Here is a 225,547-nt window from a genome sequence, read left to right as displayed (position 1 = left end):
TGACTGCTAAATCAACGCCCGGTTCCGGCCGGCTGCGGAGAGAGCGGGAAGGACAAGGAGCGAAAGAAATACCTTGCTGGGGTGAGATCCCATCCGCGCGGCATACAGAGGCCGTCGGTGAAGGATCGTCCGTCGCGGGCACCGCAGTGAAGGTTCATTCTTAACGACTGTCCCGAAAGGACTACTGCCGTTATGGCCAAGATCATTGCATTTGATGAAGAGGCACGCCGCGGTCTTGAGCGGGGCCTGAACATCCTCGCCGACGCCGTCAAGGTCACCCTCGGCCCGCGTGGACGCAACGTCGTCCTCGAAAAGAAGTGGGGCGCCCCCACGATCACCAACGATGGTGTTTCCATCGCCAAGGAGATCGAGCTGGACGATCCCTACGAGAAGATCGGCGCCGAGCTGGTCAAGGAAGTTGCCAAGAAGACGGATGACGTCGCTGGCGACGGCACCACCACGGCGACCGTGCTTGCACAGGCCCTGGTCAAGGAAGGCCTGCGCAACGTCGCGGCCGGCGCTGATCCGTTGTCCCTGAAGCGCGGCATCGAGAAGGCTGTTGAAGCCGTCACCGCCGAACTGCTGGCGTCCGCCAAGGAAATCGAAACCAAGGAAGAGATCGCCGCTACGGCATCGATTTCTGCCGGTGACGATGAAATCGGCGCGCTGATCGCAGAGGCGCTGGACAAGGTCGGCAAGGAAGGTGTTATCACCGTCGAGGAGTCCAACACCTTCGGACTCGAGCTCGAGCTGACCGAGGGCATGCGGTTCGACAAGGGCTACATCTCCGCTTACTTCGTCACCGACGCTGAGCGCCAGGAAACGGTCCTCGAAGACCCGTACATCCTGATCGTCAACTCCAAGATCTCCAACGTCAAGGAACTGGTTGCTGTCCTCGAAAAGGTCATGCAGTCCAACAAGCCGCTGCTGATCATCGCCGAAGACATCGAGGGCGAAGCCCTGGCCACCCTGATCGTCAACAAGATCCGTGGCACTTTCAAGTCCGTCGCCGTCAAGGCTCCGGGCTTCGGCGACCGCCGCAAGGCTCAGCTCGCTGACATCGCCATCCTCACCGGTGGCCAGGTCATCTCCGAGGAAGTCGGCCTCAAGCTTGAGACCGCCGGCCTCGAACTCCTGGGCAAGGCACGCAAGGTTGTTGTCACCAAGGATGAGACCACCATCGTCGAAGGTGCAGGCGACGCCGACCAGATCGCCGGCCGCGTTTCCCAGATCCGTTCCGAGATCGAGAACTCCGATTCCGACTATGACCGCGAGAAGCTGCAGGAGCGCCTGGCCAAGCTGGCCGGCGGCGTTGCAGTCATCAAGGCCGGTGCCGCAACCGAAGTTGAGCTCAAGGAACGCAAGCACCGCATTGAGGACGCTGTCCGCAACGCGAAGGCTGCCGTTGAAGAAGGCATCGTTGCCGGTGGTGGCGTTGCCCTGATCCAGGCCGGCGCCAAGGCATTCGCCAACCTGCAGCTCGAAGGCGACGAAGCAACGGGCGCCAACATCGTCCGCGTTGCCATTGACGCGCCGCTGAAGCAGATTGCATTCAACGCCGGCCTCGAGCCGGGCGTTGTTGTGGACAAGGTCCGCGGCCTGCCCGCAGGTCACGGCCTGAACGCCGCAACCGGACAGTACGTTGACCTGCTGGCCGCCGGCATCAACGACCCCGTCAAGGTAACGCGCTCTGCCCTGCAGAACGCTGCTTCCATCGCGGGCCTCTTCCTCACCACCGAGGCTGTAGTGGCCGACAAGCCGGAGAAGAACGCTCCGGCCATGGGCGGCGGCGACGACATGGGCGGTATGGGCGGCATGGGCGGTTTCTAACCTGCCCTGCGCACCTGACGCATAAACAAAGTGCGGCTCCCTCGCTTCGAGGGAGCCGCACTTTGCTTTTGACTGGGACGTGAAGGGCCGGTACTGGATTATTTGCGGGCTGACGCCAGCATCCCTTCGACTTCCTTCTTGAACTCCTCCGCGGCCGTCGAAGGCGATTTGCGGTCATAGAGGACTTCGTCGGTGTAACGCTTGATGACATTCTGCACACTGCCCGACCCGACCGGCGGTACTGGGGGCGCCTCGGCCATCTCCGGTTTGATGTCCTGGAGGAAACCGACCACCGTTGAGTCCGCAGTCTTCAGTTTCGGAGTAATTGCCGCCAGAACTTCGGAATTGGCAGGGACCCCGCGGTCGGTCATCAGGATCGATCCAGCCTCCGGGCTGTTTGCCAGGTAGTTGATGAACGTTGCCGCTGCTTCCGGATTCTTGGACCTCGAAGAGGCGGACCAGAACATTGATGGCTTGTAGTACATGCCGTTGTCTGCTGCTTTTCCGTCCACGCTCGGTGCGCGGAGCATCTTGATGCTGCTTCCCGTGGTGGTCTCCAGGGATCCGAGCTGATTGGTCCACCACCACGCCATGCCGATCCGGTTGGTCCCGAACAGGCTCTCTTCCAGGCCGGCGCCTGCGTCCTCCGTGGCGACGGTGGCGGGCGGGCTTGCCTGGGAATCCCGCTGATTTTTCAGGCGTTCCCAAAACGACGCCGCAGTCCCGGCGGTGAAGGCCAGCTTGCCGTCCTGTGAATACAGGTTTTCGCCGTGCTGCCGAAGCCAGATGATGAGGTCGGCTTCGTTGCTGCCGTATGCAGCCCCGTAGTTTGTACCCCCTCCCGCCTGTGTGAGCTTCGTGGCGATGTCGTTGAAGTCATCCCAGGTCCAGGTGGCGTCGTCGGGAAGCGGGACGTTGGCCGCCTCGAACACCTTGGTGTTCGCCATTACCACGTAGGCGTTCTTGCCCGTGCTGAGGCCGTACTGGGCATTGTCGTACTGGCCGGAGGCGAGCTGTTCCTTGTCCATTTTCGACAGGTCGATGCCGTCTTGCTTGGCCAGGTCAAGGAGAGCTCCGCGGCCACCGTACTCGGCAATGTATTTCTGATCCATCTGGATCACGTCCGGTGCATCATTGGCTGCGGTGGTGGTGGCCAGCTTGTCCCAGTATCCGCTCCATTCCCCCGGGGCCGCTTTGATCTTGATGTTTGGGTGTTCGGCCTGGAACGCGTCGATCACCTTTTGGGTCTGGGCGTTGAGGTACTCGTTGCCCCACCAGGCAAAGCGCAGTGTGACCTCCTTGTCGGCGCCGGAACCTGCTGACGCGCCGCAGCCCGTGACCAGCATCGCGAGGGCAGCAGCGGTGGCTCCAATCTTGAGTCGAAACCTGCTTCCGGACGAGATCTTCATTGATACGCCTTCCTGTGTACAGCCGTGGAATGGTGAAACTGAGGTGGCGCGCCGCAAAGGCGCATGAATGCCGAACAGCCGCTGAGAAAACGTTTTCTGAGCGGGAGTTTTGATTCTTGCACGCGCAATCTCAGCCTGTCAACGATACGGGGTAAGCGTTTTCCGGGAGGGCGGCGGACGGCTGGAAGCCACAATGTCGGGCCGGTCTGGCAGGATAGTGCGGTGACGATTACTGCAGCAGCCGACGGTTCGGCTTTAGGAAATCCCGGTCCGGCCGGATGGGCCTGGTACGTGAATGACGACTGCTGGCGGGCCGGCGGCTGGCCGCACGGCACCAATAACCAGGGCGAGCTGATGGCTGTGCTGGATCTCTTCCGTTGCACGGCGCACCTTCCCGGGGAGGAGCTGCATATTCTCTGCGACAGCCAATACGTCATCAACTCGGTCACCAAGTGGATGCCCGGATGGAAACGCAAGGGCTGGCGCAAAGCTGATGGCAAGCCGGTCTTGAACGTGGAGATCCTGCGGGAAATCGACCAGGCGCTGAGCGGACGCAAATACCGCTTCGAGTGGGTCCGCGGCCACGCCGGACACGACCTGAATGAGGCCGCCGACGACCGTGCGCGGGCTGCTGCGACCGCCTATCAGCAGGGCATTGCCGTGCGGTCCGGGCCGGGTTTCGTCCGCGGCGTCGGCGCCTCTGCATCCCCCGCAGCCAGCGTGCCGGCGGCGCGGGAGTCCCTGACACCGGGCGGCAGCAACCAGCCGGATCTCTTTACCGAGCCGGATCTTTTCAGTGAGCTGGAGACAGATCCGTTCGCGGCGCCAGCCGGGCGGGAAGCAGCTCCCGAGGCCGTTGTTGAAGCACTGGAACGGGAGCTGCTAAGCCCCGATACCCGCGCCGACATCGGACGGACCGGTGTGCTGCTCCACCCGGAGTTTACGGAAATCGGCAGTTCCGGCAGGCTGTGGACGCGGGATTCAATGATGATGTCGCTCGAGGAGAATCCTGGCGGTGCAGCTGAGCTGGAGATAATCGGCGCCGAGCGGATCGGCGCTGAAGCGGTCCTTCTGACCTACCGCAGCAAGGGCCGGGAGGGATCCTCGCTCCGGAGCTCGCTCTGGGTTCTCGATGGAAAACGCTGGCGCCTGCGCTTCCACCAGGGAACACCGGAAGCCTAGTGCCGGTCAGCTGAACCGCTGCGTGTTGCCCTGCTCTGCCTGGGCATACGTGGCGGCCGCCGAAGCGAGGGCTGTGTTGATGGACGCGAGAGCGGCCTCCACTTTGCCCTGTGTGATGGTCCACTCGGTGATCAGTCCTTGGAAGTTGGTGGCCGCCGATCCGCGCCACGTTCCCTGCAGCTCATCCAGACCCCTCTTCATCGCCTGGACGTCCGTGCTGATACGGTCAACCGTAGCTTTGACGTTGGCAGATTTGAGCTGGAGCAGTTCGGTATCAACGGAGATGATGCTCATTGGTATTGCCCTTCGACGCTGTTCGAAAGCTTTTTCAAGCTTGCGGGCGGCCGGGGTATTCGGGCCGCTACGTCGAGCCTAGGAAGCGCGTGGAAAGCCGCGCTACAGCTGCTGGCTATATGTGGACAACTTCGCCGCTGTCGCCGCCGTCGGGCTCACTGTCGGCGTAGCCGGCCGCCTCGTCCTGGAACGGGAGGCTCACCACCATGGTGGCGCCCCCGCCGTCGGTCGGAACCACCCGGACAGAGCCTGAATGCGACCCGACAATGGCGGCAACGATGGCCAGGCCGAGGCCGCTGCCGCCGGTTTCGCGGGTCCGCGAGGTGTCCGCGCGGTAGAAACGCTCAAAGATCCGGGATGCTTCGTCCTCCGGGATCCCGGCACCATGGTCCCGCACCTCGATGACGGAGGACCGCAGGCCGGCATCGTCAGTCCGGACCCCTACCGCGAGCTCAACCGGTGTCCCCGCCGGGGTGTAGCGGAGGGCGTTGCCCACCAGGTTGCCCACCACCTGGCGCAGCTTTGCCTCATCGCCCAGCACCGGCGCAGGAGACGGCGACCCGCCGTCGAGGCCTGTCAGCGAAATGGTCCGGTCCCGGTCGCTGGCCTGGGTGTCCACCACGGCGTCATTGGCGAGGAGCAGCAGATCCACAGGCTTCTGCTGGAGCGGACGCTGTTCATCCAGCCTTGCGAGGAGCAGGAGATCCTCAACCATGGAGCCCATCCGCTTGGCCTCACTTTCAATCCGACCCATCGCGGTGGCCACGTCCTCTTCCTTGGTCAACGCACCCTGGCGGTAGAGCTCCGAGAAACCGCGGATTGTTACCAACGGGGTGCGGAGTTCATGTGAAGCGTCAGCGGCAAAGCGGCGCATCCGCTCTTCCGATGCCATCCTGGCCGCGAAGGCGGACTCGATATGGCTCAGCATCGCGTTGAGGGAGCCACCCAGCCGGCCCACTTCCGTGGCAGGATTCTCCACATCCACTCGGCGGGAGAGGTCACCCGCCGCGATGGCGGCGGCGGTCCGTTCCACACGCGCAAGCGGCCGGAAGGACCTGGAGACCGTCCAGGTGGCAATGAAGAAGGCCAGCACCAGGGTCAGGAAGCCCACCCCGATCACCACCAGTGAGGCATGCTCCATGACCGAGTCCACGGGAGCCAGGGGCAGGCCGATGATGACGACGGCATTACGCTGGTTGCCGTCCAGGACGGGCAGCGCCACGACGCGCCAGTTGCGTCCGTCCGTACCCCTGACCTGGAACGGGGCCAGGTCCAGCCTGTTCGCTTCGGCGGGGGACAGGCTGTCGATGGCCGGGTGCGAGTCCTTGCTGCCGCCGAAGGGAAATGCGTCCTGGTCCTGGCGCAGGAGCATCAGGGAGTAGTCCGTGGGGATGTTCGGATTCTGCTGGAGCAACTGGCTGAAGGACTGCTGCTGCTTCACGGAATTGACGGCGACCTTGAGCTTGTCGTCGACCTGCCCCTGCAGATAGCTGTGCAGGAGTGTCAGGGTGCCGGAACCGGTCACGGCGAGCGCCACCAGCATCAGTGCCATCATGATGGCCACCAGCTGGGAACGCAGTGAGGCCGACTTCCAACGGTGCAGCAAGGTCAGCGCTTCTCGGCTGTCCGCAGTACGTAGCCCACCCCACGCTTGGTCTGGATCAGGGCCGGCGCGTCGGGGTCGATGTCCACCTTGCGCCGCAGGTACGAGATGTAGGACTCCACGATGGACGCGTCGCCGTTGAAATCGTACTCCCAGACATGATCCAGGATCTGGGACTTGGACAGCACCCGGTTCGGGTTCAGCATCAGGTAGCGGAGGAGCTTGAATTCGGTCGGCGAGAGCTCAATCACGGTGCCGCCCCGGCGCACCTCGTGGGCGTCGTCGTCGAGCTCGAGGTCGTCCACGCGGATCACGGCGTCGTCGTCAAGCAGGGGCTGGGTGCGGCGCAGGACGGCGCGGATCCGGGCCACCACCTCGTCCAGGCTGAAGGGCTTCGTGACATAGTCGTCGCCGCCCACGGTGAGTCCGGTGACCTTGTCCTCGGTATCGTCCTTCGCGGTGAGGAAGAGGACCGGGAAATGCTTGCCGGACGCACGCAGCCGGCGGGTCACCGTAAACCCGTCCATGTCCGGCAGCATGACGTCCAGCACGGCAAGGTCGGGGGCGTGGAGTTCGGCGGCGGCGAGGGCCTCGCGTCCGTTGCCGGCCGAGACAACCTCGAAGCCTGCGAACCTCAAGGAGGTGGAGAGCAGCTCGCGGATGTTTGGTTCATCATCTACGACGAGCAGCTTGGCTTCGGGACCGTTCTTTTTCATACCTCCTATGATGCTCCCAGAATCTGGGAGTTTTCTGAATGAATGTTGAATGTCTCATGGGTGTATCCCCCTGCCAGCTGCGCCGTGGACCTGCTGGCAGCCACCGATTGACGCTGAGGCGGGAACCCTTTACGCGGGAAATTCGTTCGTGCCGCGAAGGGTTTCCACCGCTACCAGCCAGTACTAGAGTGAGGCCACTGAGTCCACCAGGACTCGGCACGAAACGTTCATGCGGCACCCAACGAAGGGGATTTTCCACCATGACGGAAATAAACGCGCCTGAGAGTACCCGTACAGCCGACCGCAGCATCCGCGACTGGGCAGACCTGGCTGAGGAGATGTGGTCCTACCTGACGGGTAAGGGTGCTGCGATCAACTACAACTTCATCGACATGACGGTGGAGGTTCCGCGTGACATCGGCCCGGATGCCCCGCGGGCTACCTGGAAGCTCAACGGCAGCCTCCGGGTAACCACCAGCGACAAAGACGCCGCGGGGTCAGACGAGAACCGGAGCTGAGCCGGACGTGAACGGCTTCCGCCTCGACATGGATCTGGACTTCTCGTTCACCGATGAGTCCGGAACGGTAACGCGGGGAACGGCCCGGGCGGGCGGCAGCGAAGTACGAATCGCCGTTGACGGCCTGGAATCGTTCAGTTCCAGCGGCATGCCGTCGCTCGATGACATCCGCCCGCTGGCCCGGACCCTGGCGGACCGGGGGCTCACCGTGGTGGTTGACGGTCCGGACGGACATATCGTGAGCCTCGGCGCGGTCACCAGCCCGGCATCGCAGCGGCTCATCACCCGCTCGCCCCATATCAAACTGGGAAAGCTCGGTGCCTTGGCGCCGCTCATAAAGCGTGGACGGCGCTCGGCGCGGGGATTCTCGCTGCTGCCCCCGCAGACACCGCTGCCGTTGATGCCGACTGTCAGGCGGAGCATCGTCCGCCGCGCCACCACCACCCACCACACACGGGGGAGCGGCAGGCCACGGCTCATCTTTGTGCAGGACTCGGCCACGTGGAACGGCCAGGTGCCGCGCGAATTCACGCTGAGCCGGGAGATCGTGAGGATAGGCAGCGACGCGTCCTCGGACGTCCAACTTGCCGGGCTGGAGGGGCTCCACGCTGAAATTGTCCATAACGCTGACGACGAGTACGTACTGGTGCCGCACGGGAAGGTCACAGGAAGCGTCGCGTCAACAGGTGAGTCGGTCCTTCGCACGGGCGCGCGGATCCAGATGGGGCAGTGGTGCCTGGCGTATTTCCGCGAGGAATTCGCTGACCACGGGCGCCCCTTCGGCGGGCGCAGCGGCGGGGAGCTGGCCTACCAGGCACCGCAGCTTGATCCGCGGACCGGAACCACGGAACGGGACGGCTCGTGGGGGGTTAGCTGACGGAAGGCCGTATGCAGCAAGTGCGGGGACGGCGTCACATGGGGCTGCCGTGGGATCAGGTGGCCGTGGGATTCCGTCCCACGTCTTTGGCGTCCATGATCCGGTAGGCGTATCCCTGTTCCGCCAGGAAACGCTGGCGCTTTGCCGCGAAGTCCTGGTCGAGAGTGTCCCGCGCCACCAGTGAGTAGAACCGTGCCGCGCGGCCGTCCTGCTTGGGGCGCAGCAGGCGGCCCAGGCGCTGGGCCTCCTCCTGCCGGGAACCGAACGAGCCGGACACCTGGATGGCTACCGAAGCCTCCGGAAGGTCGATGGAGAAGTTGGCCACCTTGGAAACCACCAGGGTCTGCACCTCGCCCGCACGGAAGGCTTCGAACAGCTTCTGGCGTTCCTTCACGGACGTGTCACCCTTAATTACGGGGGCTTGGAGCCGTTCACCCAGCTCGTCCAGCTGGTCAATGTACTGGCCGATGACCAGGAGCTGCTCACCCCGGTGTTGCTCTACGAGTTGTTCCACCACGGCGGTCTTCGTTTCGGAGGTGGCGCACAGCCGGTACTTGTCGGCGTCCTCGGCCATCGCGTAGGCAACACGTTCGTCGTGCGGGAGGTCCACCCTCACTTCCACGCAGTCCGCGGGCGCGATGTAGCCCTGGGCCTCGATGTCCTTCCAGGGCGCGTCGTAGCGCTTCGGACCGATCAGGCTGAAGACTTCGCCTTCGCGGCCGTCCTCGCGCACCAGCGTTGCCGTCAGCCCAAGCCGTCTCCGGGCCTGCAGGTCCGCCGTCATCCGGAAGATGGGTGCCGGCAGAAGATGGACCTCGTCGTAGATGATCAGGCCCCAGTCGTGGCCGTCCACCAGTTCAAGGTGGGGGTAGAGCCCGCCGCGCTTCGTTGTCAGGACCTGGTACGTCGCGATGGTGACCGGGCGGACTTCCTTGACCGATCCCGAGTACTCGCCGATTTCGTCGGCCGTCAGCGAGGTCCGTTTGATCAGTTCGTCCTTCCACTGCCGGGCGGACACGGTATTGGTCACCAGGATCAGCGTTGTGGTGGAGCTCGTGGCCATGGCCGCTGCGCCCACCAGCGTCTTGCCTGCGCCGCAGGGGAGTACGACGACGCCGCTGCCGCCGGCCCAGAAGTTCTCCGTGGCCAGTTTCTGGTACGGCCGGAGCTTCCAGCCGGATTCGTTGAGCATGATGGGGTGCGGCGTCCCGTCCACGTAGCCGGCCAGGTCTTCGGCGGGCCAGCCGATCTTCAGGAGCAGCTGCTTCAGCTGCCCCCGCTGGGAGGAATGGACCACCACGGTTTCACCGTCGATCCGCGGCCCCAGCAACGGCTGGATTTTCTTGGCGCGGGACACTTCCTCAAGCACCGGGTAGTCGCTGGTCCGCATCACCAGCCCGTGCTGCGGGTCCTTTTCCAGCCGCAGCCTGCCGTACCGGGACATCGTCTCTTCGATGTCGATCAGCAGGGAATGCGGCACAGGGAAGCGCGAATACTTCAACAGCGTGTCCAGTACGCGTTCCGCGTCCAGGCCTGCCGCTCGGGCGTTCCACAGGCCCAGCGGAGTAAGCCGGTAGCTGTGCACGTGCTCGGGCGCCCGCTCCAGTTCCGCAAAAGCGGCGATGGCGTGCCTGGCTTCTGTTGCCTGCTCATGGTCCACTTCGAGCAGGATTGTCTTGTCGCTCTGGACGATCAGGGGCCCGTCGTTCACGGCGTCCAAGCCTTCGTGCCGCAGGTCTGTGGGGTGCTGGTCACTGCTGGAATTCCTCTTCCGCCTCAATATCGATGATCCGGTGGATGGAGAGCACGCGTTCGGTTTCGCGGGCCGGGTCGAAGACCCTTACCCGTCCGCCGCTCACAGAAACCGGAACAACCGTTTCCCTGCTGGAATTCCCCTGGCTGTCCACAACGTTCATTACCACTGCCTGCCGGAGACGGATGGCCTTCTGCAGGGTTTCGAGCCCGAGCTGCGTAGCTTCCTCGCCGGTTGTGGCCGACGGCGGGCGGTGGCTTCCATTGCCGTCTGAACCGTGCGGGGACCGCTGGCTGCGGAGGATCGCCAGCTGGGCGTCGACGTCGGCCTCCGCGGGCGCCGTGCGCGGTGCACTGTACACGGGACGTCCGCTGCCCGGTACGGCTGTGGTCCGGCGCAGCCGGATCAGCGTTGACTGCGGTTCCTCGACTGCCGGCGACAATCCCAGCGCACGCAATACCTGCGCGGTTTCCTTCGGGGCCGCGTGGGAGATGAGGACCGTGGGGGCAATGCGGACCAGACCCAGCCCTGACGCGCTGGATTCCTTGACCAGCTCCAGCAAGGCATCTTCGTCGTCGCTCTGGATGAAGCTCGAGGCCGCCCCCACCCGCAGCCTGCCGTGCCGTGCCGCGGTGTCCTCCACCAGGTATTCGAGCGGCTGCGGTACGGCAGTGGCCGAGTGTTCGCGCAGGAAACCCAACAGGCTGCCGGCGTCATGGCCGGCGTCAAGGGCGCGGCGGACGGATGCCACCGAGAACCGGTAGATCGTGGCAGGGCCCTGGCCTTCGGCATCGGCCATCACCAGGAGCTTTTCGCTCAACTCCGGCGCCAAGTAGCCCGGCGCCACGGCGGTGAGGTCAGCCTGCAGCAGGACGTGGTTAAGGGCGGCCGGCAGATGCTCTCCGAGGATGTCCAGCGCGTCATCAGGCCGTTCCGCGGCAATGGCCGAACCCAGCTGGCTGAGCGCGCCCGAGCCGATGAGACCCAGCATTTCCGCTTCGGCCAGGACACCCCGGATCAGGGAACTGAAGCGCCTGGCCATCCGGGGCTGGGTCCATTCGGCCCGTTGAAGCACCGCCGCGGCGTCCAGGACCGGCGCCTTGCCGTCCGCTTCCTCGGCCTCAAGGGTCAGTTCATTGAGGATCTCCAGGATCCGCCTCCGCACCACGGGCGCGTCCGGCCGCTGCGCTTCGGCGGATAGTGCGTTGATCGTGGTACCGGCCGCTGCACGATGCGGAGCCGGCCCCGCACCCGGACCCGTGGCGGGCTGGCCCACCAGCGACGGGGCGCGCTCGCTGGCCAGCCAGGCGTTCACGAGCCAGAGCCACTGTTCCTGCCGTGGCAGAGTCAGCCACTCCAGCTGTTCCGGCTGCACCCAGGCGGAGCTGTCAACGTCCAGCCGGAGCAGTCCGGCCAGGGCGCAGAGTTCAACCAGCAGTCCGGCGCGGTGCAGATCGATCCGGAGCGAGTCGGCCAGCCTCTTCATCTCACGGACGCCGACGCCGCCGCTCCGCAACGTCACGAGGGGCTGCTCGCGCACGGCGTACAGGAGTTCGCCTGTCAGGCGGAGGGTTTCCGCGATGGCACCCAGGGCGGCATTGCGCCGCAGCGCCGCGGTGGTCTGTCCAAGCCTGGGTGCCGGGGGAGTCAGCGTGAAGTCCTCGATCACCGCGCCGCCGCGGAGGGCGATCCCCACACTGTGCGGCAATTCCACGTGGGCGGCATCCAGCGGCACCAGCAGGCCCCTTGCCAGGAGCCAGTCCACGGGGCCGACGTCGGAACCTTCGTTGAGCACCGACGCCCGCCGTTGCGCTTGGGGTACGGCCCCCATGGCCCAGTTCCCGAAACGGGCAAGGAGAGCGGTGGTGCGGTCCGGGGCGGTGGCGAGGATCTGTTGCAGGGCATCCGGGTTGGCCGTCCAATGCTGCAGCGACAGCGCTGCTTCCATAGGGGTCGTGGCGGGATGAATGGCGGCCCCGCTGTGGTGCAGTTCAGCCACAAGTTGCACCACCCGCTGGGCGAAGGCCGGCTGCAGCCGGACCAGTTCCGTATAACTCCGGCCCAGTCCTGCCGGATAGATCCCCACGACATCACGGAGGCTGCCCACCGGAAGGTAGAACCGCTGGCGGGGACCGGCTGGCACGGCGGCGCCGTGCGGGGGCTCTGCACGGTGCACAAGGGCCAGTTCTTCAAGGGACTGCAGGATTCGTTCGATGGCGGACAGCGAGGCGCCGTGGATGACTTTCTTGAGTCCCGCGGCCGAGGCACTGTGGGCCGTGTCCGTATTCGTGCAGAGGTGGAGGGTCTCCAATACCTGCATCTGCGGCCGGTTCAGCCGCTCCAGGGCCCGTTGGACGCTGACCCTCGCGCTGGCCCGGGCCGCCAGGGCCGCAAAGTCCGGAACGTTGGGTGAGACCAGATCCGGCCGCGCGGAGAACAAAGCCCGCAACGAGTCGTCGCTGCGTGCCTCCAGTTCCTTGCTGAGCGCGCGAATAAAGGACATCAGTCCAACGTTACCGCCCGCCGGACTTTCCTGCCCGGCGGCGGGCGGCGACGCCGTCGATCACCAGGACGATCATGAGGAGGAAAGCCAGCGGCAGGCCATACAGGGCCAGGGAAGTCACCCACACCGGGGCGGCGCTGCCGGCAAAGGCAATGGCCATGACGGCGCCCACGGCAGCCAGCGAGAGGATGGCCATAACCGCCGCAACTATCATCAGTGGCCGCCGGTAGCGGGAGGGTGTCATGGAAGTAACGCTAACAGCCCGGCTGTGCCCGTGCCGCAAAGCGGGAAACCGGGCCCCGGCAGGATAACCTTGAAGATACAGACCAACATGGTCCAGGCAGTCATACCCTGAACCCGCATATCAATGCGGATGCGGTGGCCGCCGGCCGTGTCACAGGAAGTCCAGAACGAAGAAGGTTGATTACGTGCCTACCGGCAAGGTCAAGTGGTATGACAAGGAAAAAGGCTTCGGATTCCTCGCAGGTGAGGACGGCCAGGAAGTATTCCTGCCCAAATCCGCCCTGCCCGAGGGCGTAACGGAACTCAAGGCCGGCACCCGCGTGGAGTTCGGTGTGGCTGACGGCCGCAAGGGAGCCCAGGCCCTCGGCCTGCGCGTGCTGGACAAGACACCGTCCATTGCCAAGGCTAAGCGTCCCAGCGCCAAGGACCTGGCGCCGCTCGTCCAGGATCTGGTGACCGTGCTGGACAATTTGTCCGGAACGCTGTCCGCCGGAAAGTACCCGGAAGGCAACAAGGCCAAGGCGATCGCCGCCGCCCTCCGTAAGGTTGCCGACGAGCTGGACGCTTAGGCACCCACATGACTTCCCAACCTGACCAGAGCACCCCCAAACCGGCTTCAAAACCCCGTGCCGGCGTTCCCGTGTGGCGCACCGGGAAACCGGATGCGGTGCTCGCTGCGGCCGTGGACTTTGCCCGGGCTGCGGTAGAGGGCATCGCCCCGGCCGAGCAGATCGGACAGCATCTGGGCGCGAAGAGCGAAGGGGACCGTATTGTCACGCATCTCTTCGAGTCCAGACTGGCCGGGTATCAGGGGTGGCAGTGGTACGCCGTGATCACGCGCAATTCCCGGTCCAAGGTCATCACGGTGAACGAACTTGGCCTGCTGCCTTCGGAGGATTCGATCCTGGCGCCCGAGTGGGTGCCGTGGGCTGAACGGGTGCGCCCGGAGGACGCCCAGGACGATGAACTGGACGCCGACACCGTGGACGCCGTCCCGGCCGTTTCGGACGCCGGTGAGGTTGCCGATTCGGCCGCCGACGGGGTTGCCGATTTCGACGCCGACGAGGTTACCGATTCGGACGGCGCCGTCAGCGAGGCACCGGAGGAAGAACCCGGCTCCGCCCGCGAGGTCGACTAGCCAGTTGGAACCATGGGGGACTGAGGATCTCGGAGGCCGGCGATGATGTCCACCTTCAAGTCCTTGCATGTCCTCAATTACCGCCTTTGGTTTGTGGGCGCCCTGATTTCCAACATCGGGACCTGGATGCAGCGCACAGCCCAGGACTGGCTGGTCTTTGACCACCTGACAGACCACGACGCCGGGGCCATGGGTATCACCATGGCCCTGCAACTGGGTCCGCAGCTGTTCCTCGCACCCGTGGCCGGGCTGGTGGCGGACCGCTTTAACCGCCGCCACCTCCTGGTGATGACACAGTCCGCCATGGCGCTGCTGAGCACGGGCCTGGGGCTCCTTGTGGTCACGGGTGCCGGCCAACTGTGGCATGTCTACGCCTTTGCCCTACTGCTGGGCCTTGTCTCCGCCCTCGATGCTCCCGTCAGGCAGACGTTCGTCTCGGAACTGGTGCGGGACGATTACCTGCCCAATGCGGTGGCACTCAACAGTGCATCCTTCAACGTGGCCAGGATGATCGGACCCGCGGTGGCCGGCGTGCTGACGGTGGCCGTGGGGCCGGGGTGGGTGTTCCTGATCAACACTGTGACGTTCCTGGCCCTCCTGTTCAGCCTGTGGAAGATACCGGCTTCATCCCTGCGTGTCCTTCCCCGGGCGGCTCCCGGCAAGGGCCGGATCCGTGAGGGGCTGCGCTATGTGCGGTTCCGCCCGGATATCGTGGTGGTGCTTGTGGCCGTCTTCATCGTGGGAACCCTCGGGCTCAACTTCGTCCTGTTCATCGCGGCCATGGTGGGCACGGAATTCGGGCTGGATGCCAGTGCTTTCGGTTTGATGAACTCCATCATGGCCATCGGCTCCGTGGCGGGCGCGCTGCTGTCCGCCGGGCGGTCCAAGCCCAGGCTCCGGATCATTTTCGGGGCAGCCGGCGCGTTCGGGGTCACGTCCGGGCTGGCGGCCCTGGCGCCCAACTACTTCTGGTTCGGCGTGGCCCTGGTGCCGGTAGGCCTTTTTGCCATCACGATGATGACCAGCGCCAACGGCTATGTGCAGACCACGACGGACCCTGTGATGCGCGGCCGGGTGATGGCCCTCTACATGGCCATCTTCATGGGCGGCACACCCGTCGGCGCTCCGCTGGTGGGATGGGTGGCCAATGTTGCCGGTCCCCGCTGGTCCATGTCCGTGGCGGCGGCATCCGGGCTGCTGGCCGCGCTGATAGGCATGGTGTGGATTATCCGGGCCAAGCAGCTGAGGCTCGGATTCAACCGCCGAGCCCGGGGACTGCGCTACTTCCGGTTGGTATCCGCCGGGCCCAACCACGATGGCAAAGCTGAAAGCAGAGTGCGCAAAGACGAAGGCGCCGTCCGGGAGCAAAACCCGGACGACGCCGTCGAACGCTAACGCGTCTGCGTTGGCTGGTTCCTTACTTGCGCAGTTCTCCCACGACGTAGTCGATGCTGGACAGGAGAGCGGAGACGTCGTCAGGGTCGATCGCCACGAAGGTGGCGATGCGCAGCTGGTTGCGTCCCAGCTTGCGGTACGGCTCAGTGTCCACAATCCCGTTGGAACGGAGGACCTTCGCGATGGCCGCAGCGTCGATCGAATCGTCGAAGTCGATCGTGGCGATCACGTTTGAACGGTCTTCGGCCTTGGCAACGAACGGCGTGGCGTATTCGGAGGCCTCTGCCCAGGAGTAGATGCGTCCGGCCGAGTCGGCGGTACGGGCCGCGGCAAAATCGAGCCCGCCGCTGACGTTCAGCCACTGCACCTGAGCGTCCAGGGTGACCAGGGTGGCCAGCGCCGGGGTGTTGTAGGTCTGGTTGAGCCGGGAATTGTCGATGGCAGTCTGCAGGTCCAGGAAATCGGGGATCCACCGGCCGCTTGCCTTGATCCGCGCAGCACGCTCAAGGGCGGCGGGGGAGAAGAGGCCCAGCCACAGGCCGCCGTCGGACGCGAAGTTCTTCTGCGGCGCAAAGTAGTACACGTCAGCTTCCGACACATCGACGTCCAGCCCGCCGGCAGCGGAGGTGGCATCGATAAGGACCAGCGATCCTTCATCCGCGCCGGCAACCCGCGTGACCGGGGCAGCGACACCCGTGGAGGTCTCATTCTGGGGCCAGGCGTACACGTCAATGCCGGCTTCCGCCTGCGCTACGGGCCGGGTACCGGGCTCGGCCTTGATGATGGAGGATGCGTCCAGGAACGGAGCCTTGTTGGTGGCGGAGGCGAACTTGGAACCGAACTCCCCAAAGGAGAGGTGCTGGGCCTTGCTGTCCACCAGCCCGAACGCCGCGACATCCCAGAACGCGGTGGAGCCGCCCACTCCGAGGATGACTTCGTAGCCGTCCGGGGCGCGGAAGAACTCGCTCAGGCCGTTGCGGACGGACCCTACGAGGTTCTTGACCGGAGCCTGGCGGTGCGAGGTGCCAAGAAGCGTGGCGGAGGCGGCAGACAGGGCCTCGATCTGCTCGGGACGGACCTTTGAAGGCCCGGCGCCGAACCGTCCGTCCTTGGGCAGGAGGTTGGCGGGGATAGTGATGCTGGTGTCGCTCACAATGGCTCCAATTTTTCGGCGTGGACGTGGGGGAGGCCTGGCAGTGCACGGGTTCCTGCCGGGGGAATCCCCTATATTCTGCCTGACGCGCCGGTGGGGAACGGAACGGTATCCGTCATAGTCCAGTCACTGAGACATCCCTGAGGCGCAGGCGGTACGTCCCTGTGAAGCTCGGCGCCGAATTATCCGGAGTAATTCAAAATAGGCTAAGCTGGTCCCTGACGTATAGCGGGCCGCGATGCCGGCCGGACTGATCCCGGGAGGCCGTTCCCCAAGGCTGATCGGTGGATGCAGGTCCACTTCGCCGCGGCCAACGGGAAACGCCTCCGCGCGGTACGGTGGGACTGACGCAAGGACTGTGCTCGAGGAGCTGAGCTGGATGACGGATCTGATCGACACCACGGAGATGTATCTTCGGACAATCTTGGAGCTTGAGGAAGAGAACATCGTTGCTCTCCGTGCGCGGATTGCCGAACGGCTGCGCCACTCCGGCCCCACTGTTTCGCAGACCATCGGCCGGATGGAACGCGACGGACTGGTGGTTGTTTCGGGCGACCGGCACCTTGAGCTCACCGAAACAGGCCGGAAACGGGCTACCGAGGTTATGCGCAAGCACCGCCTTGCGGAGCGGCTCCTCGCCGACGTCATCGGCCTCGACTGGGCGTATGTCCATGACGAAGCCTGCCGCTGGGAACACGTCATGAGCGAGCGGGTTGAGCGGCGCATCTTCGAGCTCCTGGACCATCCCACGGTTTCCCCTTACGGCAACCCCATTCCCGGCCTGGCGGCACTTGGCGGACAGCCCACTCCCGCGTTCACCGACGGAGTGGTGAACCTTCTTGACGCCATGGCCGGATACGGGGCCGACTCCCGCATTACCGTGAGCCGCCTGGCCGAGCCCATCCAGGTTGAGCCGGAGCTGCTGGTCCAGCTCGATGAAGGCGGCATCCGGCCGGGGGCGTCCCTCGCCCTGGAGCGCGTGGGGGAGTACATCTCGGTGCGCGTACCCGAGATCGAAGGCGCCCTGGAACTGCCGCCCGAAGTTGCGGCCCACGTATTTGTTACGGTCCGCTAACCGTGCACCTCGTAGGACCACCTACAACACGTTGAGACGCAGATAACGGAATTATTACCGTGCTGATTAATCACCTATAGTTGAGGACTAGCGCCGATACGAAAGCGTTACCTGATCCGAAGCCGAGCTCTGCCAGCGGATCAAGGTACGAATCACCTCCTGGCAGAGGCGGGGGAACCACAACCGGCCGTTGAAAGACGGCCTTGGGGTGAAGTCCGTCAGCGGCAAAGCACCTCCGACGAAGGATTCCTTTGGGATACCCCTGTGTCGGATGCCTTGCATTGGCGGACCGGGTCTTTGATCTCTCTGACCCGAATCCGACAGCTAACTCCGCAGGCTTTCCAGAGAGGATAATTCTTGACCACGCAGACCGTCAGGGGCCGCCGCAGGGCGACAGGTCCCGCTTCGGAGTACCCCGTGGCCGAAGCCGTAATGACGGTCAGGCCGCGCGACGCACACCGTGATGCGCGCCGGCGCCGGAGCCTGTTCAGCCAGGTTACGGACTTCGCCTCGGCGAGCGGCGTGGGTCAGAAGGCGGGCATCGCGCTGGCCGCCACCGGACTGGTCCTTACCGTGACCGTACCGTCAACCGGCCCCATGGTCTCCACGTCAGACACGGGATCCACCGCCGCCGCATCAGTCGCGGCGCAGCCGGAGGTCTCCGCTGCCGCCAGCGCCAAGATCGACTTCAACCGGACCGCCGTAGCCACCAAGGGGGATCCGGACGGCAAGCTCAAGCAGTTGCTGAGCGCGCAGTCAGCCGGAACCATCACCCGCGCGGCATCCACCGGCAGCCTGGGCGCGCCGCTGGAACAGATGGTCACCGCATCACCTTTCGGTTTCCGGGTTAGCCCGATCACGGGCGGAGCCGGCGAGTTCCACCGTGGCCAGGACTACGCGGCCCAGTGCGGCACAAGCGTATTCGCCGCCGCCAGCGGAACCGTGACCTTCTCCGGCTGGCACCCCTACGGCGGTGGCAACCGTGTGGTGATTGACCACGGCAACGGCCTGGAAACCACGTACAACCACCTCTCGTCGTCCAGTGTCCAGGTTGGCCAGAAGGTCAACCGCGGCGACGTGGTGGCGCTCAGCGGGACCACCGGCGCCTCCACCGGCTGCCACCTCCACTTTGAAGTGATGGTCAACGGCGAAGTCGTCGACCCGCTCGGCTGGCTCTGATCCAAACGATCGGCCGCTCTCGCATTCCTGTGACATGTCGTGACCTGAATGTGACATTCGTTCGGAATTCCTGTACCGTTTAGAGCACGCCAACTTTTCCGAAGTTGGCGCTCTTGAGTGGATTGCCTAACTCTGCCACCGCTCAAGGTCCGTTCGCATTACATCGTCTGGCAGAGGCGGGGGAACCAATTTTGGTCTTCGCAAGAAGACCTTGGGGTTAAGTCGCAACGCTTCCCAGGAAGCCGAGCGGCCGGGTGACTCCCATCCGAATCCGACAGCTCACCTCGTAGGCATTGGGAGAGGCTACCTTCGTGTCTACACGTCACAATTCTGCGCGCCACCGCGCGCAAACGGTTCGTACGAACCCGTTAAACTCCGTGTCCAGGGCTGTTACTGCCAACGCCGGGACCGTAGGTCGCCAGGCGGCTGTTATCGCAGCTGCTTCCGGACTGATCCTCAGTGTTGGGATGCCGGCAAATGCCGCCGATACCAACCTGGGCGTTTCCGCTTCGACGGAGTCCGGCTCACAGTCGGCCCAGCTGACCGTAACTGCAGAACCCACAGCGACTGTTTCCTTCGAGCGTCCGGCAGTGACCACGAAGGCAGCGCCCAAGGTTGAAACCGTTCGGGCACAGTCCACCGGTACGGACGCCAGCGAGACCTCCACTGAGGCTGACGGAGAGGCCAAGGCAAGCAAGCTTGCTGACGCCGCATCTTCCGCAGCAGCATCGGGCCTCGCTGCCATCGCTTACACCGGTATCGGCAGCCCTTACGTCTGGGGCGGTACCACTCCCAGCGGCTGGGACTGCTCAGGCTTCACGCAGTGGGTATACGCACAGGCCGGCATCAGCATCCCCCGCACCAACGCATGGACAGCCATGACGCCTACCGCCACCCCGGCGCCGGGCGATCTTGTCATGCAAAACGGCGGCGCCCACGTTGGCATCTACGTCGGCAACGGCATGATGATCAGCGCGCTCAACCCCTCGCAGGGCACTCTCCTGCACGCTGTGTCCGCCACGGGCACCTCTGCGTTCTACACGCTTCGCTAACACACGCGCTTCCCATCGCTGAAGTGCGCGTTCTTCGCTAAAAACCCTGTTCGGGCCGTTCCGGCTTACCCCCAAGATGCCGGAGCGTCCAAAAACCGCGGCCTGCCATGCAGTCTGAGGAAAACGAAAGAGAGAACTAATGACTACTCGTGCCATCGCACGGCATCGCGCCGAGGTTACAAAGACCAACTCGCTTGCTGTCATTGCCAAGGCCGTCGGCGACAACGCCGGTGGCATGGGCCGTCAGGCTGCGGTTATCGCTGCTGCCTCCGGTCTGGTCCTGACGAGCGGTATCGCAGCCAACGCTGCCGACACCAATGTTCAGCGCGAAGCAACCTCTGCTTCCACCCTGGAAGTCCAGTCTTCCGCTCCGGCCAACATCTCGGCTGCATCCAGCATCGCCATCTCCTTCGAGAAGCCGGCTGTTTCCACCTCCCCGGCTCCGGTCGTTGAGGCTCCCAAGCCGGTTGTTGAAGTTCAGGAAGCTGCTCCCGCGGCCGCTCCGGCTGCCGTTGCAGAGACTGTGTCCGCCCCGGCGGCTCCGGCTGCCCCTGCGGCCCCCGCCGCTGCCAGCGGAAACGGCGCTTCGATCGCAGCTGCGGCGTACGCCCAGCTCGGCGTTGCCCAGGACTGCACCGCCCTTGCCACCAACGCGCTTGCGGCCGTAGGCATCAACTACCACGGCTGGCCGGCCGGTTACCTTTCCCTGGGCCGTACCGTGAGTGCAGCCGAGGCACAGCCAGGCGACCTCGCATACTACGAGAACGGCGGCATGGGCATGGCCCACATCGCTGTATACGTCGGCAACGGCCAGGCCGTGCACGGTGGCTGGAACGGCGGAACCACTTCCCTGTTCAGCGTCAACGTCGGCTCCGGCCCGGTCTTCATCCGCGTTGGCGGCTAAAGCCTCCAGCTAACGTTTGCCGGAAGAACCCCTGCCTCCGGGCGGGGGTTCTTCTGCGTTTCCGGCAGGTGAATTTTTGCCGACACGGAGTGTATGGTAAGGACCCGATTCGGTGATCGGCCACTTGAGTGTTTACTCTTGTGTTGTCGATCCATAGCGCCCGGACAAGCAGAGGGCAGCCGGCCCTCGAGCCCCTGACGGGCGCGGCCGTGAAGAGGTATGTGCATGCGCACTCTCGTTCTTAATGCTGGATATGAACCGCTGGCGGTTGTAACCTTCCGCCGGGCGCTGGTTCTTGTGCTGACCGGAAAAGCTAGCGTAGTGGCCGAGGGCGACGATCCTGTCGTCGGGCCGCAGGAGATCCTGGGCCGTCCGTCCGTGATTCTCCTGAACCGTTACATCCGGCCGCGGTACAACACAACCACCGCGGTGAGCCGCCGGGGCGTTTTGCGCCGTGACGCACACCGCTGCGCCTATTGCGGTAAGGCAGCACACACCATTGACCACGTCCATCCGAAATCGAGGGGTGGTGCGGACTCCTGGGAAAACCTTGTGGCCGCCTGCCTTCGATGCAATAACGTGAAGGGCGACCACACGCCTGCCGAGATGGGCTGGAAGCTCAGGTTTGTGCCCGCGCCTCCGCACGGCACCATCTGGCAGATCAAGGAGCTGGAAAAGCCCACCCCTGCGTGGGACCCTTTCCTTCTGCCTGAATCCGCCGCCTGAGGCGTCGATCCTGCGCAGGACCCGTCTCAATGGCTAGGCTGGCCCTGTGGAGTTTGATGCCTTAATCCTGGCGGGCGGCCGGTCATCGCGCCTGGGCGGCGTGCCCAAGTCCCAGCTGATGTACGACGGCGCCACCCTCCTGTCGCGGTCGCTCTCGGCGGCTGCCGGAGCTCGCGCCACAGTGGTGGTGGGACCGGATCCCGGCGAACTGCCTGCCGGTGTCCTGACGTGCCGCGAGGAGCCTGCCTTTACGGGTCCCGCAGCGGCCATTGCTGCCGGTATGGGGGCACTGGAACGGGCGCGCGGTCCGCTCCGGGCCGCGATGACGCTGATTCTGGCCTGCGACATGCCCAAAGCGGACCAGGCAGTTGCCGCCCTTCGGGCCGCCCTCGCAGACCACGGCCCGGCCCCTGCAGGGCCGGATGGTGTCATGTCCGCTTCCCTCGACGGCCGCAGCCAACCGCTCGCAGGCCTTTATAGCACAGCTGCGCTACAACGTTCCGTTGACGAAATGGAGACGAGCGGGGGGCTTGCCGGGGCATCAGTGTTCGCCCTCCTTGCTAGGCTTGACGTGCGGACTGTTACCGTCCCCGCCGGTGCCACGGACGACGTGGACACCTGGGACGATGCCACCGCGCTAGGGGTGTCCCGCCAAGGGTCTTGAGCCACCGTCGGTGGGACCGTGCGGTGGCACCGCAACCGAATTTTGAGTTTGGAGGCAACAGTGAAAAGCCAGGACGAAACGCTGGAGGACTGGTGCCGGGCGCTGCTGCAAGCCTTCGAGCTGGAGGACGTCGAGGTCGATGTCAATGAAGTGCTCGCGCTGGCCGGTGTCGCGGCCCACTCCGTCGTGCGGCCGGCGGCGCCGCTGACCACCTTCATCGCAGGCTTCGCGGCGGGAATGGCGACGGGTTCGGGGCAGGCCCCGGACGCGGTGTCCATGCAGGCTGCCTTGGGCGTGGCGCGGGCGCTTGCCATGGACTATGCAGCAGTGGATCCGGCGGTGCCCGGACAGCCCACCGTGGCAGGTTCAGGCCCGGTTCGGACCGATCATGCCTCCGGCCCGTCCACCAACAGCGGGACCACCGGCGCATGACGGCTGCGCCGCCGGACGGCGGTGACGCCGCCAGCGACGTTCCTGACCGCGGGGACTCCTCCCGCCTCGCTGCAACCGTCGAGGCCGAGGCCGGTTCCGTAGCGGCCGAGGCCGGATCCCCGGGTGCCGGGCACACCCATTTGGCGCACACCTGGCAGGAGGCCCGGCAGAGGTCATTCGATTGCGCCACACCCATCCCGCCGGGACCGGTGGCGCTCAGGAATGCGCTGGGCCGGACGCTCGCGGCGGATATTACGGCGCTCCAGGACATGCCCCACTACGCTTCATCCGCCATGGACGGCTGGGCAGTGAACGGGGCGGGCCCATGGATTTTGGCCGAACCCGGTCAAAGGCTTGCGCCGCATCAGGCCAGTCCCATTGTTACCGGCGGCCTCATACCACCGGGGGCCAAGGCCGTGCTCCGCAGCGAAAGCGGCATGATGACCAAGGACGAGGACGGGCTCCCCGTCCTGGCCCTTGGCGGCGCTGCAAGGCCCGGTGAACCGAAGAACGGGCAGCACATCCGGAAGGCGGGCGAGGAAGCGTCAGCCGGTGACGTCCTGGTCAAGAGCGGTGCAGTCCTCAACCCGGCCCATCTGGCACTCGCGGCACTGGCCGGCCACGACTCCCTCCGGGTCCAGGGGAAACCGGTGGTCAGGATCCTGCTGACAGGCTCCGAAGTGGTCACCGCGGGCCTGCCTGCGCCCGGCAAGGTCCGCGACACCTTCGGCCCGCAGCTTGGGGCCGTGGTTGAGATGCTCGGTGGCATCTGCGCCGGGCAGGAGAAAATCGGCGACGGCTACGACGAATGGCTGGCTGCCTTGGAAGACGACGGGCCGGAACCCGACGGTCCGGGGGAACAGGCCGTGGCGGACGGTTCCGTGCTGCCGGAAGGGCCGGCAGCGGAAGAGGCGCCTGCCGACGTCGTCATCACCACCGGCGGAACCGGCGGGTCCGGGACCGACCACCTCCGCCGCGCAGTCGCGGAACTGGGCGGGCGCCTGCTGATAGACGGCATCGCCATGCGCCCGGGACACCCGGCCGTCCTTGCTGAGCTGCCGGACGGCCGGTTCATCCTTGGCCTGCCCGGCAATCCCCTTGCCGCGATGATGGCCCTCTGCACGGTGGGCGCGCCCCTCCTGGCCGCCCTGGGCCACGGAACCCTCCCTCCGGTCCACGAGGTGCCATGCGGAGCGATGATTGAGCCTGATCCGGGGCGGACCCGGCTGATGCCCTTCAGGCTGCTCTACGGCATGGCGTCCCCTGCCCGGCACACGGGGCCCGGGATGATGCGCGGTCTGGCTGCTGCCGACGGCGTCCTTGTTGTTCCGCCGCACGGCGTTCAGCTGGGCGAGCCGGTGCCCGCCTTCGCGTTGCCCTGGGGCGCTCCGATCCAGGCGGCGGAACCCGCCGCCGCGAAGCCCAAGACCGCTCCCCGCAAGGCCCCGCGAAAGCCATCAGCTTCGGACGGGCCGGTGGACTGGAGCGCGCTGCTCGGCTAGAACGGTCCCGGCTGGTGAAGGCGGTCGGGGCTTGCAATGATGGTCATATCCCGCACTATAAGGAGCGCATCGTGGCCCGCATGACGCAACGCCGCAAGATCCACAGGTTCGTCCTGGACGGTTCACCCCAGTCACTCGAATTTCCCGTGCGGCACCGGGAGGATGTCCTGGCTGTGGAGGAACCGCTGGAAATACGGCTGGATTCCCTTCCGTTTACCGTCACCATGCGCACGCCCGGCGACGATTTCGACCTCGTGGCCGGTTTCCTGGTCTCCGAGGGCATCATCTGGGACCCCGATCAGCTCATCTCCCTGCGGTTCTGCGCGGGCGAGGATGAGAACGGCGTGCAGACCTTCAACGTCGTGGAAGCGCAGCTCAGGCCGGACGTCGCCCGCCCTGACAGGGGACGCAACATCTTTACGTCAAGCTCGTGCGGCATCTGCGGGACCGATTCCATCGACGCCGTCCGCAAGTCGTCGCATTTCAGCCCGGCGGCTGATCCGCTGACCGTGCCCGTGGAGACGCTGTCCGGGCTCCCGGACAAGCTCCGTGCGGCGCAGGCCGTCTTCGACGCCACCGGGGGTGTCCACGCAGCGGGTCTCTTCAGGATCAACGACGACGGCGGTACGGAGTTGCTGTGCCTGCGCGAGGACGTTGGACGCCACAACGCCGTGGACAAGGTGGTGGGCTGGGCGCTGCGCGAACGGCTGCTGCCGCTGGCTGGGACGGTGTTGCAGGTCTCCGGCCGGGCATCCTTCGAACTCGTTCAGAAAGCGGCACTCGCCGGTATTCCGGTGCTCGCCGCCGTCAGCGCCCCTTCCAGCCTGGCCGTTGAACTTGCCGCCGCCAGCGGCATGACCCTGGCGGGCTTCAGCAGGGGTTCAACCCTCAACGTTTATGCCGGAGACCACCGTGTCACGGCTCCCGCCCCCGTGCCGGGCTAGGGCAAAATGCTTGGTTTATTGGGCCCGGCGCAGTAGATTTTATCCATCGAATGGACGCGCCGATCCGCTCCTTCGGCTGAGTCCACGGGCTTGCACATAAGCTGAAGCCAACGCCTGGGCGCATACCGCGAACCAGCTGTCAGCTTCCATACAACAGGCATTAAAGAGGACTACATTGCACGACGACCGCCGCATCACGGAAGTCCGTCTTGACCGCTTCATGCGCGAACGCGTGGACCCCGCGGTGTACTCCCGCAGCGTTCCGCTGAACCTCAGCGCCTGGGACGTTCCGGACGAGCCTGTCTCCGTTCTGGAGGCCCTCCGCCACGACTTCGTGCCGCTGGAGCACGGATCGGCGTGGGGCCGCCCCTGGAGCACCAAATGGCTGAGGCTGCAGGGTGAAGTGCCCGATTCCTGGGGCACGGCTCCCGATACCGCGGTGGAAATAGTGGTGGACCTCGGGTTCACCCGGGAGCTCCCGGGCTTTCAGTGCGAAGGGATCGCCTGGCGGCCGGACGGCACCATCATCAAGGCCATCTCGCCGCGGAACCAGTACATTCCACTGAAGCTCCTCGGCAGCGGGATGGCAGTGGACTTCTACGTGGAAGCCGCCGCCAACCCGGATGTTGCCCAGGGGTGGACTTTCGCGGCAATGCCCTACGGCGACAAGGCAACGGCGGGGAGCGACACCAAATACCGGCTGGGCGCCATGGCCATCGCCGAGCTCAACCAGACGGTGTGGGAACTGCAGCAGGACGTATGGACGCTCAGCGGACTCATGCATGAGCTCCCGATGGAACTGCCGCGTCGCCACGAGATCCTGCGCGCCCTGGAGCGGATGCTGGACGTCATGGATCCGGACGACGTTCCCGGCACCGCGGCTGCAGGCCGTGCAGCCCTGGCTGAGGTTCTCTCCCGCCCGGCGTACGCCTCGGCCCATCAGCTGGTCGCCACAGGCCACGCGCACATCGATTCGGCGTGGCTGTGGCCGGTCCGGGAGACCATCCGCAAGTGCGCGCGCACGTTCTCCAACGTCGTGGCCCTGATGGACGAGTCTCCTGACTTCGTTTTCTCCTGCTCGTCGGCGCAGCAGCTCGCGTGGATGAAGGAGTTCTATCCCGAGCTGTTCGGCCGGATCCGCGAGAAGGTCAAGGCGGGCCAATTCGTGCCGGTCGGCGGCATGTGGGTGGAATCCGACACCAACATGCCGGGCGGTGAGGCCATGGCCCGGCAGTTCATCGAAGGCAAGAAGTTCTTCCTCGACGAGTTTGGCGTGGAGTGCCGGGAGGCATGGCTGCCCGATTCCTTCGGCTACTCGGCTGCACTGCCGCAGATCGTCAAGGCTGCCGGCAGCAAGTGGTTCCTGACCCAGAAGATCTCCTGGAACCAGGTCAACAGGATGCCGCACCACACCTTCAACTGGGAAGGAATCGACGGCACTCGGCTGTTCACCCACTTCCCGCCCGTTGACACCTACAATTCGGAGCTGAGCGGCCGGGAACTGGCGCACGCGGAACGGAACTACCGCGATCACGGCCGCGGTACTGTCTCCCTGGTCCCGTTCGGCTACGGCGATGGCGGCGGCGGACCGACGCGGGAGATGATCGCCGCAGCCCACCGCACCGCCGACCTGGAAGGATCGCCGAGGGTCCGGATCGGAACGGCTGCGAATTTCTTCACCCAGGCGCAGACTGAATACACGTCCCTGCCCGTGTGGGTGGGGGAGATGTACCTGGAGCTGCACCGCGGGACCTACACCAGCCAGGCCAAGACCAAACGGGGTAACCGGCGCAGCGAACACCTGCTCCGCGAGGCCGAACTGTGGTGTGCCACGGCGTCCGTGCGCACCGCCGGCGGGTTCGCTTATCCGGCGGCCGAGCTGAAGCGACTATGGCGGCTGGTCCTGCTGCAGCAGTTCCACGACATCCTGCCCGGCAGTTCCATTGCCTGGGTCCATCAGGACGCAGAGCGGAACTACGCGGCCATCTCGGAAGCCCTTGAGGCCATCATTGCCGACGCCGCGCGCGCCATGCTCGGTGAGGGCAGCCGCGAGTTCCTGCTGAACGCCGCGCCGCACGAACGCAGCGGCGTATCCGCTCTGGCGGCCGCCGAACCTGTTCGGAGCGATCACCCGGTGACGGTCACCGAGCACGCCGGGGGATACATCCTGGACAACGGCGTGATCAGGGCCGTGCTGGACTCGAACGGACTCGTGACCTCCCTCGTCGACCATGCAAGCGGCCGCGATGCTATCGCCCCCGGCCAGTACGGGAACCATCTGGAACTCCACCGCGATACGCCCAACGAGTGGGACGCATGGGACATCGACGAGTTCTACCGCCGCAACGTCACCTCACTGACGGACGCGCATTCGGTGACGCTCGAGCGGGGCGGCTGGGACGCCGTCGTCGTGGTGGAGCGGCTGGCGGGCGCGTCCGCGATCACCCAGCGGATTTCGCTGGAGGCGGGGTCCGGCTCGCTGGGCATCCTGACCTCCGTGGATTGGCAGGAACGCGAAAAGCTGCTCAAGATCGGCTTCCCCCTGGACGTACGGGCGGACCGCTCAGCATCGGAGACGCAGTTCGGGCATGTCTTCCGGCCCACCCACACCAACACATCCTGGGAGGCAGCCAAGTTCGAAATCTGTGCCCACCGCTGGATCCACGTGGCGGAGCCGGGTTACGGTGTGGCGGTTACCAACGCCTCCAGCTACGGACACGATGTCACCCGCTCTGTGAGGGACGACGGCGGGACCACCACCACCGTCCGCACCTCGCTGCTGCGCGCACCCAAGTATCCGGATCCCGACGCCGACCGCGGGCGGCACGAGCTGCTGGTGACCATCAGGCCCGGGGCGGCCATTGCCGACGCCGTGGAGGAGGGCTACCGGACCAACCTGGCCCCGCGGATCGTGAGGGGCGCCAACGCTGTCCGTCCGCTGTTCACGGTGTTCAACCAGGGAATCGTGGTGGAGTCGGTGAAGCTGGCGGAGGACGGGTCCGGTGACGTCATTGTGCGTCTCTATGAGTCCCTGGGGGAGCGGTCCGAGGGGATCTTGACGGCCAATTTTGATACCAGGGAAGTGCAGGCAGTGGACCTGCTGGAGCGACCGGTAGCGGGCCCGGGTGTCGAAACCGGCCGGGATTCCGCCAAGCTGACGTTGCGTCCGTTCCAGCTGCTCACGCTGCGGTTTGCCCGCTGAGGCCCCGCGGCTGAGGTGGTCCGGCCGTTAAACAGGCTGAGTGGGGGCGGTCCCCAACGGCCCGCCACCACTCATCCCCCCAATAGCGCTCAGTGGCCGCCCGGAGTCGAACGGATTGTCCCCGTTCTCGACGCCAGCCGGCAGTCACTTTCACACTTTCATGATTCTCTCACGTTCTAATGATTTTGTGAAAGCCCTAAGCCTACTTTGCAGTAGATGACCTTCGCGCGGCCGCCTGCGTCCGAACGCGGGCCAACCAGATCGTCAGCAGGCCCACCACCAGCGTCAATGCGGCCACGTAGTTGATGAGGGCCTTTAGCGGGCCCAGCTCGTCCGGCAAGAGGGGATAGAACGTCCCTGCCGGGAGTGCAATAAATGCCACGGACAGCAGTCCTGCGCCCCAGCGGATTGACGTGGCCAGGCTGGAAGAAGCAGCGGCTAAAGTCGCCGGAAGAAGGCAGGCCGCCACGTACGCCGGATAGAGGCGGCCAGCAGCGGCATAGAGCTCGATTAGCTGCGCATTCCGGGGGCTTCGGGACGGTAGCGTGGTGAGTCCCGTGACGCTGCCGTCTGTATCAGCCAGAAGGAAGAGCACTAGGGTAGCCGCGGCAATCACCGCCAAGATACCAAGCCCCATTGGACCCAGGATCAGCCGGACACTTTTGGGAGCGCTGAAGCCCCTGGCGATGCGGTAGCCGGCAAGGAGAATGACGATGTAGATCACGAACCGAAGGACGAGGTTGGTGACGTTGGTGCCGCCGAGCAGTTGGTCGATGGCGATGTAGGGGCCGTCGATACTGAGCAGAATCGCGAGGGTGGCCAGCACGAAAATATAGAAGAGCGACCTATTCTCACCCCTGACCGCACTCGGAATGCGCGCCACTGCAGCGGCGCAGCATACGGCCAGGGTGGACCATTGCAGGATCTCGATCATCCGAGGTTCTCCCAGATCGTTTTGGTTTGTTCGTGGTCTTGTTCCTGGCGCTTGAGTGTCTTCCCAAGCGCCTGCAGCCTGTCGCCGGCCAGGGTCGCCAGCTCGCCGTCGGACAAAGCATCCAAGGCTGCCTGCCTCGCCCCCGGTGGCCACCCGGCCTCCGCCTCGGTGATCATTCCGGTGGCTACCAGGCCCCCGGTCAGTCCCACCCCTGCTGCCTTGGACGTGGCGATGGCCAGCTCCGGAGTCAACCGGTTGGCAGTCAGCTGGGCGGAGTAGTTCTGCGGGGCGATTCCGGTGGCCGAGGAAACCCGGTGCCGCAGCTCGCCGTCGTCGATCGCATCAACCCAGTTCTTGACGGACGTTGCATGCGGGACGGTGGTCAGGGGCGGGGCCGGCTGCGGCTGGTCCGCTCCGTCCCCTCCCGCCCCGGCGGAGCGGGCAATGACCGCCTTCAGCAGATCCATGGTGGCGATCTGGCTGACCAGCTCCGCGGCAGTGGGAGGTAAGGGGCTTCCGGTCAGCTCGCTGTAGTTCTGGAATGTGGCCAGTGCCGATACGGGATTGATGTTGAAGGCCCGGCTGATGCTGACAACGGTGCTTTCGGCCACCTTCCCGCGGACCAGCTGCTGCGCCAGGGTGGTCCGCTTGACCCCGGAGATCCTGCAGATGTCGGCAGTGCTCGCCTGGGGCGCGATTCCGTGAAGCCAGCGTTGGAACGCCTTAGCGGGGAGTGGCATGTATGGCTTCCTGCAGGGTGGCTCGGTCGGTTGTGGTCGGTCGATTTTACGGCGGGGGGTATATGAACTATGCTAAATGGTCGAACCCGTTGGTCCGTACACCCCCCAAGTCCGGACCAGCGGGTTCTTCCATGCCCGGCGGCATTTCAGGCCGTTTTGGGCCGCAGTGAGAGGATGGACTAATGACTGCAACCCTTGTTGCCAAAGACCTTTCGGGCGGTCACGACCACCGCACACTCTTCTCAAAACTTTCCCTCACGGTGGCGCCGGGCGACGTTGTGGGCGTTGTGGGTGCGAACGGCGCCGGCAAATCCACCCTGCTCCGGCTGCTGGCCGGTGTGGACCAGCGCCTGGCGGGATCGGTCAGCCTGGCTCCGTCGGACGCCTTCGTTGGCTGGCTGCCGCAGGAACACGAACGCATTCCGGGCGAAACCGTGGCGGACTACGTGGCGCGCCGTACCGGCTGCGCCCAGGCGACGGCGGACATGGAGTCCACGGCGGAGGCCCTCGGTTCGGGCGCCCCCGGCTCCGACGACGCCTATTCCCTGGCATTCGACCGCTGGATGGCCTCCGGCGCGGCGGACCTTGACGAGCGGATCGCACCGGTCCTTGCCGACCTGGGGCTGGAGGTGGGGCCGGACGCCCTCATGACCGGACTTTCCGGCGGGCAGGCTGCCCGTGTGGCGCTGGCTGCCCTGCTGCTAAGCCGCTTCGACGTGGTGCTGCTCGATGAGCCCACGAACGACCTGGACCTCAACGGACTGGCCAAGCTTGAATCATTCGTGCAGGGCCTCCGCGGCGGCGTGGTGCTGGTGTCCCATGATCGTGAATTCCTGGCCCGCTGCGTCACCACCATCGTGGAGCTGGACCTGGCACAGAACTCCGTGGCGGTGTACGACGGCGGATATGAGGCATTCCTGGAGGAACGCGCCGTGGCGCGCCGTCATGCCCGGGAGCGCTACGAAGAGTTCGCCTCCACCAAGGCGGATCTGGTCTCTCGTGCCAGGACGCAGCGCGAGTGGAGCTCCCAGGGCGTGCGCAACGCCATGAAGAAAAGTCCGGACAATGACAAGATCCGCCGTGCGGCTTCCACCGAATCATCGGAGAAGCAGGCCCAGAAGGTGCGGCAGATGGAATCCAGGATCGCCCGCCTCGACGAAGTCGAGGAACCCCGCAAGGAGTGGCAGCTGCAGTTCAGCATTGGCCAGGCGCCGCGGTCCAGCGCAGTGGTGGCAACGCTGCGCGACGCCGTCGTCCGCCAGGGCGACTTCACCCTCGGGCCCGTTAACCTGCAGCTCAACGCGGGGGAGCGGATCGGCATCACGGGGCCCAACGGAGCTGGCAAGTCCACGCTCCTGCGGCTCCTGCTGGGGATCCGGGAGCCCGATTCCGGCAACGCCGCGATGGGCGCTTCGGTAGCTGTCGGCGAGATCGACCAGGCCCGCGGCCTGCTGGCCGGGCATCTCATGCTGGGTGACGCCGTCGAAGCTGTCCTGACCGAGCTGACCCCGGCGGAGGTCCGCACCCTGCTCGCCAAATTCGGCCTCAAGGCGGACCACACCTCCCGCCCGGTCGACTCGCTCTCCCCGGGCGAGCGGACCCGCGCGGCGCTGGCGCTGCTGCAGGCTCGCGGCGTGAACCTGCTGGTCCTCGATGAGCCCACCAACCACCTGGACCTGCCCGCGATCGAGCAACTCGAAGAAGCATTGGAAAGCTACGACGGCGCGCTGCTCCTGGTGACCCACGACCGGCGGCTGCTGGAAAACGTGCGCCTGGACGTCCGGTGGAATGTCGAGGACGGCGTGGTGACCGAACAGCACGCCGACTCAGGATCGCCGCACGGCGGCACGGACCGAGCCAATGAACGCGCCACGAAAGGCCAGCCAAGATGAGCATGGACCGGGTAGCCTGGAGCTCCCTTTACAACATCACACGGGCCTCCAGCGGTTCCAAGCCGTTCTCCAAGGCCACCCTGAAGCGCGTGTTCGGCTTCGCCCGGCCGCATCGTGGCAAGCTGATCGCCTTCGTGCTGCTGTCCATCGCTACGGCAGTCCTTGCGGTGGCCACACCCGTCCTTGCCGGCCAGGTGGTGGACGCCATCATCGCCGGCGTGGGCGTCGACGTGGTGATCCGGCTGGCCGTGCTGATCGCCGTCGTGGCCGTCGCCGAAGCCGGGCTTGGGCTCGTGACGCGCTGGCTGTCCTCCACCATCGGCGAGGGCGTGATCGTGGACCTGCGCACCAAGGTGTTCGACCACGTCCAGAAGATGCCCATCGCCTTCTTCACCCGCACCCGGACCGGAGCCCTGGTCAGCCGGCTGAACAACGACGTCATCGGCGCGCAGTCCGCTTTCGCCGGCACGCTGTCAGGCGTGGTCAGCAACGTGGTGGCTTTGGCGCTGACCCTCGTGGTGATGCTGGGCAAGTCCTGGCTCGTGACCGTGCTGGCCATGATCCTGCTGCCGATCTTCCTCATCCCGGCACGCCGGATGGGGTCCAAACTGGCCGACCTTCGGCGCGAGGCCGCCGAACACAACGCCGCCATGGGCACGCAGATGACCGAACGCTTCTCTGCGCCCGGAGCGACGCTGGTCAAGCTCTTCGGCCGCCCCGACGAGGAATCCCGCGAGTTCGCCGTCCGTGCCGGCCGCGTCCGGGACATCGGCGTACGGACCGCCATGCTCCAGTTCACGTTTGTCACCGCACTGACCCTGGTCTCGGCGCTGGCGCTCGCCCTCGTGTACGGGCTGGGCGGCTTCCTCGCCTTGCAGGGGCAGTTGGCCGCGGGCGACGTCGTGGTGCTGGCACTGCTGCTCACGCGCCTCTATGCGCCGCTCACCGCCCTATCCAATGCACGGGTGGAGATCATGAGCGCACTGGTCAGTTTCGAGCGGGTCTTCGAGATCCTGGACCTCAAGCCCCTCATCCAGCAGAAGCCCGACGCCGTGGAGGTGCCGCCGGGACCGGTGTCCGTGGAGTTCGACGACGTCCGCTTCGCCTACCCCTCCGCTGACAAGGTGTCACTGGCGTCCCTTGAGGACGTGTCCACCCTGGACACCCGCGGCGGCGAAGAAGTGCTGCACGGCATCAGCTTCCGGGTGGAACCCGGCCAGACCGTGGCCCTCGTGGGATCCTCCGGCGCCGGCAAGTCCACCATCGCCCAGTTGCTTTCACGCCTGTACGACGTCGACTCCGGCGCCGTGCGCCTTGGCGGCACCACGCCCGGAAGCGGGCTGGACGTCCGTGACGCCACCTTTGATTCGATGCGGGCAACGCTGGGCATGGTGACCCAGGACGGCCACCTGTTCCACGAATCCATCGCGTCCAACCTGCGGTTGGCCCGTCCGGACGCCACCGAAGAAGACATGTGGGATGTGCTGCGCCGGGCCCGGCTCGAGTACATGATCCGGTCCCTGCCGGACGGCCTCGATACGGTGGTGGGGGAGCGCGGCTACCGGCTCTCCGGCGGCGAACGCCAGCGCCTCACGATTGCCCGGCTCCTGATCGCGCAGCCGCGGGTAGTGATCCTGGACGAGGCCACGGCAGCCCTGGATTCCACCAATGAGGCGGCCGTGCAGGCTGCCCTGGGGGCGGCGCTCGAGGGCCGCACCGCCGTCGTCATCGCCCACCGGCTGTCCACCGTGCGCGCCGCGGACATGATCCTGGTGGTGGAGGACGGCACCATCGTGGAGCGCGGCACCCACACCGAGCTGCTCGCCGCGGAAGGCCGCTATTCGGAGCTCTACCGCACGCAGTTCGCCGAAGCCAGCGCCGTCGTGGAAGAGGCCGTTCCGGAGTTCTAGGCCCGGCCCTGCACCGGGCCCCGGGCGCTGCCCCGGGCCTGGCCTGCGGCGAGGGCGGGCAGGATGTGGTCCGTCAGCAGCGGTGCAAGGTCGGGCGGCAGCTCGCCGGCCAGGTCGAGCCAGCGGATTTCGGCTATCTCCGCTGAGGGGTGCGCACTCCACGTGCCCGGAGCGGCGAAAACCGTGGCCTCGATGTCCGTGGCTGCCTCGTTGGCGGCGTCGGCAAGCCACACGCCCATGAGGCGGAGGTCTTCCGGCGCCACAGCGATGCCCACCTCTTCCAGCAGTTCACGCGAGGCGGCCTGGGCCGCGGTTTCGCCGGGTTCGGGTTTACCGCCGGGGTGCATGAACTTGTCCGTGCCGCGCTTGCGGACGGTCAGCAGGCGGCCGGTTTGGTCATAGACGCAGACGGCGGACACAACAATGCGGTCTTTCACGGCTCCGACCTTAGCCCATCCGGCTACGGCCCACCCGCGGCGGGCCGGTCTTCGCCCGGACCGAGCCTGCGCAGCACCGATTCCAGGAGCAGGTCCTTCCTGGGCCCCTGGACATCCCACGTATAGCTGAATTCGTTGGGTCCGCGGTGGGCGTACGTCACGCGGTAGGTGTCCGGATCACACCAGTGGTTGTCCTGCCTGGCCGTTTCCCGGAAGCTCATCCGGTGGAAAGGCCGCCCGTCGGGGAACGTCATATCCATCGCATCGGGGGCATCGGCAGGCTGCAGGATGTAGTCACGGCTTGCCGTGCCGGTGAAGGTGGCGCCTGCCGGAGCAGGCCAGCGCATGGTGCCCTCTTCATGGAAGTCAAGGCCGCCGTCGTCGTCCTTCACGGAAAACCGGGCGACGCCGGTGAAAGTGCCCCGTGCGCCGGTGCTGCGGTCCCGCAGCGCGCGTTCCACGGACCAGCTGCCGAGCAGGTAGGCACGCAGATCGAATTCCTGCGCCTCACTCTGCGCTGCATTCTTAGCTGCATCCTGCGGCTGGAAGTTCAAGTGCCCTCGATTGGAATCGAACCAACGACACCGGCTTTAGGAGAGCCGTGCTCTATCCACTGAGCTACGAGGGCGGGCGTCCGAAGCGGTTGGCACAGGCCGTCCTGTTCGGGCACGGATACAAGCATACAAGGTGCCGGCCCGTACTACGCTCTTGGCATGACTGCAGCAACACCAGCAACTTCCTACCGGGCCGGTTTCCTGCCGGATATCGCCTCAAGCCGCGAGTATTTCGGGGCGTGGGCCAAGCTGAGCGTGCTGCAGTATTTCGTGGCTGAGTCGGCTGTGATCGCGGCGTGGGCAGGGCCGGAACCCTATGACCGGCGGACCGGCTACATCAGCGATCTGGGCGCCACCCAGTGCGCCGTCTATGAGGGCCGGGACGTGTGCTCACCCTTGCACGCGGTGATGAATGCCTCGTTCGTGGTGCAGGGCGTGGGCATGCTGGTGGGGGCGCTGCTGCTCAGCTCGGCACTTTTGTGCGTGGCGGCCCGGCCCGGAGTCCGGCTCGCTTTCGGGCCCGGCCACCGCATCCCGTGGTTTACCGCCCTCGCGGCCAAGATCCTTACCTTCACCGCGGGAACCGGGACAATCATCGTGGGAGTGGTGCCCGAAGACGCCGGATGGTTTGCCGTGCATCTGACCGGCGCCGTGATGTTCTTCCTAGGAGGAGCGCTGGCGCTGCTGCTGTTGGGAGTGCTGTGGCTGAGGCAATCACCCCTGGCCTGGTTCATCCTCGCCTGCGGAGCGGTTTCCTTCGTGGCGCTGGTGATCGGCGGCCTGACCGGCATGGATGTCCCGGAACCGGGCACCCTGGAACGCTTCATGGGCTACCCCGTGACCGTGGGCCTGGCCACTGCGGGGCTGGTGATCGCCCAGCGCGTGCGCCGGGAACTGAAGGTGCGGAAGGCTGCGCGGGCCGCAGCCCGGGCTACTGCTTCCGCGGCTTCCGGCCAATAAATACTGCAGCGCCGCCAGCCAGCAGGCTCAGCACGAGCAGTACCCAGCCGGCAACGGTGAGGGCGGATGCGAGGGCCACCTGGCCGGCGTCGACCGCTGACGCGGACATCATCGAATCAATGGCGGCGTTCCCCCACAACCTCACGGCGGCGAAGAGGAGCGGGAGCGCCCAGAGCGCCCAGCGGAGCGGCTTGCGGGCAACGTTGGTCCCGATCAGCAGCAGCCAGGTGAAGCTGAAAATCAGCGGGAACAGGGTGCCCGCCGTCTTGTGGAGGTAGTTGAGCTGGCCGCGCGCGTCCTCGTTCATGGCCGACCTCAGCTGGTCCACGAACCCCTGGTCAAAGCCCCCGATCAGCGAATCCGGCATGGGCAGGCCCCCGGAGAGCTGGGTGAGCTGGTTCAGCGTCAGCAAATGCAGGTACCAGAACAGGAAGAGGCTGGCCACGACGCCGGCAATGAGGATCAGGCTGCTGTTGTTCTGCGCCTTCTCCGGGGTCCGCTGCGTGGTGGGGTTGATCACCGGCGGCAGATGGTGCTGGGGAACGGACGCCTTGGCGCCGTGCTTCTTGATCCGCTGTGCTGGTGTCTTGGCCATGCGTTCATTATCGCTGGTCCCGTGCACGCGGCTGTTCCCTAAGCCTGTCCTTGGATCCTGTCCTTGGCGCCTGTCCTTGGCCGAAGGCCACCTATAGGCTGGACGCGTGACGGAACTCGGAAGACACAAACTTGGCAGGCACAGCGCGGCGGAACTCAACGCGGGCCTGGACGACTACGAGCTGGCCGAAGCGCTGGTCAGGGAAGCAGGAATGCTGGCCCTCATGATGCGCCAGGGCGGCCTGGAAGGGCAACAAAAGACCTCGGTATCCGATGTTGTCACGGCCGCCGACCATGCCGCCGAAGACTATGTGCTCGAACAGCTGCGCCGCTGCCGGCCGGACGACGGCATCCTGGGGGAGGAAGGCGCCTCCGTGAAGGGGAGCAGCGGCCGGACCTGGGTGATCGACCCCGTGGACGGGACTTACAACTTCCTGCACGGCTCCACGTACTGGTGCTCCGCGCTCGCCCTCAAGGACAGCACCGGCACGGTCCTGGGCGCCATTTTCCAGCCCGAAGAGGACAAGCTTTGGCTCGGCGGAACCACCCGCCCCGCAACCCTGAACGGTGAACGGCTCACCTCTTTCCACGACGACGGTGGGGCCAGGCCGTTGAAGCCGCTGGCAGAGCAGGGGGCAGCGACGTATATCCACCCCACGTGGCTCGCTGACCCGCTGTGCGCCATGCCCTGGCATGCAGCGGCCACCGCCGCAGCGGCGCTGCGGATGTTCGGATCAGGGTCCTGTGACCTGGGCCGGGTGGCCGACGGCGAACTGGACTGCTGGTTCCAGCACAGCTGCCCCGAGTGGGACTGGCTGCCCGGGAAGGCAATCGTGATTGCGGCAGGCGGCACCGCCGACGTCGTCCGGATCAACGGACTCGAGTGGTTCGTCGCGGGAGGCACGACGGCGGTCCGGCAGCTCCGCGCTGCCCTGGAATCGGGCTCGGTGGAGTAGCCACGGAAGTTAGTGTCGGCCCCACCGCCTAGACTTATAGCACCATGGATATGTTGTTTGACCCGTATGCTGACGGACCGTTCAAGGCTGCCCCGCAAGCGGCAGCGCTCACCAAGTCGCGCCCCGGGGCCGGCGAAGATCCGGCGCGCTACGGGAACGGCGGGCCGGAATCCGAGGGGGAACGGGCACGTCCGAAGCTGCCCGGCGTGGACGAACTCCTCCAGGGCCTGAACCCCCAGCAGGAAGAAGCGGTCAAGCACACCGGCGGTGCGCTGCTCATCGTTGCAGGAGCCGGATCCGGCAAGACACGCGTGCTCAGCAACCGGATCGCCTACCTCATCGCCACGCGTAGGGCGCATCACGGCGAGATCCTGGCCATCACCTTCACCAACAAGGCAGCCGCGGAAATGCGGGAACGCATCGAGGCGCTGGTGGGCGGCCGCGCCAAGATCATGTGGATTTCCACCTTCCACTCGTCCTGCGTGCGCATCCTCCGGCAGGAAGCCGCAAATGTCGGGCTGAAGTCCAATTTCTCCATCTATGACTCCGCGGACTCGCTCCGCCTGGTCACGCAGGTGTCCAAGAGCCTTGACCTGGATCCCAAGAAATTCGCGCCCAAGGCCATCCAGCACAAGATCTCGGCGCTGAAGAACGAGCTCATCGACGCGGATTCCTATTCCTCCTCCGCCAACCACAACGATCCCTTCGAGTCCGCTGTGGCCGATGTCTTCAAGGGCTATACCCAGCGGCTGCGCCAGGCGAACGCCATGGACTTTGACGACCTCATCGCCGAAACCGTATACATGTTCCGCGCCTTCCCGGCGCTCGCCGAATCGTACCGCCGGCGCTTCCGGCACGTACTGGTGGACGAGTACCAGGACACCAACCACGCCCAGTACGCACTGGTCCGTGAAATAGTGGGCGAAGGTCCCGGTGCCTCCGAGCTCACCGTGGTGGGTGACTCGGACCAGTCCATCTACGCGTTCCGCGGCGCGGACATCCGCAACATCGTCGAGTTCGAAAAGGACTACCCGAACGCCCGCACCATCAAGCTGGAACAGAATTACCGCTCCACCCAGAACATCCTGACCGCCGCGAACTCGGTGATCTCCCGCAACCCCAACAGGCCGGAGAAACGGCTCTGGACCGCCGAGGGCGAAGGCCACAAAATCATCGGCTACGTGGGCGAGAACGAGCACGACGAAGCCCAGTTCATCGCCAAGGAAATCGACAGGCTGCAGGACGAGGACAACCTCCGTCCCGGTGACGTTGCCATCTTCTACCGCACCAACGCCCAGTCACGTTCCATTGAAGACGTCCTGGTGCGCGTCGGGCTGCCGTACAAGGTGGTGGGCGGCACGCGCTTCTACGAGCGCAAGGAAATCAAGGACGCCCTCGCGTACCTGCGCGTCCTGGTCAACCCCGACGACGACGTCAACCTCCGGCGGGTGCTCAACGAACCCAAGCGCGGCATCGGCGACCGTGCCGAGGGCGCCGTGGCAGCCTTGGCCGAACGCGAACGGACCTCCTTTATGGCCGCCGCCCGCCGGGCGGACCAGGCGCCCGGCATGGCTACCCGCTCGGTCAACGCCGTGCTGGGTTTCGTGAAACTCCTGGACGATCTTGCCGAGGTGGCCAGCGGCTCCGGTGCGGCGGCCGCCCTGGAAGCGGTCCTGGAGCAGACCGGCTACCTGGCCGGGCTGCGGTCCAGCACCGATCCCCAGGATGAATCCCGGGTGGAGAACCTCGCCGAACTGGTCGCCGTCGTGCGTGAATACGAACAGGAAAACCCCGAAGGTTCCCTGGGGGCCTTCCTGGAGCAGGTGTCCCTCGTGGCGGACGCGGACCAGATACCGGACGCCCCGGGTGCGGACATCGACGCCGCCGTGGCGGAAGCCAAACGGCTGGGCGTCGTCACACTCATGACCCTCCACACGGCCAAGGGGCTGGAGTTCCCCGTGGTCTTCCTCACCGGCATGGAGCACGGCCTCTTCCCGCACCAGCGCTCCGCCACAGACCCCAAGGAACTCGCGGAGGAGCGCCGGCTGGCCTACGTGGGCCTGACCCGTGCCCGGAAGCGCCTGTACGTCACCCGCTCGGAGGTCCGCAGCATGTGGGGCCAGAGCCAGTACAACCCGGCCAGCCAGTTCATCGAGGAGATCCCGGCAGAACTGGTGGAATGGCGGCGCGAAGGCACCAGCCGCCAGGTCGGCGGCTGGGGGAGCGGCGCAGCCATCGGGTCCAGCCGGTACAGCGGCTCGTTCTGGGGCGCCGGCACGGCCCGCGGCCAGGCCGCCAGCCCTTCCGCCGGCTTCAATGCCGATGTTCCGGCCGCCGTCGCGAAGAACCGCGTCCAGCCGCAAAAGGAAGTGGTGGCCGTCAGCGTCGGAGACAAGGTCAACCACACGAGCTTCGGCAACGGCACGGTCCTGGCCGTTGAAGGCGCCGGGGACAAGACCGTGGCCAAGGTGAAGTTCAGCGTCGGCGAAAAGCGCCTGCTGCTGAGGTACGCGCCGCTGACCAAACTGGACGCGTAGCCGCTGCAGGCATAATGGAGCGCATGCGACGGACTGTACCGGGGATCCTGGCCGCCCTCATCCTGCTGGCCTGCACTTCCTGCACTATTACGCAGAAGGACCCGAACTATGTTCCGCCGCCGCCGCTACCCGCGCTGGAACAGCTCGAGCAGGCACCGGTGGCTGACGGTACCCGGTTCTCTGCGGGCAGCGACGTGCTCAGTTTCGTCACCGCCGACCATAGCGTTGTCTGCTCGCTGACCTCGGCACGCGGCGAGCACGTCAGCCTGCCCTATGAGCAGAATGCGTACAGCGACGGCGCCAACAACAAGCTGGCAATCGTCCCGGTAGCGCACTGCGAACTTGCCGTTTACCCCAAACCCGAAGCTGCGGACGTCAAGGATGATTGTGCCGGCACGGGCCTGGGCTACCTCGGCGGCACCGCTTTGCTCACGCCGGATGAGGCAAGCTACGGCGAATGCCGCTCCGGCGTCACCCAGATGGAGGCCGAGTTCGGGCCCAAGGGGAGCAAAAACGGGCCGGTATCCCAGCTGCCTGTACTGGAGGACGGACAGAACCTGGAGCGCAACGGCCTGCGATGCTCGGCCTATAACGGCGGCGTGGCCTGCGGAAACGTCTCGGCCGGCGTTGCTTTCTTCGTTTCGCGGGACCGTTACGAACTAATTTCCGCGGACAGTGCAGACCCCTCCGCGACGCCGTCAGAGGCGCCAAAAACCCCGTAATCTAGCGGTTTTTCTACGCTCCATAGAATAGTGTCCTTACTCACATAACAGGTACTCTGGAACGGGCCGGTCCGCAGAAAGGACTAGAGTTCCGAGAGGAGCATTGCGCCGTGTGGCTCGTTTCCGAACCAGTCGCAGGGTGCGTTTATTCCGCAGCCCGGTAACCACGATTACGTGGGGTCCGGCTGTACAGAAACTACTTCGACGTAGAAGGACACTAAACCGTGGACCTGTTTGAATATCAGGCGCGCGATATGTTCGAGGCGCACGGTGTACCCGTGCTTGCTGGCATCGTGGCGCACACCCCTGAAGAAGCAAAGGCAGCTGCCGAGAAGATCGGCGGCGTAACTGTCGTCAAGGCACAGGTTAAGGTCGGTGGCCGCGGAAAGGCCGGCGGCGTTAAGGTCGCAAAGACCGCCGATGAGGCGCTGGAACACTCCACCAACATCCTGGGCATGGACATCAAGGGCCACACGGTCAACAAAGTCATGATCGCCCAGGGCGCGGACATCGCCGAGGAATACTACTTCTCCGTTCTGCTGGACCGGGCCAACCGCAACTACCTGGCCATGTGCTCGGTTGAAGGCGGCATGGAAATCGAACAGCTCGCCGTCGAACGCCCCGATGCACTGGCCAAGATCGCCATCGATCCCGCTGTGGGAATCGACCAGGCCAAGGCCGACGAAATCGTTGCCGCTGCCGGCTTCGCTGAGGAACTGCGCGGCAAAGTCGCCGACGTCATCCTGAAGCTCTGGGACGTTTTCAAGAAGGAAGACGCCACCCTGGTGGAGGTCAACCCGCTGGTCAAGACCGGCGCCGGCGACATCGTCGCCCTTGACGGCAAGGTGACCCTGGACGAGAACGCCGACTTCCGGCACGCCAAGCACGCACTCCTGGAAGACAAGGACGCTGCTGATCCGCTCGAGGCCAAGGCCAAGGCGCAGGACCTGAACTACGTCAAGCTGGACGGCGAAGTCGGCATCATCGGCAACGGCGCCGGTCTGGTCATGTCCACCCTGGACGTCGTTGCCTACGCCGGTGAAAACCACGGCAACGTCAAGCCGGCCAACTTCCTGGACATCGGCGGCGGAGCCTCCGCCGAGGTCATGGCAGCCGGCCTGGACGTCATCCTGGGCGACGAGCAGGTCAAGTCCGTGTTCGTCAACGTCTTCGGCGGAATCACCGCATGCGACGCCGTGGCCAAGGGCATCGTGGGAGCACTGGCCGAGCTGGGCCACTCCGCGAACAAGCCGCTGGTCGTCCGCCTCGACGGCAACAATGTCGAGGAAGGCCGCCGCATCCTGGCCGAGGCCAACCACCCGCTGGTTACCCTGGCCGCCACCATGGACGAGGGCGCCGACAAGGCCGCCGAGCTCGCCAACGCAGCTAAGTAAAGGGACGCACCATGTCTATCTATCTGAACAAGGACTCCAAGGTCATCGTCCAGGGCATCACCGGCGGCGAAGGCACCAAGCACACCGCCCTGATGCTCAAGGCCGGCACCAACATTGTGGGCGGCGTCAACGCCCGCAAGGCCGGCACCACGGTCCTGCACGGCGATAACGAAATCACCGTTTTCGGCACCGTCAAGGAAGCCATGGCCGAGACCGGCGCCGACGTCTCCATCGTCTTCGTGCCGCCGGCCTTCACCAAGGATGCCGTCGTTGAAGCCATCGAGGCCGGCATCGGCCTGGTCGTCGTCATCACCGAAGGCGTGCCGGTCCAGGACTCCGCCGAGTTCTGGGCACTGGCCCAGTCCAAGGTTGACGCGAACGGCAAGCAGGTCACCCGCATCATCGGACCGAACTGCCCCGGCATCATCACCCCGGGCGAGGCCCTGGTAGGCATCACCCCGGCCAACATCACGGGCAAGGGCCCCATCGGCCTCGTCTCCAAGTCGGGCACACTGACTTACCAGATGATGTACGAACTGCGCGACCTGGGCTTCTCCACCGCCATCGGCATCGGCGGCGACCCCGTCATCGGCACCACGCACATCGATGCCCTCGAAGCCTTCGAAGCTGACCCGGAGACCAAGGCGATCGTGATGATCGGTGAAATCGGTGGCGACGCTGAAGAGCGCGCGGCGGACTACATCAAGGCCCATGTCACGAAGCCGGTTGTCGGCTACGTGGCAGGCTTCACCGCTCCGGAAGGTAAGACCATGGGCCACGCAGGCGCCATCGTCTCCGGTTCCGCCGGAACCGCGCAGGCCAAGAAGGAAGCCCTCGAAGCTGCCGGCGTGAAGGTCGGCAAGACGCCGTCCGAGACTGCCAAGCTGCTGCGCGAAGTTTACGCAGCCCTCTAGGCTAAGCAACAGAGCACTACAACGCGGGGTCAGCCCGCCGTCCTTCGGGACGGCCGGTTGGCCCCGCGTTTCTGGTTAAAGTACGACGTCGGACGGTCGCGTGCCCCGGGAAGGCGACCGTCCGGCGTCGTACTTTTGTGTCCTAGACTTTGGCGCTGCTGAGCAGCTCATCCAACCGCTCGTAGCCCTCCGTCATGCCGCCTTCCATGCCGGACTGCGCCATGCCGTCACGGGCTTCCTGGCTCGGGTAGACGGAGTGGCCGGTCAGCCGGCACCGGCCACCGCCGAGGTCCACGAAGGTCAGGAACTCGATGCTGACCACATCCGGGTAGCCGTCGAACTCGAAAGTCTGGATGGCGAACTCGTTCTCCCGGACAGTGTGGAAGACGCCGTTGAAGCCATAGCTTTCGCCGTCGGGCGCGCTGTGCGTGTAGCGGTAGCTCCCGCCGGTCCGGAAGTCGTAGTGGTCCACGTCCATTTTCAGCCGCCGCGGTCCCAGCCACTGGGCAACGAGTTCGGGCTCCTTGTGGGCGCGGAAGACATCCGCCACGGGAAAATCGAACTCCCGCTCGAAGTCTATGAAGGGCACTCCTTCCGGAACGGAGACTTTCAGGGCGTTGGTCATGATGGGTCCTTTGCCTCTGCGCCGCGTGAGGCGGCGTTTGATTGGAGCACGGCGTCAAGGCTGCGGAACTGCCTCTCGCGGACCAGCCGGTACTGGTCGATCCACGCGGTGAGTGCCTCCAGCCGTGCAGGGTTCAGGTGGACAGGCCGGCGCTGGGCGTCACGCGTGCGGGTGACGAGCCGCGCCTGCTCGAGGACCTGGATGTGCTTCGAGACCGCCTGTTTGGTGATCGCGAAGGGTTCCGCCAGTTCGTTTACGGTTGCCGGGCCCCGGCTGAGCCGGGCGATGATGCGGCGGCGGACCGGGTCGGCGAGGGCCATAAAGGCCGCGTCGAGCAGCTCGTCGTCGCCGGTGTCCATAGCCTGCCCATCACCCCGTTCAGTCATTCGCCAGGTAATCAATTAATTCGTTTATCAACCTTTCGGTTGTTTAATGCTACTCCCGCGATGGACTGCCAGCAAGGGCTCCTCCGGGCCCGTGTTGTTCAACGATGCTTCGATTTGTTAGTATGTCAGGACAAACTACCGAAGGAGCCAAAGTGCCGCTGGTGCGAATTGACGTCAATGAGGGTCGCAGCCCCGAGGATCTGCGCCGGCTCAGTCGGGGGATCCATGATGCGATCCTGGCTGAGTACGGGATTCCGGAGCGTGACTACTTCCACATCCTCACCGAACATCCCTGCGGGCAGATCTTCGCCCAGGACGCGGGGTTGGGCTTTGAGCGGACGCCGGATGTGGTGATGATCCAAATCTTTACCCAGGGTGGGCGCAGCCAGGAAGCCAAGCAATCCCTTTTCGCCGCGATCGCGGCCAGGCTGGCGGAGCTGGGGGTGGCTGGTGGGGATGTGTTCATCGGCTATGTGGAGAATGCCGCCGGCGACTGGTCGTTCGGTTTCGGGCGGGCGCAGTACGTCACCGGGGAGTTGGCGGTCCCGCGCAAATAGTCTCCGGGTTGGGCGCGCATTGTGAGGTCCAGGCCGGCCAATTTACCCGGCTATGCCAAGTTGTAAATATGTCAGTACAAACCTTTGACAGGACAATAATTCTAGGGCAAAGTAGTGGTTGTGGCCCCGCTCACGGGGGTCGCCAGGAACCGGAGCTCTATCTGTTCAGAGGTACAGAGTTCAAACCAGAAAGGTCCGCGATTACCGTGACCCACGAACTGCTCACGATCGGGCGCATCAGCGTTGATATCTACCCGAACGACATCGGGGTGGATCTGGAGGACGTCACGTCCTTCGGAAAGTACCTCGGTGGATCACCGTCCAACGTCGCTGTTGCTGCCGCCCGGCATGGCCGCCGGACCGGAGTGATCACCCGCACCGGCGACGACGCCTTCGGGAAATACCTGCACCGCGAACTCCGCAAGTTCAACGTGGACGACACCTTCGTGACGCCGGTGAAGGAATGGCCCACCGCGGTCACGTTCTGCGCGATCAAGCCGCCGGAGGATTTCCCGCTGTACTTCTACGGACGTTTCCCCACGGCCCCGGACCTGCAGATCAAAGCGGACGAACTGGACCTTGACGCCATCCGGGACGCACGGATCTTCTGGTCCACGGTCACCGGACTGTGCCAGGAACCCAGCCGTGAAGCGCACATCAAGGCCCACGAAGCCCGCCCGCGCGAAGGGCTCAAGGAAGGCCAGTACACCATCCTTGACCTCGACTACCGCCCCATGTTCTGGGCCTCGGAGGAGGAAGCCCGGGCCCAGGTGGCCAAGATCCTGCCGCATGTCACAGTTGCCATCGGCAACGACAAGGAATGCGCCGTAGCCGTGGGCGAGGGGACCCCTGACGAGCAGGCAGACCGGCTCCTGGCCGCTGGCGTCGAAATCGCCGTCGTCAAGCTCGGCCCTGAAGGCGTGATGGCCAAGACCCGCACCGAGCGTGTGGTGTCGGCCCCCGTTCCGGTGGAGACCGTCAACGGCCTGGGCGCCGGGGACTCCTTCGGCGGAGCTTTCTGCCACGGACTGCTCTCCGGCTGGAGCCTCGCCGAGGTCCTCGATTACGCGAATGCCGCCGGCGCGATCGTCGCGTCCCGCCTGTCCTGTGCCGACGCCATGCCGACGCCGGACGAGGTCACCTCGCTGCTGGCCGAGCGCGGCCGCCTGGTTCCCGGGCAGTTTGCCACCGAAGGAGCAGCACTGTGACCCTCAACGCTTCCCGGACCACTCCGGATACCGTCCCGGCCGCTGCGGGTGTGGACGATGATCCCCGCCGTTACGCCCACCTGAGTACCATCCGCCTGGAGGACCCGGACGCTGTTGCCCGCGCCGCGAAGGCACGGCGCCGGCACCCCGGCCTCAAGTACGGCCGGCAGAACTTCATCGTGGCAGCTGACCACCCGGCCCGCGGCGCCCTCGCGGTGGGCAACGACCCGGTGGCCATGGCCGACCGCCGGCAGTTGCTGGACCGGCTGCAGATCGCCCTGGCGAACCCGGACGTGGACGGCATACTCGCTTCCCCGGACATCATGGATGATCTCCTGCTGCTGGGCGCGCTCGACGGCAAACTGGTGTTCGGATCCATGAACCGCGGCGGGCTCACGGGCCTGGTCAACGAATTTGACGACCGCTTCACCGGCCACACCGCCGCTGCGCTGGAGGCATTGGGGGCCGACGGCGGCAAGATGCTCACCCGTATCTGCCTGGGCGACCCGGACACGGTGTCCCTGCTGGAAGCGACGGCCAGGGCCATCGATTCGCTGGCCGAACGCAAACTGATCGCCATGGTGGAGCCGTTCCTGTCCGCGTGGCACAACGGCAGGGTCCGCAACGATCTGTCCACCGACGCGGTCATCAAGTCCGTGGCTATTGCCGAGGGCCTTGGCTCCACCAGCGCCTACACCTGGATGAAGCTGCCCGTGGTGGCAGAGATGGAACGCGTCATGGCCGCCACCACCATGCCCACGGTGCTGCTGGGCGGAGACCCGGAAGGTACCCAGGACGAAGTGTTTGCCAGTTGGGAAGCCGCCCTGGCCCTTCCCGGCGTGCAGGGCCTCACCGTCGGCCGGACCCTCCTGTACCCGAAGGACGGCGACGTAGCCGGCGCAGTGGCCACCGCAGCCTCCCTCCTTCACCACACCGCATCAGCCCACACCGCAGAAGTAACGGAGTAATTCCCATGGGGATCAGAACTGGCAACGCAGCCGGAACCCGCCGCATGACGGTCGCCCAGGCCGTCGTCGAATACCTTTCCAAGCAGTACACCGTTGATTCCGTCGGCGGACTGGACTACCGCGAACGCCTGATCCCCGGCACGTTCGGCATCTTCGGGCACGGCAACGTTGCCGGTGTGGGCCAGGCGCTCAAGCAGTACCAGCAGCTGGATCCGGCGATCATGCCGTACTACCCGGGCCGCAACGAGCAGGCACAGTCCCACCAGGCCGTAGGGTACGCACGCCACACCCGCCGCCGGCAGACCTTCGCCGTCAGCACCTCGATCGGGCCGGGTTCTTCGAACCTGCTGACCGGTGCCGCCTTGGCGACGACGAACCGTTTGCCGGTTCTGCTGCTGCCCAGCGACACCTTCGCCACCCGGGCCGCTGACCCGGTGCTGCAACAGCTCGAGCAGCCGTACGCCTACGACATCACGGTCAACGACGCGTTCCGGCCGCTGTCCAAGTTTTTCGACCGCGTTTCCCGGCCCGAGCAGCTGTTCTCCGCGTTCCACCACGGACTGCGCGTGCTGACGGATCCGGCCGAAACCGGCGCCGTCACCATCTCCCTGCCGCAGGACGTCCAGGCCGAAGCTTTCGACGTGCCCGAGGAGTTCCTGGCCGAACGGGAGTGGCGGATCCGCCGCCCGGACGCGGACGACGAGGACATCCGCCGTGCCGCCGAAACCATCCGCGCCGCGAAACGCCCGCTGATCATCGCCGGCGGCGGCGTCCTCTACGCCTTCGCCAACGACGAGCTCGCCAGGTTCGTGGAACTCACCGGCATCCCGGTGGGCAACACCCAGGCCGGCGTCGGGGTCCTGCCCTGGGACCACAAGTTCTCCCTCGGCGCGATCGGTTCCACCGGCACGACGGCGGCCAACGCCATCGCAGCCGAAGCGGACCTGATCATCGGCATCGGCACCCGATACGAGGATTTCACCACCGCCTCGCGGACCGCGTTCCAGAACCCGGACGTGAAGTTCATCAACATCAACGTCGCCGCCATCGACGCGTACAAGCACGGCACCACGCTGCCGATCGTGGCCGACGCCCGCAAAGTCCTGGTCAAGCTCAACCAGGCCCTTGGCGGCTACCGCGTGGGCGCGGACCTGGAACAGCAGGTCGCGGCCGAGAAGAAGCGCTGGGATGCCACCGTGGACGAAGCGTTCGACACCCGCTTCACCCCGCTGCCGGCCCAGAACGAAATCATCGGCGCCACGTCCCGGGCCATGAACGCCCAGGACGTCGTCATCTGCGCCGCCGGGTCCCTGCCCGGTGACCTGCACAAAATGTGGCGCGTCCGCGACCCGTTCGGCTACCACGTCGAATACGCCTACTCCTGCATGGGCTACGAAATCCCCGGCGGGCTCGGCGTCAAGCGCGCGGCCCTGGCGGAAGCCGCTGCCGGCGGCACCCAGCGGGACGTCGTGGTCATGGTGGGGGACGGCTCCTACCTGATGATGCACACTGAACTGGTCACCGCCGTCGCCGAACGCATCAAACTGATCGTGGTCCTGATCCAGAACCACGGCTACGCCTCCATCGGCTCGCTCTCCGAATCGCTCGGCTCGCAGCGCTTCGGCACGCAGTACCGCGCCCTGGACGAGGAGCAGCACAGCTTCGACGAAGGCGAAACCCTTCCGGTGGACCTGGCCCTGAACGCTGAAAGCCTCGGCGTGAAGGTGATCCGGATCGAACCGGGGGAGAAGGTCATCGCCGAACTCGAGCAGGCCATCCGCGACGCCAAAGCCGCCCCCGAGCGCGGCGGACCCATCCTGATCCACGTCGAATCCGACCCCCTGCTGGACGCGCCGAGCTCCGAGTCCTGGTGGGACGTCCCGGTCTCCCAGGTCTCCGAGCTCGACTCCACCAAACAGGCCTTCCAGACCTACATCGACCACAAGAGCCACCAGCGCAAGCTGCTCGGCTGACCCCGGCCCCTGGGCCACCCGGCATCCCAACCCCCAAGGACATTATGATGAGCACCCTCACCACCACCAAGACCATCCACCACTTCATCAACGGCGCCGAAACTGCAGGCGAGGGCGACCGCACCCAGCCCGTCTACAACCCCGCCACCGGCGCGGTCACCGCAGAGCTGCGGCTGGCCAACCGGGCGGACCTGGACGTCACCGTTGCCGCCGCCCGCAAAGCCGCCGACAGCTGGGGCGACATCTCCCTGGCCAAGCGCACCGCGGTGCTGTTCAAATTCCGCGAACTCGTCGGCGCCCACGTGGACGACCTCGCCGAACTGATCACCGCAGAGCACGGCAAGGTCCTGTCCGACGCCAAGGGCGAGATCGGCCGCGGCCTGGAGGTCATCGAGTTCGCCTGCGGCATCCCGCAGCTGCTCAAGGGCGACTACTCGGACCAGGTCTCCACCGGCATCGACGTCTTCTCCTTCCGCGAGCCCCTCGGCGTCGTCGCCGGCATCACCCCGTTCAACTTCCCCGTCATGGTGCCGCTGTGGATGGCACCGATGGCGATCGCCACCGGCAACGCCTTCATCCTCAAGCCCTCCGAACGTGATCCCTCCGCCTCGATGCTGCTGGCCAAGCTGTGGAAGGACGCGGGCCTGCCCGACGGCGTGTTCCAGGTCCTGCACGGCGACAAGGAGACCGTCGAAGGCCTCCTGACCCACCCGGACGTGGACGGCATCTCCTTCGTCGGCTCCACCCCGATCGCCCAGTACGTCCACGAGACCGCCACCAAGCACGGCAAGCGCGTCCAGGCCCTGGGCGGCGCAAAGAACCACGCCATCGTGATGCCCGACGCCGACCTGGACAACGCCGCCGACCACCTCGCCGCCGCCGCCTTCGGCTCCGCCGGGGAACGCTGCATGGCCATCTCCGTCGCCGTCGCCGTCGGCGACGCCGCCGAACTGCTGGTCAAGAAGGTCGAAGAGCGCGCCCTCGCCGTCAAGGTCAACAACGGCACCGCGCCCGACGCCGAAATGGGCCCGGTCATCACTCCGGCTTCCAAGGAACGCATCGTAAAGATCGTCACCGAAGCCGAAGCAGCCGGCGCCGCGATGGTGGTGGACGGCCGTGACCTCGTGGTCCCGGGCCACGAAGAAGGCTTCTGGGTGGGCCCCACCGTCCTGGACCACGTCCAGACCGAAATGACCGCCTACACCGAGGAAATCTTCGGACCCGTCCTCGTCGTCGTCCGGGTCGAGGACCTCGACGCCGGCATCAACCTGATCAACGCCAACCCCTACGGCAACGGCACCGCGATCTTCACCTCCTCCGGCGCCAACGCCCGCAAGTTCCAGCGCTCCGTGACCGTGGGCATGATCGGCATCAACGTGCCCCTTCCGGTTCCGGTTGCCTACCACTCCTTCGGCGGCTGGAAGGCCTCCTTGTTCGGCGACAAGCACATCTACGGCCCGGAAGGCGTCTCCTTCTACACCCGTGGCAAAGTAGTTACCTCACGCTGGCCCGAGCCCACCCACGCCTCGGGTGCCTCGTACAACTTCCCGTCCAACTAGCGACCCGACTACCCACCATCGACTGCTCCGCAACCGCCGTTTTGAGCGTCCAAAACGGCACCTGTGGAGCAACGGATGAGAAGGAATGGCAATGACTGAGAACAAACTGATCATCGGCACCGCACCGGACTCCTGGGGCGTCTGGTTCGCGGATGACCCCAAGCAGACCCCGTGGGAGCGGTTCCTCGACGAGGTGGCCGAGTCCGGGTACAAGTGGATAGAACTCGGGCCCTACGGCTACCTGCCGAACGATCCCGCCCGGCTGGCCGACGAGCTCAAGCAGCGCGACCTGAAGGTCACGGCCGGAACGGTTTTCACCGCGTTCCACCGCGGACTGGACCAGTGGGAGGCTGCCTGGGAGCCGGCACGCAGGGTCGCCGAGCTGACGGCGGCCATGGGCGGCGAGCACATCGTGGTCATCCCGGCCATGTGGCGCGACGACGTCACCGGCGAGGCAGTGGAAAGCGGCCAGCTGACCGAGAAGGCCTGGAGCGATCTGTTCGCCGGCCACAACCGGCTGGGCAAGACCCTGCTGGAGGACTTCGGGCTGAAGCAGCAGTTCCACTCCCACGCGGATTCCCACGTCGGAGCCCAGGAGGACATCGAAACCCTCCTGGCTGCCACGGACTCCAAGTACCTGAACCTGTGCCTGGACACCGGCCACGCCGAATACTGCGGAGCATCCAGCCTTGAGCTCATCAAGAACTACCCGGACCGCATCGGGTACCTGCACCTGAAGCAGATCAACCCGGACATCCTCAGGCAAGTCAACGAGGAAAACATGACCTGGGCCGCAGCCAACCTTGCCGGCGTCATGACCGAGCCGCCGAACGGACTGCCGGACCTGCGCGCCGTCATCGAAGCGGTGGAAGCGCTGAACCGCCCCATCTTCGGCATCGTGGAGCAGGATATGTACCCGGTGGCCTTCGACGTCCCCATGCCGATCGCCAAACGCACACGCAACTACCTGCTGTCCTGCGGTTCCCGCACGGCAGTCAACTAACAGCCGCCCAGGCACCCGAAACGTAAGGAAAGAACAATGACTGAAACCCTTCGCGTCGCCGTCATCGGCGCCGGCCGCATGGGCGCGGACCACATCCAGCGCCTCAGCAAGCGCATCCACGGCGCTGAAGTCGCCGCCGTCGTCGACGTCGACCTTGCCCGTGCACAGGCAGCCATCGAAGGCATCCCGGGCGCAGTGGCCCTGGCCGATGCCGAAGAGGCGCTGAACAACGGGGACGTCAACGCCGTCCTGATCGCCACGCCGGGCTTCCTGCACGAGGACATCCTGCTGAAGGCCCTTGCCAAGGACATCCCGATCCTCTGCGAGAAGCCGCTCACCCCGGACGCCGAATCAGCATGGAAGATCGTCCAGGCCGAGGAGGAGCTGGGCCACAAGCGCATCCAGGTGGGCTTCATGCGCCGCTTCGACGCCGAATACGCTGCCCTGGGACAGGTCATCCGGGACCACGAGCTGGGTGAACTGCTGATGCTGCACCACCAGCACCGCAACCCCACCACGCCGCCGGGCTTCACCAACGAGATGCTCATCAACGATTCTGTGGTGCACGAGTTCGACGCCATCCGGTTCTTCACCGGCGAGGAAATCACCAGCGTCCAGGTCCGTCTTGGCAAGGCCACGAAGAACGCCCCGGCCGGCCAGCACGATCCCCAGCACGTCCTGGTGGAAACCGAGTCAGGCGTGCTCGCCGACGTCGAAATCTACGTCAACGCGAAGTTCGGCTACGAAGTGGCCACGCAGGCCGCGTTCGAAGACGGCATCGTCAACATTGGCGGCGACAAGGGACCGTACACCCGCAGCGCCGGCCGCTGGGGCGGCCATGTCACTCCCGGTTTCGAAGAGCGCTTCGGTGCGGCGTACGACGTCGAGATCCAGTCCTGGGTGGACGCGGCACTCCGCGGCGAAATCGGAGGCCCCACCGCTTGGGACGGCTACGCCACTGCGGCATGCTGCGAAGCCGGCGTGGAAGCTCAGAAGAACGGCGAGAAGGTGGCCGTGAAGCTGAACGCCAAGCCTGCCCTTTACGGCTAAGCCCGTTCGCCCCAGGAGTTTTTGTCCAGATAGCGCGACATCAAGGCCCTTTTGGGCGCGTTATCTGGACAAAAACCCGGTTCGACAACTGACTCACCCATAATGGAGTGTTCCCCGTGAAAATCGCACTTGATCCAACGCCGTTCCACCATTCGCACACCTTGCTCGAATTTCCCCGCGTGGTGGCGGACCTCGGCTACAAGTACATGCAGATGACCCCGCACGCCGACTTCATCCCGTTCTACAACCACCCCAAGGCCGACGACGAACTGGTGGGCAAGCTCAACAAGGCCTGCCAGGATGTGGGGGTCGAGATCGCCTCAGTGCTTCCCGTCCTGCGCTGGTCCGGGCCGGACGAGGATGCCCGCGAAGCTGCCGTCCGCTACTGGAAGCGCGTCATCCAGATCACCGTGGACCTCGGCGTCAGCACCATCAACACCGAGTTCAGCGGACGCCCGGAGAAGGCCGAGGAATCAGAGCGCGCCTTCTACCGCTCCATGGAGGAGCTGCTGCCCATCATCGAACGCGAGGGCCTGGACCTGCTGATCGATCCGCACCCGGACGACTTCGTGGAGGAAGGCCTGGCCGCCATCCGCGTCATCCGCGGCCTGAACTCCAAGAATATCGGCCTGGTCTACGTGGCCTCGCACAGCTTCCACATGAAGAACGCGCCGTTGGACATCATGCGCGCCGCGGGGGACAAGCTCCGGCTGGTCCACGTGGCAGACACCATGAACCACCATGCCTCGCACGGCCTGCGCTACATCACCAACCCGCCCGGCAACCAGATCCGCGTGCACCAGCACCTGAAAATTGGCGACGGCGACGTCAACTGGGAGGAATTCTTCGGCGGCCTGCAGGAAATCGGCTTCCTGGACCGCGAAGACACCGTGATGGTATCCAGCGTCTTCGCCGAAGACGAGAACGCCGCGGAGGTTTCCCGCTACCAGCTGGACGCGATGAACAACTACATCGCCAAAGCAGGCTAGCGGCCGCCCTATGAAGCAAACGGAAAATACGCTCCCCGGAACTTCTACCCGGTCGCTGGCCGGAGCCGACGGCCCCGCCAGTGGTGCCGCCAATCCCAAAGGGTTTATGCGGCGGGTGGCCCTGTTCTCCACGTTCGGCGGCCTGCTCTTCGGCTACGACACCGGTGTCATCAACGGTGCCCTGCCGTTCATGCAGCGCGACCTCGGGCTGACGCCGCTGACTGAAGGCCTGGTCACGTCCACCCTGCTGTTCGGCGCGGCCTTCGGCGCAATCACTGCCGGCCGGCTGTCCGACCGTTTCGGCCGCCGCCGGACCATCATGGCGCTGGCGCTCATCTTCGCCGTCTCCACGATCGCCTGTTCCATGGCGCCCACCACCGAGCTGCTGGTGGCAGCCCGTACAGTCCTGGGCCTTGCGGTGGGCGGGGCGTCGGTGATCGTGCCCGTGTACCTTGCGGAAATGTCGCCGGCTGCCCAGCGCGGGCGGATCGTCACGCAGAATGAGCTCATGATCGTCACGGGACAGTTCCTGGCGTTCACGTTCAATGCTGTCCTGGGCAACGCCTTCCCCGAGGCGTCCCACGTGTGGCGCTGGATGCTGGTCATTGCTACGCTGCCCGCCGTCGTGCTCTGGTTCGGAATGCTGGTGCTGCCCGAAAGCCCCCGCTGGCTGGCCTCGGCCGGACGCTTCGGCGACGTTCTCGAGGTGCTGCGCAAGACCCGGGCACCGGCCGATGTCTCGACGGAATTCGATGAGGTGCGGCAGGCCGCCCGGGAAGACTACCAATCCAAGCTCGGAACGTACCGGGACCTCACCGTGCCATGGATCCGCAGGATCTTCGTGGTGGGCCTGGGCATGGCGGTCATCAACCAGATCAGCGGCGTCAACGCCATCATGTACTACGGCACCTCGATCCTCTCCAGCTCCGGCTTCGGGGATCAGGGCGCCCTGCTTGCCAACGTGGTCAACGGCATCACCTCCGTGGTCGCCGTCATTGTCGGCATGTCCCTGATGACGAAGGTGCGCAGGAAGTCCATGCTGATCGTGGGCCTGGTCGGCACGGCATCTTCGCTGCTGGCCATTGGCCTGATATCCATGCTGGTCCCGGAAGGCATCGCCCGCGGCTATCTGGTGCTGCTGTTTATGGTGACGTTCCTGGCGTCCATGCAGTCCTGCATCGGCACGGTGACATGGCTGACCATGTCCGAGATCTTCCCGCTGCATGTGCGCGGCATCGGCATGGGCATCTGTGTGTTCGTGCTGTGGATGATCAACTTCCTGATCGGATTCTTCTTCCCGCAGATGGTGGCCTCGATCGGCGTTTCAACGACGTTCTTCATCTTCGTGGCCATCCAGCTGGCAGCCATCGTGTGGGTGAAGCGGGTAGTTCCGGAGACCAAGGACAAGAGCCTTGAGGACCTTGAGCACTACTTCAAGAACGCCGCAGCCAAGGACCTGGCCGGAGTCGCCAAGTAACCACAGCCAAATCGAGTTTTTGTCCAGATAATGCCTCTTTGAACGATTCAAAGGGGCATTATCTGGACAAAAACTCTTTAAGAGGAGCTACGGCGATGGCTGGGGCGGGTCTAGGCGTGCGCGTGCAGCCTGGGCAGCGCGTCAACCAGCGGGGCAAGCTCGGGGATTTCCTGCGCCTCGGCAAGGGCCCGCTCCAGCGTGGCGTCGTGGGTGGGCCGCGCCTCGTCCAGCAGCTTGATGCCGCTCTCTGTCAGTTCGGTGTAGATGCCGCGGCGGTCATCCGCACAGAGGATGCGCGTGAGCAGGCCGCGGTCCTCGAGCCTGTTGACCAGCCTCGTGGTGGCGCTGGCGCTCAGCGCGGTGGCGCGGGCCAGCTGCTGCATGCGCATGTGCCAACCGTCCTGCCGGCTCAGGGCGTCGAGCACTGTGTACTCGACCACGGACAGCTGGGCCTCGGCCTGGAGCGAGCGTTCCAGCTCCGACTCGATCAGGCCGTGCAGGGCCGCGAGGGTCCGCCACCCCTGCGCGCGGACTTCAACGGCGTCGTCCTTGATGCCCATCGTGTACTTCCCTTCGAATCGCGTACCCCACGGATATGAAACGGGGCACAACAAATAATAGTTGCTTGCGCGTGGTATCTGCTTGTGCAACAATAAATAACGCGTCTGCAACTATAAGCTTACGCGCCCTACCCCATTCCGTACAGTTTTGAAGGAGCTCCGCCATGCCCATTGGCCTGTTAGCCCTAGCCCTCGGCGGGTTCGGTATCGGACTCACCGAGTTCGTAATCATGGGCCTGCTGCCCGAGGTCGCCGCCGACTTCAGCGTCAGCGAGGCCACGGCCGGCTGGCTGATCTCCGGCTATGCGCTCGCCGTCGTCGTCGGCGCCCTGCTGCTCACGGCGGCCGTGACACGCTTCGAACGCAAGCCGGTCCTGGCCGTCCTGCTGGTGCTGTTCATTGGCGGCAACCTGGTCTCCGCCATCGCCCCCGACTACTCCATGATGATGATCGGCCGGATTGTGGCCGCCCTGGCCCATGGGGCGTTCTTCGGCATTGGGGCGGTGGTGGCCGCGGACATGGTGGCGCCCACCAAGAAGGCCGGTGCCATCGCCATCATGTTCACCGGTCTTACGGCCGCGAACGTCCTTGGTGTCCCGTTCGGCACCATGCTCGGCCAGGCCGCCGGGTGGCGCTCCACCTTCTGGGCCATCACGGGGATTGGTGTCCTCGCCCTGGCGGGCATCCTGACGCTGGTGCCCCGGACCGGCCAGGGGCGCGCCGCGGCCCAGGCTGCCTCCGGCGGGCTCCGCAGCGAGCTGCGCGCCTTCCGGTCCGGCCAGGTGTGGCTGTCCATCCTCGTCACCATCCTGGGTTACGGCGGTATGTTCGGCGCCTTCACCTACATCGCCTATACCCTCACCGAGGTCACCGGCTTCGCGGCGTCCACCGTGCCCTGGCTCCTGATCCTCTTCGGCATCGGACTGTTCATCGGTAACACCGTGGGTGGGAAGGCCGCGGATCGCAACGTGGACGGCACTCTGCTGGTAGTCCTCGCCGCGCTGGTGGTGATTCTGGTGGCCTTCGCCCTGACCGCCGGCAGCCAGCCCCTCACCATCGCCTCCATTGTGCTCATGGGCGGCTTCGGCTTCGCCACTGTCCCGGGGCTCCAGATGCGCGTCATGAAGTACGCCTATAGCGCCCCCACCCTGGCCTCCGGCGCCAACATCGGCGCCTTCAACGTCGGCAACGCCCTTGGCGCCTGGCTGGGTGGCGTCACCATCACAGCGGGCCTCGGCTACACCTCGCCGATCTGGGCCGGTGCCGGGATCACCCTTCTGGGCCTCGGCGTGATGGCATTCGCCGCCGCGAAGGCCCGGCGGCAGGATCAAAATCGTACGACGGCGGCCGCCGCGCCTGCTGCTGCCGGGGCGCCCGTCGGCGTGTAGGCATCCACGGTGACCCCCGCCGCCGCCTGACCGGCGCGGCCTGGGGCTCTCACATTGGATTGCCGGGGGTGACGGCATTGCCCGCCACCCCCGGCTTTTCCATGTCATCAAATGTGATTTCAGGTTAAAACATCCTAATGTCAGGACAAACTATTGACATTAGTGAGCCCAATCACCATGATCGAGGTAGACAGTGCTCCGGCGGCTGCAGAGTGGCAGCCCGGGAACTGAGATCAAAGGAGATTCAGGTGGCTAATTTTTCCTGGCGCAAGGCAGCCCTTGTTGCGGCGGTAGTGCCGATGATGGCGTTGAGCGCGTGTTCAAGCACCGGCGGAAAGCCCGCCGAGACGGGTGGCGGCGCAGGTGGTGGCCAGGCCGCAAGCACGGACCGCATCAAGGTGGCTCTCATCACCCACGCGGCCGCGGGTGATACCTTCTGGGACATCGTCCGCAAGGGTGCCGAGGAAGCGTCGGCGAAGGACAACGTTGAACTCCTCTACACGTCCGACCCCGAAGCCGGGCGTCAGGCTCAGCTCATCCAGCAGGCAATAGATCAGAAGGTCGACGGCATCGCGGTCACGCTCGCCAAACCGGAAGCCCTCAAAGATGTCCTGAAGAAGGCCGCCGACGCGGGCATCCCGATTGTGAGCCTCAACGCCGGCGAGGGTGTCTCGGCGCAGCTGGGAGCGTTCACGCACTTCGGCTCCAACGAGCAGCTCGCCGGTCAGGCCGTGGGCACCAAGCTGGCCGGGGACGGATTCAAGCACCCGGTCTGCGTGATCCAGGAGCAGGGCCACGTCGGACTTGAAGCGCGCTGCGCCGGCGTCAAGGCCAAGGTGCCCGGAACGGAGATCCTTTACGTTGACGGCAAGGACATGACCTCTGTCCAGTCCACCGCCACCGCCAAGCTCCAGGCTTCCAAGGACGCCGACGTCATCATCGGCCTCGGCGCTCCCATCACGCTGACACTCCTCAAGTCGGTCACTGACGCCGGCAGCTCAGCCAAGGTTGCAAGCTTCGACCTGAACGCGGATCTCGCCCAGAAGATCGTCGACGGAGCAGTGCTGTTCACGGTGGATCAGCAGCCGTGGCTGCAGGGCTACGGAGCGATTGATGCGCTGTGGCAGAACAAGCGCGGTGGATTCAAGCTCGGCGGAGGCCAGCCCGTCCTGACGGGCCCGGCTATCGTCGACAAATCAAATGCTGCCGATGTCCTGAAGTTCGCCCAGCAGGGCATCCGTTAACAGCCCGCTGGCCGGGCCGGTTCATGCCGGCCCGGCAGCAAGGAGAATTATCATGACCGCCACCCAGACCAAGCCAAAGCCCGCGGCGCCCGACGAGCGCGTCGCCAAACGCAGTCCGTTCCAGAAACTCCTCGGACGCCCCGAGGTCGGTGCCCTGGTGGGCGCCATCGTCCTGTTCATCTTCTTCGCACTGGTCTCCCCGACGTTTACCCAGCCCAATGCGTTGGCGACCATCCTGTACGGCTCCTCCACGATCGGGATCATGGCCGTGGGGGTGTCCTTGCTGATGATTGGCGGGGAGTTCGACCTCTCCACCGGCGTCGCCGTGATCTCCTCGGCACTGACGGCATCGCTGTTCAGCTGGTACTTCAGCACGAACGTCTGGGTCGGAGTCGTCCTGGCTTTGGTGGTGTCCCTGGGCATCGGCTTCATCAACGGCTGGATCCTGATGAAGACCAAGCTGCCCTCCTTTATTGTCACCCTGGCCACGTTCCTGATGCTGACCGGCCTGAACCTGGGCCTGACCCGCCTGATCGGCGGCTCGGTCTCCTCACCCTCCATCTCAAACATGGACGGCTTCGCCGCGGCCCGGGCGGTGTTCGCATCCTCGGTGACCATCGGCGGGGTCGACGTCAAAATCACCGTGTTCATCTGGTTCGCCCTCGTCGCGGTGGCGACCTGGGTGCTGATGCGGACGCGGGTCGGGAACTGGATCTTCGCCGTCGGCGGCGACGCGAACGCGGCCCGCGCCGTGGGTGTGCCGGTCAAGGCCACCAAGATCGGCCTATTCATGGCCGTGGGCTTCTGCGGCTGGATCCTGGGTATGCACAACCTCTTCGCCTTCGACACCGTACAGTCCGGTGAAGGCGTGGGCAACGAGTTCCTCTACATCATTGCCGCGGTGATCGGTGGTTGCCTCCTCACCGGCGGCTACGGCTCGGCGATCGGCGGCGCGATCGGCGCGTTCATTTTCGGCATGGCCAACAAGGGCATCGTCTACGCGCAGTGGAACCCGGACTGGTTCAAGTTCTTCCTGGGCCTGATGCTGCTGCTGGCCACCATCGTCAATCTCATCGTCAAGCGCCGCGCAGAGCTCAAGTAAAGGAGCCGGAGAAATGAATGCCAAACAGATTGACCAGCAGACCCTGCTCCAGAACGAAACCGATCCGCTGACGCACACTCCGGTGCATCTGCTCTCGCTGGAAAAGGTCGGCAAGCACTATGGCAACATCGTCGCCCTGACCGACGTCACGATGGCCGTGGACAACGGCCGCGTCACCTGCGTCCTGGGCGACAACGGCGCCGGCAAGTCCACCTTGATCAAGATCATCGCCGGCCTGCACCAGCACGACGAGGGCGTTCTGAAGGTCATGGGGGAGGAACGGAAGTTCACCTCCCCTCGAGACGCCCTCGACGTCGGCATCGCCACCGTCTACCAGGACCTCGCCGTGGTGCCGCTGATGCCGATCTGGCGGAACTTCTTCCTCGGCTCGGAGTTGAACTCCGGCTTTGGCCCGTTCAAGAGCCTGGACGTCGAGAAAATGAAGGACATCACCAAGCACGAACTCGCCGAGATGGGCATCGACCTCCGCGACGTGGAGCAACCCATCGGCCAGCTCTCCGGCGGTGAACGCCAGTGCGTGGCGATCGCACGGGCCGTGTACTTCGGCGCGAAGGTGCTGATCCTTGACGAGCCGACGGCGGCCCTCGGCGTGAAGCAGTCCGGGGTGGTGCTGCGCTACATCCTGCAGGCCCGCGACCGCGGCCTGGGCGTCATTTTCATCACCCACAACCCGCACCACGCCTTCCCCGTCGGTGACCGGTTCCTGCTGCTCAAGCGCGGCAAGTCGATTGGCTACTACGAAAAGAAGGACATCACCCTCGACGAGCTCACCGCCCAGATGGCCGGCGGTGCTGAGCTCGCCGAACTCGCCCACGAGCTCGAACAGATCGGCGGCCACGGCGACGTGGTCAAGGAAGTCAAGAGCGAAGTAGCAGACGTGGCGCAGACCACCACCGGCAAGGCCTACAGCGGCTAACGCCGCAGAAGGAGCAGGGTCAGCCCGTGCCGGGCCCGGCCCTGCTCCGCCGTGCTGTTGGCACCGTGAAGACCCGGGCGGCTCCGCGAGCCGTGACATCCATCGAAAGGACCGGCCCCTTGGCCTACATCACCCAAAACCCCGACGAAGTCCCGGCCCCGGTGCGGATCGGACTCATCGGCTCCGGCTGGATGGGAGCGTTCCATGCCGAGAGCATCGCCCGCCGCGTGCCGGGCGCCGTCCTTGCGGCCATCGCCGACCCGAACCTTGAATCCGCCCAGGCGCTGGCCCGGTCCCTGGGCACAGCCAAAGTGTCTCCGAACGCCGAGGACGTCCTGGCTGACCCGGCAATTGACGCAGTCATCATCGCAAGCCCGGCCCGCTTCCATTCTTCCCTTATCGCACAGGCGGCGGCGGCCGGAAAGCACGTTTTCTGCGAGAAGCCCGCCGGCCTGGGGATCGAAGAGCTTGATGCCGCACTCGCGGCCGTCGAAACCGCCGGCGTGCACTTCCAGATCGGGTTCAACCGCCGGTACGCGGACGATTTCCGGGCTGCCAAGAAGGACCTTGCGGCCGGCACGATCGGGACGCCGCAGCTCATGCGCTCGCTGACCCGGGACCCCGGGAACGGAAGCATTCCGAACGCGGCCAGGGTTCCGGCATGGACCATCTTCCTCGAAACCCTGATCCACGACTTCGACACCCTCAACTGGTTCAACGAAGGTGCCGAACCCGTGGAAGTCTACGCAGTGGCCGACGCCCTCGTGGAGCCGGCACTGCGTGACCAGGGTTTCCTGGACACGGCAGTGGTGACCATCCGCTACAGCAACGGTGCCATTGCAGTGGCGGAAGCAAACTTCAGCGCACTGTACGGGTATGACATCCGCGGGGAGGTCTTCGGCTCCAAGGGTATGGTCCAGGCCGGCCGTGCCACGGAAACCACTGCCCGCCGCTACACCGCCGAGGGACTGTCCGCTGACACTCCGCGGCTCAACGTCGAACTGTTCCGGCAGGCCTACACGGACGAACTGGCCGACTTCGCCGACGTGGTGCGCGCACAGCGCGACGGCGTGCCGCCGTCGTCGTCCGCCTTTACCCTCACGCCGGGAGCCGCCGACGCCAGGCGTGCGCTCGCGATGGCGCTGGCCTGCATCGAATCAGTCAAGCAGGGCGCCCCGGCGGCGGTGGCAGCATCACCGGTCGATTATGCGGAGGAGAAAGCATGAAGGACGTCATTCTTGGCCTGGTCGGAGTAGGCCGGATCGGCGTCATGCACGCCAACAACATCGCCGCGCTGAACGGGGGCCTGAACCCGGAGGGCGTCAACGTCAGACTCCGGCTCACCGACGTCGCGGAAGAGCACGCGCGGACCGTCGCGGCCGGGCTCGGCGCCGAATTCCTTCCCTCGGTGGAGGCACTCCTGTCCTCCGGGCTGGACGGCCTGGTCATTGCCACCGGAACGGCTACCCACCCGGAACTGATCAAGGCAGGTGTGGATGCCGGCATCCCGGTGTTCTGCGAAAAACCGGTGGCCTTGAACGTGGCGGACGCCCGGCCGGTGCTGGACTACATCCGGGACCGGAAGGGTGTGGTGCAGATCGGGCACCAGCGCCGCTTCGACGCCGGCTACCTGGAAGCCCGGCGCGCCTACCAAACCGGCGAGCTGGGCTGGATCCACTCGCTGCGGGCCGTCACGTGCGACATGGCACCCCCTCCGGTGGAGTTCCTGGCGAGCTCCGGCGGCCTCTTCCGGGACTGTTCCGTCCATGACTTCGACATCCTGCGCTGGCTGACCGGCCGGGAAATCGTCGAGGTGTACGCCAAGGGCTCCAATAACGGCGACCCGGCCATCGGCGGGGTGGGGGACGTGGACACCGCGCTCGCGCTGGTGACGTTCGACGACGGCACGGTCGGGACAGTCTCCGCCACCCGGTACAACGGGGCGGGCCACGATGTCCGGCTCGAAATCCAGGGTTCCCGCCGTTCGCTGATGGTGGGGCTGGATGACAAGGCGGCGATGGCATCGGCCGAAGCCGGCATCCACTTCCCCGCGGGGGAGCCGCACAAGACCTTCGCCGAACGCTTCGACCAGGCGTACCGCTCCGAGATGGCGGCCTTCGTGGAGCTGATCCTGGGCCGCAGGGAGAACCCGTGCACCCCGGAGGACGCCGCGGCTGCTTCCCGCGTTGCGGACGCCGCCCAGGAATCGCTGGCAACCGGCGTTCCGGTCCGCGTGGCCCAGAAGGTGGCCCGCTAGGGCCGGCGGACAACGCGCCACCGGTAATAGAAGAAGCCCCTGACCGGCTGAACCGGTCAGGGGCTTCTTCTCGTCTTTAGGCGGTGAAGGTCTACGCGGTGAAAGGCAGCCGCGGGTCCACGTCCTTGCCCTCCCATGTCTGGCGGATCCAGCCGTGGTGGGGGTCGTCGCTGATGAGCCAGTCACGGACGGGGCCGGGGCCGGCCATCACGTTCAGGTAGTACAGGTCGTACCCCGGGGCAGCCATCGCGGGACCGTGCCAGCCGTACGGAACCAGGACGACGTCGCCGGTGCGGACCTCAGCCGACACATCGATGGGCCGATCGTCGGAGGCATAGACGCGCTGGTAGCCGATGGCGTCGCCTTTCACGCCTGAGCCGGCGGCGGGACCGTCCGGCGCGACGCGGGTCTCGAAGTAGTAGATTTCCTCGAGGCTGGTTTCGCCGTCTTTTTCTTCGTCATGCTTGTGCGGGGGATACGAGGACCAGTTGCCGGCCGGGGTGATGACTTCGCAGACGATGAAGCGATCGGCCTCCAGCGCGGCCGGAGTGCCGAAGTTGTGGACCTGCCGTGAGCAGTTGCCGGCACCCCGCAGTTCCACGGGCGTCTCGGCGGCGGTCACGAGCCGGGTCGGGTAGGACGCCTTCGCGGGAGCCGTTGCGACCGCCACCCGGCCGCCATCGGCAGAACTGATGGTGACAGCCTTCTCTGTGCCTGTGTACAGCACGTCGCTGGGGCCGTGGAAAACACTGGCCCTGCCGGCCAGCCGGAAGTCTTCGCCGTCCACCGTGGCGGTGAAGGAACCGCTGAGCGGAACCACGATGCGTTCCTCGCCTGCAGCAGGGAGTTCGACGGCGGCGCCCGCCGGCAGTGTCGCGACTTTGAGCCCGGTGTGGGCCCAGCCGTCCACGTCAAGGACGGAATCGGACGTTCCCAGCGAAATGTCCCAGCTGCCGTCGGCGGCGGAACCCAGCGGATATACCCAGTTGGCCATAGATGTGCACTTTCGTTAGTGGGGGAGTCCAGCCCGGCGCTGGGGCAGGCGCCTAGCGCTGGACAAGGGTCATTTCGAAGCTGTAGGAGTCGCCGCGGTAGACGTGGTGGCCGGTCTCCACCATGCGACCCGTGTCATCCACCGCAGTGCGTTCCATGGTCACCAGTGCCAGGCCGGGCTCCGTATCCAGCAGCGGCGCCTGGTAGTCATTGGCCACCATGGCACCGATGCGCTGCGAGGCCAGCCGGAAGTTCACACCGCCATTGCGCAGGATCGCGTACAGGCCCTGGGCTTCCAGCTGGGCTTCGTCGATGGGGGTGATGTCGTCGCGGACCCAGTTTTCCATCAGGGCAAGCGGTTTGCCGCCCACCTTGCGCAACCTGGTGAAGTGGTAGACCTTGGCACCGGCCGGAAGCTGGAGGGCCTCACGCGTGGGAGCGTCGGCTTCGATATGGGAGAAACTGAGCACCTCGGTGGTGGGCTTGCTCCCGTTATTGGTGAGGTCATCGTAGAGGCTCGAAAGTTCCAGCGGCCTCCGGACCTGGCTGGACACAACCTGTGTCCCCACACCGCGCTTGCGCACCAGGAGCCCGGAACGCACCAGCTCGTCCATGGCCTTGCGCATGGTGGGCCGGGAGAGGTTGAGCTGCGCAGCAAGGTCGATCTCGTTGTCCAGCCGGCTGCCCGGGGGAAGCAGCCCGGTGTGGATGGCGGACTCGATGCCCTGGACCACCTGGTGGTAGAGGGGCACCGGTGAAGAGCGGTCGATGCTGAGATTAAGTTGATTCGCCACTGAGCGCTCCCTTGTGCTCCGCGAGCTCCGAGGGTGCCGGAGGGCCCGCGCATGTCAGCATATGTTCTCTTGATAGGACATACTGCCTTTTTGACGATAATAGCAGGCCGTTTTCCCGGGGCCAAGGACCGCCGGTGGGGTGCCGCCAGAGGTTGGGGGCTAGTCGTCAGGCTCCGCTGCCCGGCCCGGGCCGCGGCCGGTTGCGGCACAATTCCACGAACGCCCGGAAGGGTGCGATGCGTTCCTCGGCCGGGAGCTCCACGACTTCAGGGTGCCATTGAACGGAGGCAACCCAGCGAGCGGGATCCTCCAGCGCCTCCACGGTGCCGTCGCCGGCGACGGCCGTTACTATCAGCCCGTCCGCGACGCGGGCCACCGCCTGGTGGTGTCCCGAAGCGATCTTCACCGTCAGGCCGTCCGCCGCGCCGTCCCTGCCGTAAAGCTGTCCTACCTTGGAACCGGGGAGAATGTCCACGTCGTGCCAGGCCCAGGGTCCCGGTGCCGTTCCCTCGGCGCCGTCCGGCCCAGCGCCGCCCGCCGCGGCTTCGTGGTGCGTCAGGGGGCCGTCCGCCATGTCCTGCACCAGTGTTCCGCCATAGAGGACATTGAGGACCTGGTGTCCGCGGCAGATCCCCAGCAGCGGCAGGCCTTCGTCCAGGCTCCCGCGCGCGACCGCCAGGTCCAGTTCATCCTGTGCGGGGTTCACGTCGTAACACTCGGCGGTCTGCTCTTCCCCGTAGTGCCGCGGGTCGAGGTCTCCGCCGCCGGGGAGTACGACGCCGTCAAGCCCCTTGAGTGTTTCGGCCAGCCCGCCGCCGTCGGAATGTGCGGTCAGCAGCACCGGCTCCCCGCCGCCGCCGCGGACCAGCTCCACAATGTACTCAAACAGCTCATTGGCTTCCCCGACCCGAGGGTCGGGGTCCCGGGAGCTGCTGAGCCGGACCGGGATTCCGATCCGCGGCCGGGCGGGCGGGTGCAGGGGAGGAGTGCGCATGACTCATTCTGCAACAGGCCGAAACGGTTAGGCTTGCCGGATGAGCAACAGATACCTTGTGTCCCGCCACCGCTTCATCCAGGCCGGGCCCGAGGCCATTTTCGAGGTCCTGGCCACGCCCGCCCTGCACAGCGTGATCGACGGGTCTGAGACCGTAAAAGCAGCGCAGCCTCACGGTCCGGAGCGGTTGTCGGCCGGCGCCAGGTTCGGCATGGAAATGAACATGCTGGTGGACTACAAGATCCTCAACACGGTCTGTGAGTTCGAAGAAGGCCGGCGCATCGCCTGGCGGCACTTCTTTGGCCACGTGTGGCGCTATGTGCTGGAGCCCTCCACGGACGCCCGCGGAGTCCCGGGCACGCTGGTTACCGAGCAATGGGATGCCCGGCAGGTCCGGGGGAAGTTCTTCCTTCGGCTGGCCGGCTACCTGCGCCGCCACCCCGCCAACCTGGACGCCACCCTGGCGAAGCTGGACCGGTATGTCGCGGGTTCGGGCCATGATGCTGATCCCGGCCGCGTTCGACAGTAATGTTGAAGGCACCCGCAGCGGCGGGCACGACTGAAGGCAGGAGCCAGGATGGGCCGCAGGACACTCGTTGACGATCTCGTCGACGGCCTGCTCGACGACATCCTCGACGGCAAGCTGAAGCCGCACGATGCCATCCCTCCCGAGGCGGACATCGCGAAGGCCTACGATGTCAGCAGGCTCACCGTACGCGAGGCGCTCAAGGCGCTGCGGGCGCAGAACATCCTCTACGTCAAGGCCGGCCGGGGAACGTTCGTCAACCCCTCGGACAACTGGACCGGACTGGACGCGATCTTCAAGGCTGCCTCGCACGGAAACGGTGCTGACCAGGTGTCCGTGGGGCTGATCGAGATGCGGCGCATGGTGGAAACGGGTGCGGCCTCCCTGGCTGCCAAGCGGCACACCTCCGAGCACGCCGAACAGATGCGGGAGTGCATCACGGACATGAAGCGCTTCCATGAGTCCGGTGACCTGGACCGCTTTGTCGCGGCGGACATCGCATTCCATGATGCAGTGCTGAAGGCCTCGGGCAATCCGTTTGTCCGGGCCCTGTTCGCTCAGCTGGGCCAGCTGCTCTACATGACCAGGCGGGAGACCTCGGCGGTGCCCGAAATCCAGGTTCATGCCATCGAGTACCACCAGAAGGTCATGGACAGCATCCTCAGCGGCGACGCCGAGCTGTCCCGGCGAACCATGGACGAACATATGGACCAGACCTACCGCGATTACGAACGCTACGTCCACCGTTCCGAGCCCTGACACTGCTTATCCGCTGGACGACGGCATCCCTCCTCCGGGCAACCCCCGCCACCGCAGACTCACCCGCCCGGGCTTGACGTAACCCAGATCACGCTTCTATGATCTTTCTCATGTTCTTCCGTCAGATGTCAGACATCAGACTTAGTTAGTCACCCGACGGAAATCCCCCACATCTCCCTCGGATCGCGCCACTGTCCAAGTGCCGCCTCCGTCAGACAGAAGGTCGATGATGACTTCACTTTCCATGCGGTCCGCAGGGCTCGGCGAGCTCGGTGACCGCACGCTCCGCAAGGTCCGCCGCCGCGTTATGCCGCTGATCGTCCTGCTCTACTTCGTCGCCTACCTTGACCGCAACAACGTGGGCTTCGCCAAACTCACCATGAGCGAGGACATCGGCCTCAGCGCTGCTGCCTACGGCCTTGGTGCCGGCATCTTCTTCCTCGGCTACGCCCTGCTGGAAGTGCCGAGCAACGCCGGCATGTACCGCTTCGGCGCACGCAAGTGGCTAGCCCGGATCCTCATCACCTGGGGCATCTTCGCCACCGCCATGGCCCTGGTCAACGGGGAAAGCACCTACTACATCATCCGCTTCCTGCTGGGTGCTGCAGAGGCAGGATTCTTCCCCGCGATCCTCTTCTACCTGACACTGTGGTTCCCGGCCGCGCAGCGTGTCACCGTGCTGGGCATCTTCATCCTGGCCCAGCCCGTTTCCAATGCACTCGGTGCCCCCGTGTCCGGGCTGCTGCTCCAGATGGACGGCATCCTGGGCCTCCAGGGCTGGCAGTGGCTGTACATCATCGAAGGCATCCCTGCCATCCTCCTGGGCCTGCTGACCCCGATCCTGATGACGGACCGCCCGCGGGACGCCAAGTGGCTCAACACTGACGAGCGCGAATGGCTGGCCACCACCATGGAGGCCGAACTGGCCGCCAAGTCCAAGGGCGGAAAGCACAACTTCCTCGCCGGCCTGAAGGACAAGCGCACGCTGGTCTACTCGGCCCTGTACTTCGGCCTGGTCTGCGGCATCTACGGCCTTGGTCTCTGGATGCCCACCATTGTTGCCGCACTGGGCAAGTTCTCCACCGCCGAAGTGGGATTCATCGTGTTCGTTCCCTACGCCGTCGCCGCAGTCTTTGTGTACTTCTGGAGCAAGCGGGCGGACCGGACCGGAAAGCGCGCCTGGCACACTGCCGTCAGCATGGTTCTCGCCGGCATGGGCCTCCTTGCGGCCGGGTACCTGCTCCCGGTCAACCCCATCCTGGCCCTGATTGCCCTCACGGTCTCCGCCATGGGGATCTACGGAGCCATCGCGCCGTTCCTGTCCATGCCGTCCGCGGCGCTCACCGGTGCAGCCGCCGCGTCCGGGCTGGCCCTGGTCAACTCCCTGGGAAACCTTGGCGGCTTCGTGGCACCGTACGCCGTCGGCATGCTCAAAGACGCCACAGGCAACAACCAGAGCGGCCTGCTCTTCCTCTCCTTCTGCCTGTGCGTCACCGCAGTGGCCACCTACCTCTACGCCCGGAAGCGGCCGGAAGGCGATGCCGCCCTGGATCCCGCAGTTGCCGCCGCAGCAGCCGTGAATGTAAACCCGGCCAAAACCCGCTCCTGATCGACCGAACACCAACGAATCCCGACGAAAGACACACCATGACAACCACCTCATTTCCCGCCGAACGCACCGTTGTCCTGACCGGGGCAGCTTCCGCCCGCGGCATCGGCCGCGCAGCTGCGGACCGGATGGCCAGCGAGGGCTGGTCAATCGCCATCCTGGACATCAATGCCGAGGACGCCAAGGCCGCGGCTGCCGAGATCGGATCCAACCGCGCCGTGAAAGCCATCGGAGTGGGCGCCGACGTTTCCGATGCCGCCTCGGTGGACCGTGCGATCAGCGAAATCGAAGAATCGCTGCCGCCCATCGTCGCACTCGCAAACCTGGCGGGCATCAGCTCGCCGACCACCTTCATGGAAACCACCGTGGAGGAATGGGACAAGGTTTTCGCCATCAACATGCGCGGCACCTTCATCGTGTCCCAGCGGGTGCTCAAGGGAATGATCGAGCGCAAGCTTGGCCGCATTGTGAGCATTTCCTCGATTTCCGCCCAGCGCGGCGGCGGCACCTACTCCAAGGTTGCCTACAGCGCTTCAAAGGCCGGAATCATCGGCTTCACCCGTGCCCTTGCCCGGGAAGTTGGCGAGTTCGGCGTCACCGTCAACGCGATCGCACCGGGCCCCATCGACACCGACATCATGGGCGGCACCCTGACCGACGAGCGCAAGGCCCAGATGTCAGAGGGCATCATGATGGGACGGGTAGGAACCCGTGAGGAAGTGGCCGCGCTGATCTCCTTCTTGCTTGGGCAGGATTCGGGCTACATCACCGCCGCCACGTATGACATCAACGGAGGACTGCAGGTCAGCTGACAACTAGGCTGGCTCCATGAACGCTGCCCGCAGCCTGAGGCCCAGCCCCAGAACCCTTGAGGTCGAAAGCCTGGAAAACTTCGACCGGCTGGTGAACGCGGGGGTCCGCAGCATGCGGGGCTGGCATGCCCAGTCCCTGGACCTCCGCGGCCGCACCGCTCCGCTGGAAGCCATGGACGCGCAAGGCGCCATCTTCCTTGGCTGCACTTTCGAGGACGGCGTAGAGGATTCGCTCCGGAGCCGGGGTGCGCTCATCTTCCCCAAGTTGGAAACCGTTCCCTTCAATCCTTACCGCGGGCAGCTCTACTCACCGCAGGAGCTCTACTTCGGTCCGCCGGGCGGCCGGTACGAATCAACGCTGGACGCCCGGATCTACCAGTGGAGCATCCGGCCGGGCCAGCGGCAACGGCTGGACGCCACGCTCGCCGCGGCACTGCATGACCACTCGATCGGTGACGCCCTTGACGAGCTGACACGCTCCGAAGTGTGCCGGGGCCGTCCGATGGTGGGGGTGATGGGCGGCCACACGGCGGGGCGCGGAACGCCGGTCTTCGAGGAAGCCGCCCTCGCCGGGCGGCTTCTCACCAGGAGCGGACGGGTGGTGGCCACCGGCGGCGGACCCGGCGCCATGGAGGCCGCCAACATGGGCGCCTACCTCAGCGAACTGCCGGACGCGGACTTCCATGCAGCGTTGGCGCAGCTGGAAGCCGTGCCGGGGTTCCGGCCCTCAGTGTCCGCGTGGGCGCGGACGGCTGCCGCCGTCGTCGAACGCTATCCGGACGGCAGCCCGTCGCTGGGCGTTCCCACCTGGTTCTACGGCCATGAGCCGCCCAACTATTTCGCCACCCACATCGCAAAGTATTTCGCCAACGCGATCCGGGAGGCGATCCTGCTGGAGCTGTGCGACGGCGGAGTGATCTTCCTCCCCGGGTCCGCCGGCACCCTGCAGGAAATCTTCCAGGACGCCTGCGAGAACTACTACGGCGCCTCCGAAACCGTCACGCCCATGGTCCTCGTGGGCCGCGAACACTGGCAGCGCCGCTATCCTGCCTGGCCGTTGCTGCAGAGCCTGGCCTCGGGCAGCGCGATGGCGGACAGGATCTTCCTGGTGGACACAGTGGAGGAAGCCCTCGGCATTGTGGCAGGTTAGCGGCGTGCTTAAAGGTCCTTGCGGCAGGTGGTCCTGCCCAGCTGGTAGAGGCCGTTGAGGTCGCCGGCGGCAAGGCCGTCCGGAGTACCGATTTCCGGGTACATCAGCTGCAGGGGGTCATCAACGTGCTCCAGCCCCATCACATGGGAGAGCTCGTGCAGGATCACGGCGGTGGCGTAGGCAGAGCCTTGCGGCCGCTCGAGTTCGCCGGCGATCTGCGGGGCGTCGAGGTCCAGGCTGCCGGTCACGAAGGTCTTCGGGCCGCCGTCGAAGCTGTAGTGGGTGCTGCCGCCGGTGCCGATCACCTGCCCCTTCAGCTTCGGCGCGGCCTCCGGGGTGGTCCACGCGATGAGGAGCGGTGCCCAGCGCTCGCCGTATGTTTCAGGCTGGTAGGGGTCGCGTTCCTCGGCGGGCGCTTCGGTGGAGGGGCCGTCGTTGATGAACCGGATACCCGTGGCACGAGAAATCGTGCCAATGGCGTTTTCCACCAGGTCTTCCGCCCCCGCGGGCGCCAGACCGGCATTGACGACGTAGTGCAGCGGACGGCAGGGAGAATAGCCCACGGGCGTCCCGTCGTCGTTCGTGGCCAGGAACTTGAAGGAATCACTGGCTGAGGGCGGTTCCTCCGCCGTTCCCAGCGGTGATTCCGCTTCCTCGAGTCCCGGGGGAGGGGCATCCGCGTTGACACTCTCCGCGACGACGCCCGGCTGCTGCTCGGCGGCCTGTCCGTCGGGGGCGATGCTGTTGCGGAACTGGAAGAGCCCCACGAAACGGGGGTCTCCGTAAAACAGGCCGGCCGCCGTGAAAGCTGCCGCTGCGATCAAGGCGGTGAGTGCCGCTGTGCGCAGGATCCGGAGCGGCGTGCCCAGCCTGCCCGCATGCCGCGGCCGGCGTTGCCGCGGTTGCGGACCCTCCACTAGGCCACCACCGCGCCGAACGCCATTCCGAGGAGGTAGGTGACGGCGGCCGCGCCCATGCCGATGGCCAGCTGCCGGAAACCGCGGCTGGTCGGGGAGGTCCCGGACAGCAGGCCGACGACGCCGCCAGTCAGCAGGAGGGCCATCCCCACCAGAACGGCGGAAACGGCAAGCGCTGCCACGCCCGTCATGCCAAGGACGAAGGGGATGATCGGAATGATGGCGCCTGAGGCGAAGAAGCAGAAGCTCGATGCCGCCGCACTCCACGCGGTGCCAACGGCTTCGTGCTGGTCCTCGGCGTCGGGGAGTTCAGGTTGGAGCGACAGGCTGGGGTCGCAGTCGCAATCCAGCAGGCCCGTCCGTTCCGCCACGCGGTGTTCGGCGGCTTCCCGGGACATGCCGCGGGCCAGGTACACCAGCAGCAGCTCATTGTGTTCGAGGTCCAGCCGCGGGGCCGCGGACAGGGTGATCTGGGTGGGACGGGTTGCGGCAAGCAGCTCCCGCTGGGAACGGACTGAGATGAACTCGCCGGCGCCCATCGACAGTGCTCCGGCAAGGAGACCGGCCACGCCGCTCAGGAGCACCACCTGGCTGCCGACTCCGGACGCGGCCATTCCCATGACCAGGGAGAGGTTGCTGACCAGGCCGTCATTCGCGCCGAAAACGGCGGCCCTGAAGGAGCCCGCCAGCCGGTTCCGGCCACGGGTGGCCAGTCCGCGGACTACTTCCTCGTGGATCTGTTCGTCGGCCACCATGGCGGGTGTGGCTGAGGGGTCTGAACCGTAGGGGGAGCGGCCCTCGGCGCGCTGTGCCAGGGCCAGGACGAACACGGAACCGAAATGGCGGGCCAGGAATCCCAGCAGCTGGCTGCGGAGGGACGCTTGACGTGGCTTCCCTGCGTGATCCCCGAGGAGCTGGAGCCAGTGGGCTTCATGGCGGCCCTCGGCCTCGGCCAGGGCCAGGAGGATGTCCCGCTCCTCGCCGCTGCGGTTCTGGGCCAGTTCGCGGTAAACGCGGGCCTCGGCCCGTTCATCGGCGAGGTATTGGCGCCACCGCTTAATGTCGGTCGGGCTTGCGCTGCCTGCGGGTGTTTCGGGTGCGCCTGCTGCCGTACGGTGGGCGGGAAGGGCATGATGATGGTCAGATTTAGCGTGCTGAGACACGAACACTCCTGGGCTAGATGGGGCATGGTTTCGGCCCCATTGCAGATCCAGCGTACCCCGGATTTACGCGGATTTTCGGCCGGTATTCCTCACCCGGAAGTTTAGGCAGCCCTCAAATGCGGCCTCGAACGGATGGCTTCGGCGAAGGTGTTTTGGCCGGCTATTGACCGGGCCGCATGCCGGTGCTGTGATGATTGCCAGGGCAGGCGCTTCCGCAGCCCCACCCCTGGCCGCATAACCAGACACGGAGGTTAGCACCATGGACACGAACGGATCACACCCCACCCAGCCTGAACGGGACACCCTCGAATCCGATCCCGCCTACGATTTTGCCGATGACGCTCCCATTGACGACGCAGCAGAGACGGAGGAAGAGGAGCTGCTCGAAGAGGCCGGCCGTCTTGTTCCGCTGGGCGAGGAGGATTTCCTCGGCGATGAAAAACCCGTGGTGCCCCTGGGCGGGGAAGAATTCCTTGAGCCTGAGGAAAACGAGTGAGCGCTGCCATCCTTTAAACGAACGGCCCCTTTAAACGAACGACGCCGGTGCCTCCCCGCGAACGGGAAGCGCCGGCGTCGTGCATTGTTTGGCAGTTATTAGTTGACCGGTGTTAGTTGACCAGGGCCGGAGCCGGCTCTTCTTCGCCGACGTTGCCTGCCACGCGCTCCTGCCAGTTCCGCATGACCCTGGGGTCGGTCGGCTTGGTTGCCAGGGACACCACCACGTAGACGATGCCTGACGCCAGCAGGCCGTAATAGATCGGCTCATTGGCGTAGATGCCGTCCAGCGGTGCCGCGGCATTGATCTCCAGGTAGATCATGGTGCCGAGCGTGACCACCGTGCCCACCGCCATGGATGTCGCCGCCGCCACGCCGGTGCCTCGTTTCCAGACGAGTCCGCCAAGGATCGCGACCAGGAGTCCGCCCACCAGGATGTCGTAGGCGATGGTCAGGGCCGCCACGACGTCCTTGGTGATGATGGCGATGAGGATGGCCACGATGCCCAGGCCAAGGACCCACATGCGGTTCGCCTTGACGTCGTGCTCGGGGTTGTCGGTGTCATCGGTGTTGATGTCCTTGCCGAACCAGCTGGCTACGAATGGGAGGACGTCGGCGCGGGCCACGGTTGCCGCCGCGATCAGGGCGCCGGAGGCGGTGGACATCATGGCCGCTACGGCTGCTGCGAGCACCAGGCCGCCGATGCCGACGGGCAGCAGGTTCTGGGCCACCTCGGCGTAGACGACATCCTTGCCAAGGTTTGCCACGTCGATCTCCGGGAGGGCCACCCGCGCGCCCAGGCCGATCAGGGCGCCGGCCGCACCGTAGAGGATGCAGTAGATGCCGGCTGTTGCGCCGCCCCAGCGTGCCACGGTGGGCGTCTTGGCGGTGAAGACGCGCTGCCAGATGTCCTGGCCGATCAGGAGGCCGAGGGTGTAGACCACGAAGTAGGTGATGATGGTCTGGATCCCGATGCCGTCGATCTGGAAGAAGCTGTCCTCGACGCGGCTGCGGATGCCGTCCAGGCCGCCCGCTGCGTTAAGCGTGAAGGGGAGCATCAGGAGGAAGATCCCCACCGTCTTGATGACGAACTGGACCTGGTCCGCAAGGGTAATGGACCACATGCCGCCGATGGTGGAGTACACCAGGACGATGGCGCCGCCGATGGCGATGGCCAGGGCGCGGTCCCAGCCGAACAGCACCACGAAAATGGTGGCGTAGGCGCCGGTGGAGGTGGCGCACAACATGAGCGTGTAGGCCAGCATGACGATGCCGGATGTCTGCGTGGCCCGGCTGCCGTACCGGAGCGTCAGCATCTGGGACACCGTGTAGATCTTCAGCTTCTGGATGGTGCCTGCGAAGAGCAGGCTTAGCAGGAGCACGCCGGCGCCGATGGCCACCACTAGCCACATGCCGGAGATGCCGAACTTGTAGCCGAGGCCCACACCGCCCACGGTTGAGGCGCCGCCGAGGACGACGGCCGCCATGGTCCCGGTATAGAGGAAGGGGCCAAGCCTGCGGCCGGCCACCAGGAAGTCGCTGTTGTTCTTGGTGCGGGACTTGCCCCACCAGCCGAAGGCCAGCATGGCGATCAGGTACACCACCACTATGGCGATGTTGACGAAGTTTGCGTCCATGTTGATGGGCTCCTTGGAGCGTAGTGGCAGCAGGGCAGGAATCCGCGGGCGGCGCCTTGGCCGGGCCGGATGCGCCTGCTGGAGAGACGGGGATGCAGGGGGTAATCCCTGTTGGTGATGCCGGGGTTCGTGATTATTGCCTAGGAGGCAACTCTTGTTGCCCAAAGGGTATGTTGTGATCCGCGCAACAGTCAAGGCGGATTGACACCATGTCCCGTTCCGGCGTCACAAGGTAGGTATCCCGCTAGTATGGCTCCAGCGATGGGGCCGTGCGGCCGGCTGCGAAAGGTTCGTAAATGAAGGCTCTACCAGTTGAACCGAGCAACATTCCAGTTGCCATCGGTTCGCGCATCCGCGCTGCCCGCCAGTCCCAGCGGCTCACGATCGAGCAGGTAGCAGACGCCACGGGCCTCACCAAAGGATTCCTCAGCCGGGTGGAACGCGACCTGACCTCGCCGTCGGTGGCTTCCCTCGTGACCCTCTGCCAGGTGCTCTCGATCTCCATCGGCGACCTTTTCGCGGCCCCGGAAACGCACCTGACGAAGAAGGACGAGGGCCCCCGGATTTCGCTGGGCGGCGAGGGCATCATCGAGCGCCTCCTCACCGCCCGCTCCGAACGGCGCGTCCAGATCATCCAGGCCGTGATCGAACCGCGCGGCCGCGGTGAATCCGAGCTCTACGCAGTGGACTGCGATGTCGACGTCCTGCATGTGATCAGGGGCCGTATCCGGCTGATCCTGACCAACGAGGAATACGAGCTCAGTACCGGCGACACCGTGACGTTCCCCGGCCGGGAGCCCCACACCTGGGTCAACCCTACGGACGACGCCGTCGAGGTCCTCTGGGTGCTGGTCCCTGCAGCCAGCCGCTGATCCGCCAGGGCTGTTCCGTCAGCTAGCCCACGTGGACCCAGGGTCGGCGCGTGACGTCCGGCTCGGCCTCGCGCAGCACTTCGCGGGTCACAGGGGCGATCTCACCTTCGCCGAACAAGAGGAACCGGGTCAGGTTGGTCAGGGGATTGCCCTCGGTCCAGCGGAAGTAGATGTGCGGCATCAGGCCCGTGACGTCACGAAGGTGGAGCAGAACGGCCGCCAGCGTGTTGGGCACGTTGTTGCTGTGGATCTCAAGGATGCGGAAGCCGTGCCGGACCTTACCGGTGACCACGAGCTCTTGTTCGAAGTCTGAACTGTCGTCCACCAGGATCTCGATGAAGATGGCATCGCTGTCCACGGGCAGGTGGTTGGCCAGCTGGGCATGCTCCAGCTTGGCCCGGTACCTTGCTGCGCTGAGGTGTTTGGGTTCGTGCGCAATGAGCCGGATGGGCCCCTCTTCGCTGGCCGCCATGAACTCCAGGGCCCGTTCGTCCAGCCGGATGTGGGTGGCGCGAAGTTCGAACGACCGCCGGACGCGGGAAGCGAAGCTGACCACCACAATGCCGAGGATGAACATCGCCGCGATCTTCAGGCCGTCGGGGCGCTCCACCACGTTCGCCACTGTCGTATAGAGGAAGACTACGGCGATCGCGCCGAAGGCGACCGTCTGGCCGCGTTGGTGCCGGCGCCGGGCGGACAATGTGACGGCGATGGACGCGGAAGTCATCAGCACCAGCACGCCGGTGGCGTACGCGCCGCCCTGTGCTTCGACGTCGGCCTCGAACACCACCGTGATGAGGAAGGCGACGGCGGTGAACACCAGTACCAGCGGCCGCACGGCCCGGGTCCAGGCCGGCGCCATGCCGAAGCGCGGAAGGTAGCGCGGCACCAGGTTGAGGAGCCCCGCCATCGCGGACGCCCCGGCGAACCAGAGGATGGCAATGGTGCTGAGGTCGTACACGGTTCCGAAACCGTCGCCCAGGTACTGGTGGGCCAGGAAAGCAAGGGCGCGGCCGTTGGCCTTGCCTCCCGGCTGGAACTCGGCTGCCGGGATCAGGAACGTGGTGATGAAGCTGGACGCGATGAGGAACGCGCTCATGATCACTGCGGCAGTGGTCAGGAGCTTGTGCGCGCCACGGATACGGCCCTCGGGCCTTGCTTCAGTGTCGTCCGGGCTGCCCTGGATCTGGGGCATGACGGCAACACCTGTTTCGAAGCCGGACAGGCCCAGTGCGAGTTTGGGGAAGACCAGCAGGGCGATGCCGACCATCACCAGCGGGTTGCCGTGCTGCTGGTTGAGGGCAGCCCACCAGTCGGTGACCACGTGGGCTTCGCTGAACACATGGGCGATGCCCACCAGCACCACGACCGCATTGAGCAGCAGGAATACTGCCACCAGGACGACGGCCACGTTGATGGCTTCCTTGAAACCGCGGAGGAACACGATGCCCAGCCCGGCAATCAATGCCAGCGTGATGGCCACTTCCTGACCGTGCAGGAAGTCCGGGGCGAACGGGTTTTCGATGGCGTGGGCGCTGGCATCCGCGGCCGAGAGGGTGATGGTGATCATGAAGTCCGTGGCGGCGAAACCCAGCAGCGCCAGGACGAACAGCTTGCCGCTCCATCGTGGCAGGAGCCGTTCCAGCATGGCGATGGAGCCTTCGCCGCGCGGACTTTCCGAGGCCACCCTGCGGTACACCGGGAGGGCGCCCAGGAGCGTCACTGCCACCAGGACCACGGTGGCCAGCGGGGAGACCATTCCAGCGGCGAGGGCGGCGATGGCCGGCTGATAGCCGAGGGTGGAGAAGTAGTCGACGCCGGTCAGGCACATGACTTTCCACCAGGGCCGGGGCGTGTGGTTCGCCTGAGGCTGGCCGTGCGGCCCCTGGCGTTTGCCGGATCCTTCGGGCATGCCCTCCAGCAGCCATCTCCGGAGGCGGTGGGGCTTGCGGGTGAACCTGTCCGAGGGGTCGGCCGGCGGCCTGGTGAGCGTGGTCACGGTATCCTTTCACGCAGCGCGCCTTCGGCCGTCGGCGGTCAGGGGCGCTGCTCCTGATTGGAGCGTAGGCCCGGGAAAGCGCGGGGGATGCCGGCTTTAACGAAACCTTTACGGCCCCTGTGATCGCGGTCACGCCGTGGTGAAGTGTACGTCACATAACGGAAACCTGCCGGAAACGCAGGATTCATGCCCGGAGCCGCTGTTTAACCTCCCCGAAAAACATCTCGGCCATGGCGGAAACACTGCCGTTGTAGCGTCGGATTCGGGGAACGATCCGCTTGTCTCATTGTTTTGAATGGTCTCGCCTTAGTCGGCGCCCAGGAGCGCCACTTCTTCTTAAGGAAGGCTCCCAAAATGAACATCTCTCTACTCAATGTGGGAATGGCAGTGGATCCCACGGCGCTCGATCCCGGCGCCACGGCCTGGATGCTGGCGGCTTCCGCCCTGGTCCTGCTGATGACGCCCGGCCTGGCATTCTTCTACGGGGGCCTCGTGCGGATGAAATCCGTCCTGAACATCATGATGATGAGCTTCGGCGCCATGGGTGTTGTTGCCGTCGTCTGGGCGCTGTGGGGCTACGGGCTGGCCTTCGGACCCGACACCATGGCCGGGCTCGTCGGGGATCCGTTCGCCAACCCCGGGCTGAGCGGACTGACCAGCAGCATCGGCGGCAAGGCGCCCGGGCTCCCGGACATGGTCTTCATCGGGTTCCAGGCCACGTTCGCCATCATCACTGTCGCGCTGATCAGCGGTGCCGTGGCCGAGCGGGTCAGGTTCGGACCGTGGCTGCTTTTCGCCGCTTTGTGGGTGACCCTCGTCTACGCCCCGATCGCGCACTGGGTGTGGGGTGGCGGACTCTTCGGCGCCACGGGCATCGTGGGCAGCAAGATCTCCGCACTCGACTTCGCCGGCGGAACCGTAGTGCACATGAACGCGGGCATCGCGGGGTTGATGCTCGCCGTCGTGCTCGGGAAACGCCTGGGCTTCATGAAGGACCCCAATATCCGCCCGCACAACCTGCCGTTCGTGATGCTCGGCGCAGGGCTTCTGTGGTTCGGCTGGTTCGGCTTCAATGCCGGCTCTGAGCTCGCCGCCGATGCCATTGCAGGGCTGGCCTGGACCAACACCCTGCTGGCCACCAGCGCGGCCCTGCTGGGCTGGCTGCTCATCGAGCGTCTCCGGGACGGTCACGCTACATCGCTCGGTGCCGCCTCGGGGGCCGTGGCGGGCCTGGTTGCGGTCACTCCGGCCTGCGGTTTCGTCGATCCTGTCGGTGCCATCCTGATCGGGGCCGTGGCCGGTGCGGTTTGCGCCCTCGCAGTGGGCCTCAAGTTCCGGATCGGCCTCGACGACTCCCTTGACGTGGTGGCAGTGCACTTCGTTGGCGGACTGTGGGGCACCCTCTCGCTGGGATTCTTCGCCGTGCCGTCCGCCAAGACCGAGGGCGGGCTCTTCTACGGCGGGGGCCTGACGCAGTTCTGGCCGCAGGTCCTCACGGCGCTGATCGTCACAGCCTGGAGCGCCATTATGACCACCCTGATCGGATACGCCATCCACAAGACGATGGGCATGCGGGTGTCCGAAGCCAACGAACGCTCCGGCATCGACGTCACCGAGCATGCCGAAACCGCCTACGAGCTGCTCATGGTGGGCGGGGCCTTTCATCCCGGCGAACAGCACGGCAAGTCCGTTGCGGCAGAAGCGGCCGATCCTGGAGCGGAGACTGTCGCGGCCGGCACCGAGCAGAGCCAGCATGAACGGGGCAGGGTGCGGACATGAAACTCATCACGGCCATCGTCCGGCCGGAAAAGATTGAGACGGTCAGAGCCGCCCTTGAGGGGTTCGGGGTCAACGGCATGACGGTGAGTCCGGCAAGCGGCTATGGGCAGCAGCGCGGCCATGTGGAGGTCTACCGCGGAACCGAATACAGCTCGGACCTCCTGCCGAAGGTCCGGGTGGAGGTGCTGGTGACGGAGGAGGCCATGGACGGCGTGATGGCGGCCATCGAAGCCGGAGCCAGCACCGGCCGCTTCGGTGATGGAAAGATCTGGACCATTTCCGTTTCCGACGCCGTGCGGGTGCGGACGGGGGAGAGGGGCTCCTCCGCCATCGACTAAAGCAGCGGGTAAGTAGCAGGTAGGTTTGGTAAACACTTGATGCACAACAGGAAACTAGAGTGTATGATGGGTGTCACACAACCGATCCATCCTCGAAGGAGAGGCGTTCCTTTGGAAGAGCTGCGCATCGAGGCCAACGGCAACCTTGGCCCCATCGATTCATCCCGTATTCCCCGCTATGCAGGGGCCGCAACCTACGCCCGCCTGCCCCGGCTGGATCAGGTGGCCAAGGCGGACATCACGGTGGTGGGAGTGCCCTTCGACTCCGGCGTCTCCTACCGCCCGGGTGCCCGCTTCGGCGCCAACCATGTGCGCGAGGCCAGCCGGCTGCTGCGCCCCTACAACCCCGCGTGGGACGTCAGCCCCTTCGAAAACGTCCAGGTCGCGGACGCCGGAGACATGGCCGTCAACCCGTTCAACATCAACGAGGCCATCGAAACCATCCAGCAGAATGCCCTCGACCTGACGGCAGGCGGCAGCAAGCTGGTCACCCTCGGCGGGGACCACACCATTGCGCTGCCGCTGCTGCGGGCCGCCGCCGAGCGCGCCGGCGAACCGGTGGCCATGCTGCACTTCGATGCCCACCTGGACACCTGGGACACCTATTTCGGCGCCGAATATACCCACGGCACGCCGTTCCGCCGCGCCGTGGAGGAAGGCATCCTGGACACCGAGGCCATCAGCCACATCGGCACCCGCGGCCCGCTGTACGGCAAGAAAGACCTCGACGACGACCACCGCTTCGGCTTCGGCATCGTCACCTCCGCGGATGTTTACTACCAGGGCGTCCTGGAAATCGTGGCCAAGGTCCGCGACCGCATCGGCAACAGGCCGCTGTACATCTCCGTTGACATCGACGTCCTGGACCCGGCGCACGCGCCGGGCACCGGCACGCCGGAAGCCGGCGGCATCACCAGCCGTGAACTGCTGGAGATCATCCGCGGCTTCCGCGGCATGAACCTCGTGGGTGCGGACATCGTTGAGGTCGCACCGGCCTATGACCACGCGGAAATCACCGGAGTCGCGGCCAGCCACGTAGCCTACGAACTCGTCACCCTGATGGCGGACTCCGCCGTCGAGGGCAACAGGTTCGGCGCCCCTAACGGTTACGCCGCGCAGGCCCTCGGGCAGGAAGAACGGCGCCAGGCAGGCTTCGCAGCGAGCACTCCCCAGCGCGTCGAAACCGGCGTCTCCCCGTGACCGGCATCCGCAACGGCGGGGACCTCGTCGTCGAAACCCTTGAAGCGCTGGGGGCGAAGACGGTCTTCGGCATTCCGGGCCAGCACGCGCTGGGCCTGTTCGATGCAATGGGCCGCGGAAACCTGCACTTCGTGTCCTCGCGGGTGGAAAACAACTCGGCCTTCGCCGCGGACGGCTACTCCCGTGCCACCGGTGAGGTGGGCGTGCTGTTCCTGTCCACCGGTCCGGGCGCGCTGACGTCCCTGGCCGGGCTGCAGGAAGCCTACGCCACGGGTGTGCCCATGGTGGTGGTGGCCAGCCAGATTCCGCTGGACGGACTCGGTGCCCGCCGCAAGGGCATGCTGCACCAGCTTGATGACCAGAAGGCCTCGGCCGCGAATGTCACCAAGAGCCAGCGGCTGATCCAGCACGCCTCCGGGATCCCCTCGGCCATCCAGGACGCCTGGACCGAAGCGATTTCCTCGCCGCAGGGCCCCGTCTGGCTGGAGATCCCGCAGAATGTGCTGCTGGATCCCATCATGGTCCCGCCGGTGGAGGATGCCCTCGCCGAAGCGGCGGACAACCCGCCACGGGTGGAGCTTGTCCGCGAGGCAGTGAAATGGCTGTCGACGGCGGAACGTCCGGCCATCATCGCAGGCGGCGGCACGCGCCGCGGCCGGGCCGAGAAATCGCTTCTCTCGATCGCGGAAAAGCTCAGGGCTCCGGTGATCTGCACTCCCGGCGGCAACGGCGCGTTCCCGTGGAACCATGAACTCTCGCTTCAGTCCTGGATCGAGGACCGGTACATGACGGACCTTCTCGAGGACGCGGACGTGCTGATCGTCGTGGGATCCTCGCTCGGGGAGGTCACGTCCAACTACTTCACCTTCGAACCGCGAGGCCGGATCATCCAGATCGACGCCGAACCCCGGGTCCTGGAATCCAACCGGCCCGGCCTTGGCATCCGCGCCGACGCCGGCCAGGCCCTCGCTGCGCTGGACGCTGCCCTGGTGGTCGAGCCTGTCGAAACCAGCCCCGACTGGCACGGTGCATCACCGGAAGAGCTGGTCAAGGAATCCCTGGCCAAGGTCAAAGCCCGGCTGGAGTCCCAGGATCTCGGCAAGGAACTGAAGTTCATGGCAGACATCCGCGAGGCCGTACCCGCGGATATGCAGACCTTCTGGGACATGACCATTTCCGCATACTGGGGCTGGAGCTGCTGGGACGCCCGCGAGGGCCAGTTCCACTCCGCCCAGGGCGCCGGCGGCCTCGGCTTCGGCTTCCCCGCCGCCATCGGCGGGGCCGTGGGGCTGGAAACGACCGGCAAGCCGGGACGTGTTCTCGCAGTGTCCGGTGACGGTTCGGCCATGTATTCCATCTCCGAACTGGCCACCGCCAGGCAGCACAACGTGCCGGTCACGTGGCTGATCGTGGACGACGGCGGCTATGGCATCCTGCGCGAGTACATGGTGGGTGCGTTCGGCAAGGCCACCGCTACCGAACTGGCCCGGCCCGACTTCGTCAAGCTCGCCGAGGCCTTCGGCGTCCCGGCCGTCCGGGTTGCCCCGGAGAACGTGGGGGACGCGCTGAAGGCGGGCTTCGCCGCGGACGGACCGAACGTCGTCGTCGTCGAAACCCTGCTCAAGATGTTCGGTCCCACCCACCTGGACGTCTAGTAGTCCCGTCAGCACACCCCCGCCGCACAGCGCGAACGGGCATTTGAGGCCCCATTTCCACCCGGAATTGGGGCCTCAAGTGTCCGTTCGCGCTTGGTGTTTAAGGGCCGGACCACCCTGCGAGCCTCTTCCTTAGTTTCCCAAAGCAACCATTTTGAGATATGGTTGCCTAAGGCAAGCAAAGGGGTTATTCAGCATGGCAGTTGCACCAGAAACCGCGGCCGATCTCGTCTACCAGATTTTCGACCTCCAACGGGCGGTCCGCTGCGTCGCCGTCTCAAACATGCGCGGGCAGGAAACCGGGGTGGCACTCCAGGGCGTCCTCCGCTTCGTGGGGGAGGGCGAGTCCAGGGCCACGCACCTCGCCGCGAGGCTCGGTGTCAGCGCTCCCGTCCTGAGCCGGCACATTGCCGATCTTGAAGAGCACGGCCTCGTTGTCCGCCGGCCCGATCCGGAGGACGGGCGTGCGCAGCTGGTGGCGTTGTCGGAGGCCGGGGCGGCCAAGCTGCGCGAAATCGAACAGCAGCGCACGGCAACACTCCAGGGCTACCTGCAGGACTGGAGCGAGATCGACGCCGAAGAAACCGCGAAAACCCTAAAAAAACTTGCTGAATCCCTCAGGGACTCAGCCCGGGCAAAGACGGCCGGATCCACCGAAATCATTCCAATCGTTTAGGAGCTGCACATGGCCAGCCACGCTACAGCCACCGGTCCGTCCCGGGCCTTGTCTACGACACCACCGCCATCCCCGCAGCCGCACGCACCGGCGCCCCAGGCAGCGATGAGCCACCGCCAGATCATGGAGGCCCTCACCGGCCTGCTGGCCGCCTTTTTCACCGCGATCATCAGCAGCACCATCGTGGCCAACGCACTGCCGACCATCATGTCCGAGCTCAAGGGCACCCAGACGGACTTCGCGTGGGTCATCACGGCTGCCCTCCTGGCCAACGCCGCCACCACGCCGATCTGGGGCAAGCTCGCCGACCTCTTCGATAAGAAGCTTCTCGTCCAGCTGAGCATTGTGATCTTCGTGGCCGGCTCCGTCATGGCGGGCCTGTCCGAAACGATCCCGCTGCTGCTGACCGCCCGCGTCATCCAGGGTGTCGCCATGGGCGGACTCACGGCGCTGGCGCAGGCCATCATCGGTTCCATCATCCCGCCCCGGGACCGCGGCAAGTACTCCGGCTACATGGGCGGCGTGATGGCCGTGGGCACCGCCGGCGGCCCGCTGCTGGGCGGATTCATTGTGGACAGCCCGCTCGGCTGGCGCTGGACCTTCTTTGTCTGTGTCCCGCTGGCGGTCATCGCACTCATCCTGCTGCAGATCACCCTGAAGCTTCCCCACGTTAAGCGGCACGCGAAGATCGACTGGCTCGGTTCCATCCTGCTCACTTCAGGCGTCAGCCTGCTGCTGATCTGGGTGTCCTTCGCCGGCAACCCGGAGTACTACGACTGGTGGTCCTGGCAGACGGCCGCCATGGTGGGCGGCGGCGTGCTGCTCCTGGCCCTCCTCGTCGTCGTGGAATCCAGGGTGGAGCAGCCCATCATCCCGCTCAAGATCATCAGCGAACGCACCACCGCCCTGGCCATCCTCGCTTCCGTCGCAGTAGGCGTCGGCATGTTCGGGTCCTCCGCCTTCCTGGGCCAGTACTTCCAGGTGGCCCGCGGGGCCACACCCACCGAAGCAGGCCTGCTGACGCTGCCCATGATCGCCGGCAACCTCATCGGGTCCGTCCTGTCAGGCCAGCTGATCAGCCGCACCGGCAAGTGGAAGCGCTACCTGATTGCCGGTTCCATCCTGTTGATCGGCGGACTGGGACTGGCCGGAACCATCGACCACACCACCGAACTCTGGCTGACCGGCCTCTACACGGCAGTCCTGGGCCTCGGGCTCGGCCTGCTGATGCAGAACCTCGTGTTGGCGGTGCAGAACACTGTCCGGGCCACCGACATCGGCACCGCCAGCGCTTCCGTGGCGTTCTTCCGTTCGGTGGGCGGCGCGATCGGAGTGTCCGTGCTGGGGGCAGTGCTGGCCAACCGCGTCAAGGAACTGGCTACCGAAGGACTTGCCGCGGCCGGGATTCCTGCCACCGGCGGATCCGCGGGAGCCAGCATGGACCTCCAGGACATGCCGGCCCCGATCCGGGACATCATGCGAGCGGCCTACGGCGACGCGACGGCCGAGATCTTCCTGATCTCCGCGGTGATCGGCATCATCGCCCTTGTGGCAATCCTCTTCATCAAGGAACAGCCGCTGCGCCGGACCGTGGACATCGTGCCGGCGGCATCCGCCAACGGTGCCGGGCCCGCAAACGGTGCCGGGCCCGCAAACGGCGCAGGGTCCGCAAACGGCGCACCAGCCGTGGACAATGCAGCCGCCCACGATGGCACCACCGGCACCGCCGGCGGCCCGGGCATCGTGGACCTTGACCGGGAGTTCATCGAGGTCCTCAGCAGGCAGCGTGCCCACGAGTCACGCTTCCCGGAAGCGGCACGGCAGGACCACAACGTCCCGGCAGAGGACAACGGCAGCCTCGGCGGCGACTCCCCGGCCGGAGCGAGGGAAGGCTACCGGTCGCGTGCCCGGACCATGGTGGCAGAGCCCAAGCCTGAAGCCGCCGACGTCGTGCCCCTCCTGCTCCAGACCCAGCAGTTGCTGGCGGAGCAGCAGCTGCAGCTGGCAGAGGCTTTGCGTGCCGTCCAGGCGCAATCGGCGGAACAGCGGGAGATCGCTGCCGAGCAGTCGCGCATCAGCGGGCAGCTCACCACCCTCCGGCGCCGGTTGGCCAAGGAACGGAAGCTGCAGCGGGCGGCGGCTGACTACATCGCAACGCACGGACGGCACCGCAGCGAGTAACCACGGGCACCGTTCAAACACACAACGTACGACGGCGACGGCGGCCGGGTGCCGCCGTCGCCGTCGTCAGGGCTCCGGGACGGGGGAGGCGACCACCACCACGTTCTTACCCCAAGGGTCCTCGGTGTAGCAGCTGATAAGGACCAGCCGGTTGGGAACGCCGGTCCAGATCGGGCTGTCCTTCAGGCTCGACTTAACGTACGTGTCCACGGACTCCACCCTGTACCGCATGGTTCCGGTGGCGGTGGTGGCTTCGAAGGTATCCCCCGGGGCGCTCGCGGCGCTGAGCCGGTTGAACGGAGCGTCGCGGCCCTCCCAGCTATGGCCCAGGATGTAGGTGGTGTTGGTGGACCCGGCGCCAGGCATGCCGAAGTTCGTGACCCAGTAGCCGTCAACGGTAATCGGCGGCACGATCGCCTGGGAATCCAGTTCCTCCGGCGTCGGGGTCAGTGGATGGATGGTGACGTCCAGCCCGGCTGCCGGGTACACGATCCTGGTGGGAGCCGCGGCCGGCGGGTAGCTGGGAATGGTCAGCGGCGGTTGCTGCGCTGCGGGCGCGGCCGCAGCGCCCTTGCTGCCCTCCGCCGCCGAGCCCTTTCCGCTCCAGGCGAAGGTATCAGGCGGGATGGCACGGGCAGGTGAAACCGGGGTGGCGGCGCGTGAATACGGCGCAGCTTCCAGGTGGAGTCCGGCGCCGCCGGAGGTGTTTCCGGCTGACACGATTCCCGGCAGGAATGTCAGGACGAAGAAGGCCACGACGCCGGCGAGCAGCAACAGCCGGTCGCCACGGTTGAGCGAACGGCGCCTGAGCGACGGGAACTTCTCCCGCAGGCGGTGGAGCCGGTTGCGGCTAAAAGCGCCGTCCTGACGGGACTGGCGCTCGCCCGCCTCCGCGGCAGCAGGCTGGCTGCTGCCGAAGGGCGGGCTGTCAACCGGCTTGTGGCCGGGGAAGGGCATCGGGATTCCTCCATGGATAGTGGTGTTGGACGGGCATCGCACCATGGCGGCGGATGCCCGTCCTCACCGCAGGATCGGCCTTACTTGGATCCGGGCGCGTCCTGCAGGCGTCCCCGCTGCCTCAGGGCGATGAGCCCCGTTGCCCCAAGGAGTGCCGCCAGGCCCCCGAACCAGGCCGGCATTCCGGTCTCGGGCTGGCCTCCGGCAGCTGTCTGCGCGTTGAACCCGCGGTTGACCACCGGTACTACTGCTGCCGCCGCGCCGACGGGTGCCGCTGCGGCTCCCGCCGGAGTCTGTGCCGGCGGAGTAACGGCCGGTGGAGTCACCGCAGGCGGAGTCACTGCCGGGGGTGTCACCTCCGGCGGAGTGACGACCGGGGGTACAACAACGGGCGGTACGACCACCGGGGGTGTTTCTTCCTCTTCTTCTGCGACGCAACCACCGGCCGGGACCGGGTAGATGTCGGCTCGGCCGTTGTGTCCGTCCTTGTGTCCGTTCCACCAGGCCTTTTTCGGAATGGTGATGATGACGTACGGGTTCGTTTCAGATCCCGTGGCGTGGCAGATGGTGATCTTGTCCGGGCCGTGGCCCCAGTCGTCATCATCCTTGCCGCCACCGCCTCCGCCGTGTCCTTCACCACTTGGACAGCCGGCCGCCGGTGCCGGAATCAAGTCGCCTTCATGCGAGGCATGGCCGCCATTTCCGTTCACCGCGTTTTCGCTGACCGTGATGTGAACATACGGGTTCGATTCGGAGCCGGTGGCGTGGCAAATGCTGACCTTCTTGTTGTCGTCATCGCCCTTGTCGCCGGCATTTGCCGGAGCCGTGACGCCTATTAATGCAATGCCTGCGATTCCGGCAGTTGCGAGGATTCTCTTCATGGGATTCTCCATCTGGATCATTGGGGACTGACCAGACTGCGGGAACGGGAGGCACACGGAGGAGCCGTCCGTTGTTCGTAGATGCCCAGATCACCTGCGACTCTCCTGCAGAGTTGTCAACTAACTGACCCCTTCACGCTAGGCTCAGGGCACTGGAGTAGTCGCGAGTAACCGGTACTTGACCTGATACCCGTTTTTCACAGCCGGACCCCTTGGAACCGAGGGACAACACCCGTTTCACCCGTAACAAGGGACACGTGGGAAGCTTTAGTTTCTGCACCATCGATACGCAATTCGGATGATATTTGGCGGGCATTGTTTCGCATAGGCAACGGATTTCGTAGAGTGGGAAGGCTGAGAATGTCAGCCCCCGCTGGTATTACTTCCTGCACTCACTCCGCGCACTTCCCAAAGGACTCCCGGGCATGCTTGTCACCCTCATACGGCGCTATTCCAAGCCGTATTTGCCGTATATCGCGGCAGTCATTCTTTTCCAGCTGGCATCCACTATCGCGGCCCTCTACCTTCCGAGCCTGAACGCACAAATCATCGACGAGGGCGTCTCCCGGGGGGACACCGACTACATCTGGCGAACGGGCGGGCTCATGCTCGGGGTCGCGCTGGTGCAAGTGGCCACCGCCATCGCCGGCGTGTACTTCGGCTCCAAAGCGGCCATGGCGTTCGGCCGGGACCTGCGGCGCGGCGTCTTCCGCAAGGTGACCAGCTTTTCGGCCAGGGACGTCAACGTGTTCGGTGCCCCAACCTTGATCACGCGCGGCACCAACGATGTCCAGCAGGTGCAGATGCTCATGCTGATGGGGCTGAACTTCATGGTGGCCACGCCCATTATGTGCATCGGCGGCATCGTCATGGCCCTGCGCGAGGACCTGAGCCTGTCCTGGCTGGTGTGGGTTTCCGTGCCGGTGCTGATTGCCGTGGTGGGCTACCTCGTGGTCCGCCTCATGCCGCTGTTCCGCTCCATGCAGACGAAGATCGACCGCATCAACGGCATTCTCCGCGAGCAGATCATCGGCATCCGAGTGGTCCGAGCGTTCGTCCGCGAACCGCACGAGACGCAGCGTTTTGGCGAAGCGAACCGCGAACTCACCGACGTCTCCCTGAAGATTGGCGCCCTGTTCGTCCTGATGTTCCCCGCCATCGGCATGATCCTCCATGTCTCCACGGCCGCCGTGCTGTGGTTCGGCGGCCAGCGCGTGGATGCCGGGGAGATGCAGGTGGGCTCCCTGACAGCCTTCCTGCAGTACTTGTTGCAGATCCTCATGGCGGTCATGATGGGCACGTTCATGGCCATGATGATTCCGCGCGCCTCGGTCTGCGCGGACCGCATTGGTGAGGTACTCGACGTCGAACCCTCCATCCACGAACCGACGGCGCCGGTGGCGCCCGCCCAGCGGACCGGACGGGTGGAATACCGCAACGTCTCGTTCGCCTACCCCGGGGCCGAAGAGCCCGTCCTGAGCGACATCAGTTTCACTGCCGAGCCCGGCCAGACCGTGGCCATCGTCGGGTCGACCGGCGCCGGCAAGACCAGCCTGCTGTCACTGCTGCCGCGGCTGTACGATGTCGCGTCCGGCGAGGTACTGCTCGACGGCGTTTCCATCACCAACCTCGATCGCTCCGAAATCACCGGCCGGGTGGCCATGGTGCCTCAGCGGCCGTATCTCTTCTCCGGGACCATCGAGCACAACCTGCGCTTCGGCAAGACCGAGGCCACGGACGAGGAGCTGTGGGACGCGCTCACAGTGGCCCAGGCTGCCGACTTCGTCCGGGAAAAGAAGAACGGTCTGGGTTCCCGGATCGCCCAGGGCGGCACCAACGTCTCGGGAGGCCAGCGCCAGCGCCTGTGCATCGCCAGGGCGCTGGTGACCCGGCCCAAGGTGTACCTCTTTGATGACTCGTTCTCGGCGCTCGACGTTGCCACGGACGCCCGGCTTCGCCGCGCGCTCAGGGCCAAGACGGCGGATGCCACGGTCATCATTGTGGGACAGCGGGTGTCCACCATTGCCGACGCCGACCAGATCCTGGTGCTGGACAACGGCCGGATCGTGGACCGGGGCACACACGAGGAACTGTTGCAGAATTCCACCACCTACCAGGAAATTGTCGAGTCGCAGCTGACCGCGGAGGAAGTGGCATGAGCACCAACGAAAAACTCGCCGCCGGCCAGGAACCAGTTCCCGCGGAAGACGAAGATTTCTACGAAGAGGAGTACAAGCCCACCGAGGCCGACGGCGACATGTTCGGCGGGGCGCCCGCGAAGAAGGCAGAGCACTTCTGGCCCTCCGCCAAGCGCCTGATGGGTTTGCTGAAACCCGAGTCCGCCGGCATCGCCGTCGTGCTCGCCATGGTGACGGTCGCCGTCGTCCTCAACGTCATTGCCCCCAAGATCCTGGGGCAGGCCATGGACGTCATCTTCGGGGGAGTGGTGGGAAAGCAGCTGCCCGCCGGAGTCAGCAAGGACCAGTTCGTCGACGGGCTGCGCGCCCAAGGCGAAAACAACTTCGCGGACATGATCTCAAAGATGGAACTCATTCCCGGGGTGGGGATCGACTTCCAGAAGTTGTCGTTCCTGATCAGCGTGGTGCTGGTGATGTACTTCGTGGCGAACATCTTCACCTGGCTGCAGGGCTACGTCCTGAACGTGCTGGTGATGCGGGTGGTTCGCAAATTGCGTGACGATACCGAGAAAAAGCTCAACCGGCTGCCGTTGAACTACTTCGACACCCGCCAGCGCGGCGACACGCTTTCCCGCGTCACCAACGACGTCGACAACATCCAACAGGCGCTGCAGCAGGCCTTCGCGCAGCTGCTGAGTTCCGCGCTGACAGTGATCGGCATCGTGATCATGATGTTCATCGTGTCGTGGCAATTGGCCCTCATCGCCCTGGTAGCCCTCCCGCTGTCCGGCGTGGCAGCCGGGATCATCGGCTCGCGAAGCCAGAAGCTGTTCGCCGCACAATGGAAGAACACCGGCCAGCTCAACGGCCAGATCGAGGAATCGTTCTCCGGCCACGACCTGGTGCGCGTCTTCGGCCGTGACGCGGACATGCTGGAACGCTTCGACGAGCGGAATGAAGCCCTCTATAAAGCCAGCTTCGGAGCCCAGTTCGTCTCCGGCATGATCATGCCGGTCATGCAGTTCCTCTCCTACCTCAGCTACGTTGGCATCGCAGTGGTGGGCGGGTTGCGGGTGGCTTCCGGCGGCATGAGCCTGGGCGATGCCACTGCGTTCATCCAGTACTCCCGGGAGTTCACGCAGCCGCTGGGACAGATGGCGGGCATGGCGAATATGCTGCAGTCCGGCGTTGCCTCGGCGGAGCGTGTCTTCGAATTCCTGGATGCGGAGGAGCAGGATGCCGAAACCGCCACCGAGCACCTGCCCGCCAAGACCGACGGCCACGTGGAGTTCAAGCATGTGACCTTCAGTTATTCGGCGGACAAGCCCCTGATCGAGGATCTGTCCTTCACGGCCCAGCCCGGGCATACCGTGGCAATCGTCGGCCCCACCGGCGCCGGCAAGACCACGCTGGTCAACCTCGTGATGCGGTTCTACGAGCTCAATTCGGGGAGCATCACGCTCGATGGCGTGGACATCACCCACCTGAGCCGTTCCGAACTGCGGGCCAAGGTGGGCATGGTCCTGCAGGACGCCTGGCTGTTCGGTGGCAGCATCTACGACAACATCAGGTACGGGAACCTCAACGCCACCGAGGACCAGGTCATGGAGGCTGCCCGGGCAACATTCGTGGACCGGTTCGTCCGCGCGCTGCCGGACGGCTACAAGACGGTCATCGATGAGGAAGGCAACAACGTCAGTGCAGGCGAGAAACAGCTCATCACCATCGCGCGGGCATTTGTGGCCAACCCGTCCCTGCTCATCCTGGACGAGGCAACCAGCTCGGTGGACACGCGCACGGAAGTCCTGGTCCAGAAGGCCATGGCGGCCCTGCGGACGGACCGCACCAGCTTTGTCATTGCACACCGGCTGTCCACCATCCGCGACGCCGACACCATCCTGGTAATGGAAGCCGGAAGGATCGTGGAACAGGGCAGCCACCACGACCTGCTGGAACACAAGGGCGCCTATCACCGGCTGTACATGTCCCAGTTCGCGGGCGAAGACGCCGAGGCGGCCCTGGCTGATTCGGCGGAAGACTCGACGGCGGTGCGCAGCTGAGCGCCGCCGGCCGGGCCGTGCCAAGCGGCCGGCGCATCGAGGTCCTGGTACCCATGCGCTGGGGGGACATGGACGCCTACGGCCACATCAACAATGTCCAGATGGTGCGGATTCTTGAAGAAGCCCGCATTGCTGCCTTCGGACCGCCGCGCGGCGCCGGCCTGCCCGGCGTCGCGCCGCAGGTGTCCCTCTTCAACGACGTTGAAGAGGGCACCATGGCCTTGGTGGTGGAGCACAAGATCCGCTACGTGAAGACCCTCGAATACCGGAACGTGCCGGCAGTGGTCCACTTGTGGATCGGCGCCGTCAAAGGTGCCAGCTTCGACATCCACTACCTGTTGCAGGACCCAGTGACCCGGGAGGACTGCGTCAAGGCCACCACCCACCTGGCCTTCGTGGACGAGGTCACCGGCAGGGTGCTTCGTCTGACTTCCGAACAGAAGGAGCGGCTGGAGCCGTTCAGGGCCTGAGCCCAAAGCCCCTACCTTCAGACGGGACTGCGTCCCTATGATCGTCACAACATCAATCAAGAACCAAGGAGCATCGGCCATGGCCACAAGGAAAGACACGAAGAAAAAGAAGAAGTCCTGGAAGGAAATGCCGCCGCTCGCACGGGTCGGGACCCTGGTGGCAGCTGCCGTGCAGCTCTCCCTCCTGATCGCAGCCCAGCGCGACATTTCCAGGCGGCCCGCCGAACAGATCCGCGGCAGCAAGGCGATGTGGCGCGCCGTCACGCTGATCAACTTCGTCGGTCCGGGAAGCTATTTCGCTTTCGGGCGCAAGAATCTGCCCGCCGCCCGCTAGCGCTGCCGGCTGAACCGGCGCCGGTTGACTCCTGGCAGTTCACCGGCGCCGGATCAGCTGTTGAGCCAGGACTCCAGGTAGATGCGGTTCGTGGTGCTGTCCGGCAGCAGGATCCAGGCCCAGATGTAGAACGTGACGGCCGGGCCGGGCACCAGGGCCAGGACCAGGAAGACGATCCTTGCTGCATTGGGGTCCACGCCCAGTTTGGCGGCTATTCCGCCGCACACCCCGCCGATCCACCTGTCCGGTCCCCGGCTGAGCCCGGTTCCCCGGATGGCCGTGAACATCTTCGTGGTGAGGTCTTGAAAAGTCATGGAACGCTCCTTTTGTGGCGCCAGCCTATGGCCGTTCCGTCCCCGCTGGTAGGGCCATAAGCCATAAGGTCCGCGCGTTCTACCAGGCAGTAACCTGGCGAATCCGTGGTGCTGCCGTTCAGGTTAACCCTGTAAATTTGAAGGCATGACCCCCACCGCGAAGCCTGCCATGACCCGCGCCCCCGGAATCTCCAAGGAGATCGAGGACGCGGCGTGGTTTGTCCTGGGTGCCGGCCTGCAGGGTAAGCCGTCAGCGCTGGACGGACGGACCCAGACGTGGACCACTGCCGCTGCTTCGGAGCTGCTGGAGCGGCTGGAGCGGGGCGTGGCGGACTCCAAGGCTCCGATGATGACCAACCTCCGGCAGAACCTTGCCGATGCCTCCCGCCCGGCAAAGCAGCTGGCTGTTGAGTTGTTGTTCCTGCAGTCGCTTCCGCTGGCCCACGAGGTCAAATCGCTGAAGGTCAAGCGTGCCCGGGTGGCCGAGGCTGCCTCCTGGCTGGAACCGCCGTTGGAACTGCCGGACGAGCTGTACCAGGGCATGACGGACCACGGAGTCATCCGTGACCGCACCGCCGAATTCAACTGGACCATCTGGGACCACTTGAAGTGGCTGTGCCGTTTCGTGCAGCACGTTGACCAGCAGTCCACGAATGCCGTGGCCAAGGCGCTGAGGGATCCGCTCGTGTTCCACCAGCTTGCGTCCGGGACACCGGATGACCAGCCGGCGATCCGCCGCAGCATCGAATACCTTGCCTGGCCGAGCTACTTCGAACCGGTGGTTGCCGACGTGGAGCGGCAGGAAATCAGGGATGCCTTCGCTTCCCTCGTGGGCGGCGCGAAGGGTGACAGCGAAGCGGAAATCACCGCCGATATCCACCGCATCCGCCTCTACTTGGACAAACAGGCCGGCCAGCGGATCGACTGGTACGCCCGCCAGCTCGTGAGCCAGTGGCGCAAGGTGGGCGACCCGGGCCGCCGCGCGTGGCTCCTGCGCACGCACCACGACGTCAAGGACCTCCTGGCGGCATGGCACGGGGAGGAGAAGGTGACGCTCGACGTCGAGCATCTGCGCCTCCTGGACGCGGGCGTTACCGCCGGCGTTGTGCAGCACGCAGTCGATGAGGACTACAAGCACCTGGGCTACGTGGAGCGCGAGGACAACAAGACCGCGGTTTTTGCCTTCCTCACGGTGATGAAGCCGGGCGACCTGGTCCTGTACCAGCACGCCGGCGTTGTCCGCCTGGGCGGGGTCCTGGGCGAGCCGGAGCATAACGAGGACAACCGCCGGATGCGCCGCAAGGTCCGCTGGTTCGACGACGCCCACAGCATGGCCGACCTGCCCCGCCACGTGCAGCGCCAGCTGACCACCCCTGGGGTCATCGTGGACGTCACCCGGGTAGTGCAGGCGCTGCAGGCGCTGCTGCCGGCCGAAGCGGAAGCGGAGGCCGACGACGCCGCCGAGCCTGCCGCCGTCGTCGAACCCGTTCCGGAGGGGTTCCGCCCCCTGACGGAGGAGTTCGCGGCGTCCCTGCACATGGACCTGGAACCGCTGCAGGAAATCGCGGAACTCCTGGAGGAGAACCGGCAGCTGGTTCTCTACGGCCCGCCCGGAACGGGCAAGACCTACCTGGCCAAACACCTGGCGGCCCAACTTGCCGGGGACAGCACCGATGAACGCGTCAAGCTGGTGCAGTTCCACCCGTCGTATGCCTACGAGGACTTCTTCGAAGGCTTCCGGCCGGACAAGACCGACGAGGGGCAGGTGTCCTTCAAGCTCGTGGCCGGTCCGCTGCGCCGCCTTGCGGAAGAGGCGGCCAAACCCGGCAACGAAAACAAGCCCTACTTCCTCATCATCGATGAGATGAACCGCGCCAACCTGGCCAAGGTGTTCGGTGAGCTGTACTTCCTGCTGGAATACCGGGACGACCGGATCTACCTGCAGTACAGCCCCAACGAGCCGTTCACGCTCCCGGACAACCTGTACATCATCGGCACCATGAACACCGCGGACCGGTCGATCGCCATGATGGACGCCGCCATCCGCCGGCGTTTCTCCTTCATTGAGCTGCACCCCAAAACTGAACCGGTGAAGGGTTCACTGCTCCGCTTCCTCCAGGCCCGGAACCTGGACACCACCCCTGCCCTCCTCCTGGACGCCCTCAACGACGCGATTGACGAATGGGACCGCGACCTCATGATCGGCCCGTCCTACTTCATGAAGAAGGCAGCCCAGACTCCTACGGGCCTGCGCCGGATCTGGAAATACGAGCTCATGCCGCTCCTGGAAGAGCACTACCACGGTCAGCTGAACCGGGCCCAGCTGCAGGAGCGCTTCGGGCTTGAGCAGCTGCTGGGCCGCCTTGCGTCCCGCTAACGGAATGCTGTCGGCTAACACCGGACTGGCGCCTGCCGCCGTGCCGCCGCGGCCGGCACGCCAGCCTTCCAGTGCCGGTAAGGCCGTCCGCCACATCGTGCTGGACGAGCTGTCCGGCGGCGTGGTGGACAAGCTTGACGCCGCCAGCGCCGCGTTCGTGAACGCCAGCGGCCTGGCCAAGGCGTCTCCCATGGGGATGGGCCTGTTCAGGATCGAGCCGGTGGGCATGGTCGGGTCGGTGCGGACGCCGACCGTGCAGCTGGAAGTGCGGCCCAAGGACCGCCTGGGCCTCAGCCGGCTGCTGTTCCTCCTCAGCTATGCGGGAAACCAGGGCTTCCGCGAAGACCCGGTGGCCGCCGTTGAGGACTCGGATCTGTGGAGCGCGCTGGCCGTGTCGCTGGCCCAGCTGGCAGACCGTGCCCTGAGCCGCGGAGTCCTGCAGGGCTACCTCACCGTGGACGAATCACTTCGGACAGTAAAGGGCCGGATCCGGATCTCGGACCAGATTTCGCGCCGGCCCGGAATGCTGGTGCCGCTGGAAGTTTCCTATGACGAGTTCACCGAAGACATTGCCGAGAACCGCATCCTGCGCGCTGCCCTGGAGCGCATGGCCAGGGTCCCGCGCGTCCGGCCGGACGTCCAGAGCCGCCTGCGGCTGCTGCTGGGAAAGCTCGACGCCGTCACGCGCCTTCGGCCCGGAGCGCCACTGCCGCCGTGGCAGGCCACCAGGATGAACGCCCGGTACCACGCGGTGCTCCGCCTCTCCGAAGTGATCCTGCGCAACGCCTCAGCCGAGGCGGGTGACGGGAAGCAGCAGACGGCGTCGTTCGTGGTGGACATGGGGCAGGTCTTCGAGGACTTTGTGGGCACGGCCCTCCGCGAAGCCATGGCGGCCTATCCCGGGGAGATACGGCTGCAGTACAACGCACTGCTGAACGAGGCTGTGCGCGATTCCGACCGGCTCACGGTGAACCCGGACGCCGTGCACCTGCTCGGCGGCCGTCCCGTGGTGGTCTACGACACGAAGTACCGGGCCGCGACTGATCAGGGCGCGTCCCTGTCCGCGGACCATTTCCAGATGCTGGCCTACTGCACGGCTTTACGCGTCCCGACCGCCTGGCTGGTGTACGCAGGCGCGGGGGAAATGAAGCTTCGCCGCATCCTTAATACGGATATCGACGTGGTGGAGTACCCGCTTGACCTTTCCCTGCCGCCGTCGGACATCCTGGCAGCGGTTGCCGACCTGGCACAGCAGTCCTGGGGCGAAGTGGTGCGGCAGGCGGGACTTAATCAAAGATGACGGGCGCGGTGCGGCCCGGCATTGACATGAGGTGCATGAGCAAAGCCCTCTCAGGGTTGCCTTGGTTCTTGTTAAGGCAACGGCGCAGCTGATTGCGGATTTCGGACCCTTCCGGATCGGTGTCCGTCAGGATTGCATTGATGATTTCCCACGACTGGTGGCGAATCGGCTCAAGATTCACGCGCCCGCGTGCGGGCCCCCCAACGGCATGGATCCCGGACCGCGCCGGCCATGGATCGCCCTGACGGGCTTCTACGGCTGACAACAATTTCTTCGGCATCTCTTACCCTCCTGTGGCTCAAGCGCTCTGGCTCAAACGCCTGGGAATTCAACCGACCGGAATGAAGAGAATTTTATCTTAGACAGACAAGTCTGTCTCCCCTTTGCGCTAGACTATTTGCAATGAACCCCATGCCAGATCCTGCACCGGTTCGGCCTGCCCTGGCGGGTGAGGCCGTAATCAGTGGTGCCGACGCACGGCAGCGGATCGTCGATACGGCCTACGAGCTCTTCGCCCGCCGCGGGATCCGCGATGTGGGCGTCAATGAGCTGATTAGCCGCGCCGGCGTCGCCAAGGCAACGTTCTACCGGCACTTTGCATCCAAGGATGAACTGGTACTCGCCTTCCTGGAGCAGCGGGACCGGCTGTGGACCGTGGACACGATTGTCGCAGACGCGCGCCGCCGGGGCGGAACACCCGCTGAGCAGCTCCTGGCGATCTTTGACGTCTTTGGCGACTGGTTCCGGCGAGACGATTTTGAGGCATGCTCCTTTATCAACATCCTCCTGGAAATGGGTGCCAACCATCCGCTAGGTCGGGCAAGCATCGACTACCTCGCCCGGATCCGCGGCCACGTCCGGCAGTTGGCCGAGGAAGCGGGCCTCCGGGACACCGAGGATTTCTCCCGTTCATGGCACATCCTCATGAAGGGGTCCATCATCTCCGCGACCGAAGGTGACGCCGACGCGGCAAAGCGGGCGCAGGCGATGGCGCGGACATTGATTGCGCAGTTCCTGCCGCAGGCCTGATGGCGGCTGGCCGCCAGGGGGCGGCCGCTAGACCGGCACCCTGACGGTGAATGTGGTGCCCTCTCCCAGTGCGCTCTGAAGCTGGATGCTTCCGCCGTGTGCTTCAACAATGGCCTTGCTGATGGATAAGCCCAGGCCCACACCCGGGATGGAAGTGTTCCGCACGTTGCCGGTGCGGAAGAACTTCGTAAACACCTCCGCTTGATCCTTGTCGCTCATGCCCATGCCCGTATCGCTCACCCGGCAAACCAGGTGGGAACCCTCAGAGTCCAGTGACACCACAACGTCACCGCCGTTCGGCGAGTATTTGATGGCGTTGGACACCAGGTTATCCAGTACCTGCGACATGCGCCCGGAATCCACGTGGGCCTCCAGCCGTTCAGGAGCGTCCGCACGGAGCCGCACCTTCGCGGCGGCGGCACGGGGGAGCGCGGCGCTGATGCTGGCACGGACAAGTTCAGCCACGTTCACCGCCTGCGGGCTGACAATAAGCTGCCCGCTCCGGCTTGCCAGGAGGTCCGACACCAGACCGAGCAGGCGCTCGGCGTTTCGCCGGATGATCATGAGCGCTTCACGGTGGGGAGCGCGCACGCCGCCGTCTTCGTCCAGCAGCAGTTCCACGTAGCCGAGGATTGAGGTCAGCGGAGTGCGGAACTCATGGGACACGTTGGCCACGAAGTCGTCCTTGGCCGCCAGGGCATTCACCAGGTCCGTGACATCGCTGAAGACGATCACCGAGCCGGCGAAGGCGCCCTCCTGGTCCCGCATGGCCCGGGCGCTGGTGGTGATGGCGCGCTGTTCGCTGCCGCTGCCCAGCCACACCAGGTTGTCCGTGAAGCTCTCGCCCATCACGGCACGACGGACGGGCCGTTGCTCGACCGGGACTGTTGTGGTCCGGTCAGCTTGGAACACCAGGAGCTGGGATTCGTTGGGGTCGTCGTTTCCCGGAGGTGTGGCGAGCCGGTGGTTCTCCCGTTGCTTCCGGTTCATGAGGATGTCGTGCCCGTCCGCGTCCACTGCCAGGACGCCCATGTGCACCGTTTCCAGCACCGAATTCAGCAGTTCTTCCTGCCGTTTGCTCTCCTTGAGGGTGACCCGCAGTTGAGCGTCCTTCTCCTCAAGGTCCCGCTGTTGCCGGACCATGCTGAGCGTCAGCACGCTCACGGAAACGCCGATCCCCAGCATCATCACCGGCAGCAGCAGGGTACGAGCCAGGTCCTGTCCGGTGACGTTCCCGTGAAGGAACAACGGCACCCAGATGATGGAAAGGGGAGCGAGGAAGGAGACCAGCAGGGACGCTCGGGGGTAAAGGCCCGAAGCGCACAGCCAGATGACGGGAAAAACCGCCAGCAGGCTGATGCCGGTCAGGCCCTCCTGCCCGCCCTCCCTGCCGAGCGCGATCGAGACGAAGTCAAGGAGGGGAATCACCAGGAAGCTGGCGAACGGCAACCGATGCCAGGGAATGAAGAAACACAGTGCCAGGATCAGGACCTGCGTGGCCAGGAACGCGATGAACAGGGGATTCCCCAGCGTGCCCGGGAAGAACAACAGCATCAGGACGGCGGTGAGCGCCGCCGTGATGGACAGCGGCATCTGACTCAGTGCGACCCGTCCCCGCAGCGAATACTCGTGGAACGGCCGTCGGAAGAAGAGTATCCGGCCGGACTTGATGTCCCAGGTGACGTTGCCGCTCATGGCCGGATGGTTGTTGAGGTGCCGTTTACTGGACGCATACCCCCACGATATCCGGCGAGCGCTATACTTCTGACGGTATCGAGCGGACTGAGGGGGCTGCGATGAGTGAATCACGTGTGGGTCTGGTAATCGAGGATGACCACGACATCCGTGAGCTGGTGCGCGTGGTGTTGGTCCAGGCCGGCTTCGACGTCCAAGTCGCGAGCAGCGGGGCGGCCGGCGTCGTTGCCGCCAAGGAACTCAACCCGGCAGTCATCACCCTGGACTTGGGCCTTCCGGACATCGACGGCTTTGAGGTAGCGCGCCAGATCAGGGAGTTCTCTGACGCATACATCGTGATGCTGACGGCCCGCGCCGAGGAACTGGATACCCTCATCGGACTGGAGTCCGGCGCGGACGACTACCTGACGAAGCCTTTCCGTCCCCGGGAACTGCGTGCGCGTGTCGCCGCCATGATGCGGCGTCCGCGTTCGACGTCGGACTCTTCCGCCGCCGGCAAGGCGCCTGCCGTAGCCGGCGACCCCGGCCGGACCCTGACGCACAACGGCCTTGAGTTCAGCTACGACGCGCGGACCGTGAGTGTGGACGGACGCGAACTGCACCTGACGCGCACCGAATTCGATCTGTTGCACGCCCTCCTGGAAGCAGGGCGGATGGTGCGGACCAAATCCGAACTCGTGAGGCGGCTGCGGGACGAACCGTACGACGTCGGAGGCTACATCTCAGAGGCGGACGAGCGGTCCGTTGAGGTGCATATGGGTAACCTCCGCAAGAAGCTGGGCGACAGTCCGCAGAACCCGCGCTGGCTGCAGACCGTGCGCGGGGTGGGCTACCGGTTGGCCCCCGCCGAGCGCTGATTCGCGGCGACGGCGCGGCTTCCGCCTCAGGGCTGGGTCGGCGTCGGCAGGGTGAGGATCTCGGCTCCGTCGTGGGTGATCGCGATCGTATGCTCGCTGTGTGCTGTCCGGCAGCCTGTCGCACTCCGGAGCGTCCACCCGTCGGCGTCCGTGATGAGCTCCGCGGTATCGGCCATGACCCACGGCTCAAGCGCGAGCAGCAGCCCTGGGCGCAGTTTGTATCCGCGGCCGGGCCGTCCGGTGTTCGCAATGTGCGGGTCCTGATGCATCGTTGATCCGATGCCATGACCTCCGAACTCGGTGTTGATCGGATACCCCGCCTCGCTGAGGACCGAGCCGATGGCATGGGAGATGTCGCCGATGCGGGCGCCGGGTCCGGCAGCTGCTATGCCTGCGCTCAAGGCGCGTTCGGTTGCGCTGATCATCGCGACGCTCTCCGGTGGCTTGGAATCGCCCACGATGAAGCTGATGGCAGAGTCTGCAGCGATTCCGTCTTTGGAGACGGCAAGGTCGAGTGTCAGCAGGTCGCCGTCGGCAAGCGCGTAGTCGCGGGGCAGTCCGTGGAGCACGGCGTCGTTGACGGCCGTGCAGATGTAGTGGCCGAACGGACCGCGTCCGAAGGACGGCTCGTAGTCGACGTAACAGGACAGCGCTCCGGCTTCGAGGATCATGGCCGCAGCCCACCGGTCGATGTCCAGCAGGTTTGTGCCGACTGTGCTCCGGCTCTTCAGTGTGTGCAAGATGTCAGCGACCAGGGCGCCTGTCACTTTTGCCCGGGCCAATTCGGTGTGATTCAGGATCTCAATCATGCGGCGCCTTTCTCACGCGACCAATAACTATCCCGGCCATATTATCCCGGTATTAGAATTGGAGCCATGGTCAGGTTGCCGCTCACATCCGCTGAAGTCGAGCGCGGACAGCGCCTCGGTGCGCTATTGCGTCGCGCCAGGGGAGAACGCTCGATGCTCGAGACCGCGCTCGATGCGCGTGTCTCGCCGGAGACGCTCCGGAAGATCGAATCGGGCCGCGTAGCCACCCCTGCCTTCTCCACCATCGCCGCGATCGCCGATGTCCTGGGCCTCTCCCTTGATGCGGTCTGGGCCGAGATCAGCCGGACTGAAAATGGTGTCGGACCGGCACGCTCCGGTCAGAAGGCGCGTGAACGGTTGGCCTCGTAAGTTTCAATTCCGCAGTTGCCTTGGGGTGGTCGGACTCAGGCAGCTGCCGCCGCCGAAAGGCCGGCCACGGTCTGATCCGTGCACGCATCCATGCTTTCCAGGAGGGCGAGCTGAAGCCGGGGCGGCTGCTCCGCCACAGTTTCCGGATGGGACTCCAGGTGCTTCAGGATGGTTTCGAGCTCATCCGCGAGCCTGCCCAGGTACGCGGCACCCACCATCATGCTGGAAGTCTTCACGCTGAGGACGGCGTCCATCGCCGCGTCCAGGTCCATGGCTTCGACTGCATGTCGGAGCCGGTCCAGCCGTCGCGGCAGTTGCTGGATATAGCTGTTGACGAAAACGGTGCAATACTCGGCATCGGGCTCAAGTTCACAGCGGAGTATTTGCAGCACGGAGGGGTCAACGTACAGCTGGCTGACGCCATCCTGTCCATCCATTGGACACCCCTTCCCTTGGCGCTGCACTTCCGGGATAACGGGTGCGGCCACAACCTTGCCTCTTTTACAGTAGGGCTCCGGGGGGCGTGGAACGCGGTTTCCGGAAAAATTTGTGCCAATCTTGATGCGACTCAGCAATCTGCGTTTAGGATCGGGACAAGTGCCTGCCGGCACCGAACTGACCCGTGGCCAGCGAGGCCACCAGCCGATTGCGGGGACCGCTGTGTTCAGGATCGTGAGAAACGTTGTTTCTGGTCTGATTGTGGGGCTGGGCGTCACGCTGGCGGCCGTACAGCCAGTCCAGGCAGCGCCCGCTACGGCGGCCGCGGCGGCCCAGGTTTACCTCGACCCGGCCACCGGACCGGCGGGTTCAGCCGTGACCGTCAGCGGAACAGGGTTCAAGGCTGCCACCACGGGAACCGTGATAGTCGGGTCCTCTACGTTCTCTTTCAAGACTGCGGTGTCCGGTTCCTTCAGTACCTCGATCACCATCCCCGCGGCGGCCCCGGGGCCGCTGACCATCACGGCCAAGACGTCCTCCATCAAAGCGTCATCCGTTTTCACGGTTACTTCTTCTACTCCCGCCATCCCTCCCGTCAGCACGGCGGCACTCCGTTTCGGGGTGGCGACGGCGGGCGGCCCCTTGGCAAGTGCCGAACTGGACGACGTCGCGCGGCTGGCGGGGGAGAGCCCGTCGAGTGTGCTCTTCTACAAGGACTTCCTGCAGGCGCCGCCCATCACCGAGATGAACGCCGTACGGGCGCGCGGCGCCGTTCCGCTGGTCACCTGGGAGCCGTGGGCATGGGGCGGCGGGCTCACGCAGCCCGCCTACGCCTTGGACCGAATCGCGGCCGGCGACTTTGATGCCTACATTACGCAGTGGGGGCAGGCACTGGCGTCGTGGGGCCAGCCCGTCCAGTTGAGGTTTGCGCACGAGATGAACGGCAACTGGTACCCGTGGGCCGAGGGCGTGAACGGCAACCAGTCCGGCGACTACGTGCAGGCCTGGCGGCATGTGCACGACGTCGTAGCTGCTGCTGGTGCCAGCAACGTGTCCTGGGTCTGGAGCCCGAATGTTCCGTACTTTGGATCCACCGATCTTGCCGGGCTGTTCCCGGGTGCCGGCTACGTGGACATTGTGGCCCTCGACGGGTACAACTGGGGCACCTCGGCGTCGTGGAGCAGCTGGATGTCGCCGCAGGACCTCTTTGCGCCGGGGATAGCCCAGCTGCGGGCACTCGCGCCCGGGGTTCCCATCCTGATCGCTGAGACCGCTTCCGCCGAGGCGGGCGGTTCCAAGGCGCAATGGAATACCGACCTGGTGAGCTACCTGGCAGCCCAGCCGGACGTGGTGGGCTTCGTCTGGTTCCACCTGCAGAAGGAAACGGACTGGCGCATCAACAGCAGTGAGGCGTCGGCCACGGCGTTCAACGCTGCGCTGGCTGCCCGCCGGGCGTCATAGCTAGGTTTGTGTTCAGGCGAGGAACTGCTCCAGCTGTTCCTCCAAGGCGGAGACGTCCTTGAGTTCGCATTCCCAGAGGGTGAGCACCTGCCACCCTGTTGCTTCCAGGAGGCGGCGCTGTTCGGCATCGCGGTTCCTGGTCCGTGTCCGTTTTGTATCCCAGAACTCCGCGTTCGCTTTGGGTGCGTGCTGCCCCGCCTTGCAGTCATGGAAATGCCAGAAGCAGCCGTTGACGAAGATGACTTTGTGCCGTCCTGCGAACACCAGATCCGGGTTGCCGGGAAGTTTACCGCCACGTGAGCTGCCGTGCAGGCGGTAGCGGTAGCCCTTCGAGTGCAACAGGCTCCGCACCAGCAGTTCCGGCTTGGTGTTCTTGCCCCGGATCCTGGACATGTTCCAGCTGCGCCGTTCGGGAGTCAGCTGGTCAGCCATGATTTAAGTCTAGGCGGCCGCAAACCCGGCAACGCACCGCCGCCGGGCCTGGACACAGTCCCTAGATTTCGCGCTCCGGGTGCTCGCCGAACTGGAAGTGCCGTCCGCTGACCGAAACCGGCTCGATCTCAACGTAAAAGTCCTTCAATGTGGGTACCCAGGGCTTCAGGCCGAGAGATTCCGCGGCCGCGATATCAGCAGACTGGTCGAGGACCCGCGCCGTGCCGCGAAGCACCACGGACCAGGCCTCGTCCGACATGATGCCGTCCGTCTCAAAGAGGACTTTGGTGTTGATGGTGAGCTCAGCGAGCTTGTTGCCCGGAGCTGTCCGGAGGTAGAGCTTCCGGCCGCTCACGGCGTAGTTGACCGGGAAGATGTCCGGTTCGCCGGCCACGGTCACTACCAGCCGGCCGTGCTTGGTGCCCTCAATGAGCTTCCACGACTGGTCATCGTCAAGGTTGAGAATGGGGTTGCCGTCTGCGTGTGTGAACATCATGGGCCTATTGTTCAGCCAGTGGCAGGCAATGGCCAGTGCCTTAAGGACGCATTCTCATTTCGGTAGTGCCGTGACGGGAACATTCGGCCGTCCAGCCGAGCGGTGTCACCTGGACTTTCATGCGGCGCCGGCAGGCGCCGCAGTACCGCGGCGGCTCCATGGTTAGGTACTCGCCGCAGCGGCGGTGAACGCCCGACGTCGGGCCGGCGCCGCCGTCGGACGGCTCGCCGCAGTGACCGCAAAAGGCAGCGGTGGTTGCGTCTGCCGAGTTGCCGGCGGTTGAGCCGCCGGTGGTCGAAATCCCGTTCATAGTGTTTTCTGGAGTTCCTTGATGGGCATGTTCAGTTCGACCAGCAGATTCAGGTCGGCGGTGGCGGGGCGGCCCAGGGTGGTGAGGTAGTTGCCGACGATGACGGCGTTAATGCCGCCGAGGAGGCCTTCGCGGGTGCCGAGGTCGCCGAGGGTGAGTTCGCGGCCGCCGGCGTAGCGCAGCACGGTGCGGGGCATGGCGAGGCGGAAGGCGGCGATGGCGCGCAGGGCGTCCTTGCCGTCCATGATGCCCTGGTTTTCGAGCGGAGTGCCGGGGCGGGGGTTGAGGAAGTTGAGCGGGACTTCGTGCGGTTCCAGGGCTGCGAGCTGGGCGGCGAGTTCGGCGCGCTGTTCCAGGGTTTCGCCCATCCCGATCAGGGCTCCGCAGCAGAGTTCCATGCCGGCGGCCTTGACCATATTGCAGGTGTCGAGGCGTTCTTCGTAGCTGTGGGTGGTGACGACTTCGGGGAAGTAGCTGCGGGCGGTTTCGAGGTTGTGGTTGTAGCGGTGCACGCCCCACTCTTTGAGCTGGTCCACTTGGCGCTGGGTGAGCATGCCCAGGGAGCAGGCGATGTTGATGTCCACGGCCTCGTTGATGCGGTCGATCGCGAACTTGATCTGGTTCATGAGCTTGATGTCGGGGCCGCGGACGGCGGCGACGATGCAGAACTCGGTGGCTCCGGTGGCGGCGGTTTCCTTGGCGGCTTTGACCAGTTCCGGGATGTCGAGCCAGACGCCGCGGACGGGGCTGTCAAAGAGGCCGGACTGGCTGCAGAAGTGGCAGTCCTCGGGGCAGCCGCCGGTCTTGATGGAGATGATGCCCTCGACCTCGACGTCCTCGCCGCAGTGCTTCAGGCGCACGTCGTGGGCCAGCTGCAGGGCGGCCGGAAGGGCTGCGTCCGGGAGGCGGAGAACTTCCTCGAGCTGCGACTGGGTCAGGCCGATGCCGTCCTCGAGGACCTGCCTGCGGGCTGTTTCGAGGATTTCGTGGCTGGCCTCGTTTGTTGTTTCACAGCTTGCGTCGGCGAGTGTTTCGTCGCCGGTGGGGACATTTGCCTGGATCGTCATTGATGGGTCCTTTTCGCGGGATTGTCTGGTCTTCAACGACGCTAGTTTGGCTTTTGACTGGTGTTTTTGTGGGGTATCAACAAACGGGGGGGCATGGGGCTTGGGAAGCCGAATTGGTTCGTGACGGTGCCCGTGTGACTTTTCTGCCGGGTGTCTTGGGTGGTAGACCGGAGAAAGTTCCTGTGGATAACTTTGAGCATCAAAGTGTGACCTCAGTTACCCTTTAACCATCGTCCGGAGTTATTGCGGGCGGCTCGGACGTCTTGAAACTATCGGGGGAATAGCTGCCCATGACATCTCGTACCTCGCCTTTCGCACGGTTGCGCTATTCGGCCGCTGCTGTTGTCGCCGCCTCTGCCCTAATGCTCACCGCGTGCAATGGGGGCGCCACCCCGCCGGGAAATGGCAGCACTTCAGCGTCGGCTTCTGCATCAGAGTCGGCTACTGCCACGCCGAGTCCCACGCCAACGCCAACCGCCGCGTATAAGCCGGCAGATGCGAAGGGCAAAGCGCAAAATGTTCCTGTCCCGGTGTTGCCTGAAGCCGCGAAAGCGGAGACAAAGGAGGGGTTGGAGGCTTTTGCTAAGTACTGGTATCAGACCCTTTCGTATGCTTACGAAACCGGCGACGTAACGCCCCTACAAGCAGTCTCCACAACGACATGCACGTCATGCCTGCGAGTAAAAGAAGTGGTGGAGGCTTGGCACTCTGAAGGGCGGTGGTTGGCTGGCGGCAAGATGGTTGTGCAGGGAGTCCAATCCAAATTCGTAGAAACCGCACCCGGTGAATACCAGGTATTGATTCAGGTTTTTCAAGAACCACTTTCCTATTACCGCTCCGATAAGACGCTCGATGAGAAGACTGAGCAAAAACCTGCAGCCGGCGACATAATGCTGGCCTCTTATGAGGGGGGAGCCTGGCGGGCGAAGACCGTCGAGCACCTGGCCAACAGTCAATGAGCAAGGTAGCCGTCAGAATAATTGCGTGTTTCCTTTGGCTTCTGTTGAGCTTCGGCCTGACCACAGTTGGCGGGCATGCTGCATCCTCGGATTCGCCTATTAAGGGGGACTGGGACCAGAGCGGAGCCAATGTTGGCGGGAGCTGGAACCAAGATCCAGAAACAGGCGCCTGGACGCAGCTACCTGTCGGTATCCCAAGTGATCCCTACCGATATAAGTACAAGCTGCTTTGCAGAAATGATCCTGTCCTCGACGGCTCGAACTGTACCGGGCCTGAAGTCCCCTGTGGGGACGGAGACGGAGGCCGTAGCGTCAATTGGTACCGATCACTCAAAGACTTTGATCCGCCGGTTTGGAGTTTCTTTGAAGGTCCCACCTGCATTTACGATACGAAACCTGAGGACGTCTTGGATCGCATTGCGGCCATGATCCAGAGCGAGTTCCAGAAACTGCCAGTGGCTGCAGGGACCATTACAGCCCAGCCGAGTCCGCACACCCTCCGCGGGGCTGAAACTAACTTCTTCGCTGACTCGGCGGAACAGCAGTTCGACGTCACCATCCTGGCCCAGAAGGTCCACGTTGTAGCGACTCCGGTCCAATACACCTGGAACTACGGCGACGGAACAACGTTCGGACCCCAGCCCTCGGCGGGTGGTCCGCTGCCGCAGGACCGGTGGGGTGAAAAGACCCGCACCAGCCATGTCTACACGCAGACCGGCGACTTCCAGGTGGTGCTCACCACGCACTTCCAGGGAACGTACTCCGTCAACAACGGACCGCCGCTGCCTATCCCGGGCCAAGGCCAGTTCAGTTCACCGCCGCAAACCATTAGTGTCTGGCGCTCGATTACCCGCAACTACGCTGACGACTGCATCAAGAACCCGCAAGGCCAAGGGTGCCCCGGCGCGGCACCGCCAGCCCCGTAACCTAGCCCCCATAACTCAACCCGGGCTTGCCGCCGCCGGCCCGGTCAGGACTGCAATTCCCGGTCGACCCGTTCCATCCGTGCGCGGACCAGTTGAAAGCGCGGATCGCCCGGTCCGATCAGGCTCGCCATTGCCGCGGCCGCTTCGACGTCTGACGCACCCATGTCGCTCGCGCACCACCGCATGATGAGTTGGGCGTCCCCGCTGGAACGGACCGAGGCCCCCACGGCTTCATTGAGCTCGTCCCGCATCAGCTCGACGGACAGGTTTGCCGAACGGTTGAGGATCTTCGCGGGGTAAGCGGCCAGCGCGTCCGCCACGCGTCCGTCCCGCAGATGATTGGCGACCACTGATATGTCCGTGACTACCCGGACGGCCGACGAGAAACGGTAAGGGTTGGGTTCCACCACGTTGCCCAGGATGCCGCGGATGCGATGCATCTCCGTCCTGATCGCCGTGGCGGCGCCGTCCTCGCCATGCAGCCTGTATGCCAGTTCATCGGCGCTCCACCCCTGTGTCCGGGATGCCAGCAGCGCCAGGATCTCCGCACGGCGCAGCGTCAGCGGAAGCCGGGCACCGCCGTCGACCTCGGCGCTCGGCTTGTCACCCAACAACCTCAGCGTCAGCGTGGGACGAACCGCATCGGTTCTACGAGGCGAACCGGCAGATTTCAACAGCTCCTCCGCCAGCCGCACGCCGCAACGCACCATGCGCAGGCTGTCCGGTGTTACCGATTCGAAGGGGCCGGAAACGTCGAGCACTCCCACGACTTCTCCTGTGAAGGGGTCGCGGATAGGGGCCGCGGTGCAGGCCCAGTCGTGATGCGTGCGCACCAGGTGTTCGGCAGAGAACAGCTGGGCAGGTGCACCGGTCACGAGGGCCTCGCTGATGGCGTTGGTCCCGACTCCGGCTTCAGACCAGTCTGCGCCCTCCACAAACTCCAGGGAATCGGCCAGCCGCAGGGCCTGCCGGCTGCCCACCCGCCACAGCACTTCACCCTGTTGATCGGTGACGATCAACAGGTGGCGGCCCGCGGCGGACTCATCGGCCAGCAACTGGGACAGAGCCGGGATCACGGTCGCCAGGCGGTGCCCGGCGCTGAGCGACCGCGCCTCGGACACCCCGTGCCGGTGAACCGGCCTGTGCTGATCAGGGTCGATGCCCAGCGCCAGCGAACGCTGCCAGGACTTGATAATGGCCGGTGAAATCGAGGGGTCGGGGCTACCCGAAATGGTGGCCTCATGGGCTTTGCGCAGCGTGCGCGCGTACTCAGCCGGTGCGGAAAATCTCAAGTCGCGAAGATGCGTGATCGCGCCGGTGCCCGTCCGCATCCGCCATCTCCCAACTCGTCATCGAATCGTGCCCGGGCCGCGCGCTGACGGCTCTTCGCCGGAAGCTTCTCCCAAGGAGGGCGCCGTGTCACTCGATTGTAACCCCCGGCGCCTTTTACTTGTGATGCGGGTCACCAACGGTCAAAGCGAGGCGAACCGGGAGCGGCCCGCCGTAGCAACGAAAAGAGGAATCATGCCTGAAACACCCAACGGCATCGTGGAGGCCTGGCTGGCGCAGTTCGAAGAGGCGCTGCGCAGCAGGGACACCGACGCCGCACTGCAGTTATTCGAAGAAGAACCCTACTGGCGCGACTTCGTATCCTTCACCTGGAACCTCAAGACGCTCGAGGGCAAGGACGCCATCAAGCGCATGCTGGACGCCACGCTCGCCGATGTTCAACCCGGCAACTGGGGCCTCGCCGAGGATGCCACCGGCGATGCTGCGAACACCGAGGCCTGGGTGGACTTCGAAACGGCCCAGGCTCGGGGCTATGCCCACCTGCGCCTCCGCAACGGCAAATGCTGGACGCTGCTCACCACCATGAAGGAACTCAAGGGGTTTGAGGAGAAGAAGGGGCCCAACCGGGAGAAGGGCGTGGCCCACGAGATCAGCAAGGGCCGAAAGTCGTGGCTGGAACTCAAGGAAGAAGAGGAAGCCCGGCTGGGATACCAGGACCAGCCCTACACCGTGATTATCGGCGGCGGCCAGGGCGGTATCGGCCTGGGCGCGCGGCTGCGTCGGCTCGGGGTCCCCACCATCATCATCGAGAAGAACGAGAAGCCCGGTGACTCCTGGCGGAACCGCTACAAGTCGCTCCACCTGCACGATCCTGTCTGGTACGACCACCTGCCGTACATGAAGTTCCCCGACGACTGGCCCGTCTTCGCGGCCAAGGACAAGATCGGTGACTGGCTGGAGCACTACACCCGGATCATGGAGCTCAATTACTGGTCTAAAACCGAGTGCACCAACGCCCGTTTCGATGAAGCGTCCCAAGAGTGGATCGTGCAGGTAATGCGCGACGGCGAACCGGTGACCTTGCGGCCCAAGCAGCTCGTCTTCGCCCTGGGCGTCTCGGGCTACCCTAACGTTCCAGCGTTCGACGGCGCCGAATCCTTTTTGGGGGAGCAGTACCACTCGTCCAAGCACCCGGGCGGCGGTGACTGGACAGGCAAGAAGGCCGTGGTGATCGGGTCCAACAACTCGGCCCACGATATCTGCGCCGATCTTTGGGAACATGGTGCGGAAGTCACCATGGTTCAGCGGTCTTCCACGCACATCGCCCGGAGCGAGTCGCTCATGGACCTGGCGCTCGGGGACCTCTACTCGGAGAAGGCCCTGGCCAGCGGTGTCACCACAGAGAAGGCCGACCTTTTGTTCGCCTCCCTGCCATACCGGATCCTGCCGGACGCCCAAATCCCCGTCTACGAAGAAATGGCCAGGCGCGATGCCGGGTTCTACTCCCAGCTTGAGGCCGCAGGCTTCGACCTGGACTTCGGGGTGGATGGTTCAGGACTGTTCCTCAAGTACCTGAGGCGCGGTTCCGGCTACTACATTGACGTCGGTGCCTCCCAGCTGATCATTGACGGACGGGTCAAGCTTGCCAACGGGCAGGTCACAAAGATCACCGGCAACGCGGTGGTCATGGACAGCGGAGCCGAGCTGGAGGCCGATGTCATCATCTATGCCACCGGCTACGGGTCCATGAACGGCTGGCTGGCGGACCTGGTCTCGCCTGACGTGGCGGACGCCGTCGGCAAATGCTGGGGCTTCGGCTCGGACACACCCAAGGATCCGGGGCCGTGGGAGGGGGAGCTGCGGAACATGTGGAAGCCCACGAACGTGGAGAACCTCTGGATCCACGGCGGCAACCTGCACCAGAGCCGCCACTACTCCAACTACCTTGCCCTGCAGCTCAAGGCCCGCATGGAGGGGCTGCCCACGCCGGTCTACGAGCTCCAGCCCACCCACCACAAGCGCTGACCGGGAGGGCCGTGACAATCACACTCCCGGGCACCACACTGGGGGTGACGGCCACCTGCTGTGACACTCCAACGACATGCCGTGGATGCGCCCGATCGGGTGCATCCACGGCCCGTAAGCGAAGGAAAACACCATGAAAGCAGCACGATTCCACGCCCGCGAGGATCTCCGGATCGAAGACATCCCGGAGCCGGAGCTGCGCCCAGGGGCCGTGAAGATTGCCGTCGCCTGGTGCGGGATCTGCGGCACGGACCTCCACGAATTCCTGGAAGGGCCCATTTTCACCCCGCCGCCCGGACACCCCCACACGCTGTCACATGAGGAAGCCCCGGTCACCCTGGGACACGAGTTCTCCGGAACTGTTGAGGAAGTGGGCGAGGGCGTTACCGGGCTCTCCGTCGGAGACAGTGTGGTGGTGGAGCCGTACTTCGTCTGTGACGAATGCGGTCCGTGCCGGGCGGGCAACTACAACCTGTGCACCAAGCTGGGTTTCATAGGTCTGGCCGGCGGCGGCGGGGGACTCAGCGAAAAGATCGTGGTCGACTCACGCTGGGTCCATCCCGTTGGCGACATTCCACTCGACGAAGCCGCGCTCATCGAACCGCTCGCGGTGGCGTATCACGCCGTCGGCCGGAGCGACGTGAAAGCCGGTGACGTCGCCGTCGTCGGCGGTGCGGGTCCCATCGGACTGCTCACGGCGGCAGTCCTGAAAGGGCTGGGCGTCACCACCGTGGTGACTGAACTGTCCGCCGCGCGCAAGGAGAAAGCCACGTCATCCGGCGTCGCGGACCACGTCCTCGACCCCAGCGCAGTCGACGTTAAGGCGCGGGTGCTGGAACTGACCGGGGGAGCAGGTGCGGACGCTGCGTTCGAATGCGCCGGCGTAAACGCCGTTCTGGACACGATGCTCGACGTCGTCAAGCCCGCCGGAGTGGTGGTCAACGTGTCCATCTGGGGACGCCCGGCCACCGTGGACATGCAGAAGATCGTCCTCAAGGAAATCGACCTTCGCGGAACGATCGCTTACCGCGGAGACCACGCGGCCGCCATCAAGCTTGTCCAAGAAGGCAAAGTGGACCTCAAGCCCTTCATTACGGGACGGATCGCACTGGATGACCTGGTGGACAAGGGATTCGACACCCTGATCCACCACAACGACACGGCGGTGAAGATCATCGTGCACCCGTAGTGATCCGAGTCTCACCCGGAATAGTTGCAGGCGCCTCGCAGTTGGGAACAGTGGACCCAATCCGCTTTGAAAGGAACTGCGCATGCTGTTTTCCCCGTTGACTCTCGGCGAGCTCGAACTGCCCAACCGCCTGGTGATGGCCCCGCTGACCCGGCTCCGCTCCGGCGAAGCGGGGGTACCGGCCGCCATCGTTGCCGAGCACTACCGCCAGCGCGCATCGCTCGGCCTGATCGTCAGCGAAGGCACGTACCCCAGCCCCGCGGGACGCTCGTACCCGGGGCAGCCCGGCATTGTCACGCCGGAGCAGATTGCCGGCTGGAAGAAGGTCACGGACGCCGTCCATGCCGAAGGCGGCCGGATCTTCGCACAGATCATGCACGGCGGGCGGGTTTCGCACGAGGACATCAACGGTGGGCACCGGGTGGTCGCACCGAGCGCCATCGCCGTCGAGGCAGAGACCCGCACGTACAAGGGCAAGCAGGCGCACCCCGTCCCGCATGCGCTGACCACCGACGAACTGCCCGGCATCCGCCAGGAAATTGTCCAGGGATCGCTGAACGCGATCGAGGCAGGGTTCGACGGCGTGGAGCTGCACTCCGCCAACGGTTACCTGCTGCACGAATTCCTTGCTCCGTCGTCGAACCAGCGCGACGACATTTACGGCGGCTCACCGGAGAACCGGGCGCGCTTCGTCATCGAGGTAGTGAAGGCTGTCGTTGAGGCCGTCGGCGCCGACCGCGTGGGCATCCGGATCTCACCCGCGCACAACGTCCAGGGCGCTCTCGAAACGGACGCCGAAGATGTCCGCGAAACCTATGGCCTGTTGGTAGATGCGATCGCGCCGCTGAACCTGGCCTACCTGAGCATCCTGCACAAGGAGCCCACCAGCGAACTGGTCCAGGACCTGCGTGCGCGTTTCAACGGCACCTTCCTCGTCAACACCGGGTTTGGCGTCATCACCACCCGTGAGGAAGCCATCTCGCTGGTGGCCGACGGCCATGCAGACGCCGTGGTGGTGGGCCGTCCGGCCATCGCCAACCCCGACCTCGTCCGCCGCTGGCGCGAAGACCTGCCGGTCAACGAACCGAACCAGGCCACGTTCTACGCCGACGGCGCAGAGGGCTACACGGACTACCCGTTCTACGAGGAGTCGCAGAACTAGCACTTCCAGGTTCAGAGACGGGAGCTCCCCAGGCTCCGCAAACAGGCGGGCGCAACTCGATTGTGCCCGCCTGTTTGTGCATCTCAAAACCATTGCTCCGAGCTCCGGTCCGTGGCTGCCAAACCACGATTGTGACCGGCCAAGTCCGCCACTGGCTGCCAGCCCTATAGGATCTGAACATGCAGCGTCCGTCCCAGATCAACAGTCCCGGCAGCCGCAAAGGCAAGCCCGTGAGCCGCCAAGTGCTGGCCGACCACGTCTACGAGGAACTGCTGGAATCGCTGATGGATGGCCGGCTCGAACCGGGTGCCACCGTCAGCATCGACGGCACAGCCCGGGACCTGGACGTTTCGCCCACCCCGGTCCGCGAAGCCCTTGCCCGGCTGGAACACACGGGCATGGTCCGCCGGGTGGCGCTCAAGGGTTACCGGGTTGCGCCGGTGTTCACCCGCGAAGACTTCGCCGAACTCATGGAGGCGCGGCTGGCCATCGAGCCGGTGAATGCCCGCCTTGCCTGCGGCCGGCTGACCCAGGAGCGGCTCGCCCAGCTGGAACAGGCCGTGACCGACTTGAAGACCGCGCCGCGGGGACCCTCATTCGCTGAATACCGCGACTACCTCGAAGCCGACGAACGCTTCCACCGGCTCATCGCCGAACAAACCGGAAACCAGTTCATGGTGGCGGCGTATGCCGCGCTCGGCGGCCAGGTCCAGCGCTTCCGGCTTTTCGGGGGTGTGGGCATCACGGATGCAGAGAACGCCATCGCCGAGCACCAGGCCGTCCTGGATGCGATGGCCTCGGGAGACCCCGAGACGGCTGCCGCGGCCATGGCCGAGCACGTCCGGAGAGTCCGCGGCCGCGCCATCGCCGACGCCCCGGAAGGCTAAGCCCCACCCTTAGCGCTCTCTCCCAAGTGACTGGCAGTTAATGTCGTGACGGCGCCTTTTCACGACGTCTACTGCTAGCTAGTTGGGCTGACACCACCAGAAGTGTGACCTTGACAACTCTTTGTCGATAGTAAATCCTATAGGAAACAGGATTCGCACAAAGGAGTGAACACCATGGCCTACACAGCCGAGAACTGGCCCATTACTGCGGCCCTGCTTCAGTTCCCGGGCACCGACGCCCAGGGAACCCACATCAACGACGCCGGCGCCGAAGCCTGGGCCGAGGTCCTCACCGAGGTGAAGGAAGCCGGATTCGCCCATGCGGACCTCACCGACAGCTGGGTGCGCCCGGGCGATCTCAGCAAGGAGCGCCTGGCCGAGTTCAAGCAGACGGCGGACACCGTGGGCATCGGCGTCCCGGTCATCTCCGCCATCCGCCGGAGCGTCATCGAAGAAGGCAACTGGGAAGCCAACCTGGCCTACAGCCACCGCACCATCGACGCCGCCGCCGAACTGGGCTGCGAGGTCGTCTCCTTTGGCCTCCACCAGGCCATCACGCCGGAGCAGCAGAAACAGCTGTGGTTCTGGACGGTCGAAGGCTACAAGGACCCGGCCGGAAAAAAGGAAGCCTGGGGCAACGCCGTCAGCCGTCTCCGCGAACTGGGCCGGCACGCAGCCGAAGTCGGCGTCCTGCTCTCCCTGGAAATGTACGAGGACACCTATCTTGGCACTGCGGACTCCTCGGTGCAGTTGGTCGAGGACATCGGCCTCTCAAACGTTGGCCTCAACCCGGACCTCGGCAACCTGATCCGGCTCCACCGTCCTATCGAGGACTGGCGCGAGATGGTGGCCAAGACCCTGCCGTACTCCAACTACTGGCACATGAAGAACTACATCCGGGACGAGGACACCGCCCGGGACATGTACGTCGCCATGCCGGCGCCGATGGAAAGCGGCCTCATCAACTACCGCGAGGCCTTCAAGCTGGCACTCTCCGTAGGTTTCCAGGGCATTCTCTGCACTGAGCACTACGGCGGAGACGGCCTCAGCGTGACGGCCAGCAATCAGGACTACCTCCGCCGCCACGTCCTTCCCAAGACGGACGGCTACACACTGGGCCGGAGCCAGGTGGCGCAAGGACGCCAGCTGCCCGCAGCCTCGGAACTCAGCACCGTCTGAGCCAACGCATGGTGCGGCCGGCACGCTATTCGGGGGCGGCCGCACCACTCCGGACTCCCAGCCTTACTTCCCAACACGGATTCAATGAGGAAACCATGACCCAGATCTTCGACAACCCCGCTGATTTCGCGGATGAGGCACTGGACGGCTTTGTAGCAGCCAACCGCGGGTACGTCGCCCGGGTGGACGGCGGCGTGGTCCGTTCCACCGAGGTGCCCGCCGGCCAGGTGGCCTTGGTGGTGGGCGGCGGATCCGGCCACTACCCGGCCTTCGCAGGCCTCGTGGGACCGGGCCTCGCCATGGGCTCCGCCTGCGGCAACATGTTCGCTTCCCCGGCAGCTGGCCAGGTCTACCGGGTGGTCAAGGCCGCCAACGCGGGCGGCGGCGTGCTGCTGAGCTACGGCAACTACGCCGGCGACGTGCTTCACTTTGGCCAGGCCCAGCTGCGGCTCAACGCCGAGGGCATCGAAACCCGCACCGTCCTGGTCACGGACGACATCGCCAGCGCACCGCTGGACCAGATCGAGAAGCGCCGCGGCATCGCCGGGGACCTGACGGTCTTCAAGATTGCCGGTGCCGCAGCCGAAGCCGGGCTGGACCTTGACGCGGTCGAACGCCTTGCCATCCGGACCAACTACCGCACCCGTTCGCTGGGCGTGGCATTTGACGGCTGCACGCTGCCGGGAGCGGATGCGCCGCTGTTCCACGTGCCCGCCGGCCAGATGTCGCTGGGCCTGGGCATCCACGGCGAGCCGGGCATCTCCGAACACCCCATGCCTACCGCTTCCGAACTCGCCGAACTGCTGGTCTCCAAGCTCCTCGCGGACAAGCCCGACGACGCCGGGAACCGTGTGGTGGCCATCGTCAACGGCCTGGGTACGGTCAAATACGACGAGCTGTTCCTGCTCTTCGGGAAGATCGACAAGCTCCTTACCGCCGCCGGCCTGACTGTGGTGGAACCGGAATGCGGCGAGCTGGTCACCAGCCTGGACATGTCCGGTCTCTCCCTGACGCTGCTGTGGCTGGACGACGAACTGGAGCAGTTCTGGGCAGCTCCGGCCGACACCCCCGCCTTCCGCAAGGGCAACCTGGCCCCGCGTGCCCGCCGCGAGCTGGCCGGACCGGAAGACGCCGTAGCCGGCGACGTGGAAAACACGACGGCGGCAGCAGCTGAGCTGGGCCGGCTGGCAGCCGCCGTGCTCGCCCAGGTGCAGGGCGTCGTCGTCGAGCATGAAGAGGAACTGGGCAACCTGGATGCCATCGCGGGCGACGGCGACCACGGCATCGGCATGCGCCGCGGCGTGGACGCAGCTGCCGCGGCAGCGCAGGAAACCTCGGCAGCCGGGGCCTCGGCAGAACGCGTGCTCACCGCCGCGGGCGAAGCATGGAGCGAACGCGCCGGCGGGACCTCCGGGGCGCTGTGGGGATCCGCCGTGATCGCCGCCGGCCTGGCCCTCGGCAACAAGGACTCGTACCGCGGCGAGGACGCGGCAGCCGCCGTCACCGCCTTCGTGGACGCCATCACCCAACTCGGCAAGGCCGAACCGGGGGACAAAACCATGGTGGACGCGCTGCTTCCCTTCCGGGACGCATTCCTTACCGCGTTCGACGGCGGCACCCCGGTACGCGCGGCGCTCGCCTCAGCAGCGGCTGCCGCGCAGGAGGCCGCGGACGCCACCGCTTCGCTCCGGCCGCTCAAGGGCAGGGCGCGGCCCCTCGCCGAAAAGAGTTTGGGCCATCCCGATCCCGGCGCGGTGTCCTTCGGACTGATCGCCGCCCGGATCTCGAACTATCTCGATTCTGAACTGACGGATTCACCACTGACGGATTCACCACTGGCCGCCTCCGCGGCCGGAAATGGAGCACAACCATGAGCGCGGACAAGAGCACTGCAGGCTGGCGCATTGTCATCGGAAACGATGAAGCGGGCGTCGAATACAAGGAAGCGCTGAAGGCGCTCCTCGAAGCGGACAGCCGGGTCGCGTCCGTCACGGATGTGGGCGTCGGCGCCAACGACTCAACCGCGTACCCGCACGTCGCCGTCGACGCCGCCCGCAAGGTGGCCGACGGCGAAGCGGACCGTGCGTTGCTGATCTGCGGCACCGGACTGGGCGTGGCCATCGCGGCCAACAAGGTCCCCGGGATCCGCGCCGTCACCGCCCATGACGGCTACTCCGTGGAACGGTCGGTCCTGAGCAACAATGCCCAGGTCCTCACCATGGGCCAGCGCGTGATCGGCCTGGAACTGGCCAAGAAACTGGTGGGCGAATGGCTCGACTACCGTTTCGACGAGACATCATCCTCCGCCGCCAAGGTGGACGCCATCTGCTCCTACGAGCCCGACTACACGAAGGCAGTCTGATCATGACCGAAACAGCAAAAGGCCCAGCAAACGCGGAAAACACAGCGACGTTTGACGTGAACAGCGCCCGGAAGATCGCCGTCGTCGGCTCCGGCTACATGGGCGGCGGGATCGCGCAGGTCCTGGCGCTCGGCGGGGCCCGGGTTGCACTCGCCGATGTGTCCGCCGAAGTGGCGCAAAGCAACTACGACCGCCTGCTGGCGGAATCGGACCAGTTTGTGGCCGACGGCCTGTTCCCCGCCGGTTCCACAGAGATCCTGAAGCAGAACCTCTGGGCCGCCAAGGACATTGAGGAAGCCGTGGCGGACGCGGACTTCATCGAGGAAGCCGTTCCCGAGGTCATCGCCATCAAGCACCAGACCCTGGCCCGCATCAGCGCCGCCGCCCGGCCGGACGCCATCATCGGCTCCAACACCTCCACCATCTCCATCGCCGAACTGTCCGAACCGGTCACCAACCCGGAGCGGTTCCTCGGCGTGCACTTCTCCAACCCCTCGCCCTTCATCCCCGGTGTCGAGATCATCCCTCACGCCGGCACCTCGGCGGCCACCGTCGGCGCAGCCCGCGACCTGGTCCACGCCGCCGGCAAGCAGACGGCGGTCGTCAAGGACGTCACCGGCTTCGTGCTCAACCGCCTGCAGTATGCGCTCTTCCACGAAGCGGCGCAGCTGGTGGAGCAGGGCATTGCGACGGCGGACGACGTGGACACCCTTGTCCGCACCACCTTCGGCTTCCGCCTGCCGTTCTTCGGTCCGTTTGCCATCGCGGACATGGCCGGGCTGGACGTCTACAACTTCTGCTACAAGTCCCTCCAGACCGACTTCCCGGAGCGGTTCGCCACCCCCAAGATCCTCACGGACCTGGTGGACGCCGGGAAGCTGGGCACCAAGACCGGTGCGGGCTTCCTCAACGTTCCGGCCGAGCGCACCCCCGAGTTGATCGCGTACCGCAACAAGGCCTACGTCGCCATGCAGCAGCTTCTCGAAGACCTCGGCCCCGCCCCGATCCATTAGGACCTGCCCTGCCGCCGGCCCCATCGCCGGGCAAGGATTTCCCGTTCGTCATCATTCAGGAGCACACTCATGAGCATTTTCCCCGCAGAACGCACCGCAATCGTCACCGGAGCCGTCTCCGAGCGCGGCATCGGCCGGGCCACCGTCAACTACCTGGCCGCGCAGGGCTGGAACATCGGCATCATCGACCTGGACGACGCCCTGTGCAAGGCCGCAGCCAAGGAACTGGCCGCCCAGTACGGTGTCCAGGCCTTCGGTGTCGGAGCCAACGTGGCCGATGAAACTTCCGTCCGCAACGCGATCGATCAGATCGAAGCGGAGCTGCCGCAGATCGTTGCCTTGGCCAACGTGGCCGGCGTCAGTTCACCGGTTCCGTACCTGGAACTGGACGCCGCCGAATGGGACCGCGTGCTGAACATCAACCTCAATGGCGTCCATTACGCCACCCGCCGCGTGGCCGAATCCATGGTCAAGAACCGGATCGGACGCATCGTCAACATCTCCTCCGTATCCGCGCAGCGCGGCGGCGGCACGTTCTCCAAGACGCCGTACTCGGTGGCGAAGGCCGGCGTGATCGGCCTGACCCGCGCCACGGCACGCGAACTGGGGGAGTACGACATCACCGTCAACGCCATCTCCCCGGGCCCCATCGATACCGACATCATGGGCGGCACGCTCAGCCAGGAACGCAAGGACGAACTCACCAAGGACCTGGTGGTCAACCGGGTCGGATCCACACGCGACATCGCAGCAGCCATCGCCTTCCTCATCAGCGAGGACGCCGGTTACATCTCCGGCCAGACGCTGAATGTGGATGGCGGACTCTACATGCACTAGGGAAGGCCACCCATGGCACAGCACAAACCAGCAACATCCCAGGTGACGGGGCTCAGGTCCTGGAGCCGCGAACGCCGGATCTACCTCGCCGTGGGCATCCTCGCCTGCCTCGCCGGAATCATGATCATCGCATTCTCCCGCTAGGACCCCAGGCACCACCTTCGTTCGCAACTGATTTACTCAAAGAGGAGTTTTGATGTCCCTAACAGCAACATCCACCAAGGAGCTCCTGGATTCACCGGTCCTCAAATCGGCGATTTCCAAGGCCTCGTTCCGGCTGATGCCGATGCTGGTCATCCTGTATGTGGTGGCTTTCCTGGACCGCACCAACGTCGGCTTCGCAGAAGCAGCGCTTGGTGTGGACCGCGGGGTCACCGCCGGGGCCTACGCCCTTGGCGCCGGCATCTTCTTCATCGGCTACGCACTGTTCGAAATCCCCAGCAACCTGCTACTGACCAAGTTCGGTGCCAAGGTGTGGCTGGCCCGCATCGCCATCACCTGGGGCATTGTGTCCGCGTGCTTCGCCTTCGTCCAGGGCGAGACCTCCTTCATCATCCTGCGCTTCCTGCTGGGTGTCACCGAAGCCGGCCTGTTCCCGGGCGTCATCATGTTCCTGGCGGCCTGGTTCCCGAACAAGGTCCGAGTGAAAATGTTTGCCATCTTCTACCTGGCTCAGCCGTTTTCCCAGATGATGGGCGCGCCGCTGTCCGGCTGGCTGATCAACATCGGCGACCAGGTTCCCGGTGTGGCCGGCTGGCAGGTCATGTTCTTCGTTGAAGGCATGCTCGCGGTCCTGGCCGGCATTGCCGCGTACTTCTTCCTGATCAACAGCCCGCAGGACGCCAAGTTCCTGAACCCGGGCGAAAAGAAGGCGCTGCTGGATGTCATGGCACTGGAGGACACCGTCAAGGAGGAAACCGGCCCCCGGGGCGTGCTCGCCGCCATGAAGAACCGCAAGGTCTGGTACTTCACGGTCATCTACTTCTGCCTCCAGGTGGCAGTGTACGGCGTGACGTTCTACCTGCCGCAGCAGGTGGCGCAGCTGACGGGCCAGAAGGTTGGCTTCGCGGTGGGACTCCTGGCGGCCATCCCGTGGTTCTTCGGCATCTTCGCCTGCTACTTCATCGGCAAGGCAGCCAACACCATCGTCCGCCGCCGGGTGTGGGGCACGGGGCTGTTCATCTCCACCGGGCTCTGCATCTTCGGCTCGGCCTGGGCCGGCGCAAACCATATCCCGGCACTGGGCATCATCTTCATCACTCTTGCGGTGTGCAGCTTCCTGTCGATCGGGCCCATCGCATGGTCCTACCCGACCGCTTTCCTCACCGGCACGGCGGCCGCGGCGGGCATCGGCCTGATCAACTCGCTGGGCAACCTGGGCGGTTTCGTGGCCCCGATCCTGCGCACCACGGTCAACCAGGTCACGGCGTCCGACACGGGAACCATGGGCGTCTACGCCCTCGGCGTCCTGCCGTTCCTGGCGGCCGCCATGATGTTCGCGACCAAGCGGTTCCAGAACAAGGCGGACGAACTTCTCGAGAAGTGAGTCCGGACGCTGTCGCCAATAGGAAAACACACCAGCAAGAAAGCAACACAGATGCAGCACGCTTCAACCAGCCAGGACACGGGCACAGTCACTGACAGTGCTATCGACTCGGTCACGGACTCCGTCACGTATGTCGGCGTCAGCACCAAGATGTACCTGGGCTACCGGGACACCTTGGACTGGCTGGAGCGCCTGCGGCACGAAGTGGACTCCCGTCCGGCCCTGGCGGCCGGGCGGGTTGTCCCGTTTGTGATCCCGTCCTTCCCGGCGCTGCCGGCGGCCGCCGCTCTCCTGGCCGGTTCGCCAATGCTGCTCGGTGCGCAGAACTGCGGCTGGGCGGACGGCCCGTGGACCGGGGAGGTGGCGCCGTCCATGCTCGCGGAGCTCGGCGTCCGCCTGGTGGAGATCGGCCACGCCGAACGCCGGGCGCACTTCGGCGAAAACGATTCCATGGTGGCGCTGAAGGTCCGGGCCGCCGCCGACGCCGGGCTGACGCCCCTGCTGTGCGTCGGCGAGGACTCCTTGGCGGACGCCTCCGACGGCGACGCCGCCGTTGCGGCCCGGGCAGCCGCAGGCTTTGTGCACGGGCAGATTGAGGCTGCCGTTGGGGGCGACTGGGAACTGGCCTCGCGCCTCATCGTCGCTTACGAGCCCGTCTGGGCCATCGGCGCCGCCGAGCCCGCCAACGCGGGGTACGTGTCCGACGTCGTCAATCACCTCCGCGGCCTGCTCGCCGCGCACGGGTTGCGGGAGCTTCCGGTCATCTACGGCGGTTCAGCGAAGCCTGGCCTCCTGCCCGGACTGGGCGGCGTTTCCGGATTGTTCCTGGGCCGCTTCGCGCACGACGCCGGTAACTTCGGTGCGGTGCTGGATGAGGCACTGGCTGGATGAGGCGCCGGCTTGAAGAGGCACTGCTGATGGCCCCTACACGTTCACCGACCGCTGGCACAGCCCGATAAAACCGCCCAGCTGTTCGAGGCCCTCGGGATGGGTGGGCAGGTAGTTGGTCAGTTCCGGGGCGCGCACCACTACGGCACGCCACTTGCCGCGCGACACCGCCACGTTGATCCGGTTCCGGGAGAGCAGGAACTCCATGCCGCGCGGAGCCTCGGCCACCGCAGAACACGCCATGGACACAATCACCACGGCAGCCTCCTGGCCCTGGAACTTGTCCACGGTGCCCACGCGGACCGCCCTGTGGCCGGCTGCGTCGAGGGCGTCCCTGATCAGGTTCACCTGCGCGTTGTAGGCCGCCACCACCAGGATGTCCTCCGGCCCCAGCGGGCGGTCGCCGGTTTCATCGTGCCAGGGCAGGCCCAGATGCCGGCCCACCTGGTGCACCACTTCAGCGGCTTCCTCCGGGGACGACGTGATGTTGCCACTGTGGGCAACCATCACGGTGTCGATTCCGGCAGGGACGCCCGCCAGAAACCGCAGGTCAGCGGCGGTGGCGGACTGCAGCCTGCCCTCGTAGGAAAGCTCCGAAACGGCTGCGCACAGCGGCGACGCCATGCGCCACGTATCCGCCAGGAAGTAGCCAAGCTCCGGCGGAAGCGTGGCATGGCCCGCAGAGATCCAGCCCAGGGCGGACTCGTTGACCGGCTCGGGGTGGGTGCCCTGGCTGACCTGGGGGAGCTGCTGCGGATCACCGAGCAACAGCAGCCGCGGGCTTGCCTGGGCAACAGCCAGTGTGTTGGCGAGGGAGAACTGCCCGGCCTCGTCGATTACCAGAAGATCCAGGGACCCGGCGGGCACGGTGGAGCCGGTCATGGTCCAGGCAGTGCCGCCCACCAGTGCTCCTCCCGGAGAGCTGAGCAGCCGGTCCACGTCGGCGGCAGCGCGGTGGTCCCACGGCAGGGCGCCGTCGTGCTTGACGTCCTTGGCGACCCTTCGCGGGTCCACTCCCGCTTTTTCCACGGCGGTGCAGAGGAGGTTCTCCACCACCGCATGTGACTGGGCAACTACGCCCACCTTCCAGCCCCGGCCCACGAGCCGGGCAATGACATGGGAACCGACATGGGTCTTGCCGGTGCCAGGCGGTCCCTGGACGGCCAGATAGGAGTGGTCGAGGGCCTCCACGGCTGCCGTGATGGCGTCGATGAAGCGGTCCGCGCCAGCCGCCGGCTCGGGAAGAGCCCCGCCTGTCACCAGCCGCGGCGGAACCCTGCGCACCAGGTCCAATGCCGGATGCTTCCGGAACACGGGCTCTCCCGGGGTCTCCGCCGAAGCATCCGGGAGGCCGGCGGCTACCTGGTCAGCCAGCAGGGCCAGCGCCTCCTCCAGGCTCTTGGTGGCGACAGGCTGGTCTTCGGTAAGCGCTATGGGCAGGTTGTTATGCGGCTCGATCTTCCGGTGCAGGCGGTCCCGGATCACCACGGTATCCCTGCCGTCCTCGTGGCCAAGCTCCAGGACCTCGGTCCCGAACCACCCGTTACGGCCCGAGCCGTCGCTGCCTGTGCCCTCGAGCCCCGCGGGCAATGGACGGTCATACATCCGGAACCATTTGCTGCCTTCGCGGAGGTCCGAGCCGGCGCTGACTGTGCCGGTCAGCTGCACCCTGCGCTCGGGGAGCCTGGTGCCTACCTTGTGCCAGTCGTCGAGGATGCGGGCTTCCTCGACGAGGAAGACGTTGCGGTCCTGCTGGTGGGTGTCCGGTCCGCTCTCGCAGCGGTCAAAGTGGGCCCACCAAAATGCCTTGCGCTCACGGCGGTGGTAGCTCACAGCCGCCTCCACCATGGCGACGGCTTGAACATCGGCCTCCGGGCTGCCGAGCTCACCCCCTGCGGCACGGAACTCCGCCGCCCGGCCGAGGAAAGCCCGAATGGCGAGTTCAGAACGCCGGACTGCGGCACCGTCTCCGGAATCAGGTGCCGCCCGGCCTAAATCTTCGGAGCGCCCTGCGTCTCCGGGTGCCCCATCGTTTCCGCCCGGATGGGCGACCGGAGCGGCGCCGATTCCGCGCTCGGCAGCCAGCCGCAGCAGCCAGTCGCGGAGCTCCAGCGTGGAGAGGCAGTCGTATTCGTTGTAGTCCGAGATGCCGGCAAGGATGGCTGCTGCGTCCTCGGCAAGACCGGCGTCGCGCGCCTCGCAGTAGTCTGCATACGCCACCACCGATGCCCCCGCGTCCTTCACGTCACCCGAGCGGAGGTTGCTGCCCATGTAGAGCGGCTCGAGTTTCTTGATGCTGTACGAGTTCTCGGAGATCCGGATGCTGTTCCGCACGGTCTGGTACAGGTCCACGAGTAGCCCGTCCCGCAGCCACGTGTCCACGGTGTCCTCTCCCGCGACATGCATGACCGAGAGTTTGCGGAGGGCAGTCTTCTCGTAGGCGGCGTAGTGGTACACGTGCATGTCCGGGTATTGGCGCCGCCTGTCCTCCACGTAGTCCAGGAAATCGAGGAAGGCCTGCTTTTCCGCCGCGCGGTTGTGGGCCCAGAACGGCTTGAACACGGTCCGGCCATCCGGTGCCGAAGGCGCTTCGATAACCCCGAACAGATACTCAAGGCCCCAGATTCCGGTGGCGGCGTCCTGCCACAGCGGATCGCCTTCGAAGTCGAAGAAGATATCTCCGGGGCTCGGCGGGGGCAGTTCTGCCAGAGTGTTCTCCGGGATGACCCGGTAGCTGATGCTGTGCTGTTCGCCGTCCTTGACGTAGCTGACCGAACCCTCCGCCGTGCCAGCATTGCTCTGCATCCGGGCCTGGTCCTGCATCCGCAGCAAGGACGGGCTGGCGCCGGGCAACGTCGCGTCGGCCAGCTGCTTGACGGTGAAGATGCCCTGCTCGTGGAGTTTCTTCCGCTGCGCCGAGTTCATCCGCGCCACCAGGAGGAGATCGTCAGTCGCTTTGACCTGTTCCTGGCAGTAGTCGCACCGGCCGCAGGCAACAACACCGGGTGCGCCCCAGCCTACGGTGTCCGGCTGGTTCCGGTGGCCGGCCGTCAGGGCCAGGAACCTTTCCCGCCGTTCGCGGAAGACCGGGAGGATGTCCGCCAGTTTGTGGCTGCTGCGGACATAGTCGAACCCGCCTCCGGCTGTCTCCACTGTGGCCCCGAGGACCAGGGTGACAGCGGGGTCGGGTTCTATTCCGGCCTGAAGCAGCTGGTCTCCGTAAGCGGCAAGCTGGAGCAGCGCCGTCACTTTGGCATGGTGGGCCAGTTTGGTGTCGTACACGGCGTAGCTGCCGTCGTCCTTTTTGACCAGGAAGTCGGAACGGCCGTGGAAGCGGCCGTCAAAGAAGGCCGCCTGGAAGACGACGTCCGCTCCCGCCCGCAGCGCGTTGATGGATTCGGCATGCTTGGCCTGCAGGGTGGCGCGGTCCATGGTGGTGGCTGCCGCGACGTCGTACACGCCGCGGCCGGTGACGGGATCCGAGGGACCGAACTCGTCAAGGAACTTGTCCAGGACTTTGTGTTCGTGGATGTCCCCAAGCTTCGCTGTGCGCGCCAGCATTTCGTCAGGCTCGAACTCGGCTTTAGGGGAGCGGCCCAGTTTTTCGTCCAACTTGCGCAGCAACTGATACTCGCACGTTGCAGCGATGACCAGATCGCTCGCGGAGAAGACCAGGTCCTGCACCTGGTCCGGTACTTCCGGTTCAAGAAGAAACACTGCGCCTCGTTGCCGTAGATGTTGCGGTGCCGGTTGTTGTGAGCTGCCGTTGATGTCTTATTGCCAAGCTATCAAAGGGCCCCGACAATCTGCCTTGGGATCTCCCGCTCCGCCGCTGCCCGCCGGCCTCTGGCCCGGGCAGGCACGGTCGGCGTAAGGTCTGAGGAACATGACTGAACAGCAGCCTTTTGAAGTCGTCCAACGGTTTCCGGATTTTGAAGTGCGCCGTTACCCGGCGCACGCCGTCGCCGAAGTGAAGGTGAACGCGACCTTCGACAGTGCGGGCAACGCCGCTTTTCGGCTTCTTTTCGGTTACATCAGCGGTAACAACACCGCACGCGAGTCCGTGTCCATGACCGCCCCGGTGCTGCAAAGTCCCGCGTCATCCCGGAAGCTGGCAATGACGGCGCCGGTGGTCCAGAGCGGGGCCCCCGGCGACAGCGAATTCGTTGTTGCGTTCGTTCTTCCCGCCAGCATGACGGCGGCAACAGCACCCGTGCCGAATAATCCGCAAGTGGAAATCCGGTCCGTGCCCGGTTCTGTGGCCGCCGTCCTGGGATTCTCCGGCAGGGGGACCGAAGCTGCGTTCGGGAAGCGGAACAGTGTCCTGCAGGAAGCCCTGGCTCAAGCCGGCCTCAGGCCGGTCGGAGCGCCGCGGTTCGCACGCTTTGACCCGCCTTTCAAACCCTGGTTCCTCAGGAAGAACGAGGTGGTCCAGGATATCGAGGAGTCGGCGGGACTTGCCGGCCACAGAGGAGGGCCGCATGAGCAATAAACCAGGCGACCGTACCGCCACCGAGGCAGCCGCCTCAGCCGCTGCCACCTACGATGAGGCAGCCTTCGAAGCAGCTGTCCGGGCCGCGGAGCAGAGCCTCAGTGAAGGCGGCATTCCCATCGGGGCCGCCCTCGCGAGGGGGAGCGAGGTGATCGCCAGCGGCCATAACGAGCGGGTACAGCATGGAGATCCCATCGCCCACGGCGAGATGGCGGCGCTCCGCGCTGCCGGACGCCAGAAGAGTTACCGCGACACGACGCTCTACACCACCCTGGCGCCGTGCGCGATGTGCACCGGGACGATCATCCAGTTCAAGATTCCGCGGGTGGTGGTGGGGGAGGCCAGGACGTTTCCTGGCGAATTCGAGCTCCTGCGCTCGCGGGGTGTCGAAGTGCTGGTGCTGGACGACCGGCGCTGCGTGGACATGATGCTCGGTTTCCAGCGCGACTACCCGGAGTTGTGGGCTGAGGACATCGCCGAGGACGAACCCACGGACGCTGACCGCCGCGTCCCGGGGAAATAGGGCGAGACAGACTACGGACACGAGGCGGAGACATGGACCGGGACCGCATGGCCTTGAGGGCAGTGAAGTCGTTTCACACGCTTGCATGGTTCCTGATCGAAGCCTGCATGATCTACCTCTTGTACGCGGGCCTCCGCGGTCGCTCGGACAGACGAGCAGGGGTGGCTGCGGCCGTGGTGGCCGGCGAGACGCTGATTTTTGCCGCCTACGGGTTCCATTGCCCGCTGACCGCCGTGGCCAAGAAGCTTGGTGACGAGACCGGTTCGGTAACGGATATCTATCTGCCAAAGTGGTTCGCACGGAACCTCCCGGCTATACATGTGCCGCTGATCCTCCTGGCGGTCGCGCTACACCGCCGGAACATCGTCGCCGCGCGGGCGCGCGGACAGGCGGTCTTGCTGACCGGGCGGCCCGCCCGCTGATCAAGCCTGCAAGCTAGAGGAACGCCTCGCGGCCCGTCCCCTCCCGCACCAGCAGTTTGCCGTCTTCGATGGACACGAGGAGGCTCTTGGGTTTGCCACTGAGTTTCAGGCCCCCGGACAGGCCCCGGCTGGTGACGTCAACGCCGATGATGGCCCCGCGCGCCGGTAGCTCGATCGCGACCTCCTCGGCTATGCCAAGCAGCGGATTGGTGGAGAGCTCGGTGTCGCGCCTCGCCTGTTTGCCGTTGACGAAAACCGTGACATTGTCCTCCTTAAAGCCGCCCTGAAGGATGATGAGCAACTCCTGCATCGTGGACCGCCTCCGTAGATCGCCGGGCTCCCCCAACTGCCACTACATCACTTCTTTCCCCTTGTGGATAGCCCCAGTTTTGGCCGGTTCGGGGTGGTTGAGGGAGGACCCAGCGACACAGTGTCCGTCCGGTAGGGCAAAATGTTCTGGGTGAACCACATCCCGCAGCGCCCTTCCCCGTCCCCCGCCAAGACTGCTGACTCCACGGCAGACCACATCGCGGCCCAGATCGCCGACGAACTGGGCGTCAAGGCGTGGCAGGTGAAAGCTGCGGTGGAACTGCTCGACGGCGGCTCGACGGTCCCCTTCATCGCCCGGTACCGCAAGGAAGCCACCGGGACGCTGGACGACACCCAGCTCCGCGAACTCGAGGAGCGGCTCCGCTACCTCCGCGAACTGGAGGACCGCCGTCGGACGGTCCTTGAGGCGATAGCATCGCAAGGCAAGCTGACGCCGGAACTGCAGGCCGCCGTCGTCGGCGCTGATACCAAATCCCGGCTGGAAGACATCTACCTTCCTTTCAAAACCAAGCGCCGCACCAAAGCGCAGATCGCGCGTGAGGCGGGGCTCGAGCCGCTCGCTGACACGCTGCTCAAACGGCCGGAACTGGACCCGGAGCGCGAGGCCGCCAAATACCTGAACGCTGAACATTCCATCGAGGACGCTGCGGCGGCGCTGGCGGGCGCCCGGTCCATCCTGGTGGAGCGCGTGGCGCAGGACCCGGACCTGGCCGCGACGCTGCGCGAACGGCTCTGGACGCAGGGCCGCATGGTGTCCCGCGTGAAGAAGGGCCAGGAGGCCGAAGGCCAGAAGTTCAAGGACTACTTCGAGTTTTCGCAGGCGCCGTCCGGGATGCCGTCGCACCGCGTACTTGCGCTGCTCCGCGGGGAAAAGGACGGGGTGCTGGAGCTGGACCTCGCCGAGGCTGAGCCGTCCGACGACGACGCCCTGGCAGCTGCCCGCGGCCGGTACGAATCCGCCGTGGCCAGGTTCCTCGGGGTTGCGGACCGCGGCCGGCCAGCCGATGAGTGGCTGCTGCAGACCGCGCAGGTGGCGTGGCGCTCGCGTGTGCTGGCCCGGCTGACCGCCGATCTGCGCGGGCGGATGTTCGCCGCAGCCGAGGACGAGGCGGTGCGGGTTTTCGCCGCCAACCTCCGCGACGTGCTGCTTGCCGCGCCGGCGGGCAACCGTGCCACCCTCGGGCTCGACCCGGGCCTGCGCACCGGTGTGAAGGTGGCAGTGGTGGACGGGACCGGCAAGGTAGTGGCCACCGACACTGTGTACCCGCACGCCCCGGCGCGGAAGTGGGACGAGGCCCTCGCAACACTGGTGCGGCTGGCGCGCCAGCACGCCGTCGAGCTGGTGGCGATCGGCAACGGGACGGCCTCACGCGAGACCGACAAGCTGGCCCTCGAGCTGATCAAGAAGCTGTCTGCGGAGTCGGCGGCAGGGCAGGGCGGCGCCGGAACCCGGGCGCCAGAAAAGCTCGTGGTATCCGAAGCCGGCGCCTCGGTATATTCGGCGTCGGCGCTTGCCGCGGCCGAGCTGCCCGGCATGGACGTCTCCCTGCGCGGCGCGGTGTCCATCGCCCGGCGCCTGCAGGATCCGCTCGCGGAGCTGGTCAAGATCGAACCGAAATCGATCGGCGTAGGGCAGTACCAGCACGACGTCACGGCCGCAAAGCTGGACCGCAGCCTGGACGCCGTGGTGGAGGACTGCGTGAACGCCGTGGGCGTGGACGTGAACACGGCGTCACCCGCGCTGCTGAGCCGGGTGGCCGGCGTCGGACCGCTGCTGAGCGAGAACATCGTGGCGTACCGGAACGAGCACGGGCCATTCGCCAAGCGCAGCGAGCTCAAGAAGGTGCCGCGGCTGGGGGCCAAGGCGTTCGAACAGTGCGCGGGCTTCCTGCGGATCACCGGCGGAGCGGAGCCGCTGGACGCGTCCAGCGTGCACCCGGAGGCCTACCCGGTGGCACGGAAGATCCTCGCCGCAGCAGGCGCTAAGTCAGCAGGCGGCAGCTCAGCTGCCGGGAAGGCAGCCCTTAGCGGGTCCGGTGCCGGCAGCCTCGCTTCGCTCAACCCGCAGGATTTCGTGGAAGGCGCCTTCGGACTGCCCACAGTGCAGGACATCATTGCCGAGCTGGAAAAGCCCGGCCGTGACCCGCGGCCGGCGTTTGCAGCCGCCAAGTTCTCGGAAGGGATCGAGAAGATCTCCGACCTCCGTCCAGGGATGATCCTGGAGGGAACGGTCACCAACGTGGCCGCGTTCGGGGCGTTCGTGGACGTGGGCGTGCACCAGGACGGACTGGTCCATGTTTCCGCGCTGGCCAACCGCTTCGTGTCCGATCCGCGCGAAGTGGTGAAGTCCGGCCAAGTGGTGCGGGTGAAGGTTCTTGAGGCCGACCCGGAGCGGAAGCGTATCTCGCTGACGCTGAGGCTCGACGACGAACCGGCACCGTCCGGCGCACCCCGGCAGGCAAGTGAGGGCCGCCTGGCGCGGGGTGACGGCAACCAGCCGCGGAACGGCCGTTCCGATGCCAAGCGGACGCCGCCGCCCAAGCCCGCACCGGCCAACACTGCCATGGCCGAGGCACTTCGGAAGGCCGGCCTGGGCAAGTAGCTGCACATCCGGGCCGCTGTTAATCCGTCATCCCGCTGCCGGCTGTGGCTACAGTGGTCCCCATGACTTTCACCCGGCCCGATCCGTTCACCACGCGCCCCACCCTGCAGGGAACCTTCGGGATGAGCGCCTCCACGCACTGGCTGGCCACCGCGGCCGCCCAGGCGGTGCTGGAACGTGGCGGGAACGCGTTCGACGCCGCCACCGCCGGGGCGTTTGTGCTCCACGTGGTGGAGCCGCACCTGAACGGACCGGGCGGGGACATGACCGGAGTGTTTGTCACGGCGGAGGAACCTGGCAAACCGGTGGTCCTGATGGGGCAGGGTCCGGCCCCCGCCGCAGCGACGCCGGAGCACTATCGTTCGGAAGGTCTGGAGCTTGTGCCGGGTTCAGGCGCCCTGGCGGCGGCGGTGCCTGCCGCCGTCGACGCCTGGCTCGTCCTGCTGCGCGACCACGGAACGTGGGAGCTGCAGGCGGTGCTCGAGTACGCGATCGGGTACGCGCGGGACGGCCACCCGATGCTGGGAAGGGTTGGCGCGACCATAGCGGCAGTGTCCGAGCTGTTTACGGAGCACTGGCCTTCGTCGGCCGAACTGTGGATGCCCGGGGGAAGAATCCCCTCTGAGGGGGAGCTGGTACGGAATCCGGCCTATGCGCAGACCCTTGAACGGCTGGTGGAGGCGGGGGCCCCGGGGTCCGCGCGGGAAGCGCGCATCGACGCAGCACGCCGGGAATGGCGCGAGGGTTTCGTTGCGAAGGCCATGGTGCGGTCCGTGCAGACGCCGCACCGGCATTCGTCCGGGACTGACCACCGTGGAGTGCTGGCCATGGATGATTTCGGGGGATTCGAAGCCGGTTATGAAGCCGCGGCCACTGTTGAGTTCAGGGGACACACCATCGCCAAAACGGGTCCGTGGGGACAGGGGCCGGCGCTCCTGCAGACCCTGGCGATCCTTGACGGCTTTGCGGACGAGTACCTTGATCCGTCCACCGAACTGGGCGTGCACACCATCCTGGAAGCCCAGAAGCTGGCGCTCGCCGACCGGGAGGCCTACTACGGCGACACTGACGTTCCGCTCGACCACCTGCTGTCCGCCGGGTACGCCGCGGAGCGCAGGCAGTTGATCACGGAGCGGGCATCGCAGGACTTCCGGCCCGGCCGGGTTCCGGGACACGAACCGTTTATCCCGCCGCTGCGGACGGAGTACGTGCCGCCGGCGCTCGCGAACGACGACGACGGGCCGGGTCTTCGCGGGACTGCCGGCGCCGGCGTGGGTGAGCCGACGGTGCTGGCTAGCGGCGAAACGCGTGGCGACACGTGCCACATCGATGTAGTGGACCGCTGGGGCAACATGATCTCGGCGACTCCGTCGGGCGGCTGGCTGCAGTCCTCCCCGGCGATCCCCGAGCTGGGTTTCTGCCTGGGAACCCGGCTGCAGATGACCTGGCTCGAACCGGGAACACCGTCCACGCTGACCCCCGGGAAGCGTCCCCGCACCACTCTGACGCCCACTCTTGTGCTGCGCAACGGCGCGGCTGTTACGGCGCTGGGCTCGCCCGGCGGCGACCAGCAGGACCAGTGGCAGCTCCCGTACCTGCTGCGGACCATCGTGGGCGGCTACACTCCGCAACAGGCCATCGATGCGCCAACATTCCATACGACATCGATGCCGGGATCGTTCTGGCCCCGCACCTGGGAGCCCGGCGGCGCAGTGGTGGAGGGCAGGCTGGGTGAGGACGTCATGGCCGGCCTGGAACGCCGTGGCCACCGGATCACGTGGGCCGGCGACTGGACGCTGGGACGATTGTCCGCCGTCGTCCGTGATCCCCGGACGGGGGTCCTGCTCGGTGCAGCGAACCCCCGCGGTGCGCAGGGGTACGCAGCGGGGCGGTAGGGTTTCCGCCCTAACGTAGGACCACCCATGCTTGGGTTCACTCTTTCACTCTTTCATGACGATATCGACCGAGATTTCCACTGCCGGAACCGTCCCCCTGTTCTCGAGCCAGTGGTTGGTATTCCGGTCCTCGGGCCATCCCACTCCGGGCCCGTAGTCCGTGGCGACTCCGTTTCGATGGTCGGTGATCGTTCCCTGCAGGATGTAGACGGTGCCAGGGCGGCCCACGTGGTCGTGGACCGGGCCGAACACACCGCCGGGCTCGATGGTCACCATTCGCGTTCGAAGCTGGCGCCCTTCCATGCCCTCGATCTCGGAGGCTAGGTCAACCGTTGAAAGTAGCTCCACCGTGACACCTTTTGTCTCAGGTGCCGCCTGTTGGTTGCTCATGGTGCTCTCTTCTCTGTACGTCCTTGTACGTTCGCGACTGTTGCTGGTGGTCCACGCCGGACCGTCATCGTCCGCACCGGCATGCGCCGCCCTTCCAGCCGGTCCCCGTCTCCCCACACTAGGAAGTTAATAGGACTCCGAACAGTCCCTGGCCCGAAAACCCAACGAAGTACCAGTAGGACATCTCGTAAGAACGTCGGGCCGGCATGGTGCAGCATCACTCGGGCCTGAAGTAGTTGTTTCGTTGTGGTTTTTGGCGTGGGTCGATGTGGGGTGGCGGGATGAACCACGGGATCCCGGTTTTGACCTGGATGTGCCACTGTTCCTTGTGGATCAGGTGGTGGTGCTGGGAGCAAAGCAGCGTGCCGTTCTCGGTGCTGGTGGTTCCGCCGTGTGACCAGTAGGTGATGTGGTGGGCTTCGCACCAGGGGGCGGGGATGGTGCAGCCCGGGAACGCGCAGCCTTGGTCGCGGGCGGTGAGGGCTTTGCGGATGTGGGGCGGGAAGATCCGGGTGGTCCTGCCGATGTCCAGGACGCGGCCCTGGCTGCCGAGGAGGACGGGGATGATGTCGGCGTCGCAGGCAATCTTCCGTACCGTGGCGGCGGTGACGGGCCCGGTGAACGTGAACGAGCCCGTGCCGGGGATGCCTAGGGTGCCGGTTGGCCTGTCGCTGTTGTGGTCGAGCCGGTCGAGGCGGTCCAGGAGGTCGCGGTAGTCGATGGTGACCATGACCTGGGGACGCAGACCGCCGGCAGCGGGGAGGTTTCCGGTGGCGAGTGTGGTCTTGGCGGCGCCGACGAGGCCGTCCAGGAGCTGCTGGGGCCGGGTCCGCCGGTCCAGATCCTGTTCGCCTGGTTGGGTGCGGGGGTTGGTGGCGGTGTTCATCACGGTCAGGAGGGGTTCGTACTGGTCCGGGGTGGCGAAGAATTCCACGTGGTGCAGTCCGCGGCGGGGTTTCCGGATGAAGACGCCCTGCCGGTGCCGGAGCTCCTCCTCGGAGGGTTCGCTGCCGTCCTGGTCGGCCGCGTCAACCAGTTGCCGGGTGACGCGGGCGACGAAGTCGGTGTCGTTCTCGGCCGCGGTGCGGGTCAGGGTGTGTTCCATCCGGGCCATGGTGTCCGCGGGGGCGTGGTGCCGGACCCGGTCCAGGGCGACGGTGATGATCGTCGCGGAACGGGAGCTTACCGACCCGGACGCGACGGCCGCGGCGAGCACGGGCCGTTCCGGAGGTTGGGGGTGGCCGGTGATCCCGGCCCGGGGCAGCACGGCTTCGGCCAGGGCGAGCCGGCGGCGGGCTTCCCCGGCACCGATCCGCAGTCTCATACGCAGGAACTCGGTGGTGTTCCGGCACCCGTCATCGGCCGGATCCGGATCGTTGGACCTCGGCGTTCCCGGGCCGTCATCCGGTTGGGCCTGCGTCCCGGTCGCCCAGCCGATCGGCCCATGCACAGCCGTCTCGTTGCCCCACCCGGTGGTCCAGCCAACGGCCGCACCCGAACCCGAGCCAGCCCGCGCAGCAGCTGCAGCAGCACTGGCCTCGCGCCGCGACCGGTCCACCGCCCCGGCAGCAACCACCTGCAAATATTCAGCGGCCCGGGAGATGTCCTCCACCAGGGCGGCGAAGTCAGCCGCCTCCCGGAAACCCAACACCGCAGCGTCCGCGACCGCCGTCGAACTAATGGCCTCCAGCAGCTCAAGGCACCGGGACAGCTCACCGGAACCAACGCCGTCGAACGCTAAAGCCTCAGGACGCCGCGGCCCCGCGGGGACGCTCCGCAGGCTACGGACTGAACCCGGCGAAACAGCGGCCGCGGGTGAAGCAGCAGCAGCGGGCAGCTTGGCCCACCGCAATGCCCCTCCTGCTGCAAGTTCCCCCGTGACTTCCATGGGGTAACTATGCCAAAGACCTACGACAAAATAGCTGCGTCACCCCTTGGTGGCCCGGAAGATCGTTGAGCCGCGCAGCCAAGAGCGAACGAATACTTGCGCCCCTGCCTGGCGGTGCTTCTCGAGGCGGCCCCCGAGGAGCGCCGCCCCCTACCCAAGCACCCGCGCCCGGCCAAACTGGGTCCGGACGCCGGGGGAGAACAGCACGGACTCGGGCGGACCTGCCACCTCGAGTCCGGCGGCGCTGATCAACCCGTCCTCCAGGACCGTCAGCTCAGCCCGGTACAGCGGCCAGGGCGAATGGGTGTTCGGGATATACAGCGTCCGGTCGCGGAAGCGGGAGTGCAGGCCGAACCTGGCAGTGAGGTGGACGGACAGCGGGTCCGCCGCGGCGTCGTCGAGCGCCGGCACCACCGCGAAGTCACTTCGGGCCCCGCGCCGGAACCGCCGCACCGAATAGCCGGTGGACGGGCTGCCGGGGTAGGCGGCACGGAAGCGGGTGTGTGACCACACATACGGAATGCCGGCCGCGCGTGCGGCCAGCACCACGGCCAGCCGGTCCGCGTCCAGGCTCAGGAAGACCACGCCCCGGGTGCCGTCCGGTTCCCGCGAGTACAGCCGGACGTTGATCTCGTTGAAGTCCCCGAAGAACGGCACTGCGGGGCCTCGTCCGATGCCTGCTTTCTGCATGCGGAAGCCGATCAGTCCCACCCATGCCGAGCCGTCGAAAACGTCCGGCACCACCCCGGGCGGCATGAACGCTGCCGCCGCCGCTTCGGGGATGCGCCAGTGCAGGAACACTGCATCGGTCCACCGCTGGTCCATGATCACCGGGGCGGGCAGCTCCGGCGGCTCCGGCCACGGGTCCGGCAATCCCACGCCGTGCAGCTCCGGCCCGGCCACTAGTTGAGTGCCCGTGTTCCCTGGGGCAGCGCGCCCCCGGCCAGGAGCCCGGCGGTGGCGTCGGCAAAGGCCGTCAGGGCAACCCGCTGGGTCCAGGGGCCGTAGGAAATGCGTGCCACGCCCAGCTCCTGAAGCTTCGCCGGGGCAAGCGATCCCGGAACGTTGATGACGGACACCTTGTTCCGGCCGATGCCCTCAACGAGGGCGGCCACGGTGGGCTCGTCCAGCAGGCCGGGAACGAAAACGGTGGTTGCTCCCACGTCGAGGAACGCGCGGCCCCGTTCGATGGCGTCGGCAAGTACGTCAGCGGGGTCGCGGTCCTTGCCCTTGAGGAAAGCATCGGTGCGTGCGTTGAGGACGAAATCGATGCCTTCGGCCTGGCCTGCCTGGACGGCGGAGGCCATCTGGGCAACGGCGTCGGCCAGCGGGCGCATCTGGTCTTCGATGTTGGCGCCGACGATTCCCACCCCGATCGCCTTCCGGATTGTCTCGCCCGGGCTGCCGTAGCCGGATTCGAGGTCCGCGCTGACCGGGAGGCTGGTGGACGCGGCAATGCGCCCCGCCGCTTCGATCATGAGGTCCACGGGGATGTTCTCGCCGTCCTCATAGCCAAGCGAAGCCGCAATGGAGTGGCTGGCTGTGGCCAGGGCGGCGGTGCCCGGGACATCCGCGGCAACCTTGGCAGTGATGGCGTCCCAGACGTTGATGACCTGAAGGATTTCCGGCGCCTGGTGGAGGCGGAGCAGTTCAGAGGCTTTAGCTGCGTTGTTGTGAGTCATGCAGCGAGCCTAACCGAGGGCGCTGACAGCCGAGAAGGCTTTCAGCCCTCAGGTGATGAGCCCGACGCTCCGGCTGAGGCTGCCGCGCCGGCGGGCTGTTTCTGCCAGGGCCAGCGGCCGGTGATCTCGAGCTCCAGCGAGAAGCTCAGGAAGGTCCGGATAAGCACGATGATCGCCAGCACACCCACGCTCTCGAAGGTCGGCGTCACGGCGACCGTACGGATGATGTCCGCCGCCACCAGGAGTTCAAGGCCCAACAGGATTGAACGGCCCAGCAGCTGCCGGTAGGAGCGGTACACGGAAAGCGGTTCGGAGCCAGGCGGCAGACGTCTCGGCTGGAATCCGCGCAGGGCCATGGGGATGGACACGACGGCGCCGATCACCATAACGGCGACGCCGGCAAAGTCCATGAACCGGCCCACCGATTCGATGATGTGCTGGAAATCCACTGTTCCCCCTACAAGGCTTCGGATACGGAAAAGCGCAGCGGCATCACGGGTGCCTGACGCCTTCGCCGGCCAGGATCGCGCGGTACCCCTCGCGGAAGGTGGGGTAGGAAAACTCGAACCCGGTGCTGCGGAGCAGGGCATTGCTGCACCGTTTGTTGCCGCCGCGGGACGGTTCGCCGCCGGCCGCGCCGCCACTGTCACCAGCCGGAACGTCCGACGACGGCCGCGGGAGTCCCAGCTCGTCGGCCAGGAAACGCTGGACTTCGCCGAGCTCCGCGGGATCGTTGTCCACGCCGAGGTACACGGGTCCGGGTTCGGCGGCCATAGTGCAGAGGTGCACGATCGCCGCGGCGGCGTCGTCGCGGTGGATGCGGTTGGTGTACCGCGGTTCCGCCGGAGCCACCGCAGTTCCTGAGCGGACCTGGTCGATCAGCCGGGTCCGCCCCGGCCCGTAAATGCCGCCCAGGCGAAGCACCACGGGGGTGATCCCGGTGCCGGGCAGGCGCCGGTGCAGCAGGTCCTCGGCCTCGCGGATGATGCGGCCGGAGAATCCGCCCGGTGCCGGCGTCGTGCTTTCATCCACCCAGCCGCCGTCCGCGTCGCCGTACACGGCGGTGGAGGAGACGAACAACACGCGGCGCAGCGGTGAAGGCGCCGCGGCGCCGTCGTGCTCGCGTGCGCGTTCCAGCGCATCCAGAACGTTAGACAGTCCGTCCACGTAGGCGGCCCGGTAGGCCTCTTCGGTGGGGGAGTCGGCCGCAACCGCGATGACGACGGCGGTGGTGTCCGCCGGGATCTGCGGCAGCGGCGGAACGGTCAAGTCAGCCGCGACACCCTCGATGGCGGCCGGTAGCTTGTCGGGCGACCGCCGCCAGCCCACCACGCGGTGGCCGGCGGCCGCGAAACGCAGCCCGGCCTCGGTACCCAGATCGCCGCAGCCGGCCATAAGAACAGTCATACGGGCCAGTCTGCCAGAGCGGCGGCGAAGCCTTGGCCAGGCTCGGGGATTACGGCTAGGGCGCCGGAATCGGGAAGAACAGCCGGGGGTCCTGCAGCAGGGCGGGGTAGTCGAACGAGGAGCGTTCCACAACGTCCGTCACCTGGAAGTTCCGGGCGAAACGTCCGTCCACCGTGATGGGGCGCCCCTGGACCTTGCCGACCGCGAACGTGGCGCCGCCGTCGAACGGGACAGCGATGGCCGAATTGCCGGGGAGGGTGCGGAAGGCCTCCTCCTGCTGCTGGCGCTTCCGGGTGGGCTTCTTCACCAATTGCTTGGGCGGCCGCTTCTTGGGGTTCTTGGCGGGGCGGCGCGAGTCGGTGTCGGCGTAGACGAACTCGTACTCTTCGGACTGGGCGGCGGCCTTCGCGGCGCGGCCGACCTCCGGCAGGCTGATGGTGTCGAGCTTGTCCGGGGCGGTGTCGCCCACCTGGGCACGCAGGATCCAGAGCCGGTCACCGACCGGATCCTCCGGGAGGAACTCATGCCGGGGTTCGGGCCAGACATACTCGAGGTCCGCGGGTGTTCCGGGGAACAGTTCGCTGTAGAAGCGCGGTTCCTTCTGCAGCAGCCGGGAGCGGTGGCTCAGGTGGAGGTCGGGCTCGCCAAGCCACGGCGGCATGGGGATCTTGGCCGCGTAGGCCGCGTGGTCAGCCTGCGGGGCAAATTCGGCGATCTTGGCCCGGGTGGTGTCCTCGCCGCCGCGGGCGATCCATTCATCAGCGATGGCCAGGCCATACATGGTCAGCGCGGGAACGTAGCCCATCCACATGCGGATGGCCGGGTGCGACTGCCAGCCGTACTCCGGGATCACCAGCGCACGCAGTGTCTGCAGCGCCTCGACACGCTGCTTGCCGAGCCGCACGCGGTCAAGGACCGCGGCACTCTGCTGGAAATCTGGATAGGGAAGGAAAGTCTGCATCCTTCAAGTGTGGAGGTGCCGGGGTCCAAGACCAAATGGCGGCGGCCGCCGCGCACCCGCTGAGGCGGCGGCGTTGCAGCGGCAAAACGCTGGTAGGCTGTGAGCGGCCTGAGAGCAGTGCGGCGTAGTTTACTGGACCGTATGCTGAGACGGGGGCGACAACACGGTCACAATTTCACTAAGATGACCCCAATCAAATCCCGCCTCAGCCACCCTCCGGAAGACACGAAATGACACTTACCCAAGCAGTTCCGTTCACGCCGAAGTTCGGACAAATGCTGAGCCCGGAAGCCAAAGGCATCCTGGTGCTTGATGAATTCACCATCGACCCGGAAGCGGCCCGCAAGGAGCAGCACGGCTTCCGCGCCGCCATCGGTTCTGTTGCCCTGAAACTCCGGCGCATCGTTGCCCTCCGCCTGTTCATCGCGGTAGTGGCCATCGCCAACCTCCCCCTGTTCCTGCTGTCCACCGGTTGGTGGATCTACGCCGTGTCCCTCGCCGTTGTAGTCGGGGTGCACGCAGCGGTCTCGTGGCTCAACGCGCATGAGCCGAAGGTCCGCCAGCGCCACTCGCTGGAGCTGCACCTGCACCGCGAACGCAGCGACAACTACCGCAAGGTGCGCGATGCCGTGAAGTTCGTGATCGATTCGCCGGCGCGCATGAACGAGCACCTCTACCTCGAGCTCCTGGCAGCCAAGCGGGTGGCCCTGCACCTGCACATCGGCACTGTGGCCCTTCTGGACACCAGCGACGACTCCGCCTGGAAAGTCCGGATCGTCCGCGAACTGCCGCAGGCGGCGTGAACTAACTTAAGAAACAACGACGCCGGAGCTCCCCGCCAAGGGAACGCTCCGGCGTCGTTGTTTAACGCTCTGCTACCTAAACCCTAGGCAGGCAGCTGCAGAACCTGTCCAGCAAGCACCAGGTCGGGATCCACGATGGTGTCCGTGTTGGCATCGGCAAGGGTCTGCCAGCCGCCCGTGATGTCCAGCTTCTCCGCGATGGTGCTCAGGGTCTCACCGGCCTCCACCGTGTAGGTTTCGCCGCTCAACGGAACCTGTGCGGCGTGGCGGGGTTCGGCCTGGGCGGGTGCCACTGCGGCAGACGCGGCCTGGACCGGAGCCTGTGCGGCCTGTACCGGTACCTCGGCGGGGGCCGGGGTGACCGGGACGCTCGGTGCGGGTGCTCCACCGCCGCCGCTAAGGCCCAGGCTGGCTGCACAAGCAGGCCAGGCACCCCAGCCCTGGCTGGCCTGGACGTTCTCGGCGACGGCGATCTGCTGCTCGCGGGTGGCGTTTGCCGCCGATCCGGTGCCGCCGTAGGCCGCCCAGGTGCTATCGGTGAACTGGAGTCCGCCGCTGAAACCGTTGCCGGTGTTGGTGCTCCAGTTGCCGCCGCTCTCGCACTGGGCGAGGGCGTCCCAGGTGCTGGTGCTGGTTACGGTGGGCACGGCCGCGTTGGCGGCTGTGGCGGACAGTGCGAGTCCTGCCGCGGAAACGGCGGCCAGCGTCACTCCGCGGCGCGCGGCGGTCCCCAGTTTGGATTTGCCCATGGGGGTGTTCATGCGAGTGGAAGTGTTCATGGAAGTGGATGCTCCTGAGGGCCACCTGCGCTCGGTCCGTCCCCGGACGTTGTCGCGCCACTGCCCGCCCCTGACGAACTAGAGGTCATGTACGGTGTCTGCCGGCCGGGCAGTAACTGGTGGTGGCAGCACCGGGCATTCGTTGTCCCGCTCGGCGGGATCACGTTCCACGCTAGGACAGTGCCGGTGCGTTATCAAATCGAAATAGATATCCGCCATGGTGTGGATGCGTGCGGGGCGTGATTGCCGGTGCTCTCAACGATCCAGCGCCTCATTGGTCCAGCGCCGTCGCCAGGTACGGCGCCGTCCGGCTCCGGGCGGAACGGGCGACGTCGGACGGCGTACCGGACGCCACGATCTCACCGCCGGCGTCGCCACCGGCAGGCCCGAGATCGATCACCCAGTCCGCGGCGGCCACCACGTCCATCTCGTGCTCCACCACAATGACGGTGTTTCCGGCGTCCACCAGGCCGTGCAGCTGGGCCATGAGCAGTTGGACGTCCGCAGGGTGGAGTCCTGTGGTGGGCTCGTCCAGCAGGTAGAGGGTGTGGCCGCGGCGGGCACGCTGGAGTTCCGTGGCCAGCTTGATCCGCTGCGCTTCGCCGCCCGAGAGCTCGGTGGCGGGCTGGCCCAGCCGGAGGTAGCCCAGGCCAACGTCGCGCAGGGTCTGCAGGCTGCGGGCAGCGGCCGGGACGCCGGCAAGGAAGTCCGCGGCGGCGTCCACCGTCATGGCCAGCACTTCGGCCACGTTCTTGCCGTTGTAGGTCACCTCCAGCGTCTCCGGGTTGTAGCGCGAACCCCCGCACTCGGGGCAGGGGCCGTAGCTTCCCGGCAGGAAGAGGAGCTCAACGGCCACGAACCCTTCGCCCAGGCAGGTCTCGCAGCGTCCGCCTGCCACGTTGAAGGAGAACCGGCCGGCGCCGAACCGGCGGGCACGTGCCTGCCCGGTGGCGGCGAATTCCTTGCGCACCGCGTCGAACAGCCCGGTGTACGTGGCCAGGTTGGACCGCGGCGTGCGGCCGATCGGCTTCTGGTCCACCCGCACCAGACGGTCAATCCGCTCTATTCCGCTGGTTTCTGCCACGGCTTCGGCAACGATGAGCGGTTCTCCGGACCCGGCGTCCCCGGATTCCAGATCCTCGGCGGTTACCTCCGCAACCGCCGCAGCGTCACCCGCCTGCGGGCGGAGCCGCGCCCCCACCACCTCGGCAAGGACCTGGCTCACCAGCGTTGACTTGCCCGAGCCGGAAACGCCCGTGACCGCCGTCAGGATACCCAGCGGGAATTCCGCATCGAGATTGCGGAGGTTGTGCCGGCTGATGCCCTTCAATCCGAGCCAGCCGTCCGCTTGCCGGCGCGCACCGCCGTCGTTCGTCCCGCCGTCGCGCTGTCCGCCGCCGTTGCTCCCGCCGCCGCCGGGGAACAGGAAGGGCCGCGTAACGGACGACTCCACGTCCGCCAGCCCCGCAACAGGGCCGCTGTAGAGGATCTCGCCGCCGCCTTCTCCGGCGCGGGGCCCAACGTCAACCAGCCAATCGGCCCGGCGGACCACGTCCATGTTGTGTTCCACCACGAACACCGAATTCCCGGAGGATTTGAGCGCTTCGAGCACAGCCTGCAACGGTTCGGCGTCGGCGGGGTGGAGCCCGGCGGACGGTTCGTCCAGTACGTACACCACTCCGAACAGCCCGGAGCGCAGCTGGGTGGCGATCCGCAGCCGCTGCATCTCGCCGGGGGAGAGCGTGGGTGTGGCCCTGCCCAGGGCGAGGTAGCCCAGGCCCAGCTCCAGCAGGACGGTGATCCGCAGCAGGAGGTCGCGGGTGATGGCGACGGCCACTTCGTTGGTCTCGCCCGAGGCCGCACCACGGCTGGCCGTCCCGGCGTCCTTCAGCTCGCTGGTGGGCCGGATGACCTCGGCCAGTTCGGCCATGGGTACGGCGTTGAGCTCGGCGATGGTGCGTCCCGCGAAGGTCACGGCCAGGGCGTCGGGCGTCAGTCCGCTTCCGCCGCAGCGCTCGCACGGTCCCGTTTCCATGAACCGGAGAACGCGCTGGCGCATGGTGTCGCTCTTGGAGTCGGCCAGCGTGTGGAGCACGTAGCTCTTGGCGCTCCAGAAGCGGCCTTTGTAGGGTTTGGCCACCCGGTCCCGCTTCGGCGTCACCTCCACCACGGGCTGTTCCTCGGTAAACAGGATCCAGTCGCGGTGCTTCTTGGGCAGCTTCCGCCAGGGGATGGTGACGTCGTAGCCGAGGTGGCTGAGGATGTCGCGGAGGTTCTTGCCCTGCCACGCACCCGGCCAGGCCGCAATGGCGCCGTCGGCGATGCTCAGCGAGGTGTCCGGGACCAGGGAAGATTCGCTGACCGTGTGGGCAATGCCCAGGCCATGGCAGACGGGGCAGGCGCCGGCGGCCGTGTTGGGCGAAAACGCGTCCGAATCCAGCTGTGCCGTGCCTTCCGGATACGTGCCGGCACGGGAGAACAGCATGCGCAGCGAGTTGGACAGCGTGGTCACCGTACCCACGGTGGACCGGCTGCTCGGCGTGCCGCGCCGTTGTTGAAGGGCGACGGCGGGAGGCAGCCCCGTGATCAGCTCCACTTTGGGATTGTGCCCCTGCTGGATGAGGCGCCGCGCGTACGGGGCCACGGATTCGAAATAGCGGCGCTGGGCTTCTGCGTAGATGGTGCCGAAGGCGAGGGATGACTTGCCGGAACCGGAGACGCCGGTGAACGCGACGATGGCATCCCGGGGCACGTCCACGTCCACGTTGCGCAGGTTGTTTTCCCGGGCTCCGCGCACCCGGACGAATCCATCGGTGGGGTGGTCCGGAGTCAGGAAGGGCACATTGGAAGCCTGCTTGTTATGTTGCATCGGTTCGACTCTATCGGTGCGCGGGCGCTGCGGGCATATCCTTACCGGATGGAAACTTACGACGGCGCGCCCGAACCCGGCGGCGCGTCAGCACTCAGCGATGCTCCTGTCCACGCCCCCGAGCAGGCCCCGGCGGCCCAGGCCGGCACCGAAGAAGCTGTAGCGGCCCAGACCGACGCCGAAGAGGCCGTGGCGGACCAGCCCGTCAAACTTCTGCCGGTGGCCGAGCTGCACCTCCACATCGAGGGGACCCTGGAGCCGGAGCTGATTTTCGCGCTGGCCGAACGGAACGGCATCACGCTGCCGTACGCGGACCTGGACGAGCTGCGCGCCCGCTACGAGTTCACGGACCTGCAGTCCTTCCTGGACCTGTACTACGCCAACATGGCCGTTCTGCAGACGGAGCAGGACTTCGCGGACATGACCCGCGCGTACCTGGAGCGGGCGGCGGCCGCGGGAGTGCGGCACGCCGAGATCATGATGGACCCGCAGGCCCACGTGTCCCGCGGGATCCCGCTCCAGACCTGCGTGAACGGTGTTGCGTCCGTGCTGGCGACTTCCCTGGAGGAGTTCGGGGTGTCCACCCTGCTTATCGCCGCGTTCCTGCGCGACCTGCCCGAGGAATCGGCCCTCGACGTCCTGGAGCAGCTGCTGGCAATGAACGCGCCCATCGCCGGCATCGGCCTGGATTCAGCCGAGGTGGGCAATCCTCCGGCCAAATTTGAACGGCTCTTCGCCCGGGCGAAGGAGGCCGGCCTGCACCGGATAGCGCACGCCGGAGAGGAGGGCCCGCCGTCGTACATCATCGATGCGCTGGAACTGCTGGACGTGGAGCGGATCGATCACGGCATCCGCTGCATGGAGGACCCCGATCTGGTGGAACACCTCGTGGCGGAGCGCGTGCCGCTGACCGTGTGCCCGTTGTCCAATGTGCGGCTCCGTGCCGTGGACACCCTGGCCGAGCACCCGCTTCCGGCAATGCTCGCTGCGGGACTGAACGTCAGCGTGAACTCGGACGATCCCGCGTACTTCGGCGGGTACGTGGACGACAACTTCGTGCAGCTGCAAACCGTTTTGGGGTTGTCCGAGTTCGACCGGGTCCGGCTTGCCTCCAACTCCATCCGGTCCTCCTTCGCGGACGAGGAACGCAAGACCGAGCTGCTCGCGGAGCTCGGCTACTCCTGAGTTGGCGCGGGCCCGGCGGGTGGTTGCGGCGTCCATCCATAACTGCTAATCCTGAGGGCAGGTCCTGTCCGCGGGGACACCAGTTCGAAGCAGCACTGAGCAGCAAGTCCGAGTCAAGGAGGGCGCAGCATGCCCCGGAAGACCCCTCGTGTGGAAGAAGCCGACGAAAACAACCTTGAGGTGGGCAAACCAAAGGAGTGGGCCGCTGGTTTCCCCGGCGTCTACCACTCCATGAAGCCTGCCATCGAGAAGATGGGCGTCGAGCGGTCCCGCAAGACGTTGCTGGCCTTGAACCAGAAGGACGGCTTCGACTGCATGAGTTGCGCGTGGCCGGACCCCGGTCACCGCAAGACGTTCGAGTTCTGCGAGAACGGTGCCAAGGCTGTCACGTGGGAGGCCACCCCGGTGCTTGTCCCTGCGGAATTCTGGGCGGAGCACCCGGTCAGCGAACTGCGGGGGATGTCCGAGTACTGGCTCGGGATGCAGGGGCGGTTGACCGAACCGGTATACAAGCCCGCGGGGGAGGACCATTACCGGCCCGTCAGCTGGAACGAAGCCTTTTCCATCCTGGGCGGCAAGCTTAAGAGCCTGGCGAGCCCCGACGAGGCTGCGTTCTATACCAGCGGCCGGACCTCTAACGAGGCCGCCTTCCTGTACCAGTTGTTCGTGCGGGCATACGGAACCAACAACCTGCCGGACTGTTCCAACATGTGCCATGAGTCCTCCGGCTGGGGCATGGGCCAGACCATCGGCATCGGCAAGGCCACCATCTCCTACGACGATTTCGCCCAGGCGGACCTGATCATCATCATGGGGCAGAACCCGGGCACCAACCACCCGCGCATGCTCACCGCCCTCGAGGAAGCCAAGGAAGCCGGCGGCGAGATCGTTGCCGTCAACCCGCTGCCCGAGGCCGGACTGCGCCGGTATAAGAACCCGCAGAAGGTCAAGGGCATCGTGGGACACGGCACGCAGATAGCCGACCAGTTCCTGCAGATCCGGCTGGGCGGGGACATGGCGCTCCTGCAGGCGGTGTCCAAGCGCGTTCTCGACGCCGAAGCCAGGAACCCGGGCAGCGTGCTGGACCACCAGTTCCTCCAGGAGCATTGCCAAGGGCTGGAGGAACTCAAGGAGCACCTCGCCGAACTGGATGAGCGCGAAGTGCTTGAGGCCACCGGCCTGCGCCGCGAAGAAATCGACGAACTGGCCGAGCGCTACCTGAGGGCCGAGAAGGTCATCATCACCTGGGCCATGGGCATCACGCAGCATAAAAAGGGCGTGGCCACCATCAAGGAGATCATCAACCTCCTGCTGCTGCGGGGAAACATGGGCAAACCCGGTGCAGGAGCGTCCCCGATCCGCGGCCACAGCAATGTCCAGGGCGACCGCACCATGGGCATCTGGGAACAGATGCCGCCGGCTTTCCTGGATGCCTTGGGCAAGGAGTTCAACTTCGATCCGCCCCGGGAGCACGGCGCAGACGCCGTGGAAACCATTCGAAGGATGCGCGACGGCGACATCAAGGTCTTCGTGGGCCTTGGCGGCAACCTGGTGGGGGCGATCTCCGACTCCCAGGCAGCCGAAGGCGCCATGGAGAACACTGAGATGACCGTGCAGATCTCCACAAAGCTCAACCGCTCCCACACGGTGACAGGCAAGGAAGCCCTGATCCTGCCCACCATGGGACGTACCGAGATCGACATGCAGGCCTCCGGCCCGCAGTTCGTGTCGGTGGAGGACACCGTCTGCGCCGTCCACGCCTCCCACGGCACGGTACGGCCCGTGGCACCGGACCTGCTCTCGGAAGTGGCCATCATCAGCAGGCTGGCCCGCGCCACCCTGGACGGGAAGACCGACGCCGACTGGGCCGGGTTCGAGCGCGACTACGACCTCATCCGCGACCATATCTCCCATGTGGTGGCGGGCTGCGAGGACTACAACCGGAAGATCCGCCAGAAGGGCGGTTTTGTGCTCCCCAACGGACCCCGGGACTCGCGCACGTTCCCCACGCCCACGGGCAAGGCCATGCTCACCGTCAACCACCTGGAGCACGTGCAGCGCCCGGCCGGCACACTGATCCTGCAATCCATGAGGTCGCACGACCAGTTCAACACCACCATCTACGGCCACGACGACCGCTACCGCGGCATCCGGAAGGGCCGCGACGTGGTCTTTGTCAGCCCCGAGGACATCGCCGAGCTGGGCCTGTCCGATGGCCAGCACGTGGACATCCACGGGGTGTACGAGGACAACGTGAAGCGAGTGCTCCGGAAGTTCCGTGTGGTCTCGTACCCTACGGCCCGGGGGTGCGCGGCGGCCTACTATCCGGAAGCCAACGTGCTGGTTCCGCTGGAAAGCGTGGCCGAGGGCAGCAACACCCCGGTGTCCAAGGCCGTCATTGTGCGGTTGGAGCCCAGCACCGCGTAGCTACTGGGCGGCGCCGGAGCTATTGGGCGGTGCCGCTCCAGCCTTCGCTGTCCGGGCCGCCGTCGGCTCCGTGCTCGCACAACTTCAGGGCGACCTCCGTGGCCGACTCGATGGCCTCGCTGGGGCTTGCCTTCCCCTTGGCAGCGGAAAGCCCTGCCGCGTAGCCCACCACCACCGCGCTGATCGGACCGGCGCCGTCGTTGACTGCTTCGGAGGATTCCTTGGCCAGCCGGCGAATCAGCGCGTGGTCAAGCTCCAGGTCCAGGATCTGCAGCGCGTGGGTGAGCCGACGGCTCCATTGGGCCAGGGCCAGGTCTTCTTCATTGAGTTCGGTCACTGTGTCTCCTTCATTGCGGTGGTGGTGTCCCTTGGTGGTGGGCTCGGTTGGTAGGCGGCGGCCGGGCCGGCCCTACATGTCGATTGAATCCATGTGCGGGTAGCGTGCTCCCGCCGCCACCCCGGCAGGGGCCAGCTCATCGAGCCGGCTAAGGTCCCGGGCAGCTGGCCGGTCAGGAAGCCGCGTCCCAGCGGGCTGTACGGCACAAATCCGATGCCCAGTTCCGCCAGCAGCGGGAAGACCTTGGCCTCCGGTTCCCGCTCCCACAGGGAATATTCCGTTTGGACGGCGGTGATCGGGTGCACAGCGTGGGCGCTGCAGGCTCGCGTCGCAGGCGGCACGGACATATTCGGGACGGCCGTTGATGCCGACCCACGAGCCATCCTCCCGGCGCTCATTACCGAACTTGGTGGCAAGGACAACCTCGGCCCGGCGCCCGGCGATGGCCCGGCCCACCAGCTGCTCATTGGTGAAAGGCCCGTACATGTCTGCCGTGTCCAGCAGCGTTCCGCCCGCGTCCAGGAAGGCCTGGATGGTGGCGGCGGACTCGGCGTCGTCGCCCGTGCCATAGAACTCACTCATGCCCATGCAGCCGAGTCCAAGGGCAGATACGGTCAAAGTGCCAAGCGTGCGGGTCTCCATGCTGGTCTCCTCATCGAAGGAAGGCGGGACTGGCGGTGCGGCTTCATCGGAAGATTGCTTATTAACGGCAGGACGCCACTATAGGCAGGTACGTTCCGGGCCCACAACGGGCGGTCCGATGCACTTGGCATCGCTTGTTTGTCAACGGGCCCAAAGTCCCGATGTTTTCGTCCCGCAGCTGAGACCCTAGGATCACTTGTGCTGCATTCGGCGTCACAGTCGGTCACGACACACGTTGTTTACGCCCATAGTCGCCTCCGGTTACAGTTCACTGGCAAAATGCTGAGTGATCACCTGCTCGAAAGGACAAATATGCCCACGGCTATTGCAGACACCACCACTGTTCGACTCAAATCAGTGCTCGACATCCTCGCGGAAAGCGTTCTGTCGGGCGAGACCCTCGGCGCGGGCGCGGTCCTGGCCCAGGCCACGGTCCGGGTACCGCTGAACGAGAAGGAAAGTGAGCTGCTCAGCGGAGGCATTCCCCGGGGACACAAAGCACTCACCACCGCCACGAGCAAGCTCGTCAAGGCCGGCTGGCTCGTCAAGGGCCGCAGCGGCTGGACCATCACCGAGGAGGGCCTCCGCGCCACGGTGGCATTCCCGGATGCGGACTCATTCGCCACCGCACTCGCGGAAGGAACTCCGGTTCCCGCCGACGTTCCGGTACCCACATCGCTTCCCGCTAGGGCTGCGGCCCCGAAAGCCGCTGCCGCAAAGGCTCCGAAGGCTGCACCCAAGAAAAAGGCGCCCTCCAAGGCTGCCAAGGTGGTCGAAAAGGCTGCCGAGCTGATCGAGGACGCGGTGGCACCCGTGGCGAAGGCTGTGCGAACGCGCAAGGCTGCCGCCAAGCCGGCCCCAGCGGGCGAAGAGACCCAGGCAGAGGCACCCAGCGTGGAATCGATCGACCAGCCGGAAGCTGTCGCCATCGCCGGCGACTTCAACGTGCTGCTGGGAGCACCGGCAAACTGGGCTCCGCAGTACGACGAGGCCCAGATGAAGCTGGATGCAGTGGACCAGTTGTGGAAGCTCAGCACGGACCTCCCGGCCGGGCACTACAGCTTCAAGATCGCGCTCAACCGCTCCTGGGACGAGAACTACGGTGCGTTCGGTGCATTTGATGGCGCCAACCACGAGCTCCACCACCCGGGCGGCCGGATCACGTTCAACTACGATCACCGGACCCGGGACATCACGCTGGTCTAACCCCTTTGTGCAGGACTCCGCACAGGGCAGGGCGTGCGGTTTGTTCCTGTAGGCAGCTGATCCTGATCGGCCTAGAATCAGAGCCATCAGGGTCAGCTCCACTAAGGAGCGGTGCGGCATGGACACCGTTGAGATTTCAGGACTGCGAATCGGCTACCAGCGTGCGGGCCAGGGTCCTCCGCTGGTGCTTCTTCATGGTGCCTACGAGGACAGCCGCGTCTGGAGCCGGCAGCTGGAGGGTCTGTCCGGCGAGTTCACCGTCATAGCCTGGGACGCTCCGGGCTGCGGCCGGTCCGACGATCCCCCGCCGGACTTCTCCGGCCGGGAACTGGGTGACGTGCTCGCGGGCTTCCTCCGCGAGGTATCACCGCGGAAACCGCACGTCCTCGGCCTGTCCTGGGGATCGGGCGTCGCCTTGGAGCTGTACCGGGGCCACCCCAACATGGCGGCTTCCCTGCTGCTGGTGTCGGCATACGCCGGCTGGGCCGGTTCGCTGCCGCCGGAGGAAGTCGAGCGCCGGTATGCGCAGATACTCGCCGAGCTGGACCAGCCGCCCGAACAGTTCATCCCCGTCTGGATGCCCACGTTGTTCACGGAGCGCGCGGATCCCGCCGTCGTCCAAGAGGCGAGTGCCATCATGGCCGACTTCCACCCCGCCGGCATGCGGGCAATGCTGAGCGCAAGCGGCCATGCAGACTACCGTGACGTACTTCCCACCATCAGCGTCCCCACCCTGCTGCTCTACGGGGCAGAAGACGTGCGGTCGCCGCTGGCAGTGGCGCAAGAGATGCACCGCCAGATTCCCGGGTCAAAACTTGTGGTGATTCCCGACGTCGGGCATTTGGTCGCGGCTGAAACGCCGGAGGCGTTCAACACCGAAGTGCGCCGGTTCCTGCACAGCATCGGCGATTAGCGCCCGTCAACCGAACCTCAAAACCGTGTGGGGTCCGGATTTGGCGCAGGCGGGACGGGCGGCATGGGCCCCGGGTCAGGGATCGGCAGCGGACCGGGCGCCGGCGACGGTTCCGGTCCCGGATGCGGGCGCGGCTCCGTGGGGTCAGGCCTGCTGGGCGGGAACGGGTTGTCCGGGTCAGGCGGTCCGGTGGGCCCCGGTTCCGGCGGGAACGGGTCCGGCTCCGGCAGCGGTGGAATAGTCATGATGCTCTCCTTGCCTCGCTGGGTGTTGCTTCAGTTGTTGTGTTGCCGGCGGAAGACCTTCAGCTCCCAGGGGCGGAGCGTGATTTCAGCATGTGTCCCGGCTCCTTCTGACGGGTAGTCTCCCAGGATCAGCTCGGCCGGGTAGTGGCCAAGTTCAGGTTCGTCGGCGCCGGTTTCGGCATCGCCCCAGCCGCCGCCGTCGAGCTCCACGGTCCGGTCTTCCCCGGAGAAGTTGCCCAGCACCAGCAGCTGCACCCCCGGCGGCGCAGCCGTACCGGCAGCCGCACCGGCCGCTGACCCTGGCAGTGACCGCCTGAAGGCGTAGACGTGTTCGTCGTCGGGCAGCAGCATGGTGAAGTCACCTTCCGCCACCACGGGCTCGGCGTGGCGCAGGGCGATGACCTGGCGGTAGAAACTGAACACCGAATCCGGGTTCTCCTCCTGCTCCGCGGCGTTGATGTGGCTGGTGTTCGGGTTGACCGCGATCCACGGCGCTCCCGTGGTGAACCCGCCATGCCGGGTGGCGTCCCACTGCACCGGGGTGCGGGCATTGTCCCGGTTGAGCGGCGCCAGGGCGGCCAGGACGTCGGCGTCGGTGTGGCCCAGGTGGGTGGTGGCTTCGCGGTGGTGGTTGAGCACCTCGATGTCGCGGTAGTCGCTGATGGCCCCGAAGCTCATGTTGGTCATGCCCAGTTCCTCGCCCTGGTACACGTACGGGGTGCCCCGGTGCAGGTGCAGGATGCCGGCCAGCATCTTGGCCGAAAGCTCGCGGTACTGCCCGTCGTCGCCGAAACGGGACACGGCACGGGCCTGGTCGTGGTTGCCCCAGTAGAGGCTGTTCCAGCCGCGCTCGGCCAGGGCTTCCTGCCAGCGGCCAAGGGACTGCTTCAGGTCGGTGAGCCGCAGCTTCCTGGGGCGCCACTTGTTGCCGTCTTCCTGGTCCAGCGCCACGTGCTCGAACTGGAACACCATGTCCACCTCGCGCCGGGCAGGATCTGTGAACAGGACGGCGTCCTCCACCGTGACGCCGGGCATCTCGCCCACGGTCAGCAACGGCTTATCCCGGCCGGCGAAGACCTCCAGGTGCATTTCGTGCAGGAACTCGTGGATCCGGGGTCCGGACATGAAGTGCGGGCTGCCGTCGCCGAACAGCATGCCGTCAGCCTTTGGCCCGTCCGGCAGGGCGGTGTCCTTGGAGATGAAGTTGATGACGTCCATCCGGAAGCCGTCCACACCGCGGTCCAGCCACCAGTTCATCATGTCGTAGATGGCGGCGCGGACCTCCGGGTTTTCCCAGTTCAGGTCCGGCTGCTTCCGGGAGAACAGGTGCAGGTAGTACTCGCCGGTGGCCTGGTCGAACTCCCAGGCCGGGCCGGAGAACGCGGAGCCCCAGTTGTTGGGTTCTGCGCCCGTGCCGTCTTCCGGACTGAGCCGGGGCGGCCGCCACCAGTACCAGTCGCGCTTGGGGTTGTCCTTGGAGGAACGTGATTCCACGAACCACGGGTGCTCATCCGAGGTGTGGTTGACCACCAGGTCCATCACCAGTTTCATGCCCCGCGAGTGCAGCCCGTCGGTCAGTTGCTGCAGATCGGCCAGGCTGCCGAAGATGGGGTCCACGTTGCGGTAGTTGCTGATGTCGTAGCCGTTGTCATCCTGCGGGGAGGTGTAGATGGGGGAGAGCCAGACGACGTCCACCCCCAGCTTCTGCAGGTAGTCCAGCTTGCTGATGATGCCCGGCAGGTCGCCTATGCCGTCGCCGTCGGAGTCCGCAAAGCTGCGCGGATAGATCTGGTAGACCACCGCTTTATGAAACCAGCCGGGGTCCGTGGTTGTCTCGTCATCGTTGTCCTCAGCAGGACTGACAGGGGGTTCCGTTGCGGGCTCCGCGTGGGTGGTCATGGCCTGGTCTCCTCAGTTGCTTGCGGCGGGTCTGATGATGGGGCTCGGTTTGATTATTGATCAGATCGGCCGGGCAGGAAAGGGCTGCTAGTTCCGTGCGGAGAGCGTCTTGTCGCGGTCTTCGAAGACTTCCTCGCCGGGGCCGGTGAATGCGCGGGACCGCTCGATCGCTTCTACGGAGCCGGTGAAGAGTTGGGAGTCCTGCGGGCCGGACTGCGGGCGGGCGTGCCCCGGGTGCCCCTGGTCAACGGACTCCACGGCGGCTTGCCGGGGAGCCTCGCGGGAGGGCGCGGGATGCACCGGCTCCCACCGCACGTGCGGCAGAGACTCCGGATGGCCCTGCTGCAGGAAGGTCACCATGGCTTCGCGGATGAGGCAGCGCAGGTCGAAGAGGGCGGCGCTGTCCGCGGCGCTCACCAGGATCCGCACCCGGACGTAGCCGTTGGTGGCATCCGTGATCTGCAGGATGCCCACGCGGCCGTCCCACAGGTCCGTTCCGTCCAGCACCGTTCGGAGCTCGGTGCGCATGTCCTCTATGGGCGCCCGCCAGTCCAGGTCGAACTCCACGGTGCCCATCACCTCGGACTGGCGGCGGGTCCAGTTCTCGAACGGCGTGGTGGTGAAGTATGTGGAAGGCAGGATCAGCCTGCGGTCGTCCCAGATGTGGACCACCACGTAGGTCAGGGTGATCTCCTCGATCCGGCCCCACTCCTTCTGGACCACCACGACGTCGTCCACCCGGATTGCGTCGGTGAAGGCCAGTTGCATGCCTGCGAACACGTTCACCAGCGATGTCTGGGCGGCCAGGCCCGCCACGATGGAGATCACGCCGGCGGAGGCAAGCAGCCCGGCGCCGAGGGCCTGAATGGCGGGGAAGGTCAGCATCACGCTGCCTGCCGCCAGCACCACGATGAGGGCCACGCCGATCCGGCGTGCCAGGATCATCTGGGTCCGCAGGCGCCGGGCCCGGCGGTTGTCCGCCACGTCCACGCTGTAGCGGCTGAGCACCAGTGCCTCCACGATCAGCAGCACCGCGACGGCGAGCCAGGCCAGGGTGCCTATGAGGGCGATCAGCAGGAGATGGTCGACGGCGGACCGCCACCCGCCGTCGTCGGTGGTCAGCACCAGCGCGACGCGGACGCCGATCAGGCAGAGGGCCAGGCGCAACGGAAGCCGTGCCACGCGCGAGGTGGCGTGGAGTTCGGGGCGGCGGCGGTTGAGCCGGAGGACAGTCTTGCGGATCAGCCAGGACAGGACCAAGCCTGCTGCTACCGCGAGCGCCATGGCCAGGAAGGGCATTGCCGGGTTGAGGAATTCTTGCATTGGTTAAGCTCTATCAAGCTTCCGGGAACCACCGAAATCCAGCCGGCCGCAGGCGTGCCGATAACATTTGGACATCGATTGGATTTATTGCTGGGTCGGAGCCGGGCAGCGGTCCACAATTGAGGGATTATTCGCGGTCTCATGAAATTCAGGAGAACAGATGCACCGCTCAGCGCCCTCGGCCATCGCAGTCTCCGGGGCTCTATGCCTCGCCTTCCTGCTGGTAGCCTGCGGCCCTCCGGCCTCGTCACCGTCGACGGGTTCCCCGGAGGCCACCGCCACCTCCACCGCTTCGGCTTCCCCCACCTCCACGGCATCGCCGAGCGCCACCGCCTCAACCTCAGCCACCTCGAATCCCGAAGCGGGTTGGAAGACCTACACCACCGCCGACGGACTGACGTTCGATTATCCGGAGGAGTGGAAGATCACCGACGCGGCCGGAGAAGCAGCTGCCGGGGGCGTGTTCGTGAAAATCACCAACGCCAACGGCAAAAACCTGGCATCGCTCCGGACGAACATGGTCACCGGCTCCGAGTGCACGGTGAAACAGCCGTTCGGCGTCTATGAGTCGCAGCCGCTTCCGGCGCTGGAACAGAACGGCACCGTGCCCCGGTACACGTTCGAGACCCGGACGGACACTGCCGCCACGGATCCCAAGCTGATGACCGTGTTCGCGTACGGCATCACAACCGCGCCTGAACCCACCGGAACGGAAGCGTGCCCCATCTTCCATTTCTTCAACTGGCCGCCCAGCGGGGCGATGTTCGGCGGCGTGTATGACCCCTTCGACACCACTCCCGGCAACGAGATGCATGTGGATACGCCCGAGGTGTATATGGGCACCCAGGAGTACAAGAACCTCAAGAAGATGATCACCTCGCTGCGGCCCGCCTAGGAATCCAGGGCCACAGGACGAACGTTGCGCACCGCGGCCTGTCCGCGGTGCGCAACGTTTTGGCGGCAGATTGCCCCCGCCCCGCGCAGGCCGCTTGCTGCCGGGCCACAATTAATCCCCCAGCTGTATGAGGAGGATTGCATGCGCCGATCAATGATGCCCGGCTATGGATCATCTGGACCGCCACGTTCACGTGCAACAGCCGCTACGGGGGCCTGCCTCGCAGTGCTCCTGGCAGCATGCGGGCCGATTCCTGCTCCATCGGGCCCGGAGTCCGGGAGCGCAACTCAACCCAACGGTTCCGCCAGCGCGGCGTCGAGCGGAACAGCGAGCGGAACCGCCGCTGGCACTGCCACTGGTTCGGCCACCGGCACGGCCGCCGCGCCAAGTGCGACGGCGGGCGCACCGCCGGCTGAACCGGCGCCGTCGGGCACGTCCCCCAGCCGGTTGCCGTCTCCCACCGCTTCAGGCTGGAAGACGTTTACGACGTCGGACCGGGACCTGACGTTCGACTATCCGGGCGACTGGACCATCAAGGATCCGGCCGGAAAATCGCCGCTCGGCGGGGTGCACGTGGAGGTGTTGAACGTGGCGGGGAAGCCGATGGCTGTCCTGGAAACCAGGATCGTGACCGGCTCGGAGTGCGTCCAGCAGTACCCGTTTGCGGTGCTGGACTCCGCACCCATGACAGCCCTGGCTGAGAAAGGCGTGCGGGACGAAAGCGCACCACGTTTCATGTTCGAGACCAGGGGAGACGCTTCAGCGCCCGCCCGGACGGCTGAAACCATCGCGGCCTACGGCATCACCATGATTCCGGAAGAGGTCGGGACGCTGGCGTGCCCCATCTTCCTCCTGTTCAGGTGGCCGCCCAGCGGCGCGATGTTCGGGGCAGGCTACGACCCCGCGAACAACACCACCCCCGGGGACCCGTCGCTTCCGTACTGGGAGAAGGCGAAGCTGTACGTGGAGACGGGCGAGTACCGGAACATCCGGCGGATGATCACCTCGCTGCGGCCCGCGCGCTAAGGCGGCGCAGGCTTGCGGGGGCTCCTTGACGGGCCCCGTGCGCCCGAGCAGACTCGAATCAGGACTCGGTTCCATCAGTAGTCGGGGTTCTGATGTACGCACTGGGGAAGCAGTGGCTTGCGAGCGGTGCGAAGGCTATGGCATCCGCCCTGAGTGCGCTGCGCGTGGCCGCCTGTCTGGTGCTCGCGGCAGTGCTGGGGCTGGGCGCCTGTACCCCGGTCCCGACTGCGGAGCCGACATCCGCAGGCGCCACCCCGCGGCCCACGGCTGGGAGCGAACCCACCCCAAGTGGCGACGGGCCCACGGAGTGGAAACCTGGAGCGGGTCCCGGTCCTTTCCCGACCAAGTCTCCGACCACAACGCAGCCCTCTGAGGGCGAGGCGTCAACTCCGCCGTTCCCCACCTCAACCGCCTTCGAACGGGCCAGGCGGGCCAAGGAGATCCTGGAAACCTGTGTCAAGGGCGAGCTGACGTTCCGGCCGCCGTCGCCCATGCGCCAGGGCGAAACCAGGGAATTCGTCCTGCACCTCACGATGGGTGATCCCGGAGCGGACCACCAAAAGAACATCCCCGGAACCAACCCGGTGCAAACCCGTGCGCCGATCGTGTGCGAAGAGATGCGGGCGGACCTGTCGGGTCCGGGCATGACCATTGAGCGGGCCGGAAACCCGAGCGGCGAGATGCTTGTCCCGGAACAGGGCGTAGCGGAGTGGCGCTGGTGGATCACGCCCCGGGACGCGGGACGGAAGACCATGACCCTGCAGCTGTTTGCCACCGCGGAGGACGGGCCGGACCTGAGCCTGGAGACGTTCCGGGAGGACATCCAGGTGGACATTGAACTGGGCTATGTGCTGAACGCGCTGGTGAAGGACTGGGCGCAGCCGCTGGGCGTAACCATCCCGGTGCTCATCGGAGCCATTGGCGCCATCCTCGTGTGGTCGCGCTCCAGGCGCCGCAAAGCCAAGCATGCCGCCAACACGACCCCGGCGGGTTGAGCCTGTCCGGTAGGGAGCGAAACCCCTTGTCACCGCACTACATTGGAACCATGGCTGATGCTGCAGATCAGGATTCGGGGCAGGACGTCCGCCTGCGGGCGCGCGTCGAAGGTATGGTCCAGGCGGTCGGGTTCCGGTACTGGACGGTGCGGAAGGCTGAGGAACTCTCGCTGACCGGAACGGTGAGGAACGACGACGACGGTACGGTCGCCGTCGTCGTCGAAGGTCCCCAAGCGGTGGTGCTGGAGTTCCGCCGCTGGCTGAGGTCCGATGACGCGCCGGGGCGCGTGGACCACGTGGAGGAGTCGGTGTCGCCGGCAACGGGGGAGTTCAGCAGCTTCGACGTGGTGTACTGAGCCGGACGCCGGCGGTCTAGGCCGGCGGCCGGCCTTACGTGAGGCCTTCCCGCTGCAGGGCTTCGTCGTGCTCGGCGTGTGCCTGCTTGAGCAGGTCCATGAACTCGGTCTCGTCGCGGATGAGCCGCTTGTACTTCTCGGGAAGCTTCTTGAGCTCTGCTTCTTCGCGCACCATCTTGTTGAAGATTTCCTCGCGTTCGGCGATGCCCGTCTCGTAGTTCAGGTCCACGTACTCGGTGGCGTGCCGCTTGGCGCCGGAGACCATGTTCTTCGCCTTGCCCTTGGGGCTGTAGATCGAGGCGAGGACGGTGACCACCAGGACGCCGATAATCACTGTCAGGGAGAGGCCGGTGCTGATCTCGACGACGGTCACGTGTTCGCCGCCGTTGATGAACGGCAGGTTGTTTTCGTGCAGCGCATGGAGGATGAGCTTGACGCCGATGAAGCCGAGGATCGCGGCCAGGCCGTAGGAGAGGTAGATCAGGCGGTCCAGCAGTTCATCGATGAGGAAGAACAGCTGGCGCAGGCCCATGAGGGAGAATGCCGTGGCGGTGAAAACGACGAAGACGTTCTGGGTCAGGCCGAAGATTGCGGGAATGGAGTCCAGGGCGAACAGGATGTCCGTCCCGCCGATGGCCACCATCACCAGGAGCATGGGGGTCAGGACCCGTTTGCCGTTTTCCACGGTGAAGAGCTTGTCGCCGTCGTAGTGCTGCGACGCCGGAAGGAATTTCCTGGCGAGCCGGACCACCAGGCCCTCGGAGTCGTCGTCATGCGAATCCGGCTTGAGGAGGTTGCCGGCGGTGATCAGCAGGATGAGGCCGAAGATGTAGAACACCCAGGCGAAGCTGTTGATCAGGGCGGCGCCCAGGAAGATGAAGCCGGTGCGGGCGATCAGGGAAAAGACAATGCCGAACAGGAGTACCTTTTGCTGGTCTGCCCGGGGGACCTTGAAGCTGGCCATGATGATCAGGAACACGAAGAGGTTGTCCACGGACAGGGCCTTCTCCGTGACATAGCCGGCGAAGTATTCCGTGCCCATGGTGGGGCCGCCGAAGACCAGCACGCCTATTCCGAAAACCAGGGCGAGGCCCACGTAGATCGCCGACCACGTGGCCGACTCCCTGAGCTTGGGGGAGTGCGCCTTGCGGACGTGAAAGAAGAAGTCGAAGGCCAGCAGGCCCACAATGCCGATAATGGTCAGAATCCATACGTATAGGGGGACCTGCATGCTGCGTGCCTTCCAGTCGGTGGGTTGATATCAACCCTACCGGGCGGTTGTTACCGGCGGTGTCGGCTTACTGGGAAGTGTCGGCTTACTGGGCGGTGTCGGCCCAGCCTTTGCTGGACGGGCCGCCGTCCGCTCCGTCCTCGCACAGCCGGAAAGCCACGGCGGCAGCCTGGGCGACAGCCGCAGCGGAAGCCTCCTTGGGACCCCCGCTTCCGGTTGCTGTGCCTGTGGTGCCCGTGTTTCTCGCGCCCGCGGCGAGACCCGCCGCGTAGCCCACCATCAGCGCCGTGATTGGCGCCGCTGCGTGGGTGACGGACCGCGCGGATTCACCGGCCAGGTCAAGGATCAGTTCGCGGTCGAAGTCGAGGTCGAGGAGCTGCAGGGCGTTGGCAAGCCGGTGGCTCCACTGGTCCAGGATATGTGCTTCGTCGTCGTTGGCGGGCATGTTCGCTCCTCGGTCGGAAATAACGGCAGATGCCTCGAGGTTAGGCTGTAGCGAGAGACGCTATCAAGGAGTTCCCGATGACTGATGTGACCATCCGCCATAACCCGGACCGTGAGCGCTTTGAAGTGCTTGTTGCCGGCAACGTGATCGGCAAGGCCGCGTACAAGACGTACGACGCCGGCGACTCGCCGCAGCGGATTTTCTACCACACGGTGATCAACGAGGAATACGGCGGCCAGGGGCTCGCAGGCAAGCTCGCCACCGTCGCCCTGGACGAAACCATGGCTGCCGGGCTGGCCATTGTGCCGGTGTGCCCTTTCATCAAGAAGTTCCTCACCAAGCACCCGGAGTATGCCGCCACCACCGTAGCGACGACGCCGGACCACCTGGAGTTCCTCAGCGTGGCGCTCGCGGCGCGCGCCGGGGCGTAACCGCCACTGAGCCGGCGCTGAGCCGTCGCGGGCTTAGCCGGCAGGCGTCAGGGCGGCCAGGCAGGCCGCGACCCCAAGTTGCGGAGTCAGTGAGCGGGCGCATTCAGGCTGCTAGCCATACGCAGCTCGCGGCTCCGATAGTTTCCATATTCAGTCAGAAACAACAACCCACCTTGGAGACCAGCAATCGAGCCGCTGGCCCGAGATCCGCCCCTGCTTGCCCGGAAATCCCCGCAAGGCTTGCAATCTAGGCACTGTAAAACATAGGTCTTCTTCCAAGAAGTCATTGTGGTTGCGTAAACTTTACGATAGTTTCTACATGTGATGCAGGTCGCATGGTGGGGAATCGTGCGGCGAAGCGCAAGCAAAGGACAAAGATGACCAACAGCACAGACCCGCGCACGGCCGAGGAGCGGCTCCGGCGCATGCATGAACGCCTGGGCGGCATTGCCTACGGCGGGGACTACAACCCGGAGCAGTGGCCCCGCGAGGTTTGGTTTGAAGACGTCCGCCTGATGAAAGAAGCCGGCGTCAATCTCGTCACCTTGGCCGTCTTCTCCTGGAGCCGGCTGGAAACTGCGGACGGAGTCTACGATTTCGGCTGGCTGGATGACGTGATGGACCTCATGCACCAGCACGGCATCGGTGTGGATCTGGCCACCCCGGACGCGGTCCCGCCGGCGTGGCTGATCGCCCGGCATCCGGACATCCTTCCGGTGCTCGCAGACGGCACTACCTTCGGGTTCGGTTCACGGCAACACTTCGATGTCTCCCACCCCGTCTACCGCGAAAAAGCCCTGGCCATCGCGGAGCGGATGGGGGAGCACTACGCCAAGCACCCCGCCCTGATGATGTGGCACGTGGGCAACGAATACGGCCCCGTCTCCTACGGCCCCTGGGCCGACAAGGCCTTCCGGGAATGGCTGCAGGGTAAGTATTCCTCGCTGGACGAACTCAACCAGGCCTGGAGTGCGGACGTCTGGGGCCAGGTCTATTCGGACTGGAACCAAGTGGCCGCGCCGGCCCAGCCCCGGACCTGGTCCAATCCCACCCGGCGGCTGGACTACCACCGGTTCACGTCCCACAGCATGCTGGAGCACTACAAGGCCGAGCGGGACATCCTGCGCCGCCACACTCCGGACCTGCCCATCGTCACCAACTTCATGCGCTTCTACAAAACCAACGACTACTGGGCCTGGGCCGCCGAAGAGGACGCCGCAGCCCTGGACATCTACCCGGACCCCCGCGAATCCGACGCCCACGTGGCCGCCGCCCTGAACTTCGACCTCATGCGCTCGCTTCGCGGAGGCCAGCCGTGGATGGTCATGGAGCAGGCCACCGGTGCGGTCAGCCAGTGGTCCGTGAACGTGTCCAAGCTGCCTGGCAAGATGCGCCTGGGCTCCTACCAGGCCATCGCCCAGGGCGCGGATGCCATCTTGTTCTTCCAGTGGCGCCAGGCCCGGGGCGGCACGGAACGCTACCACTCCGGCGTGGTCAACCACGCCGGCCCCAACACCCGGATTTTCCGCGAAGTCACCGAGCTGGGCAATGAACTCAAGGAGCTCGGCACCCTCACAGGCACCCGTTCCACCGCCAAAGCAGCCATCGTTTTCGACTGGGACTGCTGGTGGGCCCTGGAGCTGGGCAACTCGCCCCGGTCGGATTTGAACTACGCCCGGGAGGTCTTGCGCTTCTACCGGCCGCTGTTTGACGCCAACGTCACCGTGGACTTCGTGGACGCCAAGAGCGACCTCTCCGCCTACAGCCTGGTGATCCTTCCGGCCACCTACCTGCTCACCGACGATTCCGCGCGGCGGTTCGAGGAGTACGTGTCCGACGGCGGCCGCCTGGTGGTCAGCTACCTTTCCGGCATCGTTGACGAGTCCAATACCATCCGCCTGGGCGGCTACCCGGGCGCCCTCCGCAAAGTGCTCGGCGCGTGGAGCGAGGAAATGCATCCGCTCGCGGGTGAGGGTGAGGAAGTGAAACTCGCAACGGCCGACGGCGGTACCGCCTCTGCCAGTTACTGGACGGAGCACGTGCACACAGAGTCGGCGGAGGTGCTGGCCACGTACGAATCCGGCCGGCTCGCAGGATCGCCGGCTGTCACCCGCAACTCGTTCGGGAAGGGTTCGGCGGTCTATCTGTCCGCGCGGGTGGACGACGCGTTCCTGGAAGCCCTGCTGGCGACCGAGCGCGAGGCGTCGGGGGTACGTCCGGAACTGGCCGCCCCAGCGGGAGTCCAGGTCCGCCGTCGTACTGGCAAGGGAGCCAGCTTCCTGCTGGTGCTGAACCACAACGACGCACCGGCACGCGTCGACGTCGGCCGCGGCGGAACCGACCGGCTCAGCGGCCGTCGCGTTGAAGGGTCCGTGGAGCTCGCCGCCAACGGCGTGCTGGTGCTCCAAGAATCCGGCGCAACAGCAGACGCCGCCGACGAAACCTCACGATAGGCAGGTAACGCCATGGCAATCAGATTGGATGCTCCCCCGGAGGCGATCCCGGCCGCAGGACCCGGAAAGGCCGACAAGCCCAAAAACAAACCTGGCGGCTGGAAGCTGGCGCTCAAGCGGGACTGGCGCCTCTATACGCTGTTAGCGCTCCCATTGCTGTACTTCGCGGTCTTCCGCTACCTGCCCATGGCGGGCAACGTGATCGCATTCCGGCAGTTCCAGCCCGGCGGCAGCATCTTCGGTGAGAAATGGGTGGGGCTGAAGTACGTCACGCTGTTCATCAACGATCCCAGTTTCTGGCAGGCGTTCCAGAACACCATCATCCTGGGCGTACTGACGCTGCTGTTCTGCTTCCCGATGCCCATCATCTTCGCGCTGATGCTGAACGAACTGCGCTCGCAGAAGTTCAAGAAGTTCGTCCAGACCGTGGCCTACCTGCCGCACTTCATGTCGGTGGTGATCATCGCCGGCATGATCCTGCAGAACTTCTCCATGACCGGAACGGTGAACCAGATCGCCAACACACTGTTCGGCACCACGGTGAACTTCACCCAGGACGCCGGTTGGTTCCGGCCCATGTACATCAGCTCCGAGGTGTGGCAGACCATGGGCTGGGGCGCCATCCTCTATCTCGCCGCGCTGACCCGGGTGGATGAATCCCTCTACGAAGCGGCCAGGATCGACGGGGCCAACCGCTGGCAGCAGACCTGGCACGTGACGCTGCCGGCCATCCGGCCCACCATCATTACGCTGCTGATCCTGAACATCGGAACCTTCATGGCCGTGGGCTTCGAGAAGATCCTGCTCATCTACAACCCGCTCAACTATGAAACATCGGATGTCATCTCCACCTACCTGTACCGGGTGGGCCTGGAATCAAGCAACTTCAGCTACGCGGCCGCCGTCGGAATGTTCGAATCCGTCATCGGCCTCACGCTGATCCTCTCCGCGAACGCGATATCCAAGCGCCTGGCCGGAACGAGCCTGTGGTGAAAGGGACAAACATGGAGGGAAAACTCCTGGACCGGGCCGGTTTCAAGCCGGCCAAGAAGGAAACCGGCGTCCTGCTCAAGGACATGAAGCAATCAACCGGCATGAAGGTCTTCCGGATCTTCAACCTGGTGTTCCTGCTGGCCGTGGTGTTCCTGACGATGTACCCGTTCCTGAACATCATTGCCCAGTCCTTCTCCAGCGAGGGGTTTATCAACTCCGGCCAGGTCAACCTGTTCCCCCGAGGCTTCAACGTGGAGACGTACAAGCTGATACTGGCGGACTCCACGTTCTGGAACAACTACGGCAACACGGTCCTGTACACGGTAGTGGCCACGGCCATCTCCATGGTCCTGACCACCACGTTCGCCTACGCCATCGCCAAGAAGGACCTCAAGGGACGCAGCTTCTTTATCGGCATCGCGGTGTTCACCATGTTCTTCAACGGAGGCCTGATTCCCAACTACGTGCTCATCAGCTCCCTGGGGATGCGGGATTCCATCTGGGCCGTGGTGCTGCCCAATGCCATCAGCGTCTTCAACCTGCTGATCATGAAGTCCTTCTTCGAGAACATGCCCCGCGAACTGGAGGAGGCCGCCGCAATCGACGGGCTCACCCAGTACGGCGTGCTGTTCAAGGTGGTCCTGCCGCTCAGCAAGGCCATTGTCGCCACCATGGTCTTGTTCTACGCCGTGGCCAACTGGAACTCGTGGTTCCAGGCGTTCCTTTACCTGGACAAGCCCGAGCTGTTCCCGGTCACCATCTACCTGCGCAACATGATCGCCGGCGTCACCACTGCAGGCTCCGCCGGCGGGACCGTGGAGAACGTCGGCCAGATCGCCGCCAACATCCAGTCGGTCACCATCGTCCTCACCGTCATCCCCATCCTGTGTGTCTACCCGTTCGTCCAGAAGTACTTCTTTTCGGGCGTCATGCTCGGTTCCGTCAAGGAATAACCCCTTATGAAAGGACATCCAATGATCCCCAAGCGAGAGCTTCGCAGACGAGACTTCCTCGGCCTTGCGTCCGTTGTCACCATCGGCCTGATGCTGACCAGCTGTGATTCCGAGGCCCCGGAAGTGGACACCTCCAAGTCCCGCACCGGCGCCATGGACAGCTTTGGTGTTGGGGACACGTTCAAGGCGACGGCGCCACTGACGTTCAGCTTCCTCTTCAGCGACCAGCCCACCTACCCCTACAAAAAGGACTGGCTCTTCTTCACCAAGCTCGCCGAGGACACCAACGTCACCCTGGACGCCACCATCGTCCCCAGCAGCGACTACGAGCAGAAGCGCAGCCTGCTCATCAGCTCGGGCAACGCCCCGGAAATCATCGCCAAGACCTATCCCGGCCAGGAATCCGCTTACGTGTCCTCGGGGGCGGTGCTGCCGGTCAGTGACTATGTGGACCTGATGCCGCACTACCAGGACAAGGTCAAGAAGTGGAAGCTGGAGCCGGAGATTGCAGGCCTCACCCAGGAGGACGGGAAGTACTACGTGCTGCCGGGCCTGCACGAGGAGCTGTGGCCGGACTACACGCTGGCGTTCCGCACTGACATCCTGGAGAAGGAAGGCATTGCGGAACCCAAAACCTGGGATGAATTCCGTGAAGTCCTGCGGTCGCTCAAAAAGGCCTATCCCGACGTCGTGCCTTTCTCGGACCGCTTCAACGGCAACAGCGTGCTGAACATCGCCGGTACGGCGTTCGGCACGGTGGCCGGCTGGGGCCTGGTGGACGGACTGGTGTTTGACGAAAAGGACAAGAAGTTCAGTTTCGGCGCCGGTTCCCAGCAGTTCAAGGAACTGGTGACGTACTTCAACTCGCTCGTGTCCGAGGGGCTGATGGACCCGGAGAGCTTCACCCAGACGGACGATTCCGCCATCCAGAAGTTCACCTCGGGCAAGTCCTTTGTGATCAGCGCGAACTCGCAGAACATCATCACGTACCGGACGTCCATGGAGCAGTCCCTGGGCAAGGACAAGTTCGCGGTCCGCAAGATCACCGTTCCGGGCGGTCCGGCGGGCGAGGTGATCGGCGGCTCGCGCTTGGAGAACGGCATTATGCTCAATTCCTCCGTAGCGGAGAAGGACAACTTCGTGGCGCTGATCCAGTTCATCGACTGGCTTTTCTACAGCGACGCCGGCCAGGAATTCTCCAAGTGGGGCGTGGAGGGCACCACGTTCACCAAGGAGGGCGGCAAGCGGAAGCCCGCGCCCAACGTGAACTTCCAGGGCCTCAACCCGGCCGGGACCAAGGACCTCCGCGTGGACTACGGCTTCTCCGGCGGCAACTTTGCCTACGGCGGCACCACGGACCTGCTGCAATCCACGTTCAACGAGGAAGAGTTGGCGTTCCAGAAGGCCATGAAGAGCAAGACGCCCAGGGCTGTGGCCCCGCCGGTGCCGTTCAGTGACGCGGACCGCGAGCAGGCCACCCTGGTGCTGACTCCGCTCAAGGACCACGTCAAGCAGAACACCCTGAAATTCATCACTGGCCAGCGGAACCTGAGTGAGTTCGACGCCTACGTGAAGGAACTCGACGGAAAGGGCCGGTCCAAGTACGTTGAACTGGCGAACAAGGCGTACAAGGCCTACGCGGACAAGAAATAGCCAACGGCCGACAACGGGTTGAACGCGGGTTCTAGCGGAGGGGCACCAGTGGCACAGAAGAAGGCGGAGTACGGTTCCGGTCCGCTGTTCAAGGCGGCAACCACCGTTTACAGCGTGATGGTGGGCGATGTGCTGCTGGTGCTTGCCAATTTCCTGCTGGTGCTGGCGCCACTGCTCGTCGCCCTCTCCGCGGGTATGCCTGCCGCGTCCGTGTCCCGGTCCGGCCCGGGTTACGGCGCGCAGCTCGGACTCGTGTTGCTGGCGTTTGTGCCGGTGGGGCCATCCCTCGTTGCCGCGGCGTATGCCTTCAACCGGTTGCTGGCGGGGGAGGAGACCGGGGTGTTCCGCGACTTCGTCCGCGGCTACCGGAGCAACTTTCGGCAGGCGCTCGCGGTCTGGTTGCCGTACCTGGGGGTGCTGGCCGTCGTCGTCGTCAACCTCCTGCTCCTGCCCGGAACGCTCGACGCCGGGGATCCCACGCGGTCAGCCGCACGTGTGGGGCTGCTGGGGCTGGGGTTGCTCGTGGCGACCGCTGGCGTGACCGCCATGCTGCTGCTGTCCCGGTTCACGTTCCGGGTGCGCGATCTTTACCGGCTGTCGCTCTACAGCCTCGGTGTCCAGAAGCGGGTATCCCTGGGCAACGCCGGCATCCTGTTCATCACGGCGTTCATGCTGACGGTGACCACTGCGGGGCTGATGGTGGTAATCGCCGGGCCGGTGGTGTTCCTGATCTGCCTGAACTCGCGGCCGCTGTTGACGTTCATCGAGCGGAAGTTCACGGCGGCGGGTTGACGCACCGTGGGGCAGAATGGGGGCGTGACCTCACCGAACGTAACCGTGAACCGTAAGTCGAAACTGAAGCCGTGGGGGCTGGGCAGCCTGGTGGTGACCGTCCTGGTCCTCTGTCTCGGACCGGTTCTGATGGTGGTGGGCACACTGCAGGTCAACGCCGACGCGGAGTTGGTGCGGACCGGGGAACAGGTCCCTGGAACGATCACGGAATTCCACGACAGGTCGAAGGCTTCCGCCCGCAGGATGAAAGTGGAGTTCCAGACAGCCGACGGTGCGGCCCGGTACGAGTGGGTTGCGGTGGACTTTGAACAGCACCCCGTGGTGGGCGAGGAGGTTACGGTGGTCTACCGGGAATCCGACCCCGGTCAGGCCGCGGTGCCGGGGTTTGAAAGCGACGGCGTGTTCTTTAGGGGAGTCGGCACCGTCCTCACCGTTATTTTCGGGGGAATCGCCATCTTCCTGGTCATCTGTTACCTGCTGGGCGTCAGGAAAGACCGGAAGAAGCTCGACGAACAGCGAAGCGAAGGCAGGCACGGCGGTTAGGCTGAAGTGATGGACTACCGCATCCGTCAGGCCACTCCCGAGGACGCTGAAGCCGTGGTGCGGATGCACACCCTGGCACACGAGGAGTGCTACGCGGACCAGTTGTCACCGGAATTCTTCCGGGCCCGCAGGGCCAGCATTCCCGAACGCGTTGAACAGCGTCGACAATTCCTGGCAGCCCCTGACCCGCGGCTCATTGCCCTTGACGACAGCAACGAAGTGGTAGGGCTGGCCGACGCGGGCCCCGGCCTCGATGCGGACGGGCCTGAACAGTTGGAGGTGTATGCGATCTACGTCCTCCGACGCACGTACGGCACCGGCCTTGGTGCCGCCCTGCTTCGTGCCGCCGTCAGCGATTCACCGGCGTACCTTTGGGTGCTCGAGGACAATCCCCGGGCGCGGGCCTTCTACCTCAAACACGGCTTTCGGCCCGACGGCGCACGCAAACTGCTTCCGCCCGAGTGGGAGGAGCTCCCCGTGATCCGGATGGTCCGGCCAGGCAGAACGTAGGCTAATCAGCAGCGTCCGGCTCCGCGGTGTTCTCCGGCTCCCAACGCAGCAGGTCGCCGGGCTGGCACTCCAGCACCTCGCATAACGCCTCAAGGGTGGTGAAGCGTACCGCTTTGGCCCGGCCGTTCTTGAGTACGGCCAAGTTTGCGGGCGTGATCCCCACCCGGTCCGCGAGCGCACCGACGGGCATCTTGCGCTTGGCAAGCATCACGTCGATGTCCACGATGATCGGCATCAGATCACCTCGTCGAGTTCGTCCTGCAGGTGCCTGGCTTCGGCATCGCGGGCCACCGCCTGCGCCAGCAGCATGCGCAGTATGACGACCACCAAGGCGACCCCGGCGATCAGCAATCCGGCACCGCCAATCAGGAGGACGACCCCGGGAGCGACGGATTCGCCCGGGGCAAAGACGACGCCGAGAGCGAATGTGAGCAGTGATGCCGCGGCGATGGCGCCGGCCACCACATCCACGTAACGGAAAGCGGCGTGCGAGAACACCGTGCCCCGCCGCACCATTGTGAGCAGCCGCCAGACGCAGAGCATGGAGACCTGGACGGTCAGGATGCCCAGGAGAACTATCACGATGACCGGAACGCTGACGCTGGCGATATCGGGGCCCATGTCCTCGTTGAGGTCCCGGGCCAGCAGCGGCACCATCACCGCCTGCACGAACACGGAACCGGTAATTCCCATCGCGAGGACAATCCGCAGCGCGAGGACGGTCAGCTTTCCCATCAAGTCTCCTAGGTGTCGAATAACAGCTAAAGAGTATCGATAATCGATAGCTTGAGCAAGGCGTGCATGGCTAATGCCGCTGCCGCCGGAAAAGCGGCCCGCCGGAGCAGCGGCCGTGGTAGCCTGCCGACGATGGCTGTGGACCCTGCCCTGCTCGACTGGCTGCTTGACTCCGACCCGGCGCTGCGCTGGCAGGTGGAGCGCGACCTTGCGGGCGCCCCGCGTGAAATGTGGGGCGCCACCCGGGCGCGGCTTGCGACGGAAGGGTTCGCGGCGCGGCTGCTTGCGCTACAGGATCCCGACGGGCAGTGGGCAGGTGGAGCGTTCTTCCCTGGCGACTTCGACTTCCACGGTCCCGAGGCGGCCCCTGATGCCGGGCAGCCATGGACCGCAACGACGTGGACGCTCAACGCTCTCCGCGACTGGGGCCTTGATGCAGCCGTCCTTGCAGGCACGGCCGAGCTCCTCGCCGCAAACAGCCGCTGGGAGTACGACAACCTGCCCTACTGGGGCGGCGAGGTGGACTGCTGCATCAACGCCTACGCACTTGCCAACGGGGCGTGGCTCGGCGCGGACGTCACCGGAATTGCCCAGTGGTTCCTGGACCGCCGCATGGCCGACGGCGGCTGGAACTGCGAGTGGGTGGAAGGCTCCACACGTTCGTCATTCCATTCCACGCTCAACTCCCTGAAGGGGCTGCTCTACTACGAGGCCGCCACCGGCGGAAGTAACGGGCTGCGAGCCGCACGCCGGGCCGGGGAGGAATACCTGTTGCAGCGCCGGTTGCTCCGCACCCTCTCCACCGGAGAGTTTGTGGGGCCGTGGGTAACGCATTTCGCGTACCCCTTCCGCTCGTTTTACAGCGCGCTCAACGCGGCGGACTACTTCCGCGAAGCCGCACTCCACGACGCTACCCTGCCCGATCCGCGGCTGGCCGACGCGATCGGGGTGATCAGAACGGCCCGCCGCTCTGACGGCACGTGGCTGCAGGAGCGCCGCCACCCGGGGCGGGTGTGGTTCGAGGTGGACGTGGCTCCCGGCGAGCCGTCCAAGTGGCTGACGTTCTTCGGCACCCGCGTTCTTGCGTGGTGGGACGCGGCAGGCGGGGCCGCAAGTGTCCGTTCGCGCTGAACCTGAGGGGCGCTGAGCCTTAAAGGGCGGGGGCGGGGTGGCTAGGGCAGGGGCCTGACCTCCGCCGGCGTGAGCATCTCCCGCCCGAAGCCCACCACGCGGCGCTCGCCGTGCAGGATCAGTTCGTGGGTGTGGACGTCGTGCGTGCTCGACGTCGACACGTGCAGCTTTACGAGGCCCGGCGCCACGATGCGCTCCAGATTCAGCCCGGTGAAGGACGTGCGGTCCGCATGGACGGTGAACGTCACCGCTGCGGAGGCGCCGGCGGCCAGATCCACCCGGGCGTAGCCGACCAGTTCGCGCACCGGCCGGACCACTTCGCCCACCGGGTCCGACAGGTACAGCTGCACCACTTCGGCGCCGTCAGCGGAGCCGGTGTTGGTGACCGTGCAGCTTACGGTGACGGCGTCCGACGTCGACACCGTGGGCGCGCTGGCCACATGGTCCGAGACCTCAAAGGACGTGAAGGACAGTCCGTGCCCGAAGCCGAACAGCGGTGACGGGTCCAACGCGCTGACGCCGCTGGGGCCGGCCAGCGCGCTATGCAGGTAGGTGCCCGGCTGGCCGCCGGAGGTGCGCGGAACCGATACCGGCAGTTTGCCGGACGGATTCACGACGCCGGTCAGCACATCCCACAGCGCCTCGGCACCTTCCTCTCCGGGGAAGAAGCCCTGGACGATGGCGTCGGCACGGTCCACGAAGTCGCCCATTGCGTAGGGCCTGCCGCTGAGCACAACAACCACGGTCCGGGTACCGGCATCCGCGGCCGCCGCGAGGACCCGGTCCAGCATGGCGTGCTGGTCGCCGGGCAGGCGGAGGTCGGCGGCATCGTTGCCCTCGCCTGACGTACCGCGCCCAAACAGCCCGGCGTTGTCACCCACCACAATCACGCAGGTGTCCACGGACTCGGCGATGCGGCACGCCTCCGTGATCTGCTCCTCACTGGCGCTTTCGCAGGTACCTGTGGCGGAGCTGCGGACCGCACCCCACCGGGCCAACGCCGCCTCCGCCACGGTGGGCACCGAGATGCCCATCGGCACGTCCGGATGCGAGGCGCCCACATGGGCGTCGAAGGAGTAGCAGCCCAGCATCGCGAAGGGATCTTCCGCCAGCGGGCCCACCACTCCCATCGAACCCAGGGCGGACAGTGGCAGCGGCAGCGCCGGGCCGCCGTCGAACGTCCTGTTGCTCAGCAGCACCAGCGATTGTGCCGCCAGCTGCCGCGCAAGCGAGCGGTTCTCCGCCGGGTCCAGGTCAATGGCTCCGCCGGCCAGGGCAGGCGGGGCGGGATCGAAGTCCGGGGACAGCAGTCCGACTTCGAGCTTCTGGGTGAGCACCCGGCGCAGGGCGGTGTCGATCACGGATTCATCCAGCACGCCGTCGCGGACCCGCTGGAGCAGCGGCTCGCCGTAGCAGTTCACGGTGGGGAGTTCGACGTCGACCCCCGCCTGGAGTGCCAGCACGGCGGCATCGCCGGCATCGGCGGCCACGCCGTGGGTGACGTTGAGGAAGGCGACCCCGAAGTAGTCGGCCACCACTGTTCCGGCGAAGCCCCATTCCTCGCGGAGCAGCGTGGTGAGGAGCGCCCGGTTTGCGGCCGCCGGCACTCCGTCGGTGTCTGTGTAGGCATGCATGACGGACCGGGCGCCGCCGTGCTTGATGGCCATCTCGAACGGTGGCAGCATCACGTCGGCAAGTTCGCGAGGGCCCATGGAGACGGGCGCGTGGTTGCGGCCGGCACGGGAGGCGGAGTAGCCCACAAAGTGTTTCAGCGTGGCCACGATGCCCCCGGACTCCAGGCCCTGGACGTAGGCGGATGCCACGGTTCCCACCAGGTAGGGGTCCTCGCCGATGGTTTCCTCCACGCGTCCCCAGCGGAGGTCTCGCACCACGTCCAGCACGGGGGCCAGGCCCTGGTGTACTCCCAGGGACCGCATGTCGGCGCCGATCCGGGCCGCCATGTCCCGGACCAGCCCGGGGTTGAACGTGGCGCCCCAAGCGAGCGGCACCGGGAAGGCGGTGGCTTTCCACGCGGCGAGTCCGGCCAGGCATTCCTCGTGCACCTGGGCGGGAATGCCGAAGCGGGAGGCGGCCATGATCTGTTCCTGCGCGGCGGCCAGGCGGCGGGCGCCCTCCGCCGGCTCCAGCGGGGTGGTTCCGTACATGCGGGTGATCTGGCCGAGGCCGTGGGAGATCACGTCATCCCAGGAGCGGGCGTCGCCTGCCATCTGGCTCTGCAGCGGAGCCACCGAGTCGCCGTCGCTGGACGCGTTCACCCACACGCCCGCCAGCTGGGCGGCTTTTTCCTCGAGGGTCATCTCGCGGATGAGGCGTTCGACGGTGTCCGGCCCTGCGGCGCGGGGGAGGGCGTGTTTTTCGGCGGCACCGCTGGTCACGGGCTTCTCCTACGGTTGGAAGTCATTTCTTAGAAACTATCAGAAAGTTATATTTACTTTCTAGACCAAAATTCATTGACTTTGAAGCGCAGAAGTTCCTACGGTTGAAGAGCGGGGCTGGGTAGGTCCTGAAGCTGTATCGGAAAGTTCTGATGCAGGCATGAAACTTTCGGAAAGTCCTGAAGGTAGCCGATGAATTACTGCAAAGGCGGAGAATTTCAAATGCGGACGTACAAAGTGGCCATCGTAGGAACGGGCGGGATTGCCGCGGTGCACGCGGACAACCTGGCACGGACCGGCGGCAGGGCCGAACTCGTGGCGGCCTGCGACGTGGACCAGGCGCGCCTGGATGCTTTCGGCGAGCAGCACGGGATTGCCGGCCGCTACCAGAGCCTCGCCGAACTGCTGGCCGGGGCCAAGCCGGACATCGTGCACCTGTGCACGCCGCCCATGATGCACATCGACCAGGCCATCGAGTGCCTGGAAGCGGGAGTGCACGTCCTCTCCGAGAAGCCGCCGGCGCTGTCCCTGGCCGACTTCGACCGGCTGGAGACGGCGCAGGTGCAGGGCGGCGCGCAGTTCTCCTGCGTGTTCCAGCACCGTTTCGGCGACGCCTCCGCTGCCGCGCAGACCCTGATCGGGGCCAGCGGCTTCGGCCGCCCGCTCGTGGCCCGGTGCGACACGCTCTGGTACCGCCCGGACAGCTACTGGGACGTGCCGTGGCGGGGCACCTGGAACGCCGAGGGAGGCGGCCCCACCATGGGCCACGGCATCCACCAGTTCGACCTCCTGCTCCACCTGCTGGGGCCGTGGGCGGAGGTCACTGCCCTTGCCTCCCGGCAGGCCCGTGCCACCTCCACCGAGGACCTGTCCGCCGCGCTGGTCCGCTTCGAGAACGGTGCCGTGGCCACTGTCATCAACTCGCTGCTGTCCCCGCGGGAGACTTCGGACATCCGGATCGACTGCGAGTTTGCCACCGTGGAGCTGAGCCACCTTTACGGGTACGGCACCAACAACTGGACCGTCACCGCCGCGCCCGGCCATGAAAAGGCGGTCCGGTTTGCCTGGGAGGGCCAGCCGCTGGAACGCGGTAGCGGCCACTCAGCCCAGTTCCTGGCCATGTATGACGCGCTCGACGCCGGGATGCCGCTCCCGGCCGGCGCGGACTCCGCGCGGCAGACGCTGGAGTTCGCTGCCGCGATCTACGCCTCCGCCTTTACCGGCAAGGCTGTGCGGCGTGGCGAGATTGTGCCCGGCCACAGCTTCTACACCGGAATGGACGGCGAAGGCCTGGGCGGCCGGGTCCTGGATTCCACGGCGCTTGCCGGCACCGGCCCGCTCGCCGGCGCCCGCGCCTGAACACACACCCCTACTTTTGGAGATTCCCATGACCAGCACCGCAGTAACCCCTACGGCAGCCGAAGCTACACAACTGAGCTATTCCGACGACGGCGCCGCCCTGACCTTCACCGCCGGGGACCGGCAGATCGCCACGTACACCTACAAGCCCACGGACGACCAGTACGAGAGCCCGCGTCCGTTCTTCCACCCGCTCACCACCCTCGAAGGCGATGAGGTGACCATCTCGCGGCCATGGGACCACGTCTGGCACAAGGGGCTCTCCTGGGCGCTGCCCAACGTTGGGGACCACAATTTCTGGGGCGGAGCCACTTACACCCGGGCCACGGGCTACGCCAACCTGGACAACAACGGTGCCATGGCCCACGAGGCGTTCACCGCAATCGACGACTCCGGTGCCGGAATCACCGCCGCGGAAACCCTGCACTGGTCAGGCCAGGACGGCCAGCCGGTGATCGCCGAGGAACGCCGCTTCAACATCCGGCTGCTGGATGTTCCCGAGGCACCGGCCGGCGCTTGGGTGCTGCTGTTCGAGACCCGGATGGGCAACATTTCCGGTGCGGAATTTGGCATCGGAAGCCCCACCACAGAAGGCCGGGACAACGCCGGTTACGGAGGACTGTTCTGGCGCGGGCCGCGGTCCTTCACCGGCGGCGAGTTCCGCTCGGAGCACGGCGCCGGCACGGACGAGTTCATGGGCACCCGATCACCGTGGATTGCCTTCACGGGCCGGCATGACGGAAGCTGCCGCTTATCCACCATCGCGTTTGTGGAAGACACCGCCAATCCGGGGGCGCCCAACCAGTGGTTTGCCCGTTCCTCGATGTTTGCCTGCCTCGGCTCTGCGCCGTTCTTCAGCGAGGTGGTGCCGCTGCGCGAAGGACAGCCGCTCACGTACCGCTATGCCGTGGTGATCGCTGACGGCGGAGTGGATGATGGTTCCGCCGCGGCGCTGGCCGGCGCCGCCCGGGCTGCGCTGGAGAGCTGGGATTGAGCGGTGATCACATCCTTTCCGGGCGCCACCGGCCTGTCCGAGGTCAGCATCTACGACTGGCCCGGCGCGGACGGTGCCGCCGGCGGCACGCCTCACCTGCACACTGCCTCCACCGAGGCCTATGTGGTGCAGCAGGGAACCGGCAGGCTGGAGACCCTGGACTCGCGCGGGTTCACGTCCACGCCCTTGGCGCCGGGGGTGGTGCTGTGGTTCACGCCCGGCACCGTCCACCGGGCGATCAATGATTCGGGCGACCTGGTGGTCCTCGTGGTCATGCAGAACGCGGGGCTGCCGGAAAACGGCGACGCCGTGATGACGTTCCCGCCCGGGCACCTTGCGGACGCCGGCGCGTACCGCCGCGCCGCGGCGCTGGAACTCACGGATGCCGACGCCGGCGTGGCGGCGGGCGAGGACGCCGCCCGCCGTCGTCGTGATCTGGCGCTGGAAGGCTACTTTGCGCTCAAGGAGGCCGTCCTGGAAACAGGACCCGGCGCGCTGGCCGGGTTCCATGCCGCGGCGGCGCAGCTGGTGAATTCGAAGACCGGGAGGTGGGCGGACTTCCTGGCCGGCGGCGCGGCGCGGCAGGCGGAAATTACCCGGAAGCAGTTGCGTTCTCTGGACACGGCCGAAAGTTTCTATCTGCAGGAAGCGCGGACTACCATGGGAAAACGGAAGACCCGCAGGATGTATGGCATGTGCGGCCGCATTCAGACGTGGGAACTTTCCGATAACTAGCGGTCCGGGCCGGTCCCGGCTGGAAGGTGGGGTTCCATGGTGGGCAAGCAGGACACTGGGCGCGCGACGATCAGCGAAATTGCCAGGGAGGCCGGCGTCTCCGTCCCCACTGTTTCCAAGGTGTTGAACGGCCATGCCCATGTGGCGGCGGAAACCCGTGCCCGCGTGGAGGAGATCATTGCCCGGCGTGACTATGCGCGCCGCCCGGCAAAGCGCAAGCAGAAGGCCGGCCTGATCGACCTGGTGTTTCCCGGGCTGGGCTCGGAGTGGGCGCTGGAGATCATCGAGGGCGTGGAGCGCGTGGCACAGGACGCCGGGTACGGCACCGTGGTGAGCAGCCTCAGCATGGACGGCTCCCGGATCCGGCCGTGGCTGGCGAACCTGGCCGAGCGGAAATCGGACGGGCTGCTGATGGCCGTGTACCAGCTGGATGCCAAGCAGATCCAGCGGATCAAGTCGCTGGGGATCCCCGTGGTGCTCATCGACCCCGTGGGCCAGCCCGGACCGGATCTGATGACCGTGGGGGCTGCCAACTGGGACGGCGCGCACTCGGCCACCGAGCATCTGCTGCAGCTGGGGCACCGGCGGATCGGCATGATCGGCGGACGGGAGGACCTGCAGTGCAGCAGCGCCCGCGAGGACGGCTACATCTCGGCGCTGCGCCGGGCGGGCATCACGGTGGATCACGAACTGATGGTCCCGGGTGACTTCTCGATCGAAGCCGGCGAGGCCGGAACCCGGAAGCTGCTGGAGCTGAACGACCCGCCCACGGCGATCTTCACCGGCAACGACGCCCAGGCGCTGGGTGCCTACCGTGCGGCGCGTTCTGCCGGGCTGCGCATTCCCGAGGATCTGTCCATCATCGGCTTCGACGACATCCCGGCGGCGGAATGGATCGAGCCCGGCCTGACCACCATCCGCCAGCCTGTGGTGCAGATGGCCGAGACCGCCATGCGTGCACTGCTCCGGCACCTGGACGGGGACGAGGAACTGCCGCAGCGGATCGAGCTGGGGACGGAACTGGTTGTCCGGGGATCCACGGCGCCGCCCCGGAAGGGGTAGCTAGCTCGTCCGGATGCAGGACCACCGGCCTATATCGCCCGGGAGTCCTGATAGGTACCGTGGCCTCATGCAGAAGATTTCGATCGAGGCCCTTGCCCGGCAGCAGCTCGCCGCGGCGCTTGCAGCAAACAACGGGCGTGCTGCGGACACCGTATACGGCGGGCACGAGAAGGTGCTCCGCCAGACCGTCATGGCGCTCAAGGCCGGCACCCAGTTGAGCGAGCACCAGAATCCGGGCGACGCCACGGTCTTTGTGCTCCAGGGCAGCCTCCGGCTGCGCGCCGGCGAGAACTCGTGGGATGGCAGGCCGGGCGACCTGTTGATCGTCCCGGACGGCCTGCACAGCCTGGAGGCGGAGGAGGATTCCACGTTCCTGTTCACGGTGGCGAAGGGCGCGAAGCAGGGCTGAGGCCGCCGCAGGGCTCTGACGGCGCGCGGCCGTAACCAAGTTCGGCCTCCCGCGCCGATGTAGGCGAGACTGTTTCCGTGAGCAACAAACCCCGGACAGCCCTGGCCGTTGCCGGCCTCAGCCTGGGCACATCGCTGAACCCGCTGAACTCGTCCATGATCGCCGTCGCCCTTGTGGTGCTGCGCGCCGATTTCGGGCTCGACGTCGCCACGGTCACCTGGGTGATCACAGCCTTCTACCTCACCTCCGCGGCGGGCCAGCCGCTCATGGGCCGGCTGGCGGACCGCTTCGGGCCGCGGCGCCTGTTCAGCTTCGGGATGGTCCTCGTCGCGGTAACCTGCGCGCTGGCTCCGTTCGCTCCCAACTTCGCCCTGCTCTGCGTGGCCCGGGCACTCATGGCCCTGGGCACGGCCACCGCGTACCCGAGTGCCGTCGTCATCGTAGGGGCACTGGACCGCGCCACGAAGGTGAAGTCCACCCGGCCGCTGGGCCGGATCCAGATGGCCAACACCTCCGCGGCAGCGGTAGGCCCGGTGGTGGGCGGGCTGCTGGTGAGCCTGGTCGGCTGGCAGGCGCTGTTCCTAATCAACGTCCCCTTGTCCCTCGCGGCGCTCCTCATCGTCAGGAAATTCGCCCCGGTGGACGAGGACCGCGAACGTGGCAGCGCCTCGGAGCTGCTGCGCGATTCGGACATTCCCGGCATCCTGGGCTTCGTGGGATCCCTGACGCTGGTCATGATGGCGCTGCTGAACGTCCTGCCGGATGCGCGCTGGTGGCTGCTGACCGGCGGCACGGTGCTGGCTGTCCTCTTCGTCTGGCGTGAATTGAAGTTCAGCCCGCCGTTCCTGGACCTGCGGCTTCTCGGACGGAACCGGCCGCTGCTACTGGTCTACCTGGGCTTTGCGGTGTTCAACGGCATCTACTATTTCGCGTTCTTCGGCCTGCCCCAACTGCTGCAGGAAGCGGGCGGTTACGATCCCGGCGTCGTGGGTCTCCTGATGCTGCCACTGGCAGCGATGTCCGTGATTGCGACGCCGTTCGCGGTCCGCGCGATCGATCGCTTCCGGGTGCGGCGGGTGCTGATTGCCGGGGTGCTTTTCCTGGTGGTGGCTGCGGCAGCCATGTGGCTGCTGACCGCCTCCTTCGCCATCCCGCTGGTCCTGGGGCTCACGGCACTGATGGGCATTCCGTGGAGCGTGGTGAGCATCGCGTCCAGCCAAGGAATGTACATTTCCACGCAGCCGCACGAGCGCGGGGTGGCCGCCGGCATCTTCCAGACCTGCCGGTACCTGGGCGCCATCACGGCAACGGTGATGATCGGCATCTTCTACGGCAGCGGCGTGAACCAGGCCAACTGGGGCCTCATGGTGCTCACCATGCTGGTGCTCGGCGCGGTGGCCTTCGGCGTGACACTGCTGTGGCGCGAACGGGCCGGATAGCGCTTCCGTTTTGGCTGGACGGCAGGATCAGGAAATACTGGAACGACGGTTACGCCACGGGGGATGACGAAGTTCGTGCAGGGGGATATATGGGACGCCGTTTCAGGCTGCCGCCACCTGTCTGCACAACCAGGCCGCCCCGGTGCAGGACCGGAGGGCGGCGCGGCCCTGCCGTCCTGATCCTGGCCGCGGCGTTGGCACTGCTCCCGGCATGTGGCGGTTTGGCCAGCGACCCTGATTCCCGGGGCGCGGGCACGGCCACCCAGACGGCCGGACCGGGCGGCAGCGAAGAGACGAGGACCGCGCCCGAGGTCCGTGGCGCGATCGGGAAGCTGTACACCACTAATGCCTGGGCTGCGAAGATCCTGTGGGCACCGACGTCGAACGAGGAATGCAACAAGTCCGGTTGCGTGCAGCATTTCGAAGGTGGGGACATCGCGTGGTCGGCGCGCACCGGCGCGCGTGTTGTGGCCAATGGCCCTGGACGCGACGCCTGGCTCGACGCCGGCGGACAGGAGGGCCGCTTTGGCTATCCCACAACCCACACGGACGTTGGCCTGAGCGACGGCGTGGTGTCCCAGGGTTTCCGGGGCGGAACCATTGTGCACTCCCCGGCCGGAGGCATTCGGGTGGTTTCCGGGGCTATCGGGGCGCACTGGGCTGCAACGGGAGCGACGGACGGCGCCTTGGGATTTCCGGTAGGAGACGAAATCCGTGAAGGGAAGGTTGTGCGCCAGGAGTTTCGCGATGGGTCACTCTACTGGTCGGCGGACACGGCGGCCCACTCGGTCACCCGCGGCGACATCCGCAATCGCTTCCGTGAACTCGGTGAGGAAGCTGGCACGCTGGGCCTGCCGCTGTCCGACGAAATTCCCCGGGACGGCGGTGTGACCCAGCAATTCCAGCGCGGCTGGCTTGTGTGGAATTCGTCCACCGGGGCCAAAGTGGTGCCGAACGAGACCTACCGGATCTGGTCCGAGAACTCTGGCCGCTTCGGTTGGCCACGGCACGACGGATGGGTTGACCAGCGAGGCATGCACGTGGAGTTCCAGGCCGTGGAAACCATCTGGGATCCGCGGACGAAGGAACTCTATTCCGCGGAACCGGTGGATTCTGCCACGGCAGTGATCATCGGCGATTCCCAGCTGGACCTCGATTCATGGGGTGAGCAGGGGACCCGGATGGCAGGCTTTGATCACCAGATCAAACGCGGCTATGGCGGTATGGGGTACGTGGCCACCAACCGGGCCGCCGGTGGCTCCGTCCTGCAGGGCCTCCTGACGGACACCATCCTGTTGCCGCAGGGCGATCCAGGGCTTGTCATCGTGACGTTGGGCGGCAATGACGCACGGATCGGGGCCAGCGAAGCCTTGATCGTGGAGTCCGCCAACCGCACCTGGGATGAGTTGAAGCGCAGGTATCCGCGCAGCACCATCATCATCAACGGGGTTCTCTCCCGCGATGACAACAGCCACTCGCAGCGGCGCTGGGTTGACGGGCTGCTGATGCGCGAGGCAGCGGCCCATGGCCTGAAGAGGATCTCCCTCGCGGGCGCGGCCTCCGCAGCGGGGGCCGCAGGGTACTACCAGGACGCAAACCACCTCACCCAGGCGGGCCACAACATAGTGGCGCCGCTGTACGCCGAGGCTCTCAGGGCAGCGCGCTGAAGTACGTAGCTGGATGCAAATTCTGACGACGGCACGATACCGCAGCGCCGTCTAGTTGCTTCCGGTGGTCCCCATTCTCCGCCCCTATTCCTTGTTTTCACGGCTTATTGACAGCCGGATTCCGCCGGAATACCCTCTGCCTTAACGGGGTATTCCGCTCCGTTTCCTAAGTATTTTCGGCGCCGAATCCGGGCCGCTTCTGCTGGGCGACGGCGCCGGCGAGGAGGGTCCCATGAACGTCTTCCACATCGCGAGCGGGAAGCTGGACGACACGGACCTGTCCGGTGTCGACTTCGCTTTCGCCAACTGGTTCCCCTCCCATCTGGCCGCAGGCGGCTGGAAGGTGGGGGCCGTCGTCGACGACGCCGCTTCGGACGCACAGGTGCGCGCCCTCGGGAGCATCCTCCGGGGCGTGTACGGCGAGACGTCCGATGTCAGCTTCGCCAGTGAAATGGCGGAGTGCGCCCTCAAGGGCCGCGGCTGAGGCCGGCCGATGTATCACCGGAAGCTGGCCAGGAGACGGGGCGTGCAGTCAGTCGGGGACGCCCGCTCTCAGGCCGCCACGGCTCCGCGGATCGACCCGCGGGAAGCCGGCCTCGTCGCCGTCCTCCTGCTCCTCGCCGCGGCGAGTTGGATTGTCACCTCAACCCAGCTGAACGGAATGGACATGGGCCGCTGGACGGATCCCGGCCCGCTGGGGTTTTTCGTCGCCACGTGGGTGGTGATGCTGGCGGCCATGATGTTCCCGTCCATGGCGCCCATGCTGGTGGCCTACTCGCTGTACATGTCGGTTGCGTCGCTGGCTCCCGGGCTCGTCGGTTCGGACCAGGGCGGACGCTCCTTTACAGCCGGCGTGATCCTGCTGGCTTCTGTCTATCAGCTGACGCCCGCCAAGAACGTCAGCCTGATGAAGTGCCGGACGCCCATGGACTTCATCCTGCACCGCATGCGGCCCGGGTACCGGGGAGCGCTGGTCATGGGAATGGAGCACGGCGCCTGGTGCGTGGCGTGCTGCTGGGCGCTGATGGTGGCGCTGTTCGCGCTCGGGGTGATGAGCGTCGGCTGGATGGCGCTGATCGGGGCGTTCATCGCCGGGGAGAAGATGCTGCCCTGGAAGCGGCTCGCCAACCGTTCCGTTGCGGTGGCGCTGGCCGTGATTGCGCTCGGTGTTGCCCTGACTCCTTCGGTGGCAGGCGGGATGGGGATGTAACCTGCCGTCTCCGCCAGAGCGCGGGCGGCCATAGACCGGGGGACTTTTTGACTGGTCTCATCCGAACAAAGGAGCCGAAAATGGCCGAGGGAACTGGACTCCTCAGGCGGTTTTACGAAGAAGTGCTGGTGGGTGGAAATCTTGCCCTGATCGATGAATTCGTGCTGGATGACATCCAGGACCATGTGGAACCGATGCCCGGGCAGCCGGACGGAAAGGACGGCGTTAAGTTCTACACCAACGTCATCCGCACGGCGTTCCCCGACCTCAGCGTCAAACTGGAACCGGCATTCGCCGACGGCAATCTGGAGGCCTCCCACGTTGTGATGTCCGGGACGCACAAGGGGGAGTTCCTGGGTATTCCGGCAACCGGCAAGAGCGTGCAATTCAGCAACACGGACATCATCCGGATCGATGACGGGAAGGTGGCCGAACACTGGGGATCCTCCGACACGCTGAGCCTCATGCAGCAGATCGGGGCAACACCGGCCTAACCGGACGCTGCCCGCACCGGCCCTCCGCTTTGGCCCTGCTCCGGCCGAGGGCCTCATGGCCGACGGCGGGAGTCACCACGTGCGGCACCGTCCCGTGGCGGCGCCGCACCCTTAGGCGCGCGAGGCCGCGTCCGCTGAAGTTTCCGACGGTGCGGCCACGGCGGCGGCAGGTGCCTCCGTCGCCGCTGCAACAGGCGCAACGTACCCGGCCTCTTTCGGACCGGGCGGGTAGGCATGCCTGCGGCCGGTCACCGTGATCACGAGCGCGGCCACGACAGGCACCGCAGCCGCAACGGGCACCATCAAAGGTCCCGCCGTGGTGAGGGCGGCTGCGCCGTAGAGTGCGCCGATGGTGATGCCCAGCTGGATGGTCAGCACGGTGAGGCCGTTGGCGGCTTCCCGGTACTCCTTGCCGGCGCGGAGGATGGCGGACTGGTTGTAGATGCCGATCGCGCCGAAGGCCGCTCCCCATATCCCCATGAGCACCAGGGCTCCGGGGACTGTTCTCCCGCCCAAGGGGAGGAGGAGGAACGCGGCGGCGATGACCGCCGTCGTTATCAGCAGCGAGCGGCGCGGCCGCATGTCCACGGTGATGCCGGCGATCCAGATGCCCACCAGTCCGGAGAATCCCAGGACGGTGAGGGAGAGGGTGATGGTGTAGTCGGGCAGGCCGGCCTCGCGGAGGAACGGCGCGATGAAGGTGAACAGCGCGAAGTGCGCCATGAGCATCAGGGGCCACGCGATGGCCACCGATTTCACGCCGGGCTGGCCGACGGCCTTGCGCAGGGACGGCCGAGGCGCGTCCGGGAGCCGGCGGACGGCGGGCAGCAGCCACATGGCAAGTCCCGCGAGGACCACGCCGGTGCCCGCGAGCAGGAGGAAGGATGCGCGCCAGCCGATCAGCCCGCCCAGTGCGGTTCCCAGCGGTGCACCAATGGCGAGGCCCAGGCTGTTGCCGCTGAAGACGATGGCCATCGCCTTGCCTACCTTGTGGGCGGGGACAATGCGGGCCACGAAGGGCGCCATCGCGGTCCAGAGCAGGCCGTGCGCGATGCCGCCCACCAGCCGGGCGGCAAGGGCTGCGCCGAAGTCGGACACCAGGCCCACCAGGGCGTTGCTGATAGCGAAGGTCAGCACAAGCGCCACCAGGAGCGTGTGCCGGGGGATGCGGGCGAGGAGCATGGCGGCCGGGATCACTGTGGCCACGATGATGGCGGCGTACCCCGCGGTGAGATAGCCGGCCACGGGCTCGGACACGTTGAGGCCGGCGCTGACCTGGGGGAGCAGGCCGGAAGGCAGCAGTTCGGTGGTGATGGCGGTGAAGCCGATCATCGACAGCACCAGCAGCGCGCCGAAGGGCATGCGGTCGCGTGCGGAAGCGGAGGTCGCGGGAGACACGGGTGTGGATCCTTTTCAGGGAGTGGGGAGGAACGCGGCGCCAATTGCCGGGGTCCTGCACTCAAATTACCTGATTTATTTGGCGTCAGGCAGGGTCTGTCAGACCCACCCTGGCGGGAATATTTCGGCGCTGCCGGGTCACGGCAGCCAGGCCGTGACGAAGCCACCCCGGGAGGGGCCGGGACCGCCGGCTGGCTCCGCCGTTGGCCTCTGTCCGGGCGCATTGCCTTCGGTGGCAGCGGGACCGCCCTTTCAATTACGGCCCGCGATCCGCAGCAAACGGATCCACAACGAGCGGGTCGGCCCGGGAGGTTTCGACGGCACGGCCGGCAGCCACGGCAAGGGCTGTCAGCGGCAGCCCGTGGTCGTCCAGTTCTGTCAATTTCTTGCCTCCGGAGATGTGGTGCGTGAGTGTTATGGCTGCTCCTGTCTGCTCAAGATATCCTCATGCATGCCGGGCGCCTATGGACTTTGCGGAACCCGTTGTTCGCGCGCGGATGAGAGCCTACGCTGTGCCCACGGCCCCACCCCGGGGACCGCTTCCAGACAGGAAAGACCATGACCAAGTATCTTTTTGAAGCGAATTACGTGGGCGAGGGAATCAAGGGGCTCATGCGCGAAGGCGGTACCAAGCGGCGTGAGGCGCTGGTCCAGGCCCTTGATTCCGTAGGAGGATCGCTCGAGAGCTTTTACTACGCCTTCGGGGACACTGACGTCCTTGGCGTGTTCGAGGTCCCCAGCTCGGCTGACGCCGCCGCCCTTTCGCTGATGATCAATTCGACGGGCAGCGTGAACGTCCGCCTTAAGCCGCTCATGACGCCGGAAGACATCGACGACGCAGCCAAGAAGACACCGGCGTACCGGGCCCCCGGGCAGTAACGCGGCGGCGCGCGGGGAAGCACGACGGCGGCACCTGCCCGGGTGCCGCCACCCACCTCACTGTCAGATGTCTAGGGTTCCCGCAGCACCCACACCGCGTTGTCCGGCTGCAGCCAGCCTGGTCCACCTGCGGGGAGGGCTGGAACGGCGTCATCCAGATGCCGTCCACACAGAGGGAAGCGATGTACGGGAGGCGGGCGATAAGCCCGGCGAGGTCACCCACGCCGTCACCGTTCCCGTCCGCGAAGGAGCGCGGATACACCTGGTAGAGGACGGCGGACTCCCACCAGCCGGGGACCTTCGCTGATGTCACGGCAGCGGCGCTCACGTGCCGGTCTATCCACCGCCCTTGATCTTCCGCCAGCCCCCGGCGCGGTTGTTGGCGATGATCGCCCGGAACATCTCGCCGAGGGCTTCCTCGTTCACGGCCTCGTCCTCGCGGAAGGCGACGGTGCGGGCTGTTTTGTTGCTGTGCCCGGCGGTGATGATGTTGTGCGGATCCGGGACGATGCCGCCGTCGTACATAAACACGTTCACGTGATCCTTCGCCGCAAGGAGAGCACAGATGTTCCCGTCCAGGACGAAGTAGGGCTGGACGGTGCGTTTGATGGTTTCTTCGACGTCGGGATCCGCGGCGTGGACCAGGTCTCGGACCTGCCGGCAAATGGCCTGCTGCCAGGCCGGGAGCGCTTCGATGTAGCGGTCCACGCGCGGGTCTTTGGTGTAGTCCATGGCTGCGTTCGTTGGCTTAGCCGGCGGTGATCTGCTCGCGCAGGATGTCCGCGTGCCCGCAGTGCTGGGCGAGTTCGCGCAACATGTGGAGGTATACCCAGCGCAGCGGCAGCGGGCCGCGGCGGTTGCCGCGGAGCACGTCGTCGAGCTCCAGGACCGACGTGGCGCGGACGGATGCTTTCCACGCTTCGCGGTGGGCCTGCCGGACGGACGCAATGGTGTCCCGGTCAGTGAGGATGAACGATTCATCCGGGGTGGCCGGGATGCCGATCTCGGCGCGGGACCGGCAGGTGATGGCTTCGTCGAACCAGACCTTCTCCACAAAGGTGGCGTGCTTCACCAGGCCCAGCAGGGTGGTCCGCGACGGCACCAGGGACCGCCGCGCCTGCTCCTCGGTCAGCCCGTCCAGGCAGGCATTCAGCATGCTGCGGTGCTCATGGAGGAACGCCTCGAACTGGACGCGGGCCGGCTGGTTGATGACGTCTTCGGCGAAGGTGGCGGGGAGGGCAGGCATGTGTGAAGTATCGCAAGGACGTCAAGGCGGGGCAACGGCGCAGCTAGTGTGCTCCCCGGACGACGGCGTCCTCCCGCCTAAGAGGCGGAGCGCCGGTGGCGCGCCAAGCGCACCAGCTGGCTGAAGGCAAAGACGAAGACGGCCTCGATCAGCACCATCAGCCCGAGCAGCAGCCACTGCCCCTGGCTGATGAACACGACGGCACCGGTGAGGACCAGCACCGTTCCGAGGACCAGCGCATACACGGCGAAGCCGAAGGCCACCTTGGCGCTGCGCACGCCCGTGCGGAAGCCAAAGCCCATCGGCTCCCCTCCGGGGAGCCCCTCTACGCGGTCGGGGCCTGCGGGTTGGAGCTTGTCGAACTCTTCCCACGGATCCCGGCTCTGGTCCTGTTCGGTCATAACTCCATTATCCCGCCGCCCGGCCCTATGCCGTGGCGACGCATCCGTGCAAGCATGGGCCTCACCGACACACAGCGAGGGGACCTGATGAAATCCAACGAACTGCTGCTGGACGCCTTCGGCCGGATCCGGGAGACCGTGGAAGCAACCCTGGACGGCGTGGGGGACCAGGCCCTGACCCGCCGCCCCGCCGGCACCGGTAACTCGATTGCGTGGCTGATCTGGCACCTTGGCCGCGTGGAGGACGCGCAGGTGGCCTCCGCAGCGGGCCTGGACCAGGTGTGGACTTCGCAGGGGTTTGTGGGCCGCTTCAACCTGCCGCTGCGCGAGCGTGACACCGGCTACGGCCATTCGAGCGCCCAGGTCGATTCCGTGAAGGCCCCGGCACCGCTGCTGCTCGAATACTACGACGCCGTCCACAGGCAGACCGCGGACTTCCTGCATACCCTCGGCGACGACGATTTCGACCGCGTCGTGGACACCCGCTGGGATCCGCCGGTCACCCTCGGGGTGCGGCTGGTCAGCACGATTGCCGACTGCCTCCAGCATGTGGGGCAGGCCGCCTACGCGAAGGGCCTGAAACACTGACGGGCTGAGCGGACGCCGCCTCAGCCACGACTCTCCAGGACCGCCTGCAGCTTCTCGAACGATTCCGTCCAGCCGCCGCGGTGCAGTTCCAGCCGTTCCTCCGTGAGGAACGGTCCCTGTGAGAGCGCCAGGCGCGTGCCGTCGTCGGCCGTTTGCAGTGAAAGGTCGACGACGGTGTCCCGGTCATCCGGCGTCGGTTCCTCCCAGCGGAAGGTGTACACGAGGCGAAAGGGCGGATCGATCTCCAGGAACTCGCCGGAGAGATGGAACGGCTCACCTTCCGGCGGCGCCATGTGGAACCGGTAGCGGCCGCCCTCAGCGAGGTTCAGTTCGGCTGACGGGATGGTGAAGCCGCTACTGGTTGTGCCTCGCCCACAACTGCAGCCACACGAGCAGGCGCGTCTCGGGATCATCCAGGTCGATGCCGAAGAGGGCGTTCACCCGGGACAGGCGGTAGCGGACGGTGTTGACGTGCACGTCCAGCGCCTTGGCGGCCTCGATCGCGTTGCCGCCGCAGCTCAGGTAGGCATAGATGGTCTCTTCGAACGATTTCTTATGGCGTTCGTCGTACCCGGCGATCCGGAGCGCGTGGGTCCCGGGCAGCTGGCCGGACGCCGTCAAGGACGAGGCGATCTGGCGCAGCTGCAGGCGGGAGCCGAGGGAGTCGTCGTCGGCCACCACGTCGTCGGAGTCGGCGGATATCCGTCCCTCGACGACGTTGCGGACCAGCTCGGACAGGACCAGTTCCGCGTTGACCCGGGACTCCGCGAGCCGGTCGATCGTGGCCGCGGCACCCAGTGCGGCCAGGACGGGGCGTGAGAGAAGCCGCCGAGCGTTCTGGACAATCTTCAGGAGCGCGCCGCGTTGGAACTGCAGGGACGATTCGGTGCTCTGCGGCAGGACGATGTACACGATGCCGTCCGAGAGCCCGCAGACCGCGGAGGGCAGCCGGATGGCGCAGGCGGTCCGGATGGTGTCGAACAGCCGGAGGCGGGACTGCAGCGTTTCGGCCGCGATAGCGTCCGCCGGCCAGACGCTGAGCGCGGCCACGCGGATGGACGCCGCCGATATCCCCAGCCGGATGGCGGCCAGCTCGGCGCGCTCGGGTTCGAACAAAAGCGGCTTGACCAGGTCCATCTGGCGCGTGAGGTTCGAGACGTAGGTGGTGCGCTTATGCAGGATATGAAGCGCGGCAACATTGGCGGCTTCACGCAGGATCCGGTTTGCGTCCTCGTTGTGGTGGTCGGCGCGTTCCAGCAGCCAGAGCGAACCCAGCACGGCGCCGCCGGCCCGGATGGCGATGGCCGTGCGCCGGAGGCCGGGGTCCTCCGTCGCCACATCCAGTGCGTCGCTGGCAGCATGGACGCGCCGGTAGTCCTTGTCGGTTTGCTCGGAATGCGGCACATGCAGGCGCAGGATCGAGCTCCGCCGCGTCTCGTCGATGGGCTGGTCCGGCAGGGTGGAATAGGCCAGGATCGTCTGGTCCGGATCGGCGATCGCAATGGCACCGCCGGCCTGGGCTGCAACGGTGTTGGCGAGGTCGAACAGGTCCCCGGGGCGGATGTCCACCAGGGTGCGGCCGGACTGCCGATGGGGGATGACGGCGGCGTCCATGATCTCTGCCAGCTGGTTCCACGGCACGGAGTCGGAAGCCCGGAAGAGCGCCACCCCCGTTTCCCTGGCGGCTGCCCGGAGTGCCGTGTCCGGCTTCCCGTTGGTCTTGTAGACGATGGCCACGTAGCCGGCGTCCTTGAGCTCCTGGACCTTGGCCCGCAGGCGCTTTCCGGACAGCGAAAGGCCGATGGCCAGGGCAACAGCGCCTGGGAACGTGGCGGGAGCGGCGGTCGAGTCGTACAGCACCGAGCCCGCGACAGCCTGTTGGTCATCGGCCGGCATCTCCACGACGCTGACGATTTCCGATCCGGCCGAGCGCGCCACGTCCGCGAGGGTGGGCTGGGATTGGCTCTGCGCTCCGGGAAACACCCCCGCGCCGTCAGCAGGCATGACGGAGCTACTGACCGGACGGGCGGCGTCGAGGACTACGACGCACTCTGCTGGACACGGGCCGGCCGGAGCACGGTAACGGTCAGCCAGGTGACGGCGCTGCACACCCCGGCACCCCAGGCGATGTCAGTCACGGCCACCAGGACGGGGAAGTCCTTCAGCACGGCCAGTGCGGTCAGGGCCCAGGTTGCGTAGGTGAAGAAGCCGAACAGGGCGGCGCCCGTCACCCGTTGCCGCATGGTGGCGCCGGCATCGTTGGGCCGGATGCCGTAGTGCACGATGCCCACGACAAAGATCAGGTAGAAGACGACGGCGCCGGCGAGGTTGACGCTGGGCGCCAGCAGGTCCCCGATCTGGCTTTCGTACTGCCTGTTCGCCACGGTGAGGATCCAGGCAACGTCGATGACGGCGAACACGACGGCGGCCGCCGCATAGGCCAGCAGCCACTTCTTGACTCGGACGTTCATGCTTGGCTCCTTGGCTGGGCGTAGAGGGTCTCGACGATGTGCCGGGTGCGTTCGGTGAAGGCTGCGCGCTTGAGCTTCATGGTGGGCGTCACTATACCGTTGGCCTCACTGAGGTCGGTGAGCAGCAGCACGAAGCGGCGCACCTGCTCGGACTGCGCGATCTTCGCGTTGGCGGCACTCACCGCGTTGCCGATCATAGCGAGAAGCCGCGCGTCGTCGATCCGCACCGCGCCGCCGTCGTCCGGGATCCGCAAGCCGGCCAGCTCCGTGATGCCCTCGCGCGCCGCCCAGGCCGCCACGGAATCCGGATCCAGCAGCACGAGTCCGCCGAGGTATGGTTTGCCCTCTCCCACCATCACGGCGTGGGCCACAAGGGGGTCGCCCTCCACGTAGCCTTCCCAGATGGCGGGGGAGATGGTCTTGCCGCCCGCGGTGACAATGACGTCCTTGAGCCGGCCGGTGAGCATGAGCCGTCCCGTGCCGTCGATCGTGCCGAGGTCGCCGGTGCGGAAGAACCCATCGGCGAAGGCGTCCGTGTTGTCGGAGGGTCTGCGGTAGCCGGCAAACACGCCGACGCCGCGGGCCAGCACCTCGCCCTGGTCCGAAATGCGCACGGTGGTTCCCGGCATGGGAACGCCCACGGAGCCTGACGTGATCGCACCGGGCATGTTCCCGGTCAGCGGAGCGGTGGTCTCGGTGAGGCCATAGCCCTCGATCACCGGCAGGCCGAGGCCGCGGAAGAAGAGGGACAGCTCGGCGTCGAGCGCGGCGGCACCGGACAGCAGGTAGCCGAGCCGTCCGCCCATCAGCTTCCGCAGCCGGGCGTAGAACAGGCGGTCGTAGAGGGCATGCCTCAGCCGCAGCCCCGGCGCGGCCTTGACGGCGGGGTCGGCGTCGCGGGCCTCGGCGAACCGGCCCCACTCCACCGCTGTGCGCTGCGCCGAAGCCCACACCCGGCCCAGGTGCTTCTTCGCCGCGGCGTCCGCGGCGGACGCCCGGATCTTCTGCAGCACGCGGGGGACCACCACCAGGAACGTGGGCCGGAGGACGCCCAGGGCGGGGACGACGTCGCGGGGATCGGACAGGTGCGCGATCCGCATTCCATTGGCCAGGCAAATCAGTTGCAGTCCGCGGGCCAGCACATGGGCCATCGGCAGGAAGATGATGGTGTTGCCGCCCTCGCGGACCACTTCCGTGTAGGCGGCCCCCACGTTCAGCACCTGCCCCACGAAGTTGCCGTGCGTGATGAGGGCACCCTTCGGCGCGGCGGTGGTGCCGGAGGTGTAGACGATGGTGGCCACCGAGTCGAGGTTCGCCAGCAGGCGCCGCTCCTCGACCGCGGCAGCGGAGATCCCGGCGCCGCGGACTACGAGCTCAGCGAGGTCCGCGCCCGGGCGGGCGTCCATCGTCCAGACACCCAGGCCCGGCAGCCCCGCCTGCTCGAATCCGTGCTCGAGCAGGGCCGCGTGCCCAGCGGTGCCGGCAATCGCGAGGCGCACGTCTGCGTCGCCGAGGATCGCGGTCACCTGGGGAGCTGCCGATGTCTCGTAGATGGGGACGACGACGGCGCCGGCGAACCACGCTGCCATGTCGACCAGCGCCCACTCGTACCGGGTGGGGGACATGATGGCCAGCGATTCGCCGGGCTGGAGTCCGACGGCGATGAGGCCCTTGGCCAGGGCACGCACCTCGTCCACGAACTGGCGGGTGGTCACCCGGCGCCATGGTTCCGTGATCGCCGCATTGGCGGCGCGTACCTCGAAGGCGACGTGGTCCGGGGAGGTCCGGAACCTCTGCATGAGCAGCCCGGTGGCGTTCCGGTGAATGGACGGCTCAACGAGCAGCGGGGTGGTGGATTCTCTCATTGGCTGTCCCTCTCAGAAAGTGTGCGGAGGTGGTCACGCATCAGGTGCCGGGCGACGTCGAGGAAATCCGCCACGGCGCTCTGCTGTGCGGCGGGCAGGGCCTTGAGGTGCTGGTCCGTGGCGGTCATCAGGGGCCGCATCAGGGCCATGATTCCCTTGGAGGATTCCGGGGTGGTGCTCACTTGGACCTGGCGGCGGTCGTCCGCGCCGCGGTGCCGGGCCACGTAGCCGCGGCTCTCCAGCCGGTTCACGATGGCAGTGGTGGTGGCCGGAGTTGCGCCGAGGTCCTCGGCGAGCTTGCCCACCGTGACCGGTCCGGACCGTTCGAGCGCCGACAGGGCGCGGAAGTCGGTCAGGTTGATCCCCATCCCGCGGGCGAGCTCGCGCTCGGTTTCGTTGGCGAGGGTGAACAGGCCCTGGAGTGCCACGGCGGCAGGGTGGTAAGGCGTTGCACTGGGGCCCGCACCTGCTTGCATTTGCATGTATCCACACTACCCAATAAAGTTGGATGTTCAAACAGGATTGAATAGTAGGCTGGCTAGTGGATTGACTCCCGGGTGCTCGTGTCGGATTTCGTGCCGGCGTCTGAAAGGAAGCTTTGATGAAGGAATCGGACCGTAAGGCGCTCATCAGTCTCCCGGTGGTTGTGGTCATCGGGGCGTTGGTTGCCGTGGCCGGCAGCCAGGCCGGCGCGGCACTGGGCGGTTTCCCCCTGTTTGCCGTGGGAGTCGGGGCTGCGTTCCTCATCCAGTGGCTGGCGTTCATCCCCGCCTTCAAGGCGCAGACCGAGAAGTTCTACGACCTCACCGGCGCCCTGACGTACATCTCCATCACCCTCCTCCTGGTCCTGCTCACCCCGGGTGTGGATGCCCGGGGGCTTCTGCTCGCGGCAATGGTGGTGGCGTGGGCCGCGCGGCTGGGAAGCTTCCTGTTCCGCCGGGTCAGCAGGCACGGCAAGGACGACCGCTTCGACGAGATCAAGCCCTCGTTCCTCCGGTTCCTGAACACCTGGACCATTCAGGGGCTCTGGGTGGTCCTCACGGCAGCGGCTGCCTGGATTGCAATTACGAGCGCCACCCGCGTGGCACTTGACGGGTGGGCCCTCGCCGGCTTTGTGGTGTGGGCGGCCGGCTTCGGCATCGAGATCGTGGCCGACAACCAGAAGGGCCGGTTCAAGGCGGACCCCGCCAATGAGGGCAAGTTCATCTCCACCGGGTTGTGGTCCAAGTCCCGCCACCCCAACTACTTCGGCGAGATCGTGCTCTGGATCGGTGTGCTCCTCATCGCCATACCGGTGCTGGAAGGCTGGCAGTGGGTGGCCCTGCTCTCGCCGGTGTTCGTGGCGCTGCTGCTCATCAAAGCCAGCGGCATACCGCTCCTGGAGAAGAAGGCCGATTCGAAATGGGGCGGCCAGGCCGATTATGAGGCCTACAAGAAGAACACCCCGGTCCTGATCCCCAAGCTCTAGTCCGCCGGCGGCGCCGCTCACCCGATTTGGCAGCCGCTGCCAAGAAACAGCCCGGCAATTTGTCGCTTCCTCCATAGTGGCCGTGAGTCCCGCTTCGTACGCTGAACCACAACGTATGCATGCAGTGGGAAGGCCGTCATTGAAAATCAGCGAAGCCAGGCAGCTCGTCCAGGTCAAAGCCCCTGTGATATCCCGACGACGCCGAGTGCTGGCCAACGCTTTTAATGTGGAGGAATACCGGAAGGCGGCACGCAGAGTCCTGCCGGCCGGGATTTTCGATTATCTCGACGGCGGCTCCGAAGACGAGGTGACGCTCCGCCGAAACCGCGCGGTCTTCGATTCCTGGGCGCTCATGCCCAGCTGGGGCCCGGTCTCGGGGCCCGATACCAGCACCACGCTGCTGGGGAAGAGCAGTGCCCTGCCGCTGACGCTGACGCCCACCGGGGCAACGCGGCTGTTCCATCCCGAGGGGGAGCTGGCGGTCGCGGCTGCGGCCGACCGGGCCGGGATCCCGTACGGGCTGGCCGGACTGAGCACCGTGTCCATGGAAGCCATAGCGGGAAGCCACCCGTCCCTGGACCGCTGGTTCAACTTCGGCCTCACTTCCGACGCCCAAGCCCTGAAGGACAAACTGGCGCGCTGCGAAGCCGCCGGCTTCACCACCCTGATTGTCGGCGTCGACACCCGCGCCCTGGGTGCCAGGGAACGGGACCTCCAAAACGGCTTCACCGCGCCGCCGGCGCTGACGCTCTCCACCATCGCGGACATCGCCCGCCGGCCGTCGTGGTGGATCAACTTCCTGGCGGCGGACGGCATCAGCTTCCCCAACCTGGATCCGCGCAGTGCCGCGGCCACCTCGGTGGTCACCCCGTCCATGTGGCAGCACATCCTGGGCCACTCGGACGCCACCAGCGGCTGGAAGGAACTGGACGCCCTGCGGCAGGCGTGGCACGGCAAGATCGTGCTCAAGGGCTGCGTCAACCCGGCCGACGTCGACAAGGCCGCACGGATCGGGCTGGATGCCGTCCAGCTCAGCAACCACGGCGGCCGCCAGCTGGACCACATGCTGAGCCCCATGGATGTGCTGCAGGAGTCCCGCCAGCGGGTGGGCAATTCGATCGAGATCTATGTGGACTCGGGCATCCGCCGGGGGAGCGACATCCTCAAGGCGCTGGCGCTGGGCGCCGACGCCTGCTCGATCGGGAGGGCCTACCTGTACGGGTTGGTGGCTGCGGGCTCGCCGGGCGTCGGGCGGATCATCGAGATCTTCTCGGATGAACTCCGGCGTACCATGACGTTAGTAGGCGTTTCCAGCATTTCCGAGGTGAAGGCTCGGGGCGGGGAAATTCTCCGGGACATCCGTCATTCCGGGGAAATCCTTGAAACAACAGCGTCAGGCACCACGCACTAACGAGTTCCCACCAAGTACACAGTGCACTTCTCCCGCGGCGTTGCGGGAGCTACGAAAAATCCCTGAACAGCTAAGGAAGCCATGCGCACCCGATACCTCATCCCCGTCCTCACCATCGCCACGGCGCTCTCGCTTTCCGGCTGCGTCGACAACAGCGCGCCACCGGCCACCGGCGGCGCATCCGGCACCGCTGACGCCATCGACGTGAAGAAGAACGATTCCGTTGCCGCGATGCTTCCGGAGAAGATCAAGAAGGCCGGCGTGCTGAACGTGGGCATGGCCAACAACTACCCGCCCAACGAGTTCAAGGATGACAACGGTGCCCCGGCAGGCTGGTCCGTGGACCTCACCAACGCCCTGGGCAAGGTGATGGGCCTGAAGGTCAACTTCGACATCGGCACGTTCGACAACATCCTTCCGGCCGTGCGCGCGGGCAAGGACGACATGGGCATGTCCTCCTTCACGGACACGCTGGAACGCGAAAAGCAGGTGGACTTCGTGAATTACTACTCCGCCGGCATCCAGTGGGCCGCGCCCCAGGGCAAGACCGTGGACCCCAACAACGCCTGTGGACTCAAGGTGGCCGTGCAGGCAACCACGTATGAGGACACACACGAAGTGCCCGCCAAGTCGAAGGCCTGCACCGACGCCGGCAAGCCCGCCATCACCATCTTCAAGTACGACGCGCAGGACCAGGCCACCAACGCCCTGGTGGTGGGACAGGTGGACGCGATGAGCGCCGATTCGCCCGTGACTCTCTACGCGATCTCCAAGACCAAGGACAAGCTGCAGACCGCCGGCGACGCCTTCGAAGTGGCGCCGTACGGGATCCCCGTGGCCAAGGGCAGCGAATTCACGCCGGCCCTCCAGAAGGCGCTCCAGGCGCTGATCGATGACGGCACCTACACCAAGATCCTGTCCAAGTGGGGAGTGGAAGCCGGTGGCATCAAGACGGCGGACCTCAACGTGGCAGCCAAGGGGTGATACGGCATGAGCGAGCCGGAACCCGGCCGGATGATTGAGGCGGACCCCGGGAGGAACGGGGACACCGGCAGGCAGCCGGAACCGGGCAGGAAGGATCCCGCCAGGAAGCAGCGGGCCGGCAGGGCATGGAACGACGACGACGGCGCACCGCCGGAAGCGATCGTCGCCATCCCGCTGCGCCACCCGTGGCGGAACGTGGTGGCAGTGCTCCTTATCATCGGCCTGGCGGTCTTTGTGCTGGACGCCGCCCAGCGTCCGGACTACGGCTGGGCGGACGTGGGCAAGTACATCTTCGACCGCCGAATCAGCCAGGCCGCGTGGGTCACGCTGTGGCTGACCATCTACGCGATGATCGGCGCGATCGTGATCGGCCTGCTGCTGGCCATCATGCGGCTTTCGCCCAACCCCGTGCTGAAGAGCATCGCCTGGCTGTATATCTGGATTTTCCGGGGCACCCCGGTTTACGTGCAGCTGGTGTTCTGGGGCATCGTGGCGCTCATCTATCCGGTGTTCACGCTGGGCATCCCGTTCATGGACCCGTGGGTCACCATCCCGAACGAGGTGTTCACCAACCTCTTCATCACCGCGGTGATCGGCCTGGCCCTCAACGAGGCCGCCTATATGTCAGAGATTGTCCGGGCCGGCCTGCTCTCGGTGGACGAGGGGCAGGCGGAGGCGTCGACGGCGCTGGCCATGTCCTGGGGCCAGACCATGCGGTACGTGGTGGTCCCGCAGGCGATGAAGATCATCATTCCGCCTACCGGCAACGAGGTCATCTCGATGCTCAAGACCACCTCGCTGGTGGCGGCGATCCCGTTGAGCGTTGACCTGTACGGGGTGTCCCGCGGTATTTCCGCGGTGACGTTCACGCCGGTGCCGCTGCTGATTGTGGCGTCCCTCTGGTACCTGCTCTTCACCTCGGTGCTGATGGTGGGCCAGCACTTCATTGAAAAGCGGTTCTCGCGCGGAACCGGACGCGCCAAGACCGGCAAGGGAAGTACGACGGCGGGAGCGGCACCTGCCGCGGTTCCGGGCGCCCCGGGCGCCCCGGGGGTCCCCGGCGGACCGCTGGGCAATGACTTTGGAGGCAAAGGATGACGGACGCGCCGATGGTGCTCGCGGAGCGGGTCTCCAAGAATTTCGGCACCAATAAGGTGCTGCGCGGGATCAGCCTGGAGGTGGACCCGGGTGAGGTGCTCTGCATCGTGGGGCCCAGCGGCTCGGGCAAGTCGACGTTCCTGCGCTGCATCAACCACCTGGAGCGGGTGGACGGCGGCCGGCTGTCGGTGGACGGCCAGCTGGTGGGCTACCGCCAGAAGGGGGACAAGCTTTACGAACTGAAGCTCAAGGAGGCAGCGTTCCAGCGCCAGGAAATCGGCATGGTGTTCCAGCGGTTCAACCTGTTTCCGCACCTGACCGCGGTGGAGAACATCACCCTGGCCCCGATGCGGGTGAAAGGGATCTCCAAGGCCAAGGCCACCGCCCGGGCCATGGAACTGCTGGAGCGCGTGGGCCTGGGGGACAAGGGCGATGCCTTTCCGGCGCACCTGTCCGGCGGGCAGCAGCAGCGCGTGGCCATCGCCCGCGCCCTGGCCATGGACCCGAAGCTCATGCTCTTCGATGAGCCCACCAGTGCGCTGGACCCGGAACTGGTGGGCGAGGTGCTGGACGTTATGAAGGAACTGGCCAAGAGCGGCATGACCATGATCGTGGTGACGCACGAGATGGGCTTTGCCCGCGAGGTGGCGGACACCCTGGTGTTCATGGATGAAGGAGTGGTGGTGGAGGCGGGGCCGCCGCGGCAGGTCCTCAACGATCCGCAGCACGAACGGACCAAGGCGTTCCTGTCCAAGGTCCTCTGACGCCTGCTCTCTAGGCCGACAGCTCAGGGTTCCTTCGGCTGCCCGGTCACGGGCGTCACCCGAATTCGGGCGATGCGGAGCCGGTCCATCGCCAGCACCGTCAGCATGTGGCCCGGCACCTCTACCCGGTCCCCGACCACCGGCAGGCGTCCCAGCCGGGAGATGACGAACCCGGCCACGGTCTCGTAGCGGCCCTCCGGGAGGGTGATGCCGGTGGCGGCCGCGAATTCCTGCAGGATCAGGCCGCCGTCCACGTCGACGGATCCGTTGGCCACGGTGACGCGGTCCTCGTGGTCGGCGCCGGTGTCGTATTCGTCGTAGATTTCGCCCACCAACTCCTCGACCAGGTCTTCCAGCGTGACGATGCCGTCAGTGCCGCCGTATTCGTCCACCACCAGTGCGATGTGGTGGCCCAGCCGGCGCATCCGGGACAGTGTGGGCAGTACCCGGTTGGTTCCCGGCAGGGGGAGGAGCTCGCGGACAATGTCTTTCACCATTTGCTGATCCTGCTTGTCATCCCGGGGCATCAGGTCGCGGATGTGGACGAAGCCCAGGACGTCGTCCGGGGTCCTGCCGATCACAGGGAACCGCGAGTACGGGCCGTCCCGGACCATGCTGCGTGCGTCGGCGATCGTCATGGTGCCGTCGATGAAGGTCACTTCGGTGCGGGGGCGCATGACCTCCTGCAGCGTGCGGTCCCCGGCACCGAACACGTCGGTCAGGATGTGCCGGCTGCTCTCCTCCAGCAGGTCGCTCTCCGCCACCAAGTCCCAGAGTTCCTCGGAGCTGATGCCCTCCCGTTTGGCGTGCGGGTCGCCGCCGAAGAGCTTGACCACCGCGTCGGTGGATACGGACAGCAGCCAGATGACGGGCCGCATGATTTCGGACAGGACCACCAGCGGCGGGGCCAGGACCCTGGTGAAGCCGACGGCGCTCTGCATGGCCAGCCTCTTGGGCACCAGCTCACCCAGCACCAGCGAGAGATACGCCACCAGCAGCGTCATGCCGATAAAGGCCACCGGCTCGGCCGCGGCGCCGAACCCCACGCGTTCCAGGCCGGGTTCGATGTCGGGTGAAATCGTGGACGCGCCGTAGGCGGCCGAGAAGAAGCCGGAGAGGGTCACGCCGATCTGGACGGTGGAGAGGAAACGGTTGGGGTTGCGGGCCAGCGCGGCAGCCTTGGCCCCGCGTTTGCCGGCCTTCTCGATCCGGCGCACCTGGCTTTCCCGGAGGGAGATGAGCGCCATTTCGGTGCCGGCAAAGACGCCGCCCAGCAGCACAAAGAAGAGAACCAAGGCGAAGTTGACCAACGTGCCGCTGTCCATAGCCTGACACTACCGAATGCGGTCAACAACCGGTCATGTCGCGAGCGTCAGCAGTTTCCCGTCGGTCACAGCCTGGCGGGACAGCGTTTTGTAGCCCGCCTGCTCGAACAGCACCGTGATCGTGTCCTCCTCATGCCGCATCACCAGGCCCGGCCCCCATTCCTTGTGCCGGACTGCGGCCTGGAGCGGGAAAGGGTCACCGCCCGCGGCGGCCGCGGCGGCGTCGTCGTAATCCTCCTCGTAGGCGGAACCGTCGGTGCAGGTATCGCAGTTGCCGCAGGGCTCGGGGAGGTCCTCGCCGAAGTAGCCCAGCAGGAACTGGCGGCGGCAGGCGTCGGTCTCGGCGTAGCCGCGCATCATTTCGATGCGGGAGCGGTCTACGCGCTGGCGTGCTTCGGCGTGTTCGACGGCGCGTTCCACCACTGCGGGCAGCCTGGCGCCCGCGTCCAGCCGGATGCCGCGCTTGCCGGTGCGGACGGCGCGGGTTTCCTGGAGCTGGTTCAGCAGTCCGGTGAGCTTCCGCGGGGAGAAGCCGGTCTGCTCGGCGAGGGCCTTCTGCTTTACCGGCCCGCCGGCGTCGCGCAGTGCCTGGAGGACGGCCAGAAGGGATTCCTTGTCCGGGGTGTGGGTGCCGAAGAACTTGCGGAGGCCCAGGTCCTCGGAGCGGTAGTGCAGGACGGCGGAGGCGGGTTGGCCGTCGCGCCCGGAGCGGCCGATCTCCTGGTAGTAGCTGTCCAGCGAGTCGGGGATGTCGGCGTGGATGACGAAGCGGACGTTGGGTTTGTCGATGCCCATGCCGAAGGCGGTGGTGGCCACCACCACGTCGAGCTCGTCGTCGAGGAACTGCTGGTGGACGCGGTCCCTCTCGCCCTGCTTCCGGCCGGCGTGGTAGGCCTCGGCGCGCAGGCCCAGGGCTGTGAGCGCGTCGGCGTAAGCCTCGGTGTCCTTGCGGGTGGCGGCGTACAGCAGGCCGGGGCCTTTGAGCTCGGCTACCTGCTTGGTGACGGCGCGGCGTTTGTCCTTGTCTGTGTGGTGGCGGATCACTTCGAGCCGGATGTTGGGCCGGTCGAAGCCGTGTACCAGGACCAGCGGGTCCGCCATGTGCAGGCGCTGCTGGATTTCCTCGCGCACCGGGGGAGATGCCGTGGCGGTGAGGCCGACGACGGGCGGGTTGCCCAGCTGCGCGCGGACCTCGCCGAGGCGGAGGTAGTCGGGGCGGAAGTCGTGGCCCCAGGAGGAGACGCAGTGGGCCTCGTCCACCACGAACAGCGGGACATCCAGCGCCGTGAGCCGCTCGACGGTTTCGGTCTTGGCGAGCTGTTCGGGGGCGAGGAACACGAAGACGGCGTCGCCGTTTTCGGCAGCCTCCCAGGCGGCGTTGTTATCGGCGTCGCTGTGGCCGGAGTTGATGGCGACGGCGGCGTTCCCGCCGAGGGTCTCGAGGAGGCCGTCCAGTTGGTCCTCCTGCAGGGCGATCAGCGGGGAAACCACGACGGCGGGTCCGCGGCTTGCGCTGTTTTGGTGCAGTTGCAGCGCGGCCACCTGGTAGATGGCCGACTTGCCGTAGCCGGTGGGCATCACGGCGAGGACGTCCCGGCCGGCGACGAGGGCGCGCATTCCGGCGAGCTGCCCGGCGCGGAGGCGGGGCAACCCGAAGGTGTCCGCCGCAAGCCGGCGGAGCTCTGTGCTGGTGGGTTCTGCGGGGGCAAGCGCCTCGGCCATGATGGCAGCTCCGTGGGGTGGTGCGATCCGATGGCCGGGCGTCTTCAGCCGAGGGATCCAGCATAACGCTTTGCGCTCATTGAGGAGGGCGGGCAGGTGCTGTCGATCCGGATGAGGCAGCCCCCGAGTTGGTGGCCACCCAGGACGAGGACCCGCTGCTGGCCATGGACACCCTGCCGTTCGACGGCAGTTACGAGGCTGCGCGGGCCTCTCACGCGTGACATGCGGGGACGACGCCGGGCGGATAAAGGCGCGGGGGTGCCGTTGTCATCGCCGGGCGGCTACTGCGCCGCTTGGCTGGTGGTCACCACCTTCGTCCACGGGCCGGCGGGCGGCGAGTCCACAAACCGCCAGGACACGTGGTCGTTGTCGCCGTCGAGGTCGGCAAAGCCGAGGCAACCGTTCAGGGCCGGTGATACATCCATTCCTGCCCCCTGGGAGGCGTCCCCGCTGAACTGCGTGTTAGCAGGGCGGGCGTTGTTGCTGCCGAAGACGTAGCCGGCGTCGTGGTAGAGCGAGCCGCTGGAAGGTCCGGCGTCCTCGATCTGCCCGTAGCAAACGTTCCCGTTCGGGCCCGTGAGCTGGACCCAGCGGTTCTTCATGTAACTGTAATTGCTGTTGGCGCAGTTGTTGGCGCCGGTGGCAGCGTTGTCCGCGGCGGCCCACGGGATGTCCGTGCAGCGGCGGGCGAAGGCGGTGGGGTCGTTCACGTCGTCGTACGGCAGGTCCAGGTAAAACGGGTTCTGCTTCGGCGTGGGCTGCTTGGTGGGGAAGTACCCGTTCGCCGCGGTCCGGCGTTCCGTGGTGCAGATGAAGGTGGCAGCCGTAGTCCCGGAGCCCACACCGTCGCAGCCGCCGTAGCTGCTGCCCGGGCACGCCGACGCAGTGGATGGCGTCAGGTAAGGCTTGACCCCGGTGTGGCGGTACGCCCACTGGGAATCGTAGGTGGAGCAGACCTGCGACCCATCCGAGACGCTGGCGTTGAAGATCTCGCCCACCCAGAACGTTGTGGCGACGATGTTCGTGTGGACCGGGTATTTGCCGCTACTGGCCAACGACGCCGACGACGGCTGGCCGATGCCACTGCCGGCGGACCACGTGAGGGACCCGCCCTGGAAGTCCTGCCGGATGCTGCCCGCACCGTTCGCGTACTCGTTGCTGACGGGGTAGCCGAGCTTCCCGTTTTCCCATCCTTGCGCGGCCCACGCGGTGCCGATGGCGCCGGTGGTGGGGTGGGCGCCGGTGGCCGGGGACCAATGGATCTGGCCGCGCTGGTAGGCCTGGTACGCGCCGCCGCCGGTGAGGCCGGTGGCTTCGTTGCTGACGGGGTAGCCGAGCTTCCCGTTTTCCCATCCTTGCGCGGCCCACGCGGTGCCGATGGCGCCGGTGGTGGGGTGGGCGCCGGTGGCCGGGGACCAATGGATTTGGCCGCGCTGGTAGGCCTGGTACGCACCGCCGCCTGCCAGTCCCTTGGCCTCGTTGGAGGCAGGGTAGGCCAATGGCCCGTTTTCCCAGCCCTGCGCTTCCCACGCGGTACCGATGGCCCCGGTGGAGATGTGGGCGCCTGTAGCCGGGGACCAGTGGATCTTGCCGTGCTGGTAGTTCTGGTAACAGCCGCCGTTGGCGAGGCCGCAGACGACGGCGGAGGTCGCCGGGCCGAGGCCGGAGCTGATGGCGGCCGACTGGATGTCCGCTGTGGCCGCTGGGGGAACGCTGGTTCCGGCAGGTGCCTGCAGCTTCGGGGCTTGGAGATGTGCGGCCTGTGCGCCCGTGGCCGGCAGCAGCACGAGTGCCGAAAATACCGCCATCACGGCACGCACGGCGAACTTGCTCCGGACAGACGTGGGGGTGCGGCTAATCATTGACGGTCATCTCGTGTCGCCTGGACTTCCCGGCCCGGCCTCGGTGCGGCGGCAACACTGGGAATCGTGTTGGGCCCGCCCCGAGGCAGTTCTCCCGCTGTGGCGTATGACACACCTTGGCGCTAATGATGGCCATGTTACCAAAGTGACTAGATGACAACTATGGTGCTTCTGCGCGGGATGTTTCGGTGGGGTGAATTTTCAGATCAGGTCATTCCGTGAGCTGGGGCCTAGGGAAGGGACCGCCGGGCACCGGGAGTACCGGGTCCTGGCCCAAGGTGCTGAGAGCTGGACCGTAGCTGGGACGCTACTTTGGGTCCGGGTTTCCCGGCCGCCGGTGTCTATGGTGGAGCTCGTAGCTGTCGAACACATCGGCGGACGTGGTTCCGACTTGGCCGAATTTTCCGCGGAGGACGTCCGCGAGTCCGTCCAGCGCCGCGTGCAGCATCCGCCCGGCGAACTGGAGTTCAGCGCTTTCGCTTTGCTGGGCCTGGGATGCCATCTCCTGGCCGTAGGCCACCGTGGCGGGCAGGGAGCCGCGCTGCTCAACTTCACGGAAGTAGTAGGTCTCATGGAAGGCGAGCAGGTCTATGCTCACCGACGCCACGTTTCCCGCCATTGACTCCAACAGCTCGGCAGCATGCCCGGGATCCAGCGCCAGGACACCCGCCGGCAGCCTCCCTGAACAGGGTCAGCTGGTGGGCAAGGGCGCGTCGGCGGTTCAGGGCCGGGAACGTCTGAAGGATCCAGGTGACCGTTGCAGTCAGCAACCCGAAGCCGGTGACCGCCTGGAGGGCAACAACCAGCCTGAGCACCGGATGCGCTGCCACGATGTCGCCGAACCCACGGTGGAAAGAGTGACCAGGGAGATGTAGAGGGCTTCGGCGAAGTCGGCCCGCAGGGGCACCCCGGCTCCGTAGATAAAGCCGTCCGTCAGATGGGGCAGGTAGAGCAGGGCCCAGCCGATGGCCGCCAGCCCTGCCCAGGCGCCAATGACGGCGGCCATCGCCCGGGGTGCTGCGATGAAGGAGCCCCGGCCCCGCAGTTTCCTGGGGAGCAGCCACACGATAGGGTCGTCTGCATGTTTGAACTCGTTGTCCCGGATGCCTCCTTCTACCCGTCGTTTGCCGAGTCCCACCGCGAGTGGGGCGGCACCCACCAGGACGGTGCCGGGCTAATGGCAGATGACGACATCACCAGCCCGGCGGGGTTCGCCGCCTGGGTCCGCAGGCTGGTGGATGCTGAACGGGCTGCCGGGACGGGCGGCATTGTCCCCTGCACCTACCGCTGGATCACGGAGGGCTCGAGGTATGTGGGGGCGATCGCCTTCCGCCACTACCTCACACCGGCCCTCCTGAGCTCGGGAGGGCATATCGGATACGGGGTCCGGCCTTCCGACCGCGGGCGAGGGGCGGCGTCGTGGGCCCTGCAGGAAGTGTGTGCCCGTCTGGCTGCGCAGGGTGAGCCTGACCGCGTGCTTCTGACCTGCGATGATGCAAATACAGCGTCAGCCAGGACTATCGAGCGCTGCGGCGGCCTGCTGGAGGATGTAAGGGTAGGTGCTAACGGGCAGCATTTTCGGCGCTATTGGATTGATGTGCCGCGCAATTAATCCAGACGGCCACGCGGCGAATTCCAGCTGAAGCATCCGCGCTAAACCATCCGCGCCAGGGAACGCCCCACGGTCCTGCCGGTGAAGAGGCAGCCGCCCAGGAACGTGCCTTCCAGTGCGTTGTAGCCGTGGGCCCCGCCGCCGCCGAACCCTGCTGCCTCACCCGCAGCGTAAAGGCCGGGGATGCGCTCGCCGTCGTGCGAAAACGCCTGGCCGGTAAGGTCCGTCTGGATGCCGCCCAGGGTCTTGCGGGTCACAACGTGGAGCCTGACGGCAATCAACGGGCCGGCCGCCGGGTCCAGGATCCGGTGCGGTTTGACCGTGCGGAACAGGCGGTCGCCCAGGAAGCGGCGGCTGTTGTGGATGCCCAGGATCTGCGTGTCCTTGGAGTAGGGGTTGCGGATCTCGGCGTCCCGTTCCTCGATCTGCCGGCGCAGCCCGGAGTAGTCCAGCAGCGGCTCCGAGGTTAGGCCGTTCATCCCGCAGACCAGGTCCGCCAGGTTGTCCGCCACCACAAAGTCAGCGCCGTGCTTCTTGAACGCTTCGATGGGTGCCGCGGCGCCGCGGCCCAAACGCGAGCGAAGCAAAAGCTTCAGGTCCCGGTTGGTGATGTCCGGGTTCTGCTCGGAGCCGGAGAGGGCGAACTCTTTTTCGATGATCCGCTGGTTCAGGATGAACCAGGAGTGGCTGTACTGCTGGGTGTCCGGGGTGGTCCGCAGCAGCCGCAGGGTTCCCAGGGTGTCGTAGCCGGGCAGCCCGGGGGAGGGGAGCCGCCGGCCCAGCGCGTCGAACCACAGTGACGACGGCCCCGGCAGGATCCGGATGGCATGGTCCGGCCAGACGGGGTTCCAGTTCTGGATGCCCTCGGTGTAGTGCCACATGCGGTCACGGTTCACCAGCCTGACGCCTGCTTGGTCGGCGATGTTCAGCACCCGCCCGTCCACGTGCCGGGGCACCCCGGTAATCATCTTCGCGGGTGGCGTCCCCAGCCGCTGGGGCCACCACCGGCGCACCTGCCGGTGGTCGCCGCCGATGCCGCCGCTCGCAATCACCACGGCCTGCGCACGCAGCTCAAACTCGCCAATAGCGTCCCGGTTCGAGGCAACGCCGCGTGGCGAGGCGTCCGGTGCCAGCACGGTGCCGCGCACCCCGGTGACCGTGCCGCCGTCGAACATTAACCCGTCCACCCGGTGCCGGAAGTGGAACGTGACGCTGCCCGCGGAAGCGGCCTCCCGTGCCCTGTCCGCAAAAGGTTCGGAGACCCCGGTGCCCGTTCCCCACGGGACGTGGAAGCGGGGGACCGAGTTGCCGTGGCCGCCGGCCCCGCCGTCCCCGCGTTCGGCCCAGCCCACCAGCGGGGTGAACGTGATGCCGTGTTCCTGCAGCCAGGAGCGTTTCTCGCCGGCGGCGAACTCGACGTACGCGCGGCCCCACTGCTGCGCCCACTCGTCCTCAGGAAGCGGGCCGTCCAGCCGGTCCCATTGGGCCGAGCCCTGCCAGTCCTGCCAGGCCAGCTCGAAGGAATCCTTCACGCCCAGGCGCCGCTGCATGGCAGTGTCCACCAGGAACAGCCCGCCGAGGGACCAGAAGGCCTGGCCGCCGAGGTTGGCTGCGTTCTCCCGGTCCAGGATCGCCACCCGTTTGCCGGCCCGGACCAGCTCGTTGCTGGCCACCAGCCCGGCCAGCCCGCCGCCGATGATGATGACGTCCGCGTCCATCAGCCGCCTCCGGACAGCCAGGCCCGCGGGCTGAAGCCGCGCAGCTTCGCATCGAGCTCTGCCATCTGCTGCCCTCCTGCGGGTGGTGGATTCTCCTGACTCGCACCATATATCGGCGAACCGGAATCGAGGGACCGCGCCGCTCAGTCGGTGGGAGGTTCCCGGGAGACAGTGACTTCGAGTTCGTAGTGGCCGTCATCGCTGTCGAAATCGATGGGATAGACACCTCGGATCGAGGGTCCGTCACGGGTGATGATCTGTTTGGCGGCGGTGACGGCTGCCGGCAGCATCGGGATCTGCACGGAGGCCCGGTCCGCAGCGGAGAAGTCATCAAGCTCCACCAGTTCGAACTTCGCGGCCGAGGTGTACGCGATGGTTGGCATTACGATGTCGCGGCGGGTGTCGTCGTCAAAGGCCAGATCGTCTGAATGTGGGATGTGGGCGGCGTTGACGCCGTTGACGTCGACGTTGATCTGGATGTCGTCAGACCCGGACTCCGATCCGAGGAACCCGTCGGTTTCGTCGAAGCAGACCAGCCGGGCATCCCCGCCGAGCGAACGGCCGCCGCGTTCGGTGCCGTTCGAATACAGGTAGCAGGCGTCAGTTTCGAGCAACACCGTGAATGACCTGGCATCGAACGGGCGCGGGTCCGGTTCCTCACGGCGCACCAGCACGTAAAGCCTGCCGTGGCGGCTATGGGTGAAAGTGACCACGAGGGGGTCCGGGCCATGGGAACGTTCCTCGATGACTTCGAAGCCGTTGCCGCCGTCATCCCGTAGGACCACCAGACCGAACAGTCCGCCCTGGATGTCCTTGAGGGTCACGGTTGACGTGTAGGTGTTCACGCCCGGATAGGTGCGGTCCAGCCGGGCGGTGAACCAGACGCTGTCGAAGTCGTCCACGTCCGTGTCGGGATTGTCGTAGGAGTGCGGTGCGCCCACCCGCGCTTCGCCGGGGCACGGCCAACTTCGCATCAGCGGGAGTGCGTCTTTCGGGCGGGTGCCGATGAAGCGGCGCGAGTACAGGGAATAGGCGGCGCTCGTGACATTGGGCCGCAGCCAAACCCTGATGAAGAACGGTGCTTCGGCCAGGGCGTAGCGGTAGACAGCAGGGCTCTCCGGCGTGGGCGGCGTGGTGTCGCGGACGAAGGGCTGATAGGGCTGGGACAGATCGGCTTTGGTGTAGACGGCGTGGAAAACCTGGGTGGAGCCATTGACCATCGCGAACCCGTAGCCTCCTGGATCGTCGATTCGGTACCAGTGCATTTCACCGGCGCGGAGGGTGGCGGTTGAGCGGTTCTCCGGGTGGTCGATGCTGAACGTCAGCTTCTCTGCGGTGTTGGCTGTATTGAACGGTCTCGCCTCGTGAAGGTCGATCGAGAGCGGCAGGTGGTCGCTGGTGTACTTCGTCGGGCTGGTGGGCGAGATCTGGGCGACTTCGTGTGCGATGCGGATGTGTTGTGCCACCATCCGCCCGGGATAGGGCTTGGGGCGCAATACATAATCGAGCCGTTGCGCGTGCGCCGTGATGCCGGGGTCGCAGCTGTCCGGCAACGGCGTGGTGCCGAGCAGCAGGCGGCCCGGGCACTGCTCGAACGTCCACGCGTCCTGCAGGACCTTCGTCAGCATGGTCGACGGCGTGCCCAGCAGCGCCGTCCACTCCGGCCGCAGGCCGTTGGAGTCGGGCATGCCCTGAACGTTGAAGTCGCCGCAGAACAGGATCTCCTTGCGGGCGCTGTTGCCCTCGAGGCGGTTGTCGAGTAGCGCCATCGCCGTGGTGAACTGGGATTTTCGGGTGGCTTTGTTCTTGCCGATGTCGTCGAGCGGGTCGGCCTGGGTGTGGGTGATCATCAGGTTGAACAGCGATTCGTCGGGTAGTTCGAGTTGTGCGTAAACGACTCCTTTGGCTGCGTTCTTGTCATTTCCGACGGCGTCCTCGTAGGGGACGAAGGCGACGTTGGGGATCGTTGTGCCGGCGGTAATCCCGGCGAGCTGGGCCAGCGCATCCGGAATGCGGATGCCTTTGAACGGGAATTTGCTGAACAGCATCAGGCCGCTGTCTTCCCACCGTGATGACAACAGCGAGGCTCCGCCGAGAAGGCCCAGCGCGATGCCCCACAGTGCTCCGCCGATTGCGATCGCGGACCCGGCTGTGACCAGGAGGGCGCCGACCCCGCGGTCGTCGGCGTCGGCTTTCAGGACGTAGTTGGGGTAAGCCGCGCCGAGACGGTGTTCGAGGATTTCGCGGCCGTCCTCGTCGAAGACTTCGTTGAAGCACAGCACATCCCACGGCTCGGTGGCGGCGAGGATTCGATCGGCTATGGCGTTCGCGCGTTTCTCGACGCTCGTCACTGGAGTCAGCGAGCCCTGTGCGCCCACCTCCATGCCCCAGGACCGCATCTGTACGTTGTAGGTGAGCACCCGCAGCCGTCGTGTCACCACACCACCATCCCCGTGGGTCGTTGGAAGTCGAGGTCAGCGAGGTGGACCTGCGTGGTGACTTGGCTGAGAGCGTCGTTGATCGTCACCAGGCGGCGGGCGGAGGCGTCGAGCACAACGATCTTCCCGTCGTGGATCTGCACCGCCGTAGGCGCAGTGAGCGTACCGGCCGGAGTTGCGGCAGTGAGGGCGCCGGTGGCGGCATCATGCCGGCTGATCCGCTTCGCGCCGATCGCGCCGACCATGATCGCCGAGTTGGCGTCGTCAGAGGTGAGAGCCGCCGGACCATCAACGGTGAGGGTGGACCAACCCACGCCTGACATGGACGCGATATGCGCCACGCGCGAGCACTGCCAGTCGGCGATCCATAACTCGTCCTTGTTATCCACTGCCAGTCCGGTGGGTTGGCGGAACTTGCCGATTGCCGGATCGGCCGGCGTGGGCGTCCCTCCGGTGCCGTAGGAGACCCATCCGGAGCCGTCAATGCCGTCAATGCGCACTACCCGCCGGTTGCCGGTGTCCGCGATGTAGATACGTGATTTGCTGTCCAGCGCTACGCTGGCTGGCTCGCTGAACTCGCCGTCACCTGAGCCGTGGGTACCGAAAGTGCGCCATCCGCTGCCGGACACGTCGTCGATCGATACCAACCGGTGGTTGCCGCTGTCGGCGATCAGAAACCCGGTGCCGGTCCGCACGACCGCGCGCGGGCTTCGGAACTCAAGGGTGCCCTGCCCCGGGGCGCCGAGCCAATTCGGCGCCGAAGAGGCGAAGTCGTCCAGGTAGGCCAGCTGATGACGGCCGGCGTCGGTGATAAGCACCTCCGGCATGGCGAAAGCATACTGCTGGCGGGCGGAGGGATCAATGGCGTAGTTGCCGGGCCGGCGGCTCTGGCCCGGAAGGGCTCCGCCGCCGGCTTTCCATCGCGCCACGGCGAGGGTCGCGGCCGCAGCCTTGGGATGCTGCGGGGGCAGTGGGAGGATGAATCCGTGGATCAATTCTTTGACTTTCTTCGCGGCTACTGGTGGCTGGTCTTTCCCCTCGGCGGAATGGCCGGAGGGTGGGCAAGATCGTGGTCCAAGGCCAGCGAACGCCGGCACCGCCGCCGTATGGAGCTGTACAAGCTGAAGAACCAAGCGGTGCAGGCGGAACAAGCCAGCCAGGTTGAGGTGGCCGCACTTATGGCAGCGCACGACGCCGTGAACGGGCGATGGCTGGACTACGAGCTCGACGTTGGGAAACTCATCGACTTCCCGGCCATGACAGATGTGCGGGAGCCACTGACTGTCGCATTCCTCCGGGCGAAGAAAGAAGCGGACGGATTGCGGCCGGCTGCCCGGGGTGACATTGCGACGGCGGCCCGGCTGGCGGAGTACCGGTCAGCCGTTCACGGCTTTGAGCTGGCGTTTGACGTCGCAGAGCGTGAAGCCAAGCGGATCAAGGACCACAACTTCACTGAGCTGGAACGCCAGCGCCTGGCGACGGCCAGGAAGCTGCTCCGCATCGCCTCCGACAACGCCGCAACACCTGCCGAGCGGCAAACAGCGTACAAGCGCGCCCGTCGGGAACTGGACGGCCTCATCTCCCTCCCTGACGTTACGGTCGCGGCGCTGGAGGCGAAGATTGCCGGCGAATTGAACGCCCCACAAGGCCGGGAGTGACCGGTGCGGACCAAGGCGCCGGGGGCTCGACCTTAACTGGGATGCTACTTGGGGCCCGGCTACTCCGGCCGCCGGTGTCGGTGGTGCAGCTCGTAGCTGTCGAATACATCGGCGGACGTGGCTCCTGCGTGGCCGAATTTGCCGCGAAGGACGTCCGCGAGTCCATCCAGTGCCGCGTGGAGCATCCGCCCGGCGAACTGGAGTTCAGGGCTCTCGCTGCGCTGGGCCTGGGATGCCAGCTCCTGGGCGTACGCCACCGTTGCGGGCAAGGAGCCGCGCTGTTCGATTTCACGGAAGTAGTAGGTTTCATGGAACGCGAGCAGGTCTATGCTCACCGATGCCACGTTTGCGGCAATTGACTCCAACAGCCCGGCAGCGTGCCTGGGGTCCAGCGCCAGGACACCTGCCGGGCCTGCAGCCTCCCCGAACAGGGTCAGCTGATGGGCAAGGGCCCGGCGGCGGTTCAGGGCCGGGAACGTCTGCAGGATCCAGGTGACCGTTGCCGTCAGCAACCCGAAGCCGGTGACGGCCTGGAGGGCAACAACCAGCCTGAGCACCGGATGTGCTGCCACGATATCGCCGAACCCCACCGTGGAAAGGGTGACCAGGGAGATGTAGAGGGCTTCGGCAAAGTCGGCCCGCAGCGGAACCCCGGCTCCGTAAATAAAACCGTCCGTCAGGTGGGGCAGATAGAGCAGGGCCCAGCCGATGGCGGCCAGGCCTGCCCAGGCGCCAATGACGGCGGCCATCGCCAGGGGTGCTGCGATGAAGGAGCCCCGGCCCCGCAGTTTCCTGGACACCAGCCAGAATTCGCGCATGATCGCCCGGCCCAGGGGACCGGACCCGTGCGGGTACAGGAGTGTACGGAAGACGTCGACGAGCATCAGCAGAACCAGCCCGGCGCCCAAAACCGTCCAGAGCGTGTCCTCGAAGTCCATGCCTCATCTTAGAGGCGGTGCTTCCGCCGCGCTCCTGCAGCCAGGAGCGTTTTTTCAACCTGCCGGACCGTTCGTCGTAAAGTCCCTACCGCTTGGCGCGCCAATAGTACGTTTGCTGATGATCTGGGCCCATGATTGCTGGAGGCAACGGGCCGTGTGGGGGTCTTTAGCCTCTGGATCGATCTGACATTGACGTCTTCGACACGCAAGGGAAGCAAACATGGGTTGGCTTGACCGTGACCGCACCATCGCTCCGCCGGGATTCAACCGCTGGCTGGTACCGCCCGCGGCGCTCGCCGTCCACCTCTGCATCGGCCAGGCCTATGCCACCAGCGTCTACAAGACGGCGCTGGTCAAGCATTTCGGGGCCAGCCTGACGGAGATCGGCGTGATCTTCTCCATCGCCATCGTGATGCTGGGCCTCTCCGCCGCGGTCATGGGCACGTGGGTGGACAGGAACGGCCCCCGCAAGGCGATGTTCACCTCGGCCATGTTCTGGGCCAGCGGATTCCTGATCGGCTCGCTGGGCATCTTCACCCACCAGCTGTGGCTCGTGTACGTCGGTTACGGCGTAGTGGGCGGGATCGGCCTGGGCATCGGCTACATCTCGCCCGTGTCCACCCTGATCAAGTGGTTCCCGGACCGGCCGGGCCTGGCCACCGGCATGGCCATCATGGGCTTCGGCGGCGGCGCGCTGATCGCCAGCCCCGTCTCCACCGCGCTGCTCAAGCTGTACGATCCCAACTCCGGCGCCAAGGGCTGGGTGGCCAGCGGCGATTCGGTCGGCAAGCTCTTCCTGACCCTCGCCGTCGTCTATCTCGCGTACATGCTCTTCGGCGCCTTCACCATCCGGGTCCCGGCCGAAGGCTGGCGCCCGGCGGGATTCGACCCCGCCAAGGTGAAGGCCGCCAAGCTGGTCACCACCGAGAACGTCTCGGCCAGGAACGCGATCAAGACCCCGCAGTTCTGGCTGGTGTGGGTGGCGCTGTTCTGCAACGTCACCGCGGGCATCGGCATCCTGGAACAGGCAGCGCCCATGATCCAGGACTTCTTCCGAAAGTCCGACGGCGTGTCCCTGGTCAGTGCCGGCGTCGCCGCCGGCTTTGTGGGGCTGCTTTCGATCGGCAACATGGCCGGGCGCTTCGCCTGGTCCGCCACCTCGGATGTCACCGGCCGCAAGCGCATCTACATGATGTACCTGGGCGTGGGGGCGGTGCTGTACACGGTGCTGGCGCTGGCGGGCTCCAGCACCACCGTCCTGTATGTGGCGCTGGCGTTTTTCATCATTTCGTTCTACGGCGGCGGTTTCGCCACAGCGCCGGCCTACCTCCGGGACCTCTTCGGGACCTTCCAGGTGGGCGCCATCCACGGCCGGCTGCTGACCGCGTGGTCCGCCGCCGGGGTGGCCGGGCCGCTGATTGTCAACGCGTTCCTGGATGCGCAGGGCAAGCCCGGACAGCTGAACGCGGCGTCCTACCAGCCGGCACTGCTCACCATGGTGGGGCTGCTGGTGGTCGGCTTCGCCGCCAACCTGCTGGTCAAACCGGTGGACGCACGGTTCCACGAACTCCGCCCCGACCGCCGTCGGCCCGAACCTGCCTTGGAGGCCTGAGATGAACACCCAAAACACCGGCGCACAGGCGCCCGTCAAAGCGGCCACCGGCATGCTCGTCCTGGCGTGGGCCTTGGTGGGGATACCGCTGCTCTACGGAGTCTTTGTCACGCTGACCGGCGTCGCGGCGCTGTTCGGGTGAGGGGATAGGCCGGAACGACGTTAAGGGGGAACGTTGTGGGCAGTGGATCACGGCCGAATGGAAGGGGCTTGCCGCGCTGGGCCGGAACCGCCGTCGTCGTTTATTTATCGGTGACGTTCGCCGTTGTGGTGGCTGCGCTGGTTAGCCGAGGCTTCGCAATGGACCTGGATGCCGGGTTCAAGGAGGGCCTGCTGCTCGCCCTGGTGGTTCTGACAATGCCCGTTTCGTTTGCGTATTTCGTCGTCGGGACTTTTGGCTCCGGGGGTGGATTGGGCCTGACTACGGTTCTCTACTATCTCGGATACCTCCTCCTTGCGGTGGTCAACGCGGGGGTCTTCCGCTGGATTGTCCTCAGCGTCCGCAGGCGTGCACTGGTTCGGGCCGGCACGCCCGGTCCCTCGCCTCAGTACCCGAAGGCGAATTGCGCGGGATAACCCCGGACGTCGCAAAGCTTTGGTGGGCGGTTCCTTTGGCAGTTCTGCTGAGCCTGCCACAGTGGATGGTGGCGAGTTTTGCGTGGTGCGGCGTCAGCGGTTGCAGCGGCGGAGGTTTCGGGGTGGCCACCGGGTCCGAGTGGATCGCGGTCATCCTGAGTATCGTCAACGGCGTCATCCTGGCAGCGGCTGTGTTCGCAGTGCGCTGGCTGTATCCCACAGGGATGCGTGCCCTGATTGCCCTGGCGGCCGGGACGCTGTTCGGACTGCTGGGTGCTGCGGTCACCCACGGGTAGCCGGCGGGGCTTGGCTGAATCCTTGCGACGACGGCGGCATCCGGTTGGGGGGAGCTGACGTTGCTCCGCCCACGCTACGTTTGACCCGCGGCCAGGACTTCCTTGATCCGGGTCAGGTAGGGCCTCATTTGGGTTTCCCACCATTGGTCGGGGTCCTCTGCAAGCACTTCGTTTGCAGGGAGTTCAATGACGGTTCCAAGAGTGAGAGTGCATCCGGTTGAGGTCGGTTCAAGGCGGTAGGTCGAGCGACTATTCATATCGTCCGGCGATACGGGCCTCGTTGTTGCCCACCACGGGCTCTCTTCACCGATGACCTCGATGATGGAAACCGAACCGTTGCGGCGGATGAAGCATTGCTGTTCCCCGACGCCAACAGGTGTCCCCGGCACGGTGAAGGCCCTTTGTACGTCAGTGAGCAACACGGCGCTCTCGGCCGGCCGGATCAGCGACCAAACAGTGTGGGTGTCGTGTTCGTAGGATTCCGAGATGTGCGCGCTGTAGGTCTTGGTGGGTCCGGCCGCGGCAGCGGTCTCCGCGTTCGGGGCGGAATGCACCGTCCGCTTGTATCGGCGGGTGACCACGGCGGAAGCGATGAGGAGTGTCGCCGAGACGGCGGCGAGGGTCAACATGATGCCGAGCCCTACCGCCGGCTTGCCGTTGCGGCTGATCACTGAGGCAAGCACAACGATGGCCAGGTAGCCGCCAGCGTAGATGATGCTGTGGAGGACCTTGATGAGCGTGATCACTTGGTCATTATGAACTGCGTCCGCCTTTGGCCGTGAGAGGCCCGCTACTGCGCCGCGGGGTCCGGCACCGAACCCGCCGGAGCTGCCATGACTGCCGGCAGCCGCCTCCACAGCGCCACCGTGAGGACCGCTACCCAGAGCAAGAACGCCCCAATGCTGATTCTTTCGCCGATGCCCAGCACGAGGTTGGGCCCGGGGCGGCCATGAACGCCACCATGCCCATCACCGCGGAAGCCGCGAGCGAGACGATCGAATACGCCCGCATCCGGCCGTGGAACCCCGCAGCCACGAAACACATTGCCGCGACCATGAGTGCAAGCTGAACGTTGGTGACGAGGATATGCATGGGAACGGAAGCATCGTCCCCCAGCGTCAGCGGGTAGATGGCGCCCATGATGTTCCACAGCCCGTACCCGGTGAGCAGGCCGCCGCTGATGCGCAGGGCGCGGTTGCCGCGCACGGAGTTCCAGACGCCCACCCCGAACGCGGTGAACAGCACCGTATAGAGCCACGTGAACGGCAGCAGGACGTCCCGGCCGGGGGAGCCGACGGCGAAGAGTTCGCTCACCATCTGTTCGGTGCGTCGGTACCCGTCCCACATGGACGCCGCCACGCCATCTGTGGCAACCACGTAGAGCAGCGAAGACAGCGCTCCTGCGGCGAGCAGGGCCTTGCGGGTCACATCATGGCGCTGAGTTCCGTGCGTCGCGGCCCGCCTGCGCAACGGGAGCCGGCGCTTGTCGATTGACATGTCCGGATGTCCTCAGAGCTCGCGGTCTGGCAAAGGCTCGGTGCGGGGCCCGCGGGCGTTCGTCCCAGCGCCTATCTGTTTTAAGCTTTCGTCCGCTTGCCGCAGGTTGATAGGGCCGAACGGCCTTGGCCTGGGCCCGTCGGGACGGTGTCTATGCTTGACGGCACGGCGTTCTCTAGGGCATGGAGGACGGGGCGGGAGGGCTTGTCTTTCAGCAGGACTGAAGCCAGTGCGTAACGCAGTGCTGCCCCACCCCGGGTCATTCCTGTAGCCATGGCGTCAGTATGGCATTGCGTACGACGACGGCACGTCACCTCCCGCTGACGGCACACCTGTATCCTGACTATGTAGGTTGAAGTGCCCCAGCGGCGATCAACCAAGCTCAGTTCGCGGCCGGATGACGGTCCGGAATCTTGGGCCGTGGCCTTGGACGTCGTGGAATCACCGCCGCAATCGTCAGTCGCCGATCGGCTCCTCTGACGCCTGGAACGGACCTTTATCACCACCGACACGCCAGCTCCCGTGGGAATCCCGACGTCGGTCCTTAACCACTCGCGCGCAGCTGCGGTGGATGCTCCCGCCATCGTGACCTGGGCCGAGGCCGGTGAAAGCATGACCGCGCGATGGCGTTCAGCGAACGGCAGGCCGGCGCCGACGCGCGTCCAAGTGGTCTCCGACTCCCTCACGGCCAATGATGCGAACCGGATGGCGTCACAGGGGATCGCGATGCTCTGGCACGGTGACTTCCACAATGCACGGCAGATCCTCAACGCCATGGACCGGCGGATGGGCGCCGAAAAGAGAGAGACCGCAGCAACTCCGGCCGAAAAGTTCTATCGGCACCGCCAGTCCGCCTCGCACCGTGCACGCATTCTCGGGCTCCTGCTGATTCCGCTTGATCCGGGTCCGGTGGTGCCGCTGCGCCGCGCACCGGATATCCGGGAGGCCGCCGCTGAAGCGTACGGCGAAATCGGCGAATCCTCCGTTGTGTCCCTGCATGAGCTTGTCGGGGCCATTGGCGCGCACGAGTGGCGACGTAAAGGCGTCCACGTCGATGCCCTGCAGGGCCGCATCCACCCGCACTACGGCACGTTCTTCCCCACCCGGAGTGAGTATGTGGACCTCGTCGCCGCCGCTGCGCTGCCCTCTGACACGCTGGCGTTCGACGTCGGCACCGGCACCGGGGTGCTCGCTGCCGTCCTCGCGAGCCGTGGCGTCCACCGCGTGGTGGCTACGGACAATGAACCGCGTGCCATCGCCTGCGCCGCTGAGAATTTCCGGAACCTCGGTGTCCAGGACCGTGCCGAGGCCGTCCTGGCCGACATGTTCCCGCCCGGGCGGGCACCGCTCATCGTGTGCAACCCGCCTTGGATTCCGGCCACGCCGCATTCCAGCCTGGACAGTGCCGTCTACGACCCCGGCAGCAGAATGCTGTTCCGCTTCCTGAACGAACTCTCCGACCATCTTGAGCCGGGCGGGGAGGGCTGGCTGGTCCTCTCCGACCTGGCCGAGCACCTTGGCCTGCGGTCGCGTGAGGGTCTGCTGGCCGCCATCGAGGCGGCCGGGCTGAAGGTGATGGAACGGCTGGACACCAAGCCAACGCATCCGAAGGCATCGGACCGGGACGATCCTCTGTTCGAGGCGCGCACGGCCGAGGTTACGTCCCTGTGGCGGCTTGTTACCAGATAGTCACAACCTTCCGCCGTCGGGGAATCACGACGGCGGTCAGTCCGCGGCGCCCGGTCCGTCAAGCAACGCGCTGGTGCTGCTCTGGGGCACCACCACGTGGACGGCGTTGCGCTGGACAGTGAAGTCGGCAGGCGTGACCGTCGCGATCTCGCCGTCGAGGTTTACCGGCAGCGGCGGCTCCGTGACCAGTCGTACATGCCGGCTGGTCAGGTGGTACACCTTGTCGTGTTTGATGAAGCTGCCGTCCTTGAGCAGCCGTGCAATACTCACGTGCTCCCGGAGCGGGCCGGCCAGGATGGCGTAGACGTCGAGGATGTGGTCATCGATTCCTGCCGTGGGAGAGACCGTGTTGCCGCCGCCGTAATACCGGCCATTGCCGACGGCGACCTGAAGCAGGTTGTCGAGCTCCATCGGCTCGTGGTCCCCCTCGGGGAACTCGAGGCGGGCCCGGAACGGCTTGTGCCGGGCATAAGCCCGAAGCGTGGCGACGCTGTAGGCCAATGGCCCGATGTACCGCTTCAGGCGGGGGCTCAGAGCCTCCGTCACAGCCACGGACAGGCCCACGGACGCAACGTTGAGGAACGGCTCACCATTGGCCCGGCCGAGGTCGATGTCCACCACTTTTCCTTCTGCGATGGTGGCGCACGCCTCGGCCAGGTTGTTCGGTATCTCCAGCGTGCGGGCGAAGTCGTTGGCGGTGCCCAGCGGAAGAACGCCGAGCGCAACGTTGGTGCCGGCAACCCGGCCGGCGGCGTAGCTCACGGTCCCGTCTCCGCCACCTACAACGATCAGGTCGTGCCCGTCCGCAAGCACCCGATCAAGCGTCGCGGCCAGCTCGCCCCCGGACTGGACCCGGTGCACGGCGGAGATCGGCACGCCTGCCTTGCGCATCGTGTCCACGGCAATCTCCTGTGCAACCCCTCGGCGTGATCCGGCGTTGATGACGACGGCGGCAGAGCGGGCGTCCCGGGCAGCTTTCATGTGGGCCATGGTAGGCGGCGGACCTGTGGGTTTCCTATGGCGTCGGCGTACGACGGCGACGCCGGGGACCTTGGACTCTACCCCCGACGCCGGCACGGGCGTCCGATGGAACCATGACAGCTGGAACCGAACCCCGCACGCAGTCTGGTCCGTCCCAGGGTCAGGCGAGCGTGCCCGGATTGCTGTGTAGCCCTCACAGGTCAGGCTCGGCGCGGCACGGTTCGGCGAGGCAGTGAAAGGAAAGACAGATGGCCAGTACCGGTTCATTCTTGATTGTTGTCGGTTTTGACGGTTCCGAATATTCCCAGGCTGCACTGGACTGGGCCATGGATGAGGCGCGGCAGCGCAATGGCCACCTCCGCCTGGTCACAGCCTGGCATAAGCCGCCGATGGCGTGGTATCCAACTGTCCTGGAAACGGCGGCAGGTGAGATTGCGGCCGAAGACTCTCCGGAGCAAGTCGCACGGACCCGCCAGGGTGAGGCGCTGAAGTCTGCCGCAGACGGAGGCGTGACCGCGGCTGGAGAGCTAGTTGACACGCCTTCACCTGCTTCGGCAATTCTGGAGGCTGCCAAAGACGCGGACCTTATTGTCGTCGGATCCCGGGGTCATGGGGGATTTCCGGGCTTGCACCTGGGCTCGGTCTCCACCCAGGTTGTCACCCATGCTCAGTGTCCCGTCCTGGTGGTTCACCGCAAGGCGTGACTCCGCTGGAGCTTGCTGCTCCGGGAGGGCGTCCGATGGAACTCATAAACCGGCACCGTTTGGAACGCCCGAATCCCCGGGAGAATTGGCTCTTGCGCCACCGGAAAACTAGGCGTAACACTGTTAATACGTTCTTCGAAAGAAGGACGGGAACGAACAACAGGGAACCCTGGAACACACTGTGGATCTGATCCACGTGGTCTGCCGATGACGAGGCAGGAAGAATCAGGATTCCCGCTAGTTCGGGAGATGATGTTCGTCATAACGGAATCAAAACAGTCGAAGCCCCTTCAGCATTGCTGGTGGGGCTTCCCCTATTTTGCGTTCGACGGCGGCGCGGTCGCGTCGCCGTGGCGGCTTCTTCCCCGCTAGCCCGCCACCGCCGCCTGCGCCTCCTGCTTGGCGTTCATCCACTCGCTCATCCACGGTGCCCGGACGCTCGACGTGATGCGGCAGTCGGCCACGAAGGTTCCCTTGGCGCCGGCGTCGATCCAGTCCTGAAGCGCGGAAAGGTCCGCCAGCGAGCGGATGACCGCCGACTCAGCCCCCAAAGCGCGGGCAACACCGCTGAAGTCCACTTCGGGGATCAGCATCGGCTTTTCGGTCAGGCCCTGGGAACCGTACTGGTGGATCTCCGCTCCGTAGGCGGCATCGTTGTAGATCACGACGACGGCGCTGCTGGCCGCGCCAATCAGCGATTCGAGGTCGGACAGGCCCATCAGGAAACCGCCGTCGCCGGAGGCCAGCACCAGGGTGCGGCCGTCCTCCACCGCGCGGGCTGCCCCGACGGCGCTGGCCAGGCCCAGCCCGATGGTCTGGAAGGCCGTGCCCACCATGACCAGGTCCTGCGGCCGCGGGATGTTCCAGTACATGGGGGCCCAGCCGAGGAAGTGCCCGCCGTCCTGGACCACGGTGCGGCGTTCCGGCAGCACGGCGTCCAACGCGACGGCAAGGGAACGAGGGTCCAGCCGGCCGTCCGCGGTCCCGTCGGAGCCGGGGTGGTGGGCCGGTCCTTCGGCCAGACGCTTCCGGGCTTCCGCCCGCCACGCTTCTGCTGAAGCCTCGCCGTCCAGCAGCTGGAGGATGCGGGCCGCCGCAGACTTCGCGTCGGCGCTGACGAACGTGTCCACCCGGGGGTGCGTCGGCTGCAGGGCGGTGTCGATCTGGATGACGGTGCTGTCCGGGCCGAGCAGGTGCCCGAACCGCATGGTGAAGGGGCTCAGGCTTGCCCCGGCCACCAGGACAACATCGGCCTCACCCATGAGCCCGGCCGCGGTGTCCGTGCCGAACCCGCCCGCGACGCCCAAGTACCCCTCGCCTTTGAGGAGGTTGAGCGCCAGGGCGGTTCCGGCGGTCAGTGCGCCGAGGCGGTCTGCGAGCTCGCTGAGCTCCGGGCCGGCTCCGGCGAGATGCGCGCCGCGGCCGGCGAGGATCAGCGGCCGCTTCGCCCCGGCGAGCAGGCGGGCTACCTGCCCAAGGCCGCCGTCGACGTCGTCAATCACCGCCGGTGCCAGCGGCGCCGGAAGCTCTTCATCTGCCGCCTCGAGTGCCGCGAGGTCGTAGGGAATGGCAATCACGACGGCGGTGCGCTTGGTGAGTGCGTACTCCACCGCTTGCCGGGTGATGGAGCCTGCGGCGTCGCGGGTGATGGTGAAGGTGGCCGCGCCGAGGCCCGCGGCGATGGCTGCCTGGTCCACGTCCTGGGGGCGGGCGCCGGTGCTCGGAGCGTCCCCGGTGACCAGCACCACGGGGATCTGTGCCTGGACCGCCTCGGCCAGGGCGGTGAGCGCGTTGGTGTAGCCGGGGCCGTAGGTGGTGGTGCCTGCTGCGAGGCGTCCCGACGCACGGTAGTAGGCGTCGGCCGCGGCGATGGCGGCGCCCTCGTGCCGGACGGGGGAGAAGCGGAGGCCCAGCTTCTCCGCGGCGTCCAGGAAGTAGACGTTTCCGTTGCCCATGACACCGAAGAGATCGGTGAGGTAGCTGCTGAGAACCTGCGCCACGCGGCCTGAGACGGTAAGAGTAGTCATGCAGGAATCTTGTGGGCTAAGTCACGGATCGGCAAGAGAGTGTGTTTTGGTTGGGATATTTGGCAGCCAAACGTGGCCCAGAGTGAAAATATGCACACTTGTGGTGCGCGTCACCTCAACTCACGAGGAAGGGTGGGATTCCTGCTCGGAGAGCCGGGCCAGGAGGCCGTCGTACCGCGGCGGCATGAGTTCCAGCACGGAGATGGCCGTGCTGGTGCGTTGGATTCCTTCGATTTCCAGGATCTCGTTGGTGATGCGGTAGAGATCGGCCGTACTGCGTGCCACCACCTTGGCCATGAGGTCCGCGTCCCCGGTGGTGGCGTGCACCTCGATGACTTCCGGGATCGCGGCGAGGCCGTCTTCCACTGCGCCTGTCCGGGTCTGGCTGATGGACAGCGAGAGGAATGCCATGAGGTCATAGCCCAGCGCGGCGGGATCCAGCCTCCGGCTGAAGGAGCGGAGGGCGCCGCTGCGCTCGAGCCGTGCCAGCCGGGCATGGACCGTGTTCCGTGCGACGCCGAGCGTGCGGGAGAGTGCAAGGGCGCTGGCTTCCGGATCCTTGTCGAGGGCCAGGATGATCCTGCCGTCGAGGGAATCCAGGGTGCGCGGGGTGGGGATGGTCATATTTTCACCACAGTCACTAGAAGTTGAGCAGAAGTCCCAATGGGTTGAGGGTATCTTGCATTGTGTGCCGGGTCACAACCATGATCGGTCCTCATGACCCGTGATCAACTCCTGACTGCCCCGGACACCGCGCTTCCCACCCTTCGCGGCGCTGTGGCCGGACTTCCGTCCTACGTCCCGGGCCGGCGCGGCGCCGGCGCAGACATCGCCGCCCTTGCAAGCAACGAAAGCCACTACGCTCCGCTGCCTGCTGCCGCGGCTGCGGTGGCCGAAGCGGCCGGCACCATGAACCGCTACCCGGACAGTGCCGCCGTCGAACTCCGCGAACGGCTCGCCGGGCACCTGGGCGTCACCGCCGGGGAGGTCGCGGTGGGGCCCGGCAGTGTGGGCGTCCTTCAGCAGATCATCACCGGACTGTGCGACGCCGGGGATGAAGTGATCTTTGCGTGGCGCTCCTTCGAGGCGTACCCCATCCTGGTTGAGCTGGCAGGCGCCCGGCCGGTCCGCATCCCGCTGGACGACGCTGAGGGCCACGACCTCGACGCCATGGCTGCGGCCGTCACCGACCGCACCAAGGTGATCCTGGTCTGCACCCCCAACAACCCCACCGGCGTGCCGATCAGCCACGGGCGCATCGAGGCCTTCCTGCAATCCGTCCGTTCCGACATCCTCGTGGTGATCGACGAGGCCTACGTGGAATATGCCGAAGCGAGCAGCGGCCCCGATTCCCTGGCGCTCTACCGGCAGTACCCGAACGTCTGCATCCTGCGCACCTTCTCGAAAGCCTACGGACTCGCCGGGCTGCGCGTGGGATACGCCGTGGCTGCGCCGGACATCGCCGAGGGTCTGCGCCGGAGCGCCCTTCCCTTCTCCGTGAGCGCGCTGGCCCAGAAGGCGGCCATCGCGTCGCTGGACGCGGGGGAGGAGATGGAAGCGCGGGTGGCCGCCGTGAGGGAAGAGCGCACACGGATGGCCGCGCAGCTGGTAGCGCAGGGCTGGAAACTGCAGCCGAGCCAGGGCAATTTCCTGTGGATCCGCGCGGATGACAGCCTCCGGGGGAGGCTGGTGGACGCGTTCGACCGCGCAGACATCCTGGTCCGGGCGTACCAGGGCGACGGCGTGCGGATCACCGTTGCCGATCCCGCCTCCAACGACCGCGTGCTCCGGCTCCTCGAAGCCCACGCCGCCTGACAACCGACTGACCTTTTAGCAACCCGTTCCACCTACAACCAGAGGAATCCCCATGGAACAACAGACAAAGACGTCTGCCCGCGCCCTCGGCGCGGCCCTTAAACCCCGCCAGCTCACCATGATGGGCCTGGGAAGCGCCATCGGCGCCGGCCTGTTCATCGGCTCCGGTGCGGGCATCCAGGCTGCCGGCCCGGCGGTGCTGATCTCCTACCTCGTGGCCGGCACGCTCATCATCCTGGTGATGTGGGCGCTCGGCGAGATGGCCGCCGCCAACCCGGACAGCGGCGCGTTCTCCGTCTACACCGCCAAGGCCTACGGGCCGGTGGCCGGTGCCACGGTGGGCTGGCTCTGGTGGCTGCAGCTGGTGGTGGTCATCGCGGCCGAGGCGCTCGGCGCGGCAGGCCTGCTGGCCACCATCTTCCCGGCCCTGCCGGTGTGGCTGATGGCCTTCGTGTTCATCGTGGTGCTCACCGCCGTGAACCTCACCAGTGTGAAAAACTTCGGCGAGTTCGAGTTCTGGTTTGCCCTGCTCAAGGTGGCAGCAATCGTCGGCTTCCTCCTGGTGGGCGCGGCCCTGCTCTTCGGCTGGCTGCCGGGCGTCCAGTCGCCGGGCCTGTCCAACTTCACGGGTGCCGGATTCGCGCCCAGCGGTTTCGCCGGGATTGCCACGGCCCTCTTCGTGGTTGCCTTCGCATTTGGCGGCACTGAGATTGTCTCCGTGGCGGCAGCTGAGACCGCCGAGCCTGCCCGCAGCGTGAAGAAAGCGGTTCGCACGGTGCTGTGGCGCATCCTGGTGTTCTACATCGGTGCGATCTTCGTGATCGCGGCCGTGGTTCCCGTGGGCTCGGCGGGGCTGAAGAGCCCGTTCGCCGCGGTGCTGGATGCGGCCGGCATGCCCGGTGCAGCGACGGCGATCACCCTGGTGGCCGTCGCGGCACTGCTGTCCGCGCTCAACGCTAACCTGTACGGGGCGTCCCGGATGGCGTTCTCCCTGGCCGAACGCGGTGAAGCTCCGCGCCTGCTTGCCTCCGTTTCGAAAGCGCGGGTCCCGGTGGTCGCAGTCCTGGCCAGCGTTGCCTTCGGCGTGGTCACGGTTGTGCTGGAGCTGGCTTTCCCCGAGAAGGTCCTTCCCGTCCTGCTGAACATCGTGGGTTCGACGTGCCTGCTGGTGTGGACGTCCGCGCTCCTGGCCCAGCTCGCGCTGCGCCTCCGCGCCGACCGCAACGGGACGGAGCTTCCCCTGCGGATGCCCGGCTTCCCGTGGCTCACGGTGTTTGGTCTGGTGATCCTCGCGGCGATCTTCACGGTGGGCTTCATCGGCGAGGATTCCCGGCCCCAGCTCCTGAGCACGTTCGCGCTCGTGGCGCTCCTGGCGGTGGGGTGCTGGGTGCATCACCGTTCCGGGAAGGTTGCGCCTCTTGTTGAGGCTTCGGAGCCCGCCAAGCAGCCGGTGCTCATCGACTGAGGCCGGCGTAGCGGACCACTTCGCGGATTCCGTGCATGTGGAGGGCGCGTCCGGCTTTGGCCGGACGCGCCCATTGTCATACATGCCGGTCGGCCAGGCTCGACGACAGGCGACGGGGCAGCCGCGCCAGCTGCGTTCTCCGTGAGTCGTGTTTTCCGGGTCGCCCCTCCGAGTTTCACTGCGAGCAGGCCAAAGCATTTCGGGTGGAAGGGTGCGGCGTGGAGATGCCCTGCCTTGGGAAGGAAAGGAAGACCATGGACGGTGCTGGCGCCCGAACCTACGAGGAGTGGCCCCACGGCGGCGGTGACACCACTAGGGCATCAGCCTTTCGACATGATTGCCCCAGCCACGCCCCCAAGAGCTGCTGCTATAGCGCCAGCGATAGTGGCCAACGCGATCGATTTGTTGTCTATGGCTCTGGACTTCTGTTCCACTGCTGACCGAATGAAGTCAAGGTTTAGGGACTGAATGACAACGTCATCGTCGGTCCTGTCGATGTCATAGAGGGCCAGGCGGCCTTGGGAATCGGCAGATCCTAGGAATCCAAGCCGGTGCTGCACCCAGTCTCGGCGTGTCGCCTCGATAGATGACATTGCTATCCATAGTTCGGCAATTGCTTTGCCCTCACGCTGGCGTGCTCCCTTACCTGTGAGCTTTGCAGGAATGTCCTTGACGTTATTCCAAAAACGAGCCGGTAGGTGCTTCGATCTGGCCAAAAGCCGGTCGTAGTCGATCTCAAGCAGGTCGGCGGCTATTGCTCGTGCAGTGGATTCCATGTCCAGTACACGTCGCCCAACGTTCTTATAGAGGGCAAACTGTTGTCCGACGTGGAACACGTTGGCTCCCAGGACCGCCAGAACGTCCTCAGGATCGTTTTGGCTGTGGAGGTGAACCTCCACCACCGGGAATCCCTTTTCCTGGAACGTTACATACCCATCTTCTCCGGGATATTGCTGGACTTTCATAACCCTGTGGGCGAACATGTTGGCGCAGCCCGGACTGCATGCCTGAACATGCAGCCGCATACCAGCCTTTTTGGCGGCCTCCTCAAGCATGTCTACAACTATGTGACCACCAGAGCGCGTTGGCATTTCAAACTCGGAGCGCTGCCACATAACGATCGCGGTGAATCCATCCCACGTCACCCAGTAGTCCTCGGTTGGAAGGTCGTCATAACCACTGAATAGTGGCTGGTTCTTCAACGGGACGTGGACCTTGAAGCTGATTGGGTGGGACATTTTCAGGGCAGGGTGTATGTCCTCTCCTAGGAGGAGACTCCTCACATCAGTTTGGTGGCGGGGCGGAAAAATGCGTCGGTAGTTGGTCCTTGCCGTTTCCAGGGGCTCACTGGAAACGTGAACCACCCGAGGGTCTGACTTCAGGGCCTCAATGATGGCCGTTCTTTCCTCTTCCGGTGTCCGGTCGTCATCCGCTGCTAGCAGGACGAGGCTTCCGAATCTGGCGAAGTAGTAACTTTCGGGGTCGGGATGTTCGCCAACGTCGGGTTCATTGACAGGGGAGCCGTCAACAACCACGCCTTCTATTGCTTCTTCAACAGTCTCCGATTGTCCTGAAACGCTCATGCTCTTGCCCCATCCCCTGACCGCCCTTCGGTCCTAGGACAATGCTAACGAAGACGCACCAGAGAGATTGACCAGCGGCCAGTGGCGGATCGATGACGCTTATGTGTTGCGTTTGGACGATATTAAGACTGCCGGGTACGTGCACCGTGCACTAATATCCGGGAGCAGAGACATCGGGCGGATGATCGCCTCAAGTAGAACGGCGCAGCCTTAAGTGCCTTCTGTAACCATGTTGATCCGGGCTCCCCAACGATTTCGATAGACACAGCTGCGCCGGTGGTGGCACGTCAGTCAGTAGCTTAGACCCCGCCCCGCGTCAGCCCCATAAACATCGTCCGGTGCAGCACGTCCACGTGTTTCCGCGAGACCTCAACGGCTTCCTCGACGTCGCCGGCGCGCAGCGCTGCCACCAGCGCCACGTGGTCGCAGTTCGATTTGTGCAGCAGCTCGATCGGGTAAGGAATGAAGTAGGCGTAGAGCTCCGCCAGCGTCTCGTGGTAAGCCGCGACGGCGGTCCCCAGCCCTGATGACGTGCCCACCAGCTGATGGAACTGATCGTCTGCCTGGTGATAGTCGGACCAGTCCGAGGACTCGGCCATCTCCCGGGTCAGCCGGTCGAGCTCATCCAGCTGCTCGGCCGTGGCGTTGAGCGTCGCGTAGTGCGTCACCGCGCATTCGAACAACAGTCTCCGGTCCACCAGCCGGTTCACAGCCTGCGACTCGGCCGGTGACGCTGAGAGCTCGGCCAGCACGCTCTGCGGCGGCTCCTCCGCCACGAACGTTCCGCCGGCCCGCCCCCGGCGGCGGACCACCACGCCCTGCTCCGCCAGGCTCGCCAGCGCGCGGCGGGCCGTGATCGGGCTGACCGACAGGCCCAGGGCCACATCCTCCTGGTCGGGCAGGCGCTCGCCGGGTTTCAGTAAACCCAGCGAAATCGCCATGCCGATCCGTAGCCGGACGGCATCGATGGCGCTGCGCCGGTCGATGCCGGCCAGTCTGCCGGCGCCGATGGGTGAGGAGTCGGCGGTGTCCTCCAACTGTCGGGTCATATCCGCTACTTTACGACCCAAACCTGCCCCTTCCCATAATTAGATCATTTTGATCTAATATAACTCAGATCACACCCCCAACGTGGAGACAATCATGCAACGCACTCTTCCCCTCATCGCAGCCCAGGCCCGGCCCCGGCTCATCGGTGAACCCGTCTCGGCGTTTGCCGACGAGGTCAAAGCCGCCCTCGCCGTCCAGCCGCACAGCAAGCTCATCGTCTTCCCCGAGCTGCACCTGTTCGCGGACACGGAGCCGGACCAGCAGCGCACCGAAATGCTCCAGGCCTCCGCCGAACCGTTGGACGGCCCAAGGGTCAAAGAGCTGAAACAACTCGCTAAAGACCTCAACATCTGGCTGGTCCCGGGCAGCGTGTGCGAGCGCGGTCCCGAAGGCCAGCTGTTCAACACCCAGCTGGTCCTGTCCCCGGAAGGAGAGCTCGCCGGCTACTACCGGAAGGTCTTCCCCTGGCGCCCGTTCGAGCCCTACGACCCCGGCGACCGGTTCACCACCGTGGATCTGGCCGGCATCGGCAGGGTGGGCCTGAACATCTGCTACGACGCGTGGTTCCCGGAGGTATCCCGCCAGCTCGCCTGGATGGGCGCCGAAGTCATCCTCAACGTCGTCAAAACCACGACGCCGGACCGCCGGCAGGAGTTGGTGCTCGCCAAGGCCAACGCCATCGTGAACCAGGTCTTCGTGGTCAGCGTCAACTGCGCCGGACCCACCGGCAAGGGCCTGAGCATCATCGTGGACCCCGAGGGCAACACCCTCGCCGAGGCCCCCGACGACGCACCGGTGCTGCTCACGGCGGAACTGGACCTTGCCGCCGTCGAGCGCGTCAGAACGCACGGCACCGAAAATCTCAACCGCCCCTGGTCCCAGTTCCGCGACGGCGAAGATGCCGTCGAACTGCCCGTGTACCAGGGCCGTATCAGCCCGGCCACCTGGGCTCCCCAGTCCTTCAACGCCTAAGGAAACACCGTGACAACAACGCTCACCCGCACGCTGAAACTGCCCAGCCTGGTCCTGTTCGGCCTGGCGTACCTGACCCCGCTGATCGTCCTGGGAATCTTCGGCATCATCGCCGAAACCACCGGCGGGGCATCGCCGTCCGCCTACCTGGTCGCGCTCGTCGCCATGCTGTTCACGGCCCATAGCTACGGCCGGATGGCCATCGCTTATCCCGTGGCCGGTTCCGCCTACACCTACGTCCGCCGCTCCATCGATCCCAGGGTGGGGTTCCTGGTGGGCTGGGCCATCCTGCTGGACTACCTCTTCCTGCCCATGGTCATCTGGCTCATCGGCGGCTCGTACCTGACCGCGCAGTTCCCCGGCATCCCCATCGGGGTCTGGATCGTGGGCTTCATCCTCATCACCACGCTGCTGAACATCCTGGGCATCAAGGTGGCGGACAAAGCCAACTACGTGCTGATGGCCTTCCAGTTGCTGGTGATCGTGTTCTTTGTGGCGCTGTCCATCGGCAACGTGGTGTCCACGCAGGGCGCCGGCGGGCTGGCCAGCACGCAGCCGTTCTTCAACGACACCTCCAGCTTTGCCACCATCTCCGCCGGTGCCGCAATCGCCGCCTACTCCTTCCTTGGGTTCGACGCCGTCACCACCCTCACCGAGGAAACCATCGAACCGCGCAAGAACATGCCCCGCGCCATCATGCTCATCGCACTGATCGGCGGCGGCATCTTCGTGACCGTGTCCTACGTGACGCAACTGGTCCACCCGGGCGGGGTGTTCGAGGACTCCGCCTCAGCAGCCAGCTCCATCGCCCTGCAGATCGGAGGGCAGCTGTTCGGCGCCGTATTCCTCGCCGGCCTAGTGGTGGCGCAGTTCGCGTCCGGCCTCGCAGCACAGGCCAGCGCCTCCCGCCTGCTTTACGCGATGGGCCGGGATTCCGTCCTCCCCAAGGCGGTCTTCGGCCGGCTCAGCGCGAAGTTCCACACCCCCGTGGTGAACCTGATCGTCACCGGCTTCGTGGGCCTGATAGCGATTTTCCTGGACGTGGCCACCTCCACCTCGTTCATCAACTTCGGCGCCTTCACCGCCTTCACACTGGTGAATGCCTCGGTGGTGTTCCACTACGTGCGCCAGCGCCGTGCGGGGCACCAGCTGAACCCCGTGTCCTACGTGGTGGTCCCGGTGGTGGGAGCCGTCATCTGCGCCTACCTGCTCTCCCAGCTGGACAGCAACGCGATTACGCTGGGACTGTCCTGGCTGGTGCTGGGTGTGGTGGTCTTGGCTCTGATCACCCGTGGTTTCAAGGCGGCGCCGCCGGAAATGACGGCCACGGAGAAGGCGACGGTTGAGGCGGCCGCCTGAGCTGGGCGCCTGAGTTCGGGCCGCCGCCTGAGCTGAGCTGGTTGACAGAAGGGAAGGAACAGCCGTGAGGATAGCGCTCGGGCAGCTGGAGTCGGGCACCGACACCCAGGCCAACCTCGCCGCGATCGACCGGTTCACCGCCGAAGCAGCGCTCGACGGCGCCACGCTGATCGCCTTCCCGGAATACGCCACCTACGAGAAGAAAAAGGTGGACGCGACATTTCCGGAGATCGCCGAGCCGCTGGACGGTCCCGTCTGCCAGGAACTCGCCGCCATCGCCCGCCGCCACCGCATCGCGCTGGTGGCGGGCGTGGTGGAAACCTCGGACGAGCCGGGCAAGGCCTACAACACCCTGGTGGCTTTCGGGCCGGACGGGGGTCGGCTGGCTGTCTACCGGAAGATCCACCTGTTCGACGCGCAGGGCTTCGGGGAATCGACGTTCATCAAACCGGGACCGACCACCAGCCCGGTGGTGTTCGAGCACGGGGGAGCGCGCTTCGGCCTGATGACCTGCTACGACCTGCGGTTCCCGGAGCTGGCCAGGTCACTGGCCGACGCCGGCGCCCAGGTCCTGCTGGTCTGCTCGTCCTGGGTGCCGGGCACCCACAAGACCGAGCAGTGGCTGGCGCTCAATGCGGCACGCGCCATCGAGAACAGCGTGTACGTGGCAGGGGTTTGCCAGACGCCGCCGGTCTCGGTGGGGAGGAGCGTCCTGATTGATCCCATGGGGGTTGTGGAAGCCGATCTTGGACTGGAGCCTGGGGCGCGGGCAGTGGACGTCTCGCTAGAGACGGTGGCCAGGGTACGGGAGCTGTTCCCGATGTTCCGGCAGCGGCGGCTTTGAGAAACCCGGATACTCTGTGGCGAGCAATGCGCATTCCGAAACGAAAAGGCGGAGCTTACACCGGGCGCGGTTGATCTTCAGTCGATTTGTTGTGGCGGTCTCCGCGGCTCACCTGGTCGTAGAATCAAAATTATCGAAGTGTTTCTCTCCGTAGGATGTGACACTGAACGACCCCTTGCCGCGCCGCTCCAGCCAGCCTTCAGAAGCCGCCGTGTTCAGATCCCGGGGAATGTTCGTCGGGATCTTCTTGCCTGATATTCTCCACAGCTGCTTCATCGTTTCCGCGTCGACCTCATACGTGTTGTCATATCGCTTGGCCCACGTTGCGATACCGAGTGCGATAACTGAGTTGCCACGCGGAAGCACCTTGGCGTCGA

The 225,547-nt window shown here is 65.9% G+C and carries 211 protein-coding genes, 1 tRNA gene, 2 pseudogenes and 2 riboswitches (1 of these 216 running past the window's edge); of the genes and pseudogenes, 130 read left to right on the top strand and 84 right to left on the bottom strand.

The features are described 5' to 3' along the window. The first annotated feature begins 192 nt into the window (after nt 1–192). Nucleotides 193–1,830, top strand: coding sequence for a chaperonin GroEL (gene groL, locus JOE31_RS18875; RefSeq protein WP_011690644.1), 1,638 nt, complete (start codon nt 193–195; stop codon nt 1,828–1,830). 98 nt (nt 1,831–1,928) lie between these two features. On the opposite strand, the gene JOE31_RS18870 is transcribed toward groL, so the two are convergent. Beyond that, nucleotides 1,929–3,239 carry an ABC transporter substrate-binding protein gene (locus tag JOE31_RS18870; RefSeq protein WP_209747213.1) on the bottom strand — a complete coding sequence of 437 codons (1,311 nt, stop codon included), beginning with the start codon at nt 3,237–3,239 and terminating at the stop codon, nt 1,929–1,931. 222 nt (nt 3,240–3,461) lie between these two features. Here JOE31_RS18870 and JOE31_RS18865 point away from each other — a divergent pair, with 222 nt between their 5' ends. Continuing rightward, nucleotides 3,462–4,421, top strand: a complete 960-nt coding sequence (locus tag JOE31_RS18865; protein WP_209748619.1) for a ribonuclease HI family protein — start codon at nt 3,462–3,464, stop codon at nt 4,419–4,421. Between the two features lie 6 nt (nt 4,422–4,427). On the opposite strand, the gene JOE31_RS18860 is transcribed toward JOE31_RS18865, so the two are convergent. From JOE31_RS18860 to JOE31_RS18850, 3 genes are all read right to left on the bottom strand, one after another. Beyond that, nucleotides 4,428–4,715: a WXG100 family type VII secretion target gene (locus JOE31_RS18860; protein WP_011690647.1), complete on the bottom strand. Its 288-nt coding sequence runs from the start codon at nt 4,713–4,715 to the stop codon at nt 4,428–4,430. Between the two features lie 115 nt (nt 4,716–4,830). Next, nucleotides 4,831–6,321, bottom strand: coding sequence for a cell wall metabolism sensor histidine kinase WalK (locus JOE31_RS18855; protein WP_209747211.1), 1,491 nt, complete (start codon nt 6,319–6,321; stop codon nt 4,831–4,833). 2 nt (nt 6,322–6,323) lie between these two features. After that, nucleotides 6,324–7,034: a response regulator transcription factor gene (locus JOE31_RS18850; protein WP_209747210.1), complete on the bottom strand. Its 711-nt coding sequence runs from the start codon at nt 7,032–7,034 to the stop codon at nt 6,324–6,326. Between the two features lie 260 nt (nt 7,035–7,294). Between JOE31_RS18850 and JOE31_RS18845 the strand changes: the two genes are divergently transcribed. Further along, nucleotides 7,295–7,552, top strand: a complete 258-nt coding sequence (locus tag JOE31_RS18845; protein ID WP_209747208.1) for a hypothetical protein — start codon at nt 7,295–7,297, stop codon at nt 7,550–7,552. A 7-nt stretch (nt 7,553–7,559) separates the two neighbouring features. Further along, on the top strand, nt 7,560–8,429 hold the full coding sequence (locus JOE31_RS18840; protein ID WP_209747206.1) for an FHA domain-containing protein: 870 nt from the start codon (nt 7,560–7,562) through the stop codon (nt 8,427–8,429). 55 nt (nt 8,430–8,484) lie between these two features. On the opposite strand, the gene JOE31_RS18835 is transcribed toward JOE31_RS18840, so the two are convergent. Genes JOE31_RS18835 through JOE31_RS18825 form a run of 3 tightly spaced genes read right to left on the bottom strand, consistent with a single transcriptional unit; the run spans nt 8,485 to nt 12,929 of the window. Beyond that, the gene (locus tag JOE31_RS18835; RefSeq protein ID WP_209747204.1) at nt 8,485–10,140 is read right to left on the bottom strand and encodes a DNA repair helicase XPB; all 1,656 of its coding nucleotides are present in this window, start codon (nt 10,138–10,140) and stop codon (nt 8,485–8,487) included. A gap of 40 nt (nt 10,141–10,180) precedes the next feature. Further along, nucleotides 10,181–12,685 (bottom strand): helicase-associated domain-containing protein, encoded by a 2,505-nt coding sequence (locus JOE31_RS18830; RefSeq protein ID WP_209747202.1) that lies wholly within the window; start codon nt 12,683–12,685, stop codon nt 10,181–10,183. 10 nt (nt 12,686–12,695) lie between these two features. Next, the gene (locus JOE31_RS18825; RefSeq protein ID WP_209747200.1) at nt 12,696–12,929 is read right to left on the bottom strand and encodes a hypothetical protein; all 234 of its coding nucleotides are present in this window, start codon (nt 12,927–12,929) and stop codon (nt 12,696–12,698) included. Nucleotides 12,930–13,113: 184 nt separating this feature from the next. Here JOE31_RS18825 and JOE31_RS18820 point away from each other — a divergent pair, with 184 nt between their 5' ends. The 3 genes from JOE31_RS18820 to JOE31_RS18810 are packed head-to-tail and all read left to right on the top strand — an operon-like array spanning nt 13,114 to nt 15,461. Then, nucleotides 13,114–13,497: a cold-shock protein gene (locus JOE31_RS18820; protein ID WP_011690655.1), complete on the top strand. Its 384-nt coding sequence runs from the start codon at nt 13,114–13,116 to the stop codon at nt 13,495–13,497. Between the two features lie 8 nt (nt 13,498–13,505). Then, nucleotides 13,506–14,066 (top strand): DUF3027 domain-containing protein, encoded by a 561-nt coding sequence (locus tag JOE31_RS18815; RefSeq protein ID WP_209747198.1) that lies wholly within the window; start codon nt 13,506–13,508, stop codon nt 14,064–14,066. Nucleotides 14,067–14,111: 45 nt separating this feature from the next. After that, a complete protein-coding gene (locus tag JOE31_RS18810; protein ID WP_209748616.1) occupies nt 14,112–15,461 on the top strand; it encodes an MFS transporter in 1,350 nt (449 codons plus the stop codon). Nucleotides 15,462–15,483: 22 nt separating this feature from the next. Here JOE31_RS18810 and serC read toward each other — a convergent pair whose 3' ends face one another. Further along, on the bottom strand, nt 15,484–16,614 hold the full coding sequence (gene serC, locus JOE31_RS18805; RefSeq protein WP_209747196.1) for a phosphoserine transaminase: 1,131 nt from the start codon (nt 16,612–16,614) through the stop codon (nt 15,484–15,486). 379 nt (nt 16,615–16,993) lie between these two features. Between serC and JOE31_RS18800 the strand changes: the two genes are divergently transcribed. From JOE31_RS18800 to JOE31_RS18755, 10 genes are all read left to right on the top strand, one after another. After that, nucleotides 16,994–17,689 carry a metal-dependent transcriptional regulator gene (locus JOE31_RS18800; protein WP_209747195.1) on the top strand — a complete coding sequence of 232 codons (696 nt, stop codon included), beginning with the start codon at nt 16,994–16,996 and terminating at the stop codon, nt 17,687–17,689. A gap of 110 nt (nt 17,690–17,799) precedes the next feature. After that, nucleotides 17,800–18,043: riboswitch (cyclic di-AMP (ydaO/yuaA leader) on the top strand. 3 nt (nt 18,044–18,046) lie between these two features. After that, nucleotides 18,047–18,868 carry a M23 family metallopeptidase gene (locus JOE31_RS18795; protein WP_209747193.1) on the top strand — a complete coding sequence of 274 codons (822 nt, stop codon included), beginning with the start codon at nt 18,047–18,049 and terminating at the stop codon, nt 18,866–18,868. Nucleotides 18,869–18,981: 113 nt separating this feature from the next. Further along, nucleotides 18,982–19,175: riboswitch (cyclic di-AMP (ydaO/yuaA leader) on the top strand. Between the two features lie 160 nt (nt 19,176–19,335). Further along, entirely contained in the window at nt 19,336–19,920 is a 585-nt protein-coding gene (locus JOE31_RS18790) for a C40 family peptidase (protein WP_245199264.1), read from the top strand. 139 nt (nt 19,921–20,059) lie between these two features. Then, nucleotides 20,060–20,824: an NlpC/P60 family protein gene (locus tag JOE31_RS18785; protein ID WP_011690662.1), complete on the top strand. Its 765-nt coding sequence runs from the start codon at nt 20,060–20,062 to the stop codon at nt 20,822–20,824. Nucleotides 20,825–21,049: 225 nt separating this feature from the next. Beyond that, complete coding sequence (locus JOE31_RS18780; RefSeq protein WP_011690663.1) at nt 21,050–21,550, top strand: HNH endonuclease; 501 nt, start codon at nt 21,050–21,052, stop codon at nt 21,548–21,550. A 46-nt stretch (nt 21,551–21,596) separates the two neighbouring features. Continuing rightward, nucleotides 21,597–22,214: a molybdenum cofactor guanylyltransferase gene (locus JOE31_RS18775; protein ID WP_209747189.1), complete on the top strand. Its 618-nt coding sequence runs from the start codon at nt 21,597–21,599 to the stop codon at nt 22,212–22,214. Between the two features lie 60 nt (nt 22,215–22,274). Next, nucleotides 22,275–22,646 carry a DUF6457 domain-containing protein gene (locus JOE31_RS18770; RefSeq protein ID WP_307864448.1) on the top strand — a complete coding sequence of 124 codons (372 nt, stop codon included), beginning with the start codon at nt 22,275–22,277 and terminating at the stop codon, nt 22,644–22,646. Further along, the gene (locus JOE31_RS18765) at nt 22,643–24,148 is read left to right on the top strand and encodes a molybdopterin molybdotransferase MoeA (protein ID WP_245199263.1); all 1,506 of its coding nucleotides are present in this window, start codon (nt 22,643–22,645) and stop codon (nt 24,146–24,148) included. The genes JOE31_RS18770 and JOE31_RS18765 overlap by 4 nt, the downstream gene beginning before the upstream one ends. Nucleotides 24,149–24,219: 71 nt before the next feature. Continuing rightward, nucleotides 24,220–25,092 (top strand): formate dehydrogenase accessory sulfurtransferase FdhD, encoded by an 873-nt coding sequence (gene fdhD, locus JOE31_RS18760; RefSeq protein WP_209747187.1) that lies wholly within the window; start codon nt 24,220–24,222, stop codon nt 25,090–25,092. Nucleotides 25,093–25,267: 175 nt separating this feature from the next. Next, nucleotides 25,268–28,294 carry a glycoside hydrolase family 38 C-terminal domain-containing protein gene (locus JOE31_RS18755; RefSeq protein WP_209747185.1) on the top strand — a complete coding sequence of 1,009 codons (3,027 nt, stop codon included), beginning with the start codon at nt 25,268–25,270 and terminating at the stop codon, nt 28,292–28,294. Between the two features lie 202 nt (nt 28,295–28,496). Here the strand turns inward: JOE31_RS18755 and JOE31_RS18750 are convergent, their stop codons facing one another. After that, nucleotides 28,497–29,228 carry a hypothetical protein gene (locus JOE31_RS18750; RefSeq protein ID WP_209747183.1) on the bottom strand — a complete coding sequence of 244 codons (732 nt, stop codon included), beginning with the start codon at nt 29,226–29,228 and terminating at the stop codon, nt 28,497–28,499. Continuing rightward, nucleotides 29,225–29,968 carry a hypothetical protein gene (locus JOE31_RS18745; protein WP_209747181.1) on the bottom strand — a complete coding sequence of 248 codons (744 nt, stop codon included), beginning with the start codon at nt 29,966–29,968 and terminating at the stop codon, nt 29,225–29,227. The genes JOE31_RS18750 and JOE31_RS18745 overlap by 4 nt, the downstream gene beginning before the upstream one ends. Before the next feature lie 182 nt (nt 29,969–30,150). Between JOE31_RS18745 and JOE31_RS18740 the strand changes: the two genes are divergently transcribed. Further along, nucleotides 30,151–31,860: an ABC-F family ATP-binding cassette domain-containing protein gene (locus JOE31_RS18740; RefSeq protein WP_209747179.1), complete on the top strand. Its 1,710-nt coding sequence runs from the start codon at nt 30,151–30,153 to the stop codon at nt 31,858–31,860. Beyond that, complete coding sequence (locus JOE31_RS18735) at nt 31,857–33,770, top strand: ABC transporter ATP-binding protein (protein WP_209747177.1); 1,914 nt, start codon at nt 31,857–31,859, stop codon at nt 33,768–33,770. The genes JOE31_RS18740 and JOE31_RS18735 overlap by 4 nt, the downstream gene beginning before the upstream one ends. Here JOE31_RS18735 and JOE31_RS18730 read toward each other — a convergent pair. The 3 genes from JOE31_RS18730 to JOE31_RS18720 all read right to left on the bottom strand — a co-directional run bounded on the left by JOE31_RS18730 (nt 33,767) and on the right by JOE31_RS18720 (nt 34,835). After that, nucleotides 33,767–34,207, bottom strand: a complete 441-nt coding sequence (locus JOE31_RS18730) for an NUDIX domain-containing protein (RefSeq protein ID WP_209747175.1) — start codon at nt 34,205–34,207, stop codon at nt 33,767–33,769. The two genes, JOE31_RS18735 and JOE31_RS18730, sit on opposite strands and share 4 nt — an antisense overlap. 23 nt (nt 34,208–34,230) lie before the next feature. After that, nucleotides 34,231–34,761, bottom strand: coding sequence for a DUF6314 family protein (locus JOE31_RS18725; protein WP_209747173.1), 531 nt, complete (start codon nt 34,759–34,761; stop codon nt 34,231–34,233). A gap of 1 nt (nt 34,762) precedes the next feature. Next, nucleotides 34,763–34,835: transfer RNA gene (locus tag JOE31_RS18720), tRNA-Arg, on the bottom strand. Between the two features lie 85 nt (nt 34,836–34,920). Between JOE31_RS18720 and JOE31_RS18715 the strand changes: the two genes are divergently transcribed. Next, complete coding sequence (locus tag JOE31_RS18715; RefSeq protein ID WP_209747171.1) at nt 34,921–35,721, top strand: DUF998 domain-containing protein; 801 nt, start codon at nt 34,921–34,923, stop codon at nt 35,719–35,721. Here JOE31_RS18715 and JOE31_RS18710 read toward each other — a convergent pair. After that, a complete protein-coding gene (locus JOE31_RS18710) occupies nt 35,693–36,316 on the bottom strand; it encodes a hypothetical protein (RefSeq protein WP_209747169.1) in 624 nt (207 codons plus the stop codon). The genes JOE31_RS18715 and JOE31_RS18710 overlap by 29 nt on opposite strands. A 106-nt stretch (nt 36,317–36,422) precedes the next feature. Between JOE31_RS18710 and JOE31_RS18705 the strand changes: the two genes are divergently transcribed. The 5 genes from JOE31_RS18705 (at nt 36,423) to sucD (ending at nt 42,838) form a co-directional block, all read left to right on the top strand. Then, on the top strand, nt 36,423–37,271 hold the full coding sequence (locus tag JOE31_RS18705; protein WP_209747165.1) for an inositol monophosphatase family protein: 849 nt from the start codon (nt 36,423–36,425) through the stop codon (nt 37,269–37,271). A 44-nt stretch (nt 37,272–37,315) separates the two neighbouring features. Continuing rightward, complete coding sequence (gene pcrA / locus JOE31_RS18700; protein WP_209747164.1) at nt 37,316–39,808, top strand: DNA helicase PcrA; 2,493 nt, start codon at nt 37,316–37,318, stop codon at nt 39,806–39,808. 14 nt (nt 39,809–39,822) lie between these two features. Then, nucleotides 39,823–40,530 carry a hypothetical protein gene (locus JOE31_RS18695; RefSeq protein WP_209747162.1) on the top strand — a complete coding sequence of 236 codons (708 nt, stop codon included), beginning with the start codon at nt 39,823–39,825 and terminating at the stop codon, nt 40,528–40,530. Nucleotides 40,531–40,754: 224 nt separating this feature from the next. Then, the gene (gene sucC, locus JOE31_RS18690) at nt 40,755–41,924 is read left to right on the top strand and encodes an ADP-forming succinate--CoA ligase subunit beta (protein ID WP_209747160.1); all 1,170 of its coding nucleotides are present in this window, start codon (nt 40,755–40,757) and stop codon (nt 41,922–41,924) included. A gap of 11 nt (nt 41,925–41,935) precedes the next feature. Continuing rightward, on the top strand, nt 41,936–42,838 hold the full coding sequence (gene sucD / locus JOE31_RS18685) for a succinate--CoA ligase subunit alpha (protein ID WP_043478543.1): 903 nt from the start codon (nt 41,936–41,938) through the stop codon (nt 42,836–42,838). Nucleotides 42,839–42,980: 142 nt separating this feature from the next. Here the strand turns inward: sucD and JOE31_RS18680 are convergent, their stop codons facing one another. Both JOE31_RS18680 and JOE31_RS18675 read right to left on the bottom strand, forming a co-directional pair. Further along, nucleotides 42,981–43,463, bottom strand: a complete 483-nt coding sequence (locus JOE31_RS18680; protein WP_209747158.1) for an SRPBCC family protein — start codon at nt 43,461–43,463, stop codon at nt 42,981–42,983. Further along, a complete protein-coding gene (locus JOE31_RS18675) occupies nt 43,460–43,822 on the bottom strand; it encodes a helix-turn-helix transcriptional regulator (RefSeq protein WP_209748612.1) in 363 nt (120 codons plus the stop codon). The genes JOE31_RS18680 and JOE31_RS18675 overlap by 4 nt, the downstream gene beginning before the upstream one ends. A gap of 179 nt (nt 43,823–44,001) precedes the next feature. On the opposite strand from JOE31_RS18675, the gene JOE31_RS18670 reads away from it, so the two are divergent. The 9 genes from JOE31_RS18670 to JOE31_RS18630 all read left to right on the top strand — a co-directional run bounded on the left by JOE31_RS18670 (nt 44,002) and on the right by JOE31_RS18630 (nt 54,633). Continuing rightward, the gene (locus JOE31_RS18670) at nt 44,002–44,406 is read left to right on the top strand and encodes a tautomerase family protein (protein ID WP_209747156.1); all 405 of its coding nucleotides are present in this window, start codon (nt 44,002–44,004) and stop codon (nt 44,404–44,406) included. Nucleotides 44,407–44,612: 206 nt separating this feature from the next. Beyond that, nucleotides 44,613–45,614, top strand: a complete 1,002-nt coding sequence (gene iolC / locus JOE31_RS18665; protein ID WP_209747154.1) for a 5-dehydro-2-deoxygluconokinase — start codon at nt 44,613–44,615, stop codon at nt 45,612–45,614. Next, on the top strand, nt 45,611–46,582 hold the full coding sequence (locus tag JOE31_RS18660) for a deoxyribose-phosphate aldolase (RefSeq protein WP_307864447.1): 972 nt from the start codon (nt 45,611–45,613) through the stop codon (nt 46,580–46,582). The genes iolC and JOE31_RS18660 overlap by 4 nt, the downstream gene beginning before the upstream one ends. Before the next feature lie 44 nt (nt 46,583–46,626). Continuing rightward, nucleotides 46,627–48,555: a 3D-(3,5/4)-trihydroxycyclohexane-1,2-dione acylhydrolase (decyclizing) gene (gene iolD, locus JOE31_RS18655; protein ID WP_209748608.1), complete on the top strand. Its 1,929-nt coding sequence runs from the start codon at nt 46,627–46,629 to the stop codon at nt 48,553–48,555. Between the two features lie 47 nt (nt 48,556–48,602). Continuing rightward, a complete protein-coding gene (locus JOE31_RS18650; RefSeq protein WP_209747152.1) occupies nt 48,603–50,114 on the top strand; it encodes a CoA-acylating methylmalonate-semialdehyde dehydrogenase in 1,512 nt (503 codons plus the stop codon). 91 nt (nt 50,115–50,205) lie between these two features. Further along, a complete protein-coding gene (locus JOE31_RS18645; protein WP_209747150.1) occupies nt 50,206–51,117 on the top strand; it encodes a sugar phosphate isomerase/epimerase in 912 nt (303 codons plus the stop codon). Nucleotides 51,118–51,153: 36 nt separating this feature from the next. Next, nucleotides 51,154–52,167 (top strand): Gfo/Idh/MocA family protein, encoded by a 1,014-nt coding sequence (locus tag JOE31_RS18640; RefSeq protein WP_209747148.1) that lies wholly within the window; start codon nt 51,154–51,156, stop codon nt 52,165–52,167. A 116-nt stretch (nt 52,168–52,283) separates the two neighbouring features. After that, nucleotides 52,284–53,156, top strand: coding sequence for a sugar phosphate isomerase/epimerase family protein (locus tag JOE31_RS18635; protein ID WP_209747146.1), 873 nt, complete (start codon nt 52,284–52,286; stop codon nt 53,154–53,156). Nucleotides 53,157–53,166: 10 nt separating this feature from the next. Continuing rightward, a complete protein-coding gene (locus JOE31_RS18630; RefSeq protein ID WP_209747144.1) occupies nt 53,167–54,633 on the top strand; it encodes a sugar porter family MFS transporter in 1,467 nt (488 codons plus the stop codon). A 110-nt stretch (nt 54,634–54,743) separates the two neighbouring features. Here the strand turns inward: JOE31_RS18630 and JOE31_RS18625 are convergent, their stop codons facing one another. Beyond that, on the bottom strand, nt 54,744–55,193 hold the full coding sequence (locus JOE31_RS18625; RefSeq protein ID WP_209747142.1) for a MarR family winged helix-turn-helix transcriptional regulator: 450 nt from the start codon (nt 55,191–55,193) through the stop codon (nt 54,744–54,746). 164 nt (nt 55,194–55,357) lie between these two features. Here JOE31_RS18625 and JOE31_RS18620 point away from each other — a divergent pair, with 164 nt between their 5' ends. From JOE31_RS18620 to JOE31_RS18595, 6 genes are all read left to right on the top strand, one after another. Beyond that, nucleotides 55,358–56,581: an MFS transporter gene (locus JOE31_RS18620; protein ID WP_209747140.1), complete on the top strand. Its 1,224-nt coding sequence runs from the start codon at nt 55,358–55,360 to the stop codon at nt 56,579–56,581. A 248-nt stretch (nt 56,582–56,829) separates the two neighbouring features. After that, the gene (locus tag JOE31_RS18615) at nt 56,830–57,825 is read left to right on the top strand and encodes a substrate-binding domain-containing protein (protein ID WP_209747138.1); all 996 of its coding nucleotides are present in this window, start codon (nt 56,830–56,832) and stop codon (nt 57,823–57,825) included. Nucleotides 57,826–57,877: 52 nt separating this feature from the next. After that, complete coding sequence (locus tag JOE31_RS18610; protein WP_209747136.1) at nt 57,878–58,927, top strand: ABC transporter permease; 1,050 nt, start codon at nt 57,878–57,880, stop codon at nt 58,925–58,927. Nucleotides 58,928–58,940: 13 nt separating this feature from the next. Continuing rightward, nucleotides 58,941–59,864 carry an ATP-binding cassette domain-containing protein gene (locus tag JOE31_RS18605; protein ID WP_209747134.1) on the top strand — a complete coding sequence of 308 codons (924 nt, stop codon included), beginning with the start codon at nt 58,941–58,943 and terminating at the stop codon, nt 59,862–59,864. 119 nt (nt 59,865–59,983) lie between these two features. Then, nucleotides 59,984–61,090 (top strand): Gfo/Idh/MocA family oxidoreductase, encoded by a 1,107-nt coding sequence (locus tag JOE31_RS18600; RefSeq protein ID WP_209747133.1) that lies wholly within the window; start codon nt 59,984–59,986, stop codon nt 61,088–61,090. After that, on the top strand, nt 61,087–62,121 hold the full coding sequence (locus tag JOE31_RS18595; protein ID WP_209747131.1) for a Gfo/Idh/MocA family oxidoreductase: 1,035 nt from the start codon (nt 61,087–61,089) through the stop codon (nt 62,119–62,121). Before JOE31_RS18600 ends, JOE31_RS18595 begins: the two co-directional genes overlap by 4 nt. 91 nt (nt 62,122–62,212) lie before the next feature. Here the strand turns inward: JOE31_RS18595 and iolB are convergent, their stop codons facing one another. The 3 genes from iolB to JOE31_RS18580 all read right to left on the bottom strand — a co-directional run bounded on the left by iolB (nt 62,213) and on the right by JOE31_RS18580 (nt 64,902). Further along, nucleotides 62,213–63,115: a 5-deoxy-glucuronate isomerase gene (iolB, locus tag JOE31_RS18590; RefSeq protein WP_209747129.1), complete on the bottom strand. Its 903-nt coding sequence runs from the start codon at nt 63,113–63,115 to the stop codon at nt 62,213–62,215. Nucleotides 63,116–63,167: 52 nt separating this feature from the next. Then, nucleotides 63,168–63,908: a GntR family transcriptional regulator gene (locus tag JOE31_RS18585; protein WP_209747127.1), complete on the bottom strand. Its 741-nt coding sequence runs from the start codon at nt 63,906–63,908 to the stop codon at nt 63,168–63,170. A gap of 166 nt (nt 63,909–64,074) precedes the next feature. After that, nucleotides 64,075–64,902: a gamma-glutamyl-gamma-aminobutyrate hydrolase family protein gene (locus tag JOE31_RS18580; RefSeq protein WP_209747125.1), complete on the bottom strand. Its 828-nt coding sequence runs from the start codon at nt 64,900–64,902 to the stop codon at nt 64,075–64,077. A gap of 40 nt (nt 64,903–64,942) precedes the next feature. On the opposite strand from JOE31_RS18580, the gene JOE31_RS18575 reads away from it, so the two are divergent. From JOE31_RS18575 to JOE31_RS18555, 5 genes are all read left to right on the top strand, one after another. Beyond that, the gene (locus JOE31_RS18575; RefSeq protein ID WP_209747123.1) at nt 64,943–65,431 is read left to right on the top strand and encodes a polyketide cyclase / dehydrase and lipid transport; all 489 of its coding nucleotides are present in this window, start codon (nt 64,943–64,945) and stop codon (nt 65,429–65,431) included. A gap of 48 nt (nt 65,432–65,479) precedes the next feature. Beyond that, complete coding sequence (locus JOE31_RS18570; protein ID WP_209747121.1) at nt 65,480–66,187, top strand: FadR/GntR family transcriptional regulator; 708 nt, start codon at nt 65,480–65,482, stop codon at nt 66,185–66,187. Nucleotides 66,188–66,413: 226 nt separating this feature from the next. After that, complete coding sequence (locus tag JOE31_RS18565; RefSeq protein WP_374100863.1) at nt 66,414–67,796, top strand: MFS transporter; 1,383 nt, start codon at nt 66,414–66,416, stop codon at nt 67,794–67,796. A gap of 38 nt (nt 67,797–67,834) precedes the next feature. Further along, nucleotides 67,835–68,608: an SDR family NAD(P)-dependent oxidoreductase gene (locus tag JOE31_RS18560; RefSeq protein WP_209747119.1), complete on the top strand. Its 774-nt coding sequence runs from the start codon at nt 67,835–67,837 to the stop codon at nt 68,606–68,608. A 16-nt stretch (nt 68,609–68,624) separates the two neighbouring features. Further along, nucleotides 68,625–69,758: an LOG family protein gene (locus tag JOE31_RS18555; protein ID WP_209747117.1), complete on the top strand. Its 1,134-nt coding sequence runs from the start codon at nt 68,625–68,627 to the stop codon at nt 69,756–69,758. An 8-nt stretch (nt 69,759–69,766) separates the two neighbouring features. Here the strand turns inward: JOE31_RS18555 and JOE31_RS18550 are convergent, their stop codons facing one another. Both JOE31_RS18550 and JOE31_RS18545 read right to left on the bottom strand, forming a co-directional pair. After that, nucleotides 69,767–70,675, bottom strand: a complete 909-nt coding sequence (locus JOE31_RS18550) for a matrixin family metalloprotease (RefSeq protein ID WP_209747115.1) — start codon at nt 70,673–70,675, stop codon at nt 69,767–69,769. Beyond that, nucleotides 70,675–71,838 (bottom strand): VIT1/CCC1 transporter family protein, encoded by a 1,164-nt coding sequence (locus JOE31_RS18545; protein ID WP_209747113.1) that lies wholly within the window; start codon nt 71,836–71,838, stop codon nt 70,675–70,677. The genes JOE31_RS18550 and JOE31_RS18545 overlap by 1 nt, the downstream gene beginning before the upstream one ends. Before the next feature lie 259 nt (nt 71,839–72,097). Here JOE31_RS18545 and JOE31_RS18540 point away from each other — a divergent pair, with 259 nt between their 5' ends. After that, nucleotides 72,098–72,334 carry a hypothetical protein gene (locus JOE31_RS18540; protein WP_209747111.1) on the top strand — a complete coding sequence of 79 codons (237 nt, stop codon included), beginning with the start codon at nt 72,098–72,100 and terminating at the stop codon, nt 72,332–72,334. 112 nt (nt 72,335–72,446) lie between these two features. Here JOE31_RS18540 and JOE31_RS18535 read toward each other — a convergent pair whose 3' ends face one another. Then, nucleotides 72,447–73,970, bottom strand: a complete 1,524-nt coding sequence (locus JOE31_RS18535; RefSeq protein ID WP_209747109.1) for a sodium:solute symporter — start codon at nt 73,968–73,970, stop codon at nt 72,447–72,449. 296 nt (nt 73,971–74,266) lie between these two features. Here JOE31_RS18535 and JOE31_RS18530 point away from each other — a divergent pair, with 296 nt between their 5' ends. Further along, nucleotides 74,267–74,842 carry a helix-turn-helix domain-containing protein gene (locus tag JOE31_RS18530; RefSeq protein WP_011690712.1) on the top strand — a complete coding sequence of 192 codons (576 nt, stop codon included), beginning with the start codon at nt 74,267–74,269 and terminating at the stop codon, nt 74,840–74,842. 22 nt (nt 74,843–74,864) lie between these two features. Here JOE31_RS18530 and JOE31_RS18525 read toward each other — a convergent pair whose 3' ends face one another. After that, entirely contained in the window at nt 74,865–76,841 is a 1,977-nt protein-coding gene (locus tag JOE31_RS18525) for an amino acid transporter (protein ID WP_209747107.1), read from the bottom strand. A 354-nt stretch (nt 76,842–77,195) separates the two neighbouring features. On the opposite strand from JOE31_RS18525, the gene JOE31_RS18520 reads away from it, so the two are divergent. The 6 genes from JOE31_RS18520 (at nt 77,196) to JOE31_RS18495 (ending at nt 84,670) form a co-directional block, all read left to right on the top strand. Further along, entirely contained in the window at nt 77,196–78,620 is a 1,425-nt protein-coding gene (locus tag JOE31_RS18520; protein ID WP_209747105.1) for an ammonium transporter, read from the top strand. Next, nucleotides 78,617–78,958 (top strand): P-II family nitrogen regulator, encoded by a 342-nt coding sequence (locus JOE31_RS18515; RefSeq protein ID WP_209747104.1) that lies wholly within the window; start codon nt 78,617–78,619, stop codon nt 78,956–78,958. The genes JOE31_RS18520 and JOE31_RS18515 overlap by 4 nt, the downstream gene beginning before the upstream one ends. A 111-nt stretch (nt 78,959–79,069) precedes the next feature. After that, a complete protein-coding gene (gene speB / locus JOE31_RS18510; RefSeq protein ID WP_209747102.1) occupies nt 79,070–80,158 on the top strand; it encodes an agmatinase in 1,089 nt (362 codons plus the stop codon). After that, nucleotides 80,155–81,813 (top strand): thiamine pyrophosphate-binding protein, encoded by a 1,659-nt coding sequence (locus JOE31_RS18505; protein ID WP_209747099.1) that lies wholly within the window; start codon nt 80,155–80,157, stop codon nt 81,811–81,813. Before speB ends, JOE31_RS18505 begins: the two co-directional genes overlap by 4 nt. 196 nt (nt 81,814–82,009) lie before the next feature. Continuing rightward, nucleotides 82,010–82,489: a MarR family winged helix-turn-helix transcriptional regulator gene (locus tag JOE31_RS18500; protein ID WP_209747097.1), complete on the top strand. Its 480-nt coding sequence runs from the start codon at nt 82,010–82,012 to the stop codon at nt 82,487–82,489. A gap of 105 nt (nt 82,490–82,594) precedes the next feature. Next, nucleotides 82,595–84,670: an MFS transporter gene (locus JOE31_RS18495; RefSeq protein ID WP_209748604.1), complete on the top strand. Its 2,076-nt coding sequence runs from the start codon at nt 82,595–82,597 to the stop codon at nt 84,668–84,670. A gap of 66 nt (nt 84,671–84,736) precedes the next feature. On the opposite strand, the gene JOE31_RS18490 is transcribed toward JOE31_RS18495, so the two are convergent. Then, complete coding sequence (locus JOE31_RS18490) at nt 84,737–85,627, bottom strand: class F sortase (RefSeq protein ID WP_209747095.1); 891 nt, start codon at nt 85,625–85,627, stop codon at nt 84,737–84,739. An 80-nt stretch (nt 85,628–85,707) separates the two neighbouring features. Continuing rightward, complete coding sequence (locus tag JOE31_RS18485; RefSeq protein WP_209747093.1) at nt 85,708–86,508, bottom strand: hypothetical protein; 801 nt, start codon at nt 86,506–86,508, stop codon at nt 85,708–85,710. A gap of 425 nt (nt 86,509–86,933) precedes the next feature. Here JOE31_RS18485 and JOE31_RS18480 point away from each other — a divergent pair, with 425 nt between their 5' ends. The 4 genes from JOE31_RS18480 (at nt 86,934) to JOE31_RS18465 (ending at nt 91,510) form a co-directional block, all read left to right on the top strand. After that, on the top strand, nt 86,934–88,667 hold the full coding sequence (locus JOE31_RS18480; RefSeq protein WP_209747091.1) for an ABC transporter ATP-binding protein: 1,734 nt from the start codon (nt 86,934–86,936) through the stop codon (nt 88,665–88,667). Then, the gene (locus JOE31_RS18475) at nt 88,664–90,706 is read left to right on the top strand and encodes an ABC transporter ATP-binding protein (protein ID WP_280872998.1); all 2,043 of its coding nucleotides are present in this window, start codon (nt 88,664–88,666) and stop codon (nt 90,704–90,706) included. Before JOE31_RS18480 ends, JOE31_RS18475 begins: the two co-directional genes overlap by 4 nt. A 53-nt stretch (nt 90,707–90,759) precedes the next feature. Beyond that, nucleotides 90,760–91,176, top strand: a complete 417-nt coding sequence (locus tag JOE31_RS18470; protein WP_209748600.1) for a thioesterase family protein — start codon at nt 90,760–90,762, stop codon at nt 91,174–91,176. A gap of 79 nt (nt 91,177–91,255) precedes the next feature. Further along, nucleotides 91,256–91,510, top strand: coding sequence for a hypothetical protein (locus JOE31_RS18465; RefSeq protein ID WP_209747089.1), 255 nt, complete (start codon nt 91,256–91,258; stop codon nt 91,508–91,510). A gap of 53 nt (nt 91,511–91,563) precedes the next feature. Here JOE31_RS18465 and JOE31_RS18460 read toward each other — a convergent pair whose 3' ends face one another. Beyond that, nucleotides 91,564–91,824 carry a PspC domain-containing protein gene (locus tag JOE31_RS18460; protein WP_209747087.1) on the bottom strand — a complete coding sequence of 87 codons (261 nt, stop codon included), beginning with the start codon at nt 91,822–91,824 and terminating at the stop codon, nt 91,564–91,566. A gap of 145 nt (nt 91,825–91,969) precedes the next feature. Here JOE31_RS18460 and JOE31_RS18455 point away from each other — a divergent pair, with 145 nt between their 5' ends. Together JOE31_RS18455 and JOE31_RS18450 are read left to right on the top strand one after the other, a co-directional pair. Next, complete coding sequence (locus JOE31_RS18455; RefSeq protein ID WP_209747085.1) at nt 91,970–94,201, top strand: McrB family protein; 2,232 nt, start codon at nt 91,970–91,972, stop codon at nt 94,199–94,201. A gap of 4 nt (nt 94,202–94,205) precedes the next feature. Beyond that, nucleotides 94,206–95,501, top strand: a complete 1,296-nt coding sequence (locus tag JOE31_RS18450) for an McrC family protein (protein WP_245199261.1) — start codon at nt 94,206–94,208, stop codon at nt 95,499–95,501. Here JOE31_RS18450 and JOE31_RS18445 read toward each other — a convergent pair. Beyond that, on the bottom strand, nt 95,488–95,781 hold the full coding sequence (locus JOE31_RS18445; RefSeq protein ID WP_245199260.1) for a hypothetical protein: 294 nt from the start codon (nt 95,779–95,781) through the stop codon (nt 95,488–95,490). The two genes, JOE31_RS18450 and JOE31_RS18445, sit on opposite strands and share 14 nt — an antisense overlap. A 122-nt stretch (nt 95,782–95,903) precedes the next feature. On the opposite strand from JOE31_RS18445, the gene JOE31_RS18440 reads away from it, so the two are divergent. Then, nucleotides 95,904–96,530 carry a TetR/AcrR family transcriptional regulator gene (locus tag JOE31_RS18440; protein ID WP_209747083.1) on the top strand — a complete coding sequence of 209 codons (627 nt, stop codon included), beginning with the start codon at nt 95,904–95,906 and terminating at the stop codon, nt 96,528–96,530. 27 nt (nt 96,531–96,557) lie between these two features. Here JOE31_RS18440 and JOE31_RS18435 read toward each other — a convergent pair whose 3' ends face one another. Further along, on the bottom strand, nt 96,558–98,225 hold the full coding sequence (locus tag JOE31_RS18435) for a cell wall metabolism sensor histidine kinase WalK (RefSeq protein WP_209747081.1): 1,668 nt from the start codon (nt 98,223–98,225) through the stop codon (nt 96,558–96,560). A gap of 101 nt (nt 98,226–98,326) precedes the next feature. On the opposite strand from JOE31_RS18435, the gene JOE31_RS18430 reads away from it, so the two are divergent. Next, entirely contained in the window at nt 98,327–99,082 is a 756-nt protein-coding gene (locus JOE31_RS18430; protein ID WP_209747079.1) for a response regulator transcription factor, read from the top strand. A gap of 26 nt (nt 99,083–99,108) precedes the next feature. On the opposite strand, the gene map is transcribed toward JOE31_RS18430, so the two are convergent. Then, on the bottom strand, nt 99,109–99,891 hold the full coding sequence (gene map, locus JOE31_RS18425; RefSeq protein WP_209747077.1) for a type I methionyl aminopeptidase: 783 nt from the start codon (nt 99,889–99,891) through the stop codon (nt 99,109–99,111). Nucleotides 99,892–99,957: 66 nt separating this feature from the next. Here map and JOE31_RS18420 point away from each other — a divergent pair, with 66 nt between their 5' ends. Further along, entirely contained in the window at nt 99,958–100,260 is a 303-nt protein-coding gene (locus JOE31_RS18420; protein WP_209747075.1) for a helix-turn-helix domain-containing protein, read from the top strand. Between the two features lie 35 nt (nt 100,261–100,295). Here the strand turns inward: JOE31_RS18420 and JOE31_RS18415 are convergent, their stop codons facing one another. Further along, a complete protein-coding gene (locus JOE31_RS18415; protein ID WP_209747073.1) occupies nt 100,296–100,697 on the bottom strand; it encodes an Hpt domain-containing protein in 402 nt (133 codons plus the stop codon). Nucleotides 100,698–100,821: 124 nt separating this feature from the next. Between JOE31_RS18415 and JOE31_RS18410 the strand changes: the two genes are divergently transcribed. Beyond that, nucleotides 100,822–102,159, top strand: coding sequence for a glycosyl hydrolase (locus JOE31_RS18410; RefSeq protein ID WP_245199259.1), 1,338 nt, complete (start codon nt 100,822–100,824; stop codon nt 102,157–102,159). Nucleotides 102,160–102,171: 12 nt separating this feature from the next. On the opposite strand, the gene JOE31_RS18405 is transcribed toward JOE31_RS18410, so the two are convergent. The 3 genes from JOE31_RS18405 to bioB form a co-directional block, all read right to left on the bottom strand. Then, complete coding sequence (locus tag JOE31_RS18405) at nt 102,172–102,591, bottom strand: very short patch repair endonuclease (protein ID WP_209747071.1); 420 nt, start codon at nt 102,589–102,591, stop codon at nt 102,172–102,174. A gap of 61 nt (nt 102,592–102,652) precedes the next feature. Then, nucleotides 102,653–103,087, bottom strand: coding sequence for a pyridoxamine 5'-phosphate oxidase family protein (locus JOE31_RS18400; protein ID WP_209747069.1), 435 nt, complete (start codon nt 103,085–103,087; stop codon nt 102,653–102,655). Nucleotides 103,088–103,393: 306 nt separating this feature from the next. Beyond that, complete coding sequence (gene bioB / locus JOE31_RS18395; RefSeq protein ID WP_209747067.1) at nt 103,394–104,464, bottom strand: biotin synthase BioB; 1,071 nt, start codon at nt 104,462–104,464, stop codon at nt 103,394–103,396. Nucleotides 104,465–104,754: 290 nt separating this feature from the next. On the opposite strand from bioB, the gene JOE31_RS18390 reads away from it, so the two are divergent. Together JOE31_RS18390 and JOE31_RS18385 are read left to right on the top strand one after the other, a co-directional pair. Next, the gene (locus tag JOE31_RS18390) at nt 104,755–105,423 is read left to right on the top strand and encodes a DUF6318 family protein (RefSeq protein ID WP_209747066.1); all 669 of its coding nucleotides are present in this window, start codon (nt 104,755–104,757) and stop codon (nt 105,421–105,423) included. Nucleotides 105,424–105,830: 407 nt separating this feature from the next. Continuing rightward, a complete protein-coding gene (locus tag JOE31_RS18385; protein WP_245199258.1) occupies nt 105,831–106,349 on the top strand; it encodes a PKD domain-containing protein in 519 nt (172 codons plus the stop codon). A 44-nt stretch (nt 106,350–106,393) separates the two neighbouring features. Here the strand turns inward: JOE31_RS18385 and JOE31_RS18380 are convergent, their stop codons facing one another. Next, nucleotides 106,394–107,680 carry a helix-turn-helix domain-containing protein gene (locus JOE31_RS18380; protein WP_209747064.1) on the bottom strand — a complete coding sequence of 429 codons (1,287 nt, stop codon included), beginning with the start codon at nt 107,678–107,680 and terminating at the stop codon, nt 106,394–106,396. 193 nt (nt 107,681–107,873) lie between these two features. Between JOE31_RS18380 and JOE31_RS18375 the strand changes: the two genes are divergently transcribed. The 12 genes from JOE31_RS18375 (at nt 107,874) to JOE31_RS18325 (ending at nt 120,730) form a co-directional block, all read left to right on the top strand. Then, entirely contained in the window at nt 107,874–109,664 is a 1,791-nt protein-coding gene (locus JOE31_RS18375; RefSeq protein ID WP_209747062.1) for an NAD(P)/FAD-dependent oxidoreductase, read from the top strand. A 133-nt stretch (nt 109,665–109,797) separates the two neighbouring features. Beyond that, nucleotides 109,798–110,853 carry a 2,3-butanediol dehydrogenase gene (locus JOE31_RS18370; RefSeq protein WP_209747060.1) on the top strand — a complete coding sequence of 352 codons (1,056 nt, stop codon included), beginning with the start codon at nt 109,798–109,800 and terminating at the stop codon, nt 110,851–110,853. Between the two features lie 82 nt (nt 110,854–110,935). Further along, nucleotides 110,936–112,015 carry an alkene reductase gene (locus tag JOE31_RS18365; protein ID WP_209747058.1) on the top strand — a complete coding sequence of 360 codons (1,080 nt, stop codon included), beginning with the start codon at nt 110,936–110,938 and terminating at the stop codon, nt 112,013–112,015. A gap of 179 nt (nt 112,016–112,194) precedes the next feature. Further along, nucleotides 112,195–112,902 (top strand): GntR family transcriptional regulator, encoded by a 708-nt coding sequence (locus JOE31_RS18360; RefSeq protein ID WP_209747056.1) that lies wholly within the window; start codon nt 112,195–112,197, stop codon nt 112,900–112,902. A gap of 174 nt (nt 112,903–113,076) precedes the next feature. Continuing rightward, nucleotides 113,077–114,081, top strand: coding sequence for a sugar phosphate isomerase/epimerase (locus JOE31_RS18355; RefSeq protein ID WP_209747054.1), 1,005 nt, complete (start codon nt 113,077–113,079; stop codon nt 114,079–114,081). A gap of 95 nt (nt 114,082–114,176) precedes the next feature. Beyond that, the gene (gene dhaL, locus JOE31_RS18350; protein ID WP_209747052.1) at nt 114,177–115,955 is read left to right on the top strand and encodes a dihydroxyacetone kinase subunit DhaL; all 1,779 of its coding nucleotides are present in this window, start codon (nt 114,177–114,179) and stop codon (nt 115,953–115,955) included. Continuing rightward, nucleotides 115,952–116,443, top strand: a complete 492-nt coding sequence (locus tag JOE31_RS18345) for a ribose-5-phosphate isomerase (RefSeq protein WP_209747050.1) — start codon at nt 115,952–115,954, stop codon at nt 116,441–116,443. The genes dhaL and JOE31_RS18345 overlap by 4 nt, the downstream gene beginning before the upstream one ends. Nucleotides 116,444–116,445: 2 nt before the next feature. Beyond that, nucleotides 116,446–117,456, top strand: coding sequence for a 3-hydroxyacyl-CoA dehydrogenase family protein (locus tag JOE31_RS18340; protein ID WP_209747048.1), 1,011 nt, complete (start codon nt 116,446–116,448; stop codon nt 117,454–117,456). 69 nt (nt 117,457–117,525) lie between these two features. After that, nucleotides 117,526–118,293, top strand: coding sequence for an SDR family NAD(P)-dependent oxidoreductase (locus JOE31_RS18335; protein ID WP_209747045.1), 768 nt, complete (start codon nt 117,526–117,528; stop codon nt 118,291–118,293). 12 nt (nt 118,294–118,305) lie between these two features. Next, on the top strand, nt 118,306–118,437 hold the full coding sequence (locus JOE31_RS21745; RefSeq protein WP_280872991.1) for a hypothetical protein: 132 nt from the start codon (nt 118,306–118,308) through the stop codon (nt 118,435–118,437). 52 nt (nt 118,438–118,489) lie between these two features. After that, on the top strand, nt 118,490–119,839 hold the full coding sequence (locus JOE31_RS18330) for an MFS transporter (protein ID WP_209747043.1): 1,350 nt from the start codon (nt 118,490–118,492) through the stop codon (nt 119,837–119,839). Between the two features lie 51 nt (nt 119,840–119,890). Beyond that, nucleotides 119,891–120,730, top strand: a complete 840-nt coding sequence (locus JOE31_RS18325; protein ID WP_209747041.1) for a triose-phosphate isomerase family protein — start codon at nt 119,891–119,893, stop codon at nt 120,728–120,730. A gap of 33 nt (nt 120,731–120,763) precedes the next feature. On the opposite strand, the gene JOE31_RS18320 is transcribed toward JOE31_RS18325, so the two are convergent. Then, the gene (locus tag JOE31_RS18320; RefSeq protein ID WP_209747039.1) at nt 120,764–124,444 is read right to left on the bottom strand and encodes a bifunctional RecB family nuclease/DEAD/DEAH box helicase; all 3,681 of its coding nucleotides are present in this window, start codon (nt 124,442–124,444) and stop codon (nt 120,764–120,766) included. Nucleotides 124,445–124,613: 169 nt separating this feature from the next. On the opposite strand from JOE31_RS18320, the gene JOE31_RS18315 reads away from it, so the two are divergent. The 3 genes from JOE31_RS18315 to JOE31_RS18305 are packed head-to-tail and all read left to right on the top strand — an operon-like array spanning nt 124,614 to nt 126,164. Continuing rightward, nucleotides 124,614–125,219, top strand: a complete 606-nt coding sequence (locus JOE31_RS18315) for a heme-binding protein (protein WP_209747037.1) — start codon at nt 124,614–124,616, stop codon at nt 125,217–125,219. Next, nucleotides 125,209–125,742 (top strand): nucleoside deaminase, encoded by a 534-nt coding sequence (locus JOE31_RS18310; RefSeq protein ID WP_209747035.1) that lies wholly within the window; start codon nt 125,209–125,211, stop codon nt 125,740–125,742. Before JOE31_RS18315 ends, JOE31_RS18310 begins: the two co-directional genes overlap by 11 nt. 32 nt (nt 125,743–125,774) lie before the next feature. Continuing rightward, entirely contained in the window at nt 125,775–126,164 is a 390-nt protein-coding gene (locus tag JOE31_RS18305) for a hypothetical protein (RefSeq protein ID WP_209747033.1), read from the top strand. 13 nt (nt 126,165–126,177) lie between these two features. Here JOE31_RS18305 and JOE31_RS18300 read toward each other — a convergent pair whose 3' ends face one another. Next, nucleotides 126,178–126,474 carry a hypothetical protein gene (locus JOE31_RS18300; RefSeq protein WP_209747031.1) on the bottom strand — a complete coding sequence of 99 codons (297 nt, stop codon included), beginning with the start codon at nt 126,472–126,474 and terminating at the stop codon, nt 126,178–126,180. A 141-nt stretch (nt 126,475–126,615) separates the two neighbouring features. Between JOE31_RS18300 and JOE31_RS18295 the strand changes: the two genes are divergently transcribed. After that, nucleotides 126,616–129,096, top strand: coding sequence for a Tex family protein (locus tag JOE31_RS18295; protein WP_209747029.1), 2,481 nt, complete (start codon nt 126,616–126,618; stop codon nt 129,094–129,096). 62 nt (nt 129,097–129,158) lie between these two features. Then, on the top strand, nt 129,159–130,991 hold the full coding sequence (locus JOE31_RS18290; protein ID WP_209747027.1) for a gamma-glutamyltransferase family protein: 1,833 nt from the start codon (nt 129,159–129,161) through the stop codon (nt 130,989–130,991). 45 nt (nt 130,992–131,036) lie between these two features. On the opposite strand, the gene JOE31_RS18285 is transcribed toward JOE31_RS18290, so the two are convergent. The 7 genes from JOE31_RS18285 to JOE31_RS18255 form a co-directional block, all read right to left on the bottom strand. Next, nucleotides 131,037–131,381, bottom strand: a complete 345-nt coding sequence (locus JOE31_RS18285) for a cupin domain-containing protein (protein ID WP_209747025.1) — start codon at nt 131,379–131,381, stop codon at nt 131,037–131,039. A 217-nt stretch (nt 131,382–131,598) separates the two neighbouring features. Continuing rightward, a complete protein-coding gene (locus JOE31_RS18280) occupies nt 131,599–133,269 on the bottom strand; it encodes an HNH endonuclease signature motif containing protein (protein ID WP_209747023.1) in 1,671 nt (556 codons plus the stop codon). 150 nt (nt 133,270–133,419) lie between these two features. Continuing rightward, nucleotides 133,420–134,094, bottom strand: coding sequence for a DUF2071 domain-containing protein (locus tag JOE31_RS18275; protein ID WP_245199851.1), 675 nt, complete (start codon nt 134,092–134,094; stop codon nt 133,420–133,422). A gap of 77 nt (nt 134,095–134,171) precedes the next feature. Continuing rightward, the gene (locus tag JOE31_RS18270; protein ID WP_209747021.1) at nt 134,172–134,951 is read right to left on the bottom strand and encodes an isocitrate lyase/phosphoenolpyruvate mutase family protein; all 780 of its coding nucleotides are present in this window, start codon (nt 134,949–134,951) and stop codon (nt 134,172–134,174) included. A gap of 41 nt (nt 134,952–134,992) precedes the next feature. Then, nucleotides 134,993–135,400, bottom strand: coding sequence for a DUF1622 domain-containing protein (locus JOE31_RS18265; RefSeq protein WP_209747020.1), 408 nt, complete (start codon nt 135,398–135,400; stop codon nt 134,993–134,995). A gap of 43 nt (nt 135,401–135,443) precedes the next feature. Beyond that, nucleotides 135,444–136,358: an SDR family oxidoreductase gene (locus JOE31_RS18260; RefSeq protein ID WP_209747018.1), complete on the bottom strand. Its 915-nt coding sequence runs from the start codon at nt 136,356–136,358 to the stop codon at nt 135,444–135,446. A 55-nt stretch (nt 136,359–136,413) separates the two neighbouring features. After that, nucleotides 136,414–137,319, bottom strand: a complete 906-nt coding sequence (locus JOE31_RS18255) for an MSMEG_6728 family protein (protein WP_209747016.1) — start codon at nt 137,317–137,319, stop codon at nt 136,414–136,416. A gap of 230 nt (nt 137,320–137,549) precedes the next feature. Between JOE31_RS18255 and JOE31_RS18250 the strand changes: the two genes are divergently transcribed. Next, the gene (locus JOE31_RS18250) at nt 137,550–138,122 is read left to right on the top strand and encodes a hypothetical protein (RefSeq protein WP_209747014.1); all 573 of its coding nucleotides are present in this window, start codon (nt 137,550–137,552) and stop codon (nt 138,120–138,122) included. An 83-nt stretch (nt 138,123–138,205) separates the two neighbouring features. Here the strand turns inward: JOE31_RS18250 and JOE31_RS18245 are convergent, their stop codons facing one another. Further along, nucleotides 138,206–138,901, bottom strand: coding sequence for a transglycosylase family protein (locus JOE31_RS18245; RefSeq protein ID WP_245199257.1), 696 nt, complete (start codon nt 138,899–138,901; stop codon nt 138,206–138,208). A gap of 271 nt (nt 138,902–139,172) precedes the next feature. Further along, on the bottom strand, nt 139,173–141,770 hold the full coding sequence (locus JOE31_RS18240; protein WP_209747012.1) for an excinuclease ABC subunit UvrA: 2,598 nt from the start codon (nt 141,768–141,770) through the stop codon (nt 139,173–139,175). A gap of 48 nt (nt 141,771–141,818) precedes the next feature. Between JOE31_RS18240 and JOE31_RS18235 the strand changes: the two genes are divergently transcribed. After that, nucleotides 141,819–142,955, top strand: coding sequence for an adenosine deaminase (locus JOE31_RS18235; protein WP_245199256.1), 1,137 nt, complete (start codon nt 141,819–141,821; stop codon nt 142,953–142,955). Nucleotides 142,956–143,084: 129 nt separating this feature from the next. Beyond that, nucleotides 143,085–145,382 carry an FdhF/YdeP family oxidoreductase gene (locus tag JOE31_RS18230; RefSeq protein ID WP_209747010.1) on the top strand — a complete coding sequence of 766 codons (2,298 nt, stop codon included), beginning with the start codon at nt 143,085–143,087 and terminating at the stop codon, nt 145,380–145,382. A 19-nt stretch (nt 145,383–145,401) separates the two neighbouring features. On the opposite strand, the gene JOE31_RS18225 is transcribed toward JOE31_RS18230, so the two are convergent. Together JOE31_RS18225 and JOE31_RS18220 are read right to left on the bottom strand one after the other, a co-directional pair. Beyond that, nucleotides 145,402–145,719: a DUF6457 domain-containing protein gene (locus tag JOE31_RS18225; protein ID WP_209747008.1), complete on the bottom strand. Its 318-nt coding sequence runs from the start codon at nt 145,717–145,719 to the stop codon at nt 145,402–145,404. A gap of 161 nt (nt 145,720–145,880) precedes the next feature. Then, nucleotides 145,881–146,361 (bottom strand): annotated as a pseudogene (locus tag JOE31_RS18220) (aldo/keto reductase); the annotation flags it as partial. Between the two features lie 312 nt (nt 146,362–146,673). Between JOE31_RS18220 and JOE31_RS18215 the strand changes: the two are divergent. Both JOE31_RS18215 and JOE31_RS18210 read left to right on the top strand, forming a co-directional pair. Continuing rightward, nucleotides 146,674–147,567 (top strand): glycosidase, encoded by an 894-nt coding sequence (locus tag JOE31_RS18215; RefSeq protein ID WP_209747006.1) that lies wholly within the window; start codon nt 146,674–146,676, stop codon nt 147,565–147,567. Nucleotides 147,568–147,685: 118 nt separating this feature from the next. Next, nucleotides 147,686–148,480: an alpha/beta fold hydrolase gene (locus JOE31_RS18210; protein WP_209747004.1), complete on the top strand. Its 795-nt coding sequence runs from the start codon at nt 147,686–147,688 to the stop codon at nt 148,478–148,480. 275 nt (nt 148,481–148,755) lie between these two features. On the opposite strand, the gene JOE31_RS18205 is transcribed toward JOE31_RS18210, so the two are convergent. Together JOE31_RS18205 and JOE31_RS18200 are read right to left on the bottom strand one after the other, a co-directional pair. Beyond that, the gene (locus JOE31_RS18205; protein ID WP_209747002.1) at nt 148,756–150,624 is read right to left on the bottom strand and encodes an alpha-glucosidase; all 1,869 of its coding nucleotides are present in this window, start codon (nt 150,622–150,624) and stop codon (nt 148,756–148,758) included. Nucleotides 150,625–150,711: 87 nt separating this feature from the next. Next, the gene (locus JOE31_RS18200; RefSeq protein ID WP_245199255.1) at nt 150,712–151,947 is read right to left on the bottom strand and encodes a mechanosensitive ion channel family protein; all 1,236 of its coding nucleotides are present in this window, start codon (nt 151,945–151,947) and stop codon (nt 150,712–150,714) included. A gap of 160 nt (nt 151,948–152,107) precedes the next feature. Between JOE31_RS18200 and JOE31_RS18195 the strand changes: the two genes are divergently transcribed. Continuing rightward, on the top strand, nt 152,108–152,842 hold the full coding sequence (locus JOE31_RS18195) for a hypothetical protein (protein WP_209747000.1): 735 nt from the start codon (nt 152,108–152,110) through the stop codon (nt 152,840–152,842). Between the two features lie 287 nt (nt 152,843–153,129). Here JOE31_RS18195 and JOE31_RS21645 read toward each other — a convergent pair whose 3' ends face one another. Further along, nucleotides 153,130–153,303 (bottom strand): hypothetical protein, encoded by a 174-nt coding sequence (locus JOE31_RS21645; RefSeq protein ID WP_245199254.1) that lies wholly within the window; start codon nt 153,301–153,303, stop codon nt 153,130–153,132. On the opposite strand from JOE31_RS21645, the gene JOE31_RS18190 reads away from it, so the two are divergent. The 3 genes from JOE31_RS18190 to JOE31_RS18180 all read left to right on the top strand — a co-directional run bounded on the left by JOE31_RS18190 (nt 153,290) and on the right by JOE31_RS18180 (nt 155,219). Then, the gene (locus JOE31_RS18190; protein WP_245199253.1) at nt 153,290–153,868 is read left to right on the top strand and encodes a hypothetical protein; all 579 of its coding nucleotides are present in this window, start codon (nt 153,290–153,292) and stop codon (nt 153,866–153,868) included. The genes JOE31_RS21645 and JOE31_RS18190 overlap by 14 nt on opposite strands. 137 nt (nt 153,869–154,005) lie before the next feature. Beyond that, nucleotides 154,006–154,863, top strand: coding sequence for a hypothetical protein (locus JOE31_RS18185; RefSeq protein WP_209746996.1), 858 nt, complete (start codon nt 154,006–154,008; stop codon nt 154,861–154,863). A gap of 50 nt (nt 154,864–154,913) precedes the next feature. Beyond that, on the top strand, nt 154,914–155,219 hold the full coding sequence (locus tag JOE31_RS18180) for an acylphosphatase (protein WP_245199252.1): 306 nt from the start codon (nt 154,914–154,916) through the stop codon (nt 155,217–155,219). Between the two features lie 34 nt (nt 155,220–155,253). Here the strand turns inward: JOE31_RS18180 and JOE31_RS18175 are convergent, their stop codons facing one another. Together JOE31_RS18175 and JOE31_RS18170 are read right to left on the bottom strand one after the other, a co-directional pair. Next, a complete protein-coding gene (locus JOE31_RS18175; RefSeq protein ID WP_209746993.1) occupies nt 155,254–156,450 on the bottom strand; it encodes a TerC family protein in 1,197 nt (398 codons plus the stop codon). Between the two features lie 85 nt (nt 156,451–156,535). Next, a complete protein-coding gene (locus JOE31_RS18170; protein ID WP_209746991.1) occupies nt 156,536–156,895 on the bottom strand; it encodes a DUF6457 domain-containing protein in 360 nt (119 codons plus the stop codon). A 77-nt stretch (nt 156,896–156,972) separates the two neighbouring features. On the opposite strand from JOE31_RS18170, the gene JOE31_RS18165 reads away from it, so the two are divergent. The 8 genes from JOE31_RS18165 (at nt 156,973) to JOE31_RS18130 (ending at nt 165,223) form a co-directional block, all read left to right on the top strand. Next, on the top strand, nt 156,973–157,326 hold the full coding sequence (locus tag JOE31_RS18165) for a GNAT family N-acetyltransferase (protein ID WP_209746989.1): 354 nt from the start codon (nt 156,973–156,975) through the stop codon (nt 157,324–157,326). Between the two features lie 377 nt (nt 157,327–157,703). Beyond that, nucleotides 157,704–159,779: a beta-galactosidase gene (locus JOE31_RS18160; RefSeq protein ID WP_209746987.1), complete on the top strand. Its 2,076-nt coding sequence runs from the start codon at nt 157,704–157,706 to the stop codon at nt 159,777–159,779. Between the two features lie 12 nt (nt 159,780–159,791). Further along, nucleotides 159,792–160,772 carry a sugar ABC transporter permease gene (locus tag JOE31_RS18155; protein WP_209746985.1) on the top strand — a complete coding sequence of 327 codons (981 nt, stop codon included), beginning with the start codon at nt 159,792–159,794 and terminating at the stop codon, nt 160,770–160,772. A gap of 83 nt (nt 160,773–160,855) precedes the next feature. Beyond that, entirely contained in the window at nt 160,856–161,725 is an 870-nt protein-coding gene (locus JOE31_RS18150) for a carbohydrate ABC transporter permease (protein ID WP_209748581.1), read from the top strand. Between the two features lie 6 nt (nt 161,726–161,731). Further along, a complete protein-coding gene (locus tag JOE31_RS18145; protein ID WP_209746982.1) occupies nt 161,732–163,378 on the top strand; it encodes an extracellular solute-binding protein in 1,647 nt (548 codons plus the stop codon). Between the two features lie 48 nt (nt 163,379–163,426). Further along, nucleotides 163,427–164,170, top strand: a complete 744-nt coding sequence (locus JOE31_RS18140) for a DUF624 domain-containing protein (RefSeq protein ID WP_209746981.1) — start codon at nt 163,427–163,429, stop codon at nt 164,168–164,170. Nucleotides 164,171–164,194: 24 nt separating this feature from the next. Further along, complete coding sequence (locus JOE31_RS18135; RefSeq protein WP_209746978.1) at nt 164,195–164,713, top strand: DUF3592 domain-containing protein; 519 nt, start codon at nt 164,195–164,197, stop codon at nt 164,711–164,713. Between the two features lie 9 nt (nt 164,714–164,722). After that, complete coding sequence (locus tag JOE31_RS18130; RefSeq protein WP_209746976.1) at nt 164,723–165,223, top strand: GNAT family N-acetyltransferase; 501 nt, start codon at nt 164,723–164,725, stop codon at nt 165,221–165,223. Nucleotide 165,224: 1 nt separating this feature from the next. On the opposite strand, the gene JOE31_RS18125 is transcribed toward JOE31_RS18130, so the two are convergent. Both JOE31_RS18125 and JOE31_RS18120 read right to left on the bottom strand, forming a co-directional pair. Beyond that, nucleotides 165,225–165,458, bottom strand: a complete 234-nt coding sequence (locus JOE31_RS18125) for a helix-turn-helix transcriptional regulator (protein ID WP_209746974.1) — start codon at nt 165,456–165,458, stop codon at nt 165,225–165,227. Continuing rightward, nucleotides 165,458–165,958: a DUF2975 domain-containing protein gene (locus JOE31_RS18120; RefSeq protein WP_209746972.1), complete on the bottom strand. Its 501-nt coding sequence runs from the start codon at nt 165,956–165,958 to the stop codon at nt 165,458–165,460. The genes JOE31_RS18125 and JOE31_RS18120 overlap by 1 nt, the downstream gene beginning before the upstream one ends. A gap of 132 nt (nt 165,959–166,090) precedes the next feature. Between JOE31_RS18120 and JOE31_RS18115 the strand changes: the two genes are divergently transcribed. Continuing rightward, complete coding sequence (locus tag JOE31_RS18115; RefSeq protein WP_209748579.1) at nt 166,091–167,089, top strand: squalene cyclase; 999 nt, start codon at nt 166,091–166,093, stop codon at nt 167,087–167,089. 41 nt (nt 167,090–167,130) lie between these two features. On the opposite strand, the gene JOE31_RS18110 is transcribed toward JOE31_RS18115, so the two are convergent. Beyond that, the gene (locus JOE31_RS18110; protein ID WP_209746970.1) at nt 167,131–169,485 is read right to left on the bottom strand and encodes a glycoside hydrolase family 3 N-terminal domain-containing protein; all 2,355 of its coding nucleotides are present in this window, start codon (nt 169,483–169,485) and stop codon (nt 167,131–167,133) included. A gap of 222 nt (nt 169,486–169,707) precedes the next feature. Here JOE31_RS18110 and JOE31_RS18105 point away from each other — a divergent pair, with 222 nt between their 5' ends. From JOE31_RS18105 to JOE31_RS18060, 10 genes are all read left to right on the top strand, one after another. Continuing rightward, nucleotides 169,708–170,844: a Gfo/Idh/MocA family protein gene (locus JOE31_RS18105; RefSeq protein WP_209746968.1), complete on the top strand. Its 1,137-nt coding sequence runs from the start codon at nt 169,708–169,710 to the stop codon at nt 170,842–170,844. A 28-nt stretch (nt 170,845–170,872) separates the two neighbouring features. Then, nucleotides 170,873–171,838 carry a PmoA family protein gene (locus tag JOE31_RS18100; RefSeq protein ID WP_209746966.1) on the top strand — a complete coding sequence of 322 codons (966 nt, stop codon included), beginning with the start codon at nt 170,873–170,875 and terminating at the stop codon, nt 171,836–171,838. 3 nt (nt 171,839–171,841) lie between these two features. Beyond that, on the top strand, nt 171,842–172,573 hold the full coding sequence (locus JOE31_RS18095; RefSeq protein ID WP_209746965.1) for a cupin domain-containing protein: 732 nt from the start codon (nt 171,842–171,844) through the stop codon (nt 172,571–172,573). Between the two features lie 36 nt (nt 172,574–172,609). Further along, entirely contained in the window at nt 172,610–173,635 is a 1,026-nt protein-coding gene (locus JOE31_RS18090) for a LacI family DNA-binding transcriptional regulator (protein WP_209746963.1), read from the top strand. Between the two features lie 67 nt (nt 173,636–173,702). Then, on the top strand, nt 173,703–174,044 hold the full coding sequence (locus JOE31_RS18085; RefSeq protein WP_209746961.1) for a cupin domain-containing protein: 342 nt from the start codon (nt 173,703–173,705) through the stop codon (nt 174,042–174,044). 77 nt (nt 174,045–174,121) lie between these two features. Further along, nucleotides 174,122–175,483 carry an MFS transporter gene (locus JOE31_RS18080; RefSeq protein WP_209746959.1) on the top strand — a complete coding sequence of 454 codons (1,362 nt, stop codon included), beginning with the start codon at nt 174,122–174,124 and terminating at the stop codon, nt 175,481–175,483. Nucleotides 175,484–175,704: 221 nt separating this feature from the next. Continuing rightward, nucleotides 175,705–177,150 (top strand): GDSL-type esterase/lipase family protein, encoded by a 1,446-nt coding sequence (locus tag JOE31_RS18075; RefSeq protein ID WP_209746957.1) that lies wholly within the window; start codon nt 175,705–175,707, stop codon nt 177,148–177,150. Nucleotides 177,151–177,382: 232 nt separating this feature from the next. Then, nucleotides 177,383–177,634, top strand: coding sequence for a DUF1326 domain-containing protein (locus JOE31_RS18070; protein ID WP_245199250.1), 252 nt, complete (start codon nt 177,383–177,385; stop codon nt 177,632–177,634). Between the two features lie 42 nt (nt 177,635–177,676). Next, nucleotides 177,677–178,360, top strand: a complete 684-nt coding sequence (locus JOE31_RS18065; RefSeq protein ID WP_307864446.1) for a DUF2182 domain-containing protein — start codon at nt 177,677–177,679, stop codon at nt 178,358–178,360. Nucleotides 178,361–178,440: 80 nt separating this feature from the next. Further along, nucleotides 178,441–178,854: an ester cyclase gene (locus tag JOE31_RS18060; protein ID WP_209746953.1), complete on the top strand. Its 414-nt coding sequence runs from the start codon at nt 178,441–178,443 to the stop codon at nt 178,852–178,854. A gap of 111 nt (nt 178,855–178,965) precedes the next feature. On the opposite strand, the gene JOE31_RS18055 is transcribed toward JOE31_RS18060, so the two are convergent. Together JOE31_RS18055 and JOE31_RS21740 are read right to left on the bottom strand one after the other, a co-directional pair. Continuing rightward, a complete protein-coding gene (locus tag JOE31_RS18055; RefSeq protein WP_209746952.1) occupies nt 178,966–180,252 on the bottom strand; it encodes an MFS transporter in 1,287 nt (428 codons plus the stop codon). A 256-nt stretch (nt 180,253–180,508) separates the two neighbouring features. Beyond that, a complete protein-coding gene (locus JOE31_RS21740) occupies nt 180,509–180,634 on the bottom strand; it encodes a hypothetical protein (RefSeq protein ID WP_280872986.1) in 126 nt (41 codons plus the stop codon). Nucleotides 180,635–180,810: 176 nt separating this feature from the next. On the opposite strand from JOE31_RS21740, the gene JOE31_RS18050 reads away from it, so the two are divergent. Beyond that, nucleotides 180,811–181,131, top strand: a complete 321-nt coding sequence (locus JOE31_RS18050; protein ID WP_011690798.1) for a GYD domain-containing protein — start codon at nt 180,811–180,813, stop codon at nt 181,129–181,131. Nucleotides 181,132–181,252: 121 nt separating this feature from the next. Here JOE31_RS18050 and JOE31_RS18045 read toward each other — a convergent pair. The 4 genes and pseudogenes from JOE31_RS18045 to JOE31_RS18030 form a co-directional block, all read right to left on the bottom strand. Further along, nucleotides 181,253–181,459 (bottom strand): annotated as a pseudogene (locus JOE31_RS18045) (alpha-amylase family glycosyl hydrolase); the annotation flags it as partial. 8 nt (nt 181,460–181,467) lie between these two features. Beyond that, nucleotides 181,468–181,863 (bottom strand): DUF1801 domain-containing protein, encoded by a 396-nt coding sequence (locus JOE31_RS18040; protein WP_209746950.1) that lies wholly within the window; start codon nt 181,861–181,863, stop codon nt 181,468–181,470. A 16-nt stretch (nt 181,864–181,879) separates the two neighbouring features. Further along, nucleotides 181,880–182,377, bottom strand: coding sequence for a DinB family protein (locus tag JOE31_RS18035; protein WP_209746948.1), 498 nt, complete (start codon nt 182,375–182,377; stop codon nt 181,880–181,882). Between the two features lie 77 nt (nt 182,378–182,454). Then, nucleotides 182,455–182,778, bottom strand: coding sequence for a hypothetical protein (locus tag JOE31_RS18030; RefSeq protein WP_209746946.1), 324 nt, complete (start codon nt 182,776–182,778; stop codon nt 182,455–182,457). A gap of 87 nt (nt 182,779–182,865) precedes the next feature. On the opposite strand from JOE31_RS18030, the gene JOE31_RS18025 reads away from it, so the two are divergent. Next, the gene (locus tag JOE31_RS18025) at nt 182,866–183,366 is read left to right on the top strand and encodes a DUF664 domain-containing protein (protein ID WP_209746944.1); all 501 of its coding nucleotides are present in this window, start codon (nt 182,866–182,868) and stop codon (nt 183,364–183,366) included. 20 nt (nt 183,367–183,386) lie between these two features. Here the strand turns inward: JOE31_RS18025 and JOE31_RS18020 are convergent, their stop codons facing one another. Genes JOE31_RS18020 through JOE31_RS18000 form a run of 5 tightly spaced genes read right to left on the bottom strand, consistent with a single transcriptional unit; the run spans nt 183,387 to nt 188,184 of the window. Continuing rightward, entirely contained in the window at nt 183,387–183,779 is a 393-nt protein-coding gene (locus JOE31_RS18020; RefSeq protein ID WP_280872982.1) for an SRPBCC domain-containing protein, read from the bottom strand. Continuing rightward, entirely contained in the window at nt 183,721–185,370 is a 1,650-nt protein-coding gene (locus tag JOE31_RS18015) for a CdaR family transcriptional regulator (RefSeq protein WP_209746942.1), read from the bottom strand. Before JOE31_RS18015 ends, JOE31_RS18020 begins: the two co-directional genes overlap by 59 nt. 35 nt (nt 185,371–185,405) lie before the next feature. After that, complete coding sequence (locus JOE31_RS18010; RefSeq protein ID WP_209746940.1) at nt 185,406–185,837, bottom strand: DUF2177 family protein; 432 nt, start codon at nt 185,835–185,837, stop codon at nt 185,406–185,408. Further along, nucleotides 185,834–187,702, bottom strand: a complete 1,869-nt coding sequence (locus JOE31_RS18005) for a long-chain fatty acid--CoA ligase (protein WP_209746938.1) — start codon at nt 187,700–187,702, stop codon at nt 185,834–185,836. Before JOE31_RS18005 ends, JOE31_RS18010 begins: the two co-directional genes overlap by 4 nt. Next, nucleotides 187,699–188,184, bottom strand: a complete 486-nt coding sequence (locus tag JOE31_RS18000) for a MarR family winged helix-turn-helix transcriptional regulator (protein ID WP_209746936.1) — start codon at nt 188,182–188,184, stop codon at nt 187,699–187,701. The genes JOE31_RS18005 and JOE31_RS18000 overlap by 4 nt, the downstream gene beginning before the upstream one ends. A gap of 119 nt (nt 188,185–188,303) precedes the next feature. Between JOE31_RS18000 and JOE31_RS17995 the strand changes: the two genes are divergently transcribed. The 5 genes from JOE31_RS17995 to JOE31_RS17975 all read left to right on the top strand — a co-directional run bounded on the left by JOE31_RS17995 (nt 188,304) and on the right by JOE31_RS17975 (nt 193,427). Then, the gene (locus JOE31_RS17995; RefSeq protein ID WP_209746934.1) at nt 188,304–189,170 is read left to right on the top strand and encodes a DUF1295 domain-containing protein; all 867 of its coding nucleotides are present in this window, start codon (nt 188,304–188,306) and stop codon (nt 189,168–189,170) included. A gap of 139 nt (nt 189,171–189,309) precedes the next feature. Then, nucleotides 189,310–190,581, top strand: coding sequence for an alpha-hydroxy acid oxidase (locus JOE31_RS17990; RefSeq protein WP_209746933.1), 1,272 nt, complete (start codon nt 189,310–189,312; stop codon nt 190,579–190,581). Nucleotides 190,582–190,662: 81 nt separating this feature from the next. Continuing rightward, complete coding sequence (locus JOE31_RS17985) at nt 190,663–191,565, top strand: ABC transporter substrate-binding protein (RefSeq protein ID WP_209746931.1); 903 nt, start codon at nt 190,663–190,665, stop codon at nt 191,563–191,565. 6 nt (nt 191,566–191,571) lie between these two features. Beyond that, the gene (locus tag JOE31_RS17980; protein WP_209746930.1) at nt 191,572–192,663 is read left to right on the top strand and encodes an amino acid ABC transporter permease; all 1,092 of its coding nucleotides are present in this window, start codon (nt 191,572–191,574) and stop codon (nt 192,661–192,663) included. Next, nucleotides 192,660–193,427, top strand: a complete 768-nt coding sequence (locus tag JOE31_RS17975) for an amino acid ABC transporter ATP-binding protein (RefSeq protein WP_280872979.1) — start codon at nt 192,660–192,662, stop codon at nt 193,425–193,427. The genes JOE31_RS17980 and JOE31_RS17975 overlap by 4 nt, the downstream gene beginning before the upstream one ends. Before the next feature lie 23 nt (nt 193,428–193,450). Here JOE31_RS17975 and JOE31_RS17970 read toward each other — a convergent pair whose 3' ends face one another. The 5 genes from JOE31_RS17970 to JOE31_RS21635 form a co-directional block, all read right to left on the bottom strand. Continuing rightward, a complete protein-coding gene (locus JOE31_RS17970; protein ID WP_209746928.1) occupies nt 193,451–194,752 on the bottom strand; it encodes a hemolysin family protein in 1,302 nt (433 codons plus the stop codon). A 33-nt stretch (nt 194,753–194,785) separates the two neighbouring features. After that, a complete protein-coding gene (locus JOE31_RS17965) occupies nt 194,786–196,474 on the bottom strand; it encodes an ATP-dependent DNA helicase RecQ (RefSeq protein WP_209746926.1) in 1,689 nt (562 codons plus the stop codon). Nucleotides 196,475–196,755: 281 nt separating this feature from the next. Then, a complete protein-coding gene (locus JOE31_RS17960) occupies nt 196,756–198,336 on the bottom strand; it encodes an LGFP repeat-containing protein (protein ID WP_209746924.1) in 1,581 nt (526 codons plus the stop codon). A gap of 307 nt (nt 198,337–198,643) precedes the next feature. After that, nucleotides 198,644–198,934 carry a hypothetical protein gene (locus JOE31_RS21640; RefSeq protein WP_245199248.1) on the bottom strand — a complete coding sequence of 97 codons (291 nt, stop codon included), beginning with the start codon at nt 198,932–198,934 and terminating at the stop codon, nt 198,644–198,646. A gap of 165 nt (nt 198,935–199,099) precedes the next feature. Continuing rightward, a complete protein-coding gene (locus JOE31_RS21635; protein ID WP_245199247.1) occupies nt 199,100–199,402 on the bottom strand; it encodes a hypothetical protein in 303 nt (100 codons plus the stop codon). A gap of 15 nt (nt 199,403–199,417) precedes the next feature. Between JOE31_RS21635 and JOE31_RS17950 the strand changes: the two genes are divergently transcribed. Continuing rightward, nucleotides 199,418–199,948 carry a GNAT family N-acetyltransferase gene (locus tag JOE31_RS17950; protein ID WP_209746922.1) on the top strand — a complete coding sequence of 177 codons (531 nt, stop codon included), beginning with the start codon at nt 199,418–199,420 and terminating at the stop codon, nt 199,946–199,948. Between the two features lie 41 nt (nt 199,949–199,989). On the opposite strand, the gene JOE31_RS17945 is transcribed toward JOE31_RS17950, so the two are convergent. The 3 genes from JOE31_RS17945 to JOE31_RS17935 all read right to left on the bottom strand — a co-directional run bounded on the left by JOE31_RS17945 (nt 199,990) and on the right by JOE31_RS17935 (nt 205,099). Further along, complete coding sequence (locus tag JOE31_RS17945) at nt 199,990–201,666, bottom strand: FAD-binding dehydrogenase (RefSeq protein WP_209746920.1); 1,677 nt, start codon at nt 201,664–201,666, stop codon at nt 199,990–199,992. Nucleotides 201,667–201,809: 143 nt separating this feature from the next. Continuing rightward, entirely contained in the window at nt 201,810–204,107 is a 2,298-nt protein-coding gene (locus JOE31_RS17940) for an endonuclease/exonuclease/phosphatase family protein (protein ID WP_209746918.1), read from the bottom strand. Then, a complete protein-coding gene (locus JOE31_RS17935) occupies nt 204,101–205,099 on the bottom strand; it encodes an NHL repeat-containing protein (protein WP_209746916.1) in 999 nt (332 codons plus the stop codon). The genes JOE31_RS17940 and JOE31_RS17935 overlap by 7 nt, the downstream gene beginning before the upstream one ends. Between JOE31_RS17935 and JOE31_RS17930 the strand changes: the two genes are divergently transcribed. Then, nucleotides 205,091–205,762, top strand: coding sequence for a hypothetical protein (locus JOE31_RS17930; protein WP_209746914.1), 672 nt, complete (start codon nt 205,091–205,093; stop codon nt 205,760–205,762). The two genes, JOE31_RS17935 and JOE31_RS17930, sit on opposite strands and share 9 nt — an antisense overlap. A 59-nt stretch (nt 205,763–205,821) precedes the next feature. Here the strand turns inward: JOE31_RS17930 and JOE31_RS17925 are convergent, their stop codons facing one another. Continuing rightward, nucleotides 205,822–206,700 (bottom strand): potassium channel family protein, encoded by an 879-nt coding sequence (locus JOE31_RS17925; RefSeq protein WP_209746912.1) that lies wholly within the window; start codon nt 206,698–206,700, stop codon nt 205,822–205,824. Nucleotides 206,701–206,920: 220 nt separating this feature from the next. Between JOE31_RS17925 and JOE31_RS17920 the strand changes: the two genes are divergently transcribed. The 4 genes from JOE31_RS17920 to JOE31_RS17905 all read left to right on the top strand — a co-directional run bounded on the left by JOE31_RS17920 (nt 206,921) and on the right by JOE31_RS17905 (nt 209,184). Further along, on the top strand, nt 206,921–208,312 hold the full coding sequence (locus tag JOE31_RS17920; protein ID WP_209746911.1) for an OFA family MFS transporter: 1,392 nt from the start codon (nt 206,921–206,923) through the stop codon (nt 208,310–208,312). Between the two features lies 1 nt (nt 208,313). Continuing rightward, nucleotides 208,314–208,454 (top strand): hypothetical protein, encoded by a 141-nt coding sequence (locus tag JOE31_RS17915; RefSeq protein WP_209746909.1) that lies wholly within the window; start codon nt 208,314–208,316, stop codon nt 208,452–208,454. A 68-nt stretch (nt 208,455–208,522) separates the two neighbouring features. Next, complete coding sequence (locus tag JOE31_RS17910) at nt 208,523–208,888, top strand: hypothetical protein (RefSeq protein ID WP_209746907.1); 366 nt, start codon at nt 208,523–208,525, stop codon at nt 208,886–208,888. A 35-nt stretch (nt 208,889–208,923) separates the two neighbouring features. After that, a complete protein-coding gene (locus JOE31_RS17905) occupies nt 208,924–209,184 on the top strand; it encodes a hypothetical protein (RefSeq protein WP_209746905.1) in 261 nt (86 codons plus the stop codon). A gap of 74 nt (nt 209,185–209,258) precedes the next feature. On the opposite strand, the gene JOE31_RS17900 is transcribed toward JOE31_RS17905, so the two are convergent. Both JOE31_RS17900 and JOE31_RS17895 read right to left on the bottom strand, forming a co-directional pair. Continuing rightward, entirely contained in the window at nt 209,259–209,930 is a 672-nt protein-coding gene (locus JOE31_RS17900; protein WP_209746903.1) for a hypothetical protein, read from the bottom strand. Between the two features lie 130 nt (nt 209,931–210,060). Next, on the bottom strand, nt 210,061–210,681 hold the full coding sequence (locus JOE31_RS17895) for a DUF998 domain-containing protein (protein ID WP_245199246.1): 621 nt from the start codon (nt 210,679–210,681) through the stop codon (nt 210,061–210,063). Nucleotides 210,682–211,203: 522 nt separating this feature from the next. Between JOE31_RS17895 and JOE31_RS17890 the strand changes: the two genes are divergently transcribed. Next, nucleotides 211,204–212,370 carry a class I SAM-dependent methyltransferase gene (locus JOE31_RS17890; protein WP_307864445.1) on the top strand — a complete coding sequence of 389 codons (1,167 nt, stop codon included), beginning with the start codon at nt 211,204–211,206 and terminating at the stop codon, nt 212,368–212,370. A 36-nt stretch (nt 212,371–212,406) separates the two neighbouring features. On the opposite strand, the gene JOE31_RS17885 is transcribed toward JOE31_RS17890, so the two are convergent. Then, nucleotides 212,407–213,351 (bottom strand): lipid kinase, encoded by a 945-nt coding sequence (locus JOE31_RS17885; RefSeq protein ID WP_209746901.1) that lies wholly within the window; start codon nt 213,349–213,351, stop codon nt 212,407–212,409. 248 nt (nt 213,352–213,599) lie between these two features. On the opposite strand from JOE31_RS17885, the gene JOE31_RS17880 reads away from it, so the two are divergent. Beyond that, nucleotides 213,600–214,055 carry a universal stress protein gene (locus tag JOE31_RS17880; RefSeq protein ID WP_209746899.1) on the top strand — a complete coding sequence of 152 codons (456 nt, stop codon included), beginning with the start codon at nt 213,600–213,602 and terminating at the stop codon, nt 214,053–214,055. A 368-nt stretch (nt 214,056–214,423) separates the two neighbouring features. Here JOE31_RS17880 and JOE31_RS17875 read toward each other — a convergent pair whose 3' ends face one another. Both JOE31_RS17875 and JOE31_RS17870 read right to left on the bottom strand, forming a co-directional pair. Further along, the gene (locus tag JOE31_RS17875) at nt 214,424–216,082 is read right to left on the bottom strand and encodes a thiamine pyrophosphate-binding protein (protein ID WP_209746897.1); all 1,659 of its coding nucleotides are present in this window, start codon (nt 216,080–216,082) and stop codon (nt 214,424–214,426) included. A 120-nt stretch (nt 216,083–216,202) separates the two neighbouring features. Next, the gene (locus tag JOE31_RS17870; protein ID WP_209746895.1) at nt 216,203–216,706 is read right to left on the bottom strand and encodes an Lrp/AsnC family transcriptional regulator; all 504 of its coding nucleotides are present in this window, start codon (nt 216,704–216,706) and stop codon (nt 216,203–216,205) included. A 93-nt stretch (nt 216,707–216,799) separates the two neighbouring features. On the opposite strand from JOE31_RS17870, the gene hisC reads away from it, so the two are divergent. Together hisC and JOE31_RS17860 are read left to right on the top strand one after the other, a co-directional pair. Further along, nucleotides 216,800–217,897: a histidinol-phosphate transaminase gene (gene hisC / locus JOE31_RS17865; protein WP_209746893.1), complete on the top strand. Its 1,098-nt coding sequence runs from the start codon at nt 216,800–216,802 to the stop codon at nt 217,895–217,897. A gap of 52 nt (nt 217,898–217,949) precedes the next feature. Then, nucleotides 217,950–219,362 carry an amino acid permease gene (locus tag JOE31_RS17860; RefSeq protein WP_209746891.1) on the top strand — a complete coding sequence of 471 codons (1,413 nt, stop codon included), beginning with the start codon at nt 217,950–217,952 and terminating at the stop codon, nt 219,360–219,362. A gap of 320 nt (nt 219,363–219,682) precedes the next feature. Here JOE31_RS17860 and JOE31_RS17855 read toward each other — a convergent pair whose 3' ends face one another. Together JOE31_RS17855 and JOE31_RS17850 are read right to left on the bottom strand one after the other, a co-directional pair. Beyond that, a complete protein-coding gene (locus JOE31_RS17855) occupies nt 219,683–220,945 on the bottom strand; it encodes a hypothetical protein (RefSeq protein WP_209746889.1) in 1,263 nt (420 codons plus the stop codon). 299 nt (nt 220,946–221,244) lie between these two features. After that, entirely contained in the window at nt 221,245–221,994 is a 750-nt protein-coding gene (locus JOE31_RS17850; RefSeq protein ID WP_209746887.1) for a FadR/GntR family transcriptional regulator, read from the bottom strand. A gap of 94 nt (nt 221,995–222,088) precedes the next feature. On the opposite strand from JOE31_RS17850, the gene JOE31_RS17845 reads away from it, so the two are divergent. The 3 genes from JOE31_RS17845 to JOE31_RS17835 all read left to right on the top strand — a co-directional run bounded on the left by JOE31_RS17845 (nt 222,089) and on the right by JOE31_RS17835 (nt 225,170). Further along, entirely contained in the window at nt 222,089–222,967 is an 879-nt protein-coding gene (locus JOE31_RS17845) for a carbon-nitrogen hydrolase family protein (RefSeq protein WP_209746885.1), read from the top strand. 9 nt (nt 222,968–222,976) lie between these two features. Then, entirely contained in the window at nt 222,977–224,326 is a 1,350-nt protein-coding gene (locus JOE31_RS17840; RefSeq protein ID WP_209746883.1) for an APC family permease, read from the top strand. A gap of 64 nt (nt 224,327–224,390) precedes the next feature. Then, nucleotides 224,391–225,170, top strand: a complete 780-nt coding sequence (locus JOE31_RS17835; RefSeq protein ID WP_209746881.1) for a carbon-nitrogen hydrolase family protein — start codon at nt 224,391–224,393, stop codon at nt 225,168–225,170. Nucleotides 225,171–225,278: 108 nt separating this feature from the next. Here JOE31_RS17835 and JOE31_RS17830 read toward each other — a convergent pair whose 3' ends face one another. Beyond that, nucleotides 225,279–225,547, bottom strand: the 3' portion of a protein-coding gene (locus tag JOE31_RS17830; protein ID WP_209746879.1) for a hypothetical protein. The gene runs 253 nt beyond the window's last position; the window shows 269 of its 522 coding nt (coding positions 254–522); its start codon lies beyond the right edge, outside the window; it ends in the stop codon at nt 225,279–225,281.

This window comes from Arthrobacter sp. PvP023, from assembly GCF_017832975.1.
Lineage (GTDB): Bacteria > Actinomycetota > Actinomycetes > Actinomycetales > Micrococcaceae > Arthrobacter.
The sequence above is the reverse complement of the archived record's forward strand: the minus strand, read 5'-3'. Positions and strand labels throughout refer to the sequence as shown.

Excerpts from the sequence above, each read along its gene's own strand:
- groL (WP_011690644.1), top strand. The coding sequence starts at position 193 with ATGGCCAAGATCATTGCATTTGATGAAGAGGCACGCCGCGGTCTTGAG.
- JOE31_RS18870 (WP_209747213.1), bottom strand. The coding sequence starts at position 3,239 with ATGAAGATCTCGTCCGGAAGCAGGTTTCGACTCAAGATTGGAGCCACC.
- JOE31_RS18860 (WP_011690647.1), bottom strand. The coding sequence starts at position 4,715 with ATGAGCATCATCTCCGTTGATACCGAACTGCTCCAGCTCAAATCTGCC.
- JOE31_RS18850 (WP_209747210.1), bottom strand. The coding sequence starts at position 7,034 with ATGAAAAAGAACGGTCCCGAAGCCAAGCTGCTCGTCGTAGATGATGAA.
- JOE31_RS18845 (WP_209747208.1), top strand. The coding sequence starts at position 7,295 with ATGACGGAAATAAACGCGCCTGAGAGTACCCGTACAGCCGACCGCAGC.
- JOE31_RS18830 (WP_209747202.1), bottom strand. The coding sequence starts at position 12,685 with ATGTCCTTTATTCGCGCGCTCAGCAAGGAACTGGAGGCACGCAGCGAC.
- JOE31_RS18825 (WP_209747200.1), bottom strand. The coding sequence starts at position 12,929 with ATGACACCCTCCCGCTACCGGCGGCCACTGATGATAGTTGCGGCGGTT.
- JOE31_RS18815 (WP_209747198.1), top strand. The coding sequence starts at position 13,506 with ATGACTTCCCAACCTGACCAGAGCACCCCCAAACCGGCTTCAAAACCC.
- JOE31_RS18810 (WP_209748616.1), top strand. The coding sequence starts at position 14,112 with ATGTCCACCTTCAAGTCCTTGCATGTCCTCAATTACCGCCTTTGGTTT.
- JOE31_RS18800 (WP_209747195.1), top strand. The coding sequence starts at position 16,994 with ATGACGGATCTGATCGACACCACGGAGATGTATCTTCGGACAATCTTG.
- JOE31_RS18790 (WP_245199264.1), top strand. The coding sequence starts at position 19,336 with ATGCCGGCAAATGCCGCCGATACCAACCTGGGCGTTTCCGCTTCGACG.
- JOE31_RS18785 (WP_011690662.1), top strand. The coding sequence starts at position 20,060 with ATGACTACTCGTGCCATCGCACGGCATCGCGCCGAGGTTACAAAGACC.
- JOE31_RS18780 (WP_011690663.1), top strand. The coding sequence starts at position 21,050 with ATGCGCACTCTCGTTCTTAATGCTGGATATGAACCGCTGGCGGTTGTA.
- JOE31_RS18765 (WP_245199263.1), top strand. The coding sequence starts at position 22,643 with ATGACGGCTGCGCCGCCGGACGGCGGTGACGCCGCCAGCGACGTTCCT.
- JOE31_RS18750 (WP_209747183.1), bottom strand. The coding sequence starts at position 29,228 with ATGATCGAGATCCTGCAATGGTCCACCCTGGCCGTATGCTGCGCCGCT.
- JOE31_RS18745 (WP_209747181.1), bottom strand. The coding sequence starts at position 29,968 with ATGCCACTCCCCGCTAAGGCGTTCCAACGCTGGCTTCACGGAATCGCG.
- JOE31_RS18740 (WP_209747179.1), top strand. The coding sequence starts at position 30,151 with ATGACTGCAACCCTTGTTGCCAAAGACCTTTCGGGCGGTCACGACCAC.
- JOE31_RS18735 (WP_209747177.1), top strand. The coding sequence starts at position 31,857 with ATGAGCATGGACCGGGTAGCCTGGAGCTCCCTTTACAACATCACACGG.
- JOE31_RS18715 (WP_209747171.1), top strand. The coding sequence starts at position 34,921 with ATGACTGCAGCAACACCAGCAACTTCCTACCGGGCCGGTTTCCTGCCG.
- JOE31_RS18710 (WP_209747169.1), bottom strand. The coding sequence starts at position 36,316 with ATGGCCAAGACACCAGCACAGCGGATCAAGAAGCACGGCGCCAAGGCG.
- pcrA (WP_209747164.1), top strand. The coding sequence starts at position 37,316 with ATGGATATGTTGTTTGACCCGTATGCTGACGGACCGTTCAAGGCTGCC.
- JOE31_RS18695 (WP_209747162.1), top strand. The coding sequence starts at position 39,823 with ATGGAGCGCATGCGACGGACTGTACCGGGGATCCTGGCCGCCCTCATC.
- sucD (WP_043478543.1), top strand. The coding sequence starts at position 41,936 with ATGTCTATCTATCTGAACAAGGACTCCAAGGTCATCGTCCAGGGCATC.
- JOE31_RS18680 (WP_209747158.1), bottom strand. The coding sequence starts at position 43,463 with ATGACCAACGCCCTGAAAGTCTCCGTTCCGGAAGGAGTGCCCTTCATA.
- JOE31_RS18675 (WP_209748612.1), bottom strand. The coding sequence starts at position 43,822 with ATGGACACCGGCGACGACGAGCTGCTCGACGCGGCCTTTATGGCCCTC.
- iolD (WP_209748608.1), top strand. The coding sequence starts at position 46,627 with ATGACGGTCGCCCAGGCCGTCGTCGAATACCTTTCCAAGCAGTACACC.
- JOE31_RS18650 (WP_209747152.1), top strand. The coding sequence starts at position 48,603 with ATGAGCACCCTCACCACCACCAAGACCATCCACCACTTCATCAACGGC.
- JOE31_RS18645 (WP_209747150.1), top strand. The coding sequence starts at position 50,206 with ATGACTGAGAACAAACTGATCATCGGCACCGCACCGGACTCCTGGGGC.
- JOE31_RS18640 (WP_209747148.1), top strand. The coding sequence starts at position 51,154 with ATGACTGAAACCCTTCGCGTCGCCGTCATCGGCGCCGGCCGCATGGGC.
- JOE31_RS18630 (WP_209747144.1), top strand. The coding sequence starts at position 53,167 with ATGAAGCAAACGGAAAATACGCTCCCCGGAACTTCTACCCGGTCGCTG.
- JOE31_RS18625 (WP_209747142.1), bottom strand. The coding sequence starts at position 55,193 with ATGGGCATCAAGGACGACGCCGTTGAAGTCCGCGCGCAGGGGTGGCGG.
- JOE31_RS18620 (WP_209747140.1), top strand. The coding sequence starts at position 55,358 with ATGCCCATTGGCCTGTTAGCCCTAGCCCTCGGCGGGTTCGGTATCGGA.
- JOE31_RS18610 (WP_209747136.1), top strand. The coding sequence starts at position 57,878 with ATGACCGCCACCCAGACCAAGCCAAAGCCCGCGGCGCCCGACGAGCGC.
- JOE31_RS18605 (WP_209747134.1), top strand. The coding sequence starts at position 58,941 with ATGAATGCCAAACAGATTGACCAGCAGACCCTGCTCCAGAACGAAACC.
- JOE31_RS18595 (WP_209747131.1), top strand. The coding sequence starts at position 61,087 with ATGAAGGACGTCATTCTTGGCCTGGTCGGAGTAGGCCGGATCGGCGTC.
- iolB (WP_209747129.1), bottom strand. The coding sequence starts at position 63,115 with ATGGCCAACTGGGTATATCCGCTGGGTTCCGCCGCCGACGGCAGCTGG.
- JOE31_RS18580 (WP_209747125.1), bottom strand. The coding sequence starts at position 64,902 with ATGCGCACTCCTCCCCTGCACCCGCCCGCCCGGCCGCGGATCGGAATC.
- JOE31_RS18575 (WP_209747123.1), top strand. The coding sequence starts at position 64,943 with ATGAGCAACAGATACCTTGTGTCCCGCCACCGCTTCATCCAGGCCGGG.
- JOE31_RS18570 (WP_209747121.1), top strand. The coding sequence starts at position 65,480 with ATGGGCCGCAGGACACTCGTTGACGATCTCGTCGACGGCCTGCTCGAC.
- JOE31_RS18565 (WP_374100863.1), top strand. The coding sequence starts at position 66,414 with ATGATGACTTCACTTTCCATGCGGTCCGCAGGGCTCGGCGAGCTCGGT.
- JOE31_RS18560 (WP_209747119.1), top strand. The coding sequence starts at position 67,835 with ATGACAACCACCTCATTTCCCGCCGAACGCACCGTTGTCCTGACCGGG.
- JOE31_RS18555 (WP_209747117.1), top strand. The coding sequence starts at position 68,625 with ATGAACGCTGCCCGCAGCCTGAGGCCCAGCCCCAGAACCCTTGAGGTC.
- JOE31_RS18540 (WP_209747111.1), top strand. The coding sequence starts at position 72,098 with ATGGACACGAACGGATCACACCCCACCCAGCCTGAACGGGACACCCTC.
- JOE31_RS18535 (WP_209747109.1), bottom strand. The coding sequence starts at position 73,970 with ATGGACGCAAACTTCGTCAACATCGCCATAGTGGTGGTGTACCTGATC.
- JOE31_RS18530 (WP_011690712.1), top strand. The coding sequence starts at position 74,267 with ATGAAGGCTCTACCAGTTGAACCGAGCAACATTCCAGTTGCCATCGGT.
- JOE31_RS18520 (WP_209747105.1), top strand. The coding sequence starts at position 77,196 with ATGAACATCTCTCTACTCAATGTGGGAATGGCAGTGGATCCCACGGCG.
- JOE31_RS18515 (WP_209747104.1), top strand. The coding sequence starts at position 78,617 with ATGAAACTCATCACGGCCATCGTCCGGCCGGAAAAGATTGAGACGGTC.
- JOE31_RS18500 (WP_209747097.1), top strand. The coding sequence starts at position 82,010 with ATGGCAGTTGCACCAGAAACCGCGGCCGATCTCGTCTACCAGATTTTC.
- JOE31_RS18495 (WP_209748604.1), top strand. The coding sequence starts at position 82,595 with ATGAGCCACCGCCAGATCATGGAGGCCCTCACCGGCCTGCTGGCCGCC.
- JOE31_RS18490 (WP_209747095.1), bottom strand. The coding sequence starts at position 85,627 with ATGCCCTTCCCCGGCCACAAGCCGGTTGACAGCCCGCCCTTCGGCAGC.
- JOE31_RS18485 (WP_209747093.1), bottom strand. The coding sequence starts at position 86,508 with ATGAAGAGAATCCTCGCAACTGCCGGAATCGCAGGCATTGCATTAATA.
- JOE31_RS18480 (WP_209747091.1), top strand. The coding sequence starts at position 86,934 with ATGCTTGTCACCCTCATACGGCGCTATTCCAAGCCGTATTTGCCGTAT.
- JOE31_RS18475 (WP_280872998.1), top strand. The coding sequence starts at position 88,664 with ATGAGCACCAACGAAAAACTCGCCGCCGGCCAGGAACCAGTTCCCGCG.
- JOE31_RS18470 (WP_209748600.1), top strand. The coding sequence starts at position 90,760 with ATGCGCTGGGGGGACATGGACGCCTACGGCCACATCAACAATGTCCAG.
- JOE31_RS18465 (WP_209747089.1), top strand. The coding sequence starts at position 91,256 with ATGGCCACAAGGAAAGACACGAAGAAAAAGAAGAAGTCCTGGAAGGAA.
- JOE31_RS18460 (WP_209747087.1), bottom strand. The coding sequence starts at position 91,824 with ATGACTTTTCAAGACCTCACCACGAAGATGTTCACGGCCATCCGGGGA.
- JOE31_RS18455 (WP_209747085.1), top strand. The coding sequence starts at position 91,970 with ATGACCCCCACCGCGAAGCCTGCCATGACCCGCGCCCCCGGAATCTCC.
- JOE31_RS18450 (WP_245199261.1), top strand. The coding sequence starts at position 94,206 with ATGCTGTCGGCTAACACCGGACTGGCGCCTGCCGCCGTGCCGCCGCGG.
- JOE31_RS18445 (WP_245199260.1), bottom strand. The coding sequence starts at position 95,781 with ATGCCGAAGAAATTGTTGTCAGCCGTAGAAGCCCGTCAGGGCGATCCA.
- JOE31_RS18440 (WP_209747083.1), top strand. The coding sequence starts at position 95,904 with ATGAACCCCATGCCAGATCCTGCACCGGTTCGGCCTGCCCTGGCGGGT.
- JOE31_RS18435 (WP_209747081.1), bottom strand. The coding sequence starts at position 98,225 with ATGAGCGGCAACGTCACCTGGGACATCAAGTCCGGCCGGATACTCTTC.
- JOE31_RS18430 (WP_209747079.1), top strand. The coding sequence starts at position 98,327 with ATGAGTGAATCACGTGTGGGTCTGGTAATCGAGGATGACCACGACATC.
- map (WP_209747077.1), bottom strand. The coding sequence starts at position 99,891 with ATGATTGAGATCCTGAATCACACCGAATTGGCCCGGGCAAAAGTGACA.
- JOE31_RS18420 (WP_209747075.1), top strand. The coding sequence starts at position 99,958 with ATGGTCAGGTTGCCGCTCACATCCGCTGAAGTCGAGCGCGGACAGCGC.
- JOE31_RS18415 (WP_209747073.1), bottom strand. The coding sequence starts at position 100,697 with ATGGATGGACAGGATGGCGTCAGCCAGCTGTACGTTGACCCCTCCGTG.
- JOE31_RS18410 (WP_245199259.1), top strand. The coding sequence starts at position 100,822 with ATGCGACTCAGCAATCTGCGTTTAGGATCGGGACAAGTGCCTGCCGGC.
- JOE31_RS18405 (WP_209747071.1), bottom strand. The coding sequence starts at position 102,591 with ATGGCTGACCAGCTGACTCCCGAACGGCGCAGCTGGAACATGTCCAGG.
- JOE31_RS18400 (WP_209747069.1), bottom strand. The coding sequence starts at position 103,087 with ATGATGTTCACACACGCAGACGGCAACCCCATTCTCAACCTTGACGAT.
- bioB (WP_209747067.1), bottom strand. The coding sequence starts at position 104,464 with ATGACGATCCAGGCAAATGTCCCCACCGGCGACGAAACACTCGCCGAC.
- JOE31_RS18390 (WP_209747066.1), top strand. The coding sequence starts at position 104,755 with ATGACATCTCGTACCTCGCCTTTCGCACGGTTGCGCTATTCGGCCGCT.
- JOE31_RS18380 (WP_209747064.1), bottom strand. The coding sequence starts at position 107,680 with ATGCGGACGGGCACCGGCGCGATCACGCATCTTCGCGACTTGAGATTT.
- JOE31_RS18375 (WP_209747062.1), top strand. The coding sequence starts at position 107,874 with ATGCCTGAAACACCCAACGGCATCGTGGAGGCCTGGCTGGCGCAGTTC.
- JOE31_RS18370 (WP_209747060.1), top strand. The coding sequence starts at position 109,798 with ATGAAAGCAGCACGATTCCACGCCCGCGAGGATCTCCGGATCGAAGAC.
- JOE31_RS18365 (WP_209747058.1), top strand. The coding sequence starts at position 110,936 with ATGCTGTTTTCCCCGTTGACTCTCGGCGAGCTCGAACTGCCCAACCGC.
- JOE31_RS18360 (WP_209747056.1), top strand. The coding sequence starts at position 112,195 with ATGCAGCGTCCGTCCCAGATCAACAGTCCCGGCAGCCGCAAAGGCAAG.
- JOE31_RS18355 (WP_209747054.1), top strand. The coding sequence starts at position 113,077 with ATGGCCTACACAGCCGAGAACTGGCCCATTACTGCGGCCCTGCTTCAG.
- dhaL (WP_209747052.1), top strand. The coding sequence starts at position 114,177 with ATGACCCAGATCTTCGACAACCCCGCTGATTTCGCGGATGAGGCACTG.
- JOE31_RS18345 (WP_209747050.1), top strand. The coding sequence starts at position 115,952 with ATGAGCGCGGACAAGAGCACTGCAGGCTGGCGCATTGTCATCGGAAAC.
- JOE31_RS18340 (WP_209747048.1), top strand. The coding sequence starts at position 116,446 with ATGACCGAAACAGCAAAAGGCCCAGCAAACGCGGAAAACACAGCGACG.
- JOE31_RS18335 (WP_209747045.1), top strand. The coding sequence starts at position 117,526 with ATGAGCATTTTCCCCGCAGAACGCACCGCAATCGTCACCGGAGCCGTC.
- JOE31_RS21745 (WP_280872991.1), top strand. The coding sequence starts at position 118,306 with ATGGCACAGCACAAACCAGCAACATCCCAGGTGACGGGGCTCAGGTCC.
- JOE31_RS18330 (WP_209747043.1), top strand. The coding sequence starts at position 118,490 with ATGTCCCTAACAGCAACATCCACCAAGGAGCTCCTGGATTCACCGGTC.
- JOE31_RS18325 (WP_209747041.1), top strand. The coding sequence starts at position 119,891 with ATGCAGCACGCTTCAACCAGCCAGGACACGGGCACAGTCACTGACAGT.
- JOE31_RS18315 (WP_209747037.1), top strand. The coding sequence starts at position 124,614 with ATGACTGAACAGCAGCCTTTTGAAGTCGTCCAACGGTTTCCGGATTTT.
- JOE31_RS18310 (WP_209747035.1), top strand. The coding sequence starts at position 125,209 with ATGAGCAATAAACCAGGCGACCGTACCGCCACCGAGGCAGCCGCCTCA.
- JOE31_RS18305 (WP_209747033.1), top strand. The coding sequence starts at position 125,775 with ATGGACCGGGACCGCATGGCCTTGAGGGCAGTGAAGTCGTTTCACACG.
- JOE31_RS18300 (WP_209747031.1), bottom strand. The coding sequence starts at position 126,474 with ATGCAGGAGTTGCTCATCATCCTTCAGGGCGGCTTTAAGGAGGACAAT.
- JOE31_RS18295 (WP_209747029.1), top strand. The coding sequence starts at position 126,616 with ATGTTCTGGGTGAACCACATCCCGCAGCGCCCTTCCCCGTCCCCCGCC.
- JOE31_RS18290 (WP_209747027.1), top strand. The coding sequence starts at position 129,159 with ATGACTTTCACCCGGCCCGATCCGTTCACCACGCGCCCCACCCTGCAG.
- JOE31_RS18285 (WP_209747025.1), bottom strand. The coding sequence starts at position 131,381 with ATGAGCAACCAACAGGCGGCACCTGAGACAAAAGGTGTCACGGTGGAG.
- JOE31_RS18280 (WP_209747023.1), bottom strand. The coding sequence starts at position 133,269 with ATGGAAGTCACGGGGGAACTTGCAGCAGGAGGGGCATTGCGGTGGGCC.
- JOE31_RS18275 (WP_245199851.1), bottom strand. The coding sequence starts at position 134,094 with ATGGACCAGCGGTGGACCGATGCAGTGTTCCTGCACTGGCGCATCCCC.
- JOE31_RS18270 (WP_209747021.1), bottom strand. The coding sequence starts at position 134,951 with ATGACTCACAACAACGCAGCTAAAGCCTCTGAACTGCTCCGCCTCCAC.
- JOE31_RS18260 (WP_209747018.1), bottom strand. The coding sequence starts at position 136,358 with ATGACTGTTCTTATGGCCGGCTGCGGCGATCTGGGTACCGAGGCCGGG.
- JOE31_RS18255 (WP_209747016.1), bottom strand. The coding sequence starts at position 137,319 with ATGCAGACTTTCCTTCCCTATCCAGATTTCCAGCAGAGTGCCGCGGTC.
- JOE31_RS18250 (WP_209747014.1), top strand. The coding sequence starts at position 137,550 with ATGACACTTACCCAAGCAGTTCCGTTCACGCCGAAGTTCGGACAAATG.
- JOE31_RS18245 (WP_245199257.1), bottom strand. The coding sequence starts at position 138,901 with ATGAACACTTCCACTCGCATGAACACCCCCATGGGCAAATCCAAACTG.
- JOE31_RS18240 (WP_209747012.1), bottom strand. The coding sequence starts at position 141,770 with ATGCAACATAACAAGCAGGCTTCCAATGTGCCCTTCCTGACTCCGGAC.
- JOE31_RS18235 (WP_245199256.1), top strand. The coding sequence starts at position 141,819 with ATGGAAACTTACGACGGCGCGCCCGAACCCGGCGGCGCGTCAGCACTC.
- JOE31_RS18230 (WP_209747010.1), top strand. The coding sequence starts at position 143,085 with ATGCCCCGGAAGACCCCTCGTGTGGAAGAAGCCGACGAAAACAACCTT.
- JOE31_RS18215 (WP_209747006.1), top strand. The coding sequence starts at position 146,674 with ATGCCCACGGCTATTGCAGACACCACCACTGTTCGACTCAAATCAGTG.
- JOE31_RS18210 (WP_209747004.1), top strand. The coding sequence starts at position 147,686 with ATGGACACCGTTGAGATTTCAGGACTGCGAATCGGCTACCAGCGTGCG.
- JOE31_RS18205 (WP_209747002.1), bottom strand. The coding sequence starts at position 150,624 with ATGACCACCCACGCGGAGCCCGCAACGGAACCCCCTGTCAGTCCTGCT.
- JOE31_RS18200 (WP_245199255.1), bottom strand. The coding sequence starts at position 151,947 with ATGCAAGAATTCCTCAACCCGGCAATGCCCTTCCTGGCCATGGCGCTC.
- JOE31_RS18195 (WP_209747000.1), top strand. The coding sequence starts at position 152,108 with ATGCACCGCTCAGCGCCCTCGGCCATCGCAGTCTCCGGGGCTCTATGC.
- JOE31_RS18185 (WP_209746996.1), top strand. The coding sequence starts at position 154,006 with ATGGCATCCGCCCTGAGTGCGCTGCGCGTGGCCGCCTGTCTGGTGCTC.
- JOE31_RS18180 (WP_245199252.1), top strand. The coding sequence starts at position 154,914 with ATGGCTGATGCTGCAGATCAGGATTCGGGGCAGGACGTCCGCCTGCGG.
- JOE31_RS18175 (WP_209746993.1), bottom strand. The coding sequence starts at position 156,450 with ATGCAGGTCCCCCTATACGTATGGATTCTGACCATTATCGGCATTGTG.
- JOE31_RS18170 (WP_209746991.1), bottom strand. The coding sequence starts at position 156,895 with ATGCCCGCCAACGACGACGAAGCACATATCCTGGACCAGTGGAGCCAC.
- JOE31_RS18165 (WP_209746989.1), top strand. The coding sequence starts at position 156,973 with ATGACTGATGTGACCATCCGCCATAACCCGGACCGTGAGCGCTTTGAA.
- JOE31_RS18160 (WP_209746987.1), top strand. The coding sequence starts at position 157,704 with ATGACCAACAGCACAGACCCGCGCACGGCCGAGGAGCGGCTCCGGCGC.
- JOE31_RS18155 (WP_209746985.1), top strand. The coding sequence starts at position 159,792 with ATGGCAATCAGATTGGATGCTCCCCCGGAGGCGATCCCGGCCGCAGGA.
- JOE31_RS18150 (WP_209748581.1), top strand. The coding sequence starts at position 160,856 with ATGAAGCAATCAACCGGCATGAAGGTCTTCCGGATCTTCAACCTGGTG.
- JOE31_RS18145 (WP_209746982.1), top strand. The coding sequence starts at position 161,732 with ATGAAAGGACATCCAATGATCCCCAAGCGAGAGCTTCGCAGACGAGAC.
- JOE31_RS18130 (WP_209746976.1), top strand. The coding sequence starts at position 164,723 with ATGGACTACCGCATCCGTCAGGCCACTCCCGAGGACGCTGAAGCCGTG.
- JOE31_RS18125 (WP_209746974.1), bottom strand. The coding sequence starts at position 165,458 with ATGCCGATCATCGTGGACATCGACGTGATGCTTGCCAAGCGCAAGATG.
- JOE31_RS18120 (WP_209746972.1), bottom strand. The coding sequence starts at position 165,958 with ATGGGAAAGCTGACCGTCCTCGCGCTGCGGATTGTCCTCGCGATGGGA.
- JOE31_RS18115 (WP_209748579.1), top strand. The coding sequence starts at position 166,091 with ATGGCTGTGGACCCTGCCCTGCTCGACTGGCTGCTTGACTCCGACCCG.
- JOE31_RS18105 (WP_209746968.1), top strand. The coding sequence starts at position 169,708 with ATGCGGACGTACAAAGTGGCCATCGTAGGAACGGGCGGGATTGCCGCG.
- JOE31_RS18100 (WP_209746966.1), top strand. The coding sequence starts at position 170,873 with ATGACCAGCACCGCAGTAACCCCTACGGCAGCCGAAGCTACACAACTG.
- JOE31_RS18090 (WP_209746963.1), top strand. The coding sequence starts at position 172,610 with ATGGTGGGCAAGCAGGACACTGGGCGCGCGACGATCAGCGAAATTGCC.
- JOE31_RS18085 (WP_209746961.1), top strand. The coding sequence starts at position 173,703 with ATGCAGAAGATTTCGATCGAGGCCCTTGCCCGGCAGCAGCTCGCCGCG.
- JOE31_RS18070 (WP_245199250.1), top strand. The coding sequence starts at position 177,383 with ATGAACGTCTTCCACATCGCGAGCGGGAAGCTGGACGACACGGACCTG.
- JOE31_RS18060 (WP_209746953.1), top strand. The coding sequence starts at position 178,441 with ATGGCCGAGGGAACTGGACTCCTCAGGCGGTTTTACGAAGAAGTGCTG.
- JOE31_RS18050 (WP_011690798.1), top strand. The coding sequence starts at position 180,811 with ATGACCAAGTATCTTTTTGAAGCGAATTACGTGGGCGAGGGAATCAAG.
- JOE31_RS18040 (WP_209746950.1), bottom strand. The coding sequence starts at position 181,863 with ATGGACTACACCAAAGACCCGCGCGTGGACCGCTACATCGAAGCGCTC.
- JOE31_RS18035 (WP_209746948.1), bottom strand. The coding sequence starts at position 182,377 with ATGCCTGCCCTCCCCGCCACCTTCGCCGAAGACGTCATCAACCAGCCG.
- JOE31_RS18030 (WP_209746946.1), bottom strand. The coding sequence starts at position 182,778 with ATGACCGAACAGGACCAGAGCCGGGATCCGTGGGAAGAGTTCGACAAG.
- JOE31_RS18025 (WP_209746944.1), top strand. The coding sequence starts at position 182,866 with ATGAAATCCAACGAACTGCTGCTGGACGCCTTCGGCCGGATCCGGGAG.
- JOE31_RS18020 (WP_280872982.1), bottom strand. The coding sequence starts at position 183,779 with ATGATCCCGAGACGCGCCTGCTCGTGTGGCTGCAGTTGTGGGCGAGGC.
- JOE31_RS18015 (WP_209746942.1), bottom strand. The coding sequence starts at position 185,370 with ATGCCTGCTGACGGCGCGGGGGTGTTTCCCGGAGCGCAGAGCCAATCC.
- JOE31_RS18010 (WP_209746940.1), bottom strand. The coding sequence starts at position 185,837 with ATGAACGTCCGAGTCAAGAAGTGGCTGCTGGCCTATGCGGCGGCCGCC.
- JOE31_RS18005 (WP_209746938.1), bottom strand. The coding sequence starts at position 187,702 with ATGAGAGAATCCACCACCCCGCTGCTCGTTGAGCCGTCCATTCACCGG.
- JOE31_RS18000 (WP_209746936.1), bottom strand. The coding sequence starts at position 188,184 with ATGCAAATGCAAGCAGGTGCGGGCCCCAGTGCAACGCCTTACCACCCT.
- JOE31_RS17995 (WP_209746934.1), top strand. The coding sequence starts at position 188,304 with ATGAAGGAATCGGACCGTAAGGCGCTCATCAGTCTCCCGGTGGTTGTG.
- JOE31_RS17985 (WP_209746931.1), top strand. The coding sequence starts at position 190,663 with ATGCGCACCCGATACCTCATCCCCGTCCTCACCATCGCCACGGCGCTC.
- JOE31_RS17980 (WP_209746930.1), top strand. The coding sequence starts at position 191,572 with ATGAGCGAGCCGGAACCCGGCCGGATGATTGAGGCGGACCCCGGGAGG.
- JOE31_RS17975 (WP_280872979.1), top strand. The coding sequence starts at position 192,660 with ATGACGGACGCGCCGATGGTGCTCGCGGAGCGGGTCTCCAAGAATTTC.
- JOE31_RS17970 (WP_209746928.1), bottom strand. The coding sequence starts at position 194,752 with ATGGACAGCGGCACGTTGGTCAACTTCGCCTTGGTTCTCTTCTTTGTG.
- JOE31_RS17965 (WP_209746926.1), bottom strand. The coding sequence starts at position 196,474 with ATGGCCGAGGCGCTTGCCCCCGCAGAACCCACCAGCACAGAGCTCCGC.
- JOE31_RS17960 (WP_209746924.1), bottom strand. The coding sequence starts at position 198,336 with ATGATTAGCCGCACCCCCACGTCTGTCCGGAGCAAGTTCGCCGTGCGT.
- JOE31_RS17950 (WP_209746922.1), top strand. The coding sequence starts at position 199,418 with ATGTTTGAACTCGTTGTCCCGGATGCCTCCTTCTACCCGTCGTTTGCC.
- JOE31_RS17945 (WP_209746920.1), bottom strand. The coding sequence starts at position 201,666 with ATGGACGCGGACGTCATCATCATCGGCGGCGGGCTGGCCGGGCTGGTG.
- JOE31_RS17925 (WP_209746912.1), bottom strand. The coding sequence starts at position 206,700 with ATGGACTTCGAGGACACGCTCTGGACGGTTTTGGGCGCCGGGCTGGTT.
- JOE31_RS17920 (WP_209746911.1), top strand. The coding sequence starts at position 206,921 with ATGGGTTGGCTTGACCGTGACCGCACCATCGCTCCGCCGGGATTCAAC.
- JOE31_RS17915 (WP_209746909.1), top strand. The coding sequence starts at position 208,314 with ATGAACACCCAAAACACCGGCGCACAGGCGCCCGTCAAAGCGGCCACC.
- JOE31_RS17895 (WP_245199246.1), bottom strand. The coding sequence starts at position 210,681 with ATGTCAATCGACAAGCGCCGGCTCCCGTTGCGCAGGCGGGCCGCGACG.
- JOE31_RS17885 (WP_209746901.1), bottom strand. The coding sequence starts at position 213,351 with ATGAAAGCTGCCCGGGACGCCCGCTCTGCCGCCGTCGTCATCAACGCC.
- JOE31_RS17880 (WP_209746899.1), top strand. The coding sequence starts at position 213,600 with ATGGCCAGTACCGGTTCATTCTTGATTGTTGTCGGTTTTGACGGTTCC.
- JOE31_RS17875 (WP_209746897.1), bottom strand. The coding sequence starts at position 216,082 with ATGACTACTCTTACCGTCTCAGGCCGCGTGGCGCAGGTTCTCAGCAGC.
- JOE31_RS17870 (WP_209746895.1), bottom strand. The coding sequence starts at position 216,706 with ATGACCATCCCCACCCCGCGCACCCTGGATTCCCTCGACGGCAGGATC.
- hisC (WP_209746893.1), top strand. The coding sequence starts at position 216,800 with ATGACCCGTGATCAACTCCTGACTGCCCCGGACACCGCGCTTCCCACC.
- JOE31_RS17860 (WP_209746891.1), top strand. The coding sequence starts at position 217,950 with ATGGAACAACAGACAAAGACGTCTGCCCGCGCCCTCGGCGCGGCCCTT.
- JOE31_RS17855 (WP_209746889.1), bottom strand. The coding sequence starts at position 220,945 with ATGAGCGTTTCAGGACAATCGGAGACTGTTGAAGAAGCAATAGAAGGC.
- JOE31_RS17850 (WP_209746887.1), bottom strand. The coding sequence starts at position 221,994 with ATGACCCGACAGTTGGAGGACACCGCCGACTCCTCACCCATCGGCGCC.
- JOE31_RS17845 (WP_209746885.1), top strand. The coding sequence starts at position 222,089 with ATGCAACGCACTCTTCCCCTCATCGCAGCCCAGGCCCGGCCCCGGCTC.